This window comes from Sphingomonas cavernae (genome assembly GCF_003590775.1).
Lineage (GTDB): Bacteria > Pseudomonadota > Alphaproteobacteria > Sphingomonadales > Sphingomonadaceae > Sphingobium_A > Sphingobium_A cavernae.
This window is the reverse complement of record NZ_QYUM01000002.1, coordinates 625151-855836: the sequence shown is the minus strand read 5'-3', so window position 1 is coordinate 855836 and position 230686 is coordinate 625151. Positions and strand designations below refer to the sequence as shown.

206 protein-coding genes, 3 tRNA genes, 1 other RNA gene and 3 pseudogenes (2 of these 213 cut by a window edge) are annotated in these 230686 nt (G+C 64.4%); 109 read left to right on the top strand and 104 right to left on the bottom strand.

Features of this window, described 5'->3' with window-relative positions:
* The 3 genes in view from ccmB to D3876_RS04260 are tightly spaced (each overlapping or abutting the next) and all read right to left on the bottom strand, a layout consistent with a single transcriptional unit that may run on beyond the window.
* A protein-coding gene (gene ccmB, locus D3876_RS04270) for a heme exporter protein CcmB (RefSeq protein WP_119759838.1) crosses the window boundary here: on the bottom strand, positions 1-604 show its 5' portion. The gene continues 44 nt to the left of window position 1, outside the view; only the first 604 of its 648 coding nucleotides appear in the window; it begins with the start codon at positions 602-604; its stop codon lies off the left edge, out of view.
* A complete protein-coding gene (ccmA, locus tag D3876_RS04265) occupies positions 601-1185 on the bottom strand; it encodes a heme ABC exporter ATP-binding protein CcmA (protein ID WP_182911926.1) in 585 nt (194 codons plus the stop codon). Before ccmA ends, ccmB begins: the two co-directional genes overlap by 4 nt.
* Entirely contained in the window at positions 1182-1586 is a 405-nt protein-coding gene (locus D3876_RS04260) for a metallopeptidase family protein (protein ID WP_119759834.1), read from the bottom strand. The genes ccmA and D3876_RS04260 overlap by 4 nt, the downstream gene beginning before the upstream one ends.
* A 171-nt stretch (positions 1587-1757) precedes the next feature.
* On the opposite strand from D3876_RS04260, the pseudogene D3876_RS04255 reads away from it, so the two are divergent.
* Positions 1758-2060: pseudogene (locus tag D3876_RS04255) on the top strand (4a-hydroxytetrahydrobiopterin dehydratase); the annotation flags it as partial.
* Between the two features lie 3 nt (positions 2061-2063).
* Here the strand turns inward: D3876_RS04255 and D3876_RS04250 are convergent.
* On the bottom strand, positions 2064-2858 hold the full coding sequence (locus tag D3876_RS04250) for an SDR family oxidoreductase (RefSeq protein ID WP_119759831.1): 795 nt from the start codon (positions 2856-2858) through the stop codon (positions 2064-2066).
* A gap of 101 nt (positions 2859-2959) precedes the next feature.
* Between D3876_RS04250 and D3876_RS04245 the strand changes: the two genes are divergently transcribed.
* The 4 genes from D3876_RS04245 to D3876_RS04230 are packed head-to-tail and all read left to right on the top strand — an operon-like array spanning position 2960 to position 6678.
* On the top strand, positions 2960-3745 hold the full coding sequence (locus tag D3876_RS04245; RefSeq protein WP_119759829.1) for an ATP-binding cassette domain-containing protein: 786 nt from the start codon (positions 2960-2962) through the stop codon (positions 3743-3745).
* Positions 3742-5289, top strand: a complete 1548-nt coding sequence (locus D3876_RS04240) for an ABC transporter permease/substrate-binding protein (protein WP_119759827.1) — start codon at positions 3742-3744, stop codon at positions 5287-5289. Before D3876_RS04245 ends, D3876_RS04240 begins: the two co-directional genes overlap by 4 nt.
* 37 nt (positions 5290-5326) lie before the next feature.
* Entirely contained in the window at positions 5327-5887 is a 561-nt protein-coding gene (locus D3876_RS04235) for a C97 family peptidase (protein WP_119759826.1), read from the top strand.
* A gap of 29 nt (positions 5888-5916) precedes the next feature.
* Positions 5917-6678, top strand: coding sequence for an isocitrate lyase/PEP mutase family protein (locus tag D3876_RS04230; RefSeq protein ID WP_119759824.1), 762 nt, complete (start codon positions 5917-5919; stop codon positions 6676-6678).
* 21 nt (positions 6679-6699) lie between these two features.
* Here the strand turns inward: D3876_RS04230 and D3876_RS04225 are convergent, their stop codons facing one another.
* The 6 genes from D3876_RS04225 to D3876_RS04200 form a co-directional block, all read right to left on the bottom strand.
* Positions 6700-7146 carry a nuclear transport factor 2 family protein gene (locus tag D3876_RS04225; protein ID WP_119759822.1) on the bottom strand — a complete coding sequence of 149 codons (447 nt, stop codon included), beginning with the start codon at positions 7144-7146 and terminating at the stop codon, positions 6700-6702.
* Positions 7147-7166: 20 nt separating this feature from the next.
* On the bottom strand, positions 7167-7649 hold the full coding sequence (gene msrB, locus D3876_RS04220; protein WP_119761019.1) for a peptide-methionine (R)-S-oxide reductase MsrB: 483 nt from the start codon (positions 7647-7649) through the stop codon (positions 7167-7169).
* A gap of 72 nt (positions 7650-7721) precedes the next feature.
* Positions 7722-8966, bottom strand: a complete 1245-nt coding sequence (locus D3876_RS04215; RefSeq protein WP_119759821.1) for a cytochrome P450 — start codon at positions 8964-8966, stop codon at positions 7722-7724.
* Between the two features lie 201 nt (positions 8967-9167).
* The gene (locus D3876_RS04210; RefSeq protein WP_119759819.1) at positions 9168-9725 is read right to left on the bottom strand and encodes an outer membrane protein; all 558 of its coding nucleotides are present in this window, start codon (positions 9723-9725) and stop codon (positions 9168-9170) included.
* 147 nt (positions 9726-9872) lie between these two features.
* A complete protein-coding gene (locus D3876_RS04205) occupies positions 9873-11102 on the bottom strand; it encodes an ABC transporter permease (RefSeq protein WP_119759817.1) in 1230 nt (409 codons plus the stop codon).
* Positions 11099-12016: an ABC transporter ATP-binding protein gene (locus D3876_RS04200; RefSeq protein WP_119759816.1), complete on the bottom strand. Its 918-nt coding sequence runs from the start codon at positions 12014-12016 to the stop codon at positions 11099-11101. Before D3876_RS04200 ends, D3876_RS04205 begins: the two co-directional genes overlap by 4 nt.
* A 157-nt stretch (positions 12017-12173) precedes the next feature.
* On the opposite strand from D3876_RS04200, the gene queG reads away from it, so the two are divergent.
* Positions 12174-13250, top strand: coding sequence for a tRNA epoxyqueuosine(34) reductase QueG (gene queG, locus D3876_RS04195; RefSeq protein WP_182911871.1), 1077 nt, complete (start codon positions 12174-12176; stop codon positions 13248-13250).
* Here queG and D3876_RS04190 read toward each other — a convergent pair.
* Together D3876_RS04190 and D3876_RS04185 are read right to left on the bottom strand one after the other, a co-directional pair.
* Positions 13237-13596, bottom strand: coding sequence for a hypothetical protein (locus tag D3876_RS04190; protein WP_119759813.1), 360 nt, complete (start codon positions 13594-13596; stop codon positions 13237-13239). The two genes, queG and D3876_RS04190, sit on opposite strands and share 14 nt — an antisense overlap.
* Positions 13593-14267, bottom strand: coding sequence for an EI24 domain-containing protein (locus tag D3876_RS04185; protein WP_119761017.1), 675 nt, complete (start codon positions 14265-14267; stop codon positions 13593-13595). Before D3876_RS04185 ends, D3876_RS04190 begins: the two co-directional genes overlap by 4 nt.
* A gap of 113 nt (positions 14268-14380) precedes the next feature.
* Between D3876_RS04185 and D3876_RS04180 the strand changes: the two genes are divergently transcribed.
* Complete coding sequence (locus D3876_RS04180) at positions 14381-15382, top strand: adenosine kinase (RefSeq protein ID WP_119759811.1); 1002 nt, start codon at positions 14381-14383, stop codon at positions 15380-15382.
* Positions 15383-15549: 167 nt separating this feature from the next.
* Here D3876_RS04180 and D3876_RS04175 read toward each other — a convergent pair whose 3' ends face one another.
* The 8 genes from D3876_RS04175 to hisB form a co-directional block, all read right to left on the bottom strand.
* Positions 15550-17079: an amino acid permease gene (locus D3876_RS04175; protein ID WP_119759809.1), complete on the bottom strand. Its 1530-nt coding sequence runs from the start codon at positions 17077-17079 to the stop codon at positions 15550-15552.
* 114 nt (positions 17080-17193) lie between these two features.
* Positions 17194-17571, bottom strand: coding sequence for a histidine triad nucleotide-binding protein (locus D3876_RS04170; protein ID WP_119759808.1), 378 nt, complete (start codon positions 17569-17571; stop codon positions 17194-17196).
* Positions 17572-17575: 4 nt separating this feature from the next.
* A complete protein-coding gene (locus D3876_RS04165) occupies positions 17576-17896 on the bottom strand; it encodes a phosphoribosyl-ATP diphosphatase (RefSeq protein WP_119759806.1) in 321 nt (106 codons plus the stop codon).
* A gap of 158 nt (positions 17897-18054) precedes the next feature.
* Positions 18055-18363: a PEP-CTERM sorting domain-containing protein gene (locus D3876_RS04160; RefSeq protein ID WP_119759804.1), complete on the bottom strand. Its 309-nt coding sequence runs from the start codon at positions 18361-18363 to the stop codon at positions 18055-18057.
* A 178-nt stretch (positions 18364-18541) separates the two neighbouring features.
* The gene (gene hisF, locus D3876_RS04155; protein ID WP_119759803.1) at positions 18542-19306 is read right to left on the bottom strand and encodes an imidazole glycerol phosphate synthase subunit HisF; all 765 of its coding nucleotides are present in this window, start codon (positions 19304-19306) and stop codon (positions 18542-18544) included.
* Positions 19303-20034 (bottom strand): 1-(5-phosphoribosyl)-5-[(5-phosphoribosylamino)methylideneamino]imidazole-4-carboxamide isomerase, encoded by a 732-nt coding sequence (gene hisA, locus D3876_RS04150; protein ID WP_119759801.1) that lies wholly within the window; start codon positions 20032-20034, stop codon positions 19303-19305. The genes hisF and hisA overlap by 4 nt, the downstream gene beginning before the upstream one ends.
* A complete protein-coding gene (hisH, locus tag D3876_RS04145) occupies positions 20031-20651 on the bottom strand; it encodes an imidazole glycerol phosphate synthase subunit HisH (RefSeq protein ID WP_119759799.1) in 621 nt (206 codons plus the stop codon). Before hisH ends, hisA begins: the two co-directional genes overlap by 4 nt.
* Positions 20644-21240, bottom strand: a complete 597-nt coding sequence (gene hisB, locus D3876_RS04140; RefSeq protein ID WP_119759798.1) for an imidazoleglycerol-phosphate dehydratase HisB — start codon at positions 21238-21240, stop codon at positions 20644-20646. The genes hisH and hisB overlap by 8 nt, the downstream gene beginning before the upstream one ends.
* 75 nt (positions 21241-21315) lie before the next feature.
* On the opposite strand from hisB, the gene D3876_RS04135 reads away from it, so the two are divergent.
* The 4 genes from D3876_RS04135 (at position 21316) to D3876_RS04120 (ending at position 24105) form a co-directional block, all read left to right on the top strand.
* Positions 21316-21798: an SspB family protein gene (locus D3876_RS04135; RefSeq protein WP_119761015.1), complete on the top strand. Its 483-nt coding sequence runs from the start codon at positions 21316-21318 to the stop codon at positions 21796-21798.
* A gap of 82 nt (positions 21799-21880) precedes the next feature.
* Positions 21881-23272 (top strand): class II fumarate hydratase, encoded by a 1392-nt coding sequence (fumC, locus tag D3876_RS04130; RefSeq protein WP_119759796.1) that lies wholly within the window; start codon positions 21881-21883, stop codon positions 23270-23272.
* 25 nt (positions 23273-23297) lie between these two features.
* On the top strand, positions 23298-23492 hold the full coding sequence (locus tag D3876_RS04125; RefSeq protein WP_119759795.1) for a hypothetical protein: 195 nt from the start codon (positions 23298-23300) through the stop codon (positions 23490-23492).
* A 73-nt stretch (positions 23493-23565) separates the two neighbouring features.
* Positions 23566-24105 (top strand): hypothetical protein, encoded by a 540-nt coding sequence (locus D3876_RS04120; protein WP_119759793.1) that lies wholly within the window; start codon positions 23566-23568, stop codon positions 24103-24105.
* Positions 24106-24110: 5 nt separating this feature from the next.
* Here D3876_RS04120 and D3876_RS04115 read toward each other — a convergent pair whose 3' ends face one another.
* From D3876_RS04115 to D3876_RS04100, 4 genes are all read right to left on the bottom strand, one after another.
* On the bottom strand, positions 24111-25067 hold the full coding sequence (locus D3876_RS04115) for a cation diffusion facilitator family transporter (RefSeq protein WP_119759792.1): 957 nt from the start codon (positions 25065-25067) through the stop codon (positions 24111-24113).
* A gap of 107 nt (positions 25068-25174) precedes the next feature.
* Positions 25175-26212, bottom strand: coding sequence for a S66 peptidase family protein (locus D3876_RS04110; RefSeq protein ID WP_238475232.1), 1038 nt, complete (start codon positions 26210-26212; stop codon positions 25175-25177).
* A gap of 55 nt (positions 26213-26267) precedes the next feature.
* Positions 26268-26843: a DUF2585 domain-containing protein gene (locus D3876_RS04105; protein WP_119759789.1), complete on the bottom strand. Its 576-nt coding sequence runs from the start codon at positions 26841-26843 to the stop codon at positions 26268-26270.
* Positions 26840-27385, bottom strand: coding sequence for a DUF1697 domain-containing protein (locus D3876_RS04100; protein ID WP_119759788.1), 546 nt, complete (start codon positions 27383-27385; stop codon positions 26840-26842). Before D3876_RS04100 ends, D3876_RS04105 begins: the two co-directional genes overlap by 4 nt.
* A 51-nt stretch (positions 27386-27436) precedes the next feature.
* Here D3876_RS04100 and gmk point away from each other — a divergent pair, with 51 nt between their 5' ends.
* From gmk to D3876_RS04085, 3 genes are all read left to right on the top strand, one after another.
* Positions 27437-28087 (top strand): guanylate kinase, encoded by a 651-nt coding sequence (gene gmk / locus D3876_RS04095; protein ID WP_119759787.1) that lies wholly within the window; start codon positions 27437-27439, stop codon positions 28085-28087.
* Between the two features lie 82 nt (positions 28088-28169).
* Positions 28170-28724: a hypothetical protein gene (locus D3876_RS04090; protein WP_119759786.1), complete on the top strand. Its 555-nt coding sequence runs from the start codon at positions 28170-28172 to the stop codon at positions 28722-28724.
* Between the two features lie 4 nt (positions 28725-28728).
* Positions 28729-28950, top strand: coding sequence for a hypothetical protein (locus tag D3876_RS04085; RefSeq protein WP_119761013.1), 222 nt, complete (start codon positions 28729-28731; stop codon positions 28948-28950).
* 7 nt (positions 28951-28957) lie between these two features.
* Here the strand turns inward: D3876_RS04085 and D3876_RS04080 are convergent, their stop codons facing one another.
* The gene (locus D3876_RS04080) at positions 28958-29692 is read right to left on the bottom strand and encodes an extensin-like domain-containing protein (RefSeq protein ID WP_119759785.1); all 735 of its coding nucleotides are present in this window, start codon (positions 29690-29692) and stop codon (positions 28958-28960) included.
* The gene (locus D3876_RS04075; RefSeq protein WP_119759784.1) at positions 29692-30468 is read right to left on the bottom strand and encodes an NUDIX hydrolase; all 777 of its coding nucleotides are present in this window, start codon (positions 30466-30468) and stop codon (positions 29692-29694) included. Before D3876_RS04075 ends, D3876_RS04080 begins: the two co-directional genes overlap by 1 nt.
* A 57-nt stretch (positions 30469-30525) precedes the next feature.
* Here D3876_RS04075 and D3876_RS04070 point away from each other — a divergent pair, with 57 nt between their 5' ends.
* Positions 30526-31122: a DUF4126 domain-containing protein gene (locus tag D3876_RS04070; protein WP_119759783.1), complete on the top strand. Its 597-nt coding sequence runs from the start codon at positions 30526-30528 to the stop codon at positions 31120-31122.
* 6 nt (positions 31123-31128) lie between these two features.
* Here D3876_RS04070 and D3876_RS20380 read toward each other — a convergent pair whose 3' ends face one another.
* On the bottom strand, positions 31129-31281 hold the full coding sequence (locus D3876_RS20380) for a hypothetical protein (protein ID WP_182911870.1): 153 nt from the start codon (positions 31279-31281) through the stop codon (positions 31129-31131).
* A gap of 360 nt (positions 31282-31641) precedes the next feature.
* On the bottom strand, positions 31642-31983 hold the full coding sequence (locus D3876_RS21000; protein WP_274378938.1) for a DEAD/DEAH box helicase: 342 nt from the start codon (positions 31981-31983) through the stop codon (positions 31642-31644).
* Between the two features lie 461 nt (positions 31984-32444).
* Between D3876_RS21000 and D3876_RS04055 the strand changes: the two genes are divergently transcribed.
* From D3876_RS04055 to D3876_RS04035, 5 genes are all read left to right on the top strand, one after another.
* Complete coding sequence (locus D3876_RS04055; protein ID WP_119759780.1) at positions 32445-33602, top strand: DUF6615 family protein; 1158 nt, start codon at positions 32445-32447, stop codon at positions 33600-33602.
* A 331-nt stretch (positions 33603-33933) separates the two neighbouring features.
* Positions 33934-34413: an RNA polymerase sigma factor gene (locus tag D3876_RS04050; RefSeq protein WP_182911868.1), complete on the top strand. Its 480-nt coding sequence runs from the start codon at positions 33934-33936 to the stop codon at positions 34411-34413.
* Positions 34410-35324 (top strand): FecR family protein, encoded by a 915-nt coding sequence (locus D3876_RS04045; protein WP_147417581.1) that lies wholly within the window; start codon positions 34410-34412, stop codon positions 35322-35324. Before D3876_RS04050 ends, D3876_RS04045 begins: the two co-directional genes overlap by 4 nt.
* A gap of 60 nt (positions 35325-35384) precedes the next feature.
* Complete coding sequence (locus D3876_RS04040) at positions 35385-38480, top strand: TonB-dependent receptor (protein ID WP_182911867.1); 3096 nt, start codon at positions 35385-35387, stop codon at positions 38478-38480.
* A gap of 61 nt (positions 38481-38541) precedes the next feature.
* The gene (locus D3876_RS04035; protein ID WP_119759776.1) at positions 38542-39687 is read left to right on the top strand and encodes a metallophosphoesterase; all 1146 of its coding nucleotides are present in this window, start codon (positions 38542-38544) and stop codon (positions 39685-39687) included.
* 429 nt (positions 39688-40116) lie between these two features.
* Here D3876_RS04035 and D3876_RS20370 read toward each other — a convergent pair whose 3' ends face one another.
* Both D3876_RS20370 and D3876_RS04020 read right to left on the bottom strand, forming a co-directional pair.
* Complete coding sequence (locus tag D3876_RS20370) at positions 40117-42123, bottom strand: hypothetical protein (protein WP_182911866.1); 2007 nt, start codon at positions 42121-42123, stop codon at positions 40117-40119.
* 27 nt (positions 42124-42150) lie between these two features.
* A complete protein-coding gene (locus tag D3876_RS04020; RefSeq protein WP_119759774.1) occupies positions 42151-42477 on the bottom strand; it encodes a hypothetical protein in 327 nt (108 codons plus the stop codon).
* A 1035-nt stretch (positions 42478-43512) separates the two neighbouring features.
* Between D3876_RS04020 and D3876_RS04010 the strand changes: the two genes are divergently transcribed.
* The gene (locus D3876_RS04010) at positions 43513-45819 is read left to right on the top strand and encodes a DNA/RNA non-specific endonuclease (protein WP_182911863.1); all 2307 of its coding nucleotides are present in this window, start codon (positions 43513-43515) and stop codon (positions 45817-45819) included.
* 183 nt (positions 45820-46002) lie between these two features.
* Here the strand turns inward: D3876_RS04010 and D3876_RS04005 are convergent, their stop codons facing one another.
* The 5 genes from D3876_RS04005 to D3876_RS03985 form a co-directional block, all read right to left on the bottom strand.
* Positions 46003-46428 (bottom strand): hypothetical protein, encoded by a 426-nt coding sequence (locus D3876_RS04005; protein WP_119759771.1) that lies wholly within the window; start codon positions 46426-46428, stop codon positions 46003-46005.
* Between the two features lie 6 nt (positions 46429-46434).
* Positions 46435-47586: a hypothetical protein gene (locus D3876_RS04000; protein WP_147417580.1), complete on the bottom strand. Its 1152-nt coding sequence runs from the start codon at positions 47584-47586 to the stop codon at positions 46435-46437.
* A 344-nt stretch (positions 47587-47930) separates the two neighbouring features.
* Positions 47931-48533: a hypothetical protein gene (locus tag D3876_RS03995; protein WP_119759769.1), complete on the bottom strand. Its 603-nt coding sequence runs from the start codon at positions 48531-48533 to the stop codon at positions 47931-47933.
* 11 nt (positions 48534-48544) lie between these two features.
* The gene (locus D3876_RS03990; protein ID WP_182911862.1) at positions 48545-49000 is read right to left on the bottom strand and encodes a papain-like cysteine protease family protein; all 456 of its coding nucleotides are present in this window, start codon (positions 48998-49000) and stop codon (positions 48545-48547) included.
* A gap of 908 nt (positions 49001-49908) precedes the next feature.
* Positions 49909-49984, bottom strand: a tRNA-Ala gene (locus D3876_RS03985).
* A gap of 169 nt (positions 49985-50153) precedes the next feature.
* Between D3876_RS03985 and D3876_RS03980 the strand changes: the two genes are divergently transcribed.
* Complete coding sequence (locus D3876_RS03980) at positions 50154-51143, top strand: NADP-dependent oxidoreductase (RefSeq protein WP_119759767.1); 990 nt, start codon at positions 50154-50156, stop codon at positions 51141-51143.
* Positions 51144-51171: 28 nt separating this feature from the next.
* Here D3876_RS03980 and ypfJ read toward each other — a convergent pair whose 3' ends face one another.
* Positions 51172-52041, bottom strand: coding sequence for a KPN_02809 family neutral zinc metallopeptidase (gene ypfJ, locus D3876_RS03975; RefSeq protein ID WP_119759766.1), 870 nt, complete (start codon positions 52039-52041; stop codon positions 51172-51174).
* Between the two features lie 104 nt (positions 52042-52145).
* Between ypfJ and D3876_RS03970 the strand changes: the two genes are divergently transcribed.
* The 4 genes from D3876_RS03970 to D3876_RS03955 all read left to right on the top strand — a co-directional run bounded on the left by D3876_RS03970 (position 52146) and on the right by D3876_RS03955 (position 56365).
* Positions 52146-53288 (top strand): DUF3734 domain-containing protein, encoded by a 1143-nt coding sequence (locus D3876_RS03970; RefSeq protein ID WP_119759765.1) that lies wholly within the window; start codon positions 52146-52148, stop codon positions 53286-53288.
* A 167-nt stretch (positions 53289-53455) separates the two neighbouring features.
* Positions 53456-54241: a 3-hydroxybutyrate dehydrogenase gene (locus D3876_RS03965; RefSeq protein WP_119759764.1), complete on the top strand. Its 786-nt coding sequence runs from the start codon at positions 53456-53458 to the stop codon at positions 54239-54241.
* Positions 54242-54392: 151 nt separating this feature from the next.
* Positions 54393-55034 (top strand): DUF4893 domain-containing protein, encoded by a 642-nt coding sequence (locus D3876_RS03960; RefSeq protein WP_119759763.1) that lies wholly within the window; start codon positions 54393-54395, stop codon positions 55032-55034.
* 23 nt (positions 55035-55057) lie between these two features.
* Complete coding sequence (locus D3876_RS03955) at positions 55058-56365, top strand: amidohydrolase (RefSeq protein ID WP_119759762.1); 1308 nt, start codon at positions 55058-55060, stop codon at positions 56363-56365.
* Here the strand turns inward: D3876_RS03955 and D3876_RS03950 are convergent.
* From D3876_RS03950 to D3876_RS03940, 3 genes are all read right to left on the bottom strand, one after another.
* Complete coding sequence (locus tag D3876_RS03950; protein WP_119761011.1) at positions 56355-57569, bottom strand: glycosyltransferase family 4 protein; 1215 nt, start codon at positions 57567-57569, stop codon at positions 56355-56357. The two genes, D3876_RS03955 and D3876_RS03950, sit on opposite strands and share 11 nt — an antisense overlap.
* Before the next feature lie 92 nt (positions 57570-57661).
* Complete coding sequence (locus D3876_RS03945) at positions 57662-58432, bottom strand: transglutaminase-like cysteine peptidase (RefSeq protein ID WP_182911860.1); 771 nt, start codon at positions 58430-58432, stop codon at positions 57662-57664.
* A gap of 369 nt (positions 58433-58801) precedes the next feature.
* Complete coding sequence (locus tag D3876_RS03940; RefSeq protein WP_119759760.1) at positions 58802-60577, bottom strand: tetratricopeptide repeat protein; 1776 nt, start codon at positions 60575-60577, stop codon at positions 58802-58804.
* Between the two features lie 243 nt (positions 60578-60820).
* Between D3876_RS03940 and D3876_RS03935 the strand changes: the two genes are divergently transcribed.
* Complete coding sequence (locus D3876_RS03935; RefSeq protein WP_147417579.1) at positions 60821-61804, top strand: phosphoribosyltransferase-like protein; 984 nt, start codon at positions 60821-60823, stop codon at positions 61802-61804.
* A gap of 5 nt (positions 61805-61809) precedes the next feature.
* Positions 61810-62451 carry an NADAR family protein gene (locus D3876_RS03930; protein ID WP_119759758.1) on the top strand — a complete coding sequence of 214 codons (642 nt, stop codon included), beginning with the start codon at positions 61810-61812 and terminating at the stop codon, positions 62449-62451.
* A gap of 459 nt (positions 62452-62910) precedes the next feature.
* Here D3876_RS03930 and D3876_RS03925 read toward each other — a convergent pair whose 3' ends face one another.
* Complete coding sequence (locus tag D3876_RS03925) at positions 62911-64512, bottom strand: isocitrate lyase (RefSeq protein WP_119761009.1); 1602 nt, start codon at positions 64510-64512, stop codon at positions 62911-62913.
* A gap of 169 nt (positions 64513-64681) precedes the next feature.
* Here D3876_RS03925 and D3876_RS03920 point away from each other — a divergent pair, with 169 nt between their 5' ends.
* The gene (locus D3876_RS03920) at positions 64682-66067 is read left to right on the top strand and encodes a helix-turn-helix domain-containing protein (RefSeq protein WP_119759757.1); all 1386 of its coding nucleotides are present in this window, start codon (positions 64682-64684) and stop codon (positions 66065-66067) included.
* A gap of 26 nt (positions 66068-66093) precedes the next feature.
* Here the strand turns inward: D3876_RS03920 and D3876_RS03915 are convergent, their stop codons facing one another.
* Complete coding sequence (locus tag D3876_RS03915; RefSeq protein WP_119759756.1) at positions 66094-67059, bottom strand: aldo/keto reductase; 966 nt, start codon at positions 67057-67059, stop codon at positions 66094-66096.
* On the bottom strand, positions 67056-68099 hold the full coding sequence (locus D3876_RS03910) for a mannose-1-phosphate guanylyltransferase/mannose-6-phosphate isomerase (RefSeq protein ID WP_274378976.1): 1044 nt from the start codon (positions 68097-68099) through the stop codon (positions 67056-67058). The genes D3876_RS03915 and D3876_RS03910 overlap by 4 nt, the downstream gene beginning before the upstream one ends.
* A 183-nt stretch (positions 68100-68282) precedes the next feature.
* Here D3876_RS03910 and D3876_RS03905 point away from each other — a divergent pair, with 183 nt between their 5' ends.
* The 10 genes from D3876_RS03905 (at position 68283) to D3876_RS03860 (ending at position 77494) form a co-directional block, all read left to right on the top strand.
* Entirely contained in the window at positions 68283-69671 is a 1389-nt protein-coding gene (locus D3876_RS03905) for a TIGR03013 family XrtA/PEP-CTERM system glycosyltransferase (protein ID WP_119759754.1), read from the top strand.
* Positions 69672-69683: 12 nt separating this feature from the next.
* Complete coding sequence (gene prsK, locus D3876_RS03900; protein WP_119759753.1) at positions 69684-71771, top strand: XrtA/PEP-CTERM system histidine kinase PrsK; 2088 nt, start codon at positions 69684-69686, stop codon at positions 71769-71771.
* A complete protein-coding gene (gene prsR, locus D3876_RS03895; protein WP_119759752.1) occupies positions 71768-73138 on the top strand; it encodes a PEP-CTERM-box response regulator transcription factor in 1371 nt (456 codons plus the stop codon). The genes prsK and prsR overlap by 4 nt, the downstream gene beginning before the upstream one ends.
* 31 nt (positions 73139-73169) lie before the next feature.
* Positions 73170-73991 (top strand): ATP-binding protein, encoded by an 822-nt coding sequence (locus D3876_RS03890; RefSeq protein WP_119761007.1) that lies wholly within the window; start codon positions 73170-73172, stop codon positions 73989-73991.
* Positions 73992-74071: 80 nt separating this feature from the next.
* Positions 74072-74290 (top strand): translation initiation factor IF-1, encoded by a 219-nt coding sequence (gene infA, locus D3876_RS03885; RefSeq protein WP_003049127.1) that lies wholly within the window; start codon positions 74072-74074, stop codon positions 74288-74290.
* A 15-nt stretch (positions 74291-74305) separates the two neighbouring features.
* A complete protein-coding gene (locus D3876_RS03880) occupies positions 74306-74878 on the top strand; it encodes a Maf family protein (RefSeq protein WP_119759751.1) in 573 nt (190 codons plus the stop codon).
* Positions 74871-75875, top strand: a complete 1005-nt coding sequence (locus tag D3876_RS03875; protein WP_119759750.1) for a ribonuclease — start codon at positions 74871-74873, stop codon at positions 75873-75875. The genes D3876_RS03880 and D3876_RS03875 overlap by 8 nt, the downstream gene beginning before the upstream one ends.
* Entirely contained in the window at positions 75853-76062 is a 210-nt protein-coding gene (locus tag D3876_RS03870; RefSeq protein WP_119759749.1) for a DNA gyrase inhibitor YacG, read from the top strand. The genes D3876_RS03875 and D3876_RS03870 overlap by 23 nt, the downstream gene beginning before the upstream one ends.
* A gap of 39 nt (positions 76063-76101) precedes the next feature.
* Positions 76102-76177: transfer RNA gene (locus tag D3876_RS03865), tRNA-Phe, on the top strand.
* 93 nt (positions 76178-76270) lie between these two features.
* Entirely contained in the window at positions 76271-77494 is a 1224-nt protein-coding gene (locus tag D3876_RS03860; RefSeq protein ID WP_147417578.1) for a serine hydrolase domain-containing protein, read from the top strand.
* A gap of 687 nt (positions 77495-78181) precedes the next feature.
* Here the strand turns inward: D3876_RS03860 and D3876_RS03850 are convergent.
* The 4 genes from D3876_RS03850 to D3876_RS03835 all read right to left on the bottom strand — a co-directional run bounded on the left by D3876_RS03850 (position 78182) and on the right by D3876_RS03835 (position 81930).
* Complete coding sequence (locus D3876_RS03850; RefSeq protein ID WP_220475413.1) at positions 78182-78544, bottom strand: YdeI/OmpD-associated family protein; 363 nt, start codon at positions 78542-78544, stop codon at positions 78182-78184.
* Positions 78545-78726: 182 nt separating this feature from the next.
* Positions 78727-79671 carry a prolyl aminopeptidase gene (gene pip, locus D3876_RS03845; RefSeq protein WP_220475425.1) on the bottom strand — a complete coding sequence of 315 codons (945 nt, stop codon included), beginning with the start codon at positions 79669-79671 and terminating at the stop codon, positions 78727-78729.
* Positions 79672-79729: 58 nt separating this feature from the next.
* Complete coding sequence (locus tag D3876_RS03840) at positions 79730-81364, bottom strand: MFS transporter (protein WP_238475229.1); 1635 nt, start codon at positions 81362-81364, stop codon at positions 79730-79732.
* Positions 81365-81507: 143 nt separating this feature from the next.
* Positions 81508-81930, bottom strand: a complete 423-nt coding sequence (locus D3876_RS03835) for an organic hydroperoxide resistance protein (protein WP_119761001.1) — start codon at positions 81928-81930, stop codon at positions 81508-81510.
* A gap of 176 nt (positions 81931-82106) precedes the next feature.
* Here D3876_RS03835 and D3876_RS03830 point away from each other — a divergent pair, with 176 nt between their 5' ends.
* Positions 82107-82562 carry a MarR family winged helix-turn-helix transcriptional regulator gene (locus D3876_RS03830; RefSeq protein WP_119759745.1) on the top strand — a complete coding sequence of 152 codons (456 nt, stop codon included), beginning with the start codon at positions 82107-82109 and terminating at the stop codon, positions 82560-82562.
* 46 nt (positions 82563-82608) lie between these two features.
* Positions 82609-83136 (top strand): DUF4136 domain-containing protein, encoded by a 528-nt coding sequence (locus tag D3876_RS03825; protein WP_119759744.1) that lies wholly within the window; start codon positions 82609-82611, stop codon positions 83134-83136.
* Here D3876_RS03825 and D3876_RS03820 read toward each other — a convergent pair.
* The 4 genes from D3876_RS03820 to D3876_RS03805 are packed head-to-tail and all read right to left on the bottom strand — an operon-like array spanning position 83133 to position 87446.
* Positions 83133-84017: a sensor histidine kinase gene (locus D3876_RS03820; protein WP_119759743.1), complete on the bottom strand. Its 885-nt coding sequence runs from the start codon at positions 84015-84017 to the stop codon at positions 83133-83135. The two genes, D3876_RS03825 and D3876_RS03820, sit on opposite strands and share 4 nt — an antisense overlap.
* 45 nt (positions 84018-84062) lie before the next feature.
* Positions 84063-85436: a CHASE2 domain-containing protein gene (locus D3876_RS03815; protein ID WP_182911859.1), complete on the bottom strand. Its 1374-nt coding sequence runs from the start codon at positions 85434-85436 to the stop codon at positions 84063-84065.
* Entirely contained in the window at positions 85423-86733 is a 1311-nt protein-coding gene (locus tag D3876_RS03810) for a FecR family protein (protein ID WP_119759741.1), read from the bottom strand. Before D3876_RS03810 ends, D3876_RS03815 begins: the two co-directional genes overlap by 14 nt.
* A complete protein-coding gene (locus D3876_RS03805) occupies positions 86730-87446 on the bottom strand; it encodes a response regulator transcription factor (protein WP_119760999.1) in 717 nt (238 codons plus the stop codon). Before D3876_RS03805 ends, D3876_RS03810 begins: the two co-directional genes overlap by 4 nt.
* A gap of 509 nt (positions 87447-87955) precedes the next feature.
* Here D3876_RS03805 and D3876_RS03800 point away from each other — a divergent pair.
* Together D3876_RS03800 and D3876_RS03795 are read left to right on the top strand one after the other, a co-directional pair.
* The gene (locus tag D3876_RS03800; RefSeq protein WP_119759740.1) at positions 87956-88171 is read left to right on the top strand and encodes a hypothetical protein; all 216 of its coding nucleotides are present in this window, start codon (positions 87956-87958) and stop codon (positions 88169-88171) included.
* A gap of 72 nt (positions 88172-88243) precedes the next feature.
* Positions 88244-89644 (top strand): M20/M25/M40 family metallo-hydrolase, encoded by a 1401-nt coding sequence (locus tag D3876_RS03795; RefSeq protein WP_119759739.1) that lies wholly within the window; start codon positions 88244-88246, stop codon positions 89642-89644.
* A 6-nt stretch (positions 89645-89650) separates the two neighbouring features.
* On the opposite strand, the gene betI is transcribed toward D3876_RS03795, so the two are convergent.
* Entirely contained in the window at positions 89651-90295 is a 645-nt protein-coding gene (gene betI / locus D3876_RS03790) for a transcriptional regulator BetI (RefSeq protein WP_238475228.1), read from the bottom strand.
* A gap of 42 nt (positions 90296-90337) precedes the next feature.
* On the opposite strand from betI, the gene D3876_RS03785 reads away from it, so the two are divergent.
* Complete coding sequence (locus tag D3876_RS03785) at positions 90338-91528, top strand: aromatic ring-hydroxylating oxygenase subunit alpha (protein WP_119759738.1); 1191 nt, start codon at positions 90338-90340, stop codon at positions 91526-91528.
* Positions 91529-91610: 82 nt separating this feature from the next.
* Positions 91611-93221, top strand: a complete 1611-nt coding sequence (locus D3876_RS03780; protein ID WP_119759737.1) for a phytoene desaturase family protein — start codon at positions 91611-91613, stop codon at positions 93219-93221.
* Positions 93222-93228: 7 nt separating this feature from the next.
* Here the strand turns inward: D3876_RS03780 and D3876_RS03775 are convergent, their stop codons facing one another.
* The 3 genes from D3876_RS03775 to D3876_RS03765 all read right to left on the bottom strand — a co-directional run bounded on the left by D3876_RS03775 (position 93229) and on the right by D3876_RS03765 (position 99013).
* The gene (locus tag D3876_RS03775) at positions 93229-94542 is read right to left on the bottom strand and encodes an amino acid permease (RefSeq protein ID WP_119759736.1); all 1314 of its coding nucleotides are present in this window, start codon (positions 94540-94542) and stop codon (positions 93229-93231) included.
* A gap of 102 nt (positions 94543-94644) precedes the next feature.
* Positions 94645-97071 carry a TonB-dependent receptor gene (locus D3876_RS03770; RefSeq protein ID WP_119759735.1) on the bottom strand — a complete coding sequence of 809 codons (2427 nt, stop codon included), beginning with the start codon at positions 97069-97071 and terminating at the stop codon, positions 94645-94647.
* Between the two features lie 139 nt (positions 97072-97210).
* Positions 97211-99013, bottom strand: coding sequence for a tetratricopeptide repeat-containing sulfotransferase family protein (locus tag D3876_RS03765; protein ID WP_119759734.1), 1803 nt, complete (start codon positions 99011-99013; stop codon positions 97211-97213).
* Positions 99014-99532: 519 nt separating this feature from the next.
* Here D3876_RS03765 and D3876_RS03760 point away from each other — a divergent pair.
* From D3876_RS03760 to D3876_RS03735, 6 genes are read left to right on the top strand one after another with little or no spacing between them, the layout of a single operon-like run.
* Complete coding sequence (locus tag D3876_RS03760; protein ID WP_119759733.1) at positions 99533-108106, top strand: beta strand repeat-containing protein; 8574 nt, start codon at positions 99533-99535, stop codon at positions 108104-108106.
* 50 nt (positions 108107-108156) lie between these two features.
* Positions 108157-108861, top strand: a complete 705-nt coding sequence (locus D3876_RS03755; protein WP_238475227.1) for an OmpA family protein — start codon at positions 108157-108159, stop codon at positions 108859-108861.
* Positions 108862-108876: 15 nt separating this feature from the next.
* The gene (locus D3876_RS03750; protein WP_238475226.1) at positions 108877-110277 is read left to right on the top strand and encodes a TolC family protein; all 1401 of its coding nucleotides are present in this window, start codon (positions 108877-108879) and stop codon (positions 110275-110277) included.
* 55 nt (positions 110278-110332) lie between these two features.
* Positions 110333-112489 (top strand): type I secretion system permease/ATPase, encoded by a 2157-nt coding sequence (locus D3876_RS03745; RefSeq protein WP_238475225.1) that lies wholly within the window; start codon positions 110333-110335, stop codon positions 112487-112489.
* The gene (locus D3876_RS03740; RefSeq protein WP_119759732.1) at positions 112486-113520 is read left to right on the top strand and encodes a cell wall hydrolase; all 1035 of its coding nucleotides are present in this window, start codon (positions 112486-112488) and stop codon (positions 113518-113520) included. The genes D3876_RS03745 and D3876_RS03740 overlap by 4 nt, the downstream gene beginning before the upstream one ends.
* Before the next feature lies 1 nt (position 113521).
* On the top strand, positions 113522-114814 hold the full coding sequence (locus D3876_RS03735; RefSeq protein WP_238475224.1) for an HlyD family type I secretion periplasmic adaptor subunit: 1293 nt from the start codon (positions 113522-113524) through the stop codon (positions 114812-114814).
* Between the two features lie 103 nt (positions 114815-114917).
* On the opposite strand, the gene D3876_RS03730 is transcribed toward D3876_RS03735, so the two are convergent.
* From D3876_RS03730 to D3876_RS03715, 4 genes are all read right to left on the bottom strand, one after another.
* Positions 114918-115793, bottom strand: coding sequence for a transglutaminase-like cysteine peptidase (locus tag D3876_RS03730; RefSeq protein WP_182911858.1), 876 nt, complete (start codon positions 115791-115793; stop codon positions 114918-114920).
* A 189-nt stretch (positions 115794-115982) separates the two neighbouring features.
* Positions 115983-116732 (bottom strand): hypothetical protein, encoded by a 750-nt coding sequence (locus D3876_RS03725; protein ID WP_119759729.1) that lies wholly within the window; start codon positions 116730-116732, stop codon positions 115983-115985.
* A 120-nt stretch (positions 116733-116852) separates the two neighbouring features.
* Positions 116853-118931 carry a transglycosylase domain-containing protein gene (locus tag D3876_RS03720; RefSeq protein ID WP_119759728.1) on the bottom strand — a complete coding sequence of 693 codons (2079 nt, stop codon included), beginning with the start codon at positions 118929-118931 and terminating at the stop codon, positions 116853-116855.
* 157 nt (positions 118932-119088) lie between these two features.
* Positions 119089-119739 (bottom strand): helix-turn-helix domain-containing protein, encoded by a 651-nt coding sequence (locus D3876_RS03715; RefSeq protein WP_119759727.1) that lies wholly within the window; start codon positions 119737-119739, stop codon positions 119089-119091.
* A gap of 179 nt (positions 119740-119918) precedes the next feature.
* Between D3876_RS03715 and D3876_RS03710 the strand changes: the two genes are divergently transcribed.
* The 5 genes from D3876_RS03710 (at position 119919) to D3876_RS03690 (ending at position 126963) form a co-directional block, all read left to right on the top strand.
* On the top strand, positions 119919-121874 hold the full coding sequence (locus D3876_RS03710; protein ID WP_119759726.1) for a serine hydrolase domain-containing protein: 1956 nt from the start codon (positions 119919-119921) through the stop codon (positions 121872-121874).
* Positions 121875-121895: 21 nt separating this feature from the next.
* Positions 121896-122921, top strand: coding sequence for a dipeptide epimerase (locus D3876_RS03705; RefSeq protein WP_119760990.1), 1026 nt, complete (start codon positions 121896-121898; stop codon positions 122919-122921).
* A gap of 114 nt (positions 122922-123035) precedes the next feature.
* Positions 123036-124190, top strand: a complete 1155-nt coding sequence (locus tag D3876_RS03700; protein ID WP_119759725.1) for a dipeptidase — start codon at positions 123036-123038, stop codon at positions 124188-124190.
* 50 nt (positions 124191-124240) lie between these two features.
* Entirely contained in the window at positions 124241-125281 is a 1041-nt protein-coding gene (locus D3876_RS03695) for an N-acetyltransferase DgcN family protein (RefSeq protein WP_119759724.1), read from the top strand.
* Positions 125282-125442: 161 nt separating this feature from the next.
* Complete coding sequence (locus tag D3876_RS03690; protein ID WP_220475412.1) at positions 125443-126963, top strand: N-acyl-D-amino-acid deacylase family protein; 1521 nt, start codon at positions 125443-125445, stop codon at positions 126961-126963.
* Positions 126964-127211: 248 nt separating this feature from the next.
* Here D3876_RS03690 and D3876_RS03685 read toward each other — a convergent pair whose 3' ends face one another.
* Positions 127212-128696: an amidohydrolase family protein gene (locus D3876_RS03685; RefSeq protein ID WP_220475411.1), complete on the bottom strand. Its 1485-nt coding sequence runs from the start codon at positions 128694-128696 to the stop codon at positions 127212-127214.
* A gap of 11 nt (positions 128697-128707) precedes the next feature.
* A complete protein-coding gene (gene bla / locus D3876_RS03680) occupies positions 128708-129718 on the bottom strand; it encodes a class A beta-lactamase (RefSeq protein ID WP_182911857.1) in 1011 nt (336 codons plus the stop codon).
* 276 nt (positions 129719-129994) lie between these two features.
* Between bla and D3876_RS03675 the strand changes: the two genes are divergently transcribed.
* The 4 genes from D3876_RS03675 (at position 129995) to D3876_RS03660 (ending at position 136727) form a co-directional block, all read left to right on the top strand.
* Positions 129995-131512 (top strand): serine hydrolase domain-containing protein, encoded by a 1518-nt coding sequence (locus D3876_RS03675; RefSeq protein ID WP_182911856.1) that lies wholly within the window; start codon positions 129995-129997, stop codon positions 131510-131512.
* A gap of 166 nt (positions 131513-131678) precedes the next feature.
* Entirely contained in the window at positions 131679-134465 is a 2787-nt protein-coding gene (locus tag D3876_RS03670) for a TonB-dependent receptor plug domain-containing protein (RefSeq protein WP_119760986.1), read from the top strand.
* A 310-nt stretch (positions 134466-134775) separates the two neighbouring features.
* Entirely contained in the window at positions 134776-136344 is a 1569-nt protein-coding gene (locus tag D3876_RS03665; protein WP_119759721.1) for a S8 family serine peptidase, read from the top strand.
* Between the two features lie 32 nt (positions 136345-136376).
* The gene (locus D3876_RS03660) at positions 136377-136727 is read left to right on the top strand and encodes a hypothetical protein (RefSeq protein WP_147417577.1); all 351 of its coding nucleotides are present in this window, start codon (positions 136377-136379) and stop codon (positions 136725-136727) included.
* Between the two features lie 131 nt (positions 136728-136858).
* Here D3876_RS03660 and katG read toward each other — a convergent pair whose 3' ends face one another.
* Positions 136859-139051, bottom strand: a complete 2193-nt coding sequence (katG, locus tag D3876_RS03655; RefSeq protein ID WP_119759719.1) for a catalase/peroxidase HPI — start codon at positions 139049-139051, stop codon at positions 136859-136861.
* Positions 139052-139156: 105 nt separating this feature from the next.
* Here katG and D3876_RS03650 point away from each other — a divergent pair, with 105 nt between their 5' ends.
* Entirely contained in the window at positions 139157-139576 is a 420-nt protein-coding gene (locus D3876_RS03650; protein ID WP_119759718.1) for a transposase, read from the top strand.
* 70 nt (positions 139577-139646) lie between these two features.
* Here the strand turns inward: D3876_RS03650 and D3876_RS03645 are convergent.
* Positions 139647-139722 (bottom strand) — tRNA-Thr (locus D3876_RS03645).
* Between the two features lie 159 nt (positions 139723-139881).
* Here D3876_RS03645 and D3876_RS03640 point away from each other — a divergent pair.
* The 6 genes from D3876_RS03640 to D3876_RS03615 all read left to right on the top strand — a co-directional run bounded on the left by D3876_RS03640 (position 139882) and on the right by D3876_RS03615 (position 149100).
* Positions 139882-141162, top strand: a complete 1281-nt coding sequence (locus D3876_RS03640) for a PAS domain-containing protein (protein WP_119759717.1) — start codon at positions 139882-139884, stop codon at positions 141160-141162.
* Between the two features lie 125 nt (positions 141163-141287).
* Complete coding sequence (locus D3876_RS03635; RefSeq protein ID WP_119759716.1) at positions 141288-145958, top strand: NAD-glutamate dehydrogenase; 4671 nt, start codon at positions 141288-141290, stop codon at positions 145956-145958.
* Positions 145959-146066: 108 nt separating this feature from the next.
* Positions 146067-146711, top strand: a complete 645-nt coding sequence (locus D3876_RS03630; RefSeq protein WP_119760984.1) for a PepSY-associated TM helix domain-containing protein — start codon at positions 146067-146069, stop codon at positions 146709-146711.
* A gap of 9 nt (positions 146712-146720) precedes the next feature.
* Positions 146721-147248 carry a DUF2271 domain-containing protein gene (locus tag D3876_RS03625; protein ID WP_119759715.1) on the top strand — a complete coding sequence of 176 codons (528 nt, stop codon included), beginning with the start codon at positions 146721-146723 and terminating at the stop codon, positions 147246-147248.
* Between the two features lie 17 nt (positions 147249-147265).
* Positions 147266-148093 (top strand): DUF4198 domain-containing protein, encoded by an 828-nt coding sequence (locus D3876_RS03620; RefSeq protein WP_119759714.1) that lies wholly within the window; start codon positions 147266-147268, stop codon positions 148091-148093.
* A gap of 101 nt (positions 148094-148194) precedes the next feature.
* On the top strand, positions 148195-149100 hold the full coding sequence (locus tag D3876_RS03615) for an FAD:protein FMN transferase (protein ID WP_182911920.1): 906 nt from the start codon (positions 148195-148197) through the stop codon (positions 149098-149100).
* Positions 149101-149392: 292 nt separating this feature from the next.
* Here D3876_RS03615 and D3876_RS03610 read toward each other — a convergent pair whose 3' ends face one another.
* From D3876_RS03610 to D3876_RS03600, 3 genes are all read right to left on the bottom strand, one after another.
* Positions 149393-150076: a Fe2+-dependent dioxygenase gene (locus D3876_RS03610; protein ID WP_119759712.1), complete on the bottom strand. Its 684-nt coding sequence runs from the start codon at positions 150074-150076 to the stop codon at positions 149393-149395.
* A 162-nt stretch (positions 150077-150238) separates the two neighbouring features.
* Positions 150239-152713, bottom strand: a complete 2475-nt coding sequence (locus D3876_RS03605; RefSeq protein ID WP_119759711.1) for a TonB-dependent receptor — start codon at positions 152711-152713, stop codon at positions 150239-150241.
* 94 nt (positions 152714-152807) lie between these two features.
* Complete coding sequence (locus D3876_RS03600; protein ID WP_119759710.1) at positions 152808-154592, bottom strand: ABC-F family ATP-binding cassette domain-containing protein; 1785 nt, start codon at positions 154590-154592, stop codon at positions 152808-152810.
* 86 nt (positions 154593-154678) lie between these two features.
* Here D3876_RS03600 and D3876_RS03595 point away from each other — a divergent pair, with 86 nt between their 5' ends.
* From D3876_RS03595 to D3876_RS03585, 3 genes are all read left to right on the top strand, one after another.
* A complete protein-coding gene (locus D3876_RS03595; RefSeq protein ID WP_119759709.1) occupies positions 154679-154993 on the top strand; it encodes a PepSY domain-containing protein in 315 nt (104 codons plus the stop codon).
* A gap of 67 nt (positions 154994-155060) precedes the next feature.
* Complete coding sequence (locus D3876_RS03590; RefSeq protein WP_119759708.1) at positions 155061-155726, top strand: response regulator transcription factor; 666 nt, start codon at positions 155061-155063, stop codon at positions 155724-155726.
* A gap of 45 nt (positions 155727-155771) precedes the next feature.
* A complete protein-coding gene (locus D3876_RS03585; protein ID WP_238475223.1) occupies positions 155772-157142 on the top strand; it encodes a sensor histidine kinase in 1371 nt (456 codons plus the stop codon).
* Positions 157143-157283: 141 nt separating this feature from the next.
* On the opposite strand, the gene D3876_RS03580 is transcribed toward D3876_RS03585, so the two are convergent.
* Complete coding sequence (locus D3876_RS03580; protein WP_119759707.1) at positions 157284-157562, bottom strand: chorismate mutase; 279 nt, start codon at positions 157560-157562, stop codon at positions 157284-157286.
* A gap of 101 nt (positions 157563-157663) precedes the next feature.
* Here D3876_RS03580 and D3876_RS03575 point away from each other — a divergent pair, with 101 nt between their 5' ends.
* The 3 genes from D3876_RS03575 (at position 157664) to D3876_RS03565 (ending at position 161587) form a co-directional block, all read left to right on the top strand.
* Positions 157664-158680 (top strand): polyprenyl synthetase family protein, encoded by a 1017-nt coding sequence (locus tag D3876_RS03575; protein WP_119759706.1) that lies wholly within the window; start codon positions 157664-157666, stop codon positions 158678-158680.
* Positions 158681-158789: 109 nt separating this feature from the next.
* Complete coding sequence (hrpB, locus tag D3876_RS03570) at positions 158790-161243, top strand: ATP-dependent helicase HrpB (RefSeq protein WP_119759705.1); 2454 nt, start codon at positions 158790-158792, stop codon at positions 161241-161243.
* Between the two features lie 65 nt (positions 161244-161308).
* Positions 161309-161587 (top strand): ETC complex I subunit, encoded by a 279-nt coding sequence (locus tag D3876_RS03565; RefSeq protein WP_119759704.1) that lies wholly within the window; start codon positions 161309-161311, stop codon positions 161585-161587.
* 13 nt (positions 161588-161600) lie between these two features.
* On the opposite strand, the gene D3876_RS03560 is transcribed toward D3876_RS03565, so the two are convergent.
* Both D3876_RS03560 and panC read right to left on the bottom strand, forming a co-directional pair.
* Positions 161601-161897: an SEL1-like repeat protein gene (locus tag D3876_RS03560; protein ID WP_119759703.1), complete on the bottom strand. Its 297-nt coding sequence runs from the start codon at positions 161895-161897 to the stop codon at positions 161601-161603.
* A 120-nt stretch (positions 161898-162017) separates the two neighbouring features.
* Entirely contained in the window at positions 162018-162857 is an 840-nt protein-coding gene (gene panC, locus D3876_RS03555) for a pantoate--beta-alanine ligase (RefSeq protein WP_119759702.1), read from the bottom strand.
* A 77-nt stretch (positions 162858-162934) separates the two neighbouring features.
* Here panC and D3876_RS03550 point away from each other — a divergent pair, with 77 nt between their 5' ends.
* The 4 genes from D3876_RS03550 (at position 162935) to D3876_RS03535 (ending at position 167152) form a co-directional block, all read left to right on the top strand.
* Positions 162935-163720, top strand: coding sequence for a division plane positioning ATPase MipZ (locus D3876_RS03550; protein ID WP_119759701.1), 786 nt, complete (start codon positions 162935-162937; stop codon positions 163718-163720).
* Positions 163720-163995, top strand: coding sequence for a DnaJ domain-containing protein (locus D3876_RS03545; protein WP_182911855.1), 276 nt, complete (start codon positions 163720-163722; stop codon positions 163993-163995). The genes D3876_RS03550 and D3876_RS03545 overlap by 1 nt, the downstream gene beginning before the upstream one ends.
* Before the next feature lie 15 nt (positions 163996-164010).
* Positions 164011-165393 carry a phosphoglucomutase/phosphomannomutase PgmG gene (gene pgmG, locus D3876_RS03540; protein WP_119759700.1) on the top strand — a complete coding sequence of 461 codons (1383 nt, stop codon included), beginning with the start codon at positions 164011-164013 and terminating at the stop codon, positions 165391-165393.
* A gap of 244 nt (positions 165394-165637) precedes the next feature.
* The gene (locus D3876_RS03535; protein ID WP_147417576.1) at positions 165638-167152 is read left to right on the top strand and encodes a hypothetical protein; all 1515 of its coding nucleotides are present in this window, start codon (positions 165638-165640) and stop codon (positions 167150-167152) included.
* A gap of 13 nt (positions 167153-167165) precedes the next feature.
* Here D3876_RS03535 and D3876_RS03530 read toward each other — a convergent pair whose 3' ends face one another.
* Entirely contained in the window at positions 167166-168164 is a 999-nt protein-coding gene (locus D3876_RS03530; protein ID WP_119759698.1) for a ligase-associated DNA damage response exonuclease, read from the bottom strand.
* 6 nt (positions 168165-168170) lie between these two features.
* Positions 168171-168608, bottom strand: coding sequence for a hypothetical protein (locus D3876_RS03525; RefSeq protein WP_147417575.1), 438 nt, complete (start codon positions 168606-168608; stop codon positions 168171-168173).
* A 76-nt stretch (positions 168609-168684) separates the two neighbouring features.
* On the opposite strand from D3876_RS03525, the gene D3876_RS03520 reads away from it, so the two are divergent.
* From D3876_RS03520 to D3876_RS03495, 6 genes are all read left to right on the top strand, one after another.
* Positions 168685-171093: a ligase-associated DNA damage response DEXH box helicase gene (locus D3876_RS03520; RefSeq protein WP_119759696.1), complete on the top strand. Its 2409-nt coding sequence runs from the start codon at positions 168685-168687 to the stop codon at positions 171091-171093.
* A 151-nt stretch (positions 171094-171244) separates the two neighbouring features.
* Positions 171245-172210, top strand: coding sequence for a retroviral-like aspartic protease family protein (locus D3876_RS03515; protein ID WP_182911854.1), 966 nt, complete (start codon positions 171245-171247; stop codon positions 172208-172210).
* Positions 172210-172689 (top strand): MgtC/SapB family protein, encoded by a 480-nt coding sequence (locus D3876_RS03510; protein WP_119759694.1) that lies wholly within the window; start codon positions 172210-172212, stop codon positions 172687-172689. Before D3876_RS03515 ends, D3876_RS03510 begins: the two co-directional genes overlap by 1 nt.
* A gap of 260 nt (positions 172690-172949) precedes the next feature.
* Complete coding sequence (gene pdeM, locus D3876_RS03505; protein WP_119759693.1) at positions 172950-173612, top strand: ligase-associated DNA damage response endonuclease PdeM; 663 nt, start codon at positions 172950-172952, stop codon at positions 173610-173612.
* Positions 173613-173709: 97 nt separating this feature from the next.
* The gene (locus D3876_RS03500) at positions 173710-174168 is read left to right on the top strand and encodes a carboxymuconolactone decarboxylase family protein (RefSeq protein WP_119760979.1); all 459 of its coding nucleotides are present in this window, start codon (positions 173710-173712) and stop codon (positions 174166-174168) included.
* Positions 174168-175025: a sigma-70 family RNA polymerase sigma factor gene (locus tag D3876_RS03495; protein WP_119759692.1), complete on the top strand. Its 858-nt coding sequence runs from the start codon at positions 174168-174170 to the stop codon at positions 175023-175025. The genes D3876_RS03500 and D3876_RS03495 overlap by 1 nt, the downstream gene beginning before the upstream one ends.
* A 200-nt stretch (positions 175026-175225) precedes the next feature.
* Here D3876_RS03495 and msrA read toward each other — a convergent pair whose 3' ends face one another.
* From msrA to pabB, 4 genes are all read right to left on the bottom strand, one after another.
* Positions 175226-175903: a peptide-methionine (S)-S-oxide reductase MsrA gene (gene msrA, locus D3876_RS03490; RefSeq protein WP_420801934.1), complete on the bottom strand. Its 678-nt coding sequence runs from the start codon at positions 175901-175903 to the stop codon at positions 175226-175228.
* A 74-nt stretch (positions 175904-175977) separates the two neighbouring features.
* A complete protein-coding gene (locus D3876_RS20360) occupies positions 175978-176118 on the bottom strand; it encodes a hypothetical protein (protein WP_182911853.1) in 141 nt (46 codons plus the stop codon).
* 201 nt (positions 176119-176319) lie between these two features.
* Positions 176320-177522, bottom strand: a complete 1203-nt coding sequence (locus D3876_RS03485; protein WP_119759691.1) for a pyridoxal phosphate-dependent aminotransferase — start codon at positions 177520-177522, stop codon at positions 176320-176322.
* Positions 177523-177604: 82 nt separating this feature from the next.
* Positions 177605-179389 carry an aminodeoxychorismate synthase component I gene (pabB, locus tag D3876_RS03480; RefSeq protein ID WP_182911852.1) on the bottom strand — a complete coding sequence of 595 codons (1785 nt, stop codon included), beginning with the start codon at positions 179387-179389 and terminating at the stop codon, positions 177605-177607.
* Between the two features lie 65 nt (positions 179390-179454).
* Here pabB and D3876_RS03475 point away from each other — a divergent pair, with 65 nt between their 5' ends.
* Genes D3876_RS03475 through D3876_RS03465 form a run of 3 tightly spaced genes read left to right on the top strand, consistent with a single transcriptional unit; the run spans position 179455 to position 183114 of the window.
* Complete coding sequence (locus D3876_RS03475) at positions 179455-181386, top strand: S9 family peptidase (RefSeq protein WP_119759690.1); 1932 nt, start codon at positions 179455-179457, stop codon at positions 181384-181386.
* Positions 181383-181706 carry a YnfA family protein gene (locus D3876_RS03470; protein ID WP_119759689.1) on the top strand — a complete coding sequence of 108 codons (324 nt, stop codon included), beginning with the start codon at positions 181383-181385 and terminating at the stop codon, positions 181704-181706. Before D3876_RS03475 ends, D3876_RS03470 begins: the two co-directional genes overlap by 4 nt.
* Positions 181707-181734: 28 nt before the next feature.
* Positions 181735-183114: an L-serine ammonia-lyase gene (locus tag D3876_RS03465; protein WP_119759688.1), complete on the top strand. Its 1380-nt coding sequence runs from the start codon at positions 181735-181737 to the stop codon at positions 183112-183114.
* 224 nt (positions 183115-183338) lie between these two features.
* On the opposite strand, the gene D3876_RS03460 is transcribed toward D3876_RS03465, so the two are convergent.
* The 6 genes and pseudogenes from D3876_RS03460 to D3876_RS03435 form a co-directional block, all read right to left on the bottom strand.
* Entirely contained in the window at positions 183339-184511 is a 1173-nt protein-coding gene (locus tag D3876_RS03460; protein ID WP_119759687.1) for an FAS1-like dehydratase domain-containing protein, read from the bottom strand.
* Between the two features lie 321 nt (positions 184512-184832).
* Entirely contained in the window at positions 184833-185348 is a 516-nt protein-coding gene (locus D3876_RS03455) for an NUDIX hydrolase (RefSeq protein ID WP_119759686.1), read from the bottom strand.
* A 28-nt stretch (positions 185349-185376) separates the two neighbouring features.
* Positions 185377-186060: a TPM domain-containing protein gene (locus tag D3876_RS03450; RefSeq protein ID WP_119759685.1), complete on the bottom strand. Its 684-nt coding sequence runs from the start codon at positions 186058-186060 to the stop codon at positions 185377-185379.
* Positions 186060-186844: pseudogene (locus D3876_RS03445) on the bottom strand (TPM domain-containing protein). Before D3876_RS03445 ends, D3876_RS03450 begins: the two are co-directional and overlap by 1 nt.
* Positions 186841-187365 carry a TPM domain-containing protein gene (locus D3876_RS03440; protein WP_238475222.1) on the bottom strand — a complete coding sequence of 175 codons (525 nt, stop codon included), beginning with the start codon at positions 187363-187365 and terminating at the stop codon, positions 186841-186843. Before D3876_RS03440 ends, D3876_RS03445 begins: the two are co-directional and overlap by 4 nt.
* Before the next feature lie 46 nt (positions 187366-187411).
* Positions 187412-187993, bottom strand: a complete 582-nt coding sequence (locus tag D3876_RS03435) for a LemA family protein (RefSeq protein ID WP_119759684.1) — start codon at positions 187991-187993, stop codon at positions 187412-187414.
* Between the two features lie 107 nt (positions 187994-188100).
* On the opposite strand from D3876_RS03435, the gene mscL reads away from it, so the two are divergent.
* The 5 genes from mscL to D3876_RS03410 all read left to right on the top strand — a co-directional run bounded on the left by mscL (position 188101) and on the right by D3876_RS03410 (position 190874).
* Entirely contained in the window at positions 188101-188517 is a 417-nt protein-coding gene (gene mscL, locus D3876_RS03430; protein ID WP_119759683.1) for a large conductance mechanosensitive channel protein MscL, read from the top strand.
* A 5-nt stretch (positions 188518-188522) separates the two neighbouring features.
* Positions 188523-188867, top strand: a transfer-messenger RNA (tmRNA) gene (ssrA, locus tag D3876_RS03425).
* Between the two features lie 202 nt (positions 188868-189069).
* On the top strand, positions 189070-189363 hold the full coding sequence (locus tag D3876_RS03420) for a hypothetical protein (protein ID WP_119759682.1): 294 nt from the start codon (positions 189070-189072) through the stop codon (positions 189361-189363).
* Between the two features lie 280 nt (positions 189364-189643).
* A complete protein-coding gene (locus D3876_RS03415) occupies positions 189644-190066 on the top strand; it encodes a nuclear transport factor 2 family protein (protein ID WP_119759681.1) in 423 nt (140 codons plus the stop codon).
* A 112-nt stretch (positions 190067-190178) separates the two neighbouring features.
* Complete coding sequence (locus tag D3876_RS03410) at positions 190179-190874, top strand: AraC family transcriptional regulator (protein ID WP_182911851.1); 696 nt, start codon at positions 190179-190181, stop codon at positions 190872-190874.
* A 124-nt stretch (positions 190875-190998) separates the two neighbouring features.
* Here D3876_RS03410 and pnp read toward each other — a convergent pair whose 3' ends face one another.
* From pnp to rimP, 10 genes are all read right to left on the bottom strand, one after another.
* The gene (gene pnp / locus D3876_RS03405; protein ID WP_119759679.1) at positions 190999-193335 is read right to left on the bottom strand and encodes a polyribonucleotide nucleotidyltransferase; all 2337 of its coding nucleotides are present in this window, start codon (positions 193333-193335) and stop codon (positions 190999-191001) included.
* Positions 193336-193561: 226 nt separating this feature from the next.
* Entirely contained in the window at positions 193562-193831 is a 270-nt protein-coding gene (gene rpsO, locus D3876_RS03400; protein ID WP_119759678.1) for a 30S ribosomal protein S15, read from the bottom strand.
* A 24-nt stretch (positions 193832-193855) separates the two neighbouring features.
* Positions 193856-194818, bottom strand: coding sequence for a tRNA pseudouridine(55) synthase TruB (gene truB / locus D3876_RS03395; RefSeq protein WP_119759677.1), 963 nt, complete (start codon positions 194816-194818; stop codon positions 193856-193858).
* Positions 194819-194941: 123 nt separating this feature from the next.
* The gene (locus D3876_RS03390) at positions 194942-195136 is read right to left on the bottom strand and encodes a hypothetical protein (protein WP_119759676.1); all 195 of its coding nucleotides are present in this window, start codon (positions 195134-195136) and stop codon (positions 194942-194944) included.
* Positions 195137-195178: 42 nt separating this feature from the next.
* On the bottom strand, positions 195179-195754 hold the full coding sequence (locus D3876_RS03385; RefSeq protein ID WP_119759675.1) for a thymidine kinase: 576 nt from the start codon (positions 195752-195754) through the stop codon (positions 195179-195181).
* Between the two features lie 38 nt (positions 195755-195792).
* Entirely contained in the window at positions 195793-196191 is a 399-nt protein-coding gene (gene rbfA, locus D3876_RS03380; RefSeq protein WP_119759674.1) for a 30S ribosome-binding factor RbfA, read from the bottom strand.
* A gap of 49 nt (positions 196192-196240) precedes the next feature.
* Positions 196241-198823 carry a translation initiation factor IF-2 gene (gene infB, locus D3876_RS03375; RefSeq protein WP_119759673.1) on the bottom strand — a complete coding sequence of 861 codons (2583 nt, stop codon included), beginning with the start codon at positions 198821-198823 and terminating at the stop codon, positions 196241-196243.
* Positions 198820-199533 (bottom strand): DUF448 domain-containing protein, encoded by a 714-nt coding sequence (locus D3876_RS03370; RefSeq protein WP_119759672.1) that lies wholly within the window; start codon positions 199531-199533, stop codon positions 198820-198822. Before D3876_RS03370 ends, infB begins: the two co-directional genes overlap by 4 nt.
* Before the next feature lie 186 nt (positions 199534-199719).
* Positions 199720-201330, bottom strand: coding sequence for a transcription termination factor NusA (gene nusA / locus D3876_RS03365; RefSeq protein WP_119759671.1), 1611 nt, complete (start codon positions 201328-201330; stop codon positions 199720-199722).
* Positions 201331-201335: 5 nt separating this feature from the next.
* The gene (gene rimP / locus D3876_RS03360) at positions 201336-201881 is read right to left on the bottom strand and encodes a ribosome maturation protein RimP (RefSeq protein WP_119759670.1); all 546 of its coding nucleotides are present in this window, start codon (positions 201879-201881) and stop codon (positions 201336-201338) included.
* A 307-nt stretch (positions 201882-202188) separates the two neighbouring features.
* Here rimP and D3876_RS03355 point away from each other — a divergent pair.
* Positions 202189-202468 (top strand): annotated as a pseudogene (locus D3876_RS03355) (endonuclease domain-containing protein); the annotation flags it as partial.
* Positions 202469-202805: 337 nt separating this feature from the next.
* On the opposite strand, the gene D3876_RS03350 reads toward D3876_RS03355, so the two are convergent.
* The 6 genes from D3876_RS03350 to hisG all read right to left on the bottom strand — a co-directional run bounded on the left by D3876_RS03350 (position 202806) and on the right by hisG (position 208815).
* Entirely contained in the window at positions 202806-204917 is a 2112-nt protein-coding gene (locus tag D3876_RS03350; protein ID WP_119759669.1) for a sodium-translocating pyrophosphatase, read from the bottom strand.
* Positions 204918-205054: 137 nt separating this feature from the next.
* On the bottom strand, positions 205055-205972 hold the full coding sequence (gene thiL / locus D3876_RS03345) for a thiamine-phosphate kinase (protein WP_119759668.1): 918 nt from the start codon (positions 205970-205972) through the stop codon (positions 205055-205057).
* Positions 205969-206274 carry an endonuclease domain-containing protein gene (locus D3876_RS03340; protein WP_238475289.1) on the bottom strand — a complete coding sequence of 102 codons (306 nt, stop codon included), beginning with the start codon at positions 206272-206274 and terminating at the stop codon, positions 205969-205971. The genes thiL and D3876_RS03340 overlap by 4 nt, the downstream gene beginning before the upstream one ends.
* A 156-nt stretch (positions 206275-206430) precedes the next feature.
* On the bottom strand, positions 206431-206874 hold the full coding sequence (gene nusB, locus D3876_RS03335; protein WP_119759666.1) for a transcription antitermination factor NusB: 444 nt from the start codon (positions 206872-206874) through the stop codon (positions 206431-206433).
* A complete protein-coding gene (gene hisD, locus D3876_RS03330; RefSeq protein ID WP_119759665.1) occupies positions 206871-208160 on the bottom strand; it encodes a histidinol dehydrogenase in 1290 nt (429 codons plus the stop codon). The genes nusB and hisD overlap by 4 nt, the downstream gene beginning before the upstream one ends.
* Positions 208150-208815, bottom strand: a complete 666-nt coding sequence (gene hisG, locus D3876_RS03325; protein ID WP_119759664.1) for an ATP phosphoribosyltransferase — start codon at positions 208813-208815, stop codon at positions 208150-208152. The genes hisD and hisG overlap by 11 nt, the downstream gene beginning before the upstream one ends.
* A 47-nt stretch (positions 208816-208862) precedes the next feature.
* Here hisG and D3876_RS03320 point away from each other — a divergent pair, with 47 nt between their 5' ends.
* Positions 208863-209906, top strand: a complete 1044-nt coding sequence (locus D3876_RS03320) for a DUF2332 domain-containing protein (protein WP_119759663.1) — start codon at positions 208863-208865, stop codon at positions 209904-209906.
* Here D3876_RS03320 and D3876_RS03315 read toward each other — a convergent pair.
* From D3876_RS03315 to D3876_RS03305, 3 genes are all read right to left on the bottom strand, one after another.
* Complete coding sequence (locus D3876_RS03315; RefSeq protein WP_119760971.1) at positions 209903-210802, bottom strand: alpha/beta fold hydrolase; 900 nt, start codon at positions 210800-210802, stop codon at positions 209903-209905. The two genes, D3876_RS03320 and D3876_RS03315, sit on opposite strands and share 4 nt — an antisense overlap.
* Positions 210803-210917: 115 nt before the next feature.
* Positions 210918-211817, bottom strand: a complete 900-nt coding sequence (locus tag D3876_RS03310) for a pirin family protein (protein WP_119759662.1) — start codon at positions 211815-211817, stop codon at positions 210918-210920.
* Between the two features lie 2 nt (positions 211818-211819).
* On the bottom strand, positions 211820-212104 hold the full coding sequence (locus D3876_RS03305; protein ID WP_119759661.1) for a BolA family protein: 285 nt from the start codon (positions 212102-212104) through the stop codon (positions 211820-211822).
* Positions 212105-212144: 40 nt separating this feature from the next.
* Here D3876_RS03305 and D3876_RS03300 point away from each other — a divergent pair, with 40 nt between their 5' ends.
* The 5 genes from D3876_RS03300 to D3876_RS03280 all read left to right on the top strand — a co-directional run bounded on the left by D3876_RS03300 (position 212145) and on the right by D3876_RS03280 (position 216669).
* Positions 212145-212747 carry a DnaJ domain-containing protein gene (locus D3876_RS03300; protein ID WP_119759660.1) on the top strand — a complete coding sequence of 201 codons (603 nt, stop codon included), beginning with the start codon at positions 212145-212147 and terminating at the stop codon, positions 212745-212747.
* A 139-nt stretch (positions 212748-212886) separates the two neighbouring features.
* Positions 212887-213891, top strand: coding sequence for a cobaltochelatase subunit CobS (gene cobS / locus D3876_RS03295; RefSeq protein WP_119759659.1), 1005 nt, complete (start codon positions 212887-212889; stop codon positions 213889-213891).
* Between the two features lie 145 nt (positions 213892-214036).
* Positions 214037-214357 carry an endonuclease domain-containing protein gene (locus D3876_RS03290; RefSeq protein WP_238475221.1) on the top strand — a complete coding sequence of 107 codons (321 nt, stop codon included), beginning with the start codon at positions 214037-214039 and terminating at the stop codon, positions 214355-214357.
* Positions 214357-216183 carry a cobaltochelatase subunit CobT gene (gene cobT / locus D3876_RS03285; RefSeq protein WP_119759657.1) on the top strand — a complete coding sequence of 609 codons (1827 nt, stop codon included), beginning with the start codon at positions 214357-214359 and terminating at the stop codon, positions 216181-216183. Before D3876_RS03290 ends, cobT begins: the two co-directional genes overlap by 1 nt.
* A 9-nt stretch (positions 216184-216192) precedes the next feature.
* A complete protein-coding gene (locus D3876_RS03280) occupies positions 216193-216669 on the top strand; it encodes a DUF3291 domain-containing protein (protein ID WP_119759656.1) in 477 nt (158 codons plus the stop codon).
* 92 nt (positions 216670-216761) lie between these two features.
* On the opposite strand, the gene D3876_RS03275 is transcribed toward D3876_RS03280, so the two are convergent.
* Positions 216762-217139, bottom strand: a complete 378-nt coding sequence (locus tag D3876_RS03275) for a glycine zipper 2TM domain-containing protein (protein WP_119759655.1) — start codon at positions 217137-217139, stop codon at positions 216762-216764.
* Between the two features lie 176 nt (positions 217140-217315).
* On the bottom strand, positions 217316-218005 hold the full coding sequence (locus D3876_RS03270) for a helix-turn-helix transcriptional regulator (protein WP_182911850.1): 690 nt from the start codon (positions 218003-218005) through the stop codon (positions 217316-217318).
* A gap of 749 nt (positions 218006-218754) precedes the next feature.
* Here D3876_RS03270 and D3876_RS03265 point away from each other — a divergent pair.
* From D3876_RS03265 to D3876_RS03245, 5 genes are all read left to right on the top strand, one after another.
* Entirely contained in the window at positions 218755-219306 is a 552-nt protein-coding gene (locus tag D3876_RS03265) for a spore coat protein U domain-containing protein (RefSeq protein WP_119759653.1), read from the top strand.
* 66 nt (positions 219307-219372) lie between these two features.
* The gene (locus D3876_RS03260; RefSeq protein WP_119759652.1) at positions 219373-219924 is read left to right on the top strand and encodes a spore coat protein U domain-containing protein; all 552 of its coding nucleotides are present in this window, start codon (positions 219373-219375) and stop codon (positions 219922-219924) included.
* 86 nt (positions 219925-220010) lie between these two features.
* A complete protein-coding gene (locus D3876_RS03255; RefSeq protein ID WP_119759651.1) occupies positions 220011-220802 on the top strand; it encodes a fimbrial biogenesis chaperone in 792 nt (263 codons plus the stop codon).
* 32 nt (positions 220803-220834) lie between these two features.
* On the top strand, positions 220835-223345 hold the full coding sequence (locus D3876_RS03250) for a fimbria/pilus outer membrane usher protein (protein WP_147417573.1): 2511 nt from the start codon (positions 220835-220837) through the stop codon (positions 223343-223345).
* 5 nt (positions 223346-223350) lie between these two features.
* Entirely contained in the window at positions 223351-224235 is an 885-nt protein-coding gene (locus tag D3876_RS03245; RefSeq protein WP_147417572.1) for a Csu type fimbrial protein, read from the top strand.
* Positions 224236-224267: 32 nt separating this feature from the next.
* Here the strand turns inward: D3876_RS03245 and D3876_RS03240 are convergent, their stop codons facing one another.
* A complete protein-coding gene (locus D3876_RS03240) occupies positions 224268-224690 on the bottom strand; it encodes a hypothetical protein (RefSeq protein ID WP_119759648.1) in 423 nt (140 codons plus the stop codon).
* Between the two features lie 203 nt (positions 224691-224893).
* Here D3876_RS03240 and D3876_RS03235 point away from each other — a divergent pair, with 203 nt between their 5' ends.
* The 4 genes from D3876_RS03235 to D3876_RS03220 all read left to right on the top strand — a co-directional run bounded on the left by D3876_RS03235 (position 224894) and on the right by D3876_RS03220 (position 228496).
* The gene (locus D3876_RS03235; RefSeq protein ID WP_119759647.1) at positions 224894-226357 is read left to right on the top strand and encodes a L,D-transpeptidase family protein; all 1464 of its coding nucleotides are present in this window, start codon (positions 224894-224896) and stop codon (positions 226355-226357) included.
* A gap of 4 nt (positions 226358-226361) precedes the next feature.
* Positions 226362-226676, top strand: coding sequence for a hypothetical protein (locus tag D3876_RS03230; protein ID WP_119759646.1), 315 nt, complete (start codon positions 226362-226364; stop codon positions 226674-226676).
* 43 nt (positions 226677-226719) lie between these two features.
* Positions 226720-227397 carry a murein L,D-transpeptidase catalytic domain-containing protein gene (locus D3876_RS03225; protein WP_119759645.1) on the top strand — a complete coding sequence of 226 codons (678 nt, stop codon included), beginning with the start codon at positions 226720-226722 and terminating at the stop codon, positions 227395-227397.
* Between the two features lie 127 nt (positions 227398-227524).
* Positions 227525-228496: an esterase-like activity of phytase family protein gene (locus D3876_RS03220; RefSeq protein WP_147417571.1), complete on the top strand. Its 972-nt coding sequence runs from the start codon at positions 227525-227527 to the stop codon at positions 228494-228496.
* A gap of 95 nt (positions 228497-228591) precedes the next feature.
* On the opposite strand, the gene rpmB is transcribed toward D3876_RS03220, so the two are convergent.
* Positions 228592-228882, bottom strand: a complete 291-nt coding sequence (rpmB, locus tag D3876_RS03215) for a 50S ribosomal protein L28 (RefSeq protein ID WP_119759643.1) — start codon at positions 228880-228882, stop codon at positions 228592-228594.
* 131 nt (positions 228883-229013) lie between these two features.
* On the opposite strand from rpmB, the gene D3876_RS03210 reads away from it, so the two are divergent.
* Entirely contained in the window at positions 229014-229466 is a 453-nt protein-coding gene (locus D3876_RS03210; RefSeq protein ID WP_238475220.1) for a nucleoside deaminase, read from the top strand.
* Positions 229467-229530: 64 nt separating this feature from the next.
* Here D3876_RS03210 and D3876_RS03205 read toward each other — a convergent pair whose 3' ends face one another.
* On the bottom strand, positions 229531-230211 hold the full coding sequence (locus tag D3876_RS03205) for a YiaD family glycine zipper/OmpA-like lipoprotein (protein ID WP_147417570.1): 681 nt from the start codon (positions 230209-230211) through the stop codon (positions 229531-229533).
* 148 nt (positions 230212-230359) lie between these two features.
* Between D3876_RS03205 and D3876_RS03200 the strand changes: the two genes are divergently transcribed.
* On the top strand, positions 230360-230686 hold the 5' portion of the coding sequence (locus tag D3876_RS03200; protein ID WP_119759642.1) for a hemolysin family protein. The gene runs 987 nt beyond the window's last position; only the first 327 of its 1314 coding nucleotides appear in the window; its start codon is at positions 230360-230362; the stop codon falls past the right edge of the window.

The window sequence follows — 230686 nt, the reverse complement described above, 5'->3', positions numbered from 1 at the left end:
CGATCGCCACGAGCAACAGACTCGCTGCCGCAAGCAGCTTCAGTCCACTGCCCGATTCATCGGTCAGCGATCCCGCGCCAAAGATCAGCACGGGCACTGCAAGCGGCAGCATCAGCAGTCCGGCAAGTGCTCCTGCGCCGCGGAGTCCAGCGGTGAGCGCGCTCACCATCAGCCCCAGCGCAGCAAGTCCGGGCGTGCCGATCGCCAGTCCGGCCTCGAGCCTTGCCAGCGTGGCGCCTTCGAGTCGCAGCAGCGCCGCCGCGGGAATCGCCGCGATCATCAGCGGCGGACCGAAGCTCAGCCAGTGCGCCACGATCCGGGCGAGCGCGACGATCTCGTCGCTGATGCCGCGCGTGGCGATCTGGTCGAGCACGCCCGCATCGCGATCGGGCGCGATGAGCCGGTCGACGGGCAGCAGCGCGGCGAGCAATGCCGCTACCCAGAGCACGCCGCCGCCGGTCCGCGCGAGCAGTTTGGCGTCGGGGCCGATTGCGAAGGGAAACAGCGTCGCGACGAGCAGGAAGAAGGCGATGGGAAGCAGCGCGCCCCCGGCACGGTAGCCAAGCGCCAGGTCGCGTCGAACGAGAAGCAGAAACGCGTTCATGCCGCCGTCAACGCGAGCGTCTGCGCGCCGATCAGGCCGAGCGGCTGATGCGATGCGGCAAGCACGATTCCGCCGCTTTGCCGGTGTGCCACCATTGCCGCCTCAAGCCGTTCGAGCGAGGCGGTGTCGAGGCCGTTGGCGGGTTCGTCGAGCAGCCAGAGCGGTGCATTGCCGGCAATGACGCGGGCCAGCGTCGCACGCTTGCGCTGACCGGTGGAAAGCATGCGCACCGGCACCTCGCTCAGATGGAGGAGGTCCATCGCCGCCAGGCCGCGCGCCACATCGCACACTTCGCCGCCGTCGAGACCGACCCAGAAGCCGATCGCGCGCGCCAGCGTCACATGGCGGTCGAGCGCGGAATTCTCATCGGCGAGACTGAGTCGCCCTTCGCGTCGGATCGTGCCGGCGGCGGGCGCGAGCAGCCCGGCGGCGAGGCGCAGCAAGCTTGATTTGCCGACGCCATTGGGACCGATGACGAGCGCTGCGTCGCCCGGACCAAGCCCGAAGTTCAGGCCTTCGAAGAGCAGCCGGCCGCCGCGCAGGCAGGCGACCGAGTCGAACGCCAGCGCGGCGCCCGTCACTCTGCCGCGTCTTCCAGCGCGTGCATGTCGTCGTCGGACAGCCCGAAATGATGCCCGACCTCGTGGACGATCACATGCGTCACCAGCGCCTCGAGCGACACGCCCGTCTCGATCCATTCCTCAAGCAATGGCCGGCGATAGAGATGGATGGTCGCTGGCATGTCGCCCGTTGCCGCAGGCTCGCCGACCGGGCGTCCAGTATAGAGGCCGGTCAGCTCGAACGGATCCTCGATGCCCATTTCGCTGAGGATCGTGTCTTCCGCGAAATCCTCGACGATCAGCAGCACGCCCGCCAGAAAGCCGCCGAACGGATCGGGCAGCCGCGCCATCGCGTCGCGCGCCAGCGCCTCCATGTCCGCCGCGGTCGGCGCGTAGCTCTGCGATTGACCTTTGCCTGCCATCGCTGCGACATAGAGCCTGATCGATTGAGGTGGAAGCGCTTTGCGCTTCCACTGAAAGCGTGAATCAGGCTCTATTCAAATCGTTGAGACCTTGATTCACGGTTCAGGCTGATTCAGCCTGAACCGATCAAGGTCTAGACCAGGAAGCAGGCGCAACGCCAGCGACAGCAGAACGGGAACAAGATGGTCGATCAATTGAGTGATGTCGAACGCGCCGATGCGCTTGACGGACTGCCCGACTGGGATTTCGACGAGGCGCGCGATGCGATCACGCGGACCTTCACCTTCGCCGATTTTTCCGAAGCCTTCGCGTTCATGACGCGCGTCGCGCTGCTCGCGGAAAAGGCCGATCACCATCCCGAATGGTCCAACGTCTACAACCGCGTCGAGATATTGCTCACCACGCACGACGCGGGTGGGCTCTCCGAGCGCGATGTCGAGATGGCCGAGGCGATCGAGGCGCTGCTCGAATAGCGGCTATTGCGTGCCCCCGAGCCGCGCGCCCAGCTTCTTGCGAAGCATGCCGGGCATCCAGCGCGCGGCGAAGGCCATTGATCTGGCGGTTTTGCCGACGACGACATGAACCTTGTCGCCGTGAACCGCATCCCACGCCGCCTGCGCGACAATCTCGACGGGGGTGAATTCGAGCCCGGCGTCGCGGACATTGTCGCGCGCGGTGGCGTTGGAGCCCGCGGTCACCACATCGAGCAGCGGCGTGTCGATGAAGCTCGGCATGATCGAGCGAACCTTGACGCCCAAAGGCCGCCATTCGATGTCGAGCGCTTCGGTCAGCCCGCGCACGCCGAACTTGGTCGCGGCATAGACGGCAAGCCCCGGCCCGCCGTAGAGCCCCGCCGCAGAGCAGGTGTTGAGCAGGCACGAACCCGGCGTCGCGCTGAGATAGGGCAGCGCGGCATGCGCACCGTTGATCACGCCTTTCAGGTTGATCTCGACCAGCAGATCGCTGTCCGCCGGATCGCAGACCGCGAATTCACCGCCGCGTGCGATCCCGGCATTGTTGAACAGCACGTCGAGCCTGCCGCCGCTTGCGGCGATGAAGGCGTCGAGCGCTGCCTTCCACTGCATACGGTCGGTCACGTCCATGCGATGGCAACTCGACCGGCCGGCGGGCAGCAGTGCCGCGGTTTCGGTAATCCCCGTTTCGTTGACATCGCCAAGTCCGACGAACCAGCCCTGCGCTGCGAAATGCTGCGCGGCCGCGCGCCCGATTCCCGACCCGCCACCGGTGATGAAGATCGCCTTGCTTGCCATGCCGCCCCTCCGTTTTTCTATCGGACGGGCATAGCCAACGATTACGTAAACGGAAAGCTCGGTTTGACGAAGGGGTGGTGGCGGACTCTATAAGGCGTGCAATGATCCCGCCGGCCGTCATCGACAACGCAGCGGTCCGCTTCGACGCGGTGTCAAAAGCCTATGGCGATGCTCCGCCCGCTGTGGCTTCGGTAACGCTGGACATTGTGCGGGGCAGTTTCATCGCCCTGGTCGGCGCATCGGGATCGGGCAAGTCGACACTGCTCAAGACGATCAACCGGCTGGTCGATCCCGATCGCGGCGTGGTGTCGGTGGATGGCGCGGCCGTCACCGCAACGCCGCCGCACCTGCTGCGCCGGCGCATCGGCTATGTTTTTCAGAGCATCGGGCTGTTCCCGCACATGACCGTCGCCGAGAATATCGCGATCGGCCTGACGCTGGAGCGGCGCGACACCAACGGACGGGTTGAGGAACTGCTCGATCTGGTCGGCCTGCCGGACGATTTCGCCGTGCGCATGCCCGATGCGCTTTCGGGCGGACAGCGCCAGCGCGTCGGCGTTGCGCGGGCGCTTGCCTTGTCGCCTGGGCTGCTGCTGATGGACGAGCCCTTTGGTGCGCTCGATCCGGTGACGCGCGATCAGCTCGGCCGCGCAGTACGCGCGCTTCACGACCGGCTCGGGCTCACGACGATCATGGTCACGCATGATATGGCCGAGGCGCTGCTGCTCGCGGACCGGGTGCTCGTGATGGAGGCAGGCGCGATCGTCGCCGATGCCAGTCCGCACGATCTGCTCGCCGGGCGCGCGGGTGCGATCGCTGACGCGCTTGTTGCGATTCCGCGCGAGCAAGCTGAAAGGCTGAGGCAGCTCGCCGAGGCGCGCGGGTGAACGAAGGGCTCCGATCAGCGCTGGAACGGTTGCCCGAGCTTCTCGCCGCGCATGTCGTGCTGGCGGGCGCAGCGCTGCTGCTCGCGCTTGCCGCGAGCCTGCCGCTGGGTATCGTGGCGGCGCGAAGACCAGCGCTGGCGCGTGTGGTGCTTGGGCTTGCCAGCCTCGTCCAGACCATCCCCGCCCTCGCGTTGCTGGCATTGTTCTACCCCGTGCTGTTGATGCTGTCGGCGCTGGTGGGCGGGGGCATCCCTGCGCTTGGCTTCCTGCCTTCGCTGCTCGCGCTTGCGCTTTATGCGCTGCTGCCGATCCTGAGGAACGGCGTGACGGGACTGGTCGGGATCGATCCGGCGGTGATCGAGGCGGCCGATGCGGTCGGTATGACGTCGGCGCAGAAGCTGCGGCTGGTCGAGGCGCCGCTCGCGGCTCCCGTCGTCATGGCGGGCATCCGCACCGCCGCGGTATGGACGATCGGCGCGGCAACGCTGTCTACAACGGTGGGCCAGCCCAGTCTTGGCGATCTGATCTTTGCGGGGCTGCAGACGCAGAACTGGGTGCTGGTGCTCGTCGGCTGCGTCGCGGCGGCAGTGCTTGCGCTTGTCGTCGATGGTCTTCTCGGTCTGGTCGAGCGCGCCGTTCGCGATCGTCGTCGCGGCACCGGGTTCGCCGCGCTCGGCCTGTTGCTCGCGGGCGTGATGGCCGCCGCGTGGCCCGCATTCGCCCCCGCGCCGTCGCGGCCGGTCGTCACCATCGGCGCAAAGAACTTCTCCGAGCAATATATCCTCGCGCGGCTGATCGGTCGCCGGCTCGAGGCGGCGGGCTATGCGGTGCGCTACCGCGAAGGGCTGGGTTCGGCGGTAATCTTCCGCGCGCTCGCGGCGGGGGACATCGACGTCTATGTCGATTATGCGGGCACGCTGTGGACCAATGAGATGCGCCGCGCCGACACGTCGCCGCGCGCTGCCATGATCGGCGAGATCACGCGCTGGGCGGCCAGTGATCGGGGCGTGAGCGTGCTTGGTCCGCTCGGTTTCGAGAATGCTTATGCCTTTGCCGTACGGGGCGCGGATGCGCGGCGGCTGGAGCTGCGCACGCTTGACGATCTGGTCCGCGTCGCGCCCGCAATGACGCTTGGCAGCGATCTCGAATTCCTCGAACGCCCCGAATGGGCCATGGTCCGGCGCGCCTATCCGCTCAATTTTGCAGCGACGCGCGCGTACAGCCCGACCTTCATGTACCGTGCGCTCGAAAGCGGGCAGGTGGGCGCGATCTCCGCCTTTTCGTCGGACGGCCGCATCGCGGCGCTGGGACTGACCGTCCTCACCGACCCCAAGGCGGCCATTCCGGGCTATGATGCGCTGTTGCTCGCAGGTTCGCGTTTTTCGCAGGATGCGCGTTTTCAGGCGGCGCTTCGCCCACTGATCGGTGCGATCCCCGTCGAACGGATGCGCGAGGCCAATTACCGGGTAGACCGCAGCGATTCCGGACAACAAAGTGCCGCCGAGGCCGCACTCTGGCTCGACGGCGCCTTGGCACATCGCTAATAGATCAGTCGGTTTGCGAGCAGACAACAGGTTGACCGTGTACAGGCTTATTCTTGCCCCGATCCTCTTCCTGCTCCTCAATCTCGCATCACCCGCCGCGGCGCAGGTGGTCGTCACCTTCTATTCGCACGATCTCGACGATCATTTCCCGCACGCCTTTTTCACGCTGAAGGGGACGACGATCGAGGGCGGCGAGGTCGTCGACACCAATTACGGCTTCACCGCGAAGACGATCGGTCCAGCCATACTTTTCGGATCAGTGCCCGGCCGTATTGATATCGCAAAACCCGGCTATGTCGCGCACTCGACCGCGCACTTCTCGCTCACGCTCACCGACGAACAATATCGCGCAATCCTCGGCGTCGTCGAAAAATGGCGCAATGCGGCGGGCGACAGCTATGACATGAATCGTTCCAACTGCGTCCATTTCACGGGCGAGGCGGCGCAGGCGATCGGCCTCAACGTCACCTTCCCCAAGAAGCTGATGAAGAAGCCGCGCAGCTATCTCGACGAGGTCCAGCGGCTGAACCCCCAACTCGTCGACCTTCGGGTTGTTGAGCGCAAGAAACAGGAAGCGTCCCGAGCCACGACCCGCTAGTCGGCGGACGCAACACAAGGAGAGTCCCGATGAACGACCGTCAGCGCGAAAAGGCGCGCGCGTTTGCCGCGCTGCATGTAAAGGGCAACCCGCTCATTCTGTTTAACATCTGGGACGCGGGTTCGGCAAAGGCCGTTGCGGATGCCGGCGCAAAGGCGCTCGCGACCGGAAGCTGGTCGGTCGCTGCGGCGCACGGACTGAGCGATGCCGAGGCGCTGCCGATGACTGATTCGATCGCCAATCTGAAGCGGATCACAGCCAGTGTGGACCTGCCCGTAACGCTCGACTTCGAGGGCGGCTATGCGACTGAGCCGAGCGATGTTGCGGACAATGCCGCCTGGGTCTCCGCCGCAGACGGGGTGGGCATCAATTTCGAAGACCAGATCGTCGGTGGCGAGGGGCTTTACAGCGTCGCCGATCAGTCTGCGCGGATCGCAGCGATCCGGGCGCGGACGGACGGCGACTTCTTCATCAATGCGCGCACTGACATCTTCCTGAAGGCGAACCCCGAAACGCACGACGCCGCGATGCTGGATGCCGCGATCGAACGCGCCAGCGCCTATGGCGATGCAGGCGCGAGCGGCTTTTTCGCGCCGGGCTTGATGGACGAGCAACTGATCGCGCGGCTCTGCGCCGCCACTATGCTTCCCGTCAACATCATGGCGTTTCCGGGCGTTCCCGATGCCAAGCGGCTGGGCGAACTCGGCGTCGCGCGCGTCAGCCACGGGCCCGGCCCCTATCGGCAGGCGATGAAGGCGCTGGGCGACGCGGCCAAAACCGCCTTCGCCTGAGTTCGGTTCAAATCATCAGGCTCAGGGCAGCTTCGTCACCTGGATGTGCACGGCGCGCCATTCGCCATTGATTCGGTGGAAGGTGTCGGCGAAGCGGATCCGGCTGGCGAAGGCCTTGCCGTCCGACACGCCTCTGATCGTCACCGCTGCGCTCGCGATTCCAGCATCGGATCCCAGCGGCATGATGACCCGATCCTCGAGCGTCACGGGTTCATAGCGCGTCCCCGGCTCGGTCCAGCCCGCGATGAAATCGGTCTTGCCGAGCCGTTGCCCCGATCCGGCGATGAAGACGAGGTCGTCGGAGACCATGCGGTCGAGCGCCGCGCCATCGCCCGCGATTTGCGCCTGATCGAAGCGATCGGCAAAGGCGCGAAGCTCTGCGACATTGGCGGCAAGCCCATCGGCCGCAACCATGGTCGGCGCCATCAGATGCAGCGCGGCCAACCCCGCCATCGCCCAACGACGCATATCCTTTCTCCCTCCGTGCGCTATGCGGGCACAAACTTCATTGCCACGCCATTCATGCAGTAGCGCTTGCCCGTGGGCCGCGGCCCGTCGTCGAACACATGCCCCAGATGCCCGCCGCAGCGGCGGCAATGCACCTCGGTGCGTGGAACGCCGATCTTCCAGTCGGTGCTCGTCGCGACCGCATTGGGAAGCGGCCGCCAGAAACTCGGCCAGCCAGTGCCGCTCTCGAACTTGGTTTTCGAAGAATAGAGCGGCAGCCCACAGCCTGCACAGATGAAAGTGCCCGCGCGCTTCTCCTTGTCGAGCGGGCTCGTATAGGCGCGTTCGGTCGCCGCCTTGCGAAGTACCGCGAATTGTTGCGGCGTCAGCCGCTTGCGCCACTCGGCCTCGCTGTAGCTGACCTCATAGCGCGTGGGAGCGGCAAGCACGCGCAAGCCGAATGCGCCACCTGCAAGAACGCACAGGCCGGCGGAGCCGATCACGGCACGGCGATGGATCGTCATGGGCATTGCTCCCTTCGACGGTAGATTCCGTAGATAGGGCGCATCAGCGGCATTGGCCACCGCTCCGTGCGCTCAATAGCGCGTGATCCGGACGGGCAGCTTTTTGTATCCATTGACGAAACAGGCCGCCACACGTTCGGGATCGGCGATCGGCTCGACGCGCATCCGGCGCTTCGCCATTTCCTCGAGCAGGATCGTGATCTGAAGTTCCGCGAGCCGCGCGCCGACGCAGCGGTGGATGCCGTAACCGAACGCCAGATGCCGCCGCGCATTTTCGCGGTCGACGATCAGCTTGTCGGCCTCAGGGAACACGCTTTCGTCGCGATTGCCCGAGATGTACCAGAGGATCAGCTTGTCGCCCTTGGTGATCTTCTGACCTTCCAGCTCGGTGTCCTCGGTCGCGGTGCGGCGCATGTGCGACAGCGGTGTTTGCCAACGGATGATCTCCGACACCGCATTGGGGATCAGCGACGGATCGGCCTCGAGCTTCGCGCGCTCGTCGGGGAATTGTGAGAGCCCCCAGACCATGCCCGTCATGGTGTTGCGCGTGGTGTCGTTGCCGCCGACGATCAGCAGGATGAGATTTCCCATGAACTCGTTCTGATCCATGTGGCTCATCGCGTCCGAATGGATCATCATCGAAATCAGGTCGGGGCCGGGTGCTGCCTTTGCGCGCTCTTCCCACAGCCGCTTGAAATAGGCAGCCATCTCGAACAGCACGTCGAGCCGTTGCTGACGTGTCTCTTCATTGTGCACCAGCTCGATATTGCCCGCCCAGTCGGACCAATAGGGCAACTTGCGCCGGTCTTCCCACGGAAAGCCGAACAGCGTGGCGAGCATTTGCGTGGTCAGTTCGATCGACACGGTATCGACCCAGTCGAAGGTCGTGTCCCATGGGAGCGAATCGAGCAGCTCGCCGGTACGCTGCCGGATCGACTCGTTCAGCCGCACCATCTCGCTCGGTGTGAAGGCGGGCGCCACCGTGCGGCGCTGCGCGGTATGCTGGGGCCGGTCCATCGCAATGAACATCGGCATGATGAAGTTCACGGTTTCTGCGGGGTCGGCGATCGTGATCCCGCCATACTCCCATGACGAGGAAAAAAGCTCGGGCAGCGACTCGACATGGACGATCGGCTTGTAGGTCGAGACGGACCAATAGGCGCCGAACGCGCTGTTCTCGCAGCGATAGACGGGCGCTTCGGCGCGGAGCTGGCGAAAGGGCTCCTGCCATTGATGATCGCGATAGAGTTCGGCGCGGCTGACGTCGAGCGAATCGGCGGTCGCGGGCGCTGCGGCCTCGCGTGCTACACTTGCCATGGTGCGTCTCTCCTGTCCGCGCCCGTCCCGGCGCAGTTCAGTTGCAGAATGCCACTATTAACAGGGCTGTCAATGACCCGTCGTCGAATCGATGGGTCGGTGCGCCGCAGATAAAAAAGGGAACCGGAATCTGTGTTCCGGTTCCCTTCTTCTGCGCACTGCCGGGGGGAGGGAGCGGTGCGCGGTTATCGTCTCTGGGGGTCAGAAGGCGTACGAGATACCCAGCAGGCCCTGGGTGCTGCTCAAGCCCCGTTCGTAATTGTAGTAGTTATACTCGGCGCGGAGCTTGGCGTGCGGCGCGACCTGGGTTTCGAGGCCGCCGCCGACGCGGATGCCTTCGCCCCACGACTTGTCGGAGACGTCGTTCTCGATGGTCTTGATCTGGTTGCGCGCATAGCCCGCGCGGACATAGGCCGCGGTGCTGTCGGAAATATCATAGCCTGCGCGCGCACCGACGCCCCAGCCCCAACGCGACTTGAGCCGGAACGAGTCGGTGCCGCTGGTCAGCCGTGCCTCGGCGGTGTTGAGGTCGATATTTGCCTCGGGTGCGACGAAGAAGCCATTGCCCAGTGCGACGTTATAGCCGGCATAGGCCGAGCCGCCGACCCCCGTCGAACCAATGCTGTCGAGGCCTTGGACGTCGGCATTGGGGGCATCCACCGTGACTGCGACACCGACATAGGGGCCGGTCTCGGTGCCGGCATGAGCGGCTGTGGCGAAGGCGAGCGCGGACGCCGCAAGAATGATCTTACGCAACATCGTATTTCCTTGTTTTATCTAATGTTTCCCCGAACGGGGTAGCGACGATCTAGGGGGCGTACCGATCGGTTACAATGGCCACCGAGGATTAATTCTGAGCGCGTACGAATGCAATTTTTGCATCTGTCCGATCCTATGGCGCTCTGGCTAAGCCGCGGCCTTGGTTCGTCCGAACAACGGCCCCGACCCAGATTTGAGCACGCCTCTGCGGAACATCCGCGCCGCAAGCGTGATGACGAGCGCTACCCAGATCAATTGCCAGCCGAGCGCGAGCAGATGCGGCCAGACCCGCGCGTCGGTCGCGCCGTGCGCCGCCATCGCGAAAGGCGATGAGAAGGGGAAGGTCTCCGCCACCAGCGCCAGCGTGCTTCCCGGGTTGGACGCCGCGGCAGACGACAGCCCGAACATCGCGACCTGAAAGATCGTTATCGGCAGGGAGAGCATCTGGATCTCGCGCACGGTCGCCGCCTGTGCGCCCACGCCGAGGAATACGGCGCCCAGCAGCAGATAGGCCATAGTGAAATAGGCGGCCGCGAGCAGGACGAAAGCGGGCATGCCGATCGCGGGGTTGAGACTGGCGATCGAGGGAGCGTCGGCGGGCAACTGACTGAGCCCCAGCAATGCGAGAACCCCCCAAAAGGCGATGAAGAGCAGCGCGACCCCGAACATGCCGATGAGCTTGCCAAGGAACACCGCCTCGAGCGGCACCGCGGCGGCGAGGATCTCGATCACCTTGTTGCCCTTTTCCTCGGCCATCATGCCCACCGCCTGACCGGCGAGCAGCAGCGTCAGGAAGAAGACCGTGAAGACGGCGGCGAATCCGATTCCCTGTCGCGCGGCCCTGGGGGACGGAGCGGGCGCGTCGATCGCGGTTACCGTCGCATGGCTCAATCTTTCGCCGGGGGCGATGCCACCGCGCGCGTCGCGGAGTACATTCTCCGCGAGCTGGCCGAGATAGGCCGCGGTCCGCCCGCCGCCCGGTGCGCTCAGGATCGACGGCTGGTCGAGCGGGCCATAGAGGACCGCATAGGTCTGGACATCGCTTCGCTTGAACAGCGCCTGCGCTCGCGCGTGCGTTTCGGCGCCTGCGGCCGGATGTATTCGCAACGGCGGGGGCGCCTGGTCGGATCGGTAGATGGCGCGCAGTGCGCGGTCCGCTGCGATCAGCTTTCCGGCTTCCTCCTTCGGAACCAGTGCGACGATCTCGGCGGCTACTGCGGGGCCTTGCGACATTTGCGAAGCACCCAGCCCGCCGGCCAGCCCGAATGCGAGCATGAAAAAGGGCGCCATCAGGAACAGCAGGAAGGTGGGCGTCGCCACCGTCGCGATGAAGTCGCGCCGCGCGATCACCGCGGTCTGGCGGATCAGCCGCTTCATGGCTGCACCTCGCGCGCCGTGTCGCCGACGATCTTGACGAAGGCGTCGTGCAATCCGGGTCGCTCGATCGACAGCCCCGCAATGCCGTGCCCTCGGGCGATCAGCGTTTCGAGCAAGGGTTCGATCCCTTCGTGCGGCAGCGTGAAGCGATACGCCGTGCCGAGCTTCTCGGCATCGGCCGGCAGCAATGTAGCGAGATCCGCGGCATTGCTGCGCGGCGTATAGAGCGCGCGCATCGGCAGGTGCCCGCGCGCCTCGTCCACGGTCCCCTCGAACCGCCGCCTGCCGCCCGCGATGATCGCGAGCCGGTCGCACAGCCGCTCGGCATGGGCCATCACGTGCGTCGAAAAGAGCACGGTTGCGCCGCGTGCGCGTTCGGCCTGGATCAGCGCCTCAAGACGCTCCTGATTGACCGGGTCCAGCCCCGAAAAGGGCTCGTCGAGCACGATCAGATCGGGTCGGTGGACGATCGATCCCAAGAGCTGGACGAGCTGCGCCATGCCCTTGGAGAGTTTGCGGATCTTCGCGTCGACCGCATGGCCGAGCCCCGCCGCCTCGAGCATCTCGGCGGCGCGCACGCGCCCCTCCTTCCAGCCGAGGCCGCGGAGCGCCCCCATGAAAGCGATCGCCTCGCGCGCCTTCATCTGCGGATAGAGCCCGCGCTCCTCTGGAAGATAGCCGATCCGGTCGCCCTCCGCGCGCGGATTGGCGTTGCCGAAGATCGCGCGGCTGCCGCGATCGGGTTCGAGGATACCGAGCAGCATGCGCAGCGTCGTCGTCTTGCCCGCGCCATTGGGGCCGAGCACGCCATAGATCATGCCTCTGGTGACTTCGAGATCGATGCCGTCGACCACGAGGCGTCCGTTGAAGAACTTGCTGAGGTCCGTCGCGCGGACCACCGGATCATCCGACATCAACTCCCCCACGCAACTCACTGTGTCCTAGTGTGCCGTGCTACGGCCTTCAACCGATTGTTTGCGGCAGCACAGCTTTCGATTCCCTTTCGCCGCGCGCCTATATTAAGGGTTCAAAAGGCGCGAAGAGGAGCTGCGCCTGACAGCAAGGCGACCAATGCAGACGCTTGAGACAGCGATAAAGGCAGAGGCCGCGCGGCTTGGCTTTGCGGCGTGCGGGTTCGCACGCGCCGATGCCGCACCACGGACCGCGGCGCGGCTCGCCGCCTGGCTCGCCGAAGGGTGTCATGGCGACATGATCTGGATGGAAAGCCGGGCGGAGCAACGCGGGAGTCCGGCGGGGCTGTGGCCTGAGGTTCGCTCGGTGATCATGCTGGGGATGAGCTACGCCCCCGCCAATGACCCGCTGCGGCTGGAAGGCGAGGGAACGATCGGCCGCATCTCGGCCTATGCGCAGGGCGCCGACTATCACGACGTCGTGAAGAAGCTGCTCAAGCAGCTCGCGCGCTGGCTCGTCGAGCGCGCCGGCTGCGAACTCAAGGTGTTCGTCGACACCGCGCCGGTCATGGAGAAGCCGCTCGCCGAAGCCGCCGGGATCGGCTGGCAGGGCAAGCACAGCAATCTTGTGAGCCAGAGCGACGGAAGCTGGCTCTTCCTCGGCGCGATCTACACGACGCTTGAGCTCGCGCCCGATGCGGCGGGGCGCGACCGCTGCGGTTCGTGCACGGCCTGCCAGCAGGCCTGCCCCACCGACGCCTTCCCCGCGCCCTACCGCGTCGATGCGCGGCGCTGCATCTCCTACCTCACGATCGAGCACAAGGGACCGATCCCGCTCGAATTCCGCGCCGCGCTTGGCAATCGTATCTATGGCTGCGACGATTGCCTCGCCGTCTGCCCCTGGAACAAATTTGCGGCGTCCGCTGCCGCCAATCTTGCCTTCGCGCCGCGTGCCGAGCTGGTTGCGCCGGCGCTTGCGGATCTGCTGGCGCTCGACGACGCATCCTTTCGTCAGGTCTTTGCAGGCTCGCCGATCAAGCGCATCGGGCGTGACCGTATGGTCCGGAATGCCGCGCTCGCGGCGGGCAACAGCGGCGAGCCGGCGCTGCTCGATCGGCTCATGCCGCTGTTCGACGATCCCGATCCGGCGGTCAGCGACGCAGCGCTCTGGGCCGCGGCGCGGCTGGCGCCAGAGCGCTTTGCGTACAAGGCCGACGCGCTGGCTATTTCCGGCTGAGCGACGCGACGCACGCCGCCTTGTCGACATCGGCGCCGTCGGTGCGCCGCGCATCGACATGCGTCACCACGGGTTCCTGCCCCTTCTTCTTTGCATAGAGATAGGCGTCGAGAACGCACGAGCCCCCCGCGAATTGCAGCTTGCGCGCGTTGAACTCGCGCACGTCAAGCGCGGGCTGGCCGAACAGCATCGTCAGCGTCCGCGCATTCTGCCCCATGACCTGCTGAAGCCCCTGTGTTCCGGCAAAGGGTTTGGGCGCGGGCCCCGCGGCCGGTTTGGACGCGGGCACCGTCGCGCACCCGCCCAGCGTCAATGCGCCCGCGATGATCCACCCCGCTACCCTCATGATTTTCTCCCGTGAAACAAATGCGTTGCCATAGCCGCACCAAGGATCGGCGCAAACAGGTTGGCGACAGGAACCACGAACAGCCCCGTCACGACAAGCCCGAGCATGAAGCGTGACGCGCGCGTCGTCCGAAGCCAGTCTCGTGTCGCCGGCGTGGACAGGTGGCGCACCGCGACCATTTCGCCAAGATCGCGTCCCAGCAGCAGCGCGTTCACCCCCGCGAACAGCGCGACCGTGCCCACGCCTGTGACCAGCAGGATCAGGTAGAGCGGAAGCGCAAGCAGGTTGAACAGCAGCGCGCGTGCCGCAGAAGCCAGCCCGAGCTGCGCCGATCGCACGAGCCCTGGCGCGCGCGCACCGGCCACTGCCTGCGGATAATCTCTGCGCTCGACCGCCTCGACCACGGCATCGGCGAACAGCCCGAGCACGGCGATCGCGACGACGCGGAATAGCAGCCAGCCCGCGATCAGCGCGACGACCACCGCCGCCGCTTCGGCCCAGTCCGACCATTGGGCCCAGCCATAATGCGCGGCAAGTGCGCCGGCCGACCACCACAGCACCGCGCCAAGCACCGCGAACAATATGAGCGTCAGCGCGACCACTTTCGCGAGCACCTTCAGGATCGCGGGGTCGAAGAGCTGGCCGAGCGAGAGCGTGAAAGCGCGGATCATGCGTGCAACCATGGCCGAGCCTGCCCGAACGCGTCAATCGCGGTTGCGTCGGCCCTCCGCTCCCATTAGGGCGGCGCGCATTCTTCCCGACATTTTCCAGCCAGGAGTGTTTCTTGAGCGATCCGCAACTCGACATCGTCGCGATCGGCAATGCCATCGTCGACGTCCTCGCCCAGGCCGACGACGCCTTCATCGCCGAAGAGGGCATGGCCAAGGGGACGATGCAGCTCCTCTTCTCGACCGAAGAGGCCGAGGCGCTCTACGCCAAGATGGGCGTGGGCCGCGAGGTCAGCGGCGGTTCGGCCGCCAACACCGTTGCGGGCATTGCAGCACTCGGCGGCAAGACGGGCTTTATCGGTCAGGTCGCCGACGATCAGCTCGGCGCGGTCTTCGCGCATGATATCCGTGCGCAGGGCGTCGCCTTCACGACCGCGCCGCGTGAGCAGACTGAGCCCTCGACCGCGCGTTGCCTCATCCTCGTCACGCCCGATGGCCAGCGTACGATGAACACCTATCTGGGCGCTTCGCAGTTCCTGCCCGAATCGGCGCTCGACCGCGCGATGATCGAAAACGGCGCGATCCTGTATCTCGAGGGCTATCTCTGGGATCCCGAGGAGCCGCGCGCAGCGATGCGCGCCGCGATCGAGATCGCACACGGCAAGGGGCGCAAGGTCGCCTTCACGCTCTCCGACACCTTCTGCATCTCGCGCCACCGCGACAGCTTCCGTGAGCTGATCGCAAACGGCGATGTCGACATTCTCTTCGCCAATGAGGCCGAGATCACCTCGCTGACCGAACTCAGCGATTTCGAGGCGGCGGTGGCGGCTGTAGCGCCGCAGGTCCGCGTGCTCGTCGTCACGCGTAGTGAAAAGGGCGCGATCGCGATCTGCGAAGGTCAGCGCTTCGCGGTTGGTGCAGAACCGATCGACAAGGTTGTCGACACCACGGGCGCGGGCGATCTGTTCGCCGCGGGCTTCCTCACGGGCCAGGCGCAGGGCCGCTCAATCGAGCAAAGCCTGCGTATGGGCGCGATCTGCGCCGCAGAGATCATCTCGCATTATGGTGCGCGTCCCGAAGTCGATCTGAAGGCGCTGGTGGAGAGCCGACTGGGTTGATCCGGCGCGCTTCAAAGCAAAAGAAAAAGGGAGGCGGTTGCCTCCCTTTTTTGTGTCCGCCTGTCGAACTCGTTTCAGTGCTCCGGGCTTGACCCGGAGCCCATATGTGACGCGATGAACGCCCGCCGGCATGGGCTCCTGCTTTCGCAGGAGCACTGAGCGAGTAATCAGAGTTCGGGCACGGGCGGCACCGGCGGCGGGGGTGCATCCGCGTCGGTCTCGTGCACCTCCACAACACCCCGGCCGACATGGCTGCGCGAGCGGCTGTAGAGGAAATAGACGACAAGGCCGACCGCCGCCCAGCCGATGAACATCAGCTTGGTATCGACCGAAAGGCTCCAGAACAGATACACGCAGCCCGCGATCGAGATCGGCGCGACGATGTTGACCGCCGGCGTGCGGAACGGACGCGTGCGGCCGGCATCGGTGCGGCGGAGCACCATCACCGCGATCGAAACCATGGCGAAGGCGAACAGCGTGCCCGAGTTGGAGATGTCGGCCAGCTTGCCGACGGGGAAGAAGGCCGCAAAGAGCGCCACGAACACGCCCGTGATGATCGTGATCACGTGCGGGGTGTGGAAACGGGTGTGAACCTTCGAAAATACCGCAGGAAGCAGTCCATCGCGGCTCATCACGAAGAAGATGCGCGTCTGGCCGAACATCATCATCAGGATGACGGAGGGCAGCGCGATCGTGGCGGCCAGACCGACAAGGTTGCCGATCTGGGTCCAGCCGATGTTCCTGAGCGTCCAGGCCAGCGCTTCCTTGGAGCAGACCACGGCATTGTCGCCCATCGCGGCGCACGCCTTGCTGAGCTCGAGACTGCCTGCCGCATAGGCGTTGCCTGCGGCGTCGGAAACGGGCTGCGCGCCAACGCTGCCGATCACGCCCGCCGCGACGAGAATGTAGAAGATCGTGCAGATCGCGAGCGAGCCGATCAGGCCGATCGGCATGTTACGCTGTGGATTCTTGGTTTCTTCCGCCGCGGTCGAGACCGCGTCGAAGCCGACATAGGCGAAGAAGATCGAGGCTGCCGCCGCGGAGATGCCGGCCATGCCGAGCGGCGCGAAGGGCTCGAAATTCTCCATCTTTATCACGGGCAGCGCGAGCACGACGAAGAGTGTCAGCGCGGTGATCTTGATCATCACGAGGATCGCGTTGACCGTGGCGCTTTCCTTGGTGCCGATGACGAGCAGCCAGGTGACCAGACCGGCGATGAACATCGCGGGCAGGTTGATGATGCCGCCGTCATAGGGCCCGAGCACGAGCGCATTGGGCACGTCTATGTGCAATGCGTTCTCGATGATCCCGATCATATATCCGGACCATCCGACCGAAACCGCGCCCGCAGCGACCGCATATTCGAGGATCAGCGCCCAGCCGACCATCCAGGCGAGCAATTCGCCCATCACTGCATAACTGTAGGTATAGGCCGATCCCGAAACCGGCACCATCGACGCCATTTCGGCGTAGCAGAGCGCTGCGACCGCGCAGACAATACCAGCGATGATGAAGCTGATCATCATGCCGGGGCCCGCCTTCTGCGCGGCTTCGGCGGTCAGGACGAAGATGCCCGTGCCGATGACGGCGCCGACGCCGAGCATGGTGAGTTGGAAGGCACCAAGCGATCGGTGGAGTGATTTTTTCTCGGCTGTGGCAAGAATGGCATCTAGCGGCTTAACGCGCCCGAATATCATGCAGAAACGTCCCCTCGAAACCGGGCTGCCCCTGTTCAGCCCGTGGATTTTGAAGGCCGAGAGCGTAAACGCAATTTTCGTGCGCGCAATAGCCGATCTTCGCGGTGGACCAGTTTATCTTGCCAGCATGGGGCCGAGCGGACGTCCGGCGAAGATATGGACGTGGAGGTGCGGCACTTCCTGATGCGCGTTGATTCCGGCATTGGCGAGCAGCCGGTATCCGGGCGCGACGAGACCGTTCTCGCGCGCGATATGTCCGACCGCGCGGATGAACCCTGCGATTTCGGCGTCGGATGCGCGTGCCGAGAAGTCGTCCCACGAGACATAGGCGCCTCTGGGGATCACGAGGATGTGGGTAGGCGCCTGCGGATTGATGTCGTGAAACGCATAGGCATAGTCGTCCTCGTACACCGCCTTGCTCGGGATCTCGCCGCGCAGGATCTTCGCGAAGATGTTCTGATTGTCATAAGGTTGCGTGGCGTCGATCGGCATGCGGTCAGTCCTTTGCGCGGTCGGCTTTTTCGGCGATCCCCGATATGCCTTCGCGCCGCTCGAGCTCTGCGAGCACGTCATCGAACGAAAGGTCGAGATCGGCGAGCAGCACGCCCAGGTGGAAGATCAGGTCCGCAGCTTCGGAAGTCGTCGCGGCGCGGTCGCCCGAAAGCGCCGCGATCACGGTCTCGACCGCTTCCTCACCCAGCTTCTGGGCGATCTTGGGGCGGCCCTTCGCGGTCAGCTTTGCGACGTAGGAAAGCGCCGGGTCACCGACCCGGCGCTCCCTGATCACGGTTTCGAGCTTTTGAAGCGTATCGGCCATGGCCGCACATGGCGCGGCCATGCTTTGCGCGTCAAGCGGCTTCGAGCCTGATCGGTTGAGGCGGAAGCGCTGCGCGCTTCTGCCGAAAGCGTGAATCAGGCTCGCTTCAAATGGTTGAGACCTTGATTCACGTTTCAGGCTAAATCAGCCTGAAACGATCAAGGTCTGTCGGTCTTCTTGCGGCGCTTGCGGCTGCCATGACGGCCGATCAGCAGGCCGGCGACGCCCATCGCGAACAGCGCGAAATCGGCGGGCTCGGGCACCTGCGTTCCGCCCGAGGACGAAGATCCTCCCGACGAGCTATGCCCACCCGAGGAACCGCCACTGGAACTCCAGCCGCCTGACGAGCTGTGGCCGCCCGACGAACCGCCCCAGCCGCCCGAAGAACCACCCCGTCCCGCATAGGCTGGAGCCGAGACAGCCAGCGCAATCGCTGACGCAACAAGTGCAACACGCATGATCGACATCGAACTATTCCCCTCAGGCTCTCGCTCCATATGTGCCCGAAAGCAGCAAGGAGCCTGCCAATTGGGTTGCAGGCCGCATGTCGTCGGCGATGTGATGGTTAATGAAGCGCGAGCTGTCATGGTTAATGTAAAGCCGCTCGACATTAACCACGATGCAAAATCGCGCGGATCTAATCCCTTAGCTCGTGCGCACGGGGATCCCTGCGGCAGCGAGCGCTGCATGTGCGTCGGCGACGCTCGCCTCGCCGAAATGGAAGATCGAGGCGGCGAGCACCGCGCTCGCATGACCTTCGACAATGCCCTCGACCAGATGGTGGAGAGCCCCCACGCCGCCGCTCGCGACGACGGGAACGGTCACCGCATCCGCGATCGTGCGCGTCAGCGCCAGATCATAGCCATCGCGCGTGCCGTCGCGGTCCATCGAGGTGACGAGCAACTCGCCCGCGCCGAGTTCCGCCAGCCGCACCGCATGTTCCACCGCGTCGATCCCCGTTTCGCGCCGGCCGCCATGCGAGAAGATCTCCCAGCGCCCATCGGCGACACGGCGCGCGTCGACCGATCCGACGATGCACTGGCTGCCGAAGCGTTCGGCGATCTCGGCCACGACCTCGGGCCGCGCGACCGCCGCGCTGTTGACCGCCACCTTGTCGGCACCCGCGAGCAGAAGCGCGCGTGCATCCTCGGGGCTGCGCACCCCGCCGCCCACGGTCAGCGGCATGAAACAGACCTCGGCGGTGCGGCGCACCATGTCGATCAGCGTGCCGCGCCCCTCATGGCTTGCAGAAATGTCGAGGAAGCACAGTTCGTCCGCGCCCGCGGCGTCATAGGCGCGCGCGGCTTCGACGGGATCCCCGGCGTCCCTCAGGTCGACGAAGTTGACGCCCTTGACGACGCGCCCGTCCTTGACGTCGAGGCAGGGGACTACGCGCGCGCGGACGCTCACAGCGCCGCCACCGCCAGTGCAGCGGCCAGGTCGAGCCGTCCGTCATAAAGCGCGCGGCCGGTTATCACGCCCTCGATTCCATCCTTGGCATGGATGGCGAGCATGCGGATATCGCCGATCCCCGCGACGCCACCGCTGGCGATCACCGGGATATCGGTCGCCCGTGCGAGGTCCACCGTCGCCTCGACATTGCAGCCCTTGAGCAGCCCGTCGCGGCCCACATCGGTGTAGAGCAGCGCGGCCACGCCCGCATCCTCGAAGCGCCGCGCCATGTCGACGATCGACACGTCGGACACATCGGCCCAGCCCTTGGTTGCGACCATGCCATCGCGCGCATCGACCGCGACGACGATGCCGCCGGGGAAGTCGCGCGCGGCCTCGCGCACCAGATCGGGATTTTCAAGCGCAGCCGTGCCGATCACGATGCGCGCGACGCCGAGATCGAACCAGCGTTCGATCGATTCGCGGTTGCGGATGCCGCCGCCGAGCTGAACATGGCCCGGAAAGGCCTCGACGATCGCCCTGACCGCGTCGCCATTGACCGAGCCCCCCGCGAATGCGCCGTCGAGATCGACGACATGAAGGTGCCCCGCGCCGGCCTCGGCAAAGAGCAGGGCCTGCGCCGCGGGGTCGTCGCCATAGACGGTGGCGCGGTCCATATCGCCCTCGGCCAAGCGGACCACCTGTCCCGCCTTCAGGTCGATCGCGGGAAACACAATCAGGCTCATGGCCGCCACTCCAGGAAACGCGCAAGGAAATCGAGCCCGTAACGCTGGCTCTTTTCGGGATGGAACTGGACGCCGATCATCGCATCTCGCGCGACCGCGGCGGTCACGGGTCCGCCATGATCGCTGACCGCGACGACCTGCGACGCCTCGACGGCGTCGAAGACGAAGCTGTGCAGATAATAGGCCTCACCGGCCGTAATCAGCGGGTGCGGCGTCGCGGGTGTCACGTCGTTCCAGCCCATGTGCGGTACCTTGAGCGCGGGATCGGCGGGGCGCAGCAGCCGGACGGTGCCGGGAATCCAATCCAGCCCCGTTTCTCCCCCGAATTCGTCGCCGCGCGTCGCCATCAACTGCATGCCGACGCAGATACCCAGAAAGGGCCGGGCCCGTTTCAGCATTGCCTCATCGAGCGCAGTGCGCATGCCTGGGATCGCGTTCAGTGCCGATGCGCAGGCGGCAAAGGCGCCAACGCCGGGCAGCACGATGCGATCGGCAGCGAGCACTGCTTCGGGATCGGCGGTAACCGAAACATCGGATGCCCCCGCGGCCCGGAGCGCATTATGAACCGAATGGAGATTGCCCGCGCCGTAATCGATCAGCGCGACCCGATCAGCCACCGCCCAGCGTCCCCTTGGTCGAGGGGACCGAATCGGCCTTGCGCGGGTCGATCTCGACCGCTTGCCGGAGAGCGCGCGCGAGCGCCTTGAAGCTGCTCTCGACGATATGGTGGTTATTACGCCCGTAAAGACACTCGAGGTGCAGCGTGATTCCCGCCGATCCGGCGAAGCTGTGGAACCAGTGTTCGAACAGCTCGGTGTCCATCTCGCCCAGCCGAGTCTGGCTGAACTCGGCTTTCCACACGAGGAAGGGGCGTCCCGAAATATCGATCGCGCAGCGCGTCAGCGTCTCGTCCATCGGCGCATAGGCGGTGCCGTAGCGCGTGATTCCTCTACGATCGCCCAGCGCCTGCGAAACCGCCTCGCCGATCGCGATACCCGCGTCCTCGGTCGTGTGGTGCTGGTCTATGTGCAGGTCGCCCACCGCCTTCACGCGCAGGTCGATCAGCGAATGCCGCGAAAGCTGTTCGAGCATATGATCGAGAAAGCCGATGCCCGTGGAAATCTCGTAGAACCCGGTACCGTCCAGGTTCAGTGCGACCTCGATCGAGGTCTCCTTGGTTTCGCGGCGGATGGTGGCGGTGCGCATGACCCGCCCCATAAGCGCGCTTTTCCGATGGCGCAATCTCTTGACCGGGCGAGCGTCAACGTTCACCAAGGCGGCATGAGCGACGATACGCCCGACAGCCTGATTCCCTATGACGAGATCGTCCAGGAGGCGTTGCGTGCCGTTGTCGGCCGCGTGCTGGGCGAGGTGGCGCATTCCGGCGGCCTTCCCGGCGAGCACCATTTCTACATCACGTTCAAGACCGCGGCGCCCGGAGTCGAGATTCCGAAGCACCTGACCGAGCGCTTTCCCGACGAGATGACGATCGTCCTCCAGAACAAATTCTGGGACCTGAAAGTGGGTGAGGAGGGTTTCGAGGTCGGCCTCAGCTTCAATCAGGTGCCCGCAAAGCTCGCCATTCCCTTCGCGGCGGTGACGGGTTTCGTCGATCCCGCGGTCAATTTCGCGCTCCAGTTCCAGGCGCAGGGCGATGACGCCGAACCCGAGCCGCACGACGAACCCGGCAACGACCGCCCGTCCGCCGAGCCCATCGAGGACGGGTCGAACGTCGTCGCGGTCGATTTCAGCCGCAAGAAATAATCCCGGGCCGTCCTGGCGGACGCTGGAAACTTCCCGTCATCACACATAGATACCGGTCTGCACCAGCATGACGGAGTGTGAGATGGCCGATACACGCACCGAGACCGACAGTATCGGCCCGATAAAGGTTCCCGCCGAGGCTTACTGGGGTGCGCAGACGCAGCGCTCGATAGAGAATTTCCCTTTCAGACCGGAAGAAAGGATGCCGATCGGCATCGTTCATGCGCTCGCGCTGGTGAAGCAGGCGGCGGCGCGCGTGAACCGTGCGCACGGGTTGCCCGTCGAGATCGCCGATGCGATCGAAACGGCGGCAGCCGAGGTCGTGGCGGGCAAGTTCGACGACCAGTTTCCGCTCGTGATCTGGCAGACGGGTTCGGGCACCCAGTCCAACATGAACGTCAACGAGGTGATCGCGGGCCGCGCCAACGAGCTGATGACTGGCGCACGCGGCGGCAAGAGCCCGGTCCACCCCAATGACCACGTCAATATGGGCCAGTCGTCCAATGACAGCTTCCCGACCGCGCTCCATATCGCCGCCGCACGCGCGGCGACGGCCGCGCTGCTCCCGGCGCTCGAACGCCTGCGCAGCGCGCTCGATGCCAAGGCCAGGGCGTGGGACGACATCGTCAAGATCGGGCGCACGCACCTTCAGGATGCAACGCCGCTGACCTTGGGGCAGGAATTTTCGGGCTACGCCAACCAGCTTCATCGCTGCCGCAACCGGATCGAGCCCGCGGTGACGCACGGCATGTGCCAGTTGGCGCAGGGTGGCACCGCGGTCGGCACCGGGCTCAATGCGCCCAAAGGCTTCGGCGCCGCGATAGCGGCGGAACTCGCCGACCTGACCGGGCTGCCCTTCTTCACGGCGGAGAACAAGTTCGAGGCGCTGGCCTCGAACGATCCGATCGTCCACCTGTCGGGCACGCTGAACGTGCTCGCGGTCGCGCTCACCAAGATCGCCAACGACATCCGCCTGCTCGGTTCAGGCCCGCGATCGGGGATCGGTGAGCTGATCCTGCCCGCCAACGAGCCCGGCAGTTCGATCATGCCCGGCAAGGTGAACCCCACCCAGTGCGAGATGCTGACGATGGTCGCCGCGCAGGTCATCGGCAATCATCAGGCAATCACGGTCGGCGGGCTTCAGGGGCATCTCGAACTCAATGTCTTCAAGCCGATGATCGGCGCCAATGTGCTGCGCTCGATCGCGCTGCTGGCGACGGGAATGGAAAGCTTTGCGACACGCACCGTCGACGGGATTGAACCCGATCGCAGGCGAATCGCCGAACTGGTCGATCGCTCGCTGATGCTGGTGACCGCGCTTGCCCCCGAGATCGGCTATGACAACGCAGCGAAGATTGCCAAGCACGCGCATGCGCAAGGGTTGACGCTCAAGGAGGCGGGCATCGCGCTCGGTCTTGTCGACGAAGCGACATTCGATCGCGTCGTGCGCCCTGAAGCGATGCTCGGGCGTTGAACGTCTGAAACGCAGGAGAAAGACCATGATCGGCAAGATAATCGGCGCGCTGGTGGGACGCGAAATTGACCGGCGCGACGGCCGGGGCGGGCTCAAGGGCGCGGTGCTCGGTGCGGCGGCCGCGGGCGGGATGCGCCGGCTGGGGCCGCTCGGGCTGGCGCTGGGAGGCGCCTATGTCGCCAAGCGGATTCTCGATCGCCGCCGCCGCGGCGGGACGTGATCGCCCGATTGACTTATCGGGCCTGAAGGAGCCTTTTCGGCGTCGCTGTGATCAACCAGCCGGAGGAAACGTGATGAATCGTGCCCCTCTTCTTGGACTGGCTCTCGTGCTGAGCCTCGCCGCGTGCGGTAAGCAACCCGCCAACGAAGCCGAAGTCGTCGTGCCGAACGAGAGCGCGGTGCTCGCCAATGCGACCAACGCGGCCATCAATGCCACAGCGCCGGCGGCCGCGGTCGATGTCAGTAACTGGGCAGCGCTCGATGCCGCGGTCGGCAAATATCCTGCCGATCTGAATCTGTGGGAAAACAGCGTTCTCGTCGCGCCGATGAAGGCGCTCCTCAAGGACGACTATGACGATTTCGTCGAGCGCGTTCAGGTCTCGGGCCCGCTGGGCAAGGAAGGTGGCGTGCTGTTCGTATCAGGCAACAAGCCGCATGAGGGCGGATCGGACGCCGCCTATATGCTTGCCGATCCGGCGACGCAGCGGCTTGAGGTTGGCATCTGGGACGATGGCAAGCTCAAAGCCTACAACAGCCCGGGCGCGCTGCTGACCCGGCCCAAGGACGTGCGCACGATGATCTCGAACATGCGCGCCCAGCCCAAGACGAGCTGATCGAATCAGACGCAGCCCGCCCCCTCCATGCGGCAGGGGGCGTCGCTGCCCGTTTCCACCTGCAGCGTCACATGATGGATGCCGAACTGCGCTTCCAGCCGTTGTCGCACGTCTTCGAGGAATGCGTCGCCGGGGTGCCCCGAGGGCATGATGAGGTGCGCGGTCAGTGCGATTTCGGTCGTGCTCATCGGCCATATGTGCAGATCGTGCACGCGCTTGACGCCCGGCGAGATCAGCAGTTCGACCTCAACCTTGTCGCGGTCGATAGTGTTGGGAACGCCAGCCAGTGACATCGCCACCGAATCGTTGAGCAATCCCCAGGTGCTCCAGAAAATCACGCCGGCGATCAGCAGGCTGACGAGCGGATCGATCCACAGCGCGCCGGTCCACAGCATCAGCAGCCCGGCGATGACCACGCCCGCCGACACGCCGGCGTCCGCCGCCATGTGGAGATAGGCGCCGCGGATGTTGAGGTCGTGATCGCGGCCGCGCATGAAAAGCATCGCGGTACCTGCGTTGATCGCGATTCCGATCAGCGCGACGATGATGACCGTGCCGCCGTGGACGGGCTGGGGATGCGCGAAGCGCTGCACCGCTTCCAGCGCGATCGCGCCGATCGCGACCAGCAGGAAGAGCGCGTTGAGCATCGCGGCAAGGATTGTCGAGCCCCTCAGCCCATAAGTGAAGCGCTTGCTCGGCGGCCTTTTGGCGAGAGTCGCGCCGCCCCAGGCGACGAGGAGCCCGAACACGTCCGAAAGATTGTGGCCCGCGTCGGCGAGCAGCGCCATCGAGCCCGTAAGGAAACCGGCGCCCGCCTCGACGATGACGAACAACAGGTTGAGCGTGATCCCGATCGCGAAGGCGCGCCCGAAATCGACGGGGGCATGCGCATGGCCGTGCCCATGCGCGTGGCCATGATCATGATGATGGTCGTGCGAATGATGCGCGTGGTTATGTGCCATGATTGCGCGAGCTTAGCGCGTTCGCGTTTGGATATGCTAGCGCATCGCGTGGAAAAGCGGGAACCGGATTTCTTCCGCAGCAATGCAACAAGGGCTCGCCATGGTCGTCAGGCGACCACGGGCTCGAGGATGCGGATCGTGCCTGCGTCGGCGTCGATCTCGGCGCGTGCGCCCACGGGGATGCTGAACTGGTTTGGAATGTGCCCGATCAGCGCGCCTTCGAACGCGGGCACGCCCAGCGGCTCGAGATGCTGCTTCAAAACCTGCGAGAGCGTGAAGCCGCTGAGCGAAGGCCCCGAAGCGCGGCAATTGGTGCACTGGCCGAACACGACGCCCGCGACGCGGCGCAAAACGCCCGCCAGCGTGAGCTGGGTCAACATGCGATCAATACGGTACTGCGCCTCGTCGACATCCTCGAGGAACAGGATCGCGCCGTCGAAATCGGGCAGATAGGGGGTGCCCATCAGCGCGCTCAGGACGGTGAGGTTGCCGCCGATCAGCCGGCCCGTCGCCTTGCCCGGTCGGAATGTGCGCGTTCGCCCCGCGCGCTGGGTCAGGCGATCCTCATTGCCCGGCGGGGTTGCATAGACCGGGGCCTCGCCCGCGAAGACGAGGCTTTGGAAGGCGTCCCACGACAGCTTGCCCCATGAACTCCCGGCATTGGGGCCGTGGATCGTGGTGAAGCCCGCGCGCGCTGCAAAGGCGAGGTGCAACGCGGTGATGTCGCTGAATCCAATCAGCAGCTTGGGATTGGCGCGGATCAGGTCGAAGTCGAGATGCGGCAGGATGCGTGCGCACCCCCATCCGCCGCGCACCGCGAACACCGCGCGGACGCTCTTGTCCGCATACATTGCGTTGATATCGGCGGCGCGCGCCTTGTCCTCGCCCGCCAGATAGCCATAGCGATCGGCCAGGTGCTTGCCGGGCCTGGGGACCAGCCCCATCGCCCTGATCGTCTCGATGACGAGCGCGAGGTCGAATTCGTCGTCGGTAAAGCCCGCAGGTTCGACCAGCCCCACCGTGTCGCCCGGCCGCAGCCGCGGCGGCTTGCGCAAGGCTTGCGGGGCTGCGGCCAGGCGTGGCGGCAGGGCGAGTGCGGCAGCGGTTGCGCCCAGGCCTTGCAAAGCGGTTCGTCTATTGAGCATTCGCAACGACATAACAGCATTGCCCAAGCCGCGCGACGGTTCAATGTTCACGATTCTAGCCACCCTGCTGCCAGAGCCTGATCGCCTCGATCGGCGAGACGAGCATGACCACGTTGAGCGTCAGGTTGTCGCGAATTGCCCAGAGCGTGAGCAATTCGAAGGCGATCGCCAGCCCTACCGTCACCCGGATCGGCGCCCGGCGGGCAAAGGCGAAACCCAGCGCCATCCATGCGACGTCAAAGACCGAGTTGATCACGCTGTCGCCGGTATAGCCCAGTGCAATCGTCGCCTCGCGGTAGCGGTCGATGATGATCGGCGAATTCTCCAGCACTTCCCACGCCGCCTCGATGATCACCGCGAAGATCAGCCGTTCGCCCGGCGCGCGGGCTCTCAGCACGAGCCAGCCGAGCGCGTAGAACAGAAAGCCGTGGATGATGTGGCTCGGTGTGTACCAGTCCGCGATATGCTGGCTGTTCCCCGAATCCAGCGCGCCGTGCCACAGCGCGACATAGCCGCAGGTGCAGATGGGCGAGCGCCCCGCCCAGAGCAGCACGCCCGCCATCAGGGTCAGGATCAGCGCAACGATCAGCCAGTCGCGCGCACCGATGTCGCGGATCGACGGTCGGCTCATGCGCGCGCCTCGATCATGGCCTGCAGCTTGAGCACGGTGTTCCAGTTGCGTCCGGTGACGGGCGATCCTGAAACCTTGTCGATATAGGCCGGGGTGAGTTTCGATCCGGCCACGCCGCTATCGCCATAATCGATCCATATCGCGTCGCAGGCCTCCTCAATCCGTTCTCCGCTCACCGCACGTTCGCGCAACGCTTCGATTGCGCCGGGTTTGATCGGGTCGCGTGGCAGCGCGAGATGGACCATTTTCGCCTGCGCGTGCGGGTCGTTGGCGAAGGGGTTGCAGTCGCGATACGCCGCCCAGTCGGCGCCGGCGCGCACGATGACATCGACCGGAAAGCCGAAGCGTTCGGTGATGGCCTTTTCGAGCGTCGAGCGCACATCATCGGCGCTTGCCTCGGCGCCGATCAGCAGATTGCCGCTTGCGATATAGGTTTCAGGATTGTCGAAGCCCAGCTCCGCACAGAGCTTGCGCAGCTCCGCCATCGGCAGTTGCCGCTTGCCGACATTGATCGCCCTCAGCAGTGCGACGAAGACCGTCATGCACTCTCCCCCCCGGATTGACGCGGCTAATTTTGCACGTCACTAGCGAGCATGGCCGATCCGATCCAGTCCGACCCGCACGGTTTCAAGCGCCGCGGCGTACTCTTCGTTCTCTCATCGCCCTCCGGCGCGGGCAAGTCCACCATCGCGCGCAAGCTTCTGGCGTCCGACGACACGCTCGCCATGTCGGTATCCGCGACGACGCGGCCGATGCGTCCCGGCGAGGCGGACGGCGTCGACTATCATTTCGTCGATCTGACCGAGTTCCGCCGCATGGTCGCCGATCACGAGTTTCTCGAATGGGCGCACGTCTTCGACCATCGCTACGGTACGCCCAAGGCGCCCGTCGATGCGATGCTTGGTCAGGGCCGCGACGTGCTGTTCGACATCGACTGGCAGGGCGCACAGCAGCTCTACCAGCTTGCGGGTGGCGACGTTGTGCGCGTCTTCATCCTGCCGCCTTCGATGGCCGAGCTCGAAAGTCGTTTGCGCGGCCGTCAAACCGATTCTAACGAGGTCATCGAGCGCCGGATGTCGCGCGCCGCGAGCGAGATCGCGCACTGGGATGGCTATGACTATGTGCTCGTCAACGACGATGCAGAAAGCTGCTTCCGGAAGGTGAAGACGATCCTCGAGGCCGAGCGACTGAAGCGCAGCCGACAGACCGGGCTGATCGGCTTCATCCGCAAGCTCCAGAACTGACATCGGAGCGGATTGCTCCGGTTTTGCTTGCAAGATGATGGCGTTGAACTAGGCTCTCCCGGCCAGAACAGGGAGGGACGCCATGCCCAGAATGCTGATCGGGGCGCTCGCCGCCGCCGTCGCCATGTTCATCACCGGCTTCATCTTCTTCGCATCGCCGCTCAGCCTGATCGCGTTCCGCACCGTTGATGATACCCGCAGCGCCACCGTGCAGGCCGTGCTCGCGCAGAATATCCCCGCCACGGGAACCTATGTCGTGCCCAATCCGGGAACGCGCGCGGGCACCGTGCTTTACGGCAAGGGGCCGGTGGCCACGGTCCACTATAATGCGAAGGGCTTTTCCGCGAACAGCATGGGCGCGGTCGTCAACGGCTTCATCCATGAGGCGATCGTCGCGCTGCTCATGGGTTTCGCGCTGCTCGGCGTCGCGGGGCGTGTTGCCGATTTCGCCTCTCGGGCGCAGCTCGTCGTGCTGTTCTCGCTCGCGGGTTCGATGCTTATCCATCTCGGTCAGCCGATCTGGATGCATGTCGACTGGATCCACGCGATCTACGTCTTCATCGCCGATGCGGCGATGCTGATCGTTGGGGGGCTGGTCATCGCGCGCTGGTTCCTTCCCAAAGTCCAACAGGGTTGATTTGATGCTCAACATTGTTTCGTTGCTAATCGGCGCGGTCGCGCTCGTGCTCGCGGTTCTCGCCTTCATCCCGCTGCTCGGCTGGGCAAACTGGTTCATCATCCCGCTCGCTGTGATCGGCCTCGCGATCGGCGTGCTTGCGAAGAGCAATGCCGGACGCAACCTCAACATCGTCGTCATCGTCATCGGCGTGATCCGCCTGATGCTCGGCGGCGGGATCTTCTGACTGCCGTTCAGCGGCAGGCGCGCCAGCCAAAGAGACCGCGATCGGCCTGATCAAGGTGGAAATGGTCGGCATGCGCGGCATTATAGTCGGGTGACAGCACCGTGGTGAAAACCCCGCACGCGCCGTCGCGCGCAAGCCGCAGGAACGTCGCCTTGCGCCCGCCTTCGGCCCAGTCGCGCTTCACGTTGATCCGGGTTCCGTCGGCGAGCACGAAGCCCGCAATGTCGAGCGCATTGGCGCTGGCATGCTCGCTCCATGGGGCGTCGTCGCGCCCGTACATGCGCCGGCAATTATAGCTGCCGAGATGCTCGATCTCCTCGACGCGCTGGCCGAATACCTGTCGCGCCGCGGGCTGGAGAACGTGCCATTCCCACAGCGCCAGCCCGGCCGCAACGGGGCAGGTGATCGCCGGGCTTCGCGGCCGGAACAGGATCGTGCGCGCCCCGCCGCCGGGCCTCAGCGCATTCTCTACGCGGCACTCGCCGCCGGGGTCGATCACGGGCATGGTCTCATATTCGATCCCGGCCGTGGCGAGCAATGCGCGGCAATGAGGCGCGTCGTCACCGAGCGCTGCCAGCTTCCTCCCGGTAAAGACGCCCACGGGCGCGGAGAGGTCAAGCGCGGTCCAGGGCAGGTCCTGTGGGCGCATCCGCGAGAACGCCCAGAACGCGAACGCAAGCACAAGCGCCGGGACGAGAAGAAGCCAGCCGCGATAGCGCGTGCGTCTCCGCCGTCGCGCCATCAGCCCCGGCGAACCTCGGTCATTGGCTGAAAGGTGACGGGATAGCCAAGGCCCTCGGGGATGCAGAGCATGGCCGCCCCGTCGCGTTCCTCGACCCAGGGCTGGATCAACTGTACCGGGATCGCTGCGGCATGATCGCGCGCCGCCTCGAAGTCCGCGAACAGCGCAAGACGCTCGAGGTTGCGGCGCGTCGGGAAGATGATACGCGCCTCGCCCCGGTCGGCCATGTCGAGCACCGCCTGCGCCGGCGCCCAGAACAGCCGGACATTCTCGGTCGCGTCGACCTGCGCCTCGGGCGCACCGGCGGGAAGCCGCGCGACGTAGAAGCGCGTATCGAAGCTGCGCGTCTCGCGGAAATTGGGGCACCAGCGCGCAAAGGGCACCAGCGCATCGAGGTCGATCCGCCAGCCACCATCGCGGAGCACGGCCGCGAAATCACCGCCCGCATGGATGGTGGCGCGCAACGCCTCGGTCGCCGCCGCATCGGGCAGCGGGTAGATGCCCACCGCCAGTCCGCTTTCCTCGATCGTCTCGCGGATCGCGGCGACACGCGCTGCGGCATCCTCGGCGTCGATCGCTTCCGCGCCGCTGACAAGCGTACTGTCCGCCGCGATCGCATGATCGCCCGGATCGACCCTGCCGCCCGGAAAGACCAGCGCACCTGCCGCAAATGACATCTGCTCGGCGCGTTCTACGATCAGCAATTCGGGCGCCTGCCCCTCGGTTTCACGGAAGAGCACCAATGTGGCGGCGGGGATCGGGGAGGGCACGCTCATCCCCCAGAGCTAGTGCGATGATTGCACATTGGGAAGAGGCGTGGCAGCGTGTCGGCGATGGGCGTGGTCGAGCTTCTTGGTGTCGCCGCCAGTGTGAGCCTGCTTGCGGGCTGGCGCATCTATCTTTGCGTCTTCGCGACCGGACTGGCGATGCGCACGGGCTGGGTTGATTTGCCCCAGCACCTGTCGTCGCTCGACGTCCTCGCCAATCCCTGGGTGCTTGGTATTTCGGGCATCGGGCTGATCGCCGAGTTCTTTGCGGACAAGGTGCTCTGGCTCGATTCGATCTGGGACGGCGTTCACACGCTGATCCGTCCGGTGGGCGGTGCGCTGCTGGCGATGGCGATCGTCGATGCGCAGGACCCGGCATGGCAGGTGATCAGCTTCCTGCTGGGCGGAGGCGCTGCGCTGCTGACGCACGGCGCAAAGGCGGGAACGCGCGCGGTGGTGAACACCAGCCCCGAACCCTTCAGCAATGTCGCGGTCTCGACGGGCGAGGATGTGGCGACGACCGGGCTGCTCTACCTTGCGCTCACCAACCCGATCGCGGCGGTGGTCATCGCGGTCGTCCTCGCGGTGGGGGCGGTGATCGCGATCATCATGCTGCGCCGGCTGCTCAAGCGCCTGTGCGGCGACGCCGAAGCGACAAGCTGAACCAGCTCAGCGCGCGAGCCGCGGTACATCCCACGTCGCGCCCGCCTCGATCACGCGGAAGCGGTCTGGCGCGATCCCCTGCTTGCCCAGCGCCGCGCCCAGCAATGTGGGCGGCCCGTCGATCGGCTCGTCGCTCAGCTCGAATGTTCCCCAGTGCACGCCAAGCGCATAGTCGCATCGAGCTGACGAAAGGCCGTGACCGCATCGGCCGGGCCGATATGGTTCCCGGTCTGCTCGCCATCGGGGTTGTAGGGACCAAAGAAAGTTTCGCTATTGAAATGATCATTTACCCGCCCGCCGTAATAGGCGCTCTTTTGGGGCGTCGTTCCCTCGGCTGTGCATCCGGCAGCGGCAATCAGTGCGAGAGCCAGCCCCATCGATCGAACCATGCCGAAGCTCCCCGAAGCGGAAAATCCGGCCGCAGGATAAGAGCGGTGGCGCGTGATCGCCAGGCAAATCAAACCCGTTAATGATCGTCTCCGCTTCGGCCGGCGGCGTATCGCCCGTAAGTGCCTTTGCTTAAAGCCCGGGCAGTGCCGACAGGGTGCGCTCGTGATCGAGCGCCAGCGCAACCGTTGGAGTGATGACAATTGCGCACGCGCCCGGCTCGGTCTCGCGCCCGAAATTGGCGGCGATCGGAAACAAGAGGCTCTTTCCCGAACCGGTGGGCATGCTGACCATCAGGCCGGATCCGGGTGGTTGCGTGAGCAAGGCTCGAGTAGCCGCTTTTTGGGCGATCGTGCGATAGCGCCTGTGCTGAGTGAGTCTCAGCAGGACTGCGTCTGGAGAGGCGGGTTCGTAGGCGTCACGCGGAACAGTATCCAGCCTTAGCGCGGCTCCGAGGCCATCAAGACCGGGCAATCCTCTTCGTCTACGATTCGAAGCGAAAGATCTTGATTTGTGCGAGCGAGGCCGAAGCGATCCATAAGCGCGAAATCTTCCGCACCCAATGGGCAAGCGAGATCGGCGATGTCAATTCGACCTCCCTTCAACCGGATCAGGGACCGGATCAGGGCAATGCGATCGGCGTCGGACACGGCTGCGGCGAGCGCGCAACTGCATCGCGCAATAGACGCATTTACCCACCCCAGTTCGTCTACGATACTCTCGCCCCCTTCTTTGTCGCTTGCGCCCTTTTTCTTAGCCCGACTCGAGTTCGCCTCCCAGCTTGAAAGATCATAGTTGGCATTTTCGGTAAGGGAATGAGGCCTTTATAGCTAGAGTTGCCCAACTCGGCTGCAACCGTCGATATCATCGTGATCGTCCGGGCGAGGTCAAATAGGTGTCTAAGGCGCGTTCGACGAGTTAGCCCCAGCTCACGCATGCTCGAGCGTGAGCGGGCGCTTCGGAACGGCCGTTTCTGCGAGGAGACTTTCACAGACCTTCTCGCGGCCTCAATGATGCCATTCGTGGGACGGCACGTGCAGATCGCGTACCCTGATGAGCCGATTACCGGCGGCGACATCGACTTCCATTTTCTTAACGCGCGTTCCGCAAAAGAGTGGATTATCCGCGTTCAAGCTAAGCGGTTGAACCAAGAGCAGGTCGGAACGAGGAACAACAAGTTCCAGAACCGCATGTACGCGGAACTCCTGCACAAGGTAAAGAAAACGGGCAAGTACCAATTCCGAACCCTGATCGCCGACCCGGAAATTGTGCCGCTATATGCATTCTATAATCACGCCTCGGTAGTCAGAAAGGCGCGGCAGGAGTCGATCCAGCCAGAAATTGCAGGTGTGAATCTCGCGTTTGCGCAACGCATTGCGCCGTCTTTGAAGGAACTGGTGGCGGGCTTGGCTGGTAGGCCGAAGAGGGTGCCGCATAATAAGCGGATGATGCACCTCAAGGCATGGTTCTTCGGCCTCGACGCGCTATTCTGTTCGCATGGGTCCAACGACCCCGTGCCCACCCCTGAGGCAGTGGCTGAAAATCTGCGTGCGAAATGGCTCAGCTTGGGCGGCGTGGAGGACCATCCAGTGGTCCGAAAGCTAAGTCTCGACATTTCGGCGCAAACTGTCGACGTTCTCGAGTTCGTGCGCCAGCCGCTGCAACTTGTGCAGGGTCTTGCTAGACCGGTTGTGCGTTTCGTCTCGGGGATCGAGCAAGAAGCGACTGTGAGGTCGCCACAGGTGAGCCGCCTTAGTGGGGAGCACAGTGTCGGCTTACCTACCCACTGCGAGACAGAGCGGCGATTGGCCGCAGACCCTGGCTTCAAATTCGACGGCGGCGGAGGAAACTGCCCGGTGTGGAGATTCAGCATTGTGGATGGATTTGACGCCATTTTTTACGCGCGAGGTACTCACTGGGAGTTTCAAGTGGCGCCCGCCGGTGAACACATGCCCACCCAAAATCCCCTGTTTGAACTGAAATCCTATTATGGACCGTGGCCGGAGGCAGCTAACATGCCCATGACTTCCGCCATGAAATACCTAGAGCTAGCCGTAGGCGTGTTTCGAAGCACGGGTGCTGGAATGCGTTGATCGCGCAAAACCCGCATTCTGCCCACGTGCTTAAAGGGCAGTCGGTGTTGCCCCACGACAAATCGGTCATTTCACCGCCACTGAATGAATGTCCGCTTTGTAGCAGCGAAATCAGCGCGCTGAACGTCTGATTTTCAGGCGCTTTCTGGCGTGGGCCAAGACCTTGTGAGGACGATCACGCGCCCAGCTTTGGTCGACTGAACAATCTCCCGTCATGGACTTCTGCCGGCGCAGACCTTACGCAACGCGCAGCGCAGGTGGGGAGGACAAGGGAGTGTCTTCGTTTCGTAGATCCGCCGCCAAAGGGGCGACAGACCTTGGCGGGGTATTCTTGGGCGATTCCGTCGCAGCGGAACGCGCCGAGCTGGTGCGTTATGCAAGCCGGCTGACGGGGCAGACCCAGGCGGCCGAAGATGTGGTGCAGGACGCCTATGCGCGCGTGCTCGGCGGAGCGACAGAGATCGCCAATCCGCTTGCCTATCTCAAACGGACAATCGCCAACCTGCTGGCCGACGGCGCGCGCCGTCGTGCGCGCGGCCCGCAGGTCGTGGCGATCGACGAGCAGATCGAGATCGCCGACCCCAAGCCCTCGCCGCTGCGCGTCCTGCTCGCGCGCGACGCGATCCGCGAGTTCATGCGCCTGCTCGGCATGCTACCGCCGCGCAGCCGGCAGGTATTCATGATGAGCCGCGTCGACGGCATGACCTACAGCATGATCGGCGCGCAGCTCGGCATCAGCATCAAGGCGGTGGAGAAGCACATGGCGCGCGCGATCGCGCATTTCGACCGGACCGCAGGAGACCTTCTGTGACCGTGGCCGAAACCGAGCAGACGCGCCGCGAGGCCGCCGACTGGTTCGCGCGGATGCAGTCGGACGTGCGCAACGACGACGATCTCGAGCGTTTCAACCAGTGGCTCGCCGCCGATCCCGACAACCAGCGAAGCTATGCGCGGCTCGTCGCGCGCTGGGATGCGGCCGCGCCGCTCGCTGCCGGTGCACGTGAACGCACGCGGACGCGGCGTCGGGGACTGGCGGGCGGGGCATTGGTGATCGCGGCGCTCGGGGCGTTCACGCTTTCATGGCAGATGATGCAGCCCGATTACGCCACGCGCGTAGGCGAACAACGGCGCGTCAGCCTCGCCGATGGCAGCGCGGTGGTGCTCGACACCGATTCCGCGATCGACGTCGATCTGGAACCCGGCACGCGGAGGCTCGCGCTGCGCAAGGGGCGCGCGCGTTTCGACGTACGCGCCGACGCGCGGCGCCCATTCGTGGTCGATGCGGGCGACGTTCGGATCACTGCGCTCGGCACTGCGTTCGATGTGCTGCACGAGGGCGACCGCGTCGATGTCGTACTGATTCATGGCAAGGTACGCGTCGATCGCAAGCGCGCCAAGAGCGTGGTGCTCGCTCCCGCGCAGCGCGCGGTGAGCGTGCCGGGGCGGGATGTCACGCTCGGCGCGACCAATCTCGATGCCGCCGCAGCGTGGAGCGAGGGGCGCCTCGTCTATGCGGCGATGCCGCTGGGCGAGGCGTTGCACGAGATAGCGCGCTATGCCGACAGGCCACTCGTCATCGGCGCCATCGACCCCGATGCGCGCGTGAGCGGCGTGTTCGAAACCAAGGATCCGCTCGCCGCCCTGCGAACGATCGCGCGCTATTACGATCTCGAGATCATCGACACCGGCAGCGAAATCCGCATCTCGAAAAAACAGGGGTAGGGTATTTGCCCTGCCGCGACGTCTTACCTTCCGGGACGAAAAAATAAGTCAGGGGGTATGATGATCGGGAGACAAAAAATCCGCGGCGCGTTGCTGGCGACCGCGATTTGGAGCGCTGTAGCGTCGGCGCCCGCGCTGGCCGCGGAAGCGCGTAATTTCAGTATCCGGCAACAGTCGCTCGCCGATGCGCTGCGCGCGGTTGCGATGCAGAGCGGCACCAATATCATATTCGACGAGCGGACCGTGGCTGGCCGTCGCGCGCCCAGGCTCGACGGTCGCTTTACCCCCGAACAGGCGGTTCGCCAGCTCCTCCAGGGGACCGAAATCAACGCCCGCCTCGATTCGGAGGGCGCCATACTGGTCAGCGAGGGGCGATCGGCGCCGGAGGCGCTAGCCTCCGGTGAGGATGCGGCCGAAGAGATCGTCGTTACAGGATCGCGCATCGCGCGCGCCGCCACCGAAAGCAACGTGCCCGTCACCGCCGTCAGCCGCCTCGATATCGAGGCGTCGGGGTCGGTCGAACTCAGCGAGATCCTGCTCGACTATCCGGGTGTAACCTCGGGTATCAACATCGCCAATTCGCGCGACGAGATTTCGAGCGCGGGTCTCAGCACCATCGACCTGCGCAACCTGGGCGACAACCGCACGCTGATCTTGATCGACGGCCGTCGCACCGTCTCGAACAGCGTCACCGCAAACCGCGTCAGCACCAGCACGATCCCGACCTTCTTCATCGAACGCACCGATATCGTCACCGGCGGCGCATCCGCGGTCTATGGTTCGGACGCAATTGCAGGCGTGGTCAACATCATCACGCTCGAGAAGTATGACGGCGTGAAGCTGGGCATACGATATGGTACGTCCATCACGGGCGGCGGCGGGGATGAAGATTTCCGCGCGTCGATCTTGGCGGGCAAAAGCTTTCTCGATGATCGCGCATCAATCATCATCGGCGCGACCTATGAAAAAGAATATGGGTTGATGGCCTATGATCGCGATCGTGCGCTGACATCGATCAGCTATAATCCCGCGACCAACACCACCACCTCCCCCGCAAAGAGCACGACCATCTTTGGCGGGCGTTTCCGCGGCAATGCCTTTTTCTATGATGAAACGGGGCTGAAGACGGGTTTTGTCGGCGCGCGTGATGGCTATGAAACGCGCGATGTGCTGCCGATTTCGGTGCCACGCACGTCGCGGATGATCGCGGGCAAGTTCAACTTCGCTTTCAGCGACGCGATCAACTTCTTCTCTCAGGTCCAGTTTTCCGACGTCGATACCTGGTCCAACCGGGATTTCGCGACCGTTACGAACTCCACCACTTTCGGCCAGACCGACGAGTTCACCGTCGGCACGATCGCGCGCACCAATCCCTTTGTCCCCACCGCCATCGCGACGGGGGCCCCGGCGTCGGGCATCACCTTTTCGCGCCGGTTGAAGGAACTGGGCGAGCGTGTGACGAGCAACGATCGCGACACGCTGCGTGCATGGGCGGGGTTCAAGGGCAATCTGGGCGGCGGCTGGTCCTGGGAAGCGAGCTATGGCTATGGCAAGTTCACGCAGCATCAGGAACGCCAGAACCTGATCAATCTGGAGCGGCTGAAATTCGCGCTGGCCGCCGAACGTGATCCCGCAAACCCCGCGCAGATTCGCTGCATCAACGCACAGGCGCGCGCCGATGGCTGCGTTCCGGTCAATTTGTTCGGCGTCAATTCCATGTCAGCCGCAGCGGCGGATTATATCCGCACGACGATGGTGACCGACGGCACCGTGCGGCAGGACGTGGTTCAGGCGTTCGCCACCGGCCCGTTGTTCAATCTGCCAGGCGGTCCGCTGCGCATGGCGCTGGGCGCTGAATATCGTACGGACAAGCAGTCGCTGCGTACCGATGAGGTAACGCGGCGTGGGGTGGGTTCGGCATCGTTCGTCCCCGAGTTTGACGGCAAGATCAAGGCCAAGGAAGCCTTTATCGAGTTTGACGCACCCATATTGTCCAACGTGCCTTTCGCGGATTCGCTCAGCTTTGATGCGGCATTCCGCATCGCCGATTACAGCGTCGATGGTGTGGGCACGGTGTTCAGTTACAAGGCGGGTGGCGAATGGGCACCGGTGCGCGGGCTGCGTTTCCGGGGGCAATATGCGCGCGCCCAGCGTTCACCCGATCTGACCGAGCTGTTCTCGCCCCCGCGTGACGATGCCGATACCGTGGTCGATATCTGCGATGGCGTGACCGCGACGACACAAGGTGTGGCGGCAACCAATTGCCGCGCCATTCCCGCGATCGCCGCCGCAATTGCCGCCAATGGCAGTTTCGAACAGGAAACGACGAGCATCCAGGGACCCAATTCGGGTAACCCGGATCTAAAGGAAGAAACCGCCGATACGATAACCTTTGGCGCCGTCTTGACGCCGACCGTGATCCCGGGATTTTCGCTGACGGTCGATTATTTCAATATCAAGATCAAGGATGCGATCGACGCGCTCGACAATCCCGATATTCTGCGTGAATGCTATCTTGATCCCGATAATTTCCCCAACAACGCCTATTGCGGGGAAATCACGCGCGATGGCGATGGCCAGCTTACGCGCATCCTCAACCGCCAGTTCAACCTCAATTCGATCAAGCGTTCGGGGATCGATGTTGCGGCCAATTATGTATTCATGGCGCCGCAATGGCTGTCGTCGGACGGCCAGTTCAGTGCGCGCATCCTCTATTCGCGTCTGTTGAAGTCCGAACTGGAATATGAGGGCCGCGATGGCACCCGCGTCAACAATTTCAAGGGCGAGATTGGTGATTGGGTGAACCAGGGCAATGCATCGATCAGCTACGCGGACGGCCCGTTCTACGTCCGCTGGACGACGAACTATACGGGCAAGGCCCTCGACAGCCGTGACCGGCGCGACGACGCGATCGCCGCCGGGATCACCAATCCCCTCTATCTCTACCTGGGGGATCGCTGGCGTCACGATGCCTATGTCAGCATGGAGCCCGAAGCGATCAAGGGCTTCAAGCTCTATGCGGGTATTCGCAATCTGTTCAACAGCATCAGCCCTTTCCTGCCCGACGGCACGGTGAATGGCGACCCGCTCAACTTCTCCGGCGACTATGACGTTGCCGGTCGATCTTTCTATGCGGGGATCGAGTTCAAATTCTGAACGGACAGCTGGACCGGGGTGAGTGGCCGCGCCACTTTGCCCCCGGCCCCGGAGGAAAGACATGATGCTGCAATTCCGGAATATCGCGGGAAAACGCGCGGCTGCGCTTTTCATGCTGCTCCCGCTCGGGGCGTGCGCAATGCAGCCCCGATCCCCAGTCACGCCGGCCGCGACGGGGACGGCGGCAAGCACCGGCTTCCTCGTGGTCGGCGATACGGGCTATGTGAGCGCCACGCCGGGCAAAAGCGGTTTGATGCCCGTCGCCCAGGCGATGCATCAATATTGCAGCACCGCTGATTGCCGTTTCGGCCTGATGGTGGGGGACAATATCTACGAGAATGGCGCGGCGGGTGATGCGGGCGATGCTGAACTCTTCCGGACGCGCTTCACTGAACCCTTTGGCCCATTGGCGAGCCTTGGCCGCGATTTCCGGATCTATGTCGCGCTGGGCAATCACGACTGGCACAGTTCGCGCGCGGGCGCGCTGGCACAGGCTGATTTCCTCGAACGCAATCCGCCGATGCACATGAACGGACTGTTCTACAGCGTCCAACCGCCCGGGCTTGGCGGACAAGTCGAGATCTTCGTCGTCGATACCGAAATGCTGCTAGCGCCGCTCAGCCTGCCTGACATGAAATCGAGCGCGGACGGTGTGATGGTTCCAACGGGCAAACAGAAGCAGGGCGGTGGCACCAATGCGCTGCCCGCGACCGAAGCGGAGCACGGCCAGCTCAAATGGCTCGAGCGGGCGCTCGCCGCATCGAAGGCGAAATGGAAGATCGTGATGGGGCACCATCCGCTCTGGCAGTCGCGTGCCGATTCAAAATATGCCCAGTCGATCGCGCTCCGCGAGCTGATGCTGCCCATGCTATGCCGGCATGCCGATGCCTATTTTGCAGGACATCAGCATACCATGGAGCTGCAGGGCGATAGCTGCACGGGTAAGGCCGCGGACGGCACAGCACGCGTCCTTCCCAATATCGTCTCCGGCGCAGGGGCGAAAGCGCGGCCAATCGATCTTCCCTTCCAGACATGGCAGCAAAAGCGTTGGCCGCAACTCGACCAGCTCTGGGCTGATGGCGGAAGCTGGGGCTTCAGTCACGTTACGCTAGCAGGCGACAGGATGGTTGTCCGGATGCTCGCGGTCGGAAAGGATGGCGCAACCACCGAGGCCTTCCGCCACGAGTTCATAAACCGCCCCGGATGACAGTATCCGGTCCCGGCGGAAGTGGCTGCGACCGCCCCGGATTGGCAGGCCAGCGGACAATCTCATCCAGCCTTTGCCCAGCCACCATCTGCAGGTTTGAAGCGGGGATGGGGTCGATACGATCGAAGGTCTTGGACGTCTCGGCGTCGCGCCAGAATATGCGTTTCGCAACAAGGTCATAAAGAGCAGAACGAACAGCGCCGCGGACGCAAATCGCACGGTTCCGGAGAGACGCGTAGCTCATCTGCAACATTGTGGGCCTGCAGACGACAGCGAACTGGCGCCTATCAGCGTCCATGCCGTGGCGGCGACCTTCATATGACCCCCTGCGCATTCCATGAATGCGCCGGTGCCGTTGCGAACGTCAGCGAAAATCACGCAAGCCATGAATTTTCGGTCGCTCGACGACGACTGTCCAATATTGCGTGCTCACGGCGCTGTGCGCAGCTCGAAGGGCCCGTTCCACTGGAATCCTGGACCACTGTCGCGCCAGAAGAACCACAGGCGGCTACCTGTTCTGGCAATGAGCTCAAGATTGCCGGGACTGCCGAAGTTCGACTGTATCATCGTGATCTCGTCCACCATGCCGATCGACGTGGCGAACTTGATTGGTGCGGACCAAGGTAGACTTCCGGAATCGTTGTTGCGCCAGGCAAACCAGATTCCGCCATCGCTTGCGGGGTAGACGAGCTCGAAATTGCCCTTGGTGCCGAAGCGGCTCTGGACAAGAACGGGATTGCCGCGCGCGCCACCAAAGAGAGGGAAGGGACCGTTCCAATTGAACGCGGGACCGCTATCGCGCCAGAAGAAGTGGAGCTGCGTACCCGTGCGGCTGACCAGCTCGAGGTTGCCCGGACTCCCGAAATTCGACTGGACCATGGTCAACGCGTCGACCAGACCGGCGCGGGCGCCAAACCGGACGGGAACGGACCAGGGCAGATTGCCGACATCATTGTTGCGCCAGGCAAACCAGATGCCGCCGCCGACCGCAGGGGCGACCAGCTCGAAATTGCCCTTTGAGCCAAAGCGCCCCTGGATCAGCGCTGGATTGCCACGCGCGCCGGAAAATAGTGGAAAGGGCCCACTCCAGCGGAAGCCCGGCCCGCTGTCGCGCCAGAAAAACCACAGGCGGTCGCCCGATCGTGCGATCAGTTCAAGATTGCCTGGACTGCCAAAGTTTGACTGTATCATGCTCAGCGAGTCAACTGCGCCCAAGCCATCACCGAAGCGCAGCGTACCGGCCCATAATAGGTTTGGATCGTCGTTGTTGCGCCAGCTGAAGCGGATGCCGGTTGAGGCATCCGGAACCACAAACTCGAAATTTCCCTTGGCGCCAAACCGGCTTTGAAGGAGCTGCGGCGTTCCGCGCGCGGGCGGGAATGCGCTCAACCAGCCGAGATGTGCGGGCGTGCGCTCGCACATCGTCCAACTGTTGCCCTTCATCAGGCAATCGACGCCGCCACTTGGCGCGCAGTTCTGGCAGTTTACATTCGGTTGGCCGAACCGACCCCAGTTCCCGGCGCAGTTGCACCCCGAACTCGCATATTCGTCGGGAGCGCCGAAGATATGGCCGGTCTCGTGGGTAAAGACCCGATCGATATTGTCCGGACCCCAGCCGTCATTCGCATATTGCATCACGATCCGAGGACCCCCGATCGAAGCATAGGCGAACCAGCCGAGCTGATATTTGGTGAAGAATACGCAATAGGTCCACCGTGTGCGGAGACGCGTCCGATTATCCTCGATATATTGACCAACGCTCGCCCAGGAGGCCGCATAGCCAAGTTCCGCCATGACAGGATCGCGCCAAAGTGCCTCGAGATCAGCCGCACCCGGGTCGGGCTGCGTTGAAATCGAGACATTCCGGATATCATAAACCCAGGTGATGCCCGCCGAAGCGTTCTGTGCCGCGAGCCAACTAAGACCGTTCTGCACCTCGGCGACGACCTGGGTTCGTTCGGCCTGGGTGAACTGGAGATCCGCAGTTGGGCCGTCCACGATAACGACGCCCACCGCCACGCGACCTTCAAGATATGCCGATGTCGGTCCCGGCGCGCCAGGAGGCGCCGCCGCCTCGGGGCCTGGCGCGGCTGCCTCATCGGCCGGTGCAATTGGATGATGGCAACCGGCCATGTTCCAGGGCTGGCCATCGTTCGGGCGGTTGGCTTTTGCGCGGATGAACTCCGCGCTGCTGCGCAGCAGGAAGGCGTCCCTGCCGTAACGCTCGACTTCGGAAAGGTCAGTCACGGCCTCGGCAGCCGTTGGAGCCGCCATTGGTCTGGCAGCGCCAGCATCCGCCGTGATCAGGACCCGCTCGCCATATTCATGGAGAATGCGGCCGGGCACCGAGGGATATGCTTCGGCACCTGGCATAGTCGATGGGGCGGCCTTGTCGGCAACGACCAACGATTCACGGATTTCGATATCGCCTGCCATAATGGCCTCCTCGATATTCAACGGTGTTCACGGCTTGCGGCGCGGCGGCAGGTCGGGAGGCTGGTAGCCTGGCGCATCCCAGGGCAAACCTTCTCCCTTCCTAGTCTTCGGGTCCTTCGACGCGCGCGCACGCCAACCTTCGATAAACAGCCTTTCGCCGTCCGTGAGCTCCGACGGCAGCGCATCGGGATCGATCGCACCGCAGGGGGCGGGAGCAGCGGCTGGTACTTGGCACACTGCCACCCGGCCTGATTGCGCCACGATTTTCACGCCCTCGGGCCTATTTTCAGCATCATCCAGAAGCACAAGCCATTCCGGCATCGCCAGCGGCCTCCATGTTGAATAGACGGTCAACTCGTGGTCGATTCCCCTGATTTTCGGGCGGGCTTGCGCGCCGGCTCGCCTTGTGAGGCGACCGGCTTGTCATAGCCCTCGCCACCAGGCGACACGCCAATCGCCATGGGGTCCGCAGGATAGGCTGCATCGCCCGACACAGTGGCGATGCCCGCTCCGAAATAGCCCGCAGATCCCGGCGGCTCGCCAACCGCCAAAATGCCTGAATTCGCCGAGCCACCACCAAAATATGCGGATGATCCTATCGCCATGCCTTCAGGCGCAACATCCGGTAATGTTGCAGTCGCGGCCCCATAACCGGGACCGCCCGGAGGGACGCCTTCGGGCGAGACCAACGAATGAGCACCATCTGGCGTCTGGAAAGGACCTGACCCTGCCGGCTCCATGTGCGCCTCCGTCAACGGAAAAGGATAAATATGGCGATCGAAAAAATCAGCATTGCTGCTCAGAACCTGAGTTCTGCGAGGTCTCATTCGTCATATTTAAAGTGTATGGACGATATGCAATAAATATGATTCGTGCAATTTGAGTCAGATGGAGAAAAATACGTATCACTACTAAGATTGATTTCAATATCATCGAATTCCAAATGAAGTTATTTGATTCATGTATATTTTGCATCGTGAGACCATGGCGAAGGATTATATCCATTTCGGATTGTTTTATTTGATCGTTTATCAAAAAATATGAGAAATTTTTGACAAATGGCATTGCAGTGCATGATGAGGTTTTGCGAGCAAGCGGAGAAGCGCTGGGCCGATGCATGTGGAATCGCCCGCGAGCCGTGATTGGTTGCTGATCAAGCCGCAGTCGGACGCGATCCGACATTGATCTGCAGGTGGCGCAAAACCTATCCATTTCGGAGCAATTTTCGGTGATTGTCCAGTCGACCATTGTGATGCGTCAATGGCGCAGGCCGCAAGACGCTCCAATACTGGCACCGGGGATGTGCCGGTCAGAAGGTTAACGCGCGGCTGACCTTCACAACCTGTGGCGTTCGATTGCTGCCATGCACTGGAAATGGGGAGGAAGTCGATGAAGCCGACGTCCATCGAAGCCGTCAAGGCGCGCTTGCGCTCCAATCACGACGAGATCATCCGTTCGATGAAGGCGGCAAGCCAAGGCAATCCGCTGGCGGCCGAACCCGATGCTGATCGACGCGTCGCGCGGCTTCAGAGCAAGGCGCATATCACGCAGCGCGAGGCAGAAGTGGTCGACGCGACGATCCGTGCCATGACGGCAGCCCCGCGTCCGACGGCAGAAGCTGCGGAGATCGCCTTTACCAAGGCGGTTTTGCCAAGCACCGGCGGCGCCGAGAAGATCTGGGGCGACACCGTCGACTTCGTCAATGCAAGCTTCCTCGAGAAGGGAGCGCGGATCGCAAGATCGGTCGGCCGCGTATCCTTTCAGAACGAGACTCCGCTAGGAACCGGCTTTCTCATCGGCAACGGCCTCTTCCTGACCAACCACCATGTCATTCCTTCGGCCGAGTTTGCGCGCCAGCTCGCGATCGACTTTGACTATGAGCTCGACCTTGTTGGCAACCGCCGATCTGTCACCCGTTTCCTGGTCGATTCGAGCGTGTTCGTGACCGATCCCGACAGTCAGGACGGACTTGACTATACAATCGTCGCGGTCGGCGACCGCATTCAGGGCACATTGCCGCTCGAAACCTTCGGATGGAGTGGACTGTCGAGCGCCGGCGACAAGCATATGCTTGGCGAGTTTGCCAATGTCGTCCAGCATCCGAGCGGGCGGTTCAAGGAAGTCGTACTACGCGAGAACCGGCTGGTCGGTCGATATTCCAACGCGCTGCACTATGTCGCCGATACCGAGCCTGGTTCCTCTGGAAGCCCCGTCTTCAACAGCGAATGGCGCCCGATCGCGCTCCACCATTGGGGCGGTCCCTGGCGCGAAGTGTTCGGCGACGACGGAACGCCGGCGCGGGTCGACATAAACGAGGGTATTCGCATCAGTGCGATCGTCGCGGATTTGCGCGCGCGACTACCCGGCATGCCCGCGGCTGTCCGCGAGCGCGTCGTCGCGGCCCTCGACATGGGCGAGCAGCCCGAGGCTAATCCGATGAAGCTGGAGCCGAATGACGAGGCGCACGCGTGCAGGCCGACCGCGCATGCTCCGCGGATCGATGAGTTGGGGCGCGTGTCCTGGACCGTTCCGCTGGAAATCTCCGTCCAGATTCCGGCGCTGGCCGCGACGCCGCCAATCCCCGCAGGGCCGGCCAAGGCCATTGTCGACGCCGCAGTGTCCGGCGAACTGAGCACTGCCGAGCGCTACCGCGACCGCGGCGGCTACAAGCGCGGATTCCTTCCCGACTTCGATATCCCGCTGCCAAATCTTGGTGAGGATGTCTCCGACCAGGCGGCGCCCAACCAGATCGCCGAGGCGGGGGATAATCCCCACGAGCTGAAATATCGTCATTTCAGTGTCGTGATGAACGCAAGGCGCAAGCTCGCCTTCTTCACCGCCTGCAATATCGATGGGAACAGTGCAAAGAGCATCGATCGCCAGACCAAGCGCGTGACACCGCTCGATCCGGACAGTGCCGGGCTCGAAGCGATGGCGAGCGACGCCGAGGCCGATAGCTGGCGTCGCGACAGCCGGATCGGCGCAAACGAATATACGGGCGACACATTCTATGCGAAGCAGCTTGTGCCGGGTTTGCCAGATCCCGATGACAAACGCAGGATAGCCCGAATGTTTCAGAAGGGGCATCTGGTGCGGCGACTCGATCCTTGCTGGGGCGACGATGCGATCGCGCTCCAGGCGGAAGAGGACAGCTTCCACTGGACCAATTGTTGTCCGCAGGTCGGCTTCTTCAATCAAGGCACGGCCACGCCAACCAAGCCGGGCACCGGTCGTGGCCAGCTCTGGCGCGCGGTCGAGAACTATGTCTTGCGCAATGCCGTTGCCGAGAAGCAGCGGGTCACATCCTTCACCGGGCCGATCTTCGCAGACAATGACCGCGACTATCGGGGTGTGCGTGTGCCCGCCCGCTTCTTCAAGATCACCGTTTGGGTTGACCATGGCAAGCTTCAGTCGCTGGCGATGATCGCCGACCAGAGCCAGGTTATCGAGGTCTGGCCCGAAGCCCTGTTCAGCGCTGGTGAGGCGCTGGACGCGTCTGAAGCCTATATGGACGAGGACGAACTCGACAAGGTTGGCGACTTCCTCTCGACCGTGGCCGCGGTCGAGGCGGCTACCAACCTCGATTTCGGCAAGGCGGTACGCGACGCCGATGTCCGAAAGGGGCAGGGAGAAGAGCGGATCGATAGCGTCGATGCGATCAGCCTCGCACCAGCACGCCGTCGCAAGCGTGCATAGCTCGCGCGCGCCGGCCCTATCCTCGCTGCCATAGTCGTCGTCAGCCCTTCGTGGTAGCGCCATATTGCGCGTGATGCCCGTTGGTCGTGATCGCGACCCGACCGAGTCTGCTCTTAAATCGAGCCGGGCTCCACCCAGCTAGTGTGTCGCTGTGGTGCCTCGACAGTGCGCCCTGGAGCAGATTTAGTCGGAAAGCACCGCCTTCAAATTGTTTATCGCCGCGATGATCTCGGCATTGTCCCTGCCTGCTCCCGGCGGATCAACGCCTTCACTAATGCGGCGGGCGGCCTCGAGTTTGGACGTCGCTTTTGCGGCGGTGACTGACGCCGACTTTGCATCGGTTTGCGCATCAGCCGCCCGCGCCTCGGCGGCGGCGACGCGCCCTTGTTGCACGGTCGTGCCGAGCAACACGCCGGCCGCTGCGACGGCCATCGTCTCGACGGCATTGAAAATGAGAAGAAGGCGATCCCAACGATATTGTTGATTTTCTTCAAGCTGCATTCCCTGTGTCATCATGATCCAGACGAGGAGAGCGAAAACGAGCAGAATGACGCTTCCGGCGAGCAACGAATAGCGGGGAATCTTAGTCGCTTCAGGCTTGTCGGTCATGGCTTACTACTCCGATTGCGTGGCGCGCAGCTCCTCAAGTGCAATCAGGGCCTGCAAATTGGCAATGCGTGCATTGATCAACGCGGTTTCCGCGCCCAAGGCGCTTGTCTCGCTGGCGAAGGGATCTTCCGCCTTCAATTGCAGCGTCTCATAGGCGTCGCGACGCTCCTTCAATGCCTTCAGATACGCGGTTTCTCGACCAAGGCGTGCGGTGGGATCGAGGGCGCCTGCAATTTTCGTGGCGCTGCTCGCTATTGCGCCGGACAGGGATTCGGCGGGTGCGGTCTTTTGCTCATAGCCGACCGACTTGAGGCTGCCATCGACCGCAAACTCGGCGTTGAACGAATTGCTGCCGAACGCGCGGCTTCGAAAAGGTAGCACGTTGACATAGCCCAGTTGCGTCACTGGCCCCTCAAACGTCGCCAATGTCGCGTCGCGCTCGTCAGATATGCAAGGCGAACGTGAACATGCGATGAGACGACCCTGGGCCGGCATGCGATACCGCAACCCCCTGATCTTGCTGTCCGGCAAGCGGGCAGGCGGCTCCGCCGCAACCTCCGCGGGACGTGTTTCGCCCGGTTGGGCTGGCATCAGATTCAATCTTGCGGGTGTGCGACCGAAACTGCCGGAGCGCTCGATCTGCAGATATACGGTATGGTTGACGGGCTTGACGTCTCCGAACCACGGATTGATCTTCGCGTCATCGGGCGTGATCGGTCCGCCGCTGAAGATGTCGCTCGCCTCGGGCCATTTAATCCTTCGCGTGTGGCTGATGGCCTTGAGTGCGGTGGTGAAGGCCTCTTGGGTCTGGGCCTGTGCCATCTGTGCATTGATGAGGGCATCATAGGCTTCGCTGAATTCCGACTTGGTTCGCTCATCAATGGCAAGGGCGAGTTTCAGCGCCTTGTCGTTCAATCCCGCATATTTTTCCGTGGCAGCCTTCAGCGCTTCGGTGTGCACCTCAAGCGTCGCCTTGGCCCTCTTGGCTGCGTCCAGATTCTCCTTCGCCTTCGGGTCGCAGAAGATCGTTGCGCGAGGGACTGCACCGGGCTCTCCTGGTGCCAAGGGACCCGTAGCGAGACTTACAAAGGTCTCGGCAATGTTTCCGAGGATCTTGGCGGATTGGTCGTCGACCGAAGCGCCGATCGACGACAGCATGTTCCGACCGTCATGCCATTTTGCCGTAAAGGTCGTGACGCCGGTCGCCGTCTGCAGATCCTGGGGATTGATCGTGAATGCGAGGCTCTTGTCGTCGGCGCTTACGGCCATGGCCTGGATCTTGAGCGCGATCGTGGAATCCTTGCCGCCCTGGGCTGTCGGATCGACCTGATCTGCGCAATAATCGAGGCGCCAGCTCAGCTCGACATCCCATTGGGTGAAGGGAAGGACATAGCCAATGCCTTCGCGCCCGCCTGCCTCATCAAGCGGTTCCGCGACCAGACTTGCCGTACATCCCGGAAGCCACGACAGGGTGATCAGCCCGGCGGCGATGACCGCCTCTTTCATGCGCCGGCCTCGAAGGGCTCTTCCTCGTCGCCGCGCAATCCTAGCCCTTGGACCGATGGCGTTCTGGCGAGTATCTCGAGAAACACGTCAGCCGGCACCAGAGTCTCAGGTGCGAGACCCGGAATGCTCGAGGCCGATGATGCGGGTATGATCGCGTCGATCGTCGGTCCGTACAGCCAGAGCCCGGTGAAGAAATGCGAGGGCGCCATGATCACCTGGGCTTCACCGTCCTGAGGCACATTCGCATCGGCCCAGGCGATGGCCCGGTTCAGCTCTTCTGAAAGCGGTGAATCCACCACTTCCACGACCTCGGCCGGCGCGCCGGGCGCGTCCGGCGCTTCAATTGACCGCGCAAAAGTCGGCACCTGATTGTCCGAATGGATCTGATGATGCCACTGGCCGGTCTCGACAATGCGCTCGGAAAGGGCGCCACTACCCGTCAGCAGGCGATCCTCAGGAAGCAGGGCAACGCGAAGACTCTCGCCGAGGCCACCGCTGGCACCGGGAGCAGCAAGCTCGGAGGATATGGGAAGGCGTTCGGCAATCTGGTTGGCGATGTTCTGCAGGATCTCAGGCGAAAGTTGCGGAGCGCTTACCATCGGAATCCCCTTCAGAATGTGAAGCTTTGGATCCATGTTCCCAGGCCGTAAGCCGCCTGGATCTGCGAAAATTGGCGGCGGCCGCGGCCATAGCCTGACCAGGGATCATGGACCTCAAAATCGCCGTTCGGATATTCGTCAACGATCAGGGCGACATGCGTAGATCGTGATCCGGCCCATTGATAGCACACCTGAACAGGGCGGCCCTTGGCAAGTTCGCTGCTGACAAATGGCTGCGAAAGCTGCGATGTCGTGCGCTTGGTTGGTAGGCCATGGCTCGGGTAGCATAGATCGGGCCAACACCCCTTGTTGCAGCCATTGGGCGCGCCTGGACTTGGGCAGCAGGTCAATGCGAACTGGGCCGAGGCAAGGCTGCATTGCGTTTGCCCGATGCCGCGCGGCTGCATGATCATCTCCCCGCAGGCCGCCCAGCACCAGTTGGTTTCGGATTGCGAGACATAGGGCACGACAGATGCCCCGGGGGGCGACAAAGTGCCGGGCAACCTCAAGTTGGGCAAAGGAATGCGCCGCTGAACACCTATCGCCATAGTGCTCCCAATCCGTCTTGTTGGCCTGATCCTCGGGGTGTCCACGTGCCTATGCAGCAAAATTCACCTTTGCCGACTGATTAATGGAAACCCGAAAGGAGCCGTTGATGTGGGGATGCCACGCGCACAACATGGTTTGCGACCGTATCTGGCGGGAGATACTCACTGGTCCGGCGTTGTTGTCCAGTCGGCTCTCTAAGATAATAATCCGTAATGGATGTAAAATTGCGTACGGAAAAATTTGATATTTGTATGCAATCCCTTGTCACGGACACAGCTTCTTCGGTTCAGTTCGAATGGTTGCACTTTTCGGCACCAGCGGACTGTTCGGCATGGCAGGGACGGACTGATCCCCCCAGCAACCAGGCCAGCATTGAGAAGACCTGGTCGGTGACCTGCGGCATGTGCGATTTGATCGAGCGCTTCCGACGCCATCATGGATGGACGCCCGCCATTGCCCTCATAATTGCGGTAAGGGCAGGCACCGCCCGAGTCCGCCGCTTGAAGTCCTAAGGTGGTCGCTAAGTCGTGGTTAGCGGTCCGACAGCTTGCGAGAGGCGAAGGTGGCATAGCGGCTACCAGCCACCAACTCCTGTGAGACCCTGTTGGTATTCAGCGATCCGGCGACTGGTAGCGGCCGAAACTGAAGCCGGTAGCTGATCTAGGGGGAACCAACCAGCTTGTTCGATCTCCATCACGCCGGCGCGCCGCAGTGTGCCATCTGCTGCAGATACAGTCCGTGCAGCGAAGATGGCTATGTGATCGTCCTTGCCTTCCCGACGGCTGTGATACACGCCTAAAACACGTTGAAAAGCTTGATTTAGGGCTGGTGGAGCTGAGGGGAATCGAACCCCTGACCTCTGCAGTGCGATTGCAGCGCTCTCCCATCTGAGCTACAGCCCCGCCCCGGCCCGCGCTCGCGCGCGGGAGGCTCCCAATAGCGATACTCCCGGCGCGATGCAACGGTCTCGCACGACTCTTTTGCATGGCTTGGCCACGCGATCAGTTTCTGGTTAAAACCGATTGCAATGGAGTCGCGATCCCGCGGCCCGCGATAGATATGGAGAGAGACATGGCCCGCGCCTGGCACCTGAAATCGCGCCCCACCGGAATGCCCACGCTCGACAATTTCGAGATCAGGGACCTGTCCGCGGCGCCGCTTGGCGAGGGGCAGGTGCGCGTGCGCAACCTCTGGCTTTCGGTCGATCCCTATATGCGCGGCCGGATGAACGACGTGAAGAGCTATGTCCCGCCCTTCCAGCTTGGCGAGCCGATGCAGGGCGGCGCGGTTGGTGAGGTGATCGAGAGCAACAATCCGGGCTTTTCGGTCGGCGACAAGGTCATGCACATGGCGGGCTGGCGCGACGAAGCGGTGATCGGCGCCGAATCGATGCCGCAAAAGCTCCCCGATATGGGCGTCCCGCTCGAGACCTGGCTCGGCAATCTCGGCCTGACGGGCGCCACCGCCTATTTCGGGCTATTGAAGGTCGCCGAAGCCAAAGCGGGCGACATCGTCTTCGTCTCGGCGGCGGCGGGCGCGGTCGGTTCGGCGGTTGTCCAGATCGCGAAGAACAAGGGCATGACGGTGATCGGCTCGGCGGGCGGTGCGGACAAATGCGCTTGGGTCAAGGAGCTCGGCGCCGATGCCTGTGTCGACTACAAGGCAGGTCCGGTGCTCAAGCAGCTTGCCGAGGCGGCGCCCAAGGGTGTCGACGTCTATTTCGACAATGTCGGCGGCGAGCATCTCGACGCAGCCTTTGCGCTCGCGCGCGACTGGGCGCGCTTCGCGATCTGCGGAATGATCGACGTCTACAATGACGGCAAGCCGCAGGAGATGAAATATATCATCCGCACCATCCCCGCGCGCATCCGCATGCAGGGCTTCATCTTTACCGACTATATCCAGCATATGGGCGAATTCCATCAGGAGATGGGCGGCTGGGTCGCGGGCGGCAAGATGCAGTCGCGCGAGACCGTGCATGAAGGGCTCGACGCGATGCCTGACGCGTTCTTCGGCCTCTTTTCGGGAGGCAATACGGGCAAGATGCTGGTGAAACTCTGATCTTCTTGCGGGGTGATCCCGACTGGTGTCACCCCGCGAAAGTGTCACACTTCGCGGGATCGCCGCCGTCGAGCCCGCGCTTGAGCCACGCCATGCGCTGCTGCGCGCTGCCATGCGTGAAGCTCTCGGGCACGGGGCGCTGGCCCGCCGCCTTTTGCAGCGTGTCGTCGCCGATTGCCTGCGCGGCGCCCAGCCCTTCCTCGATATCGCCGGGCTCGAGCAGGTTGACGTCGTTCGCTGCCCAGACGCCGGCATAGCAGTCGGCCTGCAGTTCCATCGCTACCTGAAGCTGATTGCCCTCGGCGCGGCTGGCGCGTGACTGAGCCTGGCGGACCTGATCGGCGGTGCCGTCGATCGTCTGGATATGGTGGCCCACCTCATGCGCGATCACATAGGCGAGCGGAAAGTCGCCCGGCGCGTTGAACTTCTGCTCGAGCTCCTGGAAGAAGGTCGTGTCGATGTAGATCTTCTTGTCGGCCGGGCAGTAGAAGGGGCCCATCGCCGATTGCGCCGCGCCGCAGCCCGACATGCCAGCCTGATCGTAGAAGACCATCGTAGGTGCGGGATAGCGCTTGCCGTGTTTCGCGAAGATGTCGGTCCAGCGACGTTCGGTTGAGCCCAGCACCTTTGCGGCGGTGCTCTGGATATCAGTGAGCGTCGCGGCCGTGCCGGGCGTGGCCGGCGCGGTCTGCTCGCTCGGTGCGGGGCCTCCGGTGCCCTCGATCAACTGCGTCGGATCGATCTTGAACACGAACATCGCGATCAGCAGGATGACGATCGTGCCGCAGCCGAGCTTGCCGCCGCCAAGCCGCAATCCGCCGCCGGGCATGCCGAAGCCGCCGCGCGAACGCCCCTGGACTTCGATGTTGCTGCTTTCCTGTTCGTCGTCGAGCCGCATCGCGTCGCTCCCGCCTGTTGCCCCGAAGTGATGGCCCAAATTCAAAGCCGCGGCAATGGAACGATTTATCTCGCAGCCGCATTCTGATATTGCACTGCACAATCATGGCTCGCTCCGATCCACGACCTCGTCAGGCCAAGAACGCCGCATTGCCGCTTCCGGACGAGGTGGCGCTCGTGCTGCAGGGCGGCGGTGCGCTGGGCAGCTATCAGGCGGGGGTCTACGAATCGCTTGCCGAAACGGGCATCGAGATAGACTGGGTTGCGGGCATCTCGATCGGTGCGGTCAATGCTGCGCTGATCGCGGGCAATCCCGAGGAACGCCGCGTCGAGCGGCTGCGCGCCTTCTGGAACACGGTCACCTCGACGCTGCCGAGCTTTCCCGTCTGGCACAATGATCAGGTCCGCGAATTCATCCATGAATGGTCGGCGGGCTTCGTCGCGACCTTCGGTGTCCCCGGCTTCTTCGCGCCGCGCCCGATCCCGCCGATGCTCGCCGCCCCCGGTTCGTGCGAAGCGACGAGCTTCTATGACAGCGCGATGCTCGAGGGCACGTTGAACGAGCTTGTCGACTGGGATCTGCTCAACGACGGGCCGATGCGCTTCTCGGTGGGTGCGGTCGAGGTCGAGAGCGGCAATTTCCACTATTTCGACAATCGCAGCGAACGCATCGACGCGCGCCACGTCATGGCTTCGGGCGCGCTCCCGCCGGGGCTGCCTCCCGTCGAGATCGACGGAAAATGGTGGTGGGACGGCGGCCTCGTCTCCAACACCCCGCTCGCGCACGTGCTCGACAACCAGAGCGCGGACACGCTCGTCTTCCAGATCGATCTCTTCTCCTCGATCGATGAGCGCCCGCGCACGATCATGGACGTGATGGCGCGCGAGAAGGAGATCCGCTTTTCCAGCCGCACGCGACAGGTTTCGAACCAGCTCATGCGGCTGCGCAAGGAGCGCGAGGTGATCCGCACCGTGCTCGAAAAACTGCCGGACGATCTGCTCGACGATCCCGACGTTAAGAAGCTGGCCGAGCTTTCGCGCGAGCATGCGGTCAACCTCGTCCACCTGATCTACCGTGCCAACGCGTGGGAGGGCGGCGCGCGCGACTATGAATTTTCCGCGCGCACGATGGACGAGCACTGGGCCGCGGGACAGGCCGCGGTCTGCGGCGCGATCTCCAAGGCGGGGCTCCTCGCCACCAACATTATCGACGGCAAGACCGCCGCATTCGACCTGACATCACGATGAAATAGCCCTCTCCCGCCTTCGCGGGAGAGGGAGGGCCCCGCGAAGCGGGAGGGTGAGGGTCTTCTTCTCCTTCTTGCGGGTTGCCCGAAAGGTAGAAAGAAGAAGACCCTCACCCCAACCCTCTCCCGCGAAGGCGGGAGAGGGGGTCAAAAGGAAAGGCGTATTTCATGTTCCTCAAGAGCAAGACCGCGATCGTCACCGGCTCGACCTCGGGCATCGGGCTCGCCTATGCCAAGGCGTTCGCCGCCGAGGGCGCGAGCGTGATGATCAACGGCTTTGGCGATGCCGCCGACATCGAGAAGGAGCGTGCGGGGCTTGAGGCCTCAAGCGGCGCGAAGGCGCTCTATTCGGCCGCCGACATGACCGATGGCGACGCGATCGCCACGATGGTGGCCGAGTGCCATGACAAACTCGGCGGACCCGACATCATCGTCAACAATGCGGGCATCCAGCATGTGGCCGCGATCGAGGATTTTCCGGTCGAGAAATGGAACGCGATTCTGGCGATCAACCTCTCCTCGGCCTTCCACATGATGCACCACGCGGTTTCGCACATGAAGGAAAAGGGCTGGGGCCGGATCATCTCGACCGCGTCGGCGCACTCGCTCGTCGCCAGCCCCAACAAGTCGGCCTATGTCGCGGCGAAACACGGGCTCGTCGGCCTCACCAAGACGGTGGCGCTCGAGGTCGCGACGCACGGCATCACCGTCAACGCGATCAGCCCGGGCTATGTCTGGACGCCGCTCGTCGAGAAGCAGATCCCCGACACGATGAAGACGCGCGGGCTCACGCGCGAGCAGGTGATCAACGATGTGCTGCTCGACGCGCAGCCGACAAAGCAGTTCGTGACCGTCGAACAGGTCGCCGCGCTCGCGCTTTTCCTGTGCCGCGACGAGGCCGCGGGGATCACCGGCGCCAATCTCCCCGTCGATGGCGGCTGGACCGCGCAATGAAGCGTCGCGCCGAAAAGTGGCTTCCGGTTTTCGGCAACGGCGACGCGATCCCAAGGGCCAAGGCAGCCACCCCGAACGGGGCGCTGCTTTAGGCTTTCAAACCCGAACGCTCCTGCTATCGTCGCGCCCGGCATAAACAGAATGGTCGCGCATGGGTCTGGGACTGAGGGTATTGCTTTTGACGTTGCCGCTTGCCGGTTGTGCGGCGGCTGATCCATCGCCCGGCCCTGTGACGCTCTCTGCGCCCGCCGCCGCAAACTGGCGCGTTGTCGCGACCGCTGAAGACCGCAAACGCATCGGCCAGTGGCGAACTGCCTTCACCCAGGCGCTCGGCCAGGCGCGCGCGGCAGGGCATTCCGCTGAAATTGCGACCGAGGGCGCGTTGCTCGATCCCGATGCCGCGCTTGCGGGCGTGGAGATCCCCAAGGGCGACTATCGCTGCCGCGTCATCAAGCTGGGTGCGGCGCGCGCGGGGATGGGGGCGTTCACGCGCTATCCCGCCTTTGCCTGCCGCGTCGAGGACGAGGGCGAGGTTTCGAGCTTCGCCAAGATGAGCGGCTCGCAGCGCCCCGTGGGGCTGATCTTCGACAATGACACGCAGCGCCAGATCTTCCTCGGCACGATGATGCTGGGCGATGAACGGCGTGCGATCGACTATGGCCGCGACGCCGATCGCGACATGGCGGGCGCGATTGAACGTATCGGCCCCGCACGCTGGCGGATGATCCTGCCCTATCCGCGCTTCGAATCGGTGATGGACGTGATCGAACTTGTCCCCGTGTCCGCCGCCTGAAAGCCTCACAAGGAGATATGTTGATGCGTCGTCTGCTGCTGACCCTGTTGCCCGTGCTCTTTGCCACCCCCGCCGCCGCCGAGCCGGTGCGCGATGCGGTGACCGGGGACATGGCGTCGCTGATGACGATCTACCGCGACCTCCACGCCAATCCCGAACTGAGCTTCGAGGAGGTGAAGACCGCCGCCAAGCTCGCCGCCGAGTTCAGGAAACTCGGCTTCGCCGTGACCGAGAAGGTCGGCAAGACGGGCGTGGTCGCGGTCATGAAGAACGGCGCCGGACCGGTACTTGCGCTGCGCGCCGACATGGATGGGCTGCCGGTACCCGAACAGACCGGGCTGCCCTTTGCCAGCAAGGCGCAGGGCAAGACGCGCGAGGGGCTGGCGACGCCGATCATGCATGCCTGCGGGCATGATACGCACATGACCGCGCTGATCGGCACCGCGCGCCGAATGGCCGCGATGAAGGACCAGTGGGCGGGCACGCTCGTGCTCTATGCCCAGCCTGCCGAGGAGATCGGCTCGGGTGCGGCGGCGATGCTCGCCGACGGGCTCTATACGCGCTTTCCCAAACCGCAGACGGTGATCGGCTTCCACGATGCGGCAGGCATCCCCGCGGGCGTGATCGGCATCCGCTCGGGCTATGCGCTCGCCAATGTCGATTCGGTCGACGTGGTGGTGAAGGGGGTTGGCGGGCATGGCGCCTATCCCAACACGACCAAAGATCCGATCGTGCTCGCCTCGCGCATCGTGACCGCGCTGCAGACGCTCGTCGCGCGCGAGCTCGATCCGCAGGATTCGGCGGTGGTGACCGTTGGCAGCTTCCAGGCGGGCGCCAAGCACAACATCATCCCCGACGAGGCGCGGCTGCTGCTCACGGTGCGCAGCTATTCGCCCGAGACGCGCCAGATGCTGCTCGACGGCATTGCGCGCATCGCGAAGGGCGAAGCGATCGCGGCGGGCGTGCCCGAGGACCGGATGCCGCAAGTGACGGTGAAGGACGAGTTCACCCCCTCCACCTTCAACACTGAACCGCTATCGGGCCAGATGAAGACGCTCTTCACCGCACGTTTCGGCAAGGATCGGGTGATCGACACACCCGCGGTCATGGGGGGCGAGGATTTCAGCCGCTATTATCTGGCGGACAAGTCGATCCAGAGCCTGATCTTCTGGGTCGGCGGCGTGCCAAAGGCGGCGTGGGACAAGGCGGGGGGCGACGCGGCCAGACTGCCCTCGCTCCATTCGCCGTTCTGGGCGCCCGACGCCGATGCGGTGATCGCAACCGCCACCGAGGCGATGACCGCAGCGGCGCTCGCGACGCTCAGGAAGTAACAGGACGTCGAGCGGTGTAGTCTGATCGCGCCGCGATCGATTCATCGATCACCGCCTCCCATGCGGTGACCACATTGGCGGTCGCGAATTTCCCCATGGACTGGCGCGCGGTGTCGCCAAGCCGCGCGCGCAGCGCGGGATCGCGCATCAACGCGGCGAGCCCCTGGGCCATCGCCTCCACATTGTCCGAAGGAACGAGCATGCCGTTGACGCCGTGCTCGATCATCTGGCCCGGGCCCCAGGGGCAATCGAACGCGATGGCGGGCATCCCTGCGGCAAGCGCCTCGAGCAGCGCATTTCCCCAGCCCTCGAAGCGCGAGGACATCACGAACAGGTCGCCCAGCGCCATCCAGGCGCCGGGATTGGCCGAAACGCCGGGCAGCAGCACGCGGCGGTCAATGTCGAGCTCGCGCGCCGTGGCTTCCAGCGCACCGCGTTCGGGGCCTTCGCCCCAGATCACCAGTTCCCAATCGGGAAAGGCGGGTGCGATGCGCGCAAAGGTTTGCAACAGCAGATCGAATCCCTTTTGGGGCACCAGCCGACCCACGGCGACCAGCCATTTTGTCGTGTCGCCCGAAACCGGGACGTGCGCGGCCGTCATCGCGGGATTGGGGATGATCCACTGCCGCCGGCGCATCGCGGGCGGAAAACAGTCCATCGCGCCCTGCGTCATCGTCACCAGCCCGAAGGCTCGGCGGTAGACACGCGCCCTGAGCCAGCCCCAGACGTGCCCGAAATCCTGAAGCCGCGGATTGTTTCGCTCGGAGACAATGACGGGAATGTCCGTGCCGATCGTCGCCAGCAACGCCAGCACATTGGTGCGCGTCAGAAAGCTGACGACGCTATCCGGCTCGATCGTGGCCATCGCGCGACGCAGGCGCACCACACGCGCTACGCTGGCAAGGCCGCCGAACGGCCATGGCTGACGTCGCGCGGGCAGGCCGAGCCGGACCAGCGAGACACCCGCCGCATAGTCATAATAGGACGGCGCATCGGGCTCTTCGAAGGCGATGACGCTGACCGTGCGACCGCGCGCGGCAAGCTCGTTGGCGATGATGTTGACGACGCGTTCTGCGCCGCCCGCGCCAAGCCCTGGAAGGACGAAGATGATCCCGCCGCGTCGCGCCTTTGTGCGATCCGTCGCGCGCGCGCGGCGATTCGAGTCCTCTCCTGGCCGGGTATGCCCGGTCTGAATGCTAGCCATGTCTTCCCACCCCGATGCAGCGATCATGCCATATAGAACCGCAGATTCTTGAGCGCATTGGGGCTAACCGACTATCTCTTTCGGCATAGGCTTCAGTGCGGCGTCGCGACCCTGTTGTCGCGTCTCGAGCCGCCTCCGGCAGCGCCGCTCGCATAGCCGTGCGTCCATGCAAAACTGGTGCTGTAGCTCAGGATCGGACGGTAGCCCGCGTCCTCGTCGGATCCCAAGATCCGGTCGGACCTGCTGTCGAGCACGGCGAGGCTTGCGCCGTCGCGGACGGCGAGCACCGCATGGTCGGCGCCGCGCGGTTCGTCGCGGACGATCACCAGATACAGATCGTCGCCGGCTACGCCCAGGCTCTCGAGCAGTTGCAGCTTGGCGATCGCGAAATCCTCGCAGTCGCCGCGTCCGCGTGCAAAGGCGCGCGTCGCCGACGCCCATTCGTCGCGATCCACATCATCCGCAAAGCCCAGATGGCTGTTGACCCAGCCGTTGACCAGACGGATCTGCGCGCTGCGATCCCGGCCTGCCGCGCTTTGCAGCATCGTCGCCCAGGGCCCTTCGGCGAGCAACTGTTCGCCACGCGCCGCCTGCCAGCGTTTATCAAGCGGGGTCGACGATATCGCGAGCGCCACCGAACCGAAAATGTCGGGGCCGCGCGGTCTGGCGGGTGGTTGGGGTGTCTCGGCACAATTGTCCCGGGGAAGCGCTATGACGAGGCCGCTGCCGGGCAGCGATACCGATGCCGCATCGGCCGGACGCGCGCAGGGTGAAGCGCCATCAGGCACGACATCGATCGGCTCGGCGATGGCGCGCGACGGGCCGGCAAGCAGCAAGGCTGCAATGACGAATGAACGACCCAAACCCAAAAGTGCCCCGGGGCTGTGTGCGACCTTTTGCGGGCGTCTTATGTACGCTCCCCGCAGGCACATCCAACATCGTTACGCAGCCGAAAGCCAGCAGCATTCGACGAAATGGTGCTTATTTGAGTCAGGCAGCGCGCTCGCCGCGGCGTGGGGGGTGGCGTCCGCTATGGCGTGGCGAGCGGACATTGGCTTGAGCCCTCTCCCGCCTTCGCGGGAGAGGGTTGGGTGAGGGTCTTCTTCTCTCGCCTGTATTCGCTCAAGAGGCTAAAAACGAGCAAAAGACCCTCACCGACTGCGACTAGGCCGCAGGCGGCCAAGTCTCCATTGCCTCTCCCGCGAAGGCGGGAGAGGGCTCAGATCAAACGTCTACAGCCGGTCGATCGACAGCCAGCCGTCATGCCCGCGCCACCGCCGCAGATGCGCGGCGCGCGTGGCGGCGGCTTCGGTGGTCTGGCCAAGCGCCTGCTGTGCGGTCATCAGACCGTAGAGCGCCCAGGCGTTGTCGGGCGATTTCGCCAGCGCCGTCATGAACGCCTGACGCGCACCTTCGCGATCGCCCGCGCGCAACAGCGCCGCGCCCAGCGACTGGTGGACGGGGTAGTACCACCAGGGCGGTTCCATATAGGTGAGCTTGTCCTCGACCGCGATGGCGTCCCGGTAATGCTTCGCCGCCTCGGCATAGCGGCCATGCGCATAGGAAAGCCGGCCTTGCGCGACGAGTTCCGCGAGCTGCAGCAGATCAGGCGCGGGCATGCCTTGCGCGATTTCGCCGGCGAAATCATTGGTGGTGCGGAGCTTGCCGATTGCGGCGATCTCTGCGTTGGCGCGCGCATCGTCGCGCTGCTGGGCATAGGCGACCGCGCGCGCATAGTGCCGCATCGCGGTTACATAGGGCAGCCGCGGATCGGGCGCGGGCAGCGCCAGTATTTCCTCGGGCGCGGCGAATTGCGCATAGGCCTGATAGGGCGCGGCATCGATAGCCTGGATCCACGCGATCGACGCCGAGACGTCGGGGTCGAGCAGCGCCCGCAACCGCCGCGCTTCGGTGATCGCGGTCTTCATGTCGCCCAGCATCTGCGCCGAGGTGACGAGGAAATGCACATTGTGCGGATAGTATCCGTAGCGATAAATGCCCTTGTCGCCCGACGCCTTGAGCCAGGCCTCATCGGCGCGCACCGCATCAATGTTGACGCGGATCGAATCGTCGAAACGGCCAAGCACATAATAGATATGGCTGGGCATGTGGACGAGATGGCCCGCCGCAGGGACAAGCGGCCGGGCCAGCCGGTCGGCGGCCGCCTCTGCGCGCTTCGCGTCGCTCGCTTCCACCAGATGGATATAGACATGCGCCGCCTGCGCGTGCGCGGGATTGCGCGCCATCACACGCTCGATCAGCGTCACCGCCTCGCCGATTTTCCCCTTGGGCGTGCGCCCGTCGGCTTCCCAATAGTTCCAGGGGCTCGTGTCCATCACCGCCTCGGCGGCAAGGATCGCGGCGTCGTCATGCTCGGGAAAGCGCGCCGCGACCTTTAGCATCGCGTCTGCATAGGCCATGTCAAGCTCGGCGCGGTCGGCGGCTTTCGCGACGGAATAGCGCGCGCCGAGTGCGTCGATCAGCGCCTGTTCGACGGGCGTAGCTCCCGCCTGGAGCGCGGTCGCGCGCCGCAGCGCCGTCATCGTTGGGACAAGGCTCGCCGCATCCATCGGCGCATTGATATTGGGGCCATAAGCGAGCGCCTCTCCCCAGAAGCACATCGCGCATTGCGGATCGCGCCGCTGCGCCGCGCGAAAGGCGCCGATCGCGCCGTGATGGTTGAAGCCGTAGGCGAGCATCAGCCCCTGATCGAAATAACGCTGTGCCATCGGATCGCGCGTCGTGATCGTGAAGTGCGTGCCGCCCAGGCCGGTCAGCAGCGGCATCGCGCCGCCGGATCCCGCCTGCTGCGCCTGCCAGGCCGCCGCGAATTGCAGGCGCTGGCGCAGTATCTTGCCTGCCTCGCGGCTGCTGCCGCAGAGGTTACGCATCGTCCGGGTAGGATCGAGCAGTTCGAGCAACTGCGGCGATGGCGGCGGCGCGGGGGCGACCCCCATCAGCGCGGTCGCCGCAACGGCGAGCAATATCGGCTTCGCGAAACTGATCATGACGCGTCTCCTCCCTGGCGCGAGGCGCGGACCGTAGCATAACAGGGCGGGGCAGTTCACCCGGTCAAATACGCGCTGGGTGGCGGGGCAGGAGGTGGGCCGCTTGTCGTCCGGCAGGTTTTAGGAAGATCCCCTGCAATAGTTACCGTTTGCAGGCTGCATGGAGGGATAATCCATCCATTTCGGACGCTTAGTGACGGGCTGCTCGGATCGCGCTAGGAATGCCAGTCTGGGGAGGAAGTAATGGCTAGCACACCTAACTTGCGCGCCGCGCTAGCGGGCATGATCGCCGACTATCGGACGGGAGAGATACAGACGCCGGATGCCGCGCATGTCGATCGTTGGATAAGCCAATTCCCCGCAGGGGTGCGTGATCCTATTCTCACGGAACTGTTACACGTCTTTCGCTGGACCTATTTCACGCGCGCCAAAGTCCAAACCTTCATCGACAGCATCGTCACCAACGCCAATTTCGCAGGCCCGAACCCCTGTCAATTCTGGCAGGGCGTCAAGGTTTTGAACCTGCAGACAGCCGGAAACAGCCAGAAGGACATGATCGCACTTCTGGCGGAATCGCTTCAACGGCAGTGCGGGCTCGCACTGACATCGTGCGGGGTCACACCCCATACGTACTTGTATTTGGATGATGCCCTTTTCTCAGGCGGTCGAATTCGATCAGACCTCGTAAAGTGGGTTACCGGAGCAGCCCCCGCAAAGGCCAAGCTCGCGGTTTTGGTCATTGGTGCGCACAAGCTTGGCGAATGGTATTCGGGGAACAAAATCCTGGAAGCAGCCAAGGCGGCCGGCAAGACGATGGACTTGAGCTGGTGGCGCGCCGCGTCGTTCGAGGACCGCAAATCGGCAATCAACAATTCCGACGTGCTGCGTCCCACTGCCATTCCCGCCGATCCAGCGGCACAAGCTTATGTGGCGGGACTGAAACAAGCGCCGATCATCCGGACGGTGGGCGGCAAAAGCCCCATCGGCATATTTTCCGGGGAGCCTAGTCGTCATCTGCTGGAGCAGGAGTTTCTTGTCGCCGGCGTTCGTGTGCGAGGCATGTGCCCACACCTCAATGATTTTATGCGACCGCTGGGGAACATGCTGTTCGAATCCCTCGGGTTCGGGTCCACGATCGTCACTTATCGGAACTGCCCGAACAACGCACCGTTGGTATTCTGGGCGGGCGATCCGTGGTATCCACTCTTTCCACGCAAAACAAACTGAGGCCCATGAGCGAGACGCAAATTCGAACATACCATACCAAGGATGTCGTCCGGTTCCGGAAGACAACCGAGGAGTTTGGCGGCCTTTCGAATATGGCCCCCGGCTTCCCCATTGTCGTGCTTGGGCACCGGATCCGCACCTCCGAGGCGCTCTATCAGGCGTGCCGCTTTCCGCACTTGCCAGAGGTTCAGAAGATGATCCTCAGCGAAGGCAGCCCGATGACGGCAAAGATGCGGTCCAAGCCCTTCCGCAAGGATTCTCGGCCCGATTGGGATGACGTCCGGGTCAAGGTGATGAAATGGTGCCTGCGCGTGAAGCTGGTCTATAACTGGCGCAAATTTTCTGAGTTGCTGCTATCCACCGGTGACCGCCCCATCGTCGAGGACTCGCGGAAGGACGGCTATTGGGGCGCGATGCCGCAGGATGCGGATACGCTGAACGGGCAGAACGTGCTTGGGCGCCTACTCATGGATCTCCGCAGGAAATTGCAGGAAGACCCGGAAGCGCTCCGCAGCATCCCTCCACTTCAAATCCGAAACTTCCTCCTGCTCGGCGAACCAATTCCCATGATCATGTCACCGCGGCAGCAAGAAGTCGCTTTGGTGCGGAGCGACGATGAGGGACCGGCGCAGCACGCCTTTCTCTAAGGGAGCCCTAACGTTGCCCGAGCGGTCGTCGCTCGGGTCGATTTGGCGGCCGAACAGCAACCAGAAGGTTTGCGCATTCGGCAAAGGCGCATCCGCGTTGATCCTCTCGATCACATGCTGGCCGAGCGGTGCCTGATTGCGAAACGCCGCATCTAATTAGCCGCTCACCATCGTGCACCTCAACGAGGGGCAGCTTTCAGGACGGGGCGAGGACCGCCCGAGCGACAAATTTTGGGCGCCAACCCGCCATTCCCGCTTGCCGTTTCGCAACAACGCCCGCCGGTGGTTTCCCACCGACGGGCGCGCTTTCCTCCCCAGGAAATCAGGGATCGGCTTGGGGTCGATCCGCAGCCCCGGCGCAGGCCGGGGTTCAGCATTCAAAAAATGGGCGCATCACCGGCAAGGGGGCGGGATGGGTCGTATCCCGAAGGGAGCCGGCGATGCGCCGTCTCAGGCCTTTCAGGCTGCCTGACTGAACTGGTTCATCGTGTTGTCCTTGCCGCCCGCCTTCAATGCGGCCTCTCCGGCAAAATACTCCTTGTGGTCGTCGCCGATGTCCGATCCCGACATGTTCTGGTGCTTCACGCAGGCGATGCCCTGGCGGATCTCCTTGCGCTGGACCCCCGCGACATAGCCGAGCATGCCCTGCTCGCCGAAATACTCCTTCGCGAGATTGTCGGTGCTGAGCGCCGCGGTGTGATAGGTCGGCAGCGTGATCAGGTGGTGGAAGATGCCCGCGCGCTTCGCGGCGTCGCGCTGGAAGGTGCGGATCTTCTCGTCGGCCTCGGCAGAGAGTTCGCTCTCGTCATAGGCGGCCGCCATCAGGTTGCTGCGCTCATAGGCAGAGACGTCACGGCCTTCCTTCTCCCAGGCGTCATAGACCTGCTGGCGGAAGTTGAGCGTCCAGTTGAACGAGGGCGAGTTATTGTAGACCAGCTTCGCGTTGGGGACGACTTCGCGGATACGGTCCATCATCCCCGCAATCTGCTCGATATGCGGCTTCTCGGTTTCGATCCACAGCAGGTCTGCGCCGTTCTGCAGGCTTGCAATGCTGTCGAGCACGCAGCGGTCTTCGCCCGTGCCGGGTCGGAACTGGAAAAGGTTGCTGGGCAGCCGCTTGGGCCGCATCAGCTTGCCGTCGCGGTTGATGATGACGTCGCCGTTGCGTGCGGTCGCGGGGTCGATCTCCTCGCAGTCGAGGAAGCTGTTATACTGGTCGCCGAGATCGCCCGGCTCCTTCGAAACCGCGATCTGCTTGGTGAGGCCGGCGCCCAGCGAGTCGGTGCGCGTGACGATGATCCCGTCCTCGACGCCCAGTTCGAGGAAGGCGTAGCGGCAGGCGCGGACCTTGGCGAGGAAGTCCTCGTGCGGCACGGTGACCTTGCCGTCCTGGTGGCCGCACTGCTTCTCGTCCGAAACCTGATTCTCGATCTGCAACGCGCAGGCGCCCGCCTCGATCATCTTCTTCGCGAGCAGATAGGTCGCCTCGGCATTGCCGAAGCCCGCGTCGATATCCGCGATGACGGGGACGACATGCGTCTCGAAATTCTCGATCTTGCCGAGCGTCTCGGTTTCCTTCGCCTTGTCGTCAGCCTCGCGCGCCGCGTCGAGCTCGCGGAACAGCAGGTTGAGTTCGCGCGAATCGGCTTGGCGCAGGAACGTGTAGAGTTCCTCGATCAGCGCGGGGACGCTCGTCTTCTCGTGCATCGACTGATCGGGCAACGGACCGAATTCGCTGCGCAGTGCCGCGACCATCCAACCCGAGAGATAAAGATATTTGCGCTTGGTCGTCCCGAAATGCTTCTTGATCGAGATCATCTTCTGCTGCGCAATGAAGCCGTGCCAGCAGCCCAGCGACTGGGTGTAGTTGGCCGGATCCCTGTCATAGGCCGCCATGTCCTCCCGCATGATCTTCGCGGTATAGCGCGCGATATCGAGCCCGGTGCGGAAGCGATTCTGCAGCCGCATGCGCACAGCGCCCTCCGCGCCGATGCCGTCCCACGTCCCGTTCTTGGACCGGATAAGTTGCTCGATCTGGTTGATATCGTCCTGGTAGGGCATGGTCCGCTCTTTCATCGCCTTTGATCGTGCAGCTTGGCGCTGCCTCTGATCAAGAATTGACAACGCGACGGCGCTGGTGCGAGCGAAATTTGTCGTTTTTCATGTGTTGCGGTGCGCGTTTTCGGGAAATATCTTGTCAATTTGTAGGTATATTGACAAGATCCGGCTTATGGCTGAACAGAAGCTTTTCGCGGGTCATGCGGTCAGGCGCCTCAGGCGCAGGGGTGGGCTCACCCAGGCCGCGATGGCGGAGATGCTCGACATCTCGGCCAGCTATCTCAACCTGATCGAGCGCAACCAGCGACCGCTTTCGGCGACGCTGTTGCTGCGGCTCGCCGAGCAGTTCGATTTCGATCCGCGCAGCCTCTCCGCCGACGAGCCGGGCGGGGGCGCGGCCGCGCTCCGGCGGCGACTGGCCGATCCGATGTTCGGCGACCTCGAGGTCGACCGCGCCGAGATCGACGAATGGCTCGCCGCTGCGCCGGCCACGGCCGAGGCCTTTGCGCGCGTGTTCGACCGGCTCCGCGCGGGCGGCGCAACAGCGACGGACGAGGTCGACAGTATAGGCCTTGTCCGGCGCGAGATCGCGCGCTGGCGCAACCATTTCGCGGATCTCGACGCGCAGGCCGAGTCGCTTGCCGACGAACTGCGCCTCGGTGCGGGCGACCTGTATGGCGCAATCGCCGAGCGGCTGCGCACGCGCCACCAGCTCTCGATCCGGATCCTGCCCGTCGACGTCATGCCCGATCGGTTGCGTCGCCTGGATCTGCACGCGCGCCAGTTGCAACTGTCCGAAATGCTCGATCCCGCGTCGCGCGCCTTCGCGGCGGGCTATCAGCTCGCGCAGAACGAGGCGCGCACCGAAATCGACGCGCTGGTGAAGGGGGCGGGCTTTACCGACCGCGTCGCCGAGCGTCTCTATCGCCGCCATCTGCTCAGCTATTTCGCCGCCGCGCTGATGATGCCTTATGCGCGCTTCCTGCGTGCGTGCGAGGCCACGGGCTATGATGTCGAGCTGCTCCAGCGCCGTTTCGGCGCGGGCTTCGAGCAGGTCGCGCACCGCCTCACCACGCTCCAGCGCGTCGGCGCGCGCGGGCTGCCCTTCTTCATGATGCGCATCGACCGTGCGGGGCAGGTGTCCAAGCGCTACGAGGGCGCAAGCGCCGCGCCGATCGTCGAATCCGACGGGCGCTGCCCGCTCTGGGTGCTGCACGCGGCGTTCGACCGGCCCGGGCGACTGATGCGCCAGCTCGTCGCGCTGGAGGATGGCACACGCTGGTTCACGCTCGCGCGGACCGTCCAGCCCCAGGGTGGTCGCTATGGCCGCATCACCGCCGAATTCGCGATCGGGCTGGGCGTCGCGGCGTCGCTCTCGGGCACGCTTGCGGTCGCGCGCGGCATTGACCTCAGCGGAGAGGCGACCCCGATCGGCCTCGGCTGCCGTGTCTGCACGCGCCAGGATTGCCCCCAACGCTCGGCGCCCCCCGCGGGGCGCGCCATGCTCGTCAATGAACGCGAACGGGGTCTCTCACCCTTCAGCTTCGCGGGCGATTGAAAAGATCCTCCGCTTCCAGGGAAGGATTATGGCGAAGCCTGTTCCAGCGACGCCACGTCCAGCCGCGCGATCTGGTCGGTGTTTAGCTTGAGCGTCATCGCTGCCAGCAGCTCGTCGAGCTGCGCAACGCTTGTCGCGCTCGCGATCGGCGCGGTGATGCCGGGCTGCGTGGCGTTCCACGCCAGCGCGATCTGCGCGAGCGTTGCGCCCGTCTCGGCGGCGACCGCGTCCATCACGCCCAGCACCGCGTGGCCGCGGTCGGTCAGATAGGGCACGATCCGCGCCCCGCGCTGACTTTTCGCGAGATCGGCGACGCTTCGATATTTGCCGGTCAGAAATCCTGCGGCGAGGCCGAAATAGGATAGCACGCCCAAATTCCGCTCGGTGCACAATGCCTGCAGCGCGCCTTCGAACCTGTCGCGTGTCATCAGGTTGAATTCGGGCTGGAGTACCGAATAGGCGGCAAGCCCGTTTGCGGCGCTGATGTCGAGCGCGCTCGCAAGCCTTTTGGCCGAGAAGTTGGACGCCCCCAGCGCGCGCACCTTGCCCGCGCGCACCAGCGCGTCGAACGCCTCGAGCACCGCGTCCTGCGGCACTTCGGCATCGTCCTGATGCGCGTAATAGAGGTCGACATAATCGGTATTGAGCCGCTTGAGCGAAGCCTCGATTGCCGCCGCGATCCGCGCCGGCGCAAGCCCCGTTCCCCCCTCGCCGGGCTGCATTCCCACCTTGGTCGCGATCAGCACGTCGTCGCGGCGTCTGCGCTGCTTCAGCCAGCGGCCGATCACGGTTTCGGATTCGCCGCCCCTGTGTCCAGGAATCCACGCTGAATAGACGTCGGCGGTATCGACCATCGTCCCGCCCGCGGCGATGAAGCGGTCGAGGATCTTGAAGCTCGTCGCTTCGCCCGCGGTCCAGCCGAAGACATTGCCGCCCAGCACCAGCCCGGGTGTTTCAAGGCCGCTGCTTCCAAGCGTTCGGATATCGCTCATTTAGCGCGCTCCTCGAGTTCCTGCGTCACCTTCTTGACATCCTGCGACCGCCCGCGCGGCAGAATGAGTATGTCGTTGCCGCTCGCGACCACGATCAGATCGTCGACGCCGACAATCGCGACGCGCGGTCCATCGCTGCGGATCAGGCAGTTATGACTGTCAATCACGATGGCGTTGCCTTCGCAAACATTGCCTTCGCCATCGCACGTGCTGATAGCGTGGAGCGCATCCCATGAGCCGAGATCGGACCAGCCCATCGCAACGGGCACCACCGCTACCCGTTCAGCTTTTTCCATGACTGCATAGTCGATCGAATCGCTCGGCGATTCGGCGAAATGCCCGGCGTGCGGCTGAATACGACGAGCTGTACGCTCTCCTTCGGCCATTGCACGCTGCGCAGCGGCAAGCATATCCGGAGCATGCTCTGCGAGCGCCGCAAGATAGGTATCCGCGCGGAACAGGAAGATGCCGCCATTCCAGGCATGACCACCCTCCGCAAGCATCAGCTCGGCGCTGCGCCGATCGGGCTTCTCGACAAAGCGCTCCACACGGTGAACGCCTGCAGCGATCGCATCGCCGATCCGGATATAGCCATAGCCGGTTTCAGGCTTGTCGGGCGCAATACCGAAAGTCACAAGCCAGCCGTCGTTGACCAGCGGCAATGCGGTGTCGATTGCCGCATGGAATGCGCCGACATCTGCTATCACGTGGTCGCTTGGCATGACGAGCAACGGCGCGCTTCGGTCATTTGACGCGAGTGCTGCAAGCGCGATCGCGGGCGCGGTGTTGCGCCCCAACGGCTCGAGAATCAGGCTTTCCGGCACGATTCCAATCTTGCTGAGTTGAGCCTCGATGGCATCGGCGTGCGCGAGGTTGGCCACGATGAGCGGCGCCTCAAACAGGCGTGAGTCGCGCGTACGCTGAACCGTGAGTTGCAGCATCGTCTCCTCGGCAGTCAGCGCAAGCAGTTGCTTGGGATTCTCTGGCCGCGACATCGGCCACAGCCGAGTTCCTGCGCCGCCTGACAGAATAACGGGTATGATGCGGCGTTTGTCTCTCACTTCAAATATCTCCTCTTTCTCTCCTTCCTACCTAAAAAGAAGCGGCTTGAGATTCAAAAACATCAATGGTGCCCGCGGCCTTCAGTCTTTTTTTGTAAATTTGGGCGACACTTGTCCTGTCGGAAATTTTTACGCCGTGGATTCGCAGGACAAGGCCAAGCCGTGATCAGGCTGTTCAAACATTATGTGCCGCACGCCGTGCTGTTTCTCGGCCTGCTCGATTTCGCGCTGCTGATCGTCGCCGCAGAGCTGGGCTGGATCGTGCGCGCGGATCAGATCGGCATGGCGGTGGACCCCGTTTCCGCGCGGGTGCCGCAATTGCTCGCCTTCGCGATCGCGCTTGAGACTGCAATGATCGCGGTCGGCGTCTATGGCAGCGAATCGCTGCAGTCGATGCGCTTCGCCGCGGCGCGGCTGCTGGTCGCTATTTCGCTCGGCATCATCTTCCTGTCGGCGCTCTTCTTCTTTGTTCCCGCGCTCAGCCTGTGGCGCTCCAACCTCGTCTACGCGATGGCTTTCGCCGCCGTATTGCTGCTCGCACTGCGAATTCTGCTCGGCAAGACGCTGGGCGGGCAGGCCTTTCGCCGCCGCGTCGTCGTGTTGGGCGCAGGCGCGCGGGCCGAACGCATCAAGGCACTGTCCCGCCGTCCTGGTTCAGGTTTCGCGGTCGTTGGTTTTGTCGGGATGAACGACGGGCCACAGACGATCCTTGAAGCGATCAACCGCGACGCGATCTACAATCTGGCGGATCATGTCGTGCTGCTGAACGCGAGCGAGGTCGTGCTGGCGCTCGAGGAACGACGCAACGCCCTGCCGCTGGCCGATCTGCTGCGGATCAAGACGACTGGGGTTCACGTCAACGAGATCTCGACCTTTCTCGAGCGCGAGACGGGGCGCGTCGACCTCGACAGCGTCAATCCCAGTTGGCTGATCTTTTCCGACGGCTTTTCTTCGGGCCGCATGGTTTCCAGCGTCGCCAAGCGACTTTTCGATATTGCCGCCAGCGCGCTGCTGCTGCTGCTCACCTGCCCGTTGATCTTGATCGGCGCGCTGCTCGTGAAGCTCGAAAGCCGGGGTCCCGCCTTTTTCCGTCAGACGCGCGTGGGGTTGTTCGGGCAGGATTTCAGCATCCTCAAGCTACGCTCGATGCGCACCGATGCCGAAGGCGACGGAAAGGCGGTCTGGGCCCAGAAGAATGATCCGCGCGTCACGCGCGTGGGGCGCGTGCTCAGGGTGACGCGGATCGACGAGCTTCCCCAGGCGTGGAGCGTCCTCAAGGGAGAGATGAGCTTTGTCGGACCGCGCCCCGAGCGACCCGAATTCGTCTCGGGCCTCGAGCAGAAACTGCCCTATTATGCCGAACGCCACATGGTGAAGCCGGGCATCACCGGCTGGGCGCAGATCAACTATCCCTATGGCGCGAGCCTGGAGGATGCCCGGCATAAGCTCGAATATGACCTCTATTACGCCAAAAACTATACGCCCTTTCTTGATCTGCTGATCCTGCTCCAGACACTTCGGGTCATCCTGTGGCCCGAAGGCGCGCGCTAGGCCGGTGTCGCGATGATCGCGCTTCTCGGCGATTGGGCGCATGCCGCGGCGGCAATCCTCTTCGGCGCGCTCGGCGTGTGGCAGTTGCGTCGCAGGGGCAGCACCGGACCGCACCGCGCGCTGATCGCCGCGCTTGCGCTGACAGCGGGCTGGTGCTTCACCGTCGCGGCGACAGGCGCGACGTCGATGAGCGCCGAGCTGACCGAGAATCTGCGCAATCTGGCGTGGCTGGGCTTTATGTTCCTGCTGCTCCGTCAGGGCCGACGCGATCATCGCCGCCTGTCCGTCTCGATCCTTTATGCGGTGCTGTCACTGATCGGGGTGGGCATGATCGCGATCGACATCGCGCCGCTCTTCCTTTCGGTCGACACGGGCGAACTGAACGCGATCCGCTTCTCGCTGCTGGTGCTCCACATGATCGTGGCGATTGGCGCGCTCGTCCTCGTCCACAATCTCTACACCGCCGCAGCACCCGAGGCGCGCTGGGGCATCCGCCTGCCAATGATCGCGCTCGCGGTGATGTGGATCTATGACCTCAATCTCTACACGCTCGCCTGGCTTGCGCGCGATTGGCCGGCGGAACTGCTCGCCATGCGTGGACTGGTCATGATGATGCTTGCGCCGATCTTCGGACTGGCGGCGCGGCGCAACGACCAGTGGCAGATGCGGCTGTCGCGCACCGTTGCCTTCCAGTCATTTTCGCTCGCAGCGATCGGAGGATATCTGGTGATGGTGGTTCTCGTCACCAACGCGCTCAACTGGCTCGGCGGCGATTATGTCCGCCTCATCCAGGTCGTCTTCGTCGTGGGGACCTCGGTGGCGGCCCTCGTGCTGCTGCCTTCGGCGCGGTTTCGCGCCTGGTTCAATGTCAAGATCGCCAAGCACTTCTTCGCGCATCGCTACGACTATCGTGAGGAATGGCTGCGCTTTACCGACACGCTCGGCCGTCCTGCTGAACAGGCCGCGCCGCTCGACCAGCGCATCGTCAAGGCGGTGGCCGACATCACCGATTCGCCCGGCGGCGTTCTGCTGGTCCCCGCGGATGATGGCGGGCTGGTGCCGCAGGCGCGGATGAACTGGCGCATGGTGGAGGTGCCGCTGCGCGCAAGTGCGGCCGAACTCGTCCGCCACCTCGAGCTGAGCGGACGGATCATGGAGCTCGACGCGCTGCGCGCGGGTGGAGAGGCGGAGGACGACGAAGCCGCCCTCGTGCCCGAATGGATGCTTGCGGAAAGCGGCGCCTGGGCGCTTGTCCCGCTCCTCCATTTCGAGCGGCTACAGGGCGCGGTGCTGCTCGAGCGACCGCGCATTGCGCGCAAGCTCGACTGGGAGGATTTCGATCTGCTCCGTCTCGCAGGCCGCCAGGTCGCCAGCTATCTCGCCGAGGCGCGCGGCGAGGAAGCGCTGAGTGACGCGCGGCGCTTCGACGAGTTCAACCGTCGCTTCGCCTTCATCATGCACGACATCAAGAATCTGGTGAGCCAGCTCAGTCTCGTCGCGCGCAATGCCGAGCGTCATGCCGATAATCCCGAATTTCGCGCGGACATGGTCGCCACGCTGCAGAGTTCGGTGGGCAAGATGAATGATCTGCTCGCGCGCCTGTCGCAGCACAACAAGGCACGTCCCGAAGAACCACGTCCGGTCTCGGCTGCGCGTATGGTCGAGGCGCTGGCTGCAGCGCGTCGTACGCAGCATCCGGTCGTCGCGATGGTGACGGGCGATCCGATGCTGCTCGCCGATCCCGCCCGGCTCGAACAGGCGCTTGCGCACCTGATTCAAAACGCCATCGACGCCAGTCCGCCCAATGAGCCCGTTACCCTCAAGGTCGTCGATCACGGCCATGAGATTGCGATCGAGGTCCGCGATTCGGGCGCGGGCATGTCCGCCGAGTTCATCCGCGCCAGCCTGTTCAAGCCCTTTGCGTCCACCAAGGACGGCGGCTTCGGCGTCGGTGCCTATGAAGCGCGCGCGCTCGTCACCGCGATGGGCGGCAGGCTCGATGTCGAGAGCCTGGAGGACAGGGGCAGCGTCTTCACCGTGACGCTGTCCGCGGCCGCGCAGGCATCACCCAATCCTCAAGAGTTGCTGGAGACCCCATGACCGCGTCCAAGCCCAAATTGCTGATCGTCGAGGATGACGAGGGGCTGCTGCGCCAGCTCCGATGGGCCTATGACGATTATGAGGTGGTCGCGGCGGGCGATCGTGCGAGCGCGATCGCGCTGCTCCGTGCCGAAGAACCTGCGGTGGTGACGCTCGACCTTGGCCTGCCGCCCGATCCAGACGGCACCAGCGAGGGCTTCGCTGCGCTTGCCGAGATGCTCGCAATCAAGCCCGACCTCAAGGTCATCGTCGCCTCTGGACACGGCGCGCGAGAGAGCGCTTTGCGCGCAATCGCGGAAGGTGCCTATGATTTCTACCAGAAGCCCGTCGATATCGACGAACTTGGCCTGATCGTAAGCCGCGCCTTTCATGTCCAGCGGCTCGAGGCCGAGAACCGTCGCCTCGCCGAATCGGGCGGGGAGGATGCCACCGTGCTCGGCGGGATGATCACCGCCGCGCCCGAGATGCTCAAAGTCGCGCGCACCATTGAGCGCGTCGCGGGCGCCGACGTTTCGGTGATGCTGCTTGGTGCGAGCGGTACGGGCAAGGAACTGCTCGCCCGCGGTGTTCACCGCGCAAGTGGCCGCGCGCGCCACGGCTTCGTTGCGATCAACTGCGCCGCGATCCCCGAAAACCTGTTGGAAGCCGAGCTCTTCGGCTATGAGAAGGGCGCCTTCACCGGTGCCATAAAGACCACCGAGGGCAAGATCGAGCTGGCGCAGGGCGGCACGCTGTTCCTCGACGAGGTCGGCGATATTCCGCTGCCGCTTCAGGTCAAGCTGCTGCGATTCCTCCAGGAGCGTGTGATCGAGCGTATCGGCGGGCGCAAGCCGATCCCGGTCGATACGCGGATCGTCTGCGCTACCCACCAGAATCTCGAGGCTATGATCGCTGACGGGCGTTTCCGCGAGGATCTTTACTATCGTCTGGCCGAGATCGTCGTTCGCATCCCGACACTGGCCGAACGGTCCGGCGACGCCGCGCTGCTCGCGCGTCATTTTCTGCTGCGCTTCGCGCGCGAGATGAATCCGCAAGTCAAGGGGCTCGCCCCCGATGCGCTCGCCGCGATCGACGCATGGGCGTGGCCGGGCAATGTCCGCGAGCTTGAAAACCGCATGAAGCGCGCGGTCATCATGGCCGACGGCAAGCTGGTGGCCGCGGCCGACCTCGACCTTCCCGCGAGCAATGCGGGGGAAGACGGTGGCGATGTCATCAATCTGAAGGCCGCGCGCGAAGGCGCCGACCGCAAGGTGATACGACGCGCGCTTGCGCGCAGCGAGGGCAATATCTCCAATACCGCGCGACTGCTCGGTATCAGCCGGCCCACGCTCTACGACCTGCTCAAGCAATATGACATGCACGCTTGAGCAGCCGCGCGGTCGACTCTATCGGGAGATCATGAACGGGAACGCCAACGACATCGCGCGCATTGCGGCTGCACTCGAGCGACTGTCGCCGCCCCCTCCCGAATCCGCCGATCCCGCGACGCACCCCGCCTATGTCTGGCGTGGCGGGGTGCTCGCCGCGGCGCGCGCCTTCGAACCGCTGCCGTTCGACATTTTGAGCGGCATCGATGCGCAGAAGGCCGCAGTTATCCAGAATGGCCGGCGCCTCGCCGCGGGGCATTCTGCGCATGACGTGCTGCTCTGGGGCGCCCGCGGTATGGGCAAATCGGCACTGGTGAAGAGCATGGTCGGAGCGCTTCACGCCGAGCATGCCGATATCGCACTGGTCGAAATCCCCGGCGATGCCCTTGCCGAACTCCCGGCGCTCTTCGCTCAGATCGCAGCCGCGCAGCGCGCGTTCGTATTGTTCATCGACGACCTCGGCTTCGACGATAATGGCGGCGAGGCGCGTACGCTGCGCTCGCTGCTCGAGGGCGGCGCCGAGGCGCGTCCGGCCAATGCGCGACTGCACGTCACATCGAATCGGCGCCATATCGTGCCCCGCGCGATGGAAGAGCAGCAGAGCGCGATCAATCCGCGCGACGTGGTCGACGACCGTATGGCGCTTTCCGATCGCTTCGGCCTGAGCCTCGGCTTTCACAATTGCGATCAGGATACCTATCTTGGCATCGTCGAGACCTATGCGCGGTTGAACGGCTTTGCCTTCGATCCCGCCGATGCGCTGCTCTGGGCGACGACGCGCGGCAGCCGCTCGGGACGGGTCGCCTGGCACTATGCGGTCGAGCTTGCGGGGCGTGCGGGCAAGCATATCTGAAGCACATTTCGTCGCGCTTCCATTTTTGCGTCATTGGCGTTAAGGCGGCGCGATTTTCCGCATCCAGCATAAGAGACTACATGGCGAAAGAAGAACTTCTGGAAATGCGCGGGCAGGTGGTGGAGCTTCTCCCCAATGCCATGTTCCGCGTCCGGCTCGAGAATGACCACGAAATTCTCGGTCACACGGCCGGCAAGATGCGCAAGAACCGCATCCGCGTGCTCGTCGGCGACGAGGTGCTCGTCGAGCTCACGCCCTATGATCTGACCAAGGGTCGGATTACCTATCGCTTCAAGTAATCCGGGGCCGAGGCCGTGCGCCTGATCCTCGCGTCCGCCAGCCCCCGCCGCGCCGACCTGCTCGCGCGGATCGGAGTCGTGCCCGACGCGATCGACCCCGCCGATGTGGACGAGACGCCCGGCACGAACGAGCTTCCCGCGCCACATGCGGAGCGCCTTGCCGCCGAAAAGGCCGCCGCGGTGGCCGCGCGGCATCCGGGCGCGCTGATCCTCGCCGCCGATACCGTCGTCGCGGCGGGCCGTCGCATCCTGCCCAAGGCCGAGGACGAGGCCACCGCGCGGACCTGTCTCGAGCTGCTGTCGGGAAGGCGCCACCGTGTCCATTCGGCGGTGACGCTGATCGACGCCGAGGGGAAAGCGCGCCATCGCCTCTCGACCAGCATCGTCACCTTCAAGCGGCTCGATGCCGCCGAAATCGCGGCCTATCTCACGAGCAGCGAATGGCATGGCAAGGCCGGCGGCTACGCGATTCAGGGGCGCGCCGAGGCGTTCGTGCGCTTCCTCGGCGGAAGCCATTCGGGCGTCGTCGGGCTTCCGCTGTTCGAGACGCGCGCGCTCCTTGCCGCGAGCGGATACGCCCTTGGCTGAATGGCTCTTCGAACAGGGCATTGGCGAGACGCGCGCCGCACTCGTCGACGACGATGATACCATTCTGGAGGCCCGGATCGAGCGCGACAGCGAGCTGGTGCGCGCAGGTGCTGTGGTACGTGCCCGTCTGACGCGGCAACTCATTCCGGGCAGGCGTGCGATCATCACGCTGGATGGTGGCGAGGAGGCCCTGCTCGAGCCCATTCCTGCCGGAGTTACCGAAGGCGCGACGCTGACCGTCGAGATCCTGCGTGGCCGTATTCCCGAGCCGGGTCGCGCCAAGCTGGCCAAGGCGCGCGGAATGCCCGACGAAACGCCGCTCGTCGCGGGGCCGAACCTGCAAAAGCGCATTGCGGCTACGGGTATCCCCGTGCGGACACTCTCCATCAATGGTCTCGACTTGCTCGAGGCCGCGGGCTGGAGCGAATTGCTGGAAGAGGCCGAAAGCGGTGAAGCCGCCTTTCCGGGCGGCAATCTCCGCCTCTCGCTCACGCCCGCCATGGCGTTGATCGATGTCGATGGTACGCTTCCACCCGAACAACTCGCGATCGCGGGCGCCGCCGCCGCTGGCCGGATGATTCGCCGCTTCGGACTGGGCGGTTCGATCGGCATCGACCTGCCCACTGTCGCCGGCAAGGCGGAACGGATCGCCGCTGCCGCCGCGCTAGATGGTACGCTGCCTCAGCCCTTTGAACGGACCGCGGTTAACGGCTTCGGATTTCTCCAGATCATCCGGCGGCGGACGCAGGCTGCAATTCCCGAACTGCTTCAGGGCGATCGTGCGCTGGCGGCGGCGCTCGCGCTGCTGCGCCGCGCCGAACGCGCCACCGGGCATGGCGCGCGCACCGTCACCGCCGCGCCTCAGGTGATCGCGCGGATCGAATCACAAAGTGCGTGGATTGCGGCGCTCGAACGGCGGCTGGGCGCGCAACTCGTCTTGCGCGCCGACGCCACACTCGCCATATCGGCGGGACATGTCAGCAGCGAACACCCCTAAGAGCCGGCGCGGCAAGTGCCCGGTGTGCGACAAGCCCGCACAGGCCGAGCATGCGCCTTTCTGCAGCCGCGGCTGCCGCGATCGCGACCTGTTGCAATGGCTCGGCGACGGCTACCGCATCCCGGGGCCGGCCGCCGACCCGACATTTGACGAAAACGATTCAAACGGGCTGGACAGAGAGCGCTGAGCGCCTCTATAGGCGCTGCTTCCGCAGCCGTCGGAATATGCCCGGGTAGCTCAGTTGGTAGAGCATGCGACTGAAAATCGCAGTGTCGGCGGTTCGACTCCGTCCCCGGGCACCACACTTTCAGGTCAGACGAACGGAACAGCGCGCGCGAGTGTGATACGCGCGCAACAGGCGCGACTATTCCCGACCTTGGCGCTATGAAAGCGCGGTGATTTCGGTATCCATGAACCGGATGAAGCTGCCACCGCCTCTCGACTGGCCGATAGCGGGGATCGGCCCCGACGCCGATGTACCACCCGAGCTTCGCGTGACGCGCGATAACTGGCGGACCTATCCCTATTCGCGCTGGGCCTTTCAGCACGCGCGCGAACTCGTGCCTTCGCGGGTGATCCGGCGCAGCAGCACGCCGCGCGAACTCGAGGAAGCGTGGCGCGATCTTTCGGGGATCAGCTTTCCCGATGCGGAGGGGCGGCTGGTGCGCTGGGATGAATTCCTCGAGCGTACCTATACCGACGCCTTTCTCGTCCTGCATCGCGGCGCGCTCGTCTACGAACATTATGCCAATGGCATGACCGCAGAGACGCCGCATCTGCTCTTTTCGATCACCAAGTCCTTTTTCGGACTGCTCGCCGAGATTCTGATCGTCCAGGGCGTGCTCGATCCGGACAGCGCGGTCGAACAGCATGTTCCCGAACTGGGCGCGAGCGGCTTTGCGGGATGCACCGTTCGACAGATACTCGACATGACCGATGGCGTCGCCTTCGACGAGAATTATGCCGATCCCGATGCGGAAGTGCATCGCTATTCAGCCGCCTACTGGACGCCGCAGGCGGGATTTGGAGGCGTGTTCGAGGCGTTGAAAGGGCTGACCAGGCGCGCCGCGCCGCCGGGCGCGCAATTCCGCTACCGTACCCCCGTCGCCGACGTGCTTGGCTGGATTCTGCTGCGCGCGACCGGCCAGTCGCTGACCAAGCTGCTCGGCGACCGGATCTGGCGTCCCGCGGGGTGTGCGGACAATGCGCAGATCCTGCTCGACACCGCCGGGCATGAGATCGCGGGCGCCGGACTCAATGCGACCGCACGCGATCTGGCGCGCGTCGCGCTGATGCTGCTCGACGGCGGATGGGTCGATGACCGGCTCGTGATTCCGCCTGTAGCGCTCGACAATATCGCGATTGGCGGCGATCGCGGGTTGTTTGACGCATCGGGATTTCCGACACGCCCGGGCGGCTCCTACCGCAGCCAGTGGTGGGTCAATCACGAAGGCTATGGCAGCCTGTCCGCGCTGGGCGTGTTCGGCCAGCGCCTTTATCTCGAGCCCGGGAGCGGTTTGGCGGTGATCCGCACGGGCTCGCATCCGGTGGCGAGCAACAGCTTCACCGACGTTATCCACGCCAACGCCTTCGACGCAATCCGCGAAGCGCTGGCCTAGGACATCCGGAGGGGCGTCCACACATGGACAGTCAGCTTGTCGCGGTCCGACGTGAGAAGCGGTGCCGAAAAGTTGGGGGTTAGCTGCCGTTCGCTCGATGCCCGACAGCCCTATACCCCTCCACAACAAGCGCGGTCGTATGAACGAGAAGCGTGAGAGGCAGGAACGCGCTCGCCGCCAACATCGCGTACCCCCCTAGGGTTACTTCAGCCGTCATCCCCGACGCATGAAAGAATAGAGACGACCCCGCTCTGAAAAGGACAAGGGCCATTGGAATGAAGGCCAGGTGGACGAGCCATCTCGGTGTCAGTCGCTGGACCAGTAACCAGACCAGCACCGAAAGAGCAACTGGGCCAACTGTTGCGATAAGCCAGCCAACGACGCCAAGCGCGGACTTATACCCGGCGCTTTCCTGATAAAGGTAGATGCTCGGCTCAAGTGTCTCACGCGCAAAGAGTAGGGCAATACCCCCTATTGCTGCGGCATACATGATCGCGCCAAGTCGGCTCATCGGCGCACTATCACTGGAATAGGGAATGTCCGCAACGTCGTCGTGTCCGGACCGGCAACTCTTGGTTCGCACTGAATTGCTCCATGGGAAGCGCATTGGGCCGGGATGTCGTGGTTAGCGGTCCGGCAGCTTTTTCCTGGGAAGAGCGAAAAGGGGACATGCGCTCGCAGGTCTGTTTACGGCCTGTTCTTCCCCTGCTGATCAATCAAGACCGCCTGTTGCCATCGGCTTGGCGCCTTGTCAGTGCGATGAATGCAGCCCGCCCAGCAGCAGGGCCGTTTCTTCCCCTCCAACAGTTCATCACAGGTTCGCTCAATGCGACGCTGGCGCGTCTTTGGTTGTTTCGCGTCATCCACCCAGCAGATGAACGCATTCCGACCGAGCGGCGTCAGGCTTTCCCACAGCACCAAGACTTTCGGATCCGACCGCAAGGCTGCTTGAAGGTCTTCGCGTGCTTCGTGGACAGTGCCATGTGGAAAAGCGTTCGCCACGAAACCTCCAAGCAATGCGGCCCGCAGCCGAGTCCACCAACTCCGCATGGAATGGAGGCTTCTCAGAGCTTGACCGCTAAACGATAGAATGTCCACGGTTGGGTCGCGCCACGACATAGCCGCTTTTGATGAGTGAACGGCAGCTTTTCCCGCTTCCGTTCTGCAAGCTGCCGGTCCGGACCCCGCCGCGAAGCGGACATTTGCGCCGTCGCGCCCAGCCTCAACGACGCTCAGCCTTTCGCGAAGCGGTCGGTGGCGGCGATCAGTCTGTCGAGGATGCCGGGCTCGTCAAAGGCGTGGCCCGCGTTGTCGATCAGTTCGAACTCTGCCTCGGGCCAGGCGCGGTGGAGATCCCAGGCGGTCTTCATGGGCGTCGCAATGTCGTAGCGGCCCTGCACAATCACACCGGGTATGCCCTTCAGCTTGTGCGCGTCGCGGATGAGTTGCCCGGGCTCGAGCCATCCTTCATGGACGAAATAATGGTTCTCGATCCGTGCAAAGGCGATCGCGAAATCGTCCGCGCCAAAGGCATCGGCAAGCGCGGGATTGGGCAGCAGCGTGATCGTGCCGCCTTCCCACTGGCTCCAGGCGCGCGCGGCCTCCAGCTTCACCGAATGGTCCGCGTGCGTCAGCCGTTTGCGATAGGCCTCGACCAATGTGCCGCGCTCCGCCTCGGGGATGGGCGCCACGAACTTCTCCCATTTATCGGGAAAGAGCCAGGATGCACCATCCTGATAATACCAGTCGATCTCTGACCGGCGGATTGTGAAGATGCCGCGCAGCACCAGCGCGCTGGTGCGATCGGGGTGGGTTTCGGCATAGGCGAGCGCGAGCGTCGAGCCCCAGGAGCCGCCGAAGACGAGCCATTTCTCGACACCCGCCATCTCGCGCAACTTCTCGATATCGGCGACGAGATGCCAGGTGGTGTTGGCCTCGAGCTCGGCATGCGGCGTCGATCGCCCGCAGCCGCGCTGATCGAAGAGCAGGATATTGTAGCGCGCGGGATCGAACAGCCGCCGGTGCGCGGGGGTGCAGCCGCCGCCGGGGCCGCCGTGGAGGAAGACCGCGGGCTTGCCTTCGGGGTTGCCGCACAGCTCCCAATAGACGCGGTGCCCGTCGCCGGCGTCGAGATGGCCCGAGGCATAGGGTTCGATCTCGGGATAGAGCGAGCGCAGCGTCTTTTGTTCCATGGCGCGGACCATGCCCGCGCACCCCGATGCGTGCAAGCCGCGATCAGGCGCCGCGTGTGGGATCGGTCAGCGGCTCGCCGATCTCACGCGCGCCCGGCGTGCGGCCGGTGGCGGGGAGCGAGCCCGTCTGGCGTTCGATCATGCGGTGGACGACGGGCTTGCCGGGTCCCCGGTGGAGCGCGAGCAGGCGCTCCGAATTGATTGCGTCGGTCTGCGTGCGGCGCTGATTGTGACGGACATAATCGAGCCAGGTCGGCGTGTGATAACGCTCAACCCAGAGTTCGGGATCGCCGAGGTCGCGCAGCAGCGTCCAGTGACGCGCACCGTCGCGCCGCCGGATACGCCGCCGCTCGGACATTACGGTCAGGAATTCCAATATGTCGGCCGGTGCGATGCGATATTCTATGGTGATGACGACGGGACCGCTGCGTGGTTCGATTGCCACCGCGGTCTCGGGCTCCTGCCAGTCGCGCAGATCGAGGTTGAGACCGCCCGTCTGCGGCAGCGACAGCCAGAAACCGGCGATGACGCCCGCCAACTGGAGCAGCGCGGCGCCGGCGAGCGCCGCCGCAATGCCCCATTGGTGGGCGGTCTCTCCCCACAGCCAACTGCCCAGCGCCATGCCGCCAAAGGCCGCCATCTGGTAAAGCGACAGCGCACGCGCGACGACCCAGCGGGGCGCGGAGAGCTGAATGGTGACGTTGAAGGTGGACAGTGCGAGCACCCAGCCCGCGCCCGCAATCACCAGCGCGGCCATGGTGAGCAGCGTGGCATGGCTGAGCCCCGCAACTATCCCCGCCAGCGCAAAAAAGAGCGCAGCCATCCGCGCGATTGCTTCGTTTGACAGCCGAATACGTATCGGCCCGCTGGCGACAGCACCCGCTACCGCGCCAAGCCCGAAGGCGCCGAGCAGCAGGCCAAAGGTCAGCGCACCGCCCCCGATGAGGTCGCGCGCCATCAGCGGCATCAGCGCGGGGACTGCGCTTGCACCAACACCGAAGAGCAGGCTCCGCGCCAGTACCGCGCGGATGCCCGGTGACATCGCGGCATAGCGGACGCCGGCCGCCATCGCGACACCCAGCGATTCGCGCGGGAGCAGCCGCGCGTGCCGCTCTGGTCGCCAGCGCGCGAGCACGAGAATGAGCCCGAGATAGCTGACCGCATTGATCGCAAAGGCGGTCGCCGCGCCCGCTGCCGCAACGATTGCGCCGCCGATGGCGGGGCCGACGCTGCGCGCGATGTTGAATCCCATGGAATTGAGCGCGATGGCGCCGGGAAGGTCGGCGCGTGGCACCATGTCTCCCACCGAGGCCTGCCAGGCGGGCCCGTTGAAGGCCGCGCCGCAGCCGATCAGAAAGGTGAAGACGAGCAGCAACCACGGACTGATCCAGCCCGCCCAGGCGAAGCCTGCAAGCGCGAGCGACACGAGCAGCATGAAACATTGCGCGGCGAGCATGATCCGCCGGCGGTCGAGATTGTCGGCGATCGCGCCTGCGGCCAGCGAAAACAGCATGATCGGAAGCGTCGTCGAGGCCTGAACCAGCGCGACCATGTCTGCGGAAGGCGCGATCGAGGTCATCATCCAGGATGCGCCGACCGACTGGATCAGCCCGCCGAAATTGGAGGCGAGGCTGGCGATCCACACCGCCTTGAAAACGGGATGCTGAAGCGAAGCCATGGCTCCGGGCCGGGATGTGTCGATCGTGGCCATATCCCGTCCGATGCCGCCAAGCGGCCGCGAGGCCAAGCCAAAATCGCTCGCGATGCACGAAAACCGGCCCGGAGCGTTCCGGGCCGGCTGCGCGCGTATGATCTACAGTTTCAAATCAGCGTGATTCGAACGTCGAGGCTGCCCCGCGTCGCATCGCTATACGGGCAGACGATATGCGCCTGATCGACGATCTCCTGTGCGGCCGCGCGCTCGATTCCGGGCAGGCTGATCGCCAGCGCGACATCAAGGCCGAAGCCTTGGCCATCGTCGCGCGGGCCGATGCCGACCGTGGCGGATACGGTGCTGTCGTCGGCGACCTTCACCTTCTTCTGTGCCGCGACGAACTTGATCGCGCCGAGGAAGCACGCAGAATAGCCCGCGGCGAAGAGTTGTTCGGGATTGTTGCCTTCGCCGCCGGGACCACCCAGTTCCTTGGGCGTGACGAGCGTGACCTCGAGCGCGCCGTCGGTGGTGCGTGCGGAGCCGGTGCGACCACCAGTCGCGGTGGCCTGGGTGGTGTAAAGCGTCTTCATGCCGTGTTCTCCTTCGTATCGCAGGCGGACCAGCGGGGTCACTGCCAATGAGGCATTTATATCGTGCGCGATATAATCGTGCAAAATAAGAAAAACTATCGGGCGCCCGACAAACTGTTTGGGCGATATATTTGCGCGCGATACGATGGCGCTTATATCGCACGCAGGAGAATAACATGACGAACGCCCTGCAGGATCCGCTGTCGCTGGACGCCCAGTTCTGTTTCGCGGTCTATTCGACCGCGCATGCGCTCAACCGTACCTATAAGCCGCTGCTCGACCGGCTTGGGATTACCTATCCGCAGTATCTCGTGATGCTCGTGCTGTGGGAAGCCGATGACCGTAGCGTGGGCGAAATCGGAGAGAAACTCCTTCTCGATTCGAGCACGCTCACCCCGCTGCTCAAGCGACTCGAGGCCGCCGGAATTGTGCGCCGCGAGCGCAATCCGCAGGACGAGCGCCAGGTCCGCGTTCGCCTGACCGAGCAGGGCAGGGCGATGCGTAAGGTTGCAAGCGATTTTCCGGCGGAGCTGCTGTGCGCGACGGGGTGTGACGCCGAAACGCTGACACGACTCAAGACCGAAATGCGCGACGTGCGCGATCGGATGCTTGCCGCATCAGCGGCCGGCTGAATGACGGGGAATCGCTTTTTCGGGCCATAGAAGCTAGATTTAAGCAATGACCAGGACGCTCAAAATCTGGGGTGGCGCGACGCTCGCCGCGCTGACGCTGGCAGGCTGCGCGCGTGCCCCCGAATATTCATTTGTTTCACGTGGCGACGCGCCGGATGCCCGGACGCGCTATGCGCTGGTTCAGCCCGAGGGCGAGGCGCCAGTGCTTTCTCCCGAGATCGAAGCGGCGCTCGTGCCAGCGCTCGCCGCGCAGGGGCTGGTGCAGGCCGAGCCCAACACGAAGCCCGACCTGCTTCTCTTTGCGGGTGTGGCGCGGCGGCCCGCCAAGGTGGCCAGCTTCACGCGCGATAATCCGGGCGATACCGCCGAAGCGCCGGGCTGGATTGCGACCCCCGACAGGCATGGGCGGCGGGTGACGACGCTGGCGCTGCGCTTCGTCGATCCGGCGACGGGCACGGTCGTTCGCTCGGTGCGCGCCGAGGCGCGACATGGCAAGCGTCAGGCGGAGATGGTGATCGCGCCGCTGGTCGAAGGTGCGACGGCGGGAAGGATGGCAACGCAGCCGGAGAGTTAGGCTTCAGCGCGTGGCAGGCGTAGCGTGAAGCGGCTCCCCTTGTCGCGTTCGCTGACGCATTCGACGACCCCGCCATGCCCCGCGACGACGGTGCGCACCAGCACCAGCCCGAGCCCGACGCCCGACGCATCGGCATCGGCAGGGGCGAAACGGTTGAAGCGCTCGAACAGGCGGGCCAGCTCCTCAGGGGCCATGCCTCGCCCGTCGTCCTCGACGACGCAGACAGCCCGGCCCGCCTCGTCGACCTGCGTACGGACGCGCACCTCTCCATCGGGTGCACCGTATTTGATCGCATTGCTGACAAGATTGGCCACGGCGCGGCAAAGCAACGACGCATTGCCCCTGACAAGCAGCTCGGTATCGCCCAGATCCAGCACGATCTTCATCCCGCGCGCCTGCGTCTGCGCCCAGAGCTGCTCGGTTGCGTCGGTAGCGACGTCGCGCAGATCGATCAGCTCCATCTCATAATCGGCGGCTTCTGCGCGCGCGATCTGGACGAATTCCTCGGCAAGATCGAGCGTCTGGCGCGCATGGCCCGCGATCCGTCGGGAAAGGTCGCCCGCGATGTTCTCCGCGGTGGCGCCCGCGAGCAGCGCGAGGATCGAGGTCTGTGGCGATCGCATATCGTGGGTCAGGAATTGCAGCATCGTGTCGCGCTGCCGTGCGGTCGCGCGCAGCTCGGATATATCGGTCAGCCGCACGATGCCAAAGGTGAACGCGCCATCGACATCGAAACAGGGCTTGATCCGCATCAGGAACGCGCCGCCATCCACCAGGTCGATTTCGCATTCCTGCTCGACCGCGCTGCCTGCGGCGATGCCATCAACGAGCGCATCGAATGCGTCCAGGCCATCAACGATAAGCGGCCTCAGCGCGCGCAACAGCGGCAGCAGCGATCCCTGCGCACGCCGCAGCGCATAATGCTCCTAGAACTGCTGCGCGCGATCATTGGCGAGCGCGATGAGTCCGCCCGCATTGGTCACCAGCGTGGCATCGGGAAGGCTCGCCTGCGACTGCTCGATGAAATGCTTGAGCTCGCGTACCTGACGCACCGCGTCGCGCAGCAAATTCATCTGGAGCTCGAGCCGGTCGGCCGCCGCCACCGACGGCGTCGACAGTCCCAATATTCCGGGCTCCTCGCGCAATCGGCCCAGCTCGGTGACGAAGTAGCGGCTCGCCGCCGCCAGTCGCCGCCAGCCCCAGATCGGCAGGAACAGCGCCATCACGATGATCGCGGGCGCCGGCCGGATCCAGAGGGCGTGATCGAGCAATAGCCATCCGCTCACCGCGAGCAGCAGCAACAGCAGCAATGCAGCGAGCAGCAGGTTGCTGCGCGGCGGGAGGTAGAGAAAGCCGATCCACAGGATGATGAGCGGCGTGAAGGTGAAGACGAGCGTCCAGCCCGTGCCCGCTTCGCTGCGAAGCCCTGTGCCGAGAAGCGCGTCGAGCAGATTGGCCTGGAACTCGACCCCCGACATCAGGTCGCTACGGCTTTGCATCGGGGTGGCATATTGATCGCCAAGCCCCGAGGCGGACGCGCCGACGAGCACGATCTTTCCGGCGAGCAGCTCCCGCGGCACTTCACCATTCAGGACTGCGGAGAAGGGTACTGTCGGATAACTCCCTGCGGGTCCGGCAAAGGGGACAAGTGCCTCACTCGCGACGCTGCCGCATCGCTCGGCCGCTCCCGTCAGAGCGCGCGCCGCGGTCAGCGCGAGGTGCGGCCAGCAGCGCGCGCCGATCACCGTCTCGATCCGGGCGCGGCGTAGTACGCCGTCGTCATCGGGGTGCGCGATGACGTGCCCCGCGCCCGCCATTGCCTGCGCGAGCGGCGGCGCGGGCAGCGTTTCCTCGAACGGCGCGCCATTTGCCCCAGGCACCTGGAGCAGCAGCGGCAGGAACACCGGGCGCGCCTTCGCCATCGCAAGCGCCAGCCGCGCATCGTCGTCGCGCGCGGATTCGACGAACAAGATGTCGTAGAGCACCGCGCGCGGCTGCGCTTCGGCGAGCCGCTCCAGCGCCTGAGCATGAGTGGCGCGCGACCAGGGCCAGCGGCCGATTTTCGCAAGGCTGGCATTGTCGATCGCGACGACGATCAGTCCCTCGCCCGCAGCCCGCGGAACCGCGCGACTCAGCGCGTCATAGACGAGATTGTCCGCGCGGTCGGCCACGCGCGCCACGACGAGCAGCGCGGCAAGACCCAGCGATGCGAGGAACAGCGCGACCCACTCGATCGCGGTTCGACGGCGGTTCAGCAGTGAGACCAGTGAGCCTGGCCGGACAAGCTTATTGCGGGTCACCGATTTGCAGCTTCTGGGGGGACGAAACCGTCTCCGAATGGCGGCCATTTTCATAGCGGATCGACCAGACGCGCCAATACCAGACACCGGATGGAAGATCACTGATGCTGATATTGGTCCGCGTCAGGCCCGCCTCGTCGACGAGCCGATCCTGACCAGCCTCGTCGCGCGAAAGCACGAAACGATATTCGACCGTCCCGCCGCCGGATCCGCGCCAGCGGAACAGATAGTCCTTGCGTCCGCCGGCCTTGTCAGCCTGTGGCGTGTCGAGGTCGAGTGTGTTCAACTGCCGCTCGAAGCCATAGATATTGGCCATGCCCTCCACACCATTGGCGTCGAAGGCGGTGGCCTTTACGAAATAGGTGCCGCCGGGGAGTCCGTCGAAGCGCGCTTCAGGTGTATCGGCCTTCGTCTCGGCAATCCGGTCGATGAAGCCGGCATCGCTCGCGATCTCGAAACCATAGCCTGACGCGCCCGATACGGCACGCGCGGCAAACGCCAGTTGTTCGCCCTTTTGCGCGGCACCCGGGCGTTCCAGCGCAGGTGCGGGGAGCAGCGCTCCCGCAACGATCTGCGCATTGGGCCGCAACGCAGCGCCCGTTCCCGCCGCAAGCGCGGTCTCGGTGACGGCGTCCGGCCCCGTCACCGCAACGCGTCCCTCGAGTACGCCCACTGTCATCGCGTCGCTATCGGGCGAATAGGTCACGCGGAAACCAGTGCCGCGCACCGCCGTGGTGGCAACGGGCGTTTCGACCGAGAAGGGGTCTGATTTGCCGGGTGTCACGTCCCAGTCGCTTCGCCCCTTTTCGACACGAAAGCGGCGCTCGACCTCGCCCGTCAGCAACGTGCGGCGCAGATGCGCGATACCGACGCGACTGTTGGAGGGCAGGCTGAAGCGCGACGCGTCGGGCAGCTCCACCGTCACGAAGGATTTTGCGCCGGTTTCCACCGCCATGCCCTCGCGAACCTGAGCGCGCATCGCGGCGGGCCGCTGCGCACCACCTTCGGCGATCACGACATTGCCCCTGAATGCGACGACATTGCCGTCGACAGGCTCGCTCCGCAGGATCCGGCGCGGGATGCGCAGGATCCGACCGATCGGCAGCCGACGGGGATCGGACACGCGGTTCATGCGCTGGACGATCCGATAGTCCTCCGGGCGGATGAAATAACGCGCGCCCAGCTCGAACAGCGTATCGCCAGGCTTGATGCGATACTCGACGATCGCGCGGTGTTCAGGAGCGTGCGCAGGCTGCGCGGCGGCCAGCGCGGCAAAGAGCGCCAGCGCAACGCTCATTGCGCCTCGCTGATAACGGGAGGCGCATCGATCATGGCTTCAAGGCGATAACCATAGCTGTAGATCGGCGTCAGTCGAAATCCGCGATCGGGCCGGAGCCCGAGCTTGGTGCGGATCTTGGAGATATGCGAATCGAGCGTACGCGTCGGCAGGTCAGGATTGCGGCCCCAGACCGCCTCAAGCAGATAGTTGCGCGACAAGGGGCGCGAAAGGTTGCTGAACAGCGTCAGCGCGAGGTTGAACTCCTTGGAGGTCAGCGCCACGGCTTCACCCGCGATCCGCAACTCCTCGGCGGGGAGGTTGAAGTCAAATTCGCCGAAGGACTGGACCGGGCCCGGTGGATCCGAGGGATAGCTACGCCGACCCAACGCGCTCAACCGTGCGAGCAGGACAGCGCCCTCTACGGGCTTGGTGATATAATCGTCGGCTCCCGCCTGCAGGCCGGCGACGATGTCGTCGACCTCGGTCCGCGACGTCACCATGACGATCGGCACGCGCGATCCGCACTCGCCCCGAATCCATTTTACCAATTCGAAGCCCGATACGTCGGGCATGTTCCAGTCGATCAGCACGAGATCGAAAGTGTCTTGCCGGAATTGTTTCATGAAAGCGGCCGCTCTCTCGAAGCCGTGCACGATATAGCCCGCGCCTCGCAGCAGAGACTTCGCATATTCGCGATAGTCCGCGTCATCTTCTACGATCGCTATCCGCATGCTGTTCAATCGCTTTTTTCGAGGCCAGACGGCAACATACCTGCCAACGCCTAGCACGGACATCATCGCGGCGGGAGGCGACGCCGTGGCCACAACGTAAATAGTTGTAACATAAGGTGTCGCTGACATGAAGTCCGCGGATATAGCGGAGTCATGAACGCAGTGACGATGCGATTTGGCGCAAGTCGAGAGCAAGAGCGTCAACAATTGTCAAAAGGCCATATTGAAGTTCTTTTGTAGAAATCGATCGACTATTCGCAGACCCGACAGCCGCTGCGGCGGCTGGGGTCCAGCCGGGTCGCAAAGACGGCACCGGGGCTGTTTCGGTGATGCGTCGCGAAAGGATCGGTGTGGTGAAACAACGGCAGCGGCCTGTTTCCGACATTATGCGTGCCAGACGGCCCCGGTGACCCAATCCGTCGGGCGCACAGGCGGGATCGTCCTGCACGCCATTCCCAATGGTCGCGCGGGCGATGCGGTAAGGATAAACACCGAAAACGAGGATTGAGATGGATCACGCATTGCCCGCCTCAAGCGCGCCGAGCCATCTCGGTCTCGCCTCCGAAGCGCTCGTCGCGATGGCGCGCGCGCTCGATTGCCTTGATGCGATCGGTGCACACCAGTATGGCGCGCATCTCGACTATACGATCCACCTGTTGCGCCAATGGTGCGTGGCGCAGCGCGGTGTTGAACTGTACGGCGCTGTGTCCGACCCTGGCAACTGACGCCCGGACCGACCCCCTTGTCAGAACCTCGGTTCGCGAACACAAGGTTCGCTCAATGACATGGAGGCAGGAATGACCAAGGCGTATCGGACGGGCACCGCGTTAGTTCTGGGGCTCGCCCTTGCAGCCGCCACGGGCCAGACGGCCAGCGCGAAGCCGGCCAATGCCGCGCAGGCGGCCGAAGCCAAGGAAATCCTGAAGAAATCGGTCGGTTTCCGCACCGTCGAGGGTCAGGGCCAGGTGCCTGCCTATGCCGCCTATCTCGCCTCCGTGCTGAAGGCAGCGGGCTATGCCGACAGCGACATCGAGATGACGCCGATGGGCGAGACCGCGACGCTGATCGCGACGCTTAAAGGTACGACGCGCGAAAAGCCGATCGTGCTGCTGGGCCATATGGACGTGGTCGAGGCCAAGGCGGCCGACTGGACGCGTGATCCGTTCACCGCGGTCGAGGAGGGGGGCTATGTCTTTGGGCGCGGCGCCGAGGACAACAAGTACGACGTGACGATGATGGTCGCGACGATGGCGCGGCTGAAGAAGGAGGGTTTTAGCCCCAAGCGCGACATCGTGCTGGCCTTGTCGGGCGACGAGGAAACCTCGATGACGACGACGCGTGCGCTGGCGCAGAAGTTCAAGGGCGCCGAGATGGCGCTCAACGGCGATGGCGGCGGCGGGCTTTTGAACGAGGCAGGCAAGCCGCTATTCTACGGGCTTCAGGCGGGCGAGAAATCCTATGCCGATTTCGAGGTCGCGATCACCGATGCGGGCGGCCATTCGAGCGCGCCGACGCCGACCAATCCGATCTACCGGCTCGCAAAGGCGCTCGACCGGCTCGGCGCCTACAAGTTCCCCAATCAGGCGAACGAGCTGACCAAGGCCTCGCTGACCGCCGCGAGCAAGCAGGTCGGTGGCGAGCTGGGTGCCGCGATGGCGCGCTATGCCGCCAATCCCGGCGACAGCGCGGCGGCCGAGATCATCGCCTCCAAATCCGAATATGTCGGCCAGATCCGCACCACCTGCGTCGCGACGATGGTGAGCGGCGGCCATGCACAGAACGCGCTGCCCCAGCGCGCGACCGCCAACGTCAACTGCCGCATCTTCCCCGGCACCTCGATCGACGCGATCAAGACCGAGCTGACCAAGGTGATGGCCGACAGCAGCGCGAAGATCACCGTGCTCGACGATCCGACCGCAAGCGACGCTTCGCCGCTGCGCCCCGACGTGATGAACGCGGTCACCAAGGCGGTGCGCGCGCGCTATCCGGGTATCGCGGTGACACCAAGCATGTCCGCGGGTGCGACCGACAGCCTGCATTTCCGCGCGCAGGGCGTGCCCAGCTATGGCGTCGCCAGCCTGTTCATGCGCGCAGAAGATGGTTTCGCGCACGGCCTCAACGAGCGCGTACCCGTCGACACGATCGGTGACGCGCTCGGCCAATGGCACTCGGTGCTCACCGACCTGGCGAGCAAATAGGGCGGATCAGCCGAAGGCGGGGCGTTCGAGCAGCGTATCGAGCCAGCGCACCGCCATCGCGCTCGCCTGATCGGGCGTGAAGGTCGTCGGATCTAGCGAAAGTTCCAGCCAGAGCCCGTCGACGAGCGCGGTGAGCGCGATCGCCACGGGGCCTGCGCTGGCCTGTGGCATGCCGCACGCAGCGAGCAACGCCTCGAGATCGTCGCGATAGGCGCGATACGTCTCGCCGTGGATCAGGGCGATATCGGCGTCGGTCTTGACCAGGCTCCAAAAGGCCAGCCAGGTCGCGAGCAGCGACGGATCGGTGATGGGCGGACGAAAGCTGGCAGTGACATAGGCGATCAGCCGCGCGCGCGGGCTCTCCCCCGCAGCGGCGACGGCGGCTTCGAAGGTCTCCGAAACATGCCGTGTCACCTCGCGATAGGTTTCGGCAATCAGCGCATCGACCCCCGCGAAATAGTGGCGCAGCAGCCCGGGCGAGACGCCCGCACGTGCGCAGATCGTCCGCACCGACGTCCCCGCAACGCCCCTTTCGGCAAGGCACGCGGCGGCTGCCTCGATCAGCGCCTGACGGCGCATATCGGCGGGCTCGCGGGTAAAGCTGGCGCGGGTCTGGTTGAGCATTTGATCGACACATAACAGCAGTTGCATGGCCCGTCACCTTGTTATACGATCGTATAACAAGGAGCGCTCATGACCCGTCCCGCATTCGCCGATCCGCGGCCCAATACCGATCCCGACGAGGGCTGGAGCCTGCCGGCATGGGTCTATCACGATCCCGAATATTTCGAGGTCGAGATGGCTCGGATGATGCGGCCGAGCTGGCAGGTCGTCTGCCACGTCAACGATGTGCCGAATGCCGGCGACTGGCATACGCTCGAATTCCTGGGGGAAAGCATCCTCGTCATCCGCGGCGAGGACGCCCGGATGCGGGCCTTCACCAATGTCTGCCGCCACCGCGCGTCAAGGTTGGTCGACGGTTCGTCAGGCTGCGCGAAGAAGCTGATCTGTCCCTATCACGCCTGGACATACGCTCTTGATGGACGGCTGACCGGCGTGCCGGGCAAAAGCGAATATCCGACGCTGGTGATGGAGGATAATGGCCTCGCCCCCGTCGAGCTCGAGATCTGGCAGGGCTTCATCTTCGTTCGGCTCGAAGGCGGCGGTCCATCGGTCGCGAGCATGATGGCGCCCTATGAGGATCGCGTCGCACCCTATAGGTTTGACGAGGTGCAAGCGCTGGGCCGCGTCACGATGCGTCCGCGCAAGGTCAACTGGAAAAATGTCGCCGACAATTATTCGGACGGGTTGCACATTCCCGTCGCGCATCCGGGGCTCACACGGCTGTTCGGCCGCGGTTACGGCATCGAGGCCGAGGAGCATGTCGACCGTATGTGGGGGGCGCTCGTGGAACGTCCCTCCGCCAATCTTTCCGAGCGCATGTACCAGAAGATCCTGCCGCGCGTGGACCACCTGCCCGAGGATCACCAGCGGCTGTGGCTCTATTTCAAGCTGTGGCCCAATGTCGCCTTCGACATCTATCCCGATCAGGTCGATTTCATGCAGTTCATCCCCGTCTCGCCCACCGAGACGATGATCCGCGAGATCAGTTACGCGCTGCCCGATGAGCGCCGCGAGATGAAGGCCGCACGCTACCTCAACTGGCGGATCAACCGTCAGGTCAACACCGAAGACACCGAACTCATCACGCGCGTGCAGCAAGGCATGATGTCGCAGAGCTATACCGTCGGGCCACTCGGTGAGAGCGAGGTGTGCCTGCGCGCCTTCTGCCGCAAGACACGCGAGCTGATCCCCGAAGCAAGGCTGCACAGGGCGCCGGCGCCGGGGTGGAGTAACAAGCCGGCCGCGACGCTGGTCAACTGAAGCCGTTCGTGTCGAGCGAAGTCGAGACACGTCCAGCGCCAAACGTCCCTCGACTTCGCTCGGGACGAACGGAGAGACTGAGTTGAACAAGAAATACGACGCCGTCATCATCGGGGCAGGGCATAACGGCCTTGTCTGCGCCTTCTACCTGGCAAAGGCCGGGCTCAAGGTCCGCATCGTCGAGCGCCGCGACACCGTGGGTGGCGCCGCGGTTACCGAGGAATTCCATCCGGGCTTCCGCAACTCGGTCGCGAGCTACACCGTCAGCCTGCTCCAGCCCAAGGTGATCCGCGACATGAAGCTCGTCGATCACGGCTACCGCGTGATCGAGCGCCCGATCTCGAACTTCCTGCCGCAGGAGGACGGCGGGTATTTGAAGCTCGGCGGCGGTCTCGAGCGGACACAGGCCGAGTTCCGGCGTTTTTCCGAGCACGACGCGAAGGCGCTCCCCGCTTATTATGACGCGCTCGAAAATGTCGCCGAGGTGTTGCGCGACCTCGCGCTCAAGGCGCCGCCCAATGTCGGCGACGGCCTGAAGACGCTTATCGACGGTGCGCGGCAGGGGCGGCGGCTTGCGAAGATGCCGATCGAGCAGCAGCGCGACGTGCTCGACCTGTTCGTGAAGTCGGCGCGCACCTTCCTCGATAGCTGGTTCGAGAGTGAGGCGGTCAAGGCGGCCTTCGGCTTCGACGCGGTGGTCGGCAACTATGCCAGTCCCGATACCCCGGGCTCGGCCTACGTGCTCTTGCACCACGTCTTCGGCGAAGTGAACGGCAAGAAGGGCGCATGGGGCCATGCGGTCGGCGGCATGGGCGCGATCACGCAGGCGATGGCAAAGGTGTGCCGTGACGCCGGCGTCGAGATCAGTCTGGAAGCGCCCGTCTATCGCGTGCTCGTCAACGGTGAGAGGGCGGTGGGGGTACGGCTCGAAAGCGGTGAGGAGGTGATGGCCGATATCGTCGCGGCTAATGTCGGGCCCAAGCTGCTCTACGAACGGATGATGGACGCGGTCGATGTCGGGCCAGAATTCCTGAAGCGGATCAAGGCGTTCAAGGCGGGTTCTGGTACCTTCCGAATGAATGTCGCGCTCTCCGAACTGCCGCGCTTCACCTGCCTGCCCGAGCCCGGCGAGCATCACCAGTCGGGCATCATCATCGCGCCGACGCTCGACTATATGGATCAGGCGTTCATCGACGCAAAGGCGCATGGCTGGTCGAAAAAGCCGATCGTCGAGATGCTCATTCCATCGACCGTCGACGACAGCCTTGCTCCCAGGGGGCAGCATGTCGCGAGCCTGTTCTGCCAGCAATTTGCGCCCGAGCTTCCCGACGGCCGCGACTGGGATCAGGAAGAGGATGCCGCGGCCGACACGATCATCGACACCGTCGAGCACTATGCCCCGGGCTTCCGCGCCTCGATCCTCGGCCGACAGATTCTCAGTCCCAAGGGGCTCGAGCGCAAGTTCGGCCTCGTCGGCGGCGATATCATGCACGGCAATATGTCGCTCGACCAGCTCTGGACGGCGCGACCGGTGCTTGGCCATGGTTCGTATCGTGGGCCGGTGAAGGGTCTCTATATGTGCGGCGCGGGCACGCATCCCGGCGGCGGCGTGACCGGCGCGCCGGGCCATAATGCGGCGCATGAGATCCTTGCGGACCGAAGCTTTGTCGGGCGGATGCTTCGACGCGCGTGAACGTGGGTCAGTGCTGGAACGCCATCTGACGCGTGCCGAAATAGACGGGAACGCCGACCGCGAGCAGCACCAGGATCCAGCCGCTCGCCTCCCAGCCTGCGCCGTAGAAGGTCCACAAGGAATAGATGACGCCGAGGCTGGCAATGGCGACGAAAGCCGCCGAGCGCGGGATCACTTTTTTATAGGCGAGGCGCAGGCTCGCGAGTGCGCAAAACAGGTAGAGGACGAGCGCCGAGGCGGTCGAGAGCAGCGCCATGAAGGTGAAGAGGCTCGCCATCGAGCGCTCATAATTCATGTAGATGAGCACGCTGACGAGCACGCTCGAGACGAGCAGCGCGCGTACAGGCGTCTCGCGTGCGTCGGTTTTGGCGAACCAGCTCGGAAAGCTGCCAGCGCGCGCCATCGACAGCGCAACCTCGCCCTGCATCAGGACCCAGCCGTTCAGCGCGCCGATCGCGGCAATCGCGACGAAGAGGGCGACGAAAAGCGCGGGCTGCTCCCCCCAATAGCGCGCGATGAAATCGGCGAAGGGCGCGCCGGACTGCGAGACCTGCGCTAGGGGGAGCATCAACGTCACCGCCGAACAGACGATGATGTAGAGCAGGCCGACGAGCAGCGTGCCGATCATCGTCGCGCGCGGAATGGTGACTTGCGGATTGTCGACCTTGCCTTGCGGCACCGCGGCGCATTCAAAGCCCAGCATCGCCCAGAGCGTGAGCGCTGCGGTGGCGGTGATCGCGGACGGCGAGATGTCTGCGGCGCGAAAAGCGACGATTTCGGTCTTTTCTACGCCTGCGCCCATGAGCAGTGCGATGACGACGACCGCTATGAGCGGGAGAAGCTTCAGCACCGTCGTCACGATCTGGAACCACCCCGCCGATCGTGCGCCGCGCAGGTTGATCAGCGTCACCGTCCAGAGCAGTCCCGCGGACAGCAGCGCGGGCAGCCCCGATATCTTCGTGATCCCCGGCGCGAAGATGCTGAGCGCGCTGACGGCTGCAATTGCGATTGCGGCATTCGCCACCCAGACCGAGATCCAGTAGCTCAGCCCCATCACAAAGGCGGGCAGCGGCCCGAAGGCGGCATGGACGAAACCATAGGGTCCACCGGCTTGCGGCAGCGCCGACGACAGCCGCGACAGGACATGCGCAAGGCAAAGCGCGCCGCCGATCGTGAAGATCCAGCCGAACAGCGCGTTCCAGCCATAGGGCGCGAGGCTCGCGGGAAGCAGGAAGACGCCCGAGCCGATCATGTTGCCCATGACGAGCGCGAGGCACATCCAGAAGCCAAGTGCGCGGGCTGGGGCTGACTCGCGGTTCATACTACGATGTCATTCCCGCGAATGCGGGAATCCAGATGGCTTCGAACAAGATGACGGCATCCTCTGGATTCCCGCTTACGCGGGAATGACACGTGTGGGAATTCAGAACTTGGTTCCGACCTTGATCCCGATCGTCCGCGGCTGGCTGACATAGGTATAGACCTTGCCGCCGATCGCGGTGACGCCGTCGGGATCGCCGCACGTCGTCTCAACGCACTGGATCGCCTTGCCGACTGAGCCGAGCTCGTCGAACAGATTGCGCACGAAGATCTCGGCAGACCAGCTTTTGCCTTCGATGCCCGCGCTAAGGTCGACGGTGGTATAAGCGGGGAGCGATCCGAGCAGGTCGCGCTCGAAGAGGCGAAGATCGCTCGTCCGCTTGCCCTCATGAGTAACACTGCCCTGGAAATGGGCATTCAGGCTGCCGATCGGAACCTCGTAGCGCGCGACCGCATTGCCCTTGAACTTCGCGGTGATCGGCAGACGTGTTCCTGCGGGCGCCAGAACCGCATTCGGATCGGGGATGCCATCGTCGTCGGTATCCGGGCCCGGCAGTGAGCAGTCAAAGGCCTGATTGGCAAAAGTGCAGAAATCCTCTGTGATCTCGGCATCGTTGTAGGAGCCACCAAAGGTCAGCGTGAATCCCTCGGCCGGCCGCACATAGACGTCAAACTCGGCGCCGCGAATCCGGGCGTTGCCCGCATTGCGGATCTCGGTCAGCCCGTTTGCGCCGAGGAAGGACAATTGCGTGTTGGTCCAGTCGAGCTGATAGACCGCGGCGTTGATCCGTAGCCGCTTGTCCCACCATGTCGTCTTGAAGCCGATTTCGTAATTGTCGACGAAGTCCGCGAGATATGGCGGAATCGAACCACGACGGTTGATGCCGCCCGGCCGGAAGCCACGCGATGCCGTGGCATAGACCAGCGCGTCGTCGTTGAACTTGTAGGTCAGGTTGATCTTGTGGATGAAATCGGTGTCCTGCGTGCGTTTGTCGAGATTGGTGCAGGGGGAGCCCTTAACCTGCGACGGTCCCTGGCACAGATAGTCGGGGTTCGAGCTGAAGCCCGGATTGTTATAGCCGAAGAAGCCGACGAGCGTGTTGTCGAAATAATAAATGCGCGTTCCCAGCGTCACGCTCAGCTTGTTTGTCACATCGGCAGTCAGCTCGCCAAAGGCGGCATAGTCGCGATCGACGCGCAACTGCTTGGTCAGCCAGATATTGCTGTCGGTGCCGGGAACGGTGATCGAGTCCGCAATATTGTCGATGATGTAGTTCTGTTCGATATTGTGCGTCTGGCGCTGATAGAACAGGCCGCCGATAAAGCGCACGCGCTTGTCGGCCGGCGAGGCGAGGCGGAGTTCGTGGCTCTGCTTGGTGAAGCGGTCGACCGACTGGATATACTGGTTGGGGTTCACCAGATCGCCGTTATTGTCGTAGAAGAACGTGCCGTATCCCGAAATGGCATCGTAGAAATAGGCATAGTCGACATAATCAGATTCGCCGGTGATCTTGCGCTTGAGATACGCGCCGGCATAGGTGAGGTCCCAGTTGCCGATCTTGCCTTCGATAGTCAGCGCCGCCTGGATCCAGCGGTCGTTGAACCGTTCGGGATTGAACTGCTGCACCTGAAGCTCGTCGAGCCCCGATTCCTGCGCGAAGAATCCGTGGCTGACCTGTTTCTGGGCCATCACCTGCGGGGTGATCGTCCAGTTGTCGTCGAGGTCGATCCTGAGCGCGGCGCGCCCGCCATAGGTCTCGACGTCGTTATAGTCCTTCTCGACGAAGGGCGCGTTGTCCATCGTGATGCCCGAGCTCGGGAAGGTCAGCGAGCCCGGGATATTGTCGATATAGCCGGCGTCCTTCTTGTACCAGCCGACGATGCGCACCGCGGCGCTGTCCGAGATGGGCGCGTTGAGGAAGGCCTCGCCGATATATCCCTCGCCGCCATGCGCCACCGTGTTCACTTCGACATTGGCGGCGCCATAGAAGCCTGACGTATCGGGTTTGTTGGTGATGATGCGGATCGTTCCCGCCTGGCTCGAAGCGCCATAGAGCGTGCCTTGCGGACCGGCCAGCGCCTCGACGCGTGCGATGTCGAAGACATGGATGTCGAGCGCGCCCGTCGTCGTCGTGATGGGCTGCTCGTCGAGATAGATGCCGACCTGCGGCAGCGGGCCCGAATGGTTGGCATTCTCGCCCGAGGCGACGCCGCGGAAATAGACATTCGCGCCGCCGGGACCGGTCGTCTGATAGCTGACATTGGGCAGGAAGCGCGCATAGTCATCGAAATCGGTGACCTGGAGCTGCTCGAGCTTCTCGGTGCCGATCGCGGTGATCGCAATCGGAACATCCTGCAGATTTTCCTCGCGTTTCTGCGCGGTGACGATGATGACGTCACTGTTCGATGCCTTCGGTTCGGTGCTTTGTGCCAGCGCGGTCGCACTGGTGGCGAGCATCGTCGTTCCCAGCAGCGCGGCAATGGTCAGACGGACGGAACTGTGGCTCTGGTCGAGATCGGAAACGCGCATATTCCTGCCCCTTAAGGAAAGCGTTCACATTAGAAACGAAATCTGAGTCGCTTTCGGGAGAGCGTCAATTTTGATTTCGATCAAAGCCTTTCGTCGGTAACGATTGGCGCCGCCCTGTGACGAAAATATCACGAAACTTTCAAGGCGGCGGGGCTTCAGGATATCGGTCGAGGACTGGGCCGAGCGCATTTTTGAGCAGATCCAGCCAAGGCTCGAACGCCTGCCACTGATCCAGCCCCTCGCGGCTGATCGGGCGGCGGACCTGTTCGGAGCTCGCGGTCCGGACGGGCCGATCGGTCTCCCAGAAGCGCAGGCAGCCGGGATCGAAATCGAGACCAAGATAGGCGAGCAGCCGGCGGACCTCCGCCTCGGTATCGTCGACCAGCGCCTCATGGACCACACGGTGGACGCGCCCGGGCAGCACCGCGTCGACGTGTGCCATAAGCTTCACATAATCGCGATAATAACGTGCCATGTCCTCAAGCGCATAGCTGAAGCCCTGGCCGCGCGCGAAATGCTGCTTGAAGTTGGAGAAGCAACAGGCGAGCGGATGGCGTCGTGCGTCGATGATCTTCGCATTGGGCAGGATCAGGTGGATCAGTGGAACATGCGCCCAGTTGTTGGGCATCTTGTCGATGAAAAAGGGGCGATTTGTCTTGCGATTTACGCGCGTCCTTTCAAGATATTCGTTGCCGAGCGTGGCAAATGCTTCAGCATTCATTGCATCGGCGCATTCGGGATAGCGCGCATCACCCCGGCCGAGCCGCAGCGCGATCGCGCCGATATCGGGCAGTTCGTGCGTGCCCTCGACGAGCGCATGGCTGGCGAGGATCTGCTCTATCAGCGTTGATCCCGCGCGCGGCATGCCGAGGATGAAGATCGGATCGGCCGCGGTTGATCCGTGCCCAGCGCGTGTACCGAAAAATTCTGCGGTGAACAGCGCGCGGCTTCTCTCGACAAGGCTACTGATTTCCTGCGGATCATAGTCGATCATCGCGCGCCGCAAACGGTTGCCCTCGGCATAATGCGCGAACGCGCCTTCCGCGCGCGCCTGATCCTCGAGCGCCTTGCCCAGCGCGAAATGGAGGTGGAAGCGATCTTCAGCGCCGAGTTCGGTCTGTTCGAGCGCAGCGGTCATCGCTGCGATATCGTCGGCATCGAGCGCGATGGTCTTGAGGTTGGCGAGGCTCCACCATACCTCGCCCAGCCCCGGCGCGATCGTGATCGCCCGACGATAGGCGGCGATACTGTCGGTCTGGCGTCCGACGGTCTTGAGCACATGGCCGTAGCTCATCCACACCTTGGGTTGGTCGGGAAAGCGCTGCAGCACATCCTCGTACAACGCGATCGCCTCGTCGAAACCGCCGACCCGGCCGAGCGCCGCGGCTTTCAGGTTGCGGTGCGCCGGGTTGGCGGGGTCGGCGTCGAGCAACCGGTCGAGCTCGGCGATCGCCTCGGGCGCGCGATTCTGGCGATAGAGCACGGTCGCGAGATTGCCGCGCGCGGCCGCGAAGCCGGGCGCCAGCTCGAGCGCGCGTCGCAGCAGATTCTCTGCATCGCCATAGCGCCCCAGCCGCCCCGCAAGCTCGGCCATCATCCGGATTGCCGCGACGTCGAAAGGATTCGTCTTGAGACGCGGGCGCAATATGCGCTCGGCATCGGCAAGCGCGTTGTCGAGCAGCGCGTGCGCCGCCTGCACCAGTTCGGGATCATGCACCGAAGCGGCGATCGCATCGAGTTCGGCGCGTTCGGCCGAGTCGTCGTCGCCCGTGGCGCGCAGCGATCGCGCGAGCAGACGCAAGGCCTCGGCATTGGCCGGGTCGACCGCGAGGATCTCGCGCGCCTGTCGGGCGGCCAGCAGGGGCGATTCGTTGAGTAACGCGCGGCCATGTGTGAGCGCCTCGTCGATGCTTCCCTTCGTGCGCGCCTCGGCAAGTGGCATGCTGATCGACCCCTTTATTCTATGACCTGGACGTCTCTCGTCGCATCGGAGCAAGTTTTTCGCGGGCACGCAACCGGCCCGGGATGACCGGGCGACGCCATGCATAGCTATCGGATTCAGCGTCATTTTTGATGCCGCTACGGCTTCGCGCGGGCATGCCGGGCTGCTCTCCAAATCGCCACACCTGCGTAATGAAAACACCGAAGTTTACAAATATTAAAAAGCGTTAACCCTAAAAGGGCGTGACTTCGCATGGTTACCAAATTATTAAAGCCAAGTAAGGGCCGAGTCGTGGGGTCGCCCCGCGCCCTTGAGAGCGACGCAAAGAGTAGTCGTGCTGGAAGCATGGCTGTGCTTGGCGGATGTGGGGGCATTCCTGCACCTAAAGGGCCGAGATGCATCGGTTTTTTAGCGAGGTGGCCTGCTGCCTTTTTTGGCGTCTGTGGGCGCCGTGACGGCCAGATCCTCCATTCACCCAGCGCGGTTTCGGCCGGTGAAATTGTGTGGGGAGTGGGGATTATGGATTTCGAGCGCATTTCTGGCCGCGAACTCGCGCAGCAGGCAACAGGCGAAGTCGAACAGACTTCCACCGCGCAAGAGGCGCAGGCGATCGCCGCGCTGCAGCAGGCGGCAATGGCGCCAGGCACGCTGCGCGTCATCCCCGGCCCCGATGGTGTCGTGACCCTCCCCGAGGGCGCATCGCTCGACCATATCAGCGTTTCGGGCCGCGATCTTGTCGTCCAGCTTCCCGACGGCTCGCAGATGGTGATCGTCGATGGCGCGGTGTTCGTGCCGCAGATCGTGATCGGCGGCGTCGAGATCCCGGCGCTCAACCTCGCCGCGCTGCTCATCGGCGACGAGCCCCAGCCCGCCGCAGGCCCACCGCAGAGCTCGGGCGGCAATTTCGAGGCGCCCGTCGGTGCGATCTCCGATCCCTTCGACCTGGGCGATCTGCTGCCGCCGACCGAGCTTGCCTTCGCTCAATATGAAGAGAGCGAGCTCTTCCCCGCGCAGCCCGACCGCGAGCCCACCATTTCGATCGTGTCTGCCGACAATGCGGCGGGCGCGGCGATCGCCTCGGCCTCGGTCAACGAGGCGGGGCTGCCCGCGCGCGGCGGCGAGCCCGCGGGCTCGAACGCCGCTGCCAATAGCGAGACGACGACGGGCTCGATCCTGTTCACCGCGCCCGATGGGCTGGCGGGCGTCGCGATAGACGGTGTGGCCGTGACCGCGGTCGGCCAGACGATCACCGGGCCCTTCGGCACGCTCACCATCACCGCGATCGCCGAGGGGCGGATCGACTACAGCTACACGCTCACTGACAACACGTTGAACGGCAATCCGGCTGACGTGTTCACCGTGACCGTCACCGATGAGGATAGCGACGTCGCGACCGGGACGCTCACGATCAACGTCATCGACGACGCGCCAACCGCGCGCGCGGACACCGATTTGGTGGCCGCGGGCACCTATGGCCCCGAGGCGGGCAATGTCTTCACCGGCGCGGGCACCACGAGCGGTGCTCCGGGCGCTGATACGCCCGGCGCGGACGTCGCCGCGGTGACTGGCGTCCGGCTTGGCGCCAGCGGAAGTTTCGCCGCGGTGACTGCCGCAGGCGTCACGATCGACGGGCAATATGGCGTGCTCACGGTCAAGGCCGATGGCAGCTACAGCTATGTCCGCAATCCCGGCACGCCGGGTGGCGTCAACGACGTCTTCAACTACCAGATCACCGATGGCGACGGCGATGCGTCGACGACGACGCTCACCATTGCGATCGACGACAGCGGCGTTGGCGTCCGCGTGCCGACCGCCAGCGAGAATACCAGCGTTTCCGAGGCGGGCTTGCCCGCACGCGGGGGCGAGCCCGAGGGGTCGGCAGCCGCGACCCCTGCCGAAACCACCTCGGGCTCGATCGCGATCACTGCGCCTGATGGCGTTGCGAGCGTCACGATCAACGGCACCGCGGTAACCGCCGTTGGCCAGACGATCACGACGCCGACGGGTGTTTTCACGATCACCAGCATTGCGCCCAATGCGATCGGCTACAGCTACACGCTGACCGACAATAGTTCGGGCAACAACACGACCGACACGTTGACCGTTGTCGTTACCGACAGCGATGGCGATAGCGCGACCTCTCCGCTCGTCATCAAGATCGTCGACGACGCGCCGACCGCGCGCGGAGATAGTGACAGCGTTGCTGGCGGCACCTTCGGCCCAGCGACGGGCAATGTCATCACGGGCGCGGGCACGACCGGCGGGCCTGCGGGTGCGGATACCCAAGGCGCTGATGGCGCGACCGTCACGAGCGTGGGCAATGGCACGAGCTCGGTCGGCGCGGGTACGGCGATCGTGGGCCAGTACGGCGTGCTGACGCTCAACGCCGACGGCAGCTACAGCTATGTCCGCAATCCGCATACGCCCGGCGGCGTTACCGACAGTTTCACCTATACGCTGACCGACGGCGACGGCGACACCTCGACCGCCAAGCTCGACATCCTTATCGGGAACGCGCCCATGCCTGAGGCGCCCGAACCGGTTTTTGTGACGGTCTATGAATCGGGCCTTGCCGCGCGCGCGGGCGAGCCTGCGGGTTCGGACAGCGCCTCGGCAAGCGAATCGGCCTCGGGCACGATCTCCTTCTTCTCGTTCGACGGCGTCGCCAAGGTCGAATTGGCCGGCACCGTCATCACGCCCGGCAGTCTGCCCCAAACGGTGTTCAGCGATGCGACGGGCACGCTCGTCGTCACGAGCTACAGCTATGACCCGGCCACGGGCCAGGGCGAAGTGGGCTTCACCTATACGCTCACCGATAACACGCTGACCGATCCGACCGATCTGCTCGACTTCCCCCTGGTCGTCACCGACCTTGATGGCGGTAGCCATAGCCGCGACCTGCTGGTCGAGATCATCGACGACGTGCCGGTCGCGCGCGATGATGCCCCGGTCAGCGTTGCCGAGGATGCGGCGGGCACGGCGGGCGGCAATGTGCTGGCGAACGACACGCAGGGTGCGGACACCGCGACGCTGACCTCGGTCACGATCGGCGGCGTCACAACCGCGATCGCCGCGGCGGGCACGACCAATGTCGTCACCGCCAACGGCACCTACACGTTCCAGGCCAATGGCGCGTGGACCTTCGATCCGAGCGCCAATCTGAACAATGCGAGCGGGGTCGACGCCTCGTTCAGCTATGTGATCACCGATGGCGATAACGACACGTCGACCGCCAACCAGCCGATCACGATCACCGATGGTGCGGGCCCGGCGGCGGGTGCGCCGCTCAACCTCTTCGTCGACGACCAGTTCCTGCCCGGCGGCAATATGCCAGACGGGTCGGTCCCTGCGACGCCCCACACGGGTATCATCACCTTCACCGCGGGATCCGATGCCATCGTCTCGATGGTCTTCGGCACCGATCTTTCGGGGCTTGGCGGGGGGCTGGTCTGGACGCGCGTCTCGGACACGCAGATCGTGGGCAAGGACGGCGCGACGACGATCGTCACGCTCGACCTGACGCGCATTGGCGATAACGCCCAGATCAAGGCAACGCTGAGCGACAATTACGACAGCCATCCCGGGATCGATATCGACGATCTGGTAGCGCTTGGCTCGGTGAATGTCGTTGCGACCGACATCGATGGCGACACTGCGACGGGCACGGTCAGCGTGTCGGTCTCCGACGATTTGCCGATCGCGAGCGACCAGACCGACGACGTCACCGAAGACGGGCCGGTTGTCGCCGACGGCAATGTGATGACGGGTGTCGGCGGGACCGACGCCAACACCACCGACGGCGATCCCGACCGGCCCGGTGCCGACGGTGCGGTGGTGACCTCAGTGCGCTTCGACGGCACGACGGTGGCTGCGGGCACCGCGATCGCGGGCAAGTACGGCACGCTCGTGATCAATGCCGATGGCAGCTACAGCTATACGCTCGACAACGCCAACCCGCTTGTTCAGGCCCTGTCGGCCGGGCAGGGGCTGAGCGATGTGTTCTTCTACACGCTCACCGACGGTGACGGCGACACCGACACGACGACGCTCAAGATCCGGATCACGGGCGCCAACGATGGCGTCACGATCACGGGGCTCGGCGTCGAAGGCGGCGAGCTGATCGTCAACGAGGACGATCTCCTGGACGGCTCCTCGCCCGATGCGCCCGCGCTGATCCAGACGGGCAGCTTCAGCTTCAACGCGGCCGACGGACTCGGGACGGTCACGGTCGGCGGCGTCGCCGTCATAAGCGACGGCAGCTTCACCGCGCAGACGATCACAACCGCATTGGGCACGCTCAAGATCACGGGCTTCACCCCCGTGACCGCGCCCGACGGCTCCATCATTGGCGGCAGCTTCACCTACCGATACACGCTGACCGACAACACGCTGACGCACGGCGCCCCCGGCGAGGACAGCGTGCTGGCCAGCTTCCCCGTCATCGTCACCGACGCCGACGGCTCGACGGCCAACGCCAGCCTCGATGTCCGCATCATCGACGACGTGCCGGTGGCTACGGACGAGCCGGGTCGGACTGTCGTCGAAGGCGCCACGGTCACGGGCACGCTCGACTTCGTGGGCGGTGCGGATGGCGCGCGCGTCACGCACGTCAACGGCGCCGCGCTGGTGTTCGGCGTCGACGGCTATTCGCAGGCGGTCGACATCGGGCATGGCGCGATCAGGGTGAAGGCCGACGGCAGCTACAGCTTCACCGCGGATGCCTCGGTCAACGGGGCGGGCGCGGCCTCGGCGGTGTTCACCGTCACCGATGGCGACAACGACACCGACACCGGCACGGTCAGCTTCACCGTCACCGATGGTGCGGGTCCGGCGGCGGGTGCACCGATCACGCTGACGCTCGACGACCAGAATCTTGCCGACGGCTCGACGCCGGCGGGTCCCGACAGCGACACCGACAGCATCGTCTTCACGCCGGGATCGGATGCGATTGCGAGCATCGCCTTTGGCGCGAGCGTTGCGGGGCTGGGCGGGGGTCTGACCTGGACGCGCGTCTCGGACACGCAGATCGTGGGCAAGGACGGCGCGACGACGATCGTCACGCTCGATCTGGTGCGCGCCGGCGACAGCGCGCAGGTCAAGGCGACGCTGAACGACAATTACGACAGCCATCCCGGCATCAACCTCGACGACCTCGTCAATCTGGGCAGCGTCGGCGTGGTCGCCACCGATACCGATGGCGACACCGCTGTGGGCACCGCCACCGTCACCGTCTCCGACGACGTGCCGGTGGCGCGCGATGACACCGATAGGGTCAACGAGGGCGCTACCGAGACTGGCAATGTCCTGACCGGCATTGGCACGGTGGGCGGTGCCGCGAACGCGGATGCGCCGGGTGCCGACGGCTATCACGCGAGCGGCGCAGTGGCCGGGGTCGCCAGCATCAACGTTCCCGCGAACAGCGATACGACCGTGGACGGGTCGGGCAATTATCAATTGTCCGGGCAATATGGCGTGCTGACGCTGAACAAGGACGGCAGCTACAGCTACAAGGCCAATGCGAACGCGGTCACCAGCAACGCGGTCGACAGCTTCACCTACACGATCCGTGACGGCGACGGCGACACGACCACCGCGATGCTGAGGATCAACGTCAACAACGTGACGCTGACCGCGGACAACCAGACCAAGACTGTCTACGAAGCAGCGCTCGACACGAGCGCCACGGGCAGCGATCTGGGCGCGGGCACGGTCACGGGCAGCAATCCGGGTCTCGCGACCGAGACGGTAACGGGGCAGCTCGCGGCTACCGGCGCTGTCGGCTACACGCCGCAGACGATCACGGGCAATTACGGCCTGTTCAAGCTCAACGCCAACGGCAGCTATACCTATACGCTGACCAAACCTTACGACACGACGCCCGATGCCAATAACGGCAACAACACCGAGGCGGCGCGCGAGAGCTTCACCTACACCGCGAGCGATGCCAGCGGGAATACCGTCACCGGCACGATCAAGATCGACATCGTCGACGACAAGCCCGATGCCAGCAACGACACGGCCAACCTTCAGGTCGTGGTCGATGATCTGGGCGTCGGCTCGATCGTGGCCAAATGGACCAACGTCGATATGACGTCGGACAATACGACAAATTATGATCGTGACGGCGACGGTCAGACCGATGAGATCCGTTGGGGCACCGGCAGCAACGGATCGTCGGGCTACGGCTTCGTCGACAACCCGGCGCTGTCCAGCACCCCGGTGCTTACCAACCAGACATTCTATCTGGGAACGTTCACGCACTTCAACCAGCCGGTCAACGGCGGCACGCTGGAGAGCACCACGCTCTCGGTGACGTTCATGGCAACGATCAACGGTGAGGAAGTCGAGGTCGGACCGATCCTCGTCAACTTCACCCACACCGAGACGTCGAACACCAGCGATCCGAACGCGAGCCGCGACATCATCAGCATCGCCACCAGCACGGCAACGGTGAACATCGCAGGACAGAATTATACGCTCGATATTCGCGGCTTCGTCGACGAGAACAACAATATCGTCTCGACCGTGCGGACCTATGAAGGGCAGACCAACAGCTATCAGTTGGCCGTGCGTTTCGTGTCGTCTGACTCGACCAACGTCACCAAGACCGGTGACGTGTTGCAGAACGACGTTCGCGGTGCCGATGGCGGGCTGCTGACGGCGGTGACCGGCTATAATTCGAGCGACAATACGGCCAACGGCGCGAGCAATTATGAAGTCCTTGGGCGCTACGGCAAGCTCGTCATCAACAAGAACGGCAGCTACACCTACACGCTGACGACCGATGGCGCCTCCGTGCCCGCCGGTGCGCAGGAGACGTTCAGCTACACGATCACCGACGGCGACGGCGACACCGATACCGCCAATCTGGTGATCAACATCAGCAAGGTCGACGGCGGCGACAATTTCGCCACGGGCGACCGCGTCCTGACCAACCAGAGCGGGGCCGGCGCAATCGTCGTTCCCGAAGCGGCGCTGCTGTACAACGACAATCCCGGCACGACGGTTGCAGGCGTCACACCCAACACCGCGGGCGGGGACAATGCGACGCGCGCTGGTGGCAACGTCACCTTCACCGATGGCGGTACCAATGGCGGTTCGTTCACCTATACGGGCAGCAATGGTGGCAACACCGAGCCGACCAATGTGAGCGTCGACCGCGGCGCGGCCGGCAACGCGACGATCAATGGCACAGACTACAGCGAAATCCTGATCGGTCGCGATGGTTCGGCCGACACGCTCAATGGCAATGGCGGCAAGGACTATCTCCTCGGCAAGGGCGGCAATGACACGCTGAACGGTGGAATCGGCCACGACATTCTTGTCGGAGGAAAGGGTGAAGACACTCTGACCGGTGGTTCTGGCGCGGATCGCTTTGTGTTTTCGGCTAGCGACAGCGTAGCCACTGTTGGTGGATCCGGCCGCAATGGAACGATTTCCGGCTTCGACAAGATAAGCGATTTCAATGTGTCGCAGGATATTCTTGATCTTGCAGGCACGCCGTTCGTGGCCGTGGATACGAATGGGACGAACGGAAACGACAGCGCGCTGCGCGTATCGAGCAGCAGCGGCAGCACGGTAAAGTCGCACGCCATCAGCAACGGCATGATTAGCTTCGCGACCACCGACAGCTATTCGTCGGGCACGCCGATTGACGTCAATTCAGATGCGCGTGTTGCTGCAGTGGTTCAATATCTGCAACTTAACGATCTTGGTGCACCAGGCGCGACGGTGGCGTTTGTGTCGGATGGCGATACCTATGTCTATCAGCAGGTGGGCGATGCGCCGAATGCGGGCAATGACATCCTCGTCAAGCTAGAGGATACATCCATCTCGAACCTGTCCTCGCTGATCGGTTCGACGGTCACGCCGGTCGTGCTCGACCTGGATGGTGACGGCGTCGAACTCGTCGATCGCTCGGCGGGCGTGACGTTCGATTATGATGTCGACGGAGTGCGTGAGGCGACAGCTTGGGCTGGCAGCGACGACGGCATCCTTGCGCTCGATCGCAATGGCGACGGTGTCGTCAACAATGGCGCCGAAATCGTCTTCGGTGGCAACGGGCTGACCGACCTGCAGGGGCTGGCGGCAAACTTCGACAGCAATGGCGATGGCATCCTCGATGCCAGCGATATCGGCTTCTCGAAGTTCGGCGTGTGGCAGGACGCGAACGGCAACGGTGTCAGCGAGGCGGGCGAGTTCCGTTCGCTCGGCGACATGGGCATCGCGAGCCTCAAACTGACCTCGGACGGAAAGGCCTACAGCGCCGCCAATGACGATGTCGTCGTCCATGGCGAAACGGTCTTCACGCGCACCGATGGCAGCACCGGCGTCGCGGGCGATGTCAGCTTTGCTACGGGTGGCGCAGCGCGCCCCGACGAGGCGGGGCGTCAGGCCGTGGCCATCGGCTTGACAGGACTTGCCAGCGCGCTTGTCGCAGCCAGCCTGGTGGCCGCGCCGCTGCTGACGCCCGAAAGTGGCAAGACTGATGCGAAGACCGGTGGCGACATGGCGACGCCCGCGGCGGATGCCACTCAGTCGCAGGCGGATGTTTCCGTCAAGTCGGCGCCGGACGGCGAGGCCATGCAGCCGCTGGCACTCGACGCACACAAGCCGGAATCTGCGCCGTTGGCGCATCTCGATCGCGGGTCGGACGATGACGGCGGTCGCGGCGGGGATGCGACGCGGATGGCCGATGAAGGCATGACGGACCATGCGTCGACGCCGCTGCTTTCGGACAGCGATGCGGCCATCGCCGACATCGCTGACCATGCCGCGCCGTTGTTCATCGATATGGTGGCAATGCCCGCAATTCCCGCGGCGATGGCGCCTGTCGCTGACGCGGTGGCCGCACCGCAAAGCGAGGCGCTCGCCTCGGTGCTTGCCGACGCGCTCGGCGGCGGGGCGGGCGATGGCCCCGATATCGACGCGCTGCTTGCGGCGGCGACGGGAGACAGCGGCGATCCCGCCGGTCTGCTCGCTGCGATGGGCGGCAACGACGCGGCCGCGTTCGCGGGCGGCATGGCGACGGGCCACGGCTTCGACTTCGCGATGCTGACGCACGATGCGGTGCTTGCGGTGAATCACGGATGACCAGGGTGGGGAGTAGCGCAGTGTACGAGCCAGTTTTGCGGGAGGGGAAGATGAAGGCACAGCTTGGTGCAGCAATGATCGTTGCGGCTGCGGCACTTGTGCCGGGGCAGGCGTCGGCGCAGGTCAGCCCGCGTTCGCCGCTGCTGGATCTGGACAGGGCCGAGCTGCGTTCGCAGATCGACAGCCGCTACCAGTCAGCGGTGCAGGCGACGCAGGCGAGCGAGATCAAACGATCGGCGGATTCGCGCTTTGTCTGGGCCGCCGAGGCCAAGGTGCAATGCGGGATCGCTCTCGGCTATCTGAAGAGCGGCACCAGGGACGAAGCAAGCATCAACAAGTGCGACGGGTTCTCGACGCGCATGGCGCAGGCTTCGGCGCCTGCTCCGGTCGCCGCGGCACCAGCGCCCGCGCCCGGCTGCGGCGTCGATCCCAGCGTCTCGGTCTTCTTCGACTGGAACGCCGACGCCCCGCTCGCAGAGGCGCAGGCGACGGTGCAGCAGATGGTGGCCAGCCGCGCAAGCTGCGGCTGGACCCGCCTTGCGGTGACCGGCCATGCCGACCGCTCGGGCTCGGACGACTATAATGTCGGCATCTCGACGCGCCGCGCGAACAACATCGCCGCCATGCTGGAGAACGCGGGGGTCGCGGTCAGCGACATGACCGTGTCGGGCAAGGGCGAATCCGAACTTAAGATCGAGACCGCGGACGGCGTGCGCGAGCCGATGAATCGGCGCGTCGAGATCAGTGCACAGTAATCCGGGGGACAAGCCATGAAGAATAGCAACAGGATCAAATGGATGATTGGCGTCCCCGGCGCGCTCATGCTGAGCGTCGCGGGGCTGGCACAGGCGCAGACCGTCGATCTCAAATCGGCAATCGAGGCAGCGCTTGAATCGCATCCTGAAATCAACCAGGCCGCGATGAACAAGGAAGCCATCGAGTTCGAGCGCAAGCAGGCGCAGGGCCTGTTCATGCCGCGCGTGACGACCGAGGCATCGGCTGGCGTGCGCCGGCTTGAGAACAACACGCGGCGCTCGCTCGGCATCGCCGATCAGACGCTCTATCCACTCGAATCGAGCCTTGTCGCCGAGCAGGTGATCTATGATTCGGGCGTGCGCTCGTCCGAGCTCAAGCGCCAGGCATCGCGCACCGACGGCGCCGCGCTGCGCGTCGAGGAGCGTTCGGAGTTCGTCGCGCTCAACGTGTCGCGGCAATATCTCGATTATCTCCTCCAGCAGCGGATTGTCGCTGCGTCGGAAGACAATGTCGCTTTCCACCAGGGGCTGACGAACGATCTGCGCGAAGGCGTCGCGAAGGGCTCGATCAGCATCGCCGATCAGCAACAGGCCGAGGAACGGCTGCAGTCCGCGCGTGTGCGTCGCACCGAAGCGCAGGAAGAACTGGTCAACGCCGCTATCGCGTTTCGGACGCTGACGGGGCTGTCGATCGAGCAGGTCTCCATGCCGCCTTCGCTCAGGGCAAGCCTGCCGCCTTCGCTCGCCGAAGCGGTGGAGGGCGCGCGCGACAAGAACCCGCGGGTGCGTGAAGCGATGGCCGATATCGACGCCGCGCACGCGATGGTCGACAAGGCCAGGGCTGAAATGTACCCGGTGCTCTCGGTTGAAGGCACGGGTCGCGTCGGCGACGATGTCGACGGTTTCCGCGGGCGCACCGAGGATCTGCAGGCACGCGTCGTGCTGCGCTGGAACGCGTTCGACGGCAACATCAATCGCAACAAGGTGCAGGAAATGGTGCGCCGTTCGAGCGAGGCGCGCTTCCGTATGCACCAGCTTCAGCGCGAGGCGGAGGAAGACGTCCGTCGCGCATGGAACCGCTGGGAGCAGCAGGGCACGCTCGTCACCGAACTGGAGCAGCAGAGCCGCGTCACCGACGATCTGCTGCTCTCTTACCGCGAGCAGTTCAATGTCGGCCGGCGCTCGCTGCTCGACGTGCTCGATTCGCAGAACACGCGCTACAATGTCCAGGTCCGCACCGAGACCGCGCGTTTCGCGCAGATCTTTTCCGAATATCAGGTATTGGCAGCGACGAATGCACTGTTGACCTCGATGGGCATTGCGCCTCCCGGTTCCGCAAAGACATACGCGCGCGATCGATTCAAGGTTGGTCCGACCGATCCTGCCGAGACGATGTACCGGCGTTATCCGAAGTAAGCGAAGGACAGGCGGGGCGCGTGGGGCGCCCCGCGCTGTCGTGGGGAGTAACGAAGTGACTTTGGTTGAGTGGCACCGGGATCCCGCGCGCGTCGCGGGCGATGACGACGTTCTGGCGTGCATCGCGATGGTGGCCCGCCGCTACGATCGGCCGTCATCCCCGGTGACGGTGCGTGCCGGGCTGGCGCTCGACGAGAATGGGCGCCTGCCCTTCCATCAGATCGAACCAGCGCTCGACCAGATCGGTCTGCGCGGCGAAAGCACTCGCCGCGATCTCAAGCGCTGGAAGAAGCACGACGTTCCCGCGATCCTCAAGCTCTCCGACGACCGCGCGGTCGTGTTGCTGGAACTCGCCGACGACGACGCGCAGGTCCTGATGCCGGGGCGCGAGGAGCCCCTCTGGGTGCCGCGCGCATCGCTTGGCGAGCTGTACGAAGGCGCGGCGGTCGTGATCGAACCCGATCCGACGCAGGACCGCGAGGCCGAACGGCCCTGGGACAAGGCCAGGCGCACGCACTGGTTCTGGAGCGAGGTGTGGAAGGTGCGCGGCGCCTTTACCTATGTCGCGCTCGCGGCGCTCATCATCAACCTGCTCGGTTTCGCGCTGCCGCTGTTCACGATGAACGTCTATGACCGGATCATCCCCAACAAGTCGACCGCCAGCCTGTGGGTGCTCGCAGTCGGCGTGCTGATCGCCTTTGCGATGGAGTTCACGCTGCGGCTGGCACGCGCGCGGCTGATCGACGAGACGGGGCGCGATCTCGACGCACGGCTTTCGCAAAAGCTGTTCGAAAAGGTGATGAATATTCCGCTCGCTGCCAGAGACGGCAGCACCGGCGCGTTCGCACGACGCGTTTCCGAATATGAGATGGTGCGCGATTTCTTCGCCTCGACCACCGTCGTGCTCGCGGTCGACGTGCTCTTCCTCTTCGTCTTCGTGATCCTGATGGCGGTGCTGGCGGGCTGGCTCGCGCTCGTTCCGTTGGTGGCGATTGGCGTGATGGCGTTTGCGGGTATTGCGCTGCAAAAGGCGATGGCGCGCGCAGCGCTCGAAGCACAGGCCGATTCAAGCCTGCAGCAATCGGTGCTGGTCGAATCGATTGGCGGGCTCGAGACGCTGAAGGCCGTGCGCGCCGAAGGCCGGATGCTCGGACGCTGGCGCCGCTATGCCGAGATGAGCGCGACGACGCAGGAGCATCTGAGGAAGCTCACCTCATCCGCGGTCAATCTGGCCTCGGTGTGCCAGCAGACGACGAGCATCGCGCTCGTCATTGGCGGCTTCTACCTGTTCAACGCGGGAACGATCTCGATGGGCGCGATCATAGCGATCGTCATGCTCGCCGGGCGCGCCATGGCGCCGATCGGGCAACTCGCCTTTCTCATGACGCGCGCGCGCCAGGCGATGGTGACGATGGACGGGTTGCAGAAGATGATGGAGTTCGAGGACGAACGGACGCAGGGCAGCCGCAGCATCGTTCCCGAGATCCGCACCGGCGCTATCACGCTTGAACATGTCGCGTTCCAGTATCCGGGCTCGGGCAAGGACTCGCTTGCCGATATCTCGCTGACGATCCGGCCGGGTGAACGCATCGGCATTATCGGCCGCGTCGCTTCGGGCAAGTCGACGCTGGGGCGTGTTCTGTGCGGCCTCTATCGCCCGACCGCGGGCAGCTATCTGCTCGACGGGCTCGACAGCCGCCAGCATCATCCGCACGAAATGCGTTCGGCGCTGCGCTATGTCGGGCAGGATGCCGAGCTGTTCAGCGGCACGATCCGAGAAAACCTCATGCTCGGCGCGCGAAGCCAGGACGACGAGAAGCTGGTCGACGCGCTGAAGCGATCGGGCGCCGGCATCTTCCTCGCGCGCGATGCGGCCGGCTTCGACCTTAATGTCGGCGAACGCGGCTCAAAGCTTTCGGGCGGACAACGCAGTTTCCTCGTGCTCGCGCGCGCGCTGGTTGAGCCGTCCAGGCTGCTCTTCCTCGACGAACCGACGGGCGCAATGGATACGCAGACCGAGAAGCTGTTCATCGAGCATCTCGCCAGGGCGGTGACGCCCGATCAGACGCTGATCGTCTCGACGCACCGCCACGCCATGCTTGCGATCGTCGATCGGATGATCGTGATCGACCAGGGGCGCATCATCGCCGACGGGCCGCGCGACGAAATCCTCTCGTCGCTCGCGGGCCGCGCCGGAAAGGAAGCAGCATGATGCCGACGCACACCGCGAAACCCGGACTTCGCGCCACCACGCGCAGCGCCGCCATCGCCGGCATGGTCGCTCTCGCGGTGGCCGGATCGGCCGCAGGACTTGGTTGGGAGCAACTCGCGGCGCTCACGGGCTTTGCGGGCGAGCCCGCGGCGGCTGCGGATATCGCGCCGGTTTCGCGCGCTGAACAAAAAGCGTTGGTCGAGCTGACGCGTGGCCCGCAGGCAGCAATCATGGTCGAGGGACAGGACGCGCTCCTTGCCAACGCCGCGCTGCCCTTTTCCCAAACGCCGATCATCGCCGCGCGCCCCTTCTCGATCGCGGGCGCTGGCGTGTCGGACAAGGAACGCGCGCTCCAGTGCATGACGCAGGCGGTCTATTACGAGGCAGGCTTCGAGCCCGTCGAAGGCAAGCGCGCGGTCGCGCAGGTCGTGCTCAACCGGATGCGCCATCCCGCCTTTCCGAAATCGGTGTGCGGCGTCGTCTATGAAGGCTCCAACCAGCGCGTCTGCCAGTTCAGCTTCACCTGCGATGGTTCGCTGATGCGCGCACCCGCGCCCGCAGCCTGGGCAGAGGCCCGCAAGGTTGCGACGGAGGCGCTGAGCGGCGCGGTGCAGAGCGCGGTCGGCCTCGCGACGCATTATCACGCCGATTATGTCTCGCCCTATTGGGCGCCACGGCTGACCAAGCTCGCGCAACTGGGCGCGCATATCTTCTACCGCTGGCCGGGCGGCTGGGGCGCCCCCGGCGCGTTCGGCGGGCGCTATGCCGGGCTTGAGGCGATCCCCGCCTTCCGCACCGACGCGCTGGCCGATGCCACGCCCGTCGACCCTGCGGAGGCGTTAGGCCTGCCCGCCGAGCGGCGCGCCGAAAACGACGTCGGCGGGCGCCTCGACATCTCGAAGGGATGGGCGCTCAAGATCCCTTCGCCGACCGAGAGCAAGGGCAGCTTTGCCTCGATCACGTCGCAGCAGGCGGGCGCCACCCCGGCGCCCACCACGCTTGCGGCAAATGACAAGAATATTGGGAGTTAACGTGTTTGCGCGTCTGACACACTGGTTCAGGGGCCTTGGGGGTGCCGGGCAGATCATCGTCGCAAGCGCAGTCGGGATGGCGTTGTTCCTGCTATGGGCGAGCCTTGCCCAGATCGATGAGGTAACGCGCGGTCAGGGGCGCGTTATCCCGTCGAGCAAGGCCCAGATCGTGCAGGCGGCGGAACCGACGACGATCGACGCGATCCTCGTCCGCTCGGGTCAGCGCGTCCGCAAGGGGCAGTTGCTCGTGCGGCTCGACGACACCCAGTCCACATCCGAGCTCGGCCAGATCGCCGCGGAAACACGCTCGCTCGAGGCGCGCGCCGCGCGTCTGGGACGTGAGGGCGGCGTGGGCGGCGGCACGGACTGCACCCCGGGCACGAACGGTCAACTGCCCGCCGAATGTGCGCAGGAAGCCGCGCTTCAGGAGGTGCGCCAGTCGGCGCTCAGGAGCCGGCTTTCAGGCATGAGTGCCGCCGTCGAGCAGCGCCGCCGCGAATATGCCGAGGCGCAGGCGACCATCGCCAGCCTCAGGAGCAGCGTCCAGCTCGCGCAGGACCAGGTCAACATGCTCGCACCGCTCGCTGCCAAGTCGATCGTGCCGCAGACCGAACTGCTCTCGGCGCAGCGCGAGCTGGTCGATCTGCGCGGGCGTCTCGCAGCAGCGCAGCAATCGGCCTCGCGCGCGGCCGCAGGCGTCAACGAGGCACAGGCCCAGGCTTCCGAAGCCAATTTCCAGTTCCGACAGGAAGCGCTCAACGAACGCAGCCAGCTTTCCGCGAAGATCGCGATGAACACCGAGTCGCTGCGCGGCGCCGCCGGGCGGGTCCAGCGCTCGGAGATACGCTCGCCCGTGAACGGCGTCGTCAACGACGTTCAGGTGACGACGATCGGCGGCTTCGTGAATGCGGGGCAGAAGATCATGCAGGTCGTCCCGCTCGGCGACAAGCTGCTGGTCGAGGCCCGTGTGACGCCCAAGGACATCGCCTTCATCAAGATGGGCGATCGCGCCAATGTGAAGGTCACCGCCTATGACTTCTCGATCTATGGCGGCCTGACCGGCAAGGTGGTGCAGGTCTCGGCGGACAGCATCTATGACGAAGCCGCCAAGGAAGCCTATTTCACGGTGATCGTCGAAACCGACAGGGCGTATCTCATGGCGGCGGGCAAGCAATTGCCCATCACGCCGGGCATGATCTGCGATGTCGAGATCATCACGGGGCGCAAGAGCGTGCTCTCCTATCTGCTGAAGCCGGTGCTCAAGGCGCGCTCGGAAGCGCTGGGCGAGCGCTAGAACGGATTACTATCCGATAGGATCGGATCGACCGCTCTAGATTATTGATTTGCTGCGATTTCCGAGTCGTTGGGCGATGCCGCCCAACTCGAAATCGCTCTGATCAGCGCCCGCCGATCATCGCGGCCAAAGCGGTGCGCAGCGGCGGCGCTACCGGATCGCGATCGACGCGATAGCCATGCGTCCAGCTTCGATCGGCGGCATAGGTCATGACCGGTCGATAGTCCTGAACTTCTGGGGCATCGAGGATCTGGTCGGTCTGATTGTCGAGGATCACGAGACGATCATCGAGCCGGACGGCAAGCACCGCATGATCCGTGCGGCGTACCAGATCACGCGCGATGACGAGGTACAGGTCTGCAGCCGGAATTCCGAGACTGCGCAGCAGCCCGAGCTTGGCGATCGCATAATCTTCGCAATCGCCCTGTCCGCTTGTCAGCGACTCCGCGGGCAGCGCCCAGCGATCGACGACGCCATGCCGGCGGATATCGTCAACAAAGGCGATGCGGGCATTGACCCAGCGATTGATCGTTGCGATCTGCGCGGCGCGATCCTGTGTTCGTGCCTCGCTCAGCACCGCTGACCAGGGACCCGAGCCCAAATTGGCGAAACGCACCCTGCGCCAATTCGCATCGAAGGGCGTGCGCGAGATCGCCATCGCGACCGAACCGAAGACGTCGGGCAATCCGATGCGCGGTGCAGCGGGAGGCAGCATGCCCATCGCCAAGGTCGCCTGGACGGCCGGCGGTGCGACGGCTTCGGTGCACGCATCCCATTGTGCGGACGCGGGGAGCGGACCGGTCAGGGGCGGCAACATTCCTGCTTGCTGCGCGCTGATCTGCGCAAGCCGGCTGGGTGCGCCGCCGAGGATCGCGTCGCGCTTGCTGGGCGCTGCGCGGATCTGCCCGGCGGCGGGCACGGGCGTCGCGCCGTTGAAACCGGGCGCACAGTCCGCCCCCGCGGCATGGGCGGTTCCCACCTGCGCAGCCCATGCGATCAGGGCATATCCGGCAATGCCGGATATCCTCCAAATCTGCGTAATGGGCCGGACGGACTTTCGCATGCCGAGGAGGCTGCCTGCGAAAACCCAATATCAGATTGTCAAAATTGGTTAATCCAACGCAAGCAGCCCGCCGGCGCTGGGCGGGCGGGGGGCCTTTGTGCGTTGTCAGCAGGCCGGCAGCTCGGCTGAGCCCTTGGCCTTTTCATAGGTTTCGCCATGCCTTTCATAGGTCACGCGCGCACTACTCGACCCATTATAGGCTACGACAAAGCTCTGATCCTTCGCGCCCGGAATAATTTTTCCGTTGATGTTTTGCGCCGCGCTGCCGGCCATCGCCCCCTCGTCGCTATAGCCGAGCTGGATCCCCTCTGCCACGGTCAGCGGCGCGTCGGGTTTGAGCTCGACCAACTCGGCCGCGCTGCACGTATAGCCCTGAAATGTACCACCGCCCCGCGTTTCGAGCACGGGGTTGGACGCCAGATCGGTGCGCAGAGTCCATTCGGGCGGCTGCCCCCATGATGTGCCCGAAGCCGCCTGCGGCCAGGCGCCCACGACCTCCAGCGCATCGCCCTTGGGCTGCAGATAGTGCACCGCGAGCGTGCCCGCGCAGCCATGGCAGTCGTCGCCCTGCCCCCCCGAAATCAGCACCGCGCGCTCACCGATCCAGGAAACTCCCTCAGGCTTGAATGCGTAGCGCGTGTCGCCAAGCGTCAGCGTGGACGCGCCGTCCTTGAACGCAGTCTGGAAAGCGATCTGGAGCAATTGCTTTTCGGGCATCGTACGGAATCGCGCCGCGGGATCGGCGGCGGCGCTGGAAGTGAAGCCATTCTCGCGCTCGGGGGGCGATTGATCGCATGCGGCGAGGAGCGCTGCGCCGGTTATCGCCAGTGCCCAGCCCGTCGTTCTCAGTACCACCCGGTTTCCCTCCAACGCCCTTTGCCCGATCCGATAGACTCGATACGCTATCCCGGCGCAAGCGCGTTTGCGGAACCCGGGTATCGGCGGGCGGTTTGCACCCTGCGATGGGCCGAGCTTCTATCGCTGCGGTTCGGTCATGCGTTCTTGGGGCGCCGTCGGAACAACGGGCGGCGGAATGACGACAGGGCGATCGCCCGGCCTCGGCTGGGGCGGCACGTCGCCCGGTGCGGGCTGCGCCGAAATATTGATCTGCTCGGGGCCGATCTCGACACCGATCTCGAGCCCGCCGACCTCCGCGTTGATCGTCGCAGCCGCCTCGTTCTCGATGGCCTCGGCTTCGGGTTCGGGCGCCGCGGTGCGGACCGCGGGGGCATCGTTCACCGCCTGCGCCATGAAATCGCGCCAGATTCGCGCGGGCAATCCCCCACCGCCGACGCCGGGCAGCGGACTGTTGTCGTCATTGCCGATCCATACCCCCGTCACGAGATCGCCGGCAAAACCAATGAAGATCGCATCGCGATTGTCCTGCGTCGTGCCGGTCTTGCCGAAGGTCGCGGTGCGCAGCGCCGCTGATCGTCCGGTGCCGTCATTGGCCGCGGCCGAGAGCAGTTCGAGCAGCATGTCCTGCGTGTCGCCGCCAAAGCTGCGCTTGCGATCCCACATGCTGTCGAACCAGCTCCGCTCGCCCTCGGGCAGCCCGCGCGCTCGCACCGGATAGCTGTCGGCCGCGACCGCGGCATAGGCGCTGGTCAGTTCGAGCAGGGTCACGCCCGACGTGCCGAGCGCAAGGCTGGGCTGATCGCCGAGCGGGCTTGTGATTCCGAGATCGCGCGCGGCGCGGATCACGTTTTGACGGCCGACCGCTTCGGCAAGCCTGACCGCCGCGACGTTACTCGACTGCGCAAAGGCCTGACGCAGCGAAATCTTGCCACGGTAACGGCCATTGTTGTTGGCGGGCGACCAGTCGCCGATCGTGAGCGGCGAATCGTCGACCAGCGTATCGGGCGTCATGCCGGCGCGCAGCGCGGCCAGATAGACGAACAGCTTGAAGGTCGAACCCGGCTGGCGCCGCGCCTGCGTCGCCCGGTTGAACGGGCTGTCGGCATAGCTCTTGCCGCCGACCATCGCGACCACCTCTCCATCGGGGCGCATCGCGACGAGCGCGACCTGCGCTTTGCCCAGCCCGGCGCGGCGCACCACGCGTTCGGCGACGCGCTGAAGGTCGCTGTCGAGCGTGGTCTCGACGCGCTGCTCGGCATAGACTGCACCGGCGCGATCGCGCGCATCGGGAATCACCCAGTCGGCGAAATAGGTGCCGGTAGGCATGTCGCGCAGCGGCCGGATATCGATGCGCGCGGGGCTGAGCCCATCAGCGGTCTTCTGGTCGATATAGCCCGCGTCGACCATCGCCGCGATCACGACTTTTGATCGCGCGCGCGCTCCCTTGAGATTGACCGCTGGCGAAAGTCGCGACGGCGCCTTGAGTAGGCCCGCAAGCATTGCCGCCTGCGGCACCGTCAGCTTCTCGGGCTGGCGGTTGAAATAGTGAAGCGAAGCGGCGCGCAGCCCATAGACATTGTCGCCGAAATAGACGTTTGAAAGGTAACGCGCGAGGATCCCGTCCTTGGTGAGCCAGGCCTCAAGCCAGAAGGCGATCAGCACCTCGCGCAGTTTTCGCGCGGCGGTACGGTCGGCCTTGAGAAAGGCGACCTTGGCAAGCTGCTGCGTGATCGTGCTGCCGCCCTCGCGGACACCGCCGGCAAGCAGGTTGCGCCACGCGGCGCGCGCGATGCCCAGCGGATCGATGCCTGGATGGCTGTAGAAGCGGCGGTCCTCGATCGCCATGAACGCCTGCGGCACATGCTCGGGCAGTTCGGCGATGATCACCGGTTCGTCGATGATCGCGCCGCGCCGCGCGATCGGGCGGCCTTCGGATGAAAGCAGCGTGATGCTCGGCGGCGCGATCGGCTGGAGCGAACGAGAGAGCGGCGCAGTGATCGCGAGCCAGGCCACGAGCACCGCGAACAGCGCAAGGACTGCGAGCGCGATGCGCTTCCAGCGCCGAAAGATGCGCTCGCCGGGCGAAGGCGTGGACGGTTCGGGCGCAAGCGGTGGTCCGGCATCCGGGGCGATCCCTGGCAGATTGCGTGGATCCGCCGCGCTCGCGCCATCCGGGCCGCGAAATATCTCGTTCATGACCTTCAGTCGCCCAGATCAACGCCGCGCATTGCGCGACAATAGCGGGATCGCATTACGAGCAACAGTCCTCGCCCAGCCAATTAGCGTTCGGGCTCACGCCCGAACTGTAGTATATGTATAATACACTATGGTGTGACGTTCAATCCGCCTGCGGCTAAGCAAGTTCCTCGGTCTTCGCGTCGTCGCCGTGCAGGTTCATCAGCGAATCCATCAGCCCGTCGTCCGCACTGGAGCAGACCGCGAGGACAAGTGCCTCGTCGCAGTCCTTGCCCGCCACATAGGCGTGGCCCATGCTCGAATCGAGATAGACCGACTTGCCCTCGCCCAGCGTGATCGGATCGTAGAATTCGGTGTGGACGACAATCTCGCCCTTCACGACATAGACGAACTCCTCGCCGGGATGGCTGACGAACTCACCGAATTCGTCTGCGGATTTCGCGCGAATACGCGTGAAGATCGGGATCATCCGCTTCCTGCGCAGCTCGTTACAAAGGTAGAAATAGTCGTAATTGGGGGTCGTGACGCGGACCGCGCGGTCGAGGCTGCCGATGCTGCGCCGCGCGGTGACCGGCGCGTCCGATCCGCCCGGACCGTCGTCTTCGGCGAACAGCTCGGACATGCGGATGTTGAGCCGCTGGCTGAGTTGCAACAGCTTGTCATAGGTGAGCGTCAGGCGGTCATGCTCGACCTTCGACAAAGTAGAAACCGGAATGCCGCTGCGATCGCTCATCTCCTTGAGCGTCCAGCCATTGCGCGCGCGCAAGCCGCGAACGAGCTTTCCCAGCGTCGGCTGCTCTGCCTTCATACACTTGCCCCCCAGTTAACCGAAATGACGCGCGATGCGATTGACAATTCTCTAAACGGGATCATTATAGCCCAATCAGGATAAATTTTGTTCCAATTATCGATGATATCTGCGCGGCCAGCCGAGTGCAATGAAGTGACGCCGCCGGGCTGCCGCGCGACATTTTTGGAGGGGCTGAGATGAAGCGATTGATGCTTGCCGTGGCTGCAGCCATGTCGCTGGCGGCCGCGCCGGGAGCGGCGCAGCGGCCGTCGCCCGCGGCCTCCCAAACCGTCGCGACAGCGCTCGCTTCCGGCGCACCGCAGCTCACGCGCGTCGATGTCGATGCCTGGCTCGATGGCTATATGCCTTATGCGCTCCAGCGCGGCGACGTGGCGGGCGCGGTGGTGGTGGTGGTCAAGGATGGCCAAGTGCTGACGCAGCGCGGCTATGGCTTTGCCGATGTCGCCACGCGCAAGCCGGTCGATCCGAACGCGACCTTGTTCCGTCCGGGCTCGGTCTCCAAGCTCTTCACCTGGACCGCGGTGATGCAGCTCGTCGAGCAAGGCAAGCTCGACCTCGACAAGGACGTCAACGCCTATCTCGATTTCAAGATTCCCGCGCGCGACGGCAAGCCGATCACGCTCAGGAACATCATGACGCATACCGCGGGTTTCGAGGAATCGCTCCGCGGCCTGATCGCGTCGGGAAAGGCCCCGTCATCTCTCGAGACCGTGATGAAGCGCTGGACGCCTGAGCGCATTTTTGCGCCGGGAACGACGCCGGCCTATTCCAACTATGCCACCGCGCTCGCCGGCTATATCGTCCAGCGTGCGTCGGGGCTGCCGTTCGACGATTATGTCGAGCGCAACATCTTCCAGCGGATCGGGATGACCCGATCGAGCTTCCGCCAGCCTCTTCCCGCCAATCTCCAGCCGTTGATGTCCAAGGGTTACATGCTCGGCTCGGGCAAGCCGATGCCTTATGAGATCGTCGAGGCCGCGCCCGCGGGCAGCCTCGCCGCTACGGGCGCGGACATGGCCAAATTCATGATCGCGCATCTCGACAATGGCGGCGTGCTGCTCAAGCCCGAAACCGCGACGATGATGCACAGGACCACCCTGCCAATCATCCCGCCGCTCAACCGCATGGCGCTGGGTTTTTATGAGCAGGATCTGAACGGCCAGCGCATCATCGCGCATGGCGGCGACACGCGACTGTTTCACAGCGCACTGTGGCTGTTTCTCGACCGCAATGTCGGTATGTTCGTGTCGCTGAACAGCACGGGCAAGGACGCCGCCGCGGGCGCTATTCGCAGCGGACTGCTGGGCGAATTCACCGATCGTTATTTCCCCGGAGCGCCCAGCGACGGTCGCGTCGACGCGAAGACGGTGAAGGCGCATGCCCGCATGATGGCGGGTTCGTACATCGTCAGCCGCCGTTCGCAATCGAGCTTCATGTGGGCGGGCGCGGTGCTCGGTCAGATCAGGGTCAGGGTCGATGCCGATGGCGCGCTGCTCGTTGATTCTATCAAGACGATCGGCGGCGCGCCGCGCAAATGGGTGGAGATCGCGCCCTTCGTATGGCGTGAAATCGGCGGCGATCAGCGGCTTGCTGCCAGGGTGGTCGATGGCAAGGTCCAGCGTTTCAGCTTTGATGGCGCCTCGGCGATCATGCTCTTCGAGCGGGCTCCCTGGTACGCCAATGCTGCCTGGCTCAACCCGGCGATGATCGCGGCGTTTGCGATCCTGCTCCTGACCGCGATTTCCTGGCCCGCGGGTGCGATCGCCCGGCGCGTCTATGGCGCTGCGCTGCCATTGGCCGGGCGCGACCGTCAGGCCTATCATCTCATGCGCGGCTCCGCCTTGCTGACGCTCATGGTTGCGGGCGGATGGGCTTATGCGCTGAGCTCGATGTCGGCCAATCTCGAAATGCTTAATGGCAAGCTCGATGCGCTGATCCTGCTGCTTCAGGGCGTGGGCATGATCGCATTCGTCGGCGGACTCGCCGTCGCACTGTGGCACATGTGGCGGGCCTGGATGGGTGGGCGAAGCTGGTTTGCCAAGGGCTGGAGCGTCGCAATCTTTATCGCCGCCGCACTCGCGTTGTGGGGCGCATTCGCCTTCGGCCTGATCGGCTTCGGCCTCGAATATTGATTTAAGAACAAGGATTTGAAGATGACAGGTGCTTCCGCCCTTTCGCTGGCCGTCGTGGTCGAATCGCTGCCGCTCGCCAAGCCGTTCCGGATCTCGGGCCATGTATTCACCCGGTCCGACGTGGTCGTCGTCACACTTTCGGACGGCGTCAATATCGGGCGCGGCGAGGCCTCGGGCGTTTATTATCTCGACGAGGACGCACCCGCGATGGTTGCGGCGATCGAGCGCGCAAGGCCCGCTATCGAACAGGGGGTGACCCGCGCTGCGCTGCGCGATCTTCTTCCGTGCGGCGGCGCGCGCAACGCAGTCGACAGCGCACTTTGGGAGCTGGAGGCGCGGCGCAGCGGCCAGCCGATATGGGCGCTTGCCGGGCTCGAGCGCCCGCACCCGCTGCTGACGACCTTCACACTCGGTGCCGATGATCCCGAGGTCATGGCGCAAGGCGCGCTGTCATTCGCCGAGGCGCGTGCGCTGAAACTCAAGCTGACCGGCGACCTCGCGCTCGATATCGCGCGCGTCCGCGCCGTGCGCGCCGCGCGGCCCGAATGCTGGATCGGGGTCGACGCCAATCAGGGTTTCGCGATCGGTGATCTCGACGCACTGGTCGACGCGCTCGTCGCAGCCGATGTGAAGCTGCTCGAACAGCCGCTCCCGCGCGGACGCGAGGGTGATCTCGACGGTTTTACATGTCCGATCCCCATCGCCGCCGACGAAAGCGCACTTTCGCTTGCCGATATTCCGGGACTCGTCGGGCGCTTCGACGTCGTCAACATCAAGCTCGACAAATGTGGCGGGCTTACCGAGGGCCTCGAGATGGCGCACACCGCGCGGCGCCTTGGCCTGCAGGTCATGGTCGGCAACATGGTGGGATCGAGCCTGGCGATGGCGCCCGCCTTCATCCTCGGCCAGCTCTGCGACATCGTCGATCTCGACGGCCCCATTTTCCTTGCCGAGGATCGCACGCCCGCGATCGACTATAGTGGCGGACTGGCCTGGTGCGACGAAGCGATTTGGGGCCGCGCGGTCGAGCAAGCCACGCAAGCCTAAGGCGGCTTGCAGCCTGGGTGCGCCATAGGCGTAACGGCGACGTCCTGCATTCGGCTTGACGTTTTCTAATTGGGACAATACAGTCCTGATTAAGACAATTACGGAGGAGCGGTCATGCAGCAGGATGAAGGTGTCACGCGTCGCAGGCTGCTGGGGGGAGGCGTGGCGGCGGCCGCCGCTGCGGTCACCGGCTTTCCGATGATCAATCTGGGCGAGTACCGGCTGCACGCTGCCTCGCCCAAGGCCTATTCGCGGCGCGCGGTCGATCTGGTGCGCAAGTCGCTGGTGATCGACATGCTCGCCCCGCTCAAGATCGATTTTCGGCCCGAATATTTCGCCGCGCCGCTCAGCGAGCAGGATGCGGCCGATTTCCGCGCGTGCGGCATCACCGGCTTTCACAACGCAGTCGGTATCGGTGGCCCCGACGCGCGCACCGACACTCTGGCGTGGATGAGCGGCTGGCAGGGTTTTGCCGGGCGCAACGCGCATGTTTTTTCGCTGGTCGGCGTGGCTTCGGATCTCGATCGTGCCAAGCGCGAGAAGAAATGCGCGGTCATCATGGGGCTGCAGAATTCCGACCATTTCGAGAAGGTCGAGGACGTCAAGCTGTTCTACCAGCTCGGCCAGCGCTGTTCGCAGCTCACCTACAACAGCCAGAACCGGCTGGGTTCGGGAAGCACGGAGCGAGTGGATGGCGGCATCACCGATTATGGCGCCGCGATCATCAAGGCGATGAACGAGGTCGGTATGCTGATCGACGTGTCGCATTCGGGCGACCGCACGACGCTGGATGCCATCGACATTTCACCCAGGCCGATCGCGATCACGCACAGCAACTGCCGGGCGCTCAACGATCACCCCCGGCTCAAGCGCGACGATGCGATCAAGGCGCTCGGCGCCAAAGGCGGCGTAATGGGGATCACCGGGGTTCGCAATTTCGTGAGCGCCACCGAGCCGACCACCATTGCCAACATGGTCGATCATATCGACCATGTCGTAAAGCTGATCGGCGTGGATCATGTCGGTATCGGTTCCGACGCCGACCTCAACGGCTATGACGACATGCCCGCGGATCAAGCGGCGAAGCTGCGCGGCGGCTACAAGTCGAGCTACGCCTTTCGCGAAAAGCTCGACACCGACGGCTTCGACCATCCGACCAAGGTCTACGACCTCACCGAAGAGCTGATCCGCCGCAACTATTCCGACGCCAACATCGCCGCGATCCTTGGCGGAAACTTCCGCCGCCTGCTCGGCGACACCTGGGCTTGAGCCCGCCCACCCCACCACGGTCCGTCCCGGGCCTTCAGCAGAGTATCGCTATGAACGCTCATTTCGATCCCACCCATGGATCGGCCCTTCGCCTGCCCCAGCCCTATCTCCTGTTCCTTGCCGACACGGTCGACGCCGGTTTCGCCAAGACCGCGTTCGGACTGCGCGACTGGGCGGGCGATAAATGTGTGGGAGAGTTCGCGATCGGCGCGACGGTCAGCACCGGACTGCCCGTCATGACGCCCGCCCAGGCACGCGCAGCGGGTGCGCGTGCGCTGGTAATCGGCGTCGCCAATAGCGGCGGCGTGATCGGCGACACCTGGATCGCGCCGCTGGTCGAAGCGCTCGAAGCGGGGCTCGACATCGTGAGTGGCATGCATGCGCGTCTCTCCGAGATACCCGAACTGGCCGAGGCGGCGGCGCGCTTGGGGCGCCGCCTCATCGACGTGCGCGTACCGCCGACGGGGCTACGCGTCGGCACCGGGGCCAAGCGGACCGGCAAACGGCTGCTGACTGTTGGGACCGATTGCGCGCTCGGCAAGAAATATACCGCGCTCGCGCTCTCCAGCGCCTTTGCCGCGCGCGGGGTCGATGTCGATTTTCGCGCCACCGGGCAGACGGGGATCATGATCGCGGGCGGCGGGATGCCGATGGACGCGGTGGTCTCGGACTTCGAAGCGGGCGCGGCGGAGATGCTGAGCCCCGACGCCGATCCAGATCACTGGGACGTGATCGAAGGTCAGGGCTCGCTCTTCCACCCCGCTTATGCTGCCGTGTCGCTCGGCCTGCTCCACGGCAGCCAGCCCGACGTGATCGTCGTCTGCCACGAACCCGGGCGCACGGTGATGCTTGGGACCGAAGGGTTCGCGACACCCACGATAGAGGAAGCGATTGCGCTCAACCTGGAACTTGGCGCGCGCACCAATCCCGCCATCCGCTGCGGCGGAGTGGCACTCAACACGTCGCAGCTTGATCCCGACGAAGCGGCGCGGCTGATCGCGGCAGAAAGCGAAAGGCTGGGCCTTCCCGTCGCCGATCCGATCCGCGGCGGTGCCGCGTTCGATGCGCTGGTGGAGGGCTGTCTGAAATAGGCCTCGCCAGCTACGCCCGACAACGAAAAGAGGGGAGATTCCATGCCGTCCATTTCGCGCTCCATCCGCCGCGCGCTGTTGCTCGGCGGCGCAGCGGCGCTGCTGGCCGCCAATGCGCCCGCCGCCGCACCCGAATATGACATCGTCATTCGCGGGGGCGCGTGCTGGACGGCGCAGGAAATCCCTGGGTCAGCGCGGATGTGGCGATCAACAACGGTCGCGTGGTCAAGGTTGGCGCGATCTCCACGCGCGGCAAGCGCGAGATCGACGCACGCAACCGCTATGTCGCGCCGGGCTTCATCGATATGATGGACCAGTCGGGCCGGGTGCTGCTCGAAAATGGTGCTGCTGAGAACAAGCTGCGCATGGGCGTGACGACGGTGATCGCGGGCGAGGGCGGAACGCCCGTCCCCGCGGCCGAGATTCCCAATTATTTCCGGCAGCTCGAGCAGCAGGGCATCTCGATCAACTTCGGCACCTATTATTCCTCGACGCAGGCGCGCATGAAGGTGATGGGTGACGGCGCGGGATCGCCGACCGCGGCGCAGCTCGAAGAGATGGGGCGCGAGGTACGAACCGCGATGGAGGCGGGCGCTTTCGGCCTGACCAGCGCGCTCATCTACCCGCCGAGCAGTTTCCAGACGACATCCGATCTCGTCACGCTGGCGAAGATCGCCGCGCAATGCGACGGCTTTTATGCGACGCACATGCGCGACGAGAGCGCGGATCTCGTCAAGGCGATCGAGGAAGCGATCGAGATCGGCGAGAAGGGTGGGGTCAAGGTCGAGATCTTCCACCTCAAGGCCGCCTATGCGCCCGGCTGGGGCAAGCTGATGCCGCAGGCGATCGCGACGATCAACGCGGCGCGCGCGCGGGGGGTCGATGTCGCTGCCGACCTCTATCCCTATACCGCCGGCGGCACGGGGCTGGAGATCATCGCGCCGAGCTGGGTCTGGGCCGATGGCGTCGAGAAGGGCATCGAACGGCTCAGGGATCCGAAGCTGCGCGAGCGGATGAAGAAGGAGGTCGCCGCCGGATCAATGCCCGGCTGGTCGAATCTCGTCCATGCCTCGGGCGGCTTCGCCAACGTCCGCCTCGCCAACGGCTTCAGCAAGAAATATGCGCCTTACCATGGCAAGAGCCTCGCCGAGATCGGTGCCGCGCTCAACCGCGACCCCGCCGACGTGGCCTGGGACATATTGCTCGAGGGCCTGCCCAACCGTTCGGTTGCGCTCTATTTCATGATGAGCGAACCCGACATCGAAACGGCGCTGAAACAACCATGGGTCAGCATCGGCAGCGACGCCGCGGCGTCGAAGAAGCTCGGCGAGGTCGATGCGCTGGGCCTGCCGCACCCGCGCGCTTATGGCACCTTTCCGCGCATCATCGCCGAATATGTGAAGCGCCGTCCGATCCTGTCGCTCGAAGACGCGGTGCGCAAGATGACGGGCTGGCCGGCGCAGCGGATGGGGCTGAGCGATCGCGGGCTGATCCGCGAGGGCATGCGCGCCGATGTCGTCGTTTTCGATCTCGACAAGCTCGATGACGTCGCGAGCTGGGAAAAGCCCACCGCGCAGCCGACGGGCATCGAAACGGTGATCGTCAACGGTGCGATCGCGCTCGATGCGGGCAAGGCGACTGCCGCCCGCACCGGCGTGGTGCTCCGCCACACCTGTTCCTGATCGGCAGGTGAGGCCGGGGGGCGTTCGCCCTGCGAGGGTTGTTCCGATTTAGAGCTGGTCCATGTTTGTGCTCCGGGCTTGACCCGGAGCCCATGCTCGAAGCGACTGTACCTCCGGACAAATGAACTCCTGCTTTCGCAGGAGCACCGAGCCCGATTTAACGCTCCGCGGTCCAGGTTGAACCGGGACGTCATTGCGAGCGTCGTTACGCTCCTCGCAATGACGATTCCATGTGAACCAGAACGGGTCTAGCGCGCCGACGTCGTGCCCAGGATCGCCTCTCCGGGGAATGCGCCCGCTACCAGCTTGCCGTCGCGCACCACGGGCTTTCCGTTGACGAGCACGTGACGGATGCCGCGCGAAGGCTGCATCGGTGTTTCGAAGGTCGCTGCGTCGATCACCGTCCTGGGATCGAAGATCGTGATGTCGGCGTCGGCGTCGACGCTGATCCGGCCCTTGCGCGCCATTTGCGGTGAAACTGCCGCCAGCCTTTCGGCGGGCATGATCGTCATCTTCTTCAGCGCCGTCATCAGGTCGAGCGTCTGCTTCTCACGGACATAGCGGCCAAGCACGCGTGCGAAGCTGCCTGCGCCGCGCGGATGCTCGCCCGATGTGCGCCAGGGCATGCCGTCCGACGCAATCGAGATTTCGGGTTCGGCGATGATCATGTCGACCACCTTTTCGGGGATCATGTGGACTACCACCGCGGCATTGGGCTGCTCCCTGCGATAGCGCGCAAAACTCTCCGCGGTCAGTCGCTCGCCCGTGGCCGGCCATTGAAGGTCGCCATAGTCGATCCCCGAACGTTCGCGCCATCCGTCGCGGAAGAACTCGGAGCCGATCAACGTGCTGCCCGCGGTATAGGGATAGGCTTCGGAAGTGACGTCCAACCCGCGTGCCCGCGCCCGCTTCACGATATCGATCAGCGTCGGCGTATCGCCGAGGCCGGTGGAATGGAGATGCACGATCTGGAGCGGGGCCCCGGTAACCGCGGCATCGGCAAGCACTTCCTGCACCACCGCGATCGGCACGCCGGGCGCCGGATCGAGCGGCCGGCTGCGGACATGGACGAATACAGGCGCGCGCGTCACCGCCGCCGCCTTGAAGATGTCGTAGATCTCGCTGCGACCCGCACCCGGTGTATATTCGATGCCGAGGCCATAGCCGAGCGCTCCCGCCGCGACCTCGCGGTCGAGCGCGGCGACGATCGCGCGTTGCTGCTCGGGCGTGGCGGGCGCGGTATAGGCCTTGCGGTCCGCAACGGTTTCGCCGTTGATCGCGGCGTGGCCGCGACAGGGGGCGGCGGCAATCACCTCCATGCGTGCGCACTGATGCGATGCGGTGGCACCGAAGTTGATCAGCGCCTTGCCGCTGAGCGCCGCGACGAAGGGCGCGATCGGCATTGCGCCGCCTTCGGCGTCGATCGCGGTGGTCACGCCATCGAGCACCTGGAAATACTGGCCCTTGGGATCCTGGCCATGTGCGTGGAGGTCAACGAACCCCGGCGCGACCACCATGCCGCGCGCGTCGAGGACGCGCCGGCCATCGAGCTTTTCGGTCGAGATGATCGCGATGCGGCGGCCGTCGATGCCGATATTGGCGATTTCGTCGCGCCCGCTGGCGGGATCCATCACGCGTCCGCCCGCGATGACGATGTCGTAGGTCTTCGCGAATGCGCCGGGTGTGGTGGCGAGCGCTGCGATTGCCGCTGCGAGCATGAACGGCTTCTTCATCGTGGCGCGCCTCATTTCGCGGGCGCCGAGAACAGGTAGAAATCGTGCACCGAACGAGCAATCTCGGCGATGGCGCGCTCGCGATCGGCCATGGGCGCCGCGCTCTTCTTGACATAGACCGCGATCGCGATCTGCCCCGCATCACCGGGCAGCGTGATCACGCCTGTGTCGTTGACGGTACCGCCAATCGTGCCCGTCTTGTTCGCGACAACCGTGCCGGGCGGCAGCTTGCCGCGCAGGCGCGCGCCGCCGGTGCGACACCGCTCCATGATGCCGATCAGCGCCTTCGTGCTCTGGGCCGAGAGCGCCTTTCCCGAGAAGATGCGCGTCAGCAGCGTCGCCATCGCTGTGGGCGTGGAAGTGTCACGCGGATCTTCGTCGAAAACGGCGTCGGGCTGGCTCGACTTGCCGAGCAGCGCAGGATTGGTCTTGGCCGCCGCGGCAAAGCGCTCGCCCAGCGGGCCTGGCCCGACGCCATAGAATTCGCGGAGCAGTCCGGCCGTGTCGCGGTCGACACGCTGGCCGGTCACACCCTGCCCGCGAAGCCAGGCGGTCACGACGGCGGGGCCGCCCGCTGCCTTCGTCAATACGTCAGTCGCGGTGTTGTCGCTTTGCGTCAGCATAAGTTCGAGCAGATTATAGATCGACAGGCTGATCCCGGGATGGATCAGCCTGTCTGCGATCACCTCCGAGGGGACGATCATATCGCTGGGCACGTCGAGCATTTGCTCCAGTCGCAGCTCGCCCTTGTCGACCCGGTCGAAAATCTTCGCCGCCACCGCGACCTTGAAGGTGCTTGCCATCGGAAACGCCTGATCGGCGTTGACCAGAACGCGTGGGCCTTTGCCGTCGAGCCGCCAGGCGGCGACCCCCACGACCCCGCCCGAGCCCTGGCCAAGCCGCGTGACCTGCTGTTCAATCGCTGGGACCCGCGGCGTTTCGGGCTGTGCCGCAGCGGGCGCCGCCCACGCGGCGGAGAGCAGGAGCGCGGGCAGCGCGAACGCGGAAAATGGCTTCTTCATCGACATTCCTTCCCCGAGGTCGGCGCAGCGCTTTCGAGACCGGCCGCCATGGTATATTCTCTGATCAGAACATTTGCGCCAAAACACCTCCAAGGCAATGGGTTAATATAAATTCGCAGTAACATATTTGAAAATAACAAAAATAAATGTTTGAAGTGGCGCATGTCGGTCGAATGTCGACCGATGTGACATCCTGATTGGAAAATATCATCCTGATATGATAGCGTATCCGCCAAACGCAGCGACATGGCTCGCGGGCAGATTCGGGAGGGCGATATGGTGATGCGCGATGGGGGCTTTTGGCGAGGCGTTTCCGGCCGCGAAAGGTCGTTCGCCTGCCTTGCGGCGCTCGCTCTTGCCACGCTGCCAGCGACGGCGCTGGCGGACGATGCGCCCGCCGCGAAAGCGGTCGCCGTCAAGCTCGATCGCGCCCGGCTCGACGGTCTTGAGGAGTTCGTCAACGGCGTGATGGCGCAGCAGCTCGCCAATCGCGAGGTGGCGGGCGCGGTGATCTCAGTGGTGTACAAGGGCAAGCTGCTTTTCGCGCGCGGCTATGGCTATGCCGATGTCGACCGCGCGATTCCCGTCGATGGGGAGAGGACGCTTTTTCGCCCTGGTTCGGTGTCCAAGCTGCTGACCTGGACCGCGCTGATGCAACAGGTCGAGCAGGGCCAGGTCAGCCTTGATGACGACATCAACAAATATCTCGACTTCCGGATTCCCGATACTCAGTCACGGCCGATCCTCGTGCGTCATCTGCTCGATCACACCCCCGGCTTCGAGGACAGCGGCGTTGGAATGATGTCGAAGACGCCGGCGGACTTTGTCGCGCTCGGCCCGTGGCTGCGTGACCATATACCGACGCGCGTCCGCGAGCCCGGTGTCGAGACCTCCTATTCGAACTATGGCTCGGCAATCGCCGGCTACATCGTCGAGCGGGTCTCGGGCGAGGCGTTCCCCGACTATGTGGACCGGCACATATTGCAGCCGCTCGGCATGGCGAGCACGACATTCCGCGAGCCGCTTTCCGGCGTGATGGCAGAAAATATGGCGCTGGGCTATGCGCTGACCGACGGACGTTTTGTCGCCAAGCCCTTCGAACTCTATCACAACGTCATGCCTGCGGGTTCGGTCTCGGCCACCGCGCCTGACATGGCGAAATTCATGATCGCCCAGCTCCATGATGGCAGGCTTGGCAAGGCGCAGATTCTCAAGCCAGAGACCGCGCGGCTGATGCGCGGTGACCTCATGCGCAACGCGCCCGCGCTGCCGGGCATGGGATATGGCTATATGGTCGTCCGTGAGCAGGGGCCGCGGCTGATCGGGCATGGCGGGAACACCGCCGACTTTCACTCCTTCATGCTGCTCGCGCCCGAGGCCGATTTCGGCTTCTTCGTCTCGACCACGGGCGGTCCGGGCAGCTATCCCGCCCGCACCGAACTCATGAACGCGCTCATCGGCCGTGTTTTTCCTCAGGCGCCCGCGCCCCGATGGACCGGGGCAGCAACGCCCGCACCGGTGGGTGCCTATCGCACCAATCGCCGGACCTATAGCGAGCCGCCCCGGCCTGAATTCGACATCAAGGTGTCGGCGGCAGGGGAGCGCGCCATCACGCTCGAGATCATGGGCGCCAGGAGCCATTGGGAGCAGATCGGCCCCGATCTCTATGAGCAGGTGACGGGCGCGCGTAGCGGCGGTCCATATGAGCGCGTTGAATTCTACGGTCCCGATTCCGATCGCAAGATGTCATTCGGGTCGCAGCCGCACGTGCTCTATCGCCTCGTCCACCAATAACGGCCGGAAACGTACCGTTCATAGCCCATAAAGAAATTACTTGTCCTGATTGGAAAATTTTCTATTATCAATCTTGGCCAGTTCGCAAGCGAATGAGGATGGCGAGCGCGCGACAGATGCGCCCCGTTTCTCATGGCTCCAGGGGAAGTTTCAGAAGGGGACCGCAATGCAATCGTCACGTAACGAGTTTCGCTGGTTGAAAACCACGCGCGGCAGCGCCATCGCACTGGCCGCTGCGCTCGCCTGTGCAGGCACCGCCTCGGCGCAGGCCCAGCCTGCTCCTGCAGATGCACCCGAAACCGAGCAAGCTGATGCCGGGGGCGAGATCGTCGTGACGGGTTCGCGCGTCGAGCGCGCAGGCTTTGATGCGCCCACCCCGACAACCGTGATCGGCGATGTCGAACTGCGCCAGGGTTCGCGTCCGAGCATCGCCCAGGTGCTCAACGATCAGCCGCAGTTTCGCGCCACTTCAACGCCGGCCAGCACCACGGGCAACACCAATTCGAGCGCCTCGACCGCCGATCTTCGCGGTCTGGGCGCGGTCCGCACGCTGACGCTGCTCAACGGCCGCCGCTTCACAGGCAGCGCCGATCTCAACAGCGTCCCGATGAGCGTGATCAAGCGCGTCGAGGTCGTGACGGGCGGCGCGTCCGCGGCATGGGGTTCGGGTGCGGTCGCGGGCGTCGTGAACATCCTGCTCAACGAGGATCTGGAAGGCATAACGCTTGGCGCCGATGCGGGCATTTCGTCGCGTGGCGACGGTTTCCGCTATGGCTTCAACGGTTCCTTCGGAACGAAGTTCGCGGACGATCGCGGGCATTTCATGATCGCCGCCGAATATGTCGACGATCAGGGGGCTTTCGATCGTCTGTCGCGGCCCAATCTCGGCGCGGGCCTGTTCTCGCTCAATGGCCGATTGACGCTGCAGCCCGACGTGAACGTCGCCAGCGCGGCGCCAGGTGGCCTCATCATGAGCGGCGTGCTCGCGGGGCAGGTTTTCAACCCGGACGGCTCGCTCAGCCCCTTTGGCTATGGCAGCGTCGTCAGCCCGAACAGCCCGACCACGCTTCCGACGAGTATGCTCGGCGGGGCAGGGCGCTCGCAAAATGACTATCTCGCAGTGTCCTCGCCTTATGAGCGCATCAACCTCTTCGCGCACGCAAGCTATGAGCTGAACGAGACTGCCAAGTTGTGGATCGACGGCAGCTTCAATCGCATGGAGAGCGACTTCGGCTTCTTCCCCGATGTCCGGGCCGTGTCTCCCGCGACGCCCACGACGGCGGCTGCGGGCGGCATCCTCATCCAGCGCGACAATGCGTTCCTGTCGAGCGCGATCCGCAATCGGCTGATCGCCGCGGGGCAGACGTCGTTCCGCATGGGCCGCTTCCTCGATGATATCGGGGAGCTGGGCATTCTCAACTACGCCTATAAGCGCGACAACATCGAAGGCGCGATCGGCCTCGATGGCGAGATCGGCGGCGGCTGGAAATACAGCGCCTATTTTGGCCATGGCGAGCTGAAGAACCGGCAGGCGTTGCAGAACCAGCGGATCACCGCGAATTTCAACAATGCGGTCGATGCGGTGATCAGCCCGACCACGGGGCAGCCGATCTGCCGGATCGCGCTGACCGATCCGACCACGCTTTGTCGTCCGCTCAATCTCCTTGGCTATGGCAACGCATCCGCAGAGACCGTCGCCTATGCCTTTGGGGACGGGGGCAACACCACTGTAACCAAGCTCGACACGACGGGCTTCAGTGTGCGCGGCGACGCGTTCTCCACCTGGGCGGGGCCGGTCTCGGTCGCACTCGGCGTGGAGGCGCGCCGGGAAAGCATCGAGACGACGCAGGTTGACGCGCTCTCGCGGCAGGGTGCTCTCGGGATCCTCAACTTCAGCGCGCTCGACGGCAGTTTCAATGTCAAGGAAGCCTTTGCCGAGGCGGTGGTGCCGCTGCTCGACATCGAGGATACCGCCACGCTCGAACTCAACGGCGCGGCCCGCTACAGCGATTACAGCAACAGCGGTGGCATCTGGTCGTGGAAGGTGGGGGCCACCAGCCGCCTTTTCGACAGCCTGCTGCTCCGTGCGGTGCGCTCGCGCGACATCCGTTCGCCCAGCATCACCGAACTGTTCACGACGCGGACCACCAACATCCAGCCCGTCACCGATCCGTTTAACGGCAATCAGGTGGTCACGGTTTTCCGCTATGGCGGCGGCAATCCCGATCTCGTGCCCGAGATTGCGCACACGACGACGATCGGCGGATCCTTTTCGCCCAAATTCATCCCGGGCTTCAGCCTCTCGATTGACTATTACCGGATCGATATCGACAAGGTCATCGGCTCGCTCAGCGCGCAGGATATCGTGACGCAGTGTTTCAGGGGCAATACCGGGCTCTGCGACCAGATCGTGCGCGATTCCACAGGCGCCATAACCACCGTCTTCGCGACCAATTTGAACCTGGCCAGCTACAAGACGCGCGGCGTCGATTTCGAGGCATCCTATCAGTTGCCGCTCGACACGGTCGGGGCGGGTCTGCCCGGCTCGCTCCGCTTCCGCGCACTCGCGACCTATGTCGACACGCTGCTGATCAATGACGGCGTCAATACCTATGACCGCGCGGGCGATGTCGGCGACAACGCCGCATTCACCACGCCCAAATGGCGCGGTACGGGTAGCATCACCTATCAAAGCGAGGACGTGAACGTCGATATGCGCATGCGCTATGTCGGCGGCGGCAATTACAACAGCCTGCAGCCGATCGTGAACAACAGGATCAACAGCCGGACCTATTTCGATCTGGGCGCGCAGTTCAACATCGCCGAACGCTTCACGCTGACCGCGACGGTGAACAACCTGTTCGACCGCGATCCGCCCCCGATCGCGTATAGCTCGGCGATCTACGATGTGATGGGGCGCTATTTCCAGGTCGGCGCCAAGGTTCGCTTCTGACGCGCCAGGGCGCGGCCTGAACGCCGCGCCCCACGAGGCTTTCCTGTCTCAAACGCCTGCAGGCGAACTGGACCGAAACGGATCGTTACGCTTCTGTTCGGCGTACGTGCTGTGATGCTCGTGCGCGCAAGGACTAGCTTTCCGCTGTTTCGCAAGTTGTCGCCGAATCGGATCGGCTTTGCGCCCCGCAGCAGGCGGCAGATTGGTCGTCGAATGCTAGAATTCATCGTGGAACGCGATCCGCGCAGGGGCCGACAGGCCCCGGCAGCGGGTCCGCCAGCTCCTGCGCTACGCAGAAGGACAGGCTGCCATGGTGATTACCTCCTCGATGCAACCCGAGGTGCGTGCGCGTTACCTCAAACGGCAGGTCGAACAAATACGCGACATCACCGCCGATCGCGTGGTCGAACTGGTCGTCAAGATCCGCTCCGAGGAGGAAAGCGCGGACGCGTTCGTCGACACCGTTGCGGAGGCCCTGAAGCGCCGTGGTCTTTCGACCCAGGCGCGCGACCTGCTGCCCGCCGACCAGTCCACCTTCGACGAAGGTCGCAAGAGCAAGGAGGGCGGGGAAGCGCTCAGGCAACATGCCGAGAGCATGTCTGCACAAATGTCGGGTTCCGCGGTGCCCAGCCGTGTCCAGCTCGAGCGCAAGGCCGTATCCGCACTCGAAACCTTCCTCCAGTCCGATGCGGTGAAGGAATCGGTCGCGGCGGTCTCCGCGGTGCCCGCGGCGCAACGCCCGGAGCCGATGGCGCCGATCTCCTTCTGGACATCCAGCAGCGCGGTCCTTCAGGTCCGCGACGAGGATCTGGACAAGCTCGCCAGCCGCGAGGACATCGAGGGTATCTATCTCAACCAGCGGCTTTCAGTGCCGCCCGTGCTGACGCCGAAATCGGTTCCGAGCGCGGTGCTCGACAACAAGGTCAGCAGTTGGGGGCTCAGAATGATCGGTGCGCTCTCGGCCTGGGGCGCGTTCGGCTGCAAGGGCGATGGCGTGACGATCGGCCTTCTCGATACGGGCGTCGACGCCGATCATCCCGATTTGAGGGGCAAGATCGCCGCCTGGGCCGAATTCAACAGCATGGGGCAGGAGATTGTCGGCTCGAAACCGCATGACAGCGACAGTCACGGGACGCATTGCGCCGGTGTCATTTGTGGCGGCAATGCGAGCGGTCGCTGGATCGGGGTCGCGCCCGCCGCGAAGATCGCGGCCGCACTCGTCCTCAACGGCGCGCAGGGCGGGACGCATGCCCAGATCCTTGCAGGCATGGAATGGGCGATCAACCAGAATGTCGACGCGATCAGCATGTCGCTGGGCGGGCTCATCATGGAGCCCGACGTGCCCAGCACTTATACGCGCGCGATATTGAGCGCGGTCAAATCCGGGATCCCGGTGGTGACCGCGATCGGCAATGAGGGGCATCAGACAACGGGTTCTCCGGCGAGCGACTTCCTCGCCTTTGCCGTCGGGGCCACCGATCATGAGGACCGCGCCGCCGGATTCAGCGGCGGGCGTACCCAGGTGATTTCGGAATCCCCGGTGTTCCCGCCACAGACGCTTCCGCTGGTCTATTCGAAGCCCGACCTGTCTGCGCCTGGTGTCGCGGTCTTCTCGAGCGTGCCCGGCGGGCAGTGGCAGCATATGAACGGCACGTCGATGGCCGCGCCGCATGTGGCGGGCGCGATCGCCCTCCTGCTCAGCGGCACCTCGATCGCCAGGCCCTCCAGGGTGCCGCGTGACCAGAAGGCATTCGTGATCCAGGACCTGCTGACGGGTTCGGCCCGGGAACTCGGCGAGGCCGGTCAGAATCATCGCTTCGGATTCGGCCGGCTCGACGTGCTTTCGGCGATTGGTTTTGCGCGTGACCTCGGTTACTGAGACATCCCGATGCACGGCGCGAGAGGAGTTCCGTGGCCAGTCCCTCGCTCGACAAGATCAGGTCCCCACGCCTTCGCGCAATGGCCGAAAGCGGTGACCGGGAAACCGTGGTCGCGATCGTCGAGGTGGTCCTGTCTCCCGATGAAATTGCGAGCATAGAGGCCGCCGGCGAAGGATCGCTTGCGCGCCGCCTCGTCACCGCGCTTCCCAAGGATGTGAGCGGCCCGGAGTTCACGATCGAGGCATTGGCCGGGCAGGTGGCGAAGATCACGGGCGATCAGCCGCAGCGGTTGACGTCCGCGGCCTTGTCGGTCCGCGCTGATGGTGCGCAGCTCGCGACCATCGCGGCGCTGCCGGGCGTGCTCGCGATCTACGCCAATTGAGCCAGAGCCGCGCGATCCGCGGTGCCGTTGTTCTGACCGATGCTCGCTGGGAAGGCGATCTGGACAACGCGCGGTGACATGGCGCGCGGTGAGCAGGTTCCCGGCATTGTCCGGGAACCTGCTCACCGAAATCACGCGAGGTCGAACCGATCGAGGTTCATCACCTTGCTCCATGCTGCCACGAAGGCGTCGACGAAGGCGCCGCCGGCATCGTCGGTCGCATAGGCTTCGGACAGCGCGCGGAGCTGCGAGTTCGAGCCGAAGATCAGGTCGACGCGGGTGCCGGTCCATTTCTTCTCGCCGCTCTTGCAGTCCGTCGCCGCAAACCTGCCGTCATCCTGCGCTTCCCACTTCATCGTCATGCTCGTGTTGAGCAGGTTGACGAAGAAGTCGTTGGAGAGCGCCTCCTTGCGGTTGGTGAACACGCCAAGCTCGGAGTCGCCGTGGTTCGCGCCGAGCACGCGCAATCCGCCGACGAGCACGGTCATCTCGGGCGCGGTCAGCGTCAGCAGGTGCGCACGATCAACCAGCAGCTCCTCGGGCGAATAGACCGAACTCTCGCCGACATAGTTGCGGAAGCCATCGATCTTCGGCTCCAGCGGCCCGAACGAATGCGCGTCGGTCTGTTCCTGCGAGGCGTCGGTGCGGCCCGCCGTGAACGGCACCGTCACGTCATAACCCGCCTTTTTCGCCGCCGCCTCGACCGCAGCGCAGCCGCCGAGCACGATCAGATCGGCGAGCGAGACCTTCTTGCCACCAGCGTTGAAGTCCCGCTGGATCGATTCGAGCTTTGCGAGCGCACCCGCGAGCTCGGCCGGCTCGTTGACCGCCCAGTCCTTTTGCGGCGCGAGGCGGATGCGCGCCCCATTGGCGCCGCCGCGCTTGTCCGAGCCGCGGAAGGTGGCGGCCGACGCCCAGGCGGTCTTGACGAGCCGCGAGATCGAGAGACCCGAATCGAGGATCTTCGCTTTCAGCGCCGAGATGTCGGCCGCATCTATCAGCGGGTGATCGACCGGCGGCACCGGGTCCTGCCAGATGCGCGGCTCGGCGGGCACTTCGGGCCCGATCATCCGGCTATGGGGTCCGAAATCGCGGTGGGTCAGCTTGTACCACGCCTCGGCAAAGGCCGTCGCGAACTCTTCCGGATTCTCGAAGAACCGGCGTGAGATCTTCTCGTACTCCGGGTCCAGCCGCAGCGAGAGGTCGGTGGTCAGCATCGTCGGCGTGTGGCGCGTACCGGGGTTGTGCGCATCGGGCACACCCTGCTCCGCGGTCGCGTTCCTGGCGATCCATTGCTTCGCGCCGGCCGGGCTGGTGCTCGGCTCCCACTCGAACTCGAACAGGTTCTTGAAGAAATTGTTGCTCCACTGCGTCGGGGTCTGGCTCCAGGTAACCTCGATCCCGCTAGTGATGGTGTGGGCGCCGTTGCCATCGCCGAAGCTGTTGGCCCAGCCCAGCCCCTGCATCTCGACGCCCGCACCTTCCGGCTCGGCCCCGACATATTCTCCGGGATCGGCCGCGCCATGCGTCTTGCCGAAGGTGTGGCCGCCCGCGATCAGCGCAACCGTCTCCTCGTCGTTCATCGCCATCCGGTCGAACGTGTCACGGATGTCGCGCGCGGCGGCGATCGGGTCGCCGCTGCCGTTCGGTCCTTCCGGATTGACGTAGATCAGGCCCATCTGCACCGCCGCGAGCGGGTGCGCCAGGTCGCGTTCGCCACTATAGCGTTCATCCTTCAGCCATTCGCGCTCGGGACCCCAGTTGATGTCCCGCTCAGCCTCCCAGACATCCTCGCGGCCGCCCGAGAAGCCGGCGGTCTTGAAGCCCATCGATTCCAGCGCGCAGTTGCCAGCGAGCACAAGCAGATCGGCCCAGGAGAGCTTGAGGCCATATTTCTGCTTGATCGGCCAGAGCAGAAGGCGCGCCTTGTCGAGATTGGCGTTGTCGGGCCAGCTATTGAGCGGCGCAAAGCGCTGTGTGCCCGCGCCCGCGCCGCCGCGGCCGTCGCCGATGCGGTAAGTGCCCGCGGCGTGCCACGACATGCGGATGAAGAGCGGGCCGTAATGGCCGAAATCGGCAGGCCACCAGTCCTGCGAGTCGGTCATCAGCGCGAAGAGGTCCTGCTTGACCGCAGCGAGGTCGAGGCTCTTGAAGGCCTCGGCATAGTCGAAGTCCTTCTCCATCGGATCGCCCGCAGGCGGGTTCTGATGGAGAACCGACAGGTCCAGTTGATTGGGCCACCAAAGCCGGTTGGTCATTTCGAAGAGGACGGCTGCGCCCTCTACCTTGCCACCGCCCACGGGGCACTTGGCTTCGACGTTCATGGCACACCTCCTCCTGGCTTGTTTCTCCGCACGCAGCGATGACGATTGCGCGCTGACGGCCGGCTGTCCAATCGTTAAATTCTCTAAGAGTGATCGAATCCTGGCTTGGATCGAAGGCACGCCGGCAAGTGCCGCCCGCGGCGAGGCGGCCGACCGCTCGCCTTTCACCTCACGGGCGGCGAAGCGGCCGATTGCAAGGCGTATGAAGCTCTGATCCGCCTGCCCGAACGCGCTCCGGATGCCCTGCTGGCGGACAAGGGCTATGACGCCGACGCCATCCGCGCAGACCTCGCCGACCGAAACATCAAGGCCGTCATCCCAGGGCGATCAAACCGTCGCGTGAAGATCGAGCATGATCGTGCCCTCTACAGGCAGCGTAACCGCATCGAGCGCATGTTCGGTCATCTCAAGATCAACCGCGCAATCCCACCCGATACGATCAACTCGCCGACAGCTTCCTCAGCATGGTCCACATCGCAACAACCAGATACTGGCTCAAATTCGTCCACGCCGCCTAGATTGTGACTGGAGCGATGATGAAGCTGTTGCTTGGCTGATTTTTCGAAGAAAAATCCTTGTTTTTCAAGGATTTTTCTGGTGCCGCTTACAGGACTCGAACCTGTGACCCCCGCATTACGAATGCGATGCTCTACCAACTGAGCTAAAGCGGCGCGCGCTCGTGTCGAGCGTCTGAGCGGGGAGCGCTTACCAGCGCATCGGGCTTTGCACAAGCGGGCAAGGCCAAAGAAATTCACAGGCGCAGCTTAACCGGGTGTCAACCATGTCGATGCACAATGCTTGCCGTTCGGCGGCTGCCGTGGGGGGCTTGAATGGACAGTTTGCGTGGTTTTGACGGGGAAGAGACGATCGTCGATCATGACGATTCGGAGCATTCCGGCGTGGAAACCCCAATAGCGATCGGCGCGGACGAACGCCGGATGCATGTGCGCGCCTATAATCACTGGGCCTCGCTGCTGAGCGGACGTGCCTTTCCCTCGATCGAGGATCTCGAGCCCGATGCGGTCGAGGATTTCGGTCCCAACAGCGTTCTTCTCGATTTTACCGCGGGCGCCGAAAACCCGACAATCGCCTGGCTTGGCCACCGGCTGCGCCGCGAATGCGCGCTTGACGAGAGTGTCGTTTCGGTCGCCGATGTGCCCAGCCGCTCGCTGCTCTCACGACTGACCGATCACTATCTCCAGATCATCGCCAACCGCGCGCCGATTGGCTTCGAGGCGGAGTTCATGAGCCAGGCCGGCGTCAATACGCTCTATCGCGGCATCCTGATGCCCTATTCGTCCGACGGCGACACGATCGACTTCATCTATGGCGTGATCAACTGGAAGGAGCGCGTTGATCCGGCGATCGAGGCCGAGCTGGTGCTTGAGGTCGAGCAGGCAATACTGAGCGCGCCGCGCTCCGCGGGGCACGCGCCGATCTGGGCCGATGAATTTGGGGAAGTCGAACCTGACGCTGATTTCGATGCGGACGATATGCAGGGTCCCGACATTCCCGTCGTCGACGCCGATGCGGGGCTCGCCGATCTGCTCGATGCCGCGCGTCAGGGCGCCGACGCGGTGCGCGTCGCAGACGGGCGCAGCCGCGCCGCGCTCTACCGCGCGCTCTCGCTCGCCTATGATTTTGCGCTGATCGCAGCCGCGCGGCCGCAGGAATATGCCGAGCTGCTCGAAGATTCGGGGCTCAAGGCGCAGGACCGCGCCCCGATGACGCCGATCGTCAAGCTGGTTTTCGGCGTGGATTACGACAAGACGCGCCTCACCGAATTTGCCGCCGCGCTCGCGCACGGCCATCGTCAGGGACTCGGCGTGGGCGAACTGCTGGGTGCGCTGGAGCGCTTTCCGGGCGGCCTCAAGGGGATCGTCAAGGCCGAGCGCGCCGCCCGCGCATCCGCGATCAGGCCGCCGCGCGGCGAAGTGGCGGCAAACCAGCTTCGCCAAATGACCCCGCAGGCGATCATCGAGCTCGACTCGGGTGAGGGCGAATTCGTCGTTCTTGTCGCGCGCCGCGTGAGCAAGCGTGGCCTCGCGGTGCTCGGCGCCGTGCTGGACGATGCGCTGGTCGAGCGCGCCATGTTGAAAGCGGCCAAATAACCCTTCCTGACGGCCAAAATAACCCGCAACCGGGTTGAGTTTGCCATCCGTCAGGCGTAGTTCCGCCTTATAATAATATTGCGCGGCTCCGTTTCGTGGGACCGCGGATTTGCAGGCGGAGATACATGGCGGACTTGAGCGATTCGCAACCCGAGGCGCGTGCGAAGGCATTTTGCGCGCCGATTTCAGCAGCATTGGTGGCAGGGGCGCTGCCCGGCGAGATTCAGGATTTCGGCAAGCAGGCGCGCGAAGAAGCGGCTGCCTTCATCGCTGAAACCGCCTTTGCCCGGCGTCAGGATACGCCCGCCATCAGCCTGGAATCGATCGGCGCTGACGATGACAGCGGCCTGCGCCGCATGCGCCTGGCGGTGATCAACCGCGACAAGCCCTTCCTCGTCGATTCGGTCGCTGCCACCGTCGCGGCGCATGGCCTCGCCATTGACCGTGTGCTTCACCCGGTCGTGCCCGTTGCGCGTGACAAGGACGGCGCTCTGCTCGCGATCGGCAAGGCTGCGGGCGAGGATGCCGCGCCCGAGTCGATGATCTATATGGAGATAGAGCGCGCCGACGCGAAGGAGCGTCGTGCACTGGTCGCGGCGATCCGCAGCACGCTCGCAGACGTGCGCGCCGCCGTGCGCGACTGGCCGAAGATGCAGGCGGCGCTGCGCGCCGACGCCGAATCGCTGGGCGATACCGAAGGCGCTGCGCTGCTCCACTGGTTCCTCGACGGAAATCTGACGCAGCTTGGGCACGAAGTGCGGCACCGCGACGGCAGCGTCGAATCCGCGCTTGGCATCGCGACGACCAACGATGATGTGCCGATCCTGGCCGAGTCCTCGCGCGAACTCGCGTTCAAATGGTTTGAGACCAGGGGCAATTCGGCACCGCTCATGCTCAAATCCAACTGCCTCGCGCGCGTCCATCGCCGCGTGCCGATGGATCTGCTGATCGTGCCCGTCATGAAGGACGGCAAGATCGCCGCGCTATCGATCCATAGCGGGCTGTGGACGAGCGCAGCGCTTGCCGCCGCGCCGGGCAAGGTGCCCGTGCTGCGCGCCGGACTTGCGCATCTTCTGGACAAATACGGCTTCAACGCCAAGGCCCATGCGGGCAAGGCACTTGCGCATGCGCTGTCCGAGCTGCCGCACGACCTGCTGATCGGCTTCAAGCCTGAGGCACTCGAGGAAACCGCGCTCACCGCGATGTCGCTGGCCGATCGCCCGCGCCCCGCGATGCTGCTGCATCGGAGCCCGCTCGGCCGGCACCTGTTCGTGCTGGTATGGTTGCCGCGAGACGATGTCTCGACGGGACGGCGTACCGCGATTGGCGAGATGTTGAAACGCGCGGCCAATGCGGAGATTCTCAACTGGGCGCTCGAGCTCGACGACAGCGAGGTGGCGCTGCTGCGCTATACGCTCGACCTGCGTGACGGCGGCCAGATGCCCGACAGCGCCGCGCTCAACCGCGAGCTCGTCCAGATGGTGCGCGGCTGGATTCCCGGGGTCGAGGCGGCGCTCGCCGAACTGGGTGAGGGGCAGCGCGCGCCGCGGCTCGCGATCCGCTACGCCAATTTCTTTCCGCAGGCCTATCGGTCGGCCTATGGCGCGGCCGAGGCCGCGCGCGACATTCTGCGGCTGCGCGAGCTGTCGAGCGAGGGGCATCGCGGCGCGCGGCTCTTCCACCGCGAAGCCGATGGTGAGCACAAGCTCCGCCTCAAGGTCTATCATCTGGGCGGTGCGATCCCGCTGTCGGACATCGTGCCCGCGCTCGAGAATTTCGGCTTCCGGGTGCTCGAGGAACTGCCGACCGCGCTCGATGGCGGTTTCGGTTACGTCCATGACTTGCTGCTTGAAGCGTCGGGCGGCGTCACCGCGCGCGAAATGCTCGCGCGAGCGGAGGTGATCGAAGGCGCAATCGCTGCCGTGCTCGAAGGCGGTGCGGAAAATGATGGCTTCAACCAGCTCATCGGCTCGGTCGGCCTCGATCCTTCGGCAGTCATTCTCTTCCGTGCATGGTTCCGCTATCTGCGCCAGACGGGCATGTCCTACGGTCTGGACACTGTGGCTGGCGCGCTGCGCCGCGCGCCGCAGGTCGCGCAGCAGATCATCGCGCTGTTCCACGCGCTTCATCATCCGGCGCAGGCGAGCGAGGCGGCGGCCGGGGTGGCCGAGGATGCGATCGACGCCGCTTTGGCCAAGGTCGCGGCGATTGACGACGATCGCATCCTGCGCCGTATCAGGGGCTTCGTCACGGCCACGCTCAGGACCAATTTCTTCGCGCCCGCAGCGGCCGAGGCGCTGGCGTTCAAGCTCGACAGCGGCGTCGTGCCCAACTTGCCCGCGCCGCGTCCGTGGCGCGAGATCTGGGTCTATTCGCCACGTGTCGAGGGCATCCATCTGCGCGGTGGCCCGATCGCGCGCGGCGGGCTGCGCTGGTCGGATCGGCGCGACGATTTCCGCACCGAAATTCTCGGGCTGATGAAGGCACAGCTCGTCAAGAATGCGGTGATCGTGCCGACGGGCGCGAAGGGCGGCTTCTACGCCAAGCAGCTCCCTTCGCCGGCCATCGATCGCGACGCATGGCTTGCTGAAGGAACCGAGAGCTACCGCATCTTCATCCGTTCGCTGCTGTCGGTCACCGACAACATCGTCGAGGACAAGGTCGTGCATCCCGAAAAGGTCGCGATCCGCGACGGCGACGATCCCTATTTCGTGGTCGCCGCCGACAAGGGAACCGCGAGCTTTTCCGACGTCGCCAATGCGATCGCGCTCGAACGTAATTTCTGGTTGGGCGATGCGTTCGCGAGCGGAGGTTCGCAGGGCTATGACCACAAGGGCATGGGCATCACGGCCAAGGGCGCCTGGGTCTCGGTCCAGCGCCACTTCGCGGAGATGGGGATCGACGTGCAGAACGACGTCGTGACGGTCGCGGGCTGCGGCGACATGTCGGGCGACGTCTTCGGCAATGGCATGCTGCTGTCGAAGACGCTCAGGGTCGTCGCGGCCTTCGATCACCGTCACATCTTCCTCGATCCCGATCCCGATCCGGCGAAGAGCTGGAAGGAGCGCGAGCGCCTGTTCAAGCTGCCGCGCTCGTCCTGGGCGGACTATGACGAGACGCTGATTTCCAAGGGCGGCGGCGTCTTCCCGCGGACGCAAAAGGAAATTCCGATCTCGAAGCAGGTTGCGGCGCTGCTCGGCATCGACGCCAAATCGGTTGATCCCTCGACGCTGATCTCCGCGATTCTGAAGGCGCAGGTCGACCTGTTCTGGTTCGGCGGCATCGGCACCTACATCAAGGCGCGAGACGAGAATAATGCCGAGGTCGGCGATCCCGCCAACGACGCGCACCGCGTCAATGGCGAGGATGTCCGCGCGCGCGTGGTGGGAGAGGGCGCCAATCTCGGCGTCACCCAGGCGGGGCGCATCGCCTTTGCCGAGAAGGGCGGGCGCATCAACACCGACTTCATCGACAATTCGGCGGGCGTCGACTGCTCGGACAACGAGGTCAACATCAAGATCCCGCTCAACCGCGAGATGCGCGAGGGAAGCCTGAAGTTCGACGATCGCAACACGCTGCTCGCCAGCATGACCGATGATGTCGCGGCGCTGGTGCTCGAGGATAATCGCCTGCAGACGCTCTCGCTCTCGCTCGCCGAACGTGGCGGCGCGGCGGCGTTGCCCGCGCAGGTCCGCGTCATCGAGATCATGGAGAGCGCGGGCCGCATCGACCGCGCGGTCGAGGGGCTCGAAAGCTCGGACGATCTCCTGCGCCGCGCGCAGGACGAGCGGGGCCTCACCCGTCCCGAGCTTGCGATCATCCTTTCGCATGGCAAGCTGGCGCTGCAGCACGCGATCGAAAACACGGCGATCACTGCCGACGCCGCGCTGACGCCGTTGCTTCACGGCTATTTCCCCAAGGCGATGCAGAAGCGCTTCGCGCCCGCGATCGACGCGCACCGCCTTCGCCCACAGATCATCGCGACCAAGATGGCCAACCGCGTGGTCAACCGTCTTGGCCTCGTCGCGCCCTTCGAACTCGCCGAGGAAGAAGGTGTTGCGCTTCCGCAGGTCTCCGCCGCCTATTTTGCGGCGGACATGATCTTCGGGCTCGAGGACATGATGGAAATGATCGAGGCCGCCACGCTTGGCGAGGAAGATCGCCTCGCGTTGTTCGACCTCGCCGCCGCCGCCGCGCGCCTCCATGTCTCGGATCTGCTGCGCGTGATGGATGCCGAAAGCCGGCCCGGCGCGGTTGCCGAGCGGCTGGGCGACGGCATCAAGCGGCTCGATCAGGCGCGCGAGCGGCTGCTCAAGACCGAAGCACGGACGCAGGCGAGCACGCTGCGCGCGCGCGTCGAAGGTCACGGCGCCCCGCCCGCGCTCGCGGATCGGATCGTGCGGCTCGACGAGCTCGACGGCGCCGTCGGCATCGCAGCTTTGTGTGAGACGCGCGGCTTCGACGCCATCGAGGCGACGCGCGCCTATGTCCGGCTGGGCGAGGCGCTCGGCATCGACTGGGCGAAGTCCGCGGCGCTGCGCTGCGTGGCCGCGGATCAGTGGGAGCGCCTTCTCATCGCTGGCCTCAGCAGCGACTTCGAGCAGCTCCGCCTCGACTTCCTCGCCAGGGCAGAGGGCAATGATCCGCAGGGCGCGGTCGAGGCGTGGCTCGCCGCCAATGCCGCGCGTGTCGCGCAGTTCAGGGGCATCGTCGATCGCGCGCGCACCGCGGCAGTGCCGACCCCCGCGATGCTCGCCCAGATCGGCGGGCAGGCGCGCTCGCTGCTGTCGCGCTGAACCAGACACCCCCGCCCGTTATCCGGGCGGGGGTGCTTTCCTAGTTGTAATTGAGAATCGTTCGCGTTATGCGCCGCCTTCATGAGCGATGGCGCAGATATATCGGTAATGGACCGCCCCAAGGGCGTGCGCGCCGCGCCGAAGCGCGGTCGCAAGACCTTCTGGCTCAAACAGTTGCACACCTGGCACTGGATGAGTTCGGCGATCTCCCTCGTCGGGCTGCTGCTCTTCACCATCACCGGCTTCACGCTCAACCACGCCGCCGAAATCGAGGCGGCGCCTGTCATCGCCGAGCGCAACGCGCAGCTCCCCGCCGAGCTGTTGACGCAGATCGCGCCCGACGACGCGCCCGACGCCAGGAAGCCGTTGCCGCCCGCGATCGCCACGTGGGTTGGCAAGGAATTCGGCGTTAAATCGGGGGGTGAGGCTGAATGGTCGGCGGGCGAGGTCTATCTCGCGCTGCCTCGCCCCGGCGGCGACGGCTGGGTCGCGATCGACCGGGCTTCGGGTGCGATCACCAGCGAGGCCACCGATCGCGGCTGGATCTCCTATCTCAACGACCTCCACAAGGGCCGCAATGCGGGCACCGCGTGGAAATGGTTCATCGACATCTTCGCTGCGGCCTGCATGGTCTTCGCGATCACCGGACTGGTGCTGCTCCAGCTTCACGCTGCCAAGCGCCGCAGCACCTGGCCGATCGTCGGCTTCGGGTTGCTCATCCCGGTGCTCATCGCCGTCATCTTCATTCACTAGGGGACAAAAATGCAGCTTTCGCATCGCATCGTGCTCACCGGCGCTTCGCTCGGCGCCGCACTCACGCCCGGCATGGCGCTCGCGCAGACGATCGACGTCAGCATCGCGATCCCGCGCCTCACCGTCGCCGAATATCACCGCCCCTATGTTGCAGTCTGGGTCGAGGCGCCCGGCGCGCCCGCCAGGACGCTGTCGGTCTGGTACGATTTCGACATGAAGGCCAATGAGGGCACCAAATGGCTGCGCGACGTCCGCCAATGGTGGCGCGTCTCTGGGCGCAGCCTCAAAATGCCCGCGGACGGCATCACCGGCGCGACGCGCGCGCCGGGCACGCACAAGGTGAGCTTCACCAACGGCCGCGGCCCGCTCGGCAATCTTGCGCCGGGCAGCTACACGCTGGTGGTCGAAGCCGCGCGCGAGGTTGGCGGCCGCGAACTGCTGCGCCTGCCCTTCGCCTGGCCGCCGAAGCCCGGCCAGACCGCGCGCGCCGCGGGCACATCCGAACTTGGCGCGGTCAGCGTCGCCTTCAAGCGTTGAACAGGGGAACAGTCACCATGAACAAGCCCATCGCACGCACGCTTTCCGCCATTGCGCTCGTCGCCGCGCTCGCGACGCCAGCCACGCTCTCCGCGCACCGCCAGTGGATGATGCCGTCCTCCACCGTCGTTTCGGGCGACGATGTCTGGGTCACCGTCGACGCCGCGGTCTCCAACGATCTCTTCTATTTCGAGCATCAGCCGCTGCGCCTCGAGCCAATCAAGGCCTGGGCGCCCGACGGCAGCGAAGTGAAGATCGAGAATGGCTCCACCAGCCGCTATCGCAGCACCTTCGACGTGCACCTGCACCAGAAGGGCACCTACAAGATCGTCGATGCGCGCACCATGATCGGCGGCACCTACATGCTCGCGGGCAAACAGGAGCGCCTGCCGCGCGGCGTGACCGCGGACAAGCTGGCCAGCGCCATTCCGGCAGGCGCCACCGATGTGAAGATCAGCGAGAGCCAGAACCGCAACGAGATCTTCGTCACCTCGGGCGAGCCGAACGACACCGTGCTCAAGCCCACGGGCAAGGGCCTCGAACTCGTTCCCGTCACGCACCCCAATGATCTGATCGCGGACGAGGCGGCGACCTTCCAGTTCGTGATCGACGGCAAGCCCGCCGCCAATATCGGCGTCACCGTCATTCCTGGTGGCATCCGCTATCGCAACGACCTCAAGCAGGTCGATCTCAAGACCGATGCCGAGGGCAAGGTGGCGATCAACTGGACCGAGCCGGGAATGTACTGGGTCAACGCGACCGCCAGCGACAGCAAGACCAGCGTGCCCGGCGCCACCGAACGCCGCCTCGGCTACGTGACGACGCTTGAGGTGCTCGCGCCCTGAGCGGCAATGACGCCCGCATCCTGATCCCGCCCACGCTCTCGCCCGCCGCCTTTGCCGCGCGCGAGGCGAAGGGACGGGTGACGATATTGCACGGTCTGACGATGGGAACGAGCTGGTCGGTCCGGCTCGTAGCCCCGCCAGCGGGCCTGCCTGATGTCACCCCCGGCATCGAGCGCGTGCTCGACCGTGTCGTCGCGCAGATGAGCAACTGGGAAGCGGGCAGCGACATCAGCCGCTTCAACCGTTCGCCCACCGGCGCATGGCAATTGCCACCGCCCGAGTTCATGACCGTGCTCGACGCCGCGCTCGGCGTGGCGCGTTTGAGCGGCGGCGCCTTCGATCCGGCGATCGGCGCGCTCGTCAACCTCTGGGGCTTCGGCCCCGCCGGACCGCGCACCGCGCCACCCGAAGACTCCGCGATCGCCGAAGCGCTCGCGCGGTCGGGCTGGACGCGGATCGAACACGACATGCCCGGCCTGCGCGCACGCCGCACCGTCGCGGTTGATCTCGATTTTTCCGGAATTGCCAAGGGCTTCGGCGTCGACCAGCTCTCCGAATGGCTGACCGCGCAGGGTCTGTCCCACCATCTTGTCGAGATCGGCGGCGAACTGCGCGGATCGGGGCTCAAGCCCGATGGCCAGCCCTGGTGGATCGATCTTGAAGCGCCGCCGGGCCTCGGGCTGCAGCTCAACCGCGTCGCGCTCCACGGCCTCTCGGTCGCGACCTCGGGCGACTATCGCCGCTGGTTCGAACATGACGGCGCGCGCCACGCGCACAGCCTCGATCCGCGCACCGGCCGCCCGATCGCCAATGGTGTCGCTTCGGTCACGGTGCTTCACCCAAGCTGCACGATGGCGGATGCCTGGGCGACGGCGCTGACGGTGCTCGGCGCGGAGGCGGGGCTGGCGCTCGCGGAGAAACAGGGCCTCGCCGCGACGTTCGTCGAGCGAACGGAGGGGGTAGCGCGCGAATGGCAATCCACCACGTTCAAGGCGATGCTCGACTGACACGGAAGGGGACGAAGTCGTTCGAACAAATCCTCCCGGGTACGGGGAGGATTTTTAGGGCAATTGGATCGCAAGCTGACATCGACCGATAGCCCGGCAGGCTGTTTTAGGGCAATTGGATCGCAAGCTGACATCGACCGATAGCCCGGCAGGCTGAGAGCTGCGAGCTTAGATCTGATCCATGTTCGTGCTCCGGGCTTGACCCGGAGCCCATGCTCGAAGCGACTGCACGTCCGAACAAATGGGCTCCTGCTTTCGCAGGAGCACTGGACCCGATTTAACGCTGCGCCCCCTAGCTGTCCGCCCAGCGCCTCAGCAGATTGTGATACACCCCCGTCAACTGGATGATCGCCGCGTCGCCCTGTCCGCGATCCTGCGCGATCGTCTGGATCGCGGTGTCGAGTTCGAACAGGTTGCGCCGCGCCTCGCCGTCGCGGACCATGGACTGGATCCAGAAAAAGCTCGCAATCCGTCGTCCCCGCGTGACGGGCTCGACCTTGTGCAGGCTGGATGCGGGATAGAGGATCATGTGCCCCGCGGGCAGCTTCACCGCCTGCGCGCCGAACTGATCCTCGACGACGAGTTCGCCGCCGTCATAGGCCTCGGGGTCTTCGAGGAAGAGCGTCGCGGAAAGGTCGCTGCGGATGCGGAAGTCGGTGCCGCGCTGGATGCGCACCGCATTGTCGACATGGACGCCAAAGCCCTGCCCGCTGGCATAGCTGTTGAACAGCGGCGGAAAGATCTTGAACGGCAGCGCGGCCGCGATGAACAGCGGCGTGCGGCCGAGCGCTTCGAGGATGATCGCGCCCGCCTGCTTCGACGCGGGGCTGTCCTCGGGAAGCTGGAGGTTGCGCTTGGCGAGCGCCGACTGATGACCCGAAGTGGCGTTGCCGTCGATCCAGTCGGCAGCGTCGATCAGCGCGCGGACCTTTGCGAGCCGCTCCGGATCGAGCACATCGGGGATCTGGATCATCATCGTGCGGCACCTCTTCACCGTCACCCTGAACTTGTTTCAGGGTCCACGCGATCTATCCTCTTGCGCCCGCGCTTTCCAATGGATGCTGAAACAAGTTCAGCATGACGGGTCGCAAATGGCCGGCGGGGAGGGGATCCCGCCGGCCATCCCCCTATTTGCGCATCAGAAGCTGTAGAACAGGCTCAGCACCGCCGACCGGTCCTCGCCGGGTGCCGCCCAGCCGCCCGTCACCGCGCCGCTCGTCGCGTTGATGTTGTTGCGGATATTGGTGAAGTATCGCTCGTTGGTGAAGTTCTGGACGTTCAACTGCGCCGTCAGCCCGTTGTCGAAGGCATAGGACAGGAAGGCGCGGTGGATCAGATAGTCGTCGGAACGATATTGCCGCTGGTTGAGCAGCGCGCTCTGGTGCAGCGCGAAACTGCCCTGATAGGTCAGGCCGTAACCGATCTCGAGGCCAAAGGGCAGCGTGTAGCTGGTGAAGAGGCTGCCCGCATGCTTCGGAGTCTGCACCAGTTCGTCGCCGCGTTGCGGATCGGGGATGGCTGCGCTGTTGTTGCAGCCCGTCCGGCCCGGATTGGCGAGGCAGAAGTCGGAGACGCTCTGCAGCACCTTGCTCTTGAGGTAAGTATAGTTGGCGAAGATCGTCCAGTCGGGCGTGATCTTCCCCGTCGCGCCCAGCGCGATCCCGTCGACGCGCGAGCGCCCGTCGAGCACCTGGAGCCCCGACGGAAGCGTCGTGTCGTTGGACGGGATGCGGAAATTGGTGCGCTCGTTGCGGAAGATCGCAGCGGTGAGCTGAAGCGCATTGTCGAGCACATCGGCCTTGATCCCGAACTCGATATTGCGCGCCTTTTCGGGTGCCACCGAGCAGGGATTGGCGGCGCCCTGCGGCGGGACGACGCCGCAGCCCAGTCGCACGGTCGCCGACGACGGCGTCTTCGAGTTGCCATAGGCGGCATAGAGGCTGACGGTTTCGACGGGCTTGAACACCGCGCCCGCGCGCCATGAGAACAGCGTTTCGTCGCTCTGCTGCGGAAGCTGCTGGAGCGCGGTGAGCGGCGTCGTGCCCGGCGGGTAGAAGGCGAGCGGAACGTTGCGGAAATCGGCCTTGTTGCTCTCGTAGCGAATGCCGCCGTTGAGCTCGAACATCGATCCGATCTCGAGCGTGTCGAAGGCATAGATCGCCTTGTTGCGCGACTCGCTCCTGGACCGCGCGGTGACCGTGAAATTGATCGGGCCCGTGTAGACGGTGTCGGGGTTGGCGAGGCTGATCTGCGGCAGCAGCACCGCCGCACCGGCGGCATTGCGCGCCAGCGACGCGGTCGTGATGCTGTAATCCTCCCAGCTCAGCGAAGCGCCGATCACCAGCGTGTTGCGCAGCTTGCCCTGCTCGCCCGAGATGACGCGCAGGTCGGTCTGGTTGTGCAGCAACTGGTTCAACTGGTCGCGAACAAGGCCGCGCGGGCCGTTGGGCTGGAAAAAGCCGGGGGGCACCGTCACCGTCACATTGGCTATCGGCGCATTGTTGATCGAGACATTGTTGATCGTCGCGGTGCAGGCAAGGCCGACGCTGTCGTTCGCGCCGCCCGAAATGGGCTGGCGACCGGTTTCCGTAAGGCAGAAGGTGCCCTGCGGCGCGCTGGTCTGGCTGTACTGGTGGACGCGCTGCCAGCGGGTGAGATTGCGGATCGTGACTGAGTCACTGAAATCATGGCTGAATGTCGCGGTCAGCCGGTCGACCGTGGTTTCCTGCTCGTCGAGGTTGCGGATGCCGAAATAGTCGCTGTCGTCGACCTCCTCCAGCGGACCGTCATTGAGCTGGTTTTTGAAATAGGGCACGCCGTAGATCGGGATATTGTCGTCGCGCTGGTGGAAATAGGCGAGCGTCAGGCTGGTCGGACCCTCGATGCCGAGGGTGATCGAGGGGGCGACACCCCAACGCTGGTACTTCTCCACGTCGCGGCCGGGAACGTCGCTGCGGTGATAGGCGGCGTTCAGCCGCACCGCGATCAGATCGTTGACGCGAACATTGCTGTCGATCGTGCCGCGATAGTAATTGTCGGTGCCGACGCTGCCCTGGACGATCGTCAGGTCGGTCGGCTGCGGCACCTTGGATACCAGGTTGATCGTGCCGCCGACCGAGCCCGATCCGTTGAACACCGAATTGGCGCCGTTATAGACCTCGATTTGCTGAAGGTTGAACGGATCGGAGCGCGTATATTGCGCGCTGTCGCGCACGCCGTCCTGCGTGATGTCGTTATTCGCCGAATAGCCGCGCAGGTTGATGCTGTCGCCGTAACCGCCGCCGCCTTCGCCCGCACCAAAGGTGATGCCCGGGATCGTCGCCAGCGCGTCGCGCAAGGTCAGCAGGTTCTGCTTGCGGAGCGTCTGGTCCGAAATAACCGTGATCGTCTGCGGCGTGTCGAGCAGCGGCGCGGTCGCCTTGGGCGATTCGACCTCCGCCTCGGCTTCGCCCGTGACGATGATGGCGCGCTGTTCGACAGGGTCGGTTGCGGGGGTATCGACCGCGTCGGTTGCGAACGCGGGAGCCGAGGAGAGGAATCCGACACAGGTGAGCGCGAGGAACGCGGGCGATGCGGCGTGGCGTGCGGGCTTGGGCGACGACTTGGTGGACACGGCAGTAAACCCCCTTTTGCTGTTGGGGCCGCTGCTATTGAGAGCGCCTCGCAATGTCAATGCTATTGCGAGCCATTCTTAGTATTGTCGCAAATTATCCCAGCTCTTCGACCATCTCCGCCAGTTCCAGCCACCGTTCCTCTGCCGCATCGCGCTCTACGCGCGCGGCATCGATCGTCTTCGTAAGCTGTTCGAAGCGCGCGGGATTCTGCGTGTATAGATCGGGATCCGCCAGCGCCGCCTCATCGCGCGCGATCGCCGCCTCAATCTCTTCGATCCGCCCGGGCAGAAGGTCGAAATCGCGCTGATCCTTGTACGACAGTTTGGTTCGCTGCCGCGCGGGTTCCGGAGCTGCCGAAACAGACGCCTTCACCGTCGCCTTTTTGGGCTCAGCCCGCGCGACGCGTTTCCGCTCCCAGTCGGCATAGCCGCCCGCGACGACATCGACCTTGCCCGATCCATCGAGCCCCAGCGTCACTGTCACCGTTCGGTCGAGAAAGTCGCGGTCGTGGCTGACGATCAGCACCGTGCCGTCATAATCGGCGATCACCTCCTGGAGCAGGTCCAGCGTTTCGAGATCGAGATCGTTGGTGGGCTCGTCGAGCACGAGCAGGTTGCTCCGCCGCGCGAATTCGCGTGCAAGCAGCAGCCGCGATCGCTCGCCGCCCGAAAGCGTGCCGACTTTCGCATCCGAAAGACCGGGCTCGAACAGGAATTCCTTGAGATAGCCCTGGATGTGCTTCTTGACGCCGCGCACCTCGATCCAGTCGCCGCCCTCGGCCAGCACGTCGCGCACGCGCTTTTCGGGCGCCATCAGACTGCGCTGCTGATCGATAATCACGCCATCGAGCGTCTTGGCGAGCGTCACCTTGCCCTCGTCGGGGGCGATCTCGCCCGTGAGCAGCCTGAGCAGCGTCGTCTTGCCTGCACCGTTAGACCCGACGATGCCGATCCGGTCGCCGCGCTGCACCTTGAAGCTGAAATCCTTGATCACCGCGCGCTCGCCAAAGCGTTTGGTCACTCCCTCCGCGGTGATCACGCTCTTGGTCCGGACGTCATCGGCCTCGATCGCGAGCTTGGCCGCGCCCTGCGGACCGATCATCGCGGCGCGCTGCGCACGCATCTTGTGGAGCGCCTCGAGCCGGCCCTGATTGCGCTTGCGCCGCGCGGTCACGCCGCGCGCGAGCCAGTGGAGCTCCAGCTTCAATTTGGCGTCGAGCTTCTCGGCGGCGCGTTCCTCCTCGGCATAGACCTTTTCGGTCCACGCATCGAAGCCGCCAAAGCCGATCTCGCTGCGACGGATGTTGCCGCGGTCGAGCCACAGCGTCTGCCGCGTGAGCCGGGTCAGGAAGGTACGGTCGTGGCTGATCGCGATGAACGCACCATTATAGCGCCCCAGCCAGTTCTCGAGCCAGTCGATCGCCGCGAGGTCGAGATGGTTGGTGGGCTCGTCGAGCAGCAGCACATCGGGCCTCATTGCCAGCGCGCGCGCGATTGCTGCACGGCGGCGCTCGCCGCCCGAGGCCGTTGCTGCCTCGCGCGAAAGGTCGATGCCGATCTGGTGCGCGATCGCTTCCACCTCATGCTGCTCGGGCGCATTGGTGCCCGAGAGCGTGAAATCGAGCAGCGTCGCGTGCCCCGCCATGGCGGGTTCCTGTTCGAGCATGACGACATTGGTGCCCGGAACGATCGTCCGGCGCCCTTCGTCGCAGTCGATTGTTCCCGCGATGAGTTTCAGCAGCGTCGTCTTGCCCGCGCCGTTGCGGCCGATCAGCGCCAGCCGGTCGCGCTCGCCGATGAACAGGTCGAGCCCGCGGAACAGCCACCCGCTCCCCTGGACGACGCCGAGATTTTCATAGGCAAGAACGGGGGCTGACATGGTGATTCTCTGAATGACGTGGATGACGGCCGGATGAAGCGGCTATTCATGGCCTATTCAACGCTTTCGCCCTATGCCACAAGCCCATGACGACGATGAACCGCCTCTTTTCCCCGCTTTCCGTTGCGATTGGCGCGACTCTGCTGATGGGAGCCGCCGCCGCCGATGCGCGCCGCGGCGACCAGGAATCGGCTTATGAGGCGCATCAGAAGGGCCAGGTCATGTCGCTCCGCCAGATCGAGGCGAGGGTGCTTCCCTCGGCGCGCGGCGCGGAGTATCTGGGGCCAGAGTTCGATCGTGCGCGTTCGGTCTATCGTCTGAAGTTCCGGCGCGATGTCCAGGTCTTCTGGATAGACGTCGACGCGCGTAATGGTCAGGTCATCGGCCGTTCGGGCCGTTGAGGCTCCCAGCTCGCAGCAATGAGCGACCGGGCCGCCTCGCCGGCCCCAGGATAATGAAGGGGAATGCATGCGCGTTTTGATCGTTGAGGACGAACCCAGTCTCGGCCAGCAGCTCCGCCAGACGCTCGAAGGCGTCGGTTATGCGGTCGATCTCGCCACCGATGGCGAGGATGGGCATTTCATGGGTTCGACCGAGAATTACGACGCGGTCGTGCTCGATTTGGGACTTCCCGAAATCGATGGGCTGACCGTGCTCGATCGCTGGCGCAAGGAGGGCAAGGTGATGCCCGTGCTCGTGCTCACCGCGCGCGACAGTTGGTCGGACAAGGTGGCCGGGCTCGATGCCGGCGCCGACGATTATCTCGCCAAGCCCTTCCAGTCGGAGGAACTGATCGCGCGGCTGCGCGCGCTCATCCGTCGCGCGTCGGGCAATGCCTCTTCGGAACTCACCGCGGGCGACGTCCGCCTCGACACGCGTTCGGGCAAGGTCACGCTCGCGGGCTCACCGGTCAAGCTGACGGCGCAGGAATACAAGCTTTTGAGCTATCTGCTCCATCACAAGGGCAAGGTGGTCAGCCGCACCGAGCTGATCGAACACATTTACGATCAGGACTTCGACCGCGATTCGAACACGATAGAGGTGTTCGTCACGCGGATCCGCAAGAAACTCGGTGCCGACGTGATCTCCACGATCCGCGGACTGGGCTACAGCCTCGACGATCCCGAAGGCTGACGGTCAACGCCGCCCATGACCGCGCGGCCCGAAGCCCCATTCGCGATGACCGAAGCCCTCCCGATCGAACAGAAGCGGCGCACCACCGGGTCGCTCACGCGCCGGATGATCACGATCGCGGCGCTGTGGATTCTGTTGCTGCTCGCCGGTGGCGGCCTTGCGCTCGATCGCGTGCTGACGAGCGCGATCACGCGCAATTTCGACGCGCAGCTCGAATATGTGCTGCGCTCGATGGTCGCTTCGGCCGAGATCGGGCCCGATGGGGAGATGCGCTTCAGCCGTGCGCTTGCCGACCAGCGCTTCCTTGAGCCCAATTCGGGGCTCTACTGGCAGGTGACGGGTAAGGGTTTCGAGGCCTTTCCGTCGCGCTCGCTCTGGGATCGCCGGCTCGCGGCGGGCCCTGCGCATACCGACAGCGATGCCCATGCCTATGACAGTCGCGAATTCCCCGATGAGGCGTTGCGCATCCTCGAACGCGATATCCGCCTGCCCGATTCGCCCGTCCTCTGGCGCTTTCAGGTGGCCGAGAGCCGCGTAGGGCTCGACGAACAGATCGCCGTGCTCCGCCGCACGCTGGTGCGCAGCTTCGCGCTGCTTGGGCTGGGGCTGATCGTGCTGGCGGGCTTGCAGACGCTTTATGGGCTGTGGCCGCTCAACAGGATCAGGCAGTCGATCGGCGAGATGCGCGCCGGGCGCGCGAACCGCGTCGAGGCCTCGACCATGCCCAATGAGGTCCAGCCCATGGTCGAGGAGCTGAATGCCTTGCTCGAGCACAATGAGAAGCAGGCCGAGGAAGCGCGGCGACACGCGGGCAATCTTGCGCATGCGCTCAAGACGCCACTCACCGTCATCATGAATGCCGCGACCGCGCAGGCGCCCGATCTCGCCGATACCGTGATCCGCGAGGCCGCGACGATGCGACGCCAGGTCGACCATCATCTGGCGCGTGCGCGCGCCGTCGGCCGCCGCGGCCATGCGCACAGCCGTGCGGACGTCTGGCCCAGCCTCGAATCGGTCGAGCGCGCGGTCGGCCGACTCTACGACCATGTCCGTTTCGACATGGACGGGCCGCGAGACCTCGCTGTGCATGTCGAGCGCCAGGACCTCGACGAGATGCTCGGCAATCTGATCGAGAACGCCGCCAAATATGGCGGGGGCAGTGTGTTCGTGACGATCGCGCGCGCAGGCGATTTCGTTGAGATGCTCGTCGAGGATGACGGCCCGGGCATTCCCGAGGAGGAACGCCAGCGCATATTCGATCGTGGCGTGCGGCTCGACACGGGCAAGCCCGGCACCGGCCTCGGTCTCGCGATCGTGCGCGATGTTGCCGAGATTTATGGCGGCAGCGTGTCGCTCGAGGAAAGCGAGGATCTGGGCGGGCTGCTCGCGCGCTTGCGCTTGCCCGCCGCGGCATAGCTCTCCTTGATCGAATTGACCCGCTCATCCTGAGGAGCCGTTGAGCTTGGCGAAACGGCGTCTCGAAGGGTCCTTCGAGACGGGCCTTCCTTCGCTCAGTCCCTCCTCAGGATGAGCGGGTCAATTCATTTGCGCTACACTCTAACCGCGCAGCTTCTCGTGGTGGCGAATGACTTCGTCGATGATGAAGCGCAGGAATTTCTCGGAAAACTCAGGATCCAGATTTGCATCGTGCGCCAGCTTCCTGAGCCGCTCGATCTGGCGCTCCTCGCGCCCCGGATCGGCGGGGGGAAGCCCGTTTTCCGCCTTGTAGCGGCCCACCGCCTGCGTGACCTTGAAGCGCTCGGCAAGCATGAATACGAGCGCCGCGTCGATATTGTCGATGCTCTCGCGGTAATGCCTCAGCCGGTCGTCGCTCATTCACAGTCTCCTCGATCTGGCGGCTTTTCGTTGCATGACACTGCGAAAGCAAGGCCATATCGCTTGCATAACGCGGTGCGCGGGGCCAGAGCCACACTGTCATGACCGCAACGATTCACCGCCTGAACCCGTCGGGCCGCGCGCCTTCGCTCGAACCGATGATGGCGCTCGTCGCCAACGATATGAATCAGGTGAACAGCGTCATCCTTGCGCGGATGCAGTCTGATATCCCGTTGATCCCCGAGCTGGCCGGGCATCTGATCGCGGGCGGCGGCAAGCGGATGCGGCCGATGCTGATGCTCGCCTGCGCGCGGATGCTCGATTATACGGGTACGCGCCATCACAAGCTCGCCGCCTCGGTCGAGTTTATCCATACCGCGACGCTGCTGCACGACGATGTCGTCGACAAATCGGACCTTCGCCGCGGTCGCCGCACCGCCAACCTGATCTGGGGCAATCCCGCGAGCGTGCTCGTCGGCGATTTCCTGTTCAGCCGTTCGTTCGAGCTGATGGTCGAGGATGGCAGCCTCAAGGCGCTGCGCATCCTTTCAAATGCATCCGCCGTGATCGCCGAGGGCGAGGTCAACCAGCTCACCGCGCAGCGACAGGTCGAGACGGGCGAGGACCGCTATCTCCAGATCATCGGCGCCAAGACCGCCGCACTGTTCGCCGCCGCCTGCCGCATCGCCGCGGTGGTCGCGGAGCGTCCCGAGGCGGATGAACTCGCGCTCGACGCCTATGGCCGCAATCTCGGCATCGCCTTCCAGCTCGTCGACGACGCAATCGACTATGCCTCGGACGCGGAAACGATGGGCAAGGGCGTGGGCGACGACTTCCGCGACGGCAAGGTCACGCTGCCCGTCATCCTCGCACATGCGCGCGGGAGCGCTGAAGACCGCAGTTTCTGGCGCGATGCGATGCACGGCCACCGGATCGGCGACGACGATCTGGCGCACGCCAAGTCGCTGCTCGAGCAGACAGGCGCGATTGCCGACACCATCGAGCGTGCGCGTCACTATGGTCAGCGCGCGATCGATGCGCTTGGCAGCTTCGGCAGCAGCCAGGCCAAATCGACGCTCGTCGAGGCGGTCGAGTTCGCCATCGCGCGGGCTTATTGATGTTGCACCCCTCCCTTTCAAGGGAGGGGCAGGGGTGGGTGCGAGCGAAGCGAGCCTTCTGTCCTGACATCTACCCACCCCAACCCCTTCCTTGGAAGGGAGGGGCTTTATGACGCTTCCCATCCACGCCGTCTTGCCTGAGCTGCTTGCCGTTCTGCGCGAGCAATCCAACGCTGTCCTCGTTGCCCCGCCCGGCGCGGGCAAGACCACCGCGGTCGCGCCGGCATTGCTCGATCAGCGCTGGTGCACGGGTCAAATCCTGCTCCTTTCGCCCCGCCGTCTTGCCGCACGCGCCGCTGCCGAGCGCATGGCGATGCTGGCAGGTGAGCCCGTCGGCAAGACAATCGGCTATGCGACGCGGATGGACAGCAGGCAGTCCGCTGCGACGCGCGTACTGGTGTTGACCGAGGGCATCTTCGTTAACCGCATCCAGACCGATCCCGAACTCGCCGGCATATCCGCAGTTCTGTTCGACGAGGTTCATGAGCGCAGCCTCGACAGCGATTTCGGGCTGGCGCTCGCGCTTGATGCGCAGGGCGGGCTGCGGCCCGACCTTCGCCTCATCGCGATGTCGGCCACACTCGATGGCGCGCGTTTCTCGGGACTGATGGGCGATGCACCAGTGATAGAAAGCGAGGGGCGCAGCCATTCGCTGAGGCTCAGGCACCTCGGCCGCAAAGCAGAGGCGCGGATCGAGGATGAGATGGCCGGAGCGATCCGTCGCGCGCTGGCCGAAGAAGCAGGCGGGGTGCTCGCCTTCCTACCCGGCGTTGCCGAGATCGAGCGCACCGCCGAACGTCTGGCCGGGCTTCCCGGCGATGTCGAGCTTCACCGTCTGCACGGCACGCTCGATCCCGCCGCACAGCGTGCAGCGATCGCAGCCGCGACTGCGGGCAAGCGCAAGCTCGTGCTCGCCACGAGCATCGCTGAAACCAGCCTGACGCTCGACGGGGTCCGCGTCGTCGTCGACAGCGGGCTGGCGCGGCGTCCGCGCTACGATCGCGCCGCGGGAATGACCAGGCTCGTCACCGAACGCGCCAGTCAGGCCGCGGTCACGCAGCGCGCGGGCCGCGCCGCGCGCCAGTCGCCGGGCGTCGCCTATCGGCTGTGGGAAGAGGCGGCTACCGCGGGGCTGCCGCGTTTCGATCCACCCGAAATCCTTGAGGCCGATCTGTCGCCGCTCCTTCTCGATTGTGCGCTCTGGGGTGTCCATGACCCGCGCACGCTCAACTGGATCGACCCGCCTCCCTTGGCCGCGATCGCGGAGGCGCGGCGTCGGCTGCAGACGCTGGGCGCGCTGGATGCGGACGGCCGGCCGACGCCGCATGGTGCGGCGATCGCGAAACTGCCTTTGCCGCCGCGCCTCGCCCATATGCTGGTCGAAGCCCACGTGCGCGGCTGGGGCGGGCTGGCCGCGGAGGTGGCGGTTCTGCTATCCGAACGTGGGCTGGGAGGCAACGACGCCGATCTAGAACTGCGTCTGCGGCGCTGGCACGGTGAACGCGGCCAACGCGCTCAGGCGGCAAGGAAGCTGGCGCAGCGATGGGAGACGCTCGCCGGCAAAGCGGCCTCACTCGATACGAACGGCGATTTTGGCGCCTGTATTGCGCTCGCATTTCCTGATCGGCTGTCGAAACGCCGCGACGCCGATGGCGCCAACTGGATTTCGGTCGGCGGGCGCGGCTTTCGGCTCGATCCTGCCTCGCCGCTCGCGCGCGCCGAATGGCTCGCGGTGGCAGAGATCCAGGGCGCTGCGTCGGGCGCACGAATCCTGTCGGCCGCGCAGATCGACCTGGCCACCGTGGAAGCGCTGTTCGGCGACCGCATCGAGAGCGGCGCGCATGTGACCTTCGATCCGGCCACCGGAGGCGTAAGGGCTATGCATGGTCGGTGGTTGGGCGCGATCCAGCTCGCCAGGGGGCAGGATGCCAAGGCCGATCCATCCGCAATTGCCGCCGCGCTCGTCGAGGGTGTTCGCACGCACGGGCTCGACCTGCTGCCGTGGAGCGACAATGCCGCCGCACTGCGGCTGCGTGCACAATTCGCGCGCGCGCATGATGCTTCCTTGCCCGACCTGTCCGATGTGGCGCTGCTCGCCACGCTCGACGAGTGGTTGCCCGCGCTCGTCGCGGGCAAGCGGCGGCTCTCGGAGATCAGCGCCTCGGCACTGTCGGGCGCGTTTGACGGCGTCCTTGGCTGGGACGGACGCAAGCGCGTCGATACGCTCGCGCCCGCCGAGTTCACCACGCCTGCAGGCAGCACGCACGCGATCGATTATGAAGCTGAAGGCGGGCCCACCGTCACCACGCGCGTCCAGGCGCTGTTCGGGCTGGCGACGCATCCGACGGTCGCGGGCGGGCGCGTGCCGCTGGTGCTCAGCCTGACCTCGCCGGCAGGACGGCCGATACAGACGACGCGCGATCTGCCTGGATTCTGGAGCGGGAGTTGGGTCGATGTCGCCAAGGAGATGCGCGGGCGCTATCCCAAACACCCCTGGCCCGACGATCCCGCCGCCGCAAATGCCACGTTACGCACCAAAAAGGCTGACGCGCGACGTTCGTAACGCTGCACTTGACGACTCCGGCGCGCTTCGGGCACTGGACGGGCGCTGAAATCAGGGAAACGGACATGGCTGCGCGTATCTATCAGACCCCCAAGAATGCGATGCAGTCGGGCAGGGCGCTCACCACTCGCTGGGTGCTGGAATTCGAGCCCGCCGAAGCCAAGCGCCCTGATCCGCTGATGGGCTGGGCCGGTTCTGGGGACACGCGCGAGCAGGTGCAGCTTTATTTCGCCGACGCCGAAGCCGCGAAGGCCTATGCCGAGCGGCAGGGCATTGCGTATCACGTCGTCGCCGCGCCCGAGCGCAAGCTCAAGCTCCAGGCCTACGCCGACAACTTCCGTTAAGGGCCTGAGGCCGTCAGGCCGCGGCGCGACCGGTTTCCTGCAACCATGCGCGCGCCTGGCGCTGTGCTTCGGCGATTTCCCAGCCGCTCATCTCGTGCGCAATCTCGGCACGGCATTCCTGGCCACGGATATTGCCCTTCAGCGCCGCGAGATTGAACCATTTATGCGCCTGGATCAGGTCGACCTCGACGCCGCTTGTTCCCGATGAATAAGCGATGCCCAGATCGAAGCAGGCCCTTGAGTCGCCCTTTGCTGCATCGGCGAGCCGGCTTTCCATCAGCAGGATCGCAGCACTCAGACTATGTGCCATTCCCCATTCCCCCGTTCGACACTTCTGTCGACAAGCAGCTTCGGGGAAAGGCGTTAAAAAAATGGTTAACGCAAATCAGCTTTGATCATTCGTCAAAATCAATCACAATTTTTCAATAGCTTATTCAACGGCAAGATTGTCGATCAGGCGCGTGCGCCCGATTCGCGCTGCCGCGAACAGCCGCGCGGGACGATCAAAGACCGTCAGCGGATCAAGCGTTCCCGCGTCGTGGAGCGCGACATAGTCGATCGGATCGAAGCCCGCCTTGGCCAGCATCCCCCTGGCCTTGGTCAGCGCTTCGGCGACATCGCCACCGGCCGCAATTGCGCGCGCGGCCTCGCCCAGCGCGCGGGGCAGCACGCGCGCCGCTTCGCGTTCTTCGGGCGAGAGATAGATATTGCGCGAAGACAGCGCGAGGCCGTCCTCCTCGCGCTGGGTCGGGACGCCCTCGATCTCGATGCGGACATTGAGGTCGGTCACCATGCGGCGAATCACCGCGAGCTGCTGGTAATCCTTCTCGCCGAACAGCGCTATATCGGGCTGCACCTGATTGAACAGCTTGGCGACGACGGTAGCGACGCCATCGAAATGGCCCGGGCGTGCGGCGCCGTCGAGATGCTCGGTGACACCCGATACTGAAATGTTGGTCGAATAGCCGTCGGGGTACATCACCTCGACCGGGGGCAGCCAGAGCAACGCGCAGCCCGCGGCTTCGAGCATCGCTGCGTCGGCATTCTCCTTGCGCGGATAGGCATCGAAATCTTCGTTCGGGCCGAACTGTTTCGGATTGACGAAAATCGACGCGACGACGCGGTCCGCCCGGGCCTTCGCGGCCTCGATCAGCGCCATATGTCCCGCATGCAGCGCGCCCATGGTGGGCACCAGGGCAACGCGATGCCCTTCGGTTCTGAACTCATCAATTGCCACTCTGAGACTGTCGAGATCACGGACCGTTTGCACGCTGCCTTTGCCTCCGATATTGCCGGAGGCTGCTCTTAGGGGGGCAAGGTTGCATTTTAAAGGGGCGGAAATTCTGCATGGCGGTCAATGGCGTTCATCTGATTGTGTTCGCGAACGAAAAGGGCGGCAGCGGTAAATCTACCAGCGCCGTTCACACCGCGATCGGGCTGGCCAAGGCGGGGCGGCGCGTCGCTGCGCTCGATCTCGACGGGCGGCAGAAGACGCTCGCGCGATATCTGGAGAACCGGCAGGACACCGCGAAGCGCCACCTGCTCGGGCTCGACATCCCCGCTTTTGACGTGGTCAGCGACGGCAGCCCCGAAACCTTCGAGACCAAGCTCGATTCGCTGACGCGCGATGTCGAATTTCTCGTCATCGACACCCCCGGGCGCGACGATCCGCTGGCGCGTGCCGCGGCAAGCAAGGCTGACACGCTCGTCACGCCGATCAACGACAGCTTCATCGACCTCGACCTGATCGGTCAGGTCGACTCGGAAACATACAAGGTCAAGCGCCCCAGCTTCTATGCCGAGATGGTGTGGGATGCGCGCAAGGCGCGCGCCAAGGCCGATGGCGGCACGGTCGACTGGGTCGTGCTGCGCAACCGCCTCCAGCATGTCGAGGCGCGCAATATGCGCCGCGTCGGCGATGCGCTGGCCGAGCTTTCCAAGCGCGTCGGCTTCCGCGTGATTCCCGGTCTTGGCGAGCGCGTGATCTACCGCGAACTCTTTCCCAAGGGCGTGACGCTGCTCGACCTGCAGGAACTGGGCGAACTGGGCATCAGCCACATCGCCGCGCGGCAGGAACTACGCGAGATGATCTCCGGGCTTGCGCTGCCCGAAGCAACTGCGAACGCGGCCTGATGGCAAAGCTGATCCTCCTTCTCGGGATCATCGCGATCATCTGGCTATGGTGGAAGGGGCACAAGGTGGGCCCGGCGATGTCGCCCGACGAGGCAAGGCTGCTGCTGGGCGTTCAGCCCGGCGCGACGGCCGACGAGATCCGCGCGGCGCACCGTCGGATCATCGCCCGCGTCCATCCCGATGCGGGGGGCAGCGAGGAACTTGCGAGAAAAATTAATGCGGCGCGTGACCTGTTGCTCAAGTCGGGCGTTCAGGCACCGTCCCAAACCGACTGAACGACGGAGCCTTTGATGAGCCATGTTTTCGACCCGACGACGTTGCGCGAATATGACATTCGCGGAATTGTCGGAAAGACGCTCCACCAGAACGATGCCTATGCAATAGGTCGCGGCTTCGGCACGTTCGTGCGCCGCGCCGGCGGCACGCGCGTTGCGGTGGGCTATGATGGCCGCGAATCCTCACCGATGCTCGAGGCCGCGCTGATCAAGGGCCTGGTCGAAACCGGCATCGACGTGGTGCGTGTCGGGCTCGGCCCCACGCCAATGCTCTATTATGCCGAGGCGGTGCTGGAGGTTGATGGCGGCATACAGATAACCGGCAGCCATAACCCCGCCGATTATAACGGCTTCAAGATGGTGCTTCAGCACGCGCCATTTTACGGCGCCGACATCCTGAAGATCGGAAGCATGGCCGCCGAGGGCGACTGGCTCGAGGGCAAGGGCACCGTCTCGAATGCCGACATCATGGACGATTATGTCGGGCGGCTGCTCGCCGGCTATGCGGGCGGCGCGTACCGGATCGGCTGGGACGCGGGCAACGGCGCAGCGGGACCGGTGATCGAGAAGCTTGTGAAGCTGCTCCCGGGTGAGCATCATCTGCTCTTCACCGATGTCGACGCGAATTTCCCCAACCATCATCCCGATCCGACCGAGGAAAAGAATCTCGCGCATCTGAAAGCGCTCGTCGCCGAAAAGAAGCTCGATTTCGGTGTGGCTTTCGACGGCGATGGCGACCGGATCGGCGCTATCGACGGCGAAGGCCGCGTGATCTGGGGCGATCAGCTCCTCGGCATTCTCGCCGAACCGGTGCTGAAAGCCGTTCCCGGCGGCACGATCATCGCCGACGTCAAGACCAGCCAGGCGCTCTACGACCGCGTTACCGAACTCGGCGGCAAGCCGCTGATGTGGAAGACCGGCCATTCGCTCATCAAGGCCAAGATGAAGGAGGTCGATTCGCCGCTGGGTGGCGAGATGAGCGGCCACATCTTCTTCGCCTGGGATTATTACGGCTTTGACGATGCGATCTATGCTGCGGTGCGGCTGATGAGCGCGATACGCCAGTCGGGCAAGTCGCTCACCGAAATCAAGGACGCGATGCCCGACATGGTCAACACGCCCGAAATGCGTTTCCAGGTCGATGAAAGCCGCAAATTCGCGGTGATTGACGAAGTGCTCGCGCGACTGAAGGCTGATGGCGCCGAGGTCAACGACACCGATGGCGCGCGCGTCAATACCGCCGATGGCTGGTGGCTGCTGCGCGCTTCGAACACGCAGGACGTGCTGGTGGCGCGCGCCGAGGCGAAGGACGAAGCGGGGCTCGAACGGCTGATGGGCCAGATCGATTCGCAGCTCGCCGCCTCAGGGATCGAACGAGGGGCGCAGGCAGGGCATTGAATTTGTCCGGACAACCGCGGAAATGCGGTAAATTGCATTTTTTGCATGTCTATCGATGTCATTCGCACTTGCACAAAATCATGCTGCAGTGCACATAGAGCGTGCCTTTCAGGCATCCTCTCCTAAAAACTTTCCAAGCCGTCCCTTTGGGGCGGCTTTTTTTTGGGCCCGTCGAGGCGGCAACCCCTTGCCAGTGGCACGCACGCACGCCTACCCAGACACCACGCAAAAGTCGGGGGGCTTCGTGAACATCAATGGATTTGGCGTCAGGGCGCTGTTGCTGGCCGCGTGCATGGGCACCGTGGCGCCTACGACCGCAATGGCCGCATCCGATTATGTCCGCTGTGACGGTCAGTCCAAGGGCATGGGCGTGGCCGAAGGGCTTGCGCGACTGACGCTTGTGATCGGTACGATGGGCCTGCTCGGCGCACCCGAGAGTGACAATGTCGCCGAGCGTCGTTTTGGCACCGAAGGCGTGGCGGCGTGCACGGCCGCGCTTTCCGAAGGCAAGGGCAAGCGGGATGATCGCCGGCGCTCGCGACTGATGCTGGCGCGCGCGATCCACCATGTTGAGGCGAAGGAACTCGAATCGGCGCTTTCCGACGTTCGCAGCTTCCCCGCCATCGGTGGCGAACGCGCTGCGGATGGAGAGTTCCTCCGCAGCCTTGCACTCTCCGCGATCGAGCTTGAGGCGGCGATTTTGGTGCGGGTGAATCGACCCGCGGAGGCCGAGGCCGCGGCGCTTCGAATGGCGGCGCAATCGCCCTATGACATCCAGAACCTGCTGCGCGCGCAGCAATATCTGCGTCCCGATGGCGCGATGGACGGCGCTCGACGCGGATTCTACGCGAATTTCGTGCGTCTTGCGCCGCAGGCACGGCTGGAGCTGGCTGAGGCGCAGGAATGGGCGGGCGACTTCGCGGGTGCTGCCGCGACGCTGGCTGGACTGGTTGCGCTTGTCGAAGGCGATACCGTCGCGGCCAACATTCTCGCGCAGATCGCGATCCAGCATATATTGGGGGGCAACATCCCGGTCGGGGAAGCGCAGATTGCGCTGGCGCGCCGCGCCAATGACGATCGGGCCGCCGCGATCTCCGGCGCCGACAGCCAGCGCGAAAAGGATGCCGTCGCGCGCACCGATGAACTGCTTGAATTCGCGCGCATCGCGACACTGGCCAGGCAGGGCAGGATCGACGATGCGCGTTTGATCTTTTCCGCGCGCGCGCGCTGGCTCGCGCCCTCGGTGCCGGCGGTTGCGCACCTCACCGCGTTGCTGCGTGAGGGCGCCGCGCCGACGCAGCTTCAGGGGGCGCTTGCCCGCGACCCCCAGCAACTCCGCGCCGATGCAATCAAGGCGCATTATGAAGCGCTGACCAACGAGGCCGCGACCAAGCGACTCTACGCGACGATTCGTCCGATCCTGACCGATGGGGACTATTCGCGTCTGTCAGCGGGCGTCCGCCAGACGACCGATTCCAAATATCTGCAGATCAAACGCGATGACAAGCGCGGCGAGGTGCTGATCGTACAGGGTGGCAACGGCATTGCGGGCGGGGAGGCGCTGCTGCTGCACGCAGCCTATCTGGCGAAGAAGCGCGGAAGCACCGGCTTTGTGATCCTGCCGATGCGGGTGTCCACAACCAGCGCTCGCATCGTTTTCGAGAAGCCAGGTGAATCGGCGCTGCCCGCCGATGCCTATTTCGATTCGGCGGAGCTGATTGCGGCGCTGGATGCCCGTTTTCCGATGCCCGCCAAATAGCCGGAACCCTGCTCTAGCTCTCTTCGTCGTCATAGCCCGCGAGATCGAGCGCGCGCGCCTTGATCTGGTGCATCTGGCACCAATGGACCAGCGCGTCCTCGCGGCCGTGGGTGACCCAGACCTCGCTGGGCGCGACCTCGACCAGCGTGCGCGTAAGTTCGTCCCAATCGGCATGATCGGACAGGATCAACGGCAGCTCGACGCCCTGTTGCACCGCGCGCTGGCGCACGCGCATCCAGCCCGAAGCCATTGCGGTGATCGGATCAGGCAATCGCCGGCTCCAGCGGTCATTCAGCGCCGAAGGCGGCGCGATCACGATCGCCCCGCGCATCGCCGCCTTGTCGGCGTCGGTGGCGGCGCGCAATTCGCCCAGCTCGACGCCGTGCGCGGCGTAAAGGCTGCACAGCGTCTGGAGCGCACCGTGAATATAGATGGGGTCGGCGTGCCCCAGCGCGCGAAGCTCGGCGATCACGCGCTGCGCCTTGCCCAGCGCATAGGCGCCCACAAGCACGCAGCGATCGGGATTGGCGTGGAGCGCAGCGAGCAGCTTGTCGATTTCGTCATGCGTCTCGGGATGGCGGAACACCGGAAGCCCGAATGTCGCCTCGGTGATGAAGATGTCGCAAGGCACCGGCTCGAAGGGCGCGCAGGTCGGGTCGGGCCGCCGCTTATAGTCCCCCGAGACGACTGCGCGCTCGCCCGCATGATCGAGCACGATTTGCGCCGAGCCGAGGACATGACCCGCAGGCGCGAAGCTCACGTCGATATTGCCCAGTGTCAGCCGCTCGCCATAGGCGACGGGATTGCCCGGCTGCGGTCCGTAGCGCACTTCCATGATCGCGAGCGTTTCCGGGGTCGCCCAGACCGCGCCGTGTCCGCCGCGCGCGTGATCGGCATGGCCATGCGTGACGAGCGCGCGGGGCTTGGGCGTAGAGGGGTCGATCCAGATATCGGCGGCGGGCACGTAGATGCCCTCCGCATGGGGTTCGATCCAGGATCCGAGCCGTGTCACATCGGCCTATATCGGGTCGTCTCCGGTATTTTCCAGCGCATTGCGCGTGGCGAGCCAGCCGCCCGCCGCGCCCGCCGCGATCTTGGTGCCATAGGACAGCGCCAATACCCCCCAGGGAAGATCAAGCTCGCCCGCGAGTGCGAGCAGCAGCACCAGATCGATCACGGTATAGACCAGACCAACCAGCACGCCGGCGCCGATGCCTTCGCGGCGCGGCAGATTGCGGGCGATGAACCAGCCGGCGACGAACAATATGGGTATGCCGGTGACAATCGCGATCGTTGGCGCCGCGCGCGCCGCATAATCCTCGTAGAATGCGAGCCCCTGGCCCGGCGCTATCACCGCCGAATATATGGCGACCCAAAGGATGGTGCAGAGAACGCCAAGCATCATTGCCGCAATAGCGAGCAGGATGGCGCGCAGAACTAGTCGACCCGTCAGCATGGCGCTTGTCTAGCAGGTCGCGCGCGGCGGGCAAGCGGCGCTATCCTCTTTTCGCGGCACGCTTATAGTGCCGCCGATGACCGCGCTCCCGCCCGCGTTGACTGAGTGGTTCGCGATGCGCGGCTGGGCGCCGCGACGACATCAGCTTGCGATGCTCGACGCCGCGCGCGCGGGGCGGCACGCGATGCTCGTCGCGCCCACGGGCGCGGGCAAGACGCTGGCGGGCTTCCTGCCCACGCTCGTCGATCTGATCGGGTCTCCCGGTGCGGGCCTCCATACGCTCTACGTCTCGCCGCTAAAGGCGCTCGCGGTGGACGTTCAGCGCAACCTGCTCACGCCTGTAGCCGAGATGGGGCTCGATATTCGCGTCGAAACGCGCACCGGCGACACTCCCGCCGATCGCAAGGTGCGCCAGCGCGCACGGCCGCCGCAGATCCTGCTCACCACGCCCGAGTCGCTCAGCCTCTTGCTCAGCTATCCCGACAGCTTCCTGATGTTTGAGGGGCTGAAGACCGTCGTCATCGACGAAGTGCACGCCTTTGCGACGCAGAAGCGAGGCGACCTGCTGTCGCTTTCGCTGTCCCGGCTTCAGGCGATTGCGCCCGCGATGCGCCGCGTTGCGCTGTCGGCCACCGTCGCCGATCCGGATGGGTATCGCGCCTGGCTCGCGCCAGATGGCGATATCGATATGGTCACCAGCGTCACCGGCGATCCCGGCGCCGAACCCGACATATCGATCCTGCTGCCGGAGGACCGCGTGCCCTGGTCGGGGCATTCCGGCCGTTATGCCGCAGAGCAGGTGATGGCCGAGATCGAGACGCACCGCACGACACTCGTCTTCTGCAACACGCGCTCGCTCGCCGAACTGATCTTCCAGGATCTGTGGAAGGTCAACGAGATGAAGCTGCCCATCGGCATCCATCACGGTTCGCTCAGCCGCGAGGCGCGGCGCAAGGTCGAAGCGGCGATGGCCGAGGGCAGGCTCCGCGCGCTCGTCGCGACCGCAAGCCTCGATCTCGGCGTCGACTGGGGCGATGTCGACTGCGTGATCCAGATGGGGGCGCCCAAAGGCTCGTCGCGGCTGCTCCAGCGCATCGGTCGCGCCAATCATCGGTTGGACGAACCGAGCGAAGCGGTGCTCGTGCCCGGCAACCGCTTCGAATATCTGGAGGCGCGCGCCGCGCTCGATGCGGTCGAGGCGGGCGAACTCGACGCCGACGTCTTCCGTCCGGGCGCGCTTGACGTGCTTGCCCAGCACCTGATGGCGTGCGCCTGCGCTGCGTCCTTCGACGAGGCTGAAATGCTGGCGGAGGTGCGCTCGGCGCTGCCTTATTCCGCGCTCGATGCGGAGACCTTCAAGCGCGTGCTCCATTTCGTCGAGAATGGTGGCTATGCGCTCAAGGCCTATGACAGGTTCCACCGGCTCGTGCGTGACGGCGACGGGCGCTGGCGCGTCACCCATCCCGATTTTGTCAAACAGTACCGGATGAACGCGGGGATCATCGTCGACGCGCCCGTACTCGACGTGCGCTTCCGGAACGGGCGCAAGCTTGGGACGGTCGAGGAGAATTTCGCCGCGTCGCTTTCCACGGGTGATACTTTCTTCTTCTCGGGCCTCAGCCTCGAAGTGGAGAAGATCGACCAGACCGACCTGATTGTCCGTGCGACTACGCGGCCCGCGCGCGTGCCGACCTATATGGGCGCGCGCATGCCGATCTCGACCAACCTCGCCGCGCGCGTCCAGGCGCTGATCCACGACCGGCGCGAATGGGCACGTTTCCCCGACGATGTCCGCGAATGGCTCGAGATTCAGGACTATCGCTCGCGCCTTCCCGAGCCCGGGCGGCTGCTCGTCGAGACCTTCCCGCACGAGGGGCGCCACTATATGGTCGCCTACAGCTTCGAGGGATGGAATGCGCACCAGTCGCTCGGCATGCTCATCACGCGCCGGATGGAGAGTCAGGGATTGAAGCCCATCGGCTTCGTTTCCAACGACTATGCGCTCGCCACCTTCAGTCTTGAGCCCGTCACCGATCCGGCGAGCCTGTTTTCGCCCGACATCCTCGAGGGCGAGTTCGTCGAATGGGTGCAGGGATCGCATCTATTGAAACGCGCCTTTCGCGAGGTTGCGGTGATCGGCGGGCTGGTCGAACGCCAGCACCCCGGCAAGCGCAAGACCGGCCGGCAGGTGACCTTTTCGACCGACCTGATCTACGACGTGCTGAGGAAATACGAGCCCGACCATCTTTTGCTCCGCGCGGCATGGGCCGACGCGCGCACCAAGATGACCGATGTCGGCCGGCTCGCCGACCTGCTCGACCGCGCTGCCGACACGATGGTGCATGTCGAGCTCGATCGCATCACCCCGCTCGCCGTGCCCGTGCTCGTCCTGATCGGCCGCGAACATGTCGCTCAGGGCACCGTCGACGACGCGCTGCTGATGGAGGCCGAGACGCTGGCGGCGGAGGCCATGCGCGTCGATTGAACCGCCGCCCCGACGCATATTTCGACGAATGCGTAACATGCGGCGTCCAACGCGGACGCGTTGCGGCGTGCTGCCCTTGCCGCGCCGTGGGCAGAGGCGTAATCTTTGCGGAACCGCCCTTTGGAGAGGGTCTGAAATGCGCAAATACTCGATGTTTTCGCCGCTTGTGACAGGCGCTGTCTGGTTCATGGCCAGCGCTGCCGGCCCGCCGCCCGCGCCACCGCCTGCTGTGGACGGGGCGAGCGAGACCATTGCGATGGGTGCCGACCGCGTCGACCGCATGACCGTACCCGTCAGCATCGGCAACAGAGGTCCCTATCATTTCGTCGTCGACACCGGCGCCGAACGTACGGTGATCTCGCGCGAGCTTGCAGGCGAACTGGGGCTGGCCGCGGGACCGACGGCGCGGCTCCATTCGATGACTGGCGAAGACGATGTCGCGACGGTGATCATCCCCTCACTCGGCGTGAACCGCGAGAAGATGCACGACGTTCGCGCGCCCGCACTGGCGCGCGCGGATCTGGGCGCGGTGGGCATGCTGGGCATCGATAGTCTCAAGAAAAACCGCGTGCTGCTCGATTTCAGGCAGCAGACGATGACGATCGTTCCCTCGGACATGCCCATGGGGCGCCGCGATCCCGACGAGATCGTGGTGACCGCGAAGAGCCGTTTCGGCCAGCTCATCCTGACCAATGCCGAGGCGAACGGACACGAAGTGAGCGCGATCGTCGACACCGGATCGCAGATCACGATCGGAAACATGGCTTTGAAGCGCAAGCTCATGGGGCGATCGCTCAGCGGCCCGCGCAGAACGGTCCAACTGATCAGCGTCACCGGTGAAACGATGCTCGCCGAATATATGTACGTCTCCAAAATCAAGATCGGCGGGATGACGCTCACCAACCTGCCCGTCGCCTTTGCCGAAGTGCATCCTTTCGAAAAGCTGGAGCTGACGCGCAAACCCGCGCTGATGCTGGGGATGAATGCGCTCAGGGTCTTCGACCGCGTCTCCGTCGATTTCGCCAATCGCAAGATCCGCTTCCTCCTTCCCGAAGGCGGACGGCGCGACGATGAAGTCATGCTGGCGATGCGCGCACGAGGGCGGTCCGGCTCCTGATGCTGATCGCCGATAGCTGGGAGGAACTGTCGCTGCGCGTCGGGCTCGCCACGCTCGTCGGCGCGTTGCTCGGGCTCGACCGTGAACTGCGCGGCATTGATGCCGGTGTGCGCACCAATGCGCTCGTAGCGCTGAGTTCGGCGATGGTGACGATCTGCTCGCTGTTGCTTTACGACCAGATGCACGCGCTCGATGCCAACAACCGGACCGATCCGCTGCGCGTGATTCAGGGTGTCGCGCAGGCGATCGGTTTCATCGCCGCGGGGTTGATCTTCGTGAAGCGCGGCGACGTCCACAATGTCACCACCGCTGCGAATCTGTGGGTTGCGGCATCGGTCGGGATCGTGGCGGGGCTGGGGCAATATAAGCTGCTCGCGATCGGCACGGGCTTCGCGATCATATTGCTGGTTTCGGAACCGCTCTTTCACCGGCTGAGACCCGACTGGGGCAAGCAGGGCAACGACAAATCATCGCATTGAGGTGCTTGTGCCGCCCCCGACCCACGCGCTAGAGCATTGAGCGTGAAATGTGCGTCACACTATGCCGCTCATCCTGAGGAGCCGTTGAGCCCTTCGACGCCGCCTGCGGCGTCGCTCAGGATAAACTTCGCCGATGGCGAAGTCGAAACGGCGTCTCGAAGGACGCACTGAGATGATCCTTCGAGATGGGACTTCGCCAAGCTCAGCCCCTCCTCAGGATGAGCGGTGCTGATTTTTCGCGCGATGCTCTAGGGAGGCGCATGGTTCCCTTTTCGTTCGCAGGGCATGAGCTGGCCGCGTTGCCACAGGGCGCGCTGTTCTGGCCCCAGCGCCGGGCGCTGCTCGTCGCCGATCTGCATTTCGAAAAGGCGAGCTGGTTCGCGGCGCGCGGGCAGATGCTGCCGCCCTATGATTCGCTCGCGACGCTTGCCGAGCTCTCGGTGCTGGTATCGGCAACCGGCGCGCGCGAGATCTGGTGCCTGGGCGACAGCTTTCACGATGCCGATGGCGGCGCGCGGCTGGCTGAGGATGCTCGCGCGGCGCTGCGCCGGTTGACGGGGACGACGCGCTGGGTGTGGGTGACGGGCAATCACGATCCCGCGCTCGATTCCGAGCTTGGCGGCGAGGTCGTAGACGAAGCCGTGGTCGACGGATTGGTGCTGCGCCATGAGGCCGATCCGTCCGACCCGCGCCCCGAGCTGTCGGGGCACTTCCACCCCAAGCTGCGCGTTCGCGTGCGCGGGCGCAGCGTCGCGCGGCGCTGCTTCGTCGCGACGGGCGCCAAGCTGATCCTCCCCGCCTTCGGTGCGCTCACCGGCGGGCTCGACGCGTCGCATCCCGAGATACTGCGCGCGGTCGGCGGCCAGGCCGAAGCGCTGGTGCCGCTCGAGGACAGGCTGCTGCGCTTCCCGCTCGCCGCCTGACGGGTCGGCGGACATTCTGTCAAATTTTTTCGCGTCTATGTCACATGCGCCGGACCTGTCTCGTCATGTCATCGGAACCAACGAAAGGAATCCGAACATGACTGCCAAGCTCGACCCCTTTGCCGCTGCCCCCGCGCTCATGAAGAGCTGGCTGGGTACCTCGGTCGCCGTGGCCGCCAGCCTCGAGCCGAGCCTCATCGAACTCGTGAAGATCCGCGCTTCGCAGATCAACGCCTGCGCCAACTGCATCAACATGCACACCGTCGAGGCGCGCGCGAAGGGCGAGACCGAACAGCGCATCTACATGCTCTCGGCCTGGCGCGAGGCGCCGTGCTACACGACGCGTGAGCGCGCCGCGCTCGGCTGGACCGAGGCATTGACGCGGCTCTCGGAAGGCCACACCCATGAGGCCGCCTATGACGCGCTCAAGACCGAGTTTTCCGAGGAGGAACAGGTGAAGCTCACGCTGATGATCAACGTCATCAACGGCTGGAACCGCCTCGCGGTCGGTTTCGGTCTGTGGCTGGAGCCCGCTATAGCCAAGGCGGCCGCCTGATGCCCGACGCGGCTTCGGAGGACGCAGCGGCGAGTTTCGACCCGCTGCGTCCCAGGCTGACCCGCGTCGCCTATCGCATGCTCGGCTCGGTCGCCGACGCCGAAGATGTGGTGCAGGAGGCCTTCATCCGCTGGATGAAGGCCGACCGCGCCGAGGTGCGGGTACCCGAAGCCTTTCTGCGTCGTACCGTGACGCGGCTCTGCCTTGATCAGCTCAAGTCGGCGCGACACCAGCGCGAGACCTATATCGGCGAATGGCTTCCCGACCCGATCGTCGGCGGGGAAGAGGACGAAGACGTCACCCTGCCGCTGATGCTCGCGTTGGAACGCCTTTCACCGCTGGAGCGCGCCGCCTTCCTGCTCCACGATGTGTTCGGCCTCGACTATGAGGAAGTCGCCCGCACGATCCAGCGCGATCCCGCTGCCTGCCGGCAACTGGCGGCGCGCGCACGCACGCATGTCCGTGAGGCGCGGCCACGCTTCCATGTCGAGAAGGAACGCGGGCTCGAACTCGCCACGGCCTTCTTTGCCGCCTCGCGCAGCGGCGACATGACCGCGTTCGGCGCGATGCTGGCGGCGGATGTCAGCATCCATTCGGACGGCGGCGGCAAACGCCCGGCCGCGCCAGAGCCGATACTGGGCTTCAACAACGTAATGAAGCTGCACAAGGCGCTGGCGATATTATTCGCCAAACACGGTTCGCAGCTCGTCCGCACCGGCCTTATCAACGGTCTGCCCGGCTTCGTAACGCTGGAAGGCGACGGCGAGCTTCAGACTACCGCGCTCGAGATCGAGGACGGCAAGGTCACCGCCATCTACGTCATGCGCAATCCCGACAAGCTCAAGCACCTGCACTAGAGTGTTGGACAGTTGTCGTCATTCCAGAAGCCGATTTTCTCCAAATCTGTGATTTGGATAGAAAATCGAGCTGTCTGGAATCCATGAACACCGCGTCAAACGGCACAGTCGCGGTGTTCATGGATTCCGGGTTCCAAGTCGAACCAGCAGAAAACCTACGGTTTTCCGGGTTCGCCTAGGTCCCGGAATGACGACGAGGTCTAACGAGCCAGCGAGGGGTAGCCTGCTCGAAAGGCCGCGAGCTTGGGCTTGTCCCAGCGCACGATATACGGGTGGTTGGGGTTTCGCGCCATGAAGTCCTGATGATAGGCCTCAGCCCGGTAGAAGCTGCCGCTCTCGATTTTCGTTACGATCGGCTTGGGAAAGGCGCGAACAGCGCCGAGCTGCGCGATATAGGCGCGGGCCACACGCGCCTGATCGGCGCCGATGGGAAAGATTGCCGAGCGGTAACTGGGGCCGCGATCAGGTCCTTGGCGGTTGAGCTGGGTCGGATCGTGCGCCACCGAGAAAAAAACGCGCAACAGCGTGGCGTAGCTAACCTTAGCGGGATCGAAGACGATCCTGACCGCCTCGGCATGGCCGGTCCGCTCGCTGCTCACCGCGCGGTAATTGGCGGTTTGCGAGGTGCCGCCAGCATAGCCCGAGGTGACGCTCTTCACGCCCTTCACCTGCTCGAACACCGCTTCGACGCCCCAGAAGCAGCCGCCCGCGAGAATCGCGGTCTGCGCGCCCTTCGTGTCCGTAACGTCCATGGCCGCGCGCGGGATCGCTACCGCGCGCTCGGCGCTGGCGGGGGCGATCATCACCCGCGGCCAGGCAAAGCTGGCAAGCGCCAGCGTCAATGCTGAAAGGGGAAGGGCTGCCTTTGACAAGTGCATCGCTACGTCCTTGCTGCCGACGATAGCGCAGATACGGATCAGCGCGCGATATGGTTACGCGCCGCCCGAAAAAATCAGGCGATACCCGCCGCCGCCTTGATCGCTTCAAGGAAGGGCCAGGCATCGGCGGGCTGGACCGCAACGATAGCGATCGCGCCCACGACGAATCCGCCGGCGAAACGCTGGAACAGTTCGGACTTGAGCATGGTGATCATCATCTTCTTCCCTGGGCGTCCTGTATCGCCGAATAGTTACGAATCGTTACCGCACCTGGATGCCACCGCGGACCTGACGCCGCAGTGAACGGGATCACAGGCTTTCAGAAAGGTTTGCCGGCTAGAGCACTTCCCGAAAAAGTGGGAACCGGTTTTTCGGCCGGGAAGTGCTCAATATATTGAACACGCGGCGCGGTCCTCTCAGCTCAACGCCGCACAGGCTTCCTGAATGCGCGAACATGCTTCGGTGAGCACGGCTTCCGAGGTCGCATAGCTGACGCGGAAGGCGGGTTCGAGCCCGAAGGCAGCGCCGTGTACGGCCGCAACCCGCGCATGATCAAGGAAATAATCGATTAACGCCGCATCGTTTTCGATCAACAACCCGGCAGGAGTCTTCTTGCCGATCAATCCAGACACATCGGGGTAGACGTAGAACGCGCCTTCGGGGCGCGGACAATGCACGCCGTTGATCTGGTTGAGCATCGAGATGACGAGGTCGCGGCGTCCCTTGAACGCGATGTTGCGTTCCTGAAGGAAGCTCTGGTCGCCATTCAGCGCCGCCGTTGCCGCCGCCTGCGCGATCGAGCAGGGGTTGGAGGTCGATTGCGACTGGAGCTTGGCCATCGCCTTGATCAGCCAGGCAGGACCGCCCGCAAAACCGATCCGCCAGCCCGTCATGGCATAGGCCTTCGAACAGCCGTTGACGGTCAGCGTGCGCTCGTAAAGGTCGGGCGCGACCTGTGCGATCGTGGTGAACTCGAAATCGTCATAGACGATGTGCTCATACATGTCGTCGGCCATCACCAGGACGTGCGGATGGCGGCGCAGCACCTCTGCAATCGCTTCCAGCTCGCTGCGAGTATAGGCGGCGCCCGAGGGGTTGGAAGGCGAATTGAGGATCAGCCACTTGGTCCTGGGCCCGATCGCGGCATCGAGCTGCGCAGGGGTGATCTTGTAGTTCGCCTCGGCGGTCGCCTTGATGAAGACCGGCGTGCCGCCCGCGAAATTGACGATGTCGGGATAGCTCACCCAATAGGGCGCGGGGATGATGACCTCGTCGCCCGGATCGACGCTGGCGACAAGCGCGTTGAACAGCGTGTGCTTGCCGCCGACATTGGCGCTGATCTGGTTCGCCGCGTAGCTCAGGCCATTGTCGCGCCTGAACTTGGCGGCAATCGCTTCCTTGAGCTCGGCGGTGCCGTCGACATTGGTGTATTTGGTCTGACCCGCCTTGATCGCCTCGATTGCGGCGTCCTTGACGAAATCGGGGGTATCGAAATCGGGTTCGCCCGCGCTCAAGCCGATGACGTCGACGCCCGCGCGCTTCAGCTCGAGCACGCGGCTGGTCATCGCCAGTGTTGCTGAGGGCTGGATGCGGCCGAGCGCGGCGGAAGGCTGAGACATTTTGAGGGCTCCCTGATGGACGCCCGCGTCCTTAGTCCCCCCCGTGCTGCACCGCAACGGGCGCGGCCCCAAGAATTTCTATTCAGCCGTTCGCAGCAGGGCTTGTCAGCCGGGCGGGCAACAGGCCGCGCACCGCATTGCCGATAAAGAACCCGCCGCCAAGGTCGGCGGGGGTCAGATCGGCCTCCACCGCGCGGCCTTCTTCGATCAGCGCGGCGCGCAGGACGCCGGGCAGCAGGCCGCGCGAGAGCGGCGGGGTGAGCAGCTTGCCGCGGCGTTCGACGAACAGGCTGGTGAAGCTCCCCTCGGTCAGGAAGCCCGCGGGGTCCCGAAAAATGACCTCGAAGCTGCCCATGCCGCGGCGCGCCTGTTCAAAGAAGGCGCGGTCGCTGGTCTTGTGGCGCAGGCGGAAGTCCGATGGATTGACGGGCAGGGGGGCAATCGCGACGCTGGCAGGGCCCTCGGGCGCGCGCGGCATTGCGCGAATTTCGACTGCGAGCGCGCCGCTACGGCTCAGCATCAGCCGGACGCGCGCCGGCGCGCGCAAGCGGAAGGTCGCGGCCTGCAGCTCGTTACGTGCGGCGTGGTGATCATAGCTGAAGCCGAAGACATCGGCGCTGGCGCGCATCCGCCCGAGATGGCGCTCGAGATGCAGCACGCCATCCGACGGGTCAAACCCCATGGTCTCGACAAGGTCGAACCCGCTCTCCGCCCCCTTCACAAACGCTCCCTTCGCCAGACACTCGTCCCATTCGTCGTCGCTGCGCGAGTCCGCCACAACCGCGGACCCCAACCCCATTACGGCACGCCCCCCTTTCTCTTTTAGATGGAGCGTGCGGATTGCGACATTGAACGCAGCATTGCCGCCGGGATCAAGCCGGCCAATGGCGCCCGTATAGACGTGGCGCGGGCCCGCCTCGACCTCGGCAATCACCTCCATCGCGCGGATCTTGGGGGCGCCCGTGATCGAGCCGCAGGGAAAGATGGTGCGCAGCACGTCGATCGCGCTCTTGCCCGGCACGAGATCGGCGGTGACGGTAGAGGTCATCTGGTGGACCGTGGGATAGGTTTCGACCTTGAACAGGTCGGGCACCTGCACCGACCCCGCGACCGCCACGCGCGACAGGTCGTTCCTGAGCAGATCGACGATCATGAGGTTCTCGGCGCGCTGCTTGGGATCTTCGCGCAACTGCCGGATCGCGGCCGCGTCACCTGCCTGCGTCTTCCCGCGCGTTGCGGTGCCTTTCATCGGGCGCGTCGTCAGCCGGCCCGCCTGCAGCGCGAAGAACAGCTCGGGTGACAGCGAGAGCAGCCAGTCATGCCCGGTGAAGACCACGCCGCCGTAACCCGCCTGCGCGCGCTGACGGAGCTTCGCATAGACCGCCAGCGGGTGGCCCAGCGTCCTGACTTCTGCCTGGAAGGTCAGGTTTGCCTGATAGATGTCACCCGCGGCGATAAGGTTCTGCACGCGCGCAATCGCCACCTCATAGGCTCCGCGCGTGATCAGCGGCCGTGGTTCCGACGTCCATGCCCCGGCTGGATCGGGCAGCAGCGTGGGCACGGTCGCGGGCGCAATGGTTTCAAATCGTTCGAACAGGCCAAACCATAGCAGGGGCAATTCGCCGCCCGGATGTTGAAGCGCGCGCAGTCGCGGTTCGAGCGCGTGGCCGAGCTCGTAGGAGAGAAAACCCACCGCATGCAGCCCATGCGCTTGCGCTGCCTCGATCTTTTCCAGCGCGGCGCGGACGCTGCCCGCGCCCTGCGCCGTAATGGTGTCGACGGGCGCGCTGTAGAGGCGTGCGGGTGCCGCGCCTGTCGTGCGTGCGTCGTCCAGCAGGACGAAGGGCCTGGTCGTATCGAACGCCATGTCGATGCTGTTGCCTCGAATGACTGCCCTCCGTAAACACAAGAAATAATATTACGGAGGATTTGATGCGTTTTCTGTTGCTTGCCGGCGCCGCGCTGCTGCCGCTTTCCCCCGCATATGCCGATGCCGAAAAGCCCGCCGCGCTGGTCGCCGACGGCGTTCCCGCCATCCCCGATGCGATCGTTGCGGAAACGCGCCCCTATATGGAATTTCGCACCGCGGGCTTTTCGGGCTGGAACCCGCTCGACAAATCGATGCTGATCACGACGCGCTTCGCCAACACCGCGCAGCTCCATGTCGTGAAAGCGCCGGCGGCGGCGCGCACCCAGATCAGCTTCGAGGCGGAACCCGTGGGCGGTCGCTGGTCGCCCAGGGGCGACGTGCTTGTCGTCCGCAAGGACAAGGGCGGCGACGAATTCTTCCAGCTCCATACGCTGAAGGACGGCAAGCTCACCCTCATCACCGACGGCAAGAGCCGCAACGAATTCGGCGCGTGGAGCAAGGATGGAGCATGGGTCGGCTATAGCTCGACGCGGCGTAACGGCACCGACAGCGATCTCTATGTCGTCGATCCGCGCAATCCTGCGACCAACCGGCTGGTCGCACAGGTCAAGGGCGGCGGCTGGCAGGTCTCGGATTTCGCGCCTGACGGCAAGCGCGCGGTGGTCTTCGAATATGTCTCGGTGACCAAGTCCAACCTGCACCTGCTCGATCTCGCGACGGGCAAGATGACGCCGATCGGTGACCACAAGAAGGCGGTCGCCTATGGCGGCGCCGAATTCGCGCCGGACGGAACGCTGTGGGTGACTTCGGACGAGGGCTCCGATTTCCAGCGGCTGGGCACGATCGACCTGAAGAGCGGCAAGTTCACCGTGGTCAGCAAGGATCCAAAATGGGATGTCGACAGCTTCGACATCGCCGATGACGGCAGCTTCATCGCCTATGTCACCAATGAGGCGGGCGCGAGCCGCCTGAAGCTGCTCGATCCGAAGACGGGCGCGGTGCGGGGTGTCGATGCGCTGCCGCTGGGCGTTATCGGCGGGATCGAGGTCGCGCGCTGGGGCACGATCGGCCTGACCCTTTCCTCCGCGAAAAGCCCGGCCGACGCTTATTCGGTCGATCCGCGGACGCTGGCGGTCACGCGCTGGACGCAGAGCGAGACGGGCGGCCTCGATCCCAATGCCAATGTCGAGCCCGAATTCGTCGAGGTGAAGAGCTTCGACGGAGAATCTGTGTCGGGTTTCCTCTATCGGCCCGACGCGAAGAAATTTCCGGGCAAGCGCCCGCTGATCGTGAACATCCATGGCGGGCCCGAGGGGCAGTCGCGTCCCGGTTTTCAGGGCCGCAGCAACTATCTCCTGAACGAACTGGGCGTTGCGATCTTTTACCCCAATGTCCGCGGCTCGACGGGCTTCGGCAAGCGCTTCGTCAGCCTCGACAACGGGCCGTTCAAGCGTGAGGATTCGGTCAAGGACGTCGCCGCCTATCTGGGCGTGCTCGAAAAGGATGCAACGATCGATCCTGCGCGGATCGCGGTCACCGGCGGCTCCTATGGCGGCTATATGTGCTATGCCTCGGCGATACGTTACGGCGCGCAATTGAAGGGCGCCAACTGCGTCGTCGCGATTTCAAACTTCGTGACCTTTCTGGAGAACACGCAGAGCTATCGCCGCGATCTGCGGCGCGTCGAATATGGCGATGAACGTGATGCGAAGCAGCGCGCCAAGCTGATGGAGATATCGCCGCTGACGCGCGTGGGTGAACTCAACATCCCGCTGATGGTGGTTACGGGCGGGAACGATCCGCGCGTGCCCGCGTCGGAGGCGGACCAGATCGTCAAGGCGGTGCGCGCCAAGGGCGGCACAGCATGGCATCTTCTCGGCCAGAATGAGGGGCATGGTTTCGCAAAGAAGGAAAATGCCGATTACCAGTTCTGGAGCGGCCTGATGTTCTGGCAGCAGACACTGCTCGCCGGGGCTAAGGGAGCGACCGACTGACCGCACTCGTCTATATCGCCGCCGCACTGGCCGAGATTGCGGGCTGCTTCTCCTTCTGGGCGTGGCTCCGGCTCGATCGGTCGGCGTGGTGGCTGCTGCCCGGCATGGCGGCGCTTGCGCTGTTCGCATGGCTGCTGACGCTTGCCGAGGCAGAGCATGCGGGCAGGGCCTACGCCGCTTATGGCGCGGTCTATATTTGCGCATCGCTCGGCTGGCTTTGGGTCGTCGAAGGCGTGCGGCCCGATCGCTGGGATGTGCTAGGTGCAGTAATCTGCCTCGCGGGTGCGGCACTTATCATCTATGGCCCGCGCCCTGCCTGAAACGGCGTAAATGGAGTAAGCTGAAGCAATGGTCGCCAGCACATTCGACCTCTTCAAGATCGGGGTCGGGCCTTCGAGTTCGCACACCATGGGCCCGATGAGCGCCGCCGCCGATTTCGTCGAGCGCATCGCGCGCGCCGACCTGCTGACGCGTGTCGTGCGCGTCGACGCCGCGCTGTTCGGCTCGCTTGCGCTCACGGGCAAGGGCCATGCCAGCGATCGCGCAGTGCTGATCGGGCTGACGGGCCAGCGCCCCGCCGAAATCGATCCCGACGCCGCCGATGCGCTTGTGGCGAAGATTCGCGAGAGCGGACGGCTGATGCTCGGCGGTAGTCACGAGATCGCCTTTATCGAGGATCGCGACCTACGGCTGCTCCAGCGCGAACGCCTCGCCTACCACTCCAACGCGATGACCTTCACCGCCTTTGCCGAAGATGGCGCGCCGCTCGCGCAGCGGACCTATTATTCGATCGGCGGCGGCGCGATCCTCGACGAGGACCAGACGAACAAGAACGCGCCCGCCGAGGGCGGCTGGGACGTGCCCCATAATTTCCGCTCAGGCGACGAACTGCTCGCGATTGCCGGACGCACGGGCAAGAGCTTCGCGCAATTGATGCGCGAGAATGAGGAAACCGCGCTGTCGTCCGAGGAGATATCGGCCAGGCTCACGGCGATCCGCGACGCGATGTCGGCGTGCATCGATCGCGGCATCGCCTCGGGCGGGATTTTGCCCGGCGGTCTGAAGGTGAAGCGCCGCGCGCCGACGATCTACCGGACGCTGATCGAGCGGCAGGAGCGCGCGCTCGCCGATCCGCTGACCGTGATCGACTGGGTCAACCTCTGGGCGCTCGCGGTCAATGAAGAGAATGCCGGGGGCGGCAAGGTGGTGACCGCGCCGACCAATGGCGCCGCGGGGATCATTCCCGCGGTGCTGCGCTATTATGAGCGCTTCGCGCCTAAGGCGTGCAGCAACGGCGCTGAGGATTTCCTGCTGACCGCCGCCGCGGTCGGTTCGCTGTTCAAGGAAAACGCCTCGATCTCGGGCGCTGAGGTCGGCTGTCAGGGCGAGGTCGGCGTCGCCTGCTCGATGGCCGCGGCGGGGCTCGCGGCGGCGCTGGGCGCAACCCCCGCGCAGATCGAGAACGCCGCCGAGATCGGCATGGAGCATAATCTGGGGCTGACCTGCGATCCCGTGGGCGGGCTTGTCCAGGTGCCGTGCATCGAGCGCAATGCGGTGGGGTCGATCAAGGCGATCGAGGCAGCGCGCCTCGCCATGCTCGGCGACGGCACGCACCGCGTCAGCCTCGATCAGGTGATCGAGACGATGCGCAAGACCGGGCTCGACATGTCCGAACGCTACAAGGAAACCGCGCTCGGCGGCCTCGCGGTCAATGTTGTGGAGTGTTGAACGGCTCGGCGGCCCTGCCTGCTTTCCGGCGTCGAAAAATCAGGCAGAGCCGTTGAGAGGCTGATTCAGGCTTTATTCCAATGATCTAGACCATCGTGCGTTATACCAGATCCATGTCCGTGCTCCGGGCTTGACCCGGAGCCTATGCCGGAAACGACTGTACGCCCGGAAAAATGGGCTCCTGCTTTCGCAGGAGCACTGAACCCTATTAAACCCACGATGCTCTAGGCGGGCTTTTTCGGGAGTTCGATTTCAGCCTTGGCCGTCGCCAGCACGGCGCCCAGTTGGTTTGCCATCTTGCATTCGACCTGCACGATATGCCGGCCGTCCTCGTCGACGAACTTGTCGAGGATGCTGCCGGTGGTGATGGTGATATCGCCCGTCAGCGCCGGGCTGCGATAATTGCAGGCCGAATGGCGCACCATGCCCCATTCGCCGGCCCAACCCGAGAAATAGTCGGTGATCCACGCGCCCATTGACGCGCCATAGCCATAGCCGCGCGGCATGCCGATAAAGCGCGCCCAGCGCGGGAAGAGATGGCCGCGCGACGGGCCGATATAGGCGCCGTCGGTGTTCTCGGGATTGTTCGCCTCCTCGGTCGGGTCCTGCTCCGGCCCCGCCATCGGCCCGGTGAAGCCCAGTTCGGCCATGTTCAGATCGGTACGGCGGTGCATCGAGCCCCACTGGGTGAAGGTGTAGGAGCGCCACTCGGTGGTGAAGCTGACGATCGAATGCGGGCCGAACACACGCTCGAGCAGCGCCTCACCCGCAGTAACATCGTCCCAGTAACGAGCACTGTGGCCGAGCTCGTGGAGCATCCTGATCCAACCATACTTGCGCACTTCCAGCGCCTCCAGCTCGTCGTCGCTCCAGACGGGATCGTCCTGATTGTCGGTCGGCGTGTTCGATTGGCCGGCGGCTTGGGCATAGCGGATCGAGGTCGAGCGCTGCTTGGCGATCAGATCGCCATGCTGGTTATAGTAGAAATTGTCGCCGCGCTGGAAACAGGTCGGCCCGCCGAACTTGGTCTCCTTGACCGTATAGTCGAACGGGATCCGCTCATTCCACACACGGTCGCCCGCCACGATGCGCGGGCCGTAGAACCACCATTCGTCGCCGCCGAACAGCATGTGCGAATTGGGAATCAGGCCGATGCACGACGGCGCCGATCCGTGCCCGTCGTCCATCGTCACGGGAAAGCTCTGCGGCGCGATCAGTTGCCCGAAGCGGCTCTGCATCGCGTACATCGCGTCATAGTGCAGCCGGTTGGGATAGTGCATCGCCTGCACCCAGCGCCGGATATCATTGTTGGCAAACGGATCCACCATGCGGGCGGGTTGCATTGGCTTGCCCAGATATTGGTCGATATCAGAGCAATCTAGTGTCGGCGTCGTCACACATCGTCTCCTGTCGAAATCCTGTTTCGGCTGCCCCGTCTATCAATCCGAAAATGCCAGTTTCATGGAAGCTGGCGTGCATTTCGAGGCAACCGTCAGCCAGGCACGCTAGCCCTGCTGCCCGGGGATTGCTTGACGGATATGGACAGGCGCCGCCTGTGACCGACGGGAGGCGGTCTAGAGTATGTCCTGTTCAGATTGAAGCAGTGCCGTCACCCTGAACTTGTTTCAGGGTCCATGTCTGGGCCTCCGCGGGGCCACCGGCATCAATGGATGCTGAAACAAGTTCAGCATGACGGTTCAATCTCTTCAGGACAGACTCTAGCGCAGAATGTCCCCCGCCAACAGCAGCAGCATCTTCGCGTCGATCGCAAAGCCCTGATTGCGCTTCGCCGCGACGAAATGCGGCACTTCGTCCACGGGCACGCGGTGCACCGTGATATGCTCGTCCTCGACGCCGCCGCCTTCGCCGACGCGCGTCAGTCCCGTGGCGCGCACCAGGTCGAAGGTTTCCGAGATCATGCCGGGCGACGAGGCGAAGCGGCCGATTAGCTCGATCTTCTCGGCGTGATAGCCGGTTTCTTCCTCGAGTTCGCGCGCGGCTGCAATTTCCACCGCCTCGCCCTCCTCGTCATCGCCGACCAGCCCCGCGGGAAGTTCGAGGCAATGCGCTTTCAAGGGATGGCGGTATTGCTCGACCAGCAGGACATGGCCGTCGTCGATCGCGACGATCACCGCCGCGTTGATGTTGCGGGCGCGCGAGACATATTCCCACTTGCCCTCCTGCTTGGCCACGATGAAGCGGCCATGCCACATGATTTCTACGGGGTCGGACATTCTTGCTCCGGTTGGTAAGCGCGGTTCGTTACAGCTCGATGAGCCTGTCGGGAAGTTCGTTCGGATCCTCGTGATCCTTGGGGAAATGCTCGGCGAGGATCACGCCCACCCGCCCCACGGCGGCGGCCATGCCCTCGCCAGGGCGGCCTTCGCGGACATGATCGATCAGCGCGACCATCGCGTCGCCCCAAGCCTCGGGCGCGACCGCGCGGTGCACCGCCTCGTCCGCCACGATCTCGGCCATGTGCTCGCGCATCGAGAGGTAGATGAGCACACCCGTCTTCTTCATCGTCCGGCTTTCGGCGCCGACCTTGAAATACTGGATCGCGCGGCGGCGGACGCGGCGCGCCTTGGTCGCGCGCGGGGTGAGCGCGAGGCGGAGCGGCGTCCAGGTAAGTATCCACCGCGCCGCGAAAAACTTGACCGCGAGCAGCACAAAGATGACGGGCAATATCTCGCGCAAGCTGAACTCATGTTCCCAGCCACTGGAAAGCCAGGTGAGCAGCGCGATCACTTTTTCGGGAAACACCGCAAACAGCGCTAGCGCGAGGAACATGATGCCGACGGCCCAGTGCAGCGCCGAATCGTGATAGGAATCAGAGACATCGGTGACGATCGTCACGATCTCTCCGTCGGTGCCGCGCTCTGCCTTCGACACCGCTGCGCTCACCAGCGCATGGTCGGACTCGCTCAGCCGGTTGACCTTTGCCATCACCAATCCCCCGATGCGCCGCCGCCGCCGAACGACCCGCCGCCGCCCGAAAAGCCGCCGCCGCCCCATGATCCGCCACCACCCCATGAGCTGCCGCCCGAGCTGTCGCCCCAGCCGCCCGAGGTCGGTCCCCAGATCACGATCGGCCCGTGGCCGCGCCGGTATTTCCGGCCGCGCCCGCGCCTGAAGAACATCGGAAGGATGATGAACATGATGACGATGATCCAGAAGATCAGCGTAATGGGGATGCCGCCCTTGTCCTTCTTCTCCGCAGCGAGCAGTTCCTGTTGCCGCTTGGCGGCTTCCTCCGGGGCAGGCTCGCCTGCTGGACGATCGCGTCGGCACCCGCGACGATTCCCGCCGCCATGTCGCCATCGCGAAATTTCGGCAGGATCGCGCGGTTGATGATCACGCTCGACAGCGCGTCGGTCAGATAGGGTTCCAGCCCGTACCCCACCTCGATGCGCACCTTGCGCTCATTGGGCGCCACAAGCAGCAGCACGCCGTCATTCCTGTCCTTGGTGCCGATGCCCCAGTGACGGCCGAGCTGATAGCCATAATCCTGGATGTCGCGGCCCTCCAGGCTGTTGACGGTGGCTACCACGAACTGCCGCCCGCTCGCCTTTTCCAGCGCCTCGGCTTTCGCCGTGATATCCGCTTCCTGCGCGGGGTCGAGCAGATTCGCCTGATCGACCACGCGCCCGGTGAGCGGGGGAAAGCTCTGTGCCCAGGCGGGCGCCGCGATCAGCAGCAGCAGGGCGATTAGATAGCGATAGAGCGTCATGCGGCCATCCTAGGCTGGTCCGCCAGCAATCCAAGGCCGACGATGCGTTTCGCTTCCAGTAGCTGGATTATGGCATTTGCGCCGTCTTCTATGCCGCCGGGCATGTCTCCCTTTCGAAAAGCCGGGAGAATGTCCTCGCGAATGATCTCCGCGCAGATCTCATCCTTGAGAGTCTTTTCGAGTCCATAGCCGACCTCGATGCGGACCTTACGCTCGTTGGGCGCAACAAGCAGAATGACGCCGTCATCGCGTTCCCGCGAGCCGATGCCCCAGGCGCGCCCGAGATCGAGCGTGAAGTCGTTGATCGAGCGACCGTCGAGGCTTGTCACGGTTACCACGACGAATTGTGGGCCGCGCTCGCGTTCGAGTTGCGCAAGCCGCGCATTCAGTGCCCGCTCCCGGGCCGCCGGCAACAAATCGGCGCGGTCCACGATGCGCCCGGTCAGCGGAATGGCCGGTTCCGCTGCGTCGACCGGCTCGCTCTCGCAGGCGGCCAACAGCAACGGTCCCAGCAGGAGCAAGATCAACCGCCTGCCCATCGCGATCCCCAATGTCGCGGCGACCGCCTCAGCCGAAATTCACCTTGGGCGCCTGCTCCGAACCCGGCTGCGCCTGATAGGGCACCATCGGCTTGGCGCCGTGGATGATCTTGGCGCCGATCAGGTCGGGGAAGGTGCGGATCGTCGTGTTGTAGCCCTGCACCGCGGTGTTGTAGTCCTTGATGGAGACGTTGATGCGGTTCTCGGTGCCCTCGAGCTGCGATTGCAGCGCGAGGAAATTCTCGTTGGACTTCAGATCGGGATAGGCCTCGACCGTCGCGAGCAGCCGCCCCAGCGAGCCCGACAGCGCGGTTTGCGCCTGCTGGAACTGCGCCACCTTGGCGGGATCGTTCAGGTCCTCGGCGGTCACCTGCACTGACGTCGCCTTGGCGCGCGCCTCGGTCACCTGCGTCAGCACGTCCTTTTCCTGCGCGGCATACCCCTTCACCGTCTCGACCAGGTTGGGGACGAGGTCGGCGCGGCGCTGATAGTCCGCCTGGACGTTCGCCCATTTCGCCTTGGCATTCTCCTCGGCGGTCGGAACGCTGTTGATGCCGCAGCCCGCCAGCGTCGCGGCGAGGGCAAGCCCCAGGAAGAAACGCAGCTTCATGGCAATCCCCTTTGAAGAATGGACATTCATGATAAAAACCCTTTGCCCGTTTGTCGAAGCCTAAGCGCAAAATGGGGCCGGAACGGTAGCTCAACAAGGGGAAGGTCATGCTGAAGGAATTCAGGGAATTCATCGCACGCGGCAATGTGCTCGATCTCGCGGTCGCAGTCATCATCGGCGCGGCGTTCGGCAAGATCGTCACGTCGCTGACCGGGGACCTGGTGATGCCCGCGATCGGCGCGATCTTCGGCAAGGTCGATTTCTCGTCGCTGTTCGTCATCCTCGGCGATGTGCCTGCGGACTATAAAGGCTCGTTGGCCGATTATGCCGCATTGAAGGCCGCAGGCGTGCCGCTGCTCGGTTATGGCCAGTTCGTCACCGAAGTCATCAACTTCGTGATCATAGCTTTTGCGATCTTCCTGCTCGTCAAGATCGCCAACCGGATCAACAAGCCCGCTGAAGCGCCCGCCGGTCCCACCGAGATTGAGCTGCTCACCGAAATCCGCGACGCGTTGAAGAAATAGTCCGTCCACTTTTCATTCACGACGGAGCCCCTATATTGGCCGGTGCCGGATTCGTCCGGCTATGGCGATAAATTGTGTCGTGCAATAGATGCAGCGGACCCGGGGGCGGTACCCGGCGGCTCCACCATAAACCCTTGGCGACAGGGGCTTTTGACGGGGCCGAACTAGGATCGACGTGTATTGAAAGACGATGTTTTTGCCCGGCCTGAATGAGCCGTTAAACCGTTCAAAACCACAAGTGCCAACGATAACGAAGCACTCGCTCTCGCAGCGTAATTGAGGGGCTAACGCCCTGAGATTATTCTAAAAGAACGCGGTTCGGGCCGAACCGGGCAACAGAATCGGACTCCAGCGGCCCCGGGGGGCCGGGCAACAGAACCCCCCGACCCTCATCAGCGTGTCCCACATGCCGAGGCGCAGGCAGTCCGGCTGTGCGCCGCTCCCCCCACCACGCCATCATCATCAACTCGTCGCATTTTCGGGAACGCTTCGCGCGCCCGTGCCTTTTCGCAGTTCCGCCGCAAGAACGCGGCTCCTGCACAGGGGACTGTAATGAAGACTGTTGTGAAATCGCTCGCCTTTGCCGGGTTTGTGGCGCTTGCCGCGTGTGGACAGACGCCCGCGGAAAACGTCGCCGACAATGTCGAGGCGGTTACGGACAACCAGGCGGATGCGATCGACGCGATGGCCGACAACACGACCAACGATATCGCAGAGGAACAGCTCGAGAATACGGCCGATGCCATACGCGACGCGGGCGAGGCCAAGGCGGATGCGATTGAAGACGGCGCAGTCAATGCCGCGAACGCCACCGTCGCCAACGCCACCAATTCGACCGGACAGTAACCGCCGGGTCGCGAGGGTCGGGGACAGCGTATCGTCTCCGGCCTGCCGATATGGAGAGTGGGGCGCCCGCCGGGCGCCCCACTCTCCATATCGTTGCAGCAGAGGCCTCAGTCGTAGCGCCTTGTCCGCGGCGTGAGGCTCCTCTGCGCGCTTGATCGCCCGCGCCCTGAGGTCGGCTTTCCCGACGACGCGATAAAAAAGCATCGCAACAGGCGCACGTTTATTCAACGCGAAAACCCGGACAAGCGCTAGTTTTCTCCTGATCCCAACGGAGAAAGCCATGACAACCGCAGAACTCGCACTGCCGCTTCCGGATCTCTTCGCGCGCTATCATGTCGGCTGGGAAACCAGGGACCCGGAGCTGATCGCTTCGCTCCATTCGGAGGACACGGTCTTCCATCTTCATGACGGATCCGATGCGGTCCGTGGGCGTGATGCGCTGCGGCAGCATTGCATCGATATGTTCGCGCGCTTCGATTTCACGCACGAGGTCGTCCGCACACTCTATTGCGATGACCACTGGGTAATCGAATGGACGATGGTGCTTGCACTCGAGGAACCGGGCGGAGCGCCGTTCACGGCCAGGGTTGAGATGCTCGATGTCGTGACGGTCAACGCTCGTGGTGAGGTTACGCGCAAGGATGTCTACATGAACGGCGCCGAAGCGCAGGCGGCGTTCGCCCGGGCCGGGATCCGGCGCTAGCGGGTTGCCCGGCGCGTGCCACCATGGGGCGCGGAACAATCCGCCGGCCCTATGTGGCGCAATTGTTGCCGCCGACTTGCGCCAGGCGGTCGGGTTGCCGATGATAGAGGCCATGCCGGACCCGGTGTCGCCTTTCACCAGCACGATACTACCCATCGGGGTCACGCGCCTCGCGGCGCATCCAAACGTCGTCATGGCGGTGCTGGTGGGGCGGACGGGTCCGATTATCGTCGAATATGACGGGGCGCGCGTTACGGGCGATGTATTGCTCGTCCGGCCTGGGGTCGTGCACAGCGTCACGCTCGCGGAGCACGGCGCTGACGTCGTCTACCTCAACGGACTGACCTTTCCCTTCGAAGCCCCGCTGGCGGTGGCGCTCAAGGGCATCCTCGAACAACTGGCGCGCCGGTCAGTTGGCGGCGATCGAGGCGCGATCGAGGAATTACGGGCAAGGCTGGCATTCGCGACCAGTCCGCTTCCAGTGAAGATCGCGGACATCGTGCGGGCGACGCAGGCGGATCCCATGCGGCGCATGACACAGGACGAGCTGGCGCGATATCTCGACATGGAGCGGACGCGCGCGCTGCGCTGCTTCAAGGCGGCGACGGGGCTGACATTTCGCCGGTTCAAGCTGTGGTCGGGTCTGCAGCATGCTGCGCTGCAAATGGCCGGGCACGCGCTGGTGCGGACGGCGGCGATAGATGCCGGTTTCGCCGATACCGCACATCTGTCGCGCGCGTTCGGCAGCATGTTCGGGCTGTCGCCCAGCACGGCGATCGCGGGGCTCGACGATCGGGGGAGCGAATAGCCGGTTTCGCGCGACGGAAATTCAGGCTCAAATTCGGCCCGTAAAACACAAAAAGCCCCGCGATCGCTCGCGGGGCTTTTCGTTAGGATCAATCTGAAAGGGAAGGGGCCTGGGCCCCTCCTCCTCAGTCGTCGTCGCGCTTCAGGAACGCGGGCGCGAATTCGGGCTCGGGGCCTTCATCCTTGCCGCCTTCGCTGCGCTCGCGGCGCGGACCGCGGTCACCGCCGCCGTCGCGACGCGGGCCGCGATCCCGGCCACCGTCACGGCGGGGACCCCGATCGCCACGGCCTTCGCCGTCACGACGGGGACCGCGATCACCGCGGTCGCCACGGGGACGCTCCTCGCGGGGCGGGCGCGTGTCTTCGAGTTCCTCGCCGGTTTCCTGGTCGACGACGCGCATCGACAGGCGAACCTTGCCGCGCGGATCGATTTCGAGGACCTTGACCTTGACTTCCTGGCCTTCGCTCAGGACGTCGGCGACCTTCTCGACGCGCTCGTTCTTGATCTCCGAGACGTGGACGAGGCCGTCCTTGCCGCCCATGAAGTTCACGAAGGCGCCGAAATCGACGAGGTTCACGACCTTGCCGTTGTAGATCTTGCCGACTTCGGCTTCCTCGACGATGCCGAGGATCCACTTCTTGGCGGCCTCGATCTGGCTGAGGTCCGAAGAGCTGATCTTGATCAGGCCCTCGTCGTCGATGTCGACCTTGGCGCCGGTCTCCGCGACGATCTCGCGGATCACCTTGCCGCCCGTGCCGATGACTTCGCGGATCTTCGACTTGTCGATCTGCAGCGTCTCGATGCGCGGTGCGTGTGCCGACAGCTCTTCACGCGTGTGGTCGAGCGCCTTGGCCATTTCGCCGAGAATATGCGCACGGCCTTCTGCGGCCTGCTTCAGCGCCTGCTTCATGATCTCTTCGGTGATGCCGGCGATCTTGATGTCCATCTGCATCGTGGTGATGCCTTCGGACGTGCCCGCAACCTTGAAGTCCATGTCGCCAAGGTGATCCTCGTCGCCGAGGATGTCGCTGATCACCGCGAAATCCTTGCCTTCGAGGATCAGGCCCATGGCAATGCCCGAGACGGGGCGCTTCAGCGGCACGCCCGCGTCCATCATCGACAGCGAGCCGCCGCAGACCGTCGCCATCGACGACGAGCCGTTGGACTCGGTGATGTCCGAAAGCACGCGGATCGTGTAGGGGAACTCGTCCTTGGTGGGCAGCACGGGGTGCAGCGCACGCCATGCCAGCTTGCCATGGCCGACTTCGCGACGGCCCGGCGCGCCGAAGCGGCCGACTTCGCCGACCGAATAGGGCGGGAAGTTATAGTGCAGCATGAAATGCTCGTAGCGCAGGCCGTTCAGGCCGTCGATCATCTGCTCGGCGTCCTTGGTGCCCAGCGTGGTCGTGCAGATCGACTGCGTCTCGCCGCGCGTGAACAGCGCCGAACCGTGCGTGCGGGGCAGGAAGCCCACCATCGCGTCGATCGGGCGGATCTGCGTGGTCGTACGGCCGTCGATGCGCTGGCCGTTCTTGAGGATCGCGGTGCGGACGATCTCGGCCTCGAGCTTCTTGACGAGCTTCGATGCGGCCATCTGATCCTGCGGGGTCGCGTCGGAGAACGCTTCCTTCGCCTTGGCGCGCGCGTCGTTCAGTGCGCTCGAGCGTGCGGACTTGTCGGTCAGCTTGTAGGCTGCCTCGATGTCCTTGCCGATCAACTTCTTGAGCTTGGTCTTCGCGGCCGAGAGGTCGGCTTGCGCGGCCATCGGCCAGGGCTCCTTGGCGGCCTGCTCGGCGAGCTTGATGATCGCGCCGATCACCGACTGGATGCCGCGATGCGCGAACATGACCGCGCCGAGCATGACGTCCTCGGAAAGCTCCTTGGCTTCCGATTCGACCATCATCACCGCGTCGTGCGTGCCTGCAACGACGAGGTCGAGGTCGCCCGCGGCAACCTGCTCATCGGTCGGGTTCAGGATGTACTCGCCGTCGACATAGCCGACGCGCGCGGCGGCGATTGGGCCCATGAAGGGCACGCCCGAAAGCGTCAGCGCCGCCGAGGCCGCGACCATCGCGAGGATGTCGGGCTCGTTCTCGCCGTCATAGCTCAGAACCTGAGCGATGACGTTGATCTCGTTGTAGAACCCCTCGGGAAACAGCGGGCGGATCGGACGATCGATGAGGCGGGAGACGAGCGTCTCCTTCTCGGTCGCGCCGCGCTCGCGCTTGAAGAAACCGCCCGGGATGCGCCCGGCGGACGAATATTTTTCCTGATAGTGGACGGTGAGCGGGAAGAAATCCTGCCCTTCCTTCACACTGCGTGCGGCCGTGACGGCGCAGAGCACGACGGTTTCACCCAACGTCGCGAGCACCGCGCCATCGGCCTGGCGGGCAACGCGGCCCGTTTCGAGCTTGAGGGTTTGTCCGCCCCACTCGATTTCGACTGTCTTCGTGTTGAACATTTGTTTTCCTTCACTCCCGTCGCCCTATGCGACGGGGGCCTGTGTGCGGGCTAAGCCGGCCCGTGCGGTGCGGGGCTTTCCGTGCCCCATCGGGTGAAGGCCTTATTGCCTCACCCGCTTCGTACTCCGGCGAAAGCCGGAGTCCATTCCGCGCTGTCGCGCGGATATTTGCTGGATTCCGGCTTTTGCCGGAATGCCAAAAGGGCGCCCATCGGGCGCCCTTTCGTCACTTGCGAAGGCCGAGCTTCGCGATCAGATCGGTGTACCGCGCGTTGTCCTTCTTCTTCAGATAGTCGAGAAGGCTGCGGCGCTTGTTCACCATCATCAGCAGGCCGCGACGCGAATGGTTGTCCTTGTGGTGGCCCTTGAAGTGCTCGGTCAGGTTGACGATGCGCTCGGTCAGAACCGCGATCTGGACTTCGGGGCTGCCCGTGTCACCCTCGGCGCGAGCATGTTCCTTGATCAGCGCGTCCTTGCGCTCTGCAGTAATCGTCATAAAAATCTTTTTCCTTCGACATCGCTACAGGTTGAAACCGCGCACCACCCGCATTTCCGGGCCGGAAACCTCCACAAGCGCTACCGGCGTTTCCGCTTCGGTGGCGAGGTGAAGGCCCTGATGAGCAGCGATCCCGATCAAGACCTGCCCCTGGCGGAGCAGCCTTGCCTGATCGGGGGTGACGGATAGAGCCGGGATGTCGTCCAGCCCCGCCGTCAGCGGCAAGGTTATGTCCTCAAGCGCGCGGTGCATAGAGAATTCCGCCAGCTTGTCCAGCGAAATTGCCTGATCCAGTGTGAAAGGGCCAGCCTTTGTGCGCCTGAGCATCGTCACATGCCCCACCGTGCCGAGCGCAATCGCGATGTCGCGCGCGAGGCTGCGGATATAGGTGCCCTTCGATACATGTGCGCTAAGTGTGATCTCTTCCAACCCTTCGTTGTCATTCCCGCGAAAGCGGGAATCCAGACGAGCTTCGGGAATCGCACTGGCATCCTCTGGATTCCCGCTTTCGCGGGCATGACACAGAGAGAGCGCGTGGATGGTCACGTCGCGCGCTTTGAGCACAACGTCCTCACCCGCACGCGCCAGGTCATAGGCGCGCTTGCCGTCGACCTTGAGCGCGGAAAAGGCGGGAGGCATTTGAACGATCGGACCAGTGAAGCGCGGCAGAACCGCTTTCACCGCCGAAAGAACAGGCCGCACGTCGCTGGTCGCGATCGCCTGCCCCTCGGCGTCGAGCGTATCGGTCTGGACACCGAAGCCGATCGTGAACTCGTAGATCTTGTCGCTGTCGAGCATCCGCCCGGCGAGCTTCGTTGCTTCGCCCAGCGCCACGGGCAGCACACCCGATGCCAGCGGATCGAGCGTCCCGCCATGGCCGATCTTCACCTTGGGATAGCCGCCCTGCCGCAACGCGCGTTTCACGGCGGACACCGCCTGTGTCGAGCCGAGCCCCAGAGGTTTGTCGAGAATGATCCAGCCGTGCATGCGCCGCTCCTAGAGCACTTCCCGAAAGAGTGGGAACCGGTTTTTCGGTCGGGAAGTGATCAAGATATTGAGCCGAGAGCCTTTCTTGTCCGGCAAGGCGATTCCGCCTTGCCGGGAAAGGCTCTAACGACGCCACGTCCCCCGGGCAATGATCGCGCCTTGTTCGTCGAGCTTGTCGAGCCGCGGCGTCTCGAAGCCGAGCGCGATCGTCGCGCGCAGCCGGTCGCTTGGCCCCGCCGTGACGGTGCAGTACCAGTTGCCGCTGACGCTGCGGACGAAGAGTCCGCGCTTGTGGCGGGCAGGAAGCCTGGCGTTCATGCGCGCGGGAATTGCACGCCGATGCTGAACGCCGGCTGAGCGTCAGCGCGTCCGCTCGACATAGTGGCGGCGACAGAGCGCAACATAACGGTCATTGCCGCCAATCTCGGTCTGCGCGCCCTGCTGGATCGCTCCGCCGTCAGCATCGACGCGCAGGTTCATCGTCGCCTTGGCGCCGCATTCGCAGATAGTCTTCAGCTCGACGAGCACGTCGGCAATCGCGAGCAAATGCGCGCTGCCCTCGAACAGATTGGCCTGAAAATCGGTTCTGAGCCCATAAGCGAGCACGGGAATGCCAAGATCATCGCATATGCCCGCGAGTTGCCACACTTGCGCGTGCGTCAGGAACTGCGCCTCGTCGACAAGGATGCAGTTGAGGCGCCGCGCGGCATGTCCGGTTTCGACCAGCGCACGAATGTCGGTTTCAGCGTCGAACATCGTCGCCTCCGCCTCGAGCCCGATGCGCGAGGTGATCATGCCCGGCGCATAGCGATCGTCGATCGCGGCGGTGAAGAGCATCGTCTCCATGCCGCGCTCCTGATAGTTGAAGCTCGACTGGAGCAGCGTCGTCGACTTGCCCGCGTTCATCGACGAATAGTAAAAATAGAGCTTGGCCATGGCCGCCTATTGGACGGGCGGACGCGCTGCGCAAGCCGTCACGCGTCATCCCTGTCGAGGTCGCGTGCAACCTTGGGGTCGCGCAGCAGCGTGTCGATATGGGTGCCCTCGTCGAAGCTCTCATCGGCCAGGAATTTGAGCTTCGCCGCGTATTTCATCTTCACGCGGTGCGCGACCTCGCGCTGGAGATAGGCGGTGTTGGTGCGTAGCGCCTTGATGACGGCTTCCTCGTCCTTGCCGAGCAGCGGCTTCACGAAGACCGTCGCGTGGCGAAGATCGGGGGACATGCGCACCTCGGTGATCGACACCGGATGGCTCGCAAGCGTCGCGTCATGCACATCGCCGCGCATCAGGATCTCGGACAGCACATGGCGCACCTGCTCGCCCACGCGCAGCAAGCGAACGGAGCGGGTTTCGGGGGTTTCGGTTTGACGCATGATTTCGACCTGATCACCCTCTCCCGCCTTCGCGGGAGAGGGCTATTGATTAGAGCGTCCGTTCGCGCAGCTCGACCTCGAAGGTTTCGAGATAGTCGCCGGGCTTGATGTCGGTGAAGTTCTGCGTGAACGTCACGCCGCATTCCAGACCCGCGCGCACTTCGGCCACATCGTCCTTGAAGCGCCTGAGCGAAGCGATCTCGCCCTGGTAGATGATGACGTCCTCGCGCGTGATGCGCGCCTTGAGCGCCTTGCGGATGACGCCTTCGGTGACGAGCAGACCCGCCGCCTTGCCATGCTTGCCCGCCGAGAAGACCTCACGGATTTCGGCGCGGCCGACGACGTGTTCGATCGCTTCAGGACCCAGTTCGCCCGCCATGCCCGCACGGATCTCGTCGGTCAGGTGATAGATCACGTCATAATATTTGAACGCGACCCGGTCCCTTGTGGCGATCTCGCGCGCCTTGGCGTTGGGGCGGACGTTGAAGCCGATGATCGGCGCACCCGACGCAGCGGCCAGGATCACGTCCGACTCGGTGATGCCGCCCACGCCCGCATGGAGCACGCGCGCGCGGATGTCTTCGGTCGAGATCTTGTTGATCGCGCCAACGATCGCCTCGACCGAACCCTGCGTATCGGCCTTGACCACCAGCGGATATTCGATCGCCTGCTTTTCCTTGAGCGCCGAGAACATCGTCTCGAGATTGGCAGGCGCGGTGGTGGTGCGCTTGCGCGTCGCGAGTTCCTGACGATAGGCCGCGACCTCGCGCGCCCGCGCCTCGCTCTCGACCACCGAGAGCGGATCGCCCGCGCCCGGCACGCCCGACAGGCCCAGCACCTCGACGGGCATTGACGGGCCGGCCTCCTTGATCTGCTGGCCCTTGTCGTTGACCATCGCGCGGACCTTGCCGCTCTCCGCGCCGACGACATAGATGTCGCCCACGCGCAACGTGCCGCGGCGCACGAGGATCGTCGCCACAGGACCGCGGCCCTTGTCGAGCTTGGCCTCGATCACCGTGCCTTCGGCGGCGCGGTCGGGATTGGCCTTGAGTTCGAGCAGTTCGGCCTGAAGCAGGATCTTCTCGATCAGTTCGTCGAGCCCGGTCTTCTTGAGCGCCGAGACTTCGACGTCCTGGACGTCGCCCCCCATGTCCTCGACCACGATCTCGTGCTCGAGCAGGCGCTCGCGCACCTTCTGCGGATTGGCGCCGTCCTTGTCGATCTTGTTGATCGCCACGATCATCGGCACGCCTGCCGCGCGGGTGTGGTTGATCGCCTCGATCGTCTGCGGCTTCAGACCATCATCGGCCGCGACCACGAGGATCACGATATCGGTGATGTTGGCGCCGCGCTGGCGCATCTCGGTAAAGGCCTCGTGGCCCGGCGTGTCGAGGAAGGTGATCTTGTCGCCCGACTTCACCGTCACCTGATAGGCGCCGATGTGCTGGGTGATCCCGCCAGCCTCGCCCGCGACGACATCGGTGCCGCGCAGCGCGTCGAGCAGCGAGGTCTTGCCGTGATCGACATGGCCCATGATCGTCACCACCGGCGGACGCGTCTTCAGCGTTTCCTCGGCGTCGACATCGGCCCCGATGTCGATCTCGACGTCCGATTCGGAGACGCGCGTGATGTTGTGGCCGAATTCCTCGACCAGCAGCTCGGCGGTGTCCTGGTCGATCGTCTGGTTGACGGTCACCATCATGCCCATCTTGAACAACGATTTCACCAGGTCGGCGCCGCGTTCGGCCATGCGGTTGGCAAGTTCCTGGACGGTGATCGCCTCGGGGACGACGACGTCACGGACCTGCTTGACCTGGGGCTGGCTATAGCCGCCCATATGCGCACGCTTTTCCTTCTCGCGCGCGCGCTTGAGCGCGGCGAGCGAACGCGCGCGCGCGCCGCCGTCGCCGTCATTGAGCGCACGGTTGACGGTGAGCTTGCCCGACTGGCGGCGATCGTCGACGCCCTTGGCCGGACGCGCGGGGCGCGCAGGCGGCTCGGGGCGCTTGGGCGCCACGACGGGCGTAAATTTGCGCGGCGCGGGGTGGCGGTCGTCGGTCTTGACCGTGGGTTGCTGCTGCGACTGCGGTTGTTGCGGCGCGGTCTCTTCGGCGACGGGCGTCGGCTCGGGTGCGGCAGGGGCCTCCGCTGCGCGCCGGGCTTCTTCCTCGGCATTGCGCGTGGCCTCTTCCTCAGCCTTGCGATTCTCCTCGGCGCGGCGCTTCTCGTCCTCGGTCGCCTCGTGGCGCTGACGTTCCTCGCGACGGCGTGCCTCTTCGAGCGCGGACATGCGCGCTTCCTCGGCCTCGCGGAGCAGCTTCGCCTGAAGCTCCTGACGCGACAACAGGCTCGTCTCCGCCGGGCGTGCCGGTGCCGGCGGCGCCTTGGCCGCGGGGGCAGGGGCGGGCGCGGCGGCGGCGGGCGCGGGGGCTGGTGCAGCCTGCGTTTCCTCCACATGCGGCTCCGCCTCACCGGGCTTGCCCAGGATCCGACGGCGCTTGACCTCGACCACGACGGTGTTCGACCGGCCATGGCTGAAGCTCTGCTTCACCTTGCCCGTCTCCACGGTGCGCTTCAGGCCCAGCGGCGCGCGCATGCCCAGTTTCGGCTTTTCGTTGTCCGTGTCACTCATCGACTGATCTCAAACCCTTTGTCTTCACCCATGCCGTCGCCGTCATGCGCATTAAGCGCCGATGGACCCTGCGCATCTTTTGCGCAAGGTTCGGCCTCGGCCTCACTTCCGATAAATTCGCGCCAGCGGGATACCGCTTGCGCTACCCGCTCCGCTGCGGCCCGGTCGGTAAGCGCGATGTGTACCACATTTTCGCGCCCCAATGCCAAGGACAATATAGTGCGCGAAGCCGGCAATACCATGCCCCGTTCCGCGCTGCCCTCGCGGCCGCTTCCAACGCGCCACGCCTGATCGAGCTTGCGGTTGCCGTCGGTGCCCGCGTCGCTTGCGTGCATCAGCAGCCGCACCTGCCCGCTGCGCGCAGCGGCCTCAATCTTCTCCGAGCCCGTGAGCAGCTTGCCCGAACGCGCCTCCAACCCCAGCCGGTTGAGCGCATCCTGACGCAATGCGTCCTCGATTCGCGCGCCAAGATCTGCAGGCGCGTCGACCGCGCCCGATTTGAAGGCACGCGCGAGCGCACCTTTCAGTTTGCCCTTGGCGTTGGCGGCATCGAGCGCGGCGCGGTCGACCCCGATCCACGCGCCGCGCCCCGGGGCACGTGCGCGCACATCGGGCGCGACCATGCCGTCGGGGCCGAGCGCCAGCCGGATCAGGCCGTCGCGCGCGTCCTTGTCACCGCTTAATATGCAGCGTCTTGAGTTCTCGCTCATTTCGCCCCTCCCTTCCAAGGGAGGGGATGGGGGTGGGTGGCGAGCGCCAGCGAGCCCCGTTTCCCCATGCGCAAGAAAGCGTCCCAATCGGCGTCGAGCCGATCGGTACGCTCACCCACCCCTTGCCCCTCCCTTGAAAGGGAGGGGTTGAAGAGGGGCGCCTGCTTGAATTGCCGTCCTAGCGTCTCATTGGGAGGTGTCCGCAACAGCGTCCTCCCCGGTATCCTCGGCGGCCTCGTCCTCGAACCAGTGCGCGCGCGCGGCCATGATGATCTCGTTGCCCTGTTCTTCGCTCAGGCCATATTCGGCGAGCACGCCGCCCTTGTCCTCGCTGCGGCCTTCACGACCACGACGCGGCTCGGCGCGCTTCTTCTGGATGAGCTCGTCGGTCGCGAGATCGGCGAGGTCGTCGAGCGTCCTGATGCCCGCCTTGCCGAGCGTGACGAGCATCGCTTCGGTGAGATAGGGCATTTCGGCGAGCGCGTCCTCGACGCCGAGATCGCGGCGTTCCTGGCGGTTGGCTTCCTCACGGCGATCGAGCGCCTCGACCGCGCGGTTTTGCAGTTCGGCACCGAGTTCCTCGTCAAAGCCCTCGATCGTCGCCAGTTCGTCGAGCTCGACATAGGCGACCTCCTCGAGCGCGCCGAAGCCTTCGGCGACGAGGAGCTGTGCCAGCGTCTCATCGACGTCCAGCTCGTTCTGGAACATCTCCGAACGCTCGACGAATTCGCGCTGGCGCTTCTCGCTGGCGTCGGCCTCGGTCATGATGTCGATGGCCTTGGCGGTCAACTGGCTGGCGAGGCGGACATTCTGGCCACGACGGCCGATGGCGAGGCTGAGCTGATCGTCGGGGACGACGACCTCGATCCGGTCCTCTTCCTCGTCGATGACGACGCGGCTGACATTGGCGGGCTGGAGCGCGTTGACGACGAAGGTCGCGGTGTCCTCGCTCCAGGGAATGATGTCGATCTTTTCGCCCTGCATTTCCTGGACCACCGCCTGGACGCGGCTGCCCTTCATGCCGACGCAGGCGCCGACGGGATCGATCGAGCTGTCATGGCTGATGACGCCGATCTTGGCGCGCGAACCCGGGTCGCGGGCAGCCGCCTTGATTTCGATGATGCCGTCGTAAATTTCGGGCACTTCCTGCGCGAACAGCTTCTTCATGAAGTCGGGGTGCGCGCGGCTGAGGAAGATCTGCGGGCCACGGTTTTCGCGGCGAACGTTCAGGATCAGCGAGCGGACGCGGTCGCCGACGCGGACGACTTCGCGCGGAATCTGCTGGTCGCGGCGGATCACGCCCTCGGCGCGGCCCAGATCGACCACCACATGGCCGAACTCGACGCGCTTGACGACGCCGGTGATGATCTCGCCGTTGCGATCCTTGAACTCTTCATATTGGCGCTCGCGCTCGGCGTCGCGGACCTTCTGGAAAATCACCTGCTTGGCGGCCTGCGCTGCGATGCGGCCGAACTCGATCGGGGGCAGCGGATCGACGATATAATCGCCGACCACCGCGTCCTTCTGGAGCTTCTGCGCGCCCTTGACGTCGACCTGCTTGAAATAGTCGTCGACCGCCTCGACCACCTCGACGACGCGCCACAGGCGAAGATCGCCCGAATTGGGGTCGAGCTTCGCGCGGATGTCGTTTTCAGCGCCGTAGCGCGCACGCGCGGCGCGCTGGATTGCGTCCTCCATCGCCTCGATGACGATCGCCTTGTCGATCATCTTTTCCGATGCGACGGCGTTCGCGATTGCGATCAGTTCGGCCTTGTTGGCGGAAATGGCGGTGGCCATAGGTCTCAGTCCTGTCCTTCTACCTGAATGCTGTCCGCACCCTCGGCTGAGAGGGGGGCGGTCGCCGCGATGAGCCTGTCGGTCATCACCAGCTTTGCGCTGTCGATATTGGCGAACGCCACGCGCATCTCGCCATGCTTGTTTACGTCAATCACGATGGTTTCGCCATCGATTCCCTTGAGTTCGCCGGTAAGCTGCTTGCGCTTGTCCTGCGGCTCGATCAGGCTGATCTTCGCCTCGTGCGTCGTCCAGTCGGCAAAGTCCTGCAGCCGCGTCAGCGGACGATCGATCCCCGGCGAGCTGACTTCTAGGCGGTAAGCCTCGTCGATCGGGTCGCGCCCCTCGGCTTCCAGCACGTCGAATTTTTCGGAGATTCGCCGCGAAAGCGCCGCGCAATCGTCGATGTTGAGCTGACGCGTATCGGGCCGCTCGGCCATGATCTGCAAGGTCCGGTCACCCTCGCCGCCGAACAGCTTGACGCGCACCAGCGCAAACCCGAGCGCCTTCGCTTCGGGTTCGATCAGACTGGTCAGCACATCAATATCGGCCATCAGGGCTCCACGGCTTTGAACATGCGGTCTTGGCGCCGGAGCCTTCCGGCCCCGACCTCGCCATTGTTACCGATGTCGAGAAGTGAAGGGGATATAGTGCGGATGCGCGGGAAGGGCAAGCGGGGATGCGGACGCCAGCGCACAAGCTCCGGACAGGCAGGTTCAGGCGGGGTGAATGGCTGTAAAGTCGTGGGACGCGGTTATTGGCTTGAGCCCTCTCCCGCTTTCACGGGAGAGGGTTGGGTGAGGGTCTTCTTTCTTCTACCTTGCGGTACATGCATCCGGTCCGACGCCAGATCAGTCCACTGTCGAGCGCCGCGTGTGGCATGCGGTGCGCGATCGCCGGCTCGAGGGTTTCAAGTTTCGTCGCCAGGCCAGCATTGGCCCGTTCGTCGTTGATTTCCTGTGCGTCGAGGCGGGATTGACCGTGGAACTTGATGGCGGACAGCAGCGTGGAGGCTGACGCCCCGCGTACAGCATATCTCGAAGAACAGGGTTATCGCTTGCTTCGATTCTGGAACAGCGAGGTAATCGAAAGTTTCGAAGGCGTTCTCGAAACTATCGCCCGCGCGCTCCGCGACGGCTGAGCAGGAAAGAAGAAGACCCTCACCCACCCCTCTCCCGCGAAAGCGGAAGAGGGCTCAAGACATGTCTGAAATTGGTCGTGAGCAGTCAATCGGCCTTGACGGTAAGCACGGCTGGATCGGCAATAGCAGCCCCGGACGATCCGCTGTCCTACACAAAATGTTCCTGATACGTTCCCATCGGCCCCGCATATTCGCGCGCGGTCGGGCAGGGCGAATCAACATGCGCGTTTGCGGGAAGTTTGCGAAGTTATGTGAAGTTAAGCGTGCCGCCGTCGGACCGAAAAAAGACCCCGCCGGATCGCTCCGGCGGGGCAATGCAACGTCCGCGGCGTGCGGGTCAGGCGGCCGCGTGCGCCAGCGCCGCGAGCAGAAGCAACGCGACGATGTTGGTGATCTTGATCATCGGATTGACGGCGGGCCCCGCGGTGTCCTTGTAGGGATCGCCTACGGTGTCGCCCGTCACCGCGGCCTTGTGAGCTTCGCTGCCCTTGCCGCCGTGGTTGCCGTCCTCGATGAACTTCTTGGCATTGTCCCATGCGCCGCCACCCGAGGTCATCGAGATCGCGACGAACAGGCCCGAGACGATGACGCCGAGGAGCAGCGCGCCGAGCGCCGCAAAGCCCTCGGCCTGACCGCCCACCGCGGTGATCGCGAAATAGACGACGATCGGCGCGAGCACCGGGAGCAGCGACGGCAGGATCATCTCCTTGATCGCCGCCTTGGTGACGAGGTCCACGGTGCGGGCGTAGTCGGGGCGGCTGGTGCCGTCCATGATGCCCTTGTTATTGGCGAACTGCTCGCGCACGTCCTTGACGACGTCGCCCGCAGCACGGCCCACCGCGGTCATCCCCATCGCCCCGAACAGATAGGGCAGCAGAGCGCCGAGCAGCAGCCCGACGATCACATAGGGATTTTCGAGGCTGAAGCTCACCTGCAGGTCCGGGAAGTACGCGCGCAGGTCGGTGGTGTAGGCGCTGAACAGCACCAGCGCCGCCAGCCCCGCCGAGCCGATCGCATAGCCCTTGGTCACCGCCTTGGTGGTGTTGCCCACGGCATCGAGCGCGTCGGTTTTCGCGCGCACGCTGTCGTCGAGCCCCGCCATCTCGGCGATGCCGCCGGCATTGTCGGTGACAGGACCATAAGCGTCCAGCGCCACGACCATGCCCGCGAGCGCGAGCATCGAGGTCGCCGCGAAGGCGATGCCGATCAGGCCCGCCAGCGAATAGCTGATGATGATGCCTGCGATGATGACGAGCGTGGGGAGCGCGGTCGATTCGAGCGACACCGCAAGCCCCTGGATCACATTGGTGCCGTGGCCCGTCTCGGAGGCCTTGGCGATGCTGCGCACGGGACGGTAGTTGGTGCCCGTATAATATTCGGTGATCCAGACGATCAGCCCGGTGACGCCGAGCCCCACGATCATCGACCAGAACAGGTCCATGCCCGTGAAGGCGCCTTCGCCGGTGAGGCCACCGCCGATCGCCGCGTTCATGTCGCCGAGCGTCTGCCAGGTGACATAGTAGATCGCGGGAACCGAGAGCACCGCGGTGGTCCAGAAGCCCTTGTAGAGCGCGCCCATGATCGACTGGCTCTTGCCCAGCCGCACCATATAGGTGCCGATGATCGAGGTCAGGATGCACACGCCGCCGATCGCGAGCGGCAGGCTCATGAGCTGCATCAGCTCCTCGCCGCCCGTCTGGACGAGCAGCGCGGTCAGCACCATCGTCGCGCCTATGGTCACGACATAGGTTTCGAACAGATCGGCGGCCATTCCGGCGCAGTCGCCGACATTGTCGCCGACATTGTCCGCGATCACCGCGGGGTTGCGCGGATCGTCTTCGGGAATCCCCGCCTCGACCTTGCCGACAAGGTCGGCGCCGACATCGGCGGCCTTGGTGAAGATGCCGCCGCCCAGACGCGCGAAGATCGAGATCAGCGACGCGCCGAAGGCAAGGGCCACGAGCGAGTCGATGACGAGGCGGTCATCGGGCAGGTGTCCGGCGGGGCCGGTCAGGTACCAGAAGAATCCCGCGATCGCGAGGAGCGCGAGGCCCGCCACGAGCATTCCCGTGATCGCACCGGCCCTGAAAGCAACCGTCAGGCCGCTCTGCAGGCTGGTGCGTGCGGCCTCTGCTGTGCGGACGTTGGCGCGCACCGAGATATTCATGCCGATAAAGCCCGTCGCGCCCGAAAGCAGCGCGCCGATCAGAAAGCCCGCGCCCGCGGTGAGGCCGAGGAAATAGGTGACGACGGCTGCGACCACGATGCCGACCACGGCGATGGTGCGATATTGGCGGCCCAGATAGGCCTTCGCGCCTTCCTGGATGGCGCCTGCGATTTCCTGCATCTTTTCGCTGCCCGCGGACGCGGCCAACACCTGGCGACTGGTTATGAAGCCATAGAGCACGGCCACCAGGCCGCACGCTATGGATATGGTGACTACGGTCATCCGGTATCCTTCCCCTTTTATTCTTGGAAACTGCGTCGAGACTTCAAGAATAGCGGCCCGGTGATTTTTCTTATCGGGCTCGGGGCAAAGGTATGAGGGGCGATTCGCGATTAGGCAAGCGCGCGCAGCTATTTGGTTCAGCCGTGCAGATAGCCGAGCTTTTCGGGGAGGGGGACGGGACCGTCGCGGTCGAAGAGCGTGAGGCCCGCTCCCTCGGCAAAGGTGCCAACGCGCGTCGCCGCGACGGGGAGCGTCATATCGGGCGCGGCGGCAAAGAGCAGTTGATAGTCGTCGCCCGCGGTGGCGGCGCTGAGCCGGAGCGCGCGGCCGTCCAGCGGCTGTGCCAGCACATCGGGCGAAAGCGGCGCCGCATCAAGGTCGATTTCGAGCGCCAGCCCGCTCGCCTCCGCCATGCGCGCGGCATCGATAAGCAGCCCGTCGGAAACGTCCATCATCGCGTGGACATGGGGCGCCAGCGCGCTGCCTTCCAGAAGCAGCGGCCGTGGACGGCGATAGGCACTGATAGGAGCCTTGGGGGTGGTCTCCCCGGTCTGGAGCAACGCAAGTCCGTAGCCCGCATCGCCGATCGTGCCAGTCACCCAGAGCGCATCGCCCGCGCGCGCATCGGTGCGCGAGGGCGCTCCGCCATCCGCGCGCCCGATCGCGGTCAGCCCCAGCACGCGCGGCGCGCCTTGCGGCAGGGATACCGTATCGCCGCCCAGCAATGGCGTCTCATAGTGGCCGAGCACGTCACGAAGCCCACGCACAAATGCGGCATCCCAGCCATCGTCGCCCGTCAGGCAATAACCCGCCAGCACGCCAAGCGGCTTCGCCCCCTTTGCAGCAAGATCGGACAGATTGACCGCAACCAGCTTCCACGCGACATCCTCGGGCGGATCGTCGGGCAGGAAGTGCACGCCCTCAACGATGGTATCGTGCGTCAGCACGATCGCCGCGCCACCAATGTCGAGCACCGCAGCATCGTCCATCAGGCCGCGCGCGCCGGGATGGGCGGCCAGCGCTCGGAGCGTTGCGATGAAGGTGGTTTCGCTCATAGCCCTCCCCCTTGATGGGGGAGGGTTGGGTGGGGGTGATGCGCGTGCAGCGCCAGTTCGATCAACATCGAGATACCTTCGGCATTGCCGAGCACGTCATTGTTCCAGAATCGAATGACGCGATAGCCCTCGGCTTCAAGGATTGCCGTTCGAGCATCATCCTCAGGTCCACCGTGTTGACCGCCATCAACCTCTATGACGAGCTTTGCCCGATGACTTGCGAAATCGGCAATGAAGTGGCGGATCGGAACTTGGCGCCGAAAGCGGGCTCCTGGAAATTTCTCGCGCAAGAGCCGCCACATGGTCAGTTCAGCGTCGGTGGGGCTGCTTCGCAACCGCCTGGCTTGTTGTGTCGCTCCCGCTGACGGATGATGCTTCATGCAACGCACCCTACGCCAAACATCACCCCCACCCAACCTCCCCCATCAAGGGGGAGGAGAAAGGGTAGCAAGGCCCTGCTACGCCCGCACGTCCTTCGCGATCGCGTCGAGCAGGCCGTTGACGAAGCTTGTTTCACGCTTGTCGTAAAAGGCGTGCGCGACGTCGAGATACTCGTTGATGACCGTCGGCGTCGGAACATCGGCGCGCGCGATCAGCTCATAGGCGCCCGCGCGAAGGATCTGGCGCATTGGCTTGTCGAGCCGTGCGAGCGACCAGCCCTGGGCGAGCTTGCCACCGACCAGCGTATCTATTTCCGCGCGCCGGGCGTCGACGCCCTTCACGATGTCGTCGAAGAAATCGACCTCGGCATCGGCATATTCGACGTCCTCGATCGTCGCGCCGAGGCGGTGCTGGTGGAATTCGTGGAGCAGCGTTGCAAGCGGCGTCTTCTCCATCTCGAGCTGATAGAGCGCCTGCACCGCGGCGAGGCGGGCGGCGGAGCGGGCTTTGGATCGGGTCATTTCAGGCGAATTCCAACGGAAAGTGCATGGGCGGGAAGCCCCTCGGCGCCCGCAAGGGCAACCGCGGCGGGGCCGATTTTGGCGAGCGAGCTTTCGTCGCACGCAAGGAAACTGGTGCGCTTCATGAAGTCGAGCACGGACAGCCCCGAGGAGAAGCGTGCCCGGCGCCCGGTGGGAAGCACGTGATTGGGCCCGGCGACATAGTCACCGACGGCCTCGGGAGTGTGGCGACCAAGGAACACCGAACCGGCATGCCTGACCTTGTCGAACAAAGGCTGCGGGTCGGCGACCGCGAGTTCGAGATGCTCAGGAGCGAGCCGGTCGACCAGCCGGATCGCCTCGGTGAGTGCGGGAACGGTGACGATCGCGCCATTGTCGTTCCAGCTCGTCCGCGCGGTGGCTTCAGTCGAAAGCGTCGCGAGCGTGCGCTCGACCGCTTCGGCAACGCGATCGGCAAAGCCGACGTCATCCGTGAAGAGGATCGACTGGCTGGTCGGGTCATGCTCGGCCTGGCTCAGCAGGTCGGCGGCGATCCAGTCGGGATCGTTGGCGCCATCGGCGACGACGACGATTTCGGACGGGCCGGCGACCATGTCGATGCCCACAACGCCGTAAAGCTGGCGCTTGGCTTCGGCGACCCACGCATTGCCCGGTCCGGTGACGACGTCGACGGGCGTGATCCGATCGGTACCATAAGCAAGCGCGGCGATCGCCTGCGCGCCGCCGACGCGCCAGACCTCGTCGACACCCGCCAGCGAGGCTGCCGCGAGCACCAGCGGATTGACCTCGCCACCCGGCGTCGGAGTAACCATCACCAGCCGTTCGACCCCCGCGACCTTGGCGGGAATCGCGTTCATCAGCACCGAGGAAGGATAGGCAGCCCTGCCACCCGGCACATAGACACCCGCCGCATCGACGCCCCGCCAGCGCGAGCCAAGGCGCACGCCCGCACTGTCGACGCTTTCGCTGTCCTGCGGCTTCTGCCGTGCATGAAAGTCGCCGATCCGCGCGGCCGCGAGTTCGAGCGCGATCCGAAGTTCGGTGTCGAGCCCGTCGAGCGCGGCGCGGCACTCTTCGGCGGAAACGCGCCATCCCGTGGCGTCGAGATCATGCCGATCGAATTGCAATGTCAGCGCATGAAGCGCCGCATCGCCCTCGGTGCGCACACGCTGGAGGATCGCCGCGACATCGCGCGAGACATCAGCGTCGCTTTCGCGGCGCGCATCAACCAGCGCGGCGAAAGCATCGGCAAAACCGGTGTCGGACGCATCGAGCCTAAGCGGCATGTTTGCCTCCCGCCGCCCTGCGGAACCCGTCGACCAGTGGCGCGACCTCGGCCGCGCGCGTCTTGAACGCCGCGCGGTTGACGATCAGCCGCGCCGAAACCTCGGTGATCACCTCGACCTCGACCAGCCCGTTCTCTTTCAGCGTCTTGCCCGAGGAGACGAGATCGACGATCCGGCTGGAAAGGCCCAGCTTGGGCGCAAGCTCCATCGCGCCGTTCAGTTTGACGCACTCGGCCTGGACGCCGCGCGCCTCGAAATGCTTGCGCGTGAGATTAGGGTATTTCGTCGCGACGCGCACATGGCTCCAGCTTCGCGGATCGTCGCGGCTGGCCAGATCGACAGGCTCCGCGATCGAGAGCCGGCAACGGCCGATGCCAAGATCGACCGGCGCATAGAGCTCGGAATAGTCGAACTCCATCAGCACGTCCGAACCGACGATGCCGAGCTGAGCCGCCCCGTGCGCGACGAAGGTGGCGACGTCGAAGGCGCGCACGCGGATGAGCGAGATCCCCGGCTGGTTGGTCGCGAAACTCAGCGCGCGGCTGCTCTCGTCCGAAAAGGCGGCCTCGGGCAGAATTCCGACGCTCGCGAGCAGCGGCAATGCCTCTTCGAGAATGCGTCCCTTGGGGACGGCGATGATGACGGGTTGGGCCATGGCGCTCGCGGCTTTACTTGTGCGGGCGCGATAGGGCAACTGGAGCCATGGCCAGCACTGCCGACTCCCCGATCCTCGACACCTTCCGCGCGCAGGCCGAGGCGTGCCGGCAGATGGCGGCACCGCTGACCGCGCGGATTATCGACGCCGCCGCGGACCTTGCCGATGACAGGACCCGCACCGGTCGGCGCATCCTCGGCGCGGTCGATCATTCGGGCTATGGCGAGGCGACCGGGCTCAGGCTTGCGGGCGGGCTTCATGCGCTGGCGCGCAGCGGCGACGTGCCCAAGTTGAGCGCTTTCTATGCGCGCGAGGCGGACGACGCGCATGCTGCTGTTGCGGCCGCATTGGCGGCGCGAGATGCCTGGCTCGAACGTTGGCTCGACTTGCCCCCGCAGACCAACGAGACCGCGCGAAGCGCCGCGGTGATGGCGGGACTGCTCGTTGCTGCGCGCCGATTCGGATTGCCATTTCGCCTGTTCGAGCTGGGATCGAGCGCGGGGCTCAACCTCAACCTTGCGCATTATCGTTTTGACCTTGGGGGCGTGACGGCGGGCGATCCGGATTCGCCACTGGCTTTCATCCCCGAATGGCGCGGCGCGACGCCGCCGGCCGCGCCCGTGACGATCCTCGCCTCCCAAGGCGTCGATATTGCGCCAATCGCGACCGATACCGCCGAAGCACGCGAGCGGCTCATCGCCTATATGTGGATCGATCAGCCCGAGCGGATCGCGCGTATCGAGACCGCGCTTGCCATCGCCAAGGTGCATCCACCGCGCGTGGCCAAGGGCGATGCCGCCGACTGGACCGAGGCGCGCATGGCCGAGCCCGTCGAGAGTGGCGTCATGCGCGTGCTGTTCCACACCATTGCGTGGCAATATTTCCCCGATCAGGTAAAGGCGCGGGTACGCGGCGCGTTGGAAAAGGCCGGCGCGCTGGCGGACGAAGACACGCCGCTTGGCTGGCTCCGCCTCGAGATCAACGACGATCGCAGCGCCTATGAGCTGCGACTGACCATGTGGCCGGGCGGCGAGGAAATTCACCTCGCCGACGCGCATCCGTACTGCGCGTGGGTCGCCTGGCGCATTTAGGCCGGAACACGCGCCTTCAGAAACTCGCTGATCGCGTCGGTCACTGCCCCCGGATTTTCCCACGGGACGAAATGCCCTGAATCGACCTTGGCGACCTTCAAATCGACGCAAAGCGCGTCGAGACCGTCGAGTTGGCAGGGAAGCAACGCCTTGTCTCCGGTGCCCCAGATCACGAGCACGGGCATCTGCAGCACGGGGAAGGGGCCATTGAGCCAAGCGGGGCGCTCAGGGGTCTCGTCCATTGCGGGGACCACGATCGAGGATGCGCGATACCAGTTGAGCATCGCGGTCATCGCGCCGGGCTGTCCCCATTGATCGAGATAGACCGCCTTCTCGTCGCCAATCTTTGCGAAATCAGTGTGCTTCATAAAGCTGCCGTCGAAGAACTGCTCGAGCCCGATCGACTCGATATGCGCTTCCAGCGCGGGATTGCGGAAGGCGCGGATATACTGGCTGGCCTCGCGCTGCGCCATGTCGTCGAACAGCGTCTTCTGGAAGATCAGCGGGTGCGGGGCGTTGACGATGATCAGCCGCGCGACGCGCTCGGGATGCTTGAGTGCCGCCATCCACGCGATCGCACCGCCCCAGTCGTGCCCGACCAGTGTGAAGCGATCGACGCCCAGCGCATCGGCAAGCGCGATCAGGTCGGCGACAGTATTTTCGGGAGCGTAGTCCGAAACCTCGGCGGGCTTGGACGAGCGCGCAAAGCCGCGTTGGTCGGGCGCGACGACGAAATAATCTTCGGCCAGCACGGGCATCTGGTGCCGCCATGTCCGATGCGATTCGGGAAAGCCGTGGAGGAAAAAGATCGCGTCGTTGGCCGGATCGCCGCCCAGCGTGACGTCAAGCTCGACACCCGTGGGCAGCGCGAAACGTTGGGTTTTCAGCTCAGCCATTTCTTTCTCCATTTCTTTTGGCATTCCCGCGAAAGCGGGAATCCATGACCATCGGCGCGTCCGGAAAGGGCGGCGCGGCTGGATTCCCGCTTTCGCGGGAATGACAGCATGGGGTTCACGGATAGCTCACCGTTTTCGGGATTTCGGGGATGGGAATATATTCCTTCTCGTCTCCCTTCACCTTGGGAAAAAGCCCCTCTTTCCAGTCGTGCTTGGCCTGGTTGATGCGCTCGCGATCGGAAGAGACGAAGTTCCACCAGACATGGCGCTGCGTCGTGAATGCCTCTCCGCCGCATAGCATTACGCGCCCGCCCGCATCGGACGAAAGCGTCGCCGCATGGCCCGGTCGCAGCACATAGAGCGTCATCGGCTCGAGCTTCTGACCGTCGAGGCTGGCCTCACCCAAGGCAACATAGACCGCGCGTTCGTCGGCTTCGGCGTCGATCGGGATCAGCCCGCCGGGCCCGAGCACGATGTCGGCATAGATCGTTCCGGCATAAGTCGTGGTCGGTGCCGACTTGCCCCACAGCGTGCCCATGATGATGCGCGCCTGCACGCATTCGTCCTCGACGATCGGCAAGGCGTCGCGCGCGACGTGCTCGAAGGCCGGGTCCATCTCCTCGTTTTTCTCGGGCAGCGCCAACCAGGTCTGGATACCCGAAAGCTCGGGCCCCGCGTCGCGCTCGGATTGCGGCGAGCGTTCGGAATGGACGATGCCGTGGCCCGCGGTCATCAGATTGACCGCGCCCGGCTCGATCGCCTGGAAAGTGCCCAGCGAATCGCGGTGGTCGATTGCGCCTGAAAACAGATAGGTGACCGTGGCGAGATTGATGTGGGGATGCGGGCGCACGTCGATGCCGCTGCCCTTGTCGAGCACCGCGGGGCCCATCTGGTCGAAGAAGATGAAGGGCCCCACCATCGTTCTTGGCCTGGAGGGGAGCGTGCGGTGGACCTTGAACCCGCCCAGATCATGCGTCACCGGCGTGATCGTCTGGGTGAAAAGATCCTCGGCCATCACTATTCTCCCGGCGCGGTCGCCCTGATGGCAAGCGCATGCACGCGCTCGCGAAGCAGGTCGCCCAGAGCATGGTTCACCATGCGCTGGCGCGCAAGGCGGGTCTGCCCCGCAAAGGCGGCGCTTTCTATCTCCACGGTGAAGTGCGATTCGCCCGATCCGTCGTCGCCCATATGCCCGCGGTGCTTGGCGCTGTCGTTGATCACGGCAAGCCGTGCGGGGGAAAGGGCGGCGGTCAGGCGCGCTTCGATTTCTGCGGCCACAGGGCCTTGGGTTGGGGTGGTCATCGCCCTTATATAAGCGAGTCTAAAAGGATCGGGAGCCGTTTTGAGCGAGCAGCAGGAAGAAGGACGCAAGAAGCAAAGCCGTTTCCACGGGCGCGTGGAAGGGGAGGGGCGACGCTGTGCTCAGGCCGGTTGCGCCGAACCCGGCGAATTTCGGGCGCCCGGTGATCGCAGTCCGGGCTTTGACGGTCCCGGCGACTGGCGCTGGCTCTGCCTCGATCACGTCCGCGAGTTCAACCAGCGCTACAACTTCTTCACCGGCATGAGCGCTGACGAAATCGCGGATGCGCAGCGCCCTCTCGCGGGTTGGGAACGCGAGACGCGCGCTTTTGCGACCAACGGGGGTGACGTACCCCCGCGCTGGGCCGATTTCACCGATCCGCTCGATGCGATCGGCGCGCGTTTCCGTGACCGTGCGGAAGCGCTGCGCAAGGATGGCAAGCCGCTCTCCGAAGGCGATCGCAAGGCGCTGAAGACGCTGGGGCTGGGCGCGGATGCCGACCGGCGGGCATTGCGCCGCCGTTATACCGAACTCGTTCACCGCTATCACCCTGATCGCAATGGCGGCGACAGGTCTCACGAACGGGCTTTGCAGGATGTGATTTCGGCTTATACGAGGCTCAAATCCGCCCCCGCCTTCGCCTGAGGCTGTGGTAGTATCAATGCCGCTCATCCTGAGGAGCGGCTGAGCGAAGACGAAGCCGCATCTCGAAGGACCCTTCGATACGGCATTTCGCCAAGCTCAATGCCTACTCAGGGAGAGCGGAGAAGCTGGATAGAGAATGATGACCGACATCCCCAACGCTCAGCCCGACAGCCGCGCCGACACCGTGCTCGACGCGCCCGACAAGATGGTGAAGGCGCGCGATCTGTTCGGGATCGACACCGACATGGAGATACCCGCCTTTTCGGAAGCCGATGAGCGCGTCCCCGATCTCGATCCCGCCTATGTGTTCGATCCCGACACCACGCTCGCGATCGCCGCGGGCTTTGCATTCAACCGCCGCGTCATGGTCCAGGGCTATCACGGAACGGGCAAGTCGACGCATATCGAGCAGGTCGCCGCACGCCTCAACTGGCCGTGCATCCGCATCAACCTCGACGCGCATATCAGCCGTATCGACCTGATCGGCCGCGACGCGATCGTGTTGCGCGATGGCCAGCAGGTTACCGAGTTCCGCGAAGGCCTGCTCCCTTGGGCGCTCCAGACGCCGACCGCGCTCGTCTTCGACGAGTACGACGCGGGCCGCCCCGACGTGATGTTCGTGATCCAGCGCGTGCTGGAGACCGAGGGCAAGCTGACCCTGCTCGACCAGAACCGCGTGATCCGGCCCAACCCGTATTTCCGCCTGTTCGCGACCGCCAACACGATCGGGCTCGGCGACACCTCGGGGCTCTATCACGGCACACAGCAGATCAACCAGGGCCAGATGGACCGCTGGAACATCGTGGTGACCTTGAACTATCTGCCCGCCGCCACCGAGGCGCAGATCGTGCTCGCCAAATCGGGCGAATATGACAAGCCCGAGGGCAAGCAGGTGGTGGAGAACATGGTCAAGGTGGCCGATCTCAGCCGTCAGGGCTTCATCGCGGGCGACATTTCGACGGTCATGAGCCCGCGCACCGTGATCACCTGGGCGCAGAACGCGTTGATCTTCAAGGATGTCGGCTTCGCCTTCCGTCTGAGCTTCCTCAACAAGTGCGACGAGGCCGAACGTCCGCTGGTCGCCGAATATTATCAGCGCGTCTTCGGCAAGGATTTGCCCGAAAGCGTGGTGGGGAAGGCGTGACTCAATAGCCCTCCCCCTTGATGGGGGAGGGTTGGGTGGGGGTGATGTTTGGCGTGAGGTGAAACCTATGAAGAATCATCCGCCGACTGGAGCTACATCACGAGCACGGCGATTGAGGAGCAGCCCCACTGATGCAGAGCAGGCAATGTGGCGATTGCTGCGTGACCATTTTCCCGAGGCGCGGTTTCGCCGTCAGGTTCCACTGCGTCACTTCATCGCCGACTTCGCGAGCCACAGGGCGAAACTGGTCATCGAGGTCGATGGGGGCCAGCATGGCGGCCCGAATGATGAGGCGCGGACTGCGATCATTGAGGCGGAAGGTTATCGCGTGATTCGGTTCTGGAACCCTGACGTGCTCGGCAATGCCGAGGGCGTTTCATCCTTGATCGCGGGCGTGTTGCACGAGCGTCACCCCCACCCAACCCTCCCCCATCAAGGGGGAGGGCTTGAAGGTGCGCATTCATAATGGCCGAGCAGACGCCCCTCGATCGTTTTCGCACCGTCCTGACGGGCGCGTCGCGCGCGATCGCGCACGAGCCCGAGGTCGAGCTGGCGTTCACCGCTGATGCGCCGGTGGCGGCGGGCAAGCATCTGAAGGTGCCGATGCCCGCGCGCAGTCTCCCGCCCGAACAGGTGGCGGAGGCGCGCGGTTTTGCCGATGGTTTCGCGCTGAAGCTCAGGCACCATAACGCCGCGCTTCATGTGAAGGCTGCGCCCGCCGAGGCGGTGGCGCGCGCGGTCTATGACGCCGCCGAGCAGGCGCGCGTCGAGGCGCTGGGCAGCCGGGCGATGGCAGGCGTGAAGGCCAATCTGACGCATGCGCTTGAGATGCGGATGCGCTCGGATCCGATCACGCGCGCTCGCTCGCGCGAGGAGGTGCCGCTGTCGACCGCGGTCGGATTGATGGTGCGCGAGCGGCTGACGGGGCAGGCGGCGCCCGAGGTCGCTGAGGCGGGGCTCGCAATGGTCCGCGACTGGATCGAGCAGAAGGGCGGCGCTGATCTCGACGCGCTTGCGCTGCTCGCCGACGATCAGGCCGCCTTCCAGAAGCTCGCGACGCAGTTGCTCGAGGATCTCGAACTCACCGAGGGCGATCTCGCACCCGACAGCGCCGATGATGGCGGCGACGAGGACGAGGGCCAGGATCAGGAAGAGAGCGAAGGCGAGGAGGGCGACGACCAGTCGAGCGGCGCCGAGGGGCAGCAGGACGCGCGCGGCGAGCCCGATGATGGCGAGACCGGCGAAGGCGAGCAGAGCATGGCGGATGAGGACATGCTCTCCGACATGGACGCCGAGGCCGATGGCGAGGGGGAGGAGGGGATGATGCCCGTGCGGCCCAACCGGCCGCTCTCCGATTTCTCGCCGCAGTTCGACTACAAGGCATGGACGACGCGCTTCGACGAGGTGATCGAGGCGACCGATCTGTGCGACGAGGACGAACTCGGGCGGCTGCGCGCCTATCTCGACCAGCAGCTCGTCCATCTTCAGGGCGCGGTCACCAAGCTCGCCAACCGCCTCCAGCGCCGCCTGATGGCGCAGCAGAACCGCAGTTGGGATTTCGATCAGGAAGAAGGGCTGCTCGATGCCGCGCGGCTGGCGCGCGTCGTCATTAACCCCACCCACTCGCTGTCCTACAAGATCGAGCGCGACACCGATTTTCGCGACACCGTCGTCTCACTGCTCATCGACAATTCGGGTTCGATGCGCGGGCGGCCGATCTCGATCGCCGCGATCTCGGCGGACATCATGGCGCGCACGCTCGAGCGCTGCGGCGTCAAGACCGAGATTCTCGGTTTCACCACGCGCGCGTGGAAGGGCGGGCAATCGCGCGAAGACTGGCTGGCGGCGGGACGCACGCCCATGCCTGGCCGGCTCAACGATCTTCGCCACATCGTTTACAAGAAAGCCGATGAACCCTGGCGTCGCGCGAAAAAGTCGCTCGGGCTGATGATGCGCGAAGGGCTCCTGAAGGAGAATATCGACGGCGAGGCGCTGCTCTGGGCGCACAACCGCATCGTCAACCGCCCCGAGGAGCGCCGCATTCTGATGGTGATCTCCGACGGCGCGCCCGTCGACGATTCGACGCTTTCGGTCAATTCGGGCAGCTATCTCGAAAAGCACCTCCGTCAGGTGATCCACTGGATTGAAAACCGGTCATCGGTCGAGCTCATCGCGATCGGCATCGGCCACGATGTCACGCGCTATTACCAAAAGGCGGTCACCATCATGGATGCCGAACAGCTCGGCGGTACGATGGTCGAGCAACTGGCGGGACTTTTCGACACCGACTGAGGAGGCAGCATGGGCAGGTCACAACTGGCGCAGATCAATGTCGGAACGCTTGTCGCGCCCGAGGGCGATCCCGGGGTCCAGCCCTTTTTCGACGCGCTCGATCGCATCAACGCGCTCGCCGAGGCAAGCCCGGGCTTCGTCTGGCGGTTGAAGGATGATCAGGGGCCGGGTGCCACCTATCTTCGTCCGACGATCGATCCGCTGTTCCTCATCAACATGTCGGTGTGGAACTCGGTCGAAACGCTCAGGGACTATGTCTATCGCTCGGCGCATAGCGAGGAACTGGCGCGCCGGCGTGACTATTTCCTGCCTGCCAAGCATGCGCATATGGCGCTCTGGTGGGTGCCCGAGGGCCATGTACCGACGATCGACGAGGGGCTTGCGCGCCTCTGGCATCTCGACCGTTATGGCCTCAGCCCGCAGGCCTTCACCTTCCGCAAGCATTTCGCGCCGCCGCCCTGCGAAGATCTGCGCGACGCGGCCTGAACCGCAACGCAAAGGGGCCGGAACCTTGCGGTCCCGGCCCCCGGCCCCCGACCCTCGCTACGCAACCGGAGGGTCGTTACATGGTGTTGCGCTTAGCAGCGGCGACCGTCCGAGCGGTCGATCGCGCGGCCGGCGAGTGCGCCGACACCCGCGCCGATGATCGTGCCCGCCGTCTTGTCGCCACGGCGGCCGACCACCTCATGGCCGAGCAGGCCGCCCGCGATCGCGCCGATGATCGTGCCGCCGGTGCCATTGTCGCAGCGATAGCCGCGATTGCTCCGGTAATAACGATCGCCGCGATAGCCGCGATCATAGCCGTTGTTCCGGTAGCTGCGGTCGCCGCGATAATAGCGGCCGCCGTCATAGTCGCGATAATAGCCGTCGCGCGCCATGGCGGGGGCGGTCGGGATGACCATAGAGCCGGCACCCATGGCAAGCGCGGCACCAACAAGGCTCAGTTTCTTCAGCATGACCAAAACTCCATTTGCGACCAAAGCCGTTTTCGGGTCGGCGTCTGCCCGATAATCCGGAACAGCTTTCGTCGACTGAGGCCGTTATGGAGCGATTCGGTTGAGCGCGTCCTGAACGCAGATGTTATCTGCCGTTCAGCCACATGCCGAATGGGGGGCGTGACAGCGTTGCGATTTCAGGCTGCGGCGATGTGTCCGGACGTCAGCCTTAGGTGTGGGGCAGGTCGCAATTCCACCGGGTCAGTCACGATTTCGGGCGGCGCGGTGAGGGTCGGCCGGCGGGACGGCTTCGCGTCATCCTGCGCGGCTTCGTAGCGCAGCCCTGCGCGCGCGGCCATCACCGCTGCCTGCGTGCGGTTGCTCACCGACAGGCGGTTGAGCAGCGCGCGGATCTGCACCTTCACCATCGCTTCGCTGCAATTGTGAAGCTTGGCGATCACCTTGTTCGAATGGCCCTCGGACAGGCAGCGCAACAGCGCCCATTGCTCTGCATCCAGCGCAAGGTTGCGAATTTCGCGGATTTCGTCGCTGGGGCCGGGCTCGCAGAATTCGTCGATGAAGATCCGACGGCCGCGGCTCGCCAGTCCCGCGAGATAAGCAAGATCCTCGCGCGAAATGTCGAGCGGCGCCGCCGATGCCGAGAGTTTCAGATCGCGCAGCGTATTGTAGACGTCGTTGTCCTTGCTGTCGCACAGCACGAGCCAGTTGGTCGCTGCGAGCTGGGGGATCTTTTCGGCGTCGCGCTGGCTGTTCCGCCCCGAATGGCCCGAATCGATATAAAGGATCAGATCGGATCTGAGCGCGCCTTCCCCGACAAGTTCCTCCGAAATGAACTTCAGGCTGGCGACGACATCCACCGCGCTCATGGCAAGCGATTCCGCCACAGATTCCCTGACAAAGGTTTCCCGGCAGACAATCACGCACGAAAAACGATGCTCCTGCATATTCAGCAATCCCCACCCATGCGCCCCCGCGCACCCAAAACACGACGCGTTGCGCAGCTCTCCACCGGATGCAGCCTATCCGCTTCACCTCGGGGGTTGCGCCCCGCGTTGCGCCGCACCGCGAAATTCGAAATTAAGCTTGGCGCAATGATATTTAGCAATTGTTAATCACCATTAACGCTTTTGATCAAGCGCCCGTGGATTATGCAGGCTCGTGACGCCGGGATTGGCGCAAAACCAACATTTCTGACGTGAATTTCTGCGCAAATCGGCGCGCTCACCGCTTAAGGCAGAGCCGCCGAATCAAGACGCGAAGCTATTGATTCGGCTGCAAAACCTGACTGCGTTGGAGGGTGTATATATCAAAAGTTGCAAAATCTGCGCATTGGCGTGTCATCTGCAACAAATCGTAAAGATCGCATCGAAATCACAGCGTCTAACGCATTTTCGATAGCGGATTGCGCGTTCGGTCAATCCCGCCCTCAAAGTTGATAGTTACCTCTAACCATTGAACAATATTTTACGCGCCGCGCTTCGCCTAGCTCTGGTGGCAGAGAGGTGCGGGCAAGAAGGGCTGCTCCGGCAGCGCCGAATACTCCGTGGCTGGTCGCGCTACGAAACTCAGGCGGCGTGCCTCTCATGTTTTGGACGACTAAAACTCGGAGTTGAACATGAAGAACCTGATCAAGCTTTCGGCCGTCGCCGCGATGGTCATCGCGTCGCCGGCATTTGCCGCTGCCTCGGATAGTGACTCGTTCACCGTCAACGCGAACATCGCGACGGCCTGCGTCATGGAAAACATCCAGAACGTCACCCTCGACCCGGTCAACATCGACACCAATTCGGGTTCGGGCGCACTGCTCCTCGCCAGCGACACCAGCAACAATTCGAACAAATTCTGGGTGAGCTGCAACCAGAACAACCAGATGACGATCGCCGGCAGTCCCGTGCTGCAGGGCAGCCGCGCGCTGCAGTCGGGCGACGATGCGACGTTCACCGACAAGCTGAACTACCGCGTCACCGCCGAGAACTACTACCAGACCGGTACGCAGCCGAGCTTCGGCAGCGTTGCGGGCGCCACCGCCAACCAGGGTACGACCCGCGGCGCAATCCATCGCCAGGTGCAGATGAAGGCAGAGGTCCGCCAGGCGGATAACGCCGGCAAGCGTCCGCTGGCGGGCACCTATTCGGGCACCGTGACCGTCACCGTTTCGGCGGTCTGACATTTCCGGAACGGCCGGCGCGCTCGCGCCGGCACTGCTCAGGCACTGAATTAGATAGGATCTAACATGAAGAAGTTTCTGCTTGTCGCCACTGCGGCGATGCTCGCCACCGCACCGGCCCACGCCGCACAGGATTCGTTCGATATCTCCGCGACCGTCGCCAAGACGTGTACGATGGACAATATCAACGACATCAACCTCGGCACGCTCGACATCAACACCGCCGCCGGTCCGAACGCGCTTGTCCTCACCGAGTTGCTTGCCGCTGAATCGGCCGGCGAATTCTGGCTGTCGTGCAACGACAGCAACAAGATGACTGTCACGTCGGCCAATAATGGTCGCCTGAAGAACCAGACCCGTTCGGTCAGCGCGACCGACGATCCGGGCTTCACCGACCAGCTCGTTTACGAGCTCAACGCCCAGAACTATCGCGATGGCTTCTTCGCGACCCAGCCCGGCTTTGCCGGCGGCATCAGCTTCGGGCAGGGCACGCCCCGCGCCGCGATCCACCGCAAGATCAACATGCGCGCGCGCACCAGCGCCCTCGCAAACTTCGGTGCTCGTCCGCTGGCTGGCGCCTATCAGGACACGGTGACCGTCGCGGTTACGACCATTTAAGACCTTGTAGATTACTGAACCTTGGATCGGGGAAGTCTCTGGGCTTCCCCGATCTTGTGTTTTCATAAGAGTCCGGGGGGATCGACGTGCTGCGCAACCTGATGTTGGGTATGAGTGTGCTTGGGTTGGCGTTGAGCGCGGTTGCGGCCGAGGCCGCGCGGGTCACGCCAATGGCGGTCGATCTTGCGCCTACGGGCAGCCAATCTGCCTCGCGCATCGAGGTTACCAACAATGAGGACCGCCAGTTGCCTCTGGAGGTCCGCATGTATCGCGGCGCCATCAGCGAGACCGGCGAGCTCGACCTGCAGCCCGCGGACGATCGCTTCATGGTGTTCCCGCCGCAAACCGTGATCGAGCCGCGCTCGCAGCAGGTTTTTCGGGTTCAGTATATTCCCGATGCGATGCCGGCGACGTCGGAAATCTATTATGCGGCGGTCAGTCAGGTGCCCGTGCCGCTCGATCCGAGCGAGTCGCGCATTCAGGTCGTGATGCGATTCAACGTTCTTGTGAACGTCGTGCCGTCGGGAACGACGCCCGATCCCGTCGTCAGCAATGTTGCGGTGGTCGATCGGGACATCGAGCTGCCAGCCGACGAAAAGCAGCCCGCCGAAAAGCAGGTAAAGCGCACCGAGAAACAGCGCGGGATCGAAGTTCGCATCGAAAACAAGGGCACGCGCTATTTTGCGGCGGGACGCACGGGATGGACCATCGCAGGCGCCGATGAAGCGGGGGCGCCGGTTTCGGTCAACTATACCGACGCGCAGATGAGCGACCTGATCGGCATGGGCATCGTCGCTCCTGGCAAGGCGCGCAAATTCTTCGTGCCCACAGAAAAGCTGCTCAAGACTGGCAGCGTCACCGTCACGCTCAAGCGCTGATCGGCACCAGGGGGGATGGCCGGAGAGCGCTGGTGAAACCACTATTTTGCAAGGTCGCCCTGACCGTGCTGGCGACGCACTCTGCGACGGCGTTGGCCCAGAACGTCCGCCCTGTCCCGGCGCAGCAGCCTCCGGCTGCCGGCACTGCCGACCCTGACGGCTTGCTCGCTGCCGCGCAGCCCAACACGGGCAAGCCGGACAAGTCCATGCAGCTCGTGCTGCCTCTTTCGCGTGGCGGGCGCCTCTATGGCGACGTCCTTGCCGAAGTGTATTCCGACGGCCGTGTCCGATACGACAGAACGTCGCTGATCGAACGGATTGGGCCAATCCTTTCCGAAAACGGACGGGCGCAGCTTGAAGCATCGCTGCCCCGGACCGAATTTCTCACTCCCGAAGAGGTGGCGCAGGCGGGCATCACGCTCAAATACAACTCTTCGCTGCTGGAGATTGCGGTCGATCAGATTGATCCCGCAATGATGGCCGTGCAGTCGATCGGTGAAGCATTCCGCAACAATCCGATCCCGGTCACACAGCAACCTCAGGACTTCAGCGCTTATCTCAACATCGTGAGTGATTTTCGGCTGACCGATTTCAAGGAATTCGAAGATCCGGGCGTGCTGTTGTTCGGCGCTGCGCGCTACAAGGGCGTCGTGCTCGAGCTCGATGGCGGCTACGATCCCGCGCTCACCGGCAGCAGCGGCTTCTATCGTCGCCAGGCCCTGCTCAGCTATGACGAGCCTGACAAAATGCGCCGCTGGAGCGCTGGCGATCTGCAGATCGGCAGCCTTTCGCTGGTTTCCGGCGCGCTGCTTGGCGGTGCTTCGGTCGAAAAGGGGCGGCGTGTCTTCACCGCATCGGCGCCATTGACCCAATTCGGGGGGCAGCAGGTGCTGCTCGACCGCGATGCCACGGTAGAGGTCATCGTTGATGGTCAGCAGGTCCAGACTCTGCAATTGGCCGCGGGCACTTACGATCTCTCGCAGCTCCAGGCGCAATATGGTGCCCGCAACGCGCAATTGTACATCACTGACGTCAGCGGCCGCCGCCAACTGGCATCCTTTGATCCTTTCTTTAATCCCGCCGATCTTGTCGCGGGTGAGACCGAATATGGCGCGGCCGTCGGTGTCCTGCCTTCGCGTTTCAACTTTCAACCCGAATATGGTTCGGACCCTGCCTTTTCGGGCTATTATCGTCGCGGGCTCAGCAATCGTCTCATCCTGGGCGGAGCGTTGCAACTGTCGCAGGATATCCAGGTCGCGGCAGCCGAAATCATCGTCTCGCCGCGTAAAATTCCGGGCCGAATAGAGGTTTCGGGAGCGGTCAGCACCGGGAATTCAACGGGCTTTGCGCTGCGCGGCGCCTATGTGGTGCAGTTGGGCAATGGTGTGAGCGGCAGCCAGTTCGCGGTCAACGCCGACTATCGCAGCAGCGGGTTTTCGACGCTCGCCGATTCGATAGGCCTTGCCCGTTTTCGTTCGCTGAACCTGACCGCCAGCTATTCGCAGAGCCTGAGCGAGCGAACGACGCTCATCGCGGGTGCGAATCTGTTCAGCCGCGAAGGCGCTCCCACGACACGGCTTGCCTATGTGGACGTTCTCCATCGTACTTCGCGCTACCGGCTCACCGCGGGTCTGGAATATGGCCGCGACGTGTTCGGACGGCAGTTCGGCGGTCGAATCACGATAACGATCCCGCTGGATCGCAAAACGCGCGCGGAGGCCGGCTATAACAGTCGCCGTAACGATGCCCGGGCGTTCGTGTCGCGCAGCTATGACGATACCGTCGGATCGTTCGGCTATGATCTGGGCGTTCGCAGCACCAGTGACGACAAGAGCGTCGACGGCATCGCCAACTATGTGGGCAACCGCTTCTATTCGCGGCTTGCCGTCACAACGTCGGGTAACAGCTTTGGAAGCATCGACCAGCGACAGACGGCGCGCCTCCAGCTTGGCTCGTCGATCGCATTTGCCGGGGGCGATTTCGCGATCGGCCGGCCGATCAACGACAGCTTCGCGATCGCCAAGCCGCATTCCAGCCTGAAGAATGAGCAGGTCGTCCTCGGCCGTTCGGTCAACGACGAGAAATACGAAGCCGAAAGCGGGCTTTTCGGCCCCGCGCTCAGCGGCCGCCTCAATTCCTACAATCGCCAGAATGTGATCTACGATCTGAAGGACGGCGGACAGGGCTATGACATCGGCACGGGCATCCACGTCGTAGAGCCGCCCTATCGCAGCGGCTATCGCATCGTCGTCGGCACCGACGCCAATGTCAGCGCCTATGGCTTCCTCAACTATCCGGGCAAGCGCGCGGTGCTGGTTTCGGGAACGATCGCCGGACTTGACGATAACGATTTCGAACGCCAGCCTTTCTTCACCAACTCGGCAGGACGCTTTGCGGTCATGGGACTGCGGCCTGGCAAAAGTTACCGCGTCACGTTGTTCAATTCGCAGAGCAGTTTCAACATAACCGTACCCGCGGATTCGGGATCGCTCCTCCAGTTGGGCGACATCGCTGTCGCTGCGGCGGAGCAGGGACAGGAGTGAAGGCCATGCGCGCACGTTACCGGATGCCCCTTGCGGCGTTGACCTTCGGACTCGCGCCCGCCGTGGCGCAGGCCGCCTGCGAACCCAGCCTTGTCGATGGCGCGATCGTCGTCCAGCTCATTCCTTCCGACGGGATGGACAGCCAGCAGCTCGTCGAGCGCTTCCATATTCGCATCCGCAATAATGGCCACAGCGATTGCGCGCTGCGTCTGGCGGTGGGACGCGATCTTGCGGCCTCGGACAATCGCTTTCCCAATTACACGCTCACGGGGCCCAGGGGCGTCGTTTCGCTGGTTCCGGTTGCCGCGGCGACTTCCAACCCCGATGCCTCGGTACCCGTCGCTATCCCGGCAGGCGCGCAGATTTCGATTCCCTACGATGTCCGCATGGCGGTGGGCTGGGGCGCGGAGGCGGGCGACTATCGTCAGGAACTGCAATATTTTGTGCTCCCCGAAAGCGGCCGGGAAGAGCTGGCATCGCAGCGTGCGCAGCTTTCATTGCGCATTCCCGCGACAGCACGCATCCGCTTTTCGGGCGCGCAGGGCGGCAACGGCCCAGCACGGATCGATCTCGGCACGCTTTCGCCCACCAGCGTGACGACCTCCCAGCCCTTTGGCCTGCGCGTCCTCAGCACCTCGGCCTATCAGGTGCAGTTCGCTTCGCAGAATGGCGGCGCACTGCAGCGCGTCGACGGGCCAGACCGGATACCGTACCGCCTGCTCATTGGCGGGCGGACACTCGACCTGACGGGTATTGATGGTATCAGCGTGGCGCGCCACACCAGCGCGTCAGGCGATCTCCACCCGCTTTCGGTGGTGGTCGATCCCGACCCGGAGCGCCATGCGGGCAGCTACGCCGATCGCGTCACGGTGACGGTGACGCCGATCTGAGGCGCACCGCGCCTCAGAAACAGTCGGGCGTCTCAGAAATGCGTAATGGTGAGGTTGATCGCAAGCGGTTCGGTCAGCCCGCTGTGCTGGACGCTGATCGGGCGTGTTCCGAATTTGGCGCCAGTGCGGTTCGCCACCTGCGTCCAGCCGTGCGCGCCGAGCTGGCGTGTCGTGCCGGCATAGCTGAACAGCACATGTTCATTGGCCGCAAGCTGGCGATAATTGGCCACGACCTGAAAGCCTTCCTGAACGTTGCAGCTTTCGAACACGCTTCCTGTCTGAAAGCCGTTGCCCTCGGAAACGAGTAGCGGAGAGCTGTTGATCTCGCAGCGCTCGGGCACGACCAGGCGGACCGCGAACGATCCGCTCGCTGTTTCGGCTGCGAATGCCGGCGTGGCGCCAGCCAGGGCGGCTCCGATGACGAAAACTGATCCAATATGACGGGCGTGACGCATGAGAGACCCTTTGCTCAGACCCTTCGACCACTATCGTTCAAAGGTTAATGAATGGCCCCTCAACGTTTTTTTGCTAATCGGCGTTCCGCACCGTAAAATTACGGACCGCGGCACGCGCGGGGGTATCGTCAAGGGCGGCATCGGGCAGGCGTATCGCGAAGGAAGATTTGATCGGCGCTCAAGATAGGGTATTTGCGCGAAATATGAGCCGCCTTTCGCTATCCAACTCGCTGAAGCTTCCGATCGTCATGGCACTGGCGCTCGCCGGCCCGGCACTCGGCCAGACTTCGACGTCCGTGACGCCACCGCCGGCCCTACCGCCGACCGTTGTGCCGGCCACTCCGCCTTCAACCATTCCCTTCATTGTGCCGCCGGCGCCACGCCCGTTGCCGACATTGTCCGCCGCGCAGTCGGCGTTTCTGGTCGCCTGGTTGCGCGGTGGTGAGGATCACGGGCTATCCGCCGGGCCCGAATCCGCGTTGCCGCCCCAGGGGGAAGCGTTGGTCAAAGCCGTGCTCGACCGCGCGCATGCGCTGCACGGCGGCCGCGTTCCGACGACCGACTTTTTGAGCATCTGGGCCCTGCGCCCCGCCGAATATGATCCCCTGCCAGGCTTTACCGAAGCGGTGGAGACCGACCGGCTGCCGCAATGGGTTGCAGGCCTTACGCCCCCTTATGCCGGCTATGACGGGCTGCGAAAGGGCCTGTCAGCCTATGAAGCGATCCGCGACGCCGGCGGCTGGCCCACGCTGACCGCCAAGTCCGACGTTACCGCGATCCGGTCACGGCTCGCAATCGAGGACAAGGCAGTCACGCCCGATGAGAAAATCGTCGATGCGCTTCAGCGCGCCCAGCGACGCTATGGCCTCAATCCTACGGGACTGCTGGATGCGCGGACGCTTGCTGCGCTCAACGTTCCCGTCGCGGATCGGATCGCATCGATCTCGGCGAACATGGAGCGTTGGCGCTGGCTGCCGCGCGAACTTCCCGTCAATCGTGTCCAGGTCAACATTGCCGCGGCGGTGCTGACGATGTTCGAGGGCGACCAGCCCGTCGCGTCGATGCGCGCGGTGACGGGGCGCCCTGGCAACGAGACGCCGATGCTGGCGTCGAGCATCCATTCGATCGTGGTCAATCCGCAGTGGAATGTGCCGAATTCGATCGCGACGAAGGAATTGTTTCCCAAGGGGCGCGCGGCGCTGCTGCGTGAAGGGTACAAGATCATCGGCACGCCGAAAACGGGCCAGCGAATCGTCCAGCCTTCGGGGCCCGGCAATGCCTTGGGCAGGCTGAAGTTCGACTTCGACAACCCGTTCGCGGTCTATCTTCACGATACGCCCGCCCGTGCGAAGTTCTCGAGCTATGACCGGCTGGCGAGCCATGGCTGTGTCCGGCTCGAAAAGCCGCTGCCGCTGGCGGAAATGATGCTCAAGAACGACCCGATATTCGCGGGGCAGGTCCAGACGGTAATCGACGCCGGCAAGACCCAGCGCGTCAAGCTGCCGCAGGAAGTTGCGGTGTATTTGCTCTACTGGACCGCATTTGCCAGCGGCAACGGAACCATGAACTTCCGCGCCGATCCTTATGGCTGGGACAAGCTGCTCGCGTCCAAGATCGACGCTTCCAATCGCCGCGCCGCGAATGTGGCGACGGCATCGAAGGAGTAAAGACATGCGTATTGCCCTTGTGACCCTGGCCGCCGCGCTCGCGCTCGCCGGATGCGGGCGCAGCGAGCCCGAAGAGCAGCCGCTCGATAACGTGGTTGTCGAATCCGAGGCGCCCGTGAATGATATCGCGCCGGTCAACATCGTGGCGCCGCCGCCTGAGGTTGCCAATGCCACCCCGCCCGCCGCGCCCCCGCCGGAATTCACCGACGACGAGCAGATGCTCGACGATGCCGACGCGACCGGCCTTACCGCACGGCTGCCCGCGCAGGATGACGTAGTGCCCGGATCAACCGAGAATGAGACGCGGCCTGCTGAATAGCTGCATTATTGGATGGTCAACGACCTGATGATATAGCCTGCATATGGATCGCCGTACCTTTTCCAGACTTGCGCTTTCGGGCATCGGCCTCGCGATGCTGCCGCGCTCGGTCGCGTTCGGAGCCACAGCCATGCCATCGGCGGGCGTCCCTTCGCCGGTGCCGATGCCCGCGGCCGTGCCTCCGTTTTCGCAACCAACGGCCTATGCGGCCAAGCCCTATGCGCGGCTTCTCGACCGCGCGCGCGCCGCGCTCGACCGGCATGGTGGCTCGATCGCGCTGCGTGACCGGGTCGCGCTTGCCGACTTCACGGCTGCTTCGCGTGATCTGCGATTTCATATCGTCGATCTGATCAGCGGCCAGGCGTCGTCCTATCTCGTCGCGCATGGGCGCGGATCGGATCCGGCGCATTCGGGCTGGCTCCAGTCATTTTCCAATGAACCGGGCTCGCTCGCGACATCGGACGGCGCCTACCGTACTGGCGAAATCTATTATGGCGTGCATGGCGCCGCCATGCGGCTTGCCGGGCTGGAGCGACACAACAACAATGCCGAAGCGCGCGCCATCGTCATCCACGGCGCGGACTATGTGAGCGAGGATCATATCGCATCCTGGGGCAAGCTGGGCCGCAGCGAGGGATGCTTCGCCGTCGCGCGCCACATGCTGCCGCAGGTGCTCGGCTTGCTTGGTCCCGGACGGCTTCTCTACGCCGACAAGCTCTGACGCCAACGCCGTGGCGCGACCGGACGCCATATGGCGGCAAGCGCGCGTCGCGCGCGCTTCCTTGACCAGAACCCGCATATCCGGCGCCGGAACGGCGGCGATACGCCGCTTGCTGGTCTTTCCGCTGATGCCACTGCTTCTGGTGGGCCACTATTCGGGTGAGTCCCGCCGGCCGATTCTCGGTGACGACATGCGCGTGACCGCGCGTCCGATCGTTCTCGATGCCAGTGATGCCAACCGTACGCGCGTCGGGCCGCTGCGGTTTCTGGGCGGCTGGGAACTGAAGGGACGCGACGACGGCTTTGGCGGCTTTTCCGCGATGGCGGCGATGCCGGGCGAATTGCGGTTTCTAAGCGATGCGGGCGGCCTGGTGACCTTGCGGATCAATGCTTCGGGGCAGATCGCGCCCGTCGGTTTCGCGGATCTGCCCGGCGGGCCGGGGCGGGGTTGGGGCAAGGAAGACCGCGATACCGAAGCGATGACGCGCGATCCGCGTACCGGTCAGGTCTGGGTCGCCTTTGAGCGCGCCAATGCGATCTGGCGCTATTCGCGTGACCTCCGGCGCGTCGAGGCCAGCGCACAACCAGAAGCCATGCACGACTGGCCGGAAAATGGCGGCGCGGAGGCGATGCTCCGCCTCCGTTCGGGACGCTTTCTTATTTTCTCGGAAAGGGCGCGCTCCAAAAAGAAGCTTGGCATCGAAGCGCTGGCCTTTGATCGCGATCCGACCGATCCGGCCGCCCAAGTCACGCGTTTCGCCTATCGGCCGCCCAAGGGCTACCGCGTGACCGATGCGGTCGAGATGGCTGACGGGCGGATCCTTCTGCTCCACCGCCGCATAGCGCTCCACCCCTATCTGTCCGCCAGGCTGGCGATGCTCGATCCCTCCGGCATTCGCGCTGGCGCGGTGCTCCCGGTTCACGAGGTAGCGCATTTCGCGCCGCCACTGGCGGTCGACAATATGGAGGCGCTCGCGCTGGACGAAGAGGGCGGGCGGCAGATCCTGTGGATCGCCTCGGACGACAATTTCCGATCGCCCTTTCAGCGGAACCTGCTGCTCAAGTTTGAGCTTCTGCCGATTCCGGCTGCACAGCGATAAGGCGGACATGCCAAAAGCGGCGCCCGTACGATGCGGGCGCCGCTTCTGAAAATACCTTCATCGAAGGACAAGGCGCTCGTGCGCCCCGATCCGGCTCAGGCGGCCGCAGCGGCTTTTTTGGAGACTTCGCGCTTCAGGCGGCGGGCCTTCAGGCTGAGCTTGTCGTCCGAGGTCTTGAGCAGCCAGTTGTCGAGGCCGCCATTGTGCTCGACCGAGCGCAGGCCGTGCGTCGAAACGCGCAGCTTGACGCTGGTGCCCAGCGAATCCGACATCAGCGTCACATTCTGCAGGTTGGGCAGAAAGGTCCGCTTGGTCTTGTTGTTGGCGTGGGAAACATTGTGACCCACCTGGCGACCCTTGCCGGTCAGCTCGCAAATACGCGACATCGTTCTCAATCCTGAATATCGGTTGCCCGGAAAGTCGGTGCGGATAGCGCTAGGGGTGATTCGCGTCAACCAAAACGTGGCAATTCACGCATCTGTTGCAAGTGCGTAGCCTGTCGCTACACGCAAAGCCCATGGCCTTTCCACTGCCCGACCCGATGAAACAGGCGCTTGCAGCCGCACGCGCAGCCGTCGATGCGGGCGAGGTGCCGATCGGCGCGGTGCTGATGCTGGACGGCAAGGTGATCGCGACCGCCGCCAACGAGACGCGAACCGGGCGCGATCCCACCGCGCATGCCGAGATGCTCGTCATCCGTCGTGCCGCGGAGGCGCTGGGGCAGGAACGGCTCGAGCGCTGTGATCTATGGGTGACGCTCGAGCCGTGCGCGATGTGCGCTGGCGCGATCGCGCATGCCCGGATCGCGCGGCTCTATTATGCCGCGCCCGATCCCAAGGGCGGCGGCGTCGAACATGGTGCGCGCGTCTTCGACCAGCCGACCTGCCATCATCGCCCGGAAGTCTATTCGGGGCTGGGCGAAGCCGAATCGGCAATGCTCCTGCGCGAATTCTTCGTCGCGCGGCGGTAGGAAAAGGGCGCAGGGCAGCAGCCCCGCGCCCGATGGTACGCGTACGCTACTTCCTACAAAGCGGTTAGCCCTGAACGTCCTCCTGCTTGATGGGGACGATCTTGATCTCAACGCGGCGATTGGCCTGCCGGCCGTCAGGCGTATCGTTGCTCGCGATCGGGCGCGTCGCGGCAAAACCCTGCGTTCCGATACGCGCGGACTGGACGCCGCGCAGCGTCAGATAATTGGCGACCGACTGCGCGCGATTCTGCGAGAGCGGCACGTTGATCGCATCATTGCCCGTCGAATCGGTGTGGCCATAAACATCGATAAAGGTCTGGTTATACTGGCTCAGGGTCGACGCCACCTGATCGAGTGTGCTTTGAAATTCAGGTTTTACGGTGGAGCTGTTGGTATCGAAGGTCACGCCCGAGGGCATGTTGAGCAGCAGCTCGTCACCCTGGCGCACGACGTCGACGCCCGTGCCTGCGGTCTGCTGTCGCAACTTCTTTTCCTGCTCGTCCATATAATGGCCGATGCCTGCACCGGCGAGCCCGCCTAGCCCTGCGCCCACGATCTTGGCGGTGCGGTCGTTGCTGCCGCCGATGATATCTCCCATCAGATAGCCGCCGAGCGTGCCCGCAATCGCGCCTATGCCCGCTTTGGACATCCGCTTCTGGCCGGTCTCGGGATCGGTGGTGCATCCTGCCGTCAGGAGTAGTGCGCCGATCGCCGCCATGCCCGCCGTCTTGTTATCCATGCGCATCAAATTCCCCTTGCTCCGGATTTTCCGGCAATAGCCCGCAAACACAGGATAAACCCGCACGGGGCTTTCTTGTTCCGCATCCGGTCTGAGCCCGGCATTACGCGGATGTTGTTATCGCAGCGAAATCCTGACAATAGGGAGGCGAGCCATGCCGCCGCTTCCCCCCTTTCCCTGGATCGACGTCGCGATCATCCTCGCGCTGGTCGCCTTGAACGGCGTCTTTGCGATGTCGGAACTCGCGATTGTCTCGGCGCGCAAGCCGCGGCTTCAGGCGATGGCCAAGGCAGGGCGCAGCGGCGCGCGCACCGCGCTTGCGCTCGCCGCCGATCCGGGCCGCTTCCTCTCGACCGTCCAGATCGGCATCACGCTGATCGGCATCCTCGCGGGCGCCTATTCAGGGTCCAGCCTGGGTGGCCCCGTGGGCGCGCGTCTCGCGCTGTTCGGCATTCCCGAAGGCACCGCCGACGAGCTTGGC

Excerpts from the sequence above, each read along its gene's own strand:
- D3876_RS03995 (WP_119759769.1), bottom strand. The coding sequence starts at position 48,533 with ATGGTAAGCGCTCCGCAACTTTCGCCTGAGATCCTGCAGAACATCGCC.
- katG (WP_119759719.1), bottom strand. The coding sequence starts at position 139,051 with ATGAACGTCGAAGCCAAGTGCCCCGTGGGCGGTGGCAAGGTAGAGGGC.
- msrB (WP_119761019.1), bottom strand. The coding sequence starts at position 7,649 with ATGACGATCCATCGCCGTGCCGTGATCGGCTCCGCCGGCCTGTGCGTT.
- D3876_RS04105 (WP_119759789.1), bottom strand. The coding sequence starts at position 26,843 with ATGAGCCGACCGTCGATCCGCGACATCGGTGCGCGCGACTGGCTGATC.
- D3876_RS04190 (WP_119759813.1), bottom strand. The coding sequence starts at position 13,596 with ATGAGGGTAGCGGGGTGGATCATCGCGGGCGCATTGACGCTGGGCGGG.
- D3876_RS03290 (WP_238475221.1), top strand. The coding sequence starts at position 214,037 with ATGTGGCGATTGCTGCGTGACCATTTTCCCGAGGCGCGGTTTCGCCGT.
- D3876_RS03615 (WP_182911920.1), top strand. The coding sequence starts at position 148,195 with ATGGGAACGAGCTGGTCGGTCCGGCTCGTAGCCCCGCCAGCGGGCCTG.
- D3876_RS03955 (WP_119759762.1), top strand. The coding sequence starts at position 55,058 with ATGCGTCGTCTGCTGCTGACCCTGTTGCCCGTGCTCTTTGCCACCCCC.
- D3876_RS04085 (WP_119761013.1), top strand. The coding sequence starts at position 28,729 with ATGCTCAACATTGTTTCGTTGCTAATCGGCGCGGTCGCGCTCGTGCTC.
- D3876_RS04170 (WP_119759808.1), bottom strand. The coding sequence starts at position 17,571 with ATGCCGATCGACGCCACGCAACCTTATGACAATCAGAACATCTTCGCG.
- gmk (WP_119759787.1), top strand. The coding sequence starts at position 27,437 with ATGGCCGATCCGATCCAGTCCGACCCGCACGGTTTCAAGCGCCGCGGC.
- D3876_RS03935 (WP_147417579.1), top strand. The coding sequence starts at position 60,821 with ATGGCTAGCACACCTAACTTGCGCGCCGCGCTAGCGGGCATGATCGCC.
- D3876_RS04250 (WP_119759831.1), bottom strand. The coding sequence starts at position 2,858 with ATGGCAAGCAAGGCGATCTTCATCACCGGTGGCGGGTCGGGAATCGGG.
- D3876_RS03980 (WP_119759767.1), top strand. The coding sequence starts at position 50,154 with ATGGCCCGCGCCTGGCACCTGAAATCGCGCCCCACCGGAATGCCCACG.
- pgmG (WP_119759700.1), top strand. The coding sequence starts at position 164,011 with ATGAGCCATGTTTTCGACCCGACGACGTTGCGCGAATATGACATTCGC.
- hisG (WP_119759664.1), bottom strand. The coding sequence starts at position 208,815 with ATGGCCCAACCCGTCATCATCGCCGTCCCCAAGGGACGCATTCTCGAA.
- D3876_RS04005 (WP_119759771.1), bottom strand. The coding sequence starts at position 46,428 with ATGACCGACAAGCCTGAAGCGACTAAGATTCCCCGCTATTCGTTGCTC.
- D3876_RS03870 (WP_119759749.1), top strand. The coding sequence starts at position 75,853 with ATGTCAGCAGCGAACACCCCTAAGAGCCGGCGCGGCAAGTGCCCGGTG.
- D3876_RS04200 (WP_119759816.1), bottom strand. The coding sequence starts at position 12,016 with ATGTCGGATGATCCGGTGGTCCGCGCGACGGACCTCAGCAAGTTCTTC.
- D3876_RS03450 (WP_119759685.1), bottom strand. The coding sequence starts at position 186,060 with ATGGCAAAGGTCAACCGGCTGAGCGAGTCCGACCATGCGCTGGTGAGC.
- D3876_RS03805 (WP_119760999.1), bottom strand. The coding sequence starts at position 87,446 with ATGCGGATAGCGATCGTAGAAGATGACGCGGACTATCGCGAATATGCG.
- D3876_RS03770 (WP_119759735.1), bottom strand. The coding sequence starts at position 97,071 with ATGCGCGTTTCCGATCTCGACCAGAGCCACAGTTCCGTCCGTCTGACC.
- pdeM (WP_119759693.1), top strand. The coding sequence starts at position 172,950 with ATGGTTCCCTTTTCGTTCGCAGGGCATGAGCTGGCCGCGTTGCCACAG.
- rimP (WP_119759670.1), bottom strand. The coding sequence starts at position 201,881 with ATGGCCGATATTGATGTGCTGACCAGTCTGATCGAACCCGAAGCGAAG.
- D3876_RS03675 (WP_182911856.1), top strand. The coding sequence starts at position 129,995 with ATGGTGATGCGCGATGGGGGCTTTTGGCGAGGCGTTTCCGGCCGCGAA.
- infB (WP_119759673.1), bottom strand. The coding sequence starts at position 198,823 with ATGAGTGACACGGACAACGAAAAGCCGAAACTGGGCATGCGCGCGCCG.
- D3876_RS03785 (WP_119759738.1), top strand. The coding sequence starts at position 90,338 with ATGACCCGTCCCGCATTCGCCGATCCGCGGCCCAATACCGATCCCGAC.
- D3876_RS03560 (WP_119759703.1), bottom strand. The coding sequence starts at position 161,897 with ATGGCACATAGTCTGAGTGCTGCGATCCTGCTGATGGAAAGCCGGCTC.
- D3876_RS03525 (WP_147417575.1), bottom strand. The coding sequence starts at position 168,608 with ATGCTGACGGGTCGACTAGTTCTGCGCGCCATCCTGCTCGCTATTGCG.
- D3876_RS03590 (WP_119759708.1), top strand. The coding sequence starts at position 155,061 with ATGCGCGTTTTGATCGTTGAGGACGAACCCAGTCTCGGCCAGCAGCTC.
- D3876_RS03580 (WP_119759707.1), bottom strand. The coding sequence starts at position 157,562 with ATGAGCGACGACCGGCTGAGGCATTACCGCGAGAGCATCGACAATATC.
- D3876_RS04100 (WP_119759788.1), bottom strand. The coding sequence starts at position 27,385 with ATGACGGTCTTCGTCGCACTGCTGAGGGCGATCAATGTCGGCAAGCGG.
- prsR (WP_119759752.1), top strand. The coding sequence starts at position 71,768 with ATGACCGCGTCCAAGCCCAAATTGCTGATCGTCGAGGATGACGAGGGG.
- D3876_RS04000 (WP_147417580.1), bottom strand. The coding sequence starts at position 47,586 with ATGCTGTCGTCGATCGGCGCTTCGGTCGACGACCAATCCGCCAAGATC.
- D3876_RS04260 (WP_119759834.1), bottom strand. The coding sequence starts at position 1,586 with ATGGCAGGCAAAGGTCAATCGCAGAGCTACGCGCCGACCGCGGCGGAC.
- D3876_RS03520 (WP_119759696.1), top strand. The coding sequence starts at position 168,685 with ATGACCGCGCTCCCGCCCGCGTTGACTGAGTGGTTCGCGATGCGCGGC.
- D3876_RS04010 (WP_182911863.1), top strand. The coding sequence starts at position 43,513 with ATGAAGCCGACGTCCATCGAAGCCGTCAAGGCGCGCTTGCGCTCCAAT.
- D3876_RS03315 (WP_119760971.1), bottom strand. The coding sequence starts at position 210,802 with ATGGCTGAGCTGAAAACCCAACGTTTCGCGCTGCCCACGGGTGTCGAG.
- D3876_RS04175 (WP_119759809.1), bottom strand. The coding sequence starts at position 17,079 with ATGATATTCGGGCGCGTTAAGCCGCTAGATGCCATTCTTGCCACAGCC.
- D3876_RS04210 (WP_119759819.1), bottom strand. The coding sequence starts at position 9,725 with ATGTTGCGTAAGATCATTCTTGCGGCGTCCGCGCTCGCCTTCGCCACA.
- D3876_RS03390 (WP_119759676.1), bottom strand. The coding sequence starts at position 195,136 with ATGAACGCCAGGCTTCCTGCCCGCCACAAGCGCGGACTCTTCGTCCGC.
- D3876_RS03775 (WP_119759736.1), bottom strand. The coding sequence starts at position 94,542 with ATGAACCGCGAGTCAGCCCCAGCCCGCGCACTTGGCTTCTGGATGTGC.
- D3876_RS04165 (WP_119759806.1), bottom strand. The coding sequence starts at position 17,896 with ATGGCCGATACGCTTCAAAAGCTCGAAACCGTGATCAGGGAGCGCCGG.
- D3876_RS03455 (WP_119759686.1), bottom strand. The coding sequence starts at position 185,348 with ATGTCCGACCCCGTAGAAATCATGTGGCATGGCCGCTTCATCGTGGCC.
- msrA (WP_420801934.1), bottom strand. The coding sequence starts at position 175,903 with ATGCACTTGTCAAAGGCAGCCCTTCCCCTTTCAGCATTGACGCTGGCG.
- D3876_RS20360 (WP_182911853.1), bottom strand. The coding sequence starts at position 176,118 with ATGATCACCATGCTCAAGTCCGAACTGTTCCAGCGTTTCGCCGGCGGA.
- queG (WP_182911871.1), top strand. The coding sequence starts at position 12,174 with ATGCAGACGCTTGAGACAGCGATAAAGGCAGAGGCCGCGCGGCTTGGC.
- D3876_RS03220 (WP_147417571.1), top strand. The coding sequence starts at position 227,525 with ATGCCACTGCTTCTGGTGGGCCACTATTCGGGTGAGTCCCGCCGGCCG.
- D3876_RS04225 (WP_119759822.1), bottom strand. The coding sequence starts at position 7,146 with ATGCGTCGTTGGGCGATGGCGGGGTTGGCCGCGCTGCATCTGATGGCG.
- D3876_RS03940 (WP_119759760.1), bottom strand. The coding sequence starts at position 60,577 with ATGATCAGTTTCGCGAAGCCGATATTGCTCGCCGTTGCGGCGACCGCG.
- D3876_RS03575 (WP_119759706.1), top strand. The coding sequence starts at position 157,664 with ATGACCGCAACGATTCACCGCCTGAACCCGTCGGGCCGCGCGCCTTCG.
- D3876_RS03210 (WP_238475220.1), top strand. The coding sequence starts at position 229,014 with ATGGCCTTTCCACTGCCCGACCCGATGAAACAGGCGCTTGCAGCCGCA.
- D3876_RS03350 (WP_119759669.1), bottom strand. The coding sequence starts at position 204,917 with ATGACCGTAGTCACCATATCCATAGCGTGCGGCCTGGTGGCCGTGCTC.
- D3876_RS04245 (WP_119759829.1), top strand. The coding sequence starts at position 2,960 with ATGATCCCGCCGGCCGTCATCGACAACGCAGCGGTCCGCTTCGACGCG.
- D3876_RS03665 (WP_119759721.1), top strand. The coding sequence starts at position 134,776 with ATGGTGATTACCTCCTCGATGCAACCCGAGGTGCGTGCGCGTTACCTC.
- D3876_RS03410 (WP_182911851.1), top strand. The coding sequence starts at position 190,179 with ATGCCGGACCCGGTGTCGCCTTTCACCAGCACGATACTACCCATCGGG.
- D3876_RS03750 (WP_238475226.1), top strand. The coding sequence starts at position 108,877 with ATGAAGAATAGCAACAGGATCAAATGGATGATTGGCGTCCCCGGCGCG.
- hisD (WP_119759665.1), bottom strand. The coding sequence starts at position 208,160 with ATGCCGCTTAGGCTCGATGCGTCCGACACCGGTTTTGCCGATGCTTTC.
- D3876_RS03475 (WP_119759690.1), top strand. The coding sequence starts at position 179,455 with ATGCGTTTTCTGTTGCTTGCCGGCGCCGCGCTGCTGCCGCTTTCCCCC.
- D3876_RS03260 (WP_119759652.1), top strand. The coding sequence starts at position 219,373 with ATGAAGAAGTTTCTGCTTGTCGCCACTGCGGCGATGCTCGCCACCGCA.
- D3876_RS03915 (WP_119759756.1), bottom strand. The coding sequence starts at position 67,059 with ATGAGCGATATCCGAACGCTTGGAAGCAGCGGCCTTGAAACACCCGGG.
- rpmB (WP_119759643.1), bottom strand. The coding sequence starts at position 228,882 with ATGTCGCGTATTTGCGAGCTGACCGGCAAGGGTCGCCAGGTGGGTCAC.
- cobS (WP_119759659.1), top strand. The coding sequence starts at position 212,887 with ATGACCGACATCCCCAACGCTCAGCCCGACAGCCGCGCCGACACCGTG.
- D3876_RS04090 (WP_119759786.1), top strand. The coding sequence starts at position 28,170 with ATGCCCAGAATGCTGATCGGGGCGCTCGCCGCCGCCGTCGCCATGTTC.
- D3876_RS04035 (WP_119759776.1), top strand. The coding sequence starts at position 38,542 with ATGATGCTGCAATTCCGGAATATCGCGGGAAAACGCGCGGCTGCGCTT.
- D3876_RS03740 (WP_119759732.1), top strand. The coding sequence starts at position 112,486 with ATGATGCCGACGCACACCGCGAAACCCGGACTTCGCGCCACCACGCGC.
- hrpB (WP_119759705.1), top strand. The coding sequence starts at position 158,790 with ATGACGCTTCCCATCCACGCCGTCTTGCCTGAGCTGCTTGCCGTTCTG.
- D3876_RS03760 (WP_119759733.1), top strand. The coding sequence starts at position 99,533 with ATGGATTTCGAGCGCATTTCTGGCCGCGAACTCGCGCAGCAGGCAACA.
- D3876_RS03890 (WP_119761007.1), top strand. The coding sequence starts at position 73,170 with ATGAACGGGAACGCCAACGACATCGCGCGCATTGCGGCTGCACTCGAG.
- D3876_RS03705 (WP_119760990.1), top strand. The coding sequence starts at position 121,896 with ATGACAGGTGCTTCCGCCCTTTCGCTGGCCGTCGTGGTCGAATCGCTG.
- infA (WP_003049127.1), top strand. The coding sequence starts at position 74,072 with ATGGCGAAAGAAGAACTTCTGGAAATGCGCGGGCAGGTGGTGGAGCTT.
- D3876_RS03625 (WP_119759715.1), top strand. The coding sequence starts at position 146,721 with ATGCAGCTTTCGCATCGCATCGTGCTCACCGGCGCTTCGCTCGGCGCC.
- D3876_RS04075 (WP_119759784.1), bottom strand. The coding sequence starts at position 30,468 with ATGAGCGTGCCCTCCCCGATCCCCGCCGCCACATTGGTGCTCTTCCGT.
- D3876_RS03465 (WP_119759688.1), top strand. The coding sequence starts at position 181,735 with ATGGTCGCCAGCACATTCGACCTCTTCAAGATCGGGGTCGGGCCTTCG.
- fumC (WP_119759796.1), top strand. The coding sequence starts at position 21,881 with ATGGCCGATACACGCACCGAGACCGACAGTATCGGCCCGATAAAGGTT.
- D3876_RS03225 (WP_119759645.1), top strand. The coding sequence starts at position 226,720 with ATGGATCGCCGTACCTTTTCCAGACTTGCGCTTTCGGGCATCGGCCTC.
- D3876_RS03230 (WP_119759646.1), top strand. The coding sequence starts at position 226,362 with ATGCGTATTGCCCTTGTGACCCTGGCCGCCGCGCTCGCGCTCGCCGGA.
- D3876_RS03320 (WP_119759663.1), top strand. The coding sequence starts at position 208,863 with ATGGCCAGCACTGCCGACTCCCCGATCCTCGACACCTTCCGCGCGCAG.
- thiL (WP_119759668.1), bottom strand. The coding sequence starts at position 205,972 with ATGAGCGAAACCACCTTCATCGCAACGCTCCGAGCGCTGGCCGCCCAT.
- D3876_RS04160 (WP_119759804.1), bottom strand. The coding sequence starts at position 18,363 with ATGTCGATCATGCGTGTTGCACTTGTTGCGTCAGCGATTGCGCTGGCT.
- D3876_RS03310 (WP_119759662.1), bottom strand. The coding sequence starts at position 211,817 with ATGGCCGAGGATCTTTTCACCCAGACGATCACGCCGGTGACGCATGAT.
- D3876_RS03850 (WP_220475413.1), bottom strand. The coding sequence starts at position 78,544 with ATGCGGAGTTGGTGGACTCGGCTGCGGGCCGCATTGCTTGGAGGTTTC.
- D3876_RS04115 (WP_119759792.1), bottom strand. The coding sequence starts at position 25,067 with ATGGCACATAACCACGCGCATCATTCGCACGACCATCATCATGATCAT.
- D3876_RS03695 (WP_119759724.1), top strand. The coding sequence starts at position 124,241 with ATGAACGCTCATTTCGATCCCACCCATGGATCGGCCCTTCGCCTGCCC.
- nusB (WP_119759666.1), bottom strand. The coding sequence starts at position 206,874 with ATGACCCGATCCAAAGCCCGCTCCGCCGCCCGCCTCGCCGCGGTGCAG.
- D3876_RS03340 (WP_238475289.1), bottom strand. The coding sequence starts at position 206,274 with ATGTGGCGGCTCTTGCGCGAGAAATTTCCAGGAGCCCGCTTTCGGCGC.
- D3876_RS03275 (WP_119759655.1), bottom strand. The coding sequence starts at position 217,139 with ATGCTGAAGAAACTGAGCCTTGTTGGTGCCGCGCTTGCCATGGGTGCC.
- D3876_RS03700 (WP_119759725.1), top strand. The coding sequence starts at position 123,036 with ATGCAGCAGGATGAAGGTGTCACGCGTCGCAGGCTGCTGGGGGGAGGC.
- D3876_RS03510 (WP_119759694.1), top strand. The coding sequence starts at position 172,210 with ATGCTGATCGCCGATAGCTGGGAGGAACTGTCGCTGCGCGTCGGGCTC.
- D3876_RS03710 (WP_119759726.1), top strand. The coding sequence starts at position 119,919 with ATGAAGCGATTGATGCTTGCCGTGGCTGCAGCCATGTCGCTGGCGGCC.
- D3876_RS03920 (WP_119759757.1), top strand. The coding sequence starts at position 64,682 with ATGGCTGAACAGAAGCTTTTCGCGGGTCATGCGGTCAGGCGCCTCAGG.
- D3876_RS03965 (WP_119759764.1), top strand. The coding sequence starts at position 53,456 with ATGTTCCTCAAGAGCAAGACCGCGATCGTCACCGGCTCGACCTCGGGC.
- bla (WP_182911857.1), bottom strand. The coding sequence starts at position 129,718 with ATGAAGAAGCCATTTTCCGCGTTCGCGCTGCCCGCGCTCCTGCTCTCC.
- ypfJ (WP_119759766.1), bottom strand. The coding sequence starts at position 52,041 with ATGCGGCTCGACGACGAACAGGAAAGCAGCAACATCGAAGTCCAGGGG.
- prsK (WP_119759753.1), top strand. The coding sequence starts at position 69,684 with ATGATCGCGCTTCTCGGCGATTGGGCGCATGCCGCGGCGGCAATCCTC.
- D3876_RS03630 (WP_119760984.1), top strand. The coding sequence starts at position 146,067 with ATGGACCGCCCCAAGGGCGTGCGCGCCGCGCCGAAGCGCGGTCGCAAG.
- D3876_RS03810 (WP_119759741.1), bottom strand. The coding sequence starts at position 86,733 with ATGAGCGTTGCGCTGGCGCTCTTTGCCGCGCTGGCCGCCGCGCAGCCT.
- D3876_RS03240 (WP_119759648.1), bottom strand. The coding sequence starts at position 224,690 with ATGCGTCACGCCCGTCATATTGGATCAGTTTTCGTCATCGGAGCCGCC.
- D3876_RS03595 (WP_119759709.1), top strand. The coding sequence starts at position 154,679 with ATGACGACGATGAACCGCCTCTTTTCCCCGCTTTCCGTTGCGATTGGC.
- nusA (WP_119759671.1), bottom strand. The coding sequence starts at position 201,330 with ATGGCCACCGCCATTTCCGCCAACAAGGCCGAACTGATCGCAATCGCG.
- D3876_RS03370 (WP_119759672.1), bottom strand. The coding sequence starts at position 199,533 with ATGAGCGAGAACTCAAGACGCTGCATATTAAGCGGTGACAAGGACGCG.
- D3876_RS03800 (WP_119759740.1), top strand. The coding sequence starts at position 87,956 with ATGGATCACGCATTGCCCGCCTCAAGCGCGCCGAGCCATCTCGGTCTC.
- D3876_RS03280 (WP_119759656.1), top strand. The coding sequence starts at position 216,193 with ATGGGCAGGTCACAACTGGCGCAGATCAATGTCGGAACGCTTGTCGCG.
- D3876_RS03545 (WP_182911855.1), top strand. The coding sequence starts at position 163,720 with ATGGCAAAGCTGATCCTCCTTCTCGGGATCATCGCGATCATCTGGCTA.
- D3876_RS04215 (WP_119759821.1), bottom strand. The coding sequence starts at position 8,966 with ATGGCAAGTGTAGCACGCGAGGCCGCAGCGCCCGCGACCGCCGATTCG.
- D3876_RS03765 (WP_119759734.1), bottom strand. The coding sequence starts at position 99,013 with ATGCCACTTGCCGAGGCGCGCACGAAGGGAAGCATCGACGAGGCGCTC.
- D3876_RS03495 (WP_119759692.1), top strand. The coding sequence starts at position 174,168 with ATGCCCGACGCGGCTTCGGAGGACGCAGCGGCGAGTTTCGACCCGCTG.
- D3876_RS03755 (WP_238475227.1), top strand. The coding sequence starts at position 108,157 with ATGAAGGCACAGCTTGGTGCAGCAATGATCGTTGCGGCTGCGGCACTT.
- D3876_RS03435 (WP_119759684.1), bottom strand. The coding sequence starts at position 187,993 with ATGAAGCTGCGTTTCTTCCTGGGGCTTGCCCTCGCCGCGACGCTGGCG.
- pabB (WP_182911852.1), bottom strand. The coding sequence starts at position 179,389 with ATGGCGTTCGATACGACCAGGCCCTTCGTCCTGCTGGACGACGCACGC.
- D3876_RS03835 (WP_119761001.1), bottom strand. The coding sequence starts at position 81,930 with ATGAAGACGCTTTACACCACCCAGGCCACCGCGACTGGTGGTCGCACC.
- D3876_RS03950 (WP_119761011.1), bottom strand. The coding sequence starts at position 57,569 with ATGGCTAGCATTCAGACCGGGCATACCCGGCCAGGAGAGGACTCGAAT.
- D3876_RS04080 (WP_119759785.1), bottom strand. The coding sequence starts at position 29,692 with ATGGCGCGACGGCGGAGACGCACGCGCTATCGCGGCTGGCTTCTTCTC.
- D3876_RS03930 (WP_119759758.1), top strand. The coding sequence starts at position 61,810 with ATGAGCGAGACGCAAATTCGAACATACCATACCAAGGATGTCGTCCGG.
- D3876_RS03620 (WP_119759714.1), top strand. The coding sequence starts at position 147,266 with ATGAACAAGCCCATCGCACGCACGCTTTCCGCCATTGCGCTCGTCGCC.
- D3876_RS03550 (WP_119759701.1), top strand. The coding sequence starts at position 162,935 with ATGGCGGTCAATGGCGTTCATCTGATTGTGTTCGCGAACGAAAAGGGC.
- D3876_RS03205 (WP_147417570.1), bottom strand. The coding sequence starts at position 230,211 with ATGCGCATGGATAACAAGACGGCGGGCATGGCGGCGATCGGCGCACTA.
- D3876_RS04055 (WP_119759780.1), top strand. The coding sequence starts at position 32,445 with ATGCTCGAGCGTGAGCGGGCGCTTCGGAACGGCCGTTTCTGCGAGGAG.
- D3876_RS03305 (WP_119759661.1), bottom strand. The coding sequence starts at position 212,104 with ATGACCACCCCAACCCAAGGCCCTGTGGCCGCAGAAATCGAAGCGCGC.
- D3876_RS03485 (WP_119759691.1), bottom strand. The coding sequence starts at position 177,522 with ATGTCTCAGCCTTCCGCCGCGCTCGGCCGCATCCAGCCCTCAGCAACA.
- D3876_RS03515 (WP_182911854.1), top strand. The coding sequence starts at position 171,245 with ATGTTTTCGCCGCTTGTGACAGGCGCTGTCTGGTTCATGGCCAGCGCT.
- D3876_RS03385 (WP_119759675.1), bottom strand. The coding sequence starts at position 195,754 with ATGGCCAAGCTCTATTTTTACTATTCGTCGATGAACGCGGGCAAGTCG.
- D3876_RS04070 (WP_119759783.1), top strand. The coding sequence starts at position 30,526 with ATGGGCGTGGTCGAGCTTCTTGGTGTCGCCGCCAGTGTGAGCCTGCTT.
- D3876_RS03635 (WP_119759716.1), top strand. The coding sequence starts at position 141,288 with ATGGCGGACTTGAGCGATTCGCAACCCGAGGCGCGTGCGAAGGCATTT.
- D3876_RS03670 (WP_119760986.1), top strand. The coding sequence starts at position 131,679 with ATGCAATCGTCACGTAACGAGTTTCGCTGGTTGAAAACCACGCGCGGC.
- D3876_RS03970 (WP_119759765.1), top strand. The coding sequence starts at position 52,146 with ATGGCTCGCTCCGATCCACGACCTCGTCAGGCCAAGAACGCCGCATTG.
- D3876_RS03610 (WP_119759712.1), bottom strand. The coding sequence starts at position 150,076 with ATGATGATCCAGATCCCCGATGTGCTCGATCCGGAGCGGCTCGCAAAG.
- hisB (WP_119759798.1), bottom strand. The coding sequence starts at position 21,240 with ATGCGCACCGCCACCATCCGCCGCGAAACCAAGGAGACCTCGATCGAG.
- D3876_RS03565 (WP_119759704.1), top strand. The coding sequence starts at position 161,309 with ATGGCTGCGCGTATCTATCAGACCCCCAAGAATGCGATGCAGTCGGGC.
- D3876_RS03830 (WP_119759745.1), top strand. The coding sequence starts at position 82,107 with ATGACGAACGCCCTGCAGGATCCGCTGTCGCTGGACGCCCAGTTCTGT.
- truB (WP_119759677.1), bottom strand. The coding sequence starts at position 194,818 with ATGCACGGCTGGATCATTCTCGACAAACCTCTGGGGCTCGGCTCGACA.
- D3876_RS03235 (WP_119759647.1), top strand. The coding sequence starts at position 224,894 with ATGAGCCGCCTTTCGCTATCCAACTCGCTGAAGCTTCCGATCGTCATG.
- D3876_RS03270 (WP_182911850.1), bottom strand. The coding sequence starts at position 218,005 with ATGAGCGCGGTGGATGTCGTCGCCAGCCTGAAGTTCATTTCGGAGGAA.
- D3876_RS04120 (WP_119759793.1), top strand. The coding sequence starts at position 23,566 with ATGAATCGTGCCCCTCTTCTTGGACTGGCTCTCGTGCTGAGCCTCGCC.
- rpsO (WP_119759678.1), bottom strand. The coding sequence starts at position 193,831 with ATGACGATTACTGCAGAGCGCAAGGACGCGCTGATCAAGGAACATGCT.
- D3876_RS03600 (WP_119759710.1), bottom strand. The coding sequence starts at position 154,592 with ATGTCAGCCCCCGTTCTTGCCTATGAAAATCTCGGCGTCGTCCAGGGG.
- D3876_RS03960 (WP_119759763.1), top strand. The coding sequence starts at position 54,393 with ATGGGTCTGGGACTGAGGGTATTGCTTTTGACGTTGCCGCTTGCCGGT.
- D3876_RS03265 (WP_119759653.1), top strand. The coding sequence starts at position 218,755 with ATGAAGAACCTGATCAAGCTTTCGGCCGTCGCCGCGATGGTCATCGCG.
- D3876_RS03245 (WP_147417572.1), top strand. The coding sequence starts at position 223,351 with ATGCGCGCACGTTACCGGATGCCCCTTGCGGCGTTGACCTTCGGACTC.
- mscL (WP_119759683.1), top strand. The coding sequence starts at position 188,101 with ATGCTGAAGGAATTCAGGGAATTCATCGCACGCGGCAATGTGCTCGAT.
- D3876_RS03925 (WP_119761009.1), bottom strand. The coding sequence starts at position 64,512 with ATGCCCTACCAGGACGATATCAACCAGATCGAGCAACTTATCCGGTCC.
- D3876_RS03585 (WP_238475223.1), top strand. The coding sequence starts at position 155,772 with ATGACCGAAGCCCTCCCGATCGAACAGAAGCGGCGCACCACCGGGTCG.
- D3876_RS03795 (WP_119759739.1), top strand. The coding sequence starts at position 88,244 with ATGACCAAGGCGTATCGGACGGGCACCGCGTTAGTTCTGGGGCTCGCC.
- cobT (WP_119759657.1), top strand. The coding sequence starts at position 214,357 with ATGGCCGAGCAGACGCCCCTCGATCGTTTTCGCACCGTCCTGACGGGC.
- D3876_RS04040 (WP_182911867.1), top strand. The coding sequence starts at position 35,385 with ATGATCGGGAGACAAAAAATCCGCGGCGCGTTGCTGGCGACCGCGATT.
- D3876_RS20370 (WP_182911866.1), bottom strand. The coding sequence starts at position 42,123 with ATGGCAGGCGATATCGAAATCCGTGAATCGTTGGTCGTTGCCGACAAG.
- D3876_RS04110 (WP_238475232.1), bottom strand. The coding sequence starts at position 26,212 with ATGCTCAATAGACGAACCGCTTTGCAAGGCCTGGGCGCAACCGCTGCC.
- D3876_RS03825 (WP_119759744.1), top strand. The coding sequence starts at position 82,609 with ATGACCAGGACGCTCAAAATCTGGGGTGGCGCGACGCTCGCCGCGCTG.
- D3876_RS04135 (WP_119761015.1), top strand. The coding sequence starts at position 21,316 with ATGAGCGACGATACGCCCGACAGCCTGATTCCCTATGACGAGATCGTC.
- D3876_RS03840 (WP_238475229.1), bottom strand. The coding sequence starts at position 81,364 with ATGGCTTCGCTTCAGCATCCCGTTTTCAAGGCGGTGTGGATCGCCAGC.
- D3876_RS04230 (WP_119759824.1), top strand. The coding sequence starts at position 5,917 with ATGAACGACCGTCAGCGCGAAAAGGCGCGCGCGTTTGCCGCGCTGCAT.
- pnp (WP_119759679.1), bottom strand. The coding sequence starts at position 193,335 with ATGTTCAACACGAAGACAGTCGAAATCGAGTGGGGCGGACAAACCCTC.
- D3876_RS03715 (WP_119759727.1), bottom strand. The coding sequence starts at position 119,739 with ATGAAGGCAGAGCAGCCGACGCTGGGAAAGCTCGTTCGCGGCTTGCGC.
- betI (WP_238475228.1), bottom strand. The coding sequence starts at position 90,295 with ATGCAACTGCTGTTATGTGTCGATCAAATGCTCAACCAGACCCGCGCC.
- D3876_RS04125 (WP_119759795.1), top strand. The coding sequence starts at position 23,298 with ATGATCGGCAAGATAATCGGCGCGCTGGTGGGACGCGAAATTGACCGG.
- hisA (WP_119759801.1), bottom strand. The coding sequence starts at position 20,034 with ATGAGCCTGATTGTGTTTCCCGCGATCGACCTGAAGGCGGGACAGGTG.
- D3876_RS03685 (WP_220475411.1), bottom strand. The coding sequence starts at position 128,696 with ATGAAGAAGCCGTTCATGCTCGCAGCGGCAATCGCAGCGCTCGCCACC.
- D3876_RS03720 (WP_119759728.1), bottom strand. The coding sequence starts at position 118,931 with ATGAACGAGATATTTCGCGGCCCGGATGGCGCGAGCGCGGCGGATCCA.
- D3876_RS04205 (WP_119759817.1), bottom strand. The coding sequence starts at position 11,102 with ATGAAGCGGCTGATCCGCCAGACCGCGGTGATCGCGCGGCGCGACTTC.
- D3876_RS03500 (WP_119760979.1), top strand. The coding sequence starts at position 173,710 with ATGACTGCCAAGCTCGACCCCTTTGCCGCTGCCCCCGCGCTCATGAAG.
- D3876_RS04185 (WP_119761017.1), bottom strand. The coding sequence starts at position 14,267 with ATGATCCGCGCTTTCACGCTCTCGCTCGGCCAGCTCTTCGACCCCGCG.
- D3876_RS03415 (WP_119759681.1), top strand. The coding sequence starts at position 189,644 with ATGACAACCGCAGAACTCGCACTGCCGCTTCCGGATCTCTTCGCGCGC.
- D3876_RS03640 (WP_119759717.1), top strand. The coding sequence starts at position 139,882 with ATGGACAGTTTGCGTGGTTTTGACGGGGAAGAGACGATCGTCGATCAT.
- D3876_RS03420 (WP_119759682.1), top strand. The coding sequence starts at position 189,070 with ATGAAGACTGTTGTGAAATCGCTCGCCTTTGCCGGGTTTGTGGCGCTT.
- rbfA (WP_119759674.1), bottom strand. The coding sequence starts at position 196,191 with ATGCGTCAAACCGAAACCCCCGAAACCCGCTCCGTTCGCTTGCTGCGC.